The organism is Paenibacillus sp. YSY-4.3 (assembly GCF_054767475.1).
Genome location: NZ_BAABMC010000001.1, coordinates 346,030 through 576,715, shown reverse-complemented (window position 1 = coordinate 576,715; position 230,686 = coordinate 346,030). Strand labels below are relative to the sequence as shown.

At 49.8% G+C, this 230,686-nt stretch carries 214 protein-coding genes, 2 tRNA genes, 2 pseudogenes and 1 riboswitch (2 of these 219 running past the window's edge); of the genes and pseudogenes, 61 read left to right on the top strand and 157 right to left on the bottom strand.

The window, feature by feature from the left end:
- From accD to ACYUJT_RS02620, 4 genes are all read right to left on the bottom strand, one after another.
- A protein-coding gene (gene accD, locus ACYUJT_RS02635; RefSeq protein ID WP_460318628.1) for an acetyl-CoA carboxylase, carboxyltransferase subunit beta crosses the window boundary here: on the bottom strand, positions 1–812 show its 5' portion. 82 nt of this gene lie to the left of the window's left edge; 812 of the gene's 894 nt are visible here — the first part of the coding sequence; its start codon is at positions 810–812; the stop codon falls past the left edge of the window.
- 86 nt (positions 813–898) lie between these two features.
- Entirely contained in the window at positions 899–1,087 is a 189-nt protein-coding gene (locus ACYUJT_RS02630) for a glutamate decarboxylase (RefSeq protein WP_460318627.1), read from the bottom strand.
- Positions 1,088–1,222: 135 nt separating this feature from the next.
- Positions 1,223–1,714, bottom strand: coding sequence for a phosphatidylglycerophosphatase A family protein (locus tag ACYUJT_RS02625; protein ID WP_460318625.1), 492 nt, complete (start codon positions 1,712–1,714; stop codon positions 1,223–1,225).
- A 574-nt stretch (positions 1,715–2,288) separates the two neighbouring features.
- Positions 2,289–6,074 (bottom strand): DNA polymerase III subunit alpha, encoded by a 3,786-nt coding sequence (locus tag ACYUJT_RS02620; RefSeq protein WP_460318624.1) that lies wholly within the window; start codon positions 6,072–6,074, stop codon positions 2,289–2,291.
- A gap of 200 nt (positions 6,075–6,274) precedes the next feature.
- Between ACYUJT_RS02620 and ACYUJT_RS02615 the strand changes: the two genes are divergently transcribed.
- The 3 genes from ACYUJT_RS02615 to ACYUJT_RS02605 all read left to right on the top strand — a co-directional run bounded on the left by ACYUJT_RS02615 (position 6,275) and on the right by ACYUJT_RS02605 (position 7,500).
- Positions 6,275–6,604: a YtrH family sporulation protein gene (locus ACYUJT_RS02615; RefSeq protein ID WP_460318622.1), complete on the top strand. Its 330-nt coding sequence runs from the start codon at positions 6,275–6,277 to the stop codon at positions 6,602–6,604.
- A complete protein-coding gene (locus ACYUJT_RS02610) occupies positions 6,601–7,098 on the top strand; it encodes a hypothetical protein (protein WP_460318620.1) in 498 nt (165 codons plus the stop codon). The genes ACYUJT_RS02615 and ACYUJT_RS02610 overlap by 4 nt, the downstream gene beginning before the upstream one ends.
- 90 nt (positions 7,099–7,188) lie before the next feature.
- Positions 7,189–7,500, top strand: coding sequence for a YtpI family protein (locus ACYUJT_RS02605; RefSeq protein WP_460318618.1), 312 nt, complete (start codon positions 7,189–7,191; stop codon positions 7,498–7,500).
- Between the two features lie 153 nt (positions 7,501–7,653).
- Here ACYUJT_RS02605 and ACYUJT_RS02600 read toward each other — a convergent pair whose 3' ends face one another.
- The 4 genes from ACYUJT_RS02600 to ACYUJT_RS02585 form a co-directional block, all read right to left on the bottom strand.
- On the bottom strand, positions 7,654–8,991 hold the full coding sequence (locus ACYUJT_RS02600) for a DRTGG domain-containing protein (RefSeq protein WP_460318616.1): 1,338 nt from the start codon (positions 8,989–8,991) through the stop codon (positions 7,654–7,656).
- 178 nt (positions 8,992–9,169) lie between these two features.
- Positions 9,170–9,496 carry a hypothetical protein gene (locus tag ACYUJT_RS02595; protein ID WP_460318614.1) on the bottom strand — a complete coding sequence of 109 codons (327 nt, stop codon included), beginning with the start codon at positions 9,494–9,496 and terminating at the stop codon, positions 9,170–9,172.
- Positions 9,497–9,605: 109 nt separating this feature from the next.
- The gene (locus tag ACYUJT_RS02590; protein WP_460318613.1) at positions 9,606–9,953 is read right to left on the bottom strand and encodes a YlbF/YmcA family competence regulator; all 348 of its coding nucleotides are present in this window, start codon (positions 9,951–9,953) and stop codon (positions 9,606–9,608) included.
- Positions 9,954–9,983: 30 nt separating this feature from the next.
- The gene (locus ACYUJT_RS02585; protein ID WP_460318612.1) at positions 9,984–11,150 is read right to left on the bottom strand and encodes a DUF445 domain-containing protein; all 1,167 of its coding nucleotides are present in this window, start codon (positions 11,148–11,150) and stop codon (positions 9,984–9,986) included.
- Positions 11,151–11,329: 179 nt separating this feature from the next.
- On the opposite strand from ACYUJT_RS02585, the gene ACYUJT_RS02580 reads away from it, so the two are divergent.
- From ACYUJT_RS02580 to ACYUJT_RS02560, 5 genes are all read left to right on the top strand, one after another.
- Complete coding sequence (locus ACYUJT_RS02580; protein WP_460318610.1) at positions 11,330–12,697, top strand: YheC/YheD family endospore coat-associated protein; 1,368 nt, start codon at positions 11,330–11,332, stop codon at positions 12,695–12,697.
- Between the two features lie 15 nt (positions 12,698–12,712).
- Positions 12,713–13,834 carry a YheC/YheD family endospore coat-associated protein gene (locus ACYUJT_RS02575; RefSeq protein ID WP_460318609.1) on the top strand — a complete coding sequence of 374 codons (1,122 nt, stop codon included), beginning with the start codon at positions 12,713–12,715 and terminating at the stop codon, positions 13,832–13,834.
- A 76-nt stretch (positions 13,835–13,910) separates the two neighbouring features.
- Positions 13,911–15,284 carry a YheC/YheD family endospore coat-associated protein gene (locus tag ACYUJT_RS02570; RefSeq protein WP_460318608.1) on the top strand — a complete coding sequence of 458 codons (1,374 nt, stop codon included), beginning with the start codon at positions 13,911–13,913 and terminating at the stop codon, positions 15,282–15,284.
- The gene (locus ACYUJT_RS02565) at positions 15,284–16,408 is read left to right on the top strand and encodes a YheC/YheD family endospore coat-associated protein (RefSeq protein WP_460318607.1); all 1,125 of its coding nucleotides are present in this window, start codon (positions 15,284–15,286) and stop codon (positions 16,406–16,408) included. Before ACYUJT_RS02570 ends, ACYUJT_RS02565 begins: the two co-directional genes overlap by 1 nt.
- Before the next feature lie 36 nt (positions 16,409–16,444).
- Entirely contained in the window at positions 16,445–17,560 is a 1,116-nt protein-coding gene (locus tag ACYUJT_RS02560; RefSeq protein ID WP_460318606.1) for a YheC/YheD family endospore coat-associated protein, read from the top strand.
- Positions 17,561–17,578: 18 nt separating this feature from the next.
- Here the strand turns inward: ACYUJT_RS02560 and ACYUJT_RS02555 are convergent, their stop codons facing one another.
- Positions 17,579–18,295 carry an HAD family hydrolase gene (locus ACYUJT_RS02555; protein WP_460318605.1) on the bottom strand — a complete coding sequence of 239 codons (717 nt, stop codon included), beginning with the start codon at positions 18,293–18,295 and terminating at the stop codon, positions 17,579–17,581.
- Between the two features lie 150 nt (positions 18,296–18,445).
- Here ACYUJT_RS02555 and ACYUJT_RS02550 point away from each other — a divergent pair, with 150 nt between their 5' ends.
- The 4 genes from ACYUJT_RS02550 (at position 18,446) to ACYUJT_RS02535 (ending at position 22,108) form a co-directional block, all read left to right on the top strand.
- On the top strand, positions 18,446–18,724 hold the full coding sequence (locus ACYUJT_RS02550; protein WP_460318604.1) for a hypothetical protein: 279 nt from the start codon (positions 18,446–18,448) through the stop codon (positions 18,722–18,724).
- Positions 18,725–18,768: 44 nt separating this feature from the next.
- Complete coding sequence (locus ACYUJT_RS02545) at positions 18,769–19,422, top strand: class F sortase (protein WP_460318603.1); 654 nt, start codon at positions 18,769–18,771, stop codon at positions 19,420–19,422.
- Positions 19,409–20,533, top strand: coding sequence for an amidase domain-containing protein (locus ACYUJT_RS02540; RefSeq protein WP_460319737.1), 1,125 nt, complete (start codon positions 19,409–19,411; stop codon positions 20,531–20,533). Before ACYUJT_RS02545 ends, ACYUJT_RS02540 begins: the two co-directional genes overlap by 14 nt.
- A gap of 84 nt (positions 20,534–20,617) precedes the next feature.
- The gene (locus ACYUJT_RS02535; RefSeq protein WP_460318602.1) at positions 20,618–22,108 is read left to right on the top strand and encodes an oligosaccharide flippase family protein; all 1,491 of its coding nucleotides are present in this window, start codon (positions 20,618–20,620) and stop codon (positions 22,106–22,108) included.
- Here the strand turns inward: ACYUJT_RS02535 and ACYUJT_RS02530 are convergent.
- The 32 genes and pseudogenes from ACYUJT_RS02530 to ACYUJT_RS02375 all read right to left on the bottom strand — a co-directional run bounded on the left by ACYUJT_RS02530 (position 22,097) and on the right by ACYUJT_RS02375 (position 55,943).
- Positions 22,097–22,695, bottom strand: a pseudogene (locus ACYUJT_RS02530) (SCO family protein). The gene ACYUJT_RS02535 and the pseudogene ACYUJT_RS02530 overlap by 12 nt on opposite strands.
- Complete coding sequence (locus ACYUJT_RS02525; protein WP_460318601.1) at positions 22,692–23,066, bottom strand: c-type cytochrome; 375 nt, start codon at positions 23,064–23,066, stop codon at positions 22,692–22,694. Before ACYUJT_RS02525 ends, ACYUJT_RS02530 begins: the two are co-directional and overlap by 4 nt.
- Positions 23,067–23,090: 24 nt before the next feature.
- Complete coding sequence (locus tag ACYUJT_RS02520) at positions 23,091–23,552, bottom strand: FixH family protein (RefSeq protein WP_460318599.1); 462 nt, start codon at positions 23,550–23,552, stop codon at positions 23,091–23,093.
- Positions 23,553–23,583: 31 nt separating this feature from the next.
- Positions 23,584–23,880 carry a hypothetical protein gene (locus ACYUJT_RS02515; RefSeq protein ID WP_460318598.1) on the bottom strand — a complete coding sequence of 99 codons (297 nt, stop codon included), beginning with the start codon at positions 23,878–23,880 and terminating at the stop codon, positions 23,584–23,586.
- 250 nt (positions 23,881–24,130) lie between these two features.
- On the bottom strand, positions 24,131–26,062 hold the full coding sequence (locus ACYUJT_RS02510) for a methyl-accepting chemotaxis protein (RefSeq protein WP_460318596.1): 1,932 nt from the start codon (positions 26,060–26,062) through the stop codon (positions 24,131–24,133).
- Between the two features lie 319 nt (positions 26,063–26,381).
- Positions 26,382–27,251, bottom strand: coding sequence for a hypothetical protein (locus ACYUJT_RS02505; RefSeq protein ID WP_460318595.1), 870 nt, complete (start codon positions 27,249–27,251; stop codon positions 26,382–26,384).
- Positions 27,252–27,379: 128 nt separating this feature from the next.
- Positions 27,380–28,216, bottom strand: a complete 837-nt coding sequence (locus ACYUJT_RS02500) for a sensor histidine kinase (protein WP_460318593.1) — start codon at positions 28,214–28,216, stop codon at positions 27,380–27,382.
- Positions 28,217–28,233: 17 nt separating this feature from the next.
- Positions 28,234–28,791, bottom strand: a complete 558-nt coding sequence (locus ACYUJT_RS02495; RefSeq protein WP_460318592.1) for a TlpA family protein disulfide reductase — start codon at positions 28,789–28,791, stop codon at positions 28,234–28,236.
- Positions 28,788–29,528, bottom strand: a complete 741-nt coding sequence (locus ACYUJT_RS02490) for an ABC transporter ATP-binding protein (protein ID WP_460318590.1) — start codon at positions 29,526–29,528, stop codon at positions 28,788–28,790. The genes ACYUJT_RS02495 and ACYUJT_RS02490 overlap by 4 nt, the downstream gene beginning before the upstream one ends.
- Positions 29,521–30,342: an ABC transporter permease gene (locus tag ACYUJT_RS02485; RefSeq protein ID WP_460318589.1), complete on the bottom strand. Its 822-nt coding sequence runs from the start codon at positions 30,340–30,342 to the stop codon at positions 29,521–29,523. The genes ACYUJT_RS02490 and ACYUJT_RS02485 overlap by 8 nt, the downstream gene beginning before the upstream one ends.
- Before the next feature lie 17 nt (positions 30,343–30,359).
- A complete protein-coding gene (locus ACYUJT_RS02480; RefSeq protein ID WP_460318587.1) occupies positions 30,360–30,923 on the bottom strand; it encodes a nitrous oxide reductase accessory protein NosL in 564 nt (187 codons plus the stop codon).
- The gene (locus tag ACYUJT_RS02475) at positions 30,920–32,326 is read right to left on the bottom strand and encodes a right-handed parallel beta-helix repeat-containing protein (RefSeq protein WP_460318586.1); all 1,407 of its coding nucleotides are present in this window, start codon (positions 32,324–32,326) and stop codon (positions 30,920–30,922) included. Before ACYUJT_RS02475 ends, ACYUJT_RS02480 begins: the two co-directional genes overlap by 4 nt.
- A gap of 316 nt (positions 32,327–32,642) precedes the next feature.
- Positions 32,643–32,879 (bottom strand): hypothetical protein, encoded by a 237-nt coding sequence (locus ACYUJT_RS02470; RefSeq protein ID WP_460318585.1) that lies wholly within the window; start codon positions 32,877–32,879, stop codon positions 32,643–32,645.
- A gap of 82 nt (positions 32,880–32,961) precedes the next feature.
- Entirely contained in the window at positions 32,962–33,240 is a 279-nt protein-coding gene (locus tag ACYUJT_RS02465; RefSeq protein ID WP_460318584.1) for a fibronectin type III-like domain-contianing protein, read from the bottom strand.
- The gene (locus ACYUJT_RS02460; RefSeq protein ID WP_460318582.1) at positions 33,227–34,816 is read right to left on the bottom strand and encodes a response regulator transcription factor; all 1,590 of its coding nucleotides are present in this window, start codon (positions 34,814–34,816) and stop codon (positions 33,227–33,229) included. The genes ACYUJT_RS02465 and ACYUJT_RS02460 overlap by 14 nt, the downstream gene beginning before the upstream one ends.
- Positions 34,806–36,611, bottom strand: coding sequence for a sensor histidine kinase (locus ACYUJT_RS02455; protein ID WP_460318580.1), 1,806 nt, complete (start codon positions 36,609–36,611; stop codon positions 34,806–34,808). The genes ACYUJT_RS02460 and ACYUJT_RS02455 overlap by 11 nt, the downstream gene beginning before the upstream one ends.
- A 54-nt stretch (positions 36,612–36,665) precedes the next feature.
- Positions 36,666–37,496, bottom strand: coding sequence for a carbohydrate ABC transporter permease (locus ACYUJT_RS02450; RefSeq protein ID WP_460318579.1), 831 nt, complete (start codon positions 37,494–37,496; stop codon positions 36,666–36,668).
- A gap of 18 nt (positions 37,497–37,514) precedes the next feature.
- Positions 37,515–38,390 carry a carbohydrate ABC transporter permease gene (locus tag ACYUJT_RS02445; RefSeq protein ID WP_460318578.1) on the bottom strand — a complete coding sequence of 292 codons (876 nt, stop codon included), beginning with the start codon at positions 38,388–38,390 and terminating at the stop codon, positions 37,515–37,517.
- Positions 38,391–38,507: 117 nt separating this feature from the next.
- On the bottom strand, positions 38,508–39,821 hold the full coding sequence (locus ACYUJT_RS02440) for an extracellular solute-binding protein (RefSeq protein WP_460318577.1): 1,314 nt from the start codon (positions 39,819–39,821) through the stop codon (positions 38,508–38,510).
- A gap of 156 nt (positions 39,822–39,977) precedes the next feature.
- A complete protein-coding gene (locus ACYUJT_RS02435) occupies positions 39,978–40,994 on the bottom strand; it encodes a glycoside hydrolase family 130 protein (RefSeq protein WP_460318576.1) in 1,017 nt (338 codons plus the stop codon).
- 214 nt (positions 40,995–41,208) lie between these two features.
- Entirely contained in the window at positions 41,209–41,925 is a 717-nt protein-coding gene (locus ACYUJT_RS02430; protein ID WP_460318574.1) for a GntR family transcriptional regulator, read from the bottom strand.
- 9 nt (positions 41,926–41,934) lie between these two features.
- A complete protein-coding gene (locus tag ACYUJT_RS02425; RefSeq protein ID WP_460318572.1) occupies positions 41,935–42,951 on the bottom strand; it encodes a sugar kinase in 1,017 nt (338 codons plus the stop codon).
- Positions 42,944–43,699 carry a 2-dehydro-3-deoxy-phosphogluconate aldolase gene (gene dagF, locus ACYUJT_RS02420; protein WP_460318570.1) on the bottom strand — a complete coding sequence of 252 codons (756 nt, stop codon included), beginning with the start codon at positions 43,697–43,699 and terminating at the stop codon, positions 42,944–42,946. Before dagF ends, ACYUJT_RS02425 begins: the two co-directional genes overlap by 8 nt.
- A 1-nt stretch (position 43,700) precedes the next feature.
- Positions 43,701–44,804 carry a DgaE family pyridoxal phosphate-dependent ammonia lyase gene (locus ACYUJT_RS02415; protein WP_460318569.1) on the bottom strand — a complete coding sequence of 368 codons (1,104 nt, stop codon included), beginning with the start codon at positions 44,802–44,804 and terminating at the stop codon, positions 43,701–43,703.
- Positions 44,770–45,921 carry an amidohydrolase/deacetylase family metallohydrolase gene (locus tag ACYUJT_RS02410; RefSeq protein WP_460318567.1) on the bottom strand — a complete coding sequence of 384 codons (1,152 nt, stop codon included), beginning with the start codon at positions 45,919–45,921 and terminating at the stop codon, positions 44,770–44,772. Before ACYUJT_RS02410 ends, ACYUJT_RS02415 begins: the two co-directional genes overlap by 35 nt.
- 113 nt (positions 45,922–46,034) lie before the next feature.
- Positions 46,035–47,591, bottom strand: a complete 1,557-nt coding sequence (locus tag ACYUJT_RS02405) for a DUF4127 family protein (protein WP_460318566.1) — start codon at positions 47,589–47,591, stop codon at positions 46,035–46,037.
- A 639-nt stretch (positions 47,592–48,230) separates the two neighbouring features.
- A complete protein-coding gene (yicI, locus tag ACYUJT_RS02400; RefSeq protein WP_460318564.1) occupies positions 48,231–50,561 on the bottom strand; it encodes an alpha-xylosidase in 2,331 nt (776 codons plus the stop codon).
- Between the two features lie 34 nt (positions 50,562–50,595).
- Entirely contained in the window at positions 50,596–51,570 is a 975-nt protein-coding gene (locus ACYUJT_RS02395) for a 2-hydroxyacid dehydrogenase (protein WP_460318563.1), read from the bottom strand.
- Positions 51,571–51,628: 58 nt separating this feature from the next.
- A complete protein-coding gene (locus ACYUJT_RS02390; protein ID WP_460318562.1) occupies positions 51,629–52,462 on the bottom strand; it encodes a carbohydrate ABC transporter permease in 834 nt (277 codons plus the stop codon).
- Positions 52,462–53,391, bottom strand: a complete 930-nt coding sequence (locus ACYUJT_RS02385) for a carbohydrate ABC transporter permease (protein WP_460318560.1) — start codon at positions 53,389–53,391, stop codon at positions 52,462–52,464. Before ACYUJT_RS02385 ends, ACYUJT_RS02390 begins: the two co-directional genes overlap by 1 nt.
- Before the next feature lie 82 nt (positions 53,392–53,473).
- Positions 53,474–54,733, bottom strand: a complete 1,260-nt coding sequence (locus tag ACYUJT_RS02380) for a sugar ABC transporter substrate-binding protein (RefSeq protein WP_460318558.1) — start codon at positions 54,731–54,733, stop codon at positions 53,474–53,476.
- A 175-nt stretch (positions 54,734–54,908) separates the two neighbouring features.
- Positions 54,909–55,943, bottom strand: a complete 1,035-nt coding sequence (locus tag ACYUJT_RS02375; protein WP_460318556.1) for a LacI family DNA-binding transcriptional regulator — start codon at positions 55,941–55,943, stop codon at positions 54,909–54,911.
- Between the two features lie 335 nt (positions 55,944–56,278).
- On the opposite strand from ACYUJT_RS02375, the gene ACYUJT_RS02370 reads away from it, so the two are divergent.
- Complete coding sequence (locus tag ACYUJT_RS02370) at positions 56,279–57,115, top strand: CAP domain-containing protein (RefSeq protein ID WP_460318555.1); 837 nt, start codon at positions 56,279–56,281, stop codon at positions 57,113–57,115.
- 174 nt (positions 57,116–57,289) lie between these two features.
- Complete coding sequence (locus ACYUJT_RS02365; protein WP_460318554.1) at positions 57,290–58,387, top strand: nitric oxide synthase oxygenase; 1,098 nt, start codon at positions 57,290–57,292, stop codon at positions 58,385–58,387.
- A gap of 92 nt (positions 58,388–58,479) precedes the next feature.
- Here the strand turns inward: ACYUJT_RS02365 and ACYUJT_RS02360 are convergent, their stop codons facing one another.
- From ACYUJT_RS02360 to ACYUJT_RS02335, 6 genes are all read right to left on the bottom strand, one after another.
- Positions 58,480–58,806, bottom strand: a complete 327-nt coding sequence (locus tag ACYUJT_RS02360) for an antibiotic biosynthesis monooxygenase (RefSeq protein ID WP_460318553.1) — start codon at positions 58,804–58,806, stop codon at positions 58,480–58,482.
- 18 nt (positions 58,807–58,824) lie between these two features.
- Positions 58,825–60,654 carry an ABC transporter ATP-binding protein gene (locus ACYUJT_RS02355; protein WP_460318551.1) on the bottom strand — a complete coding sequence of 610 codons (1,830 nt, stop codon included), beginning with the start codon at positions 60,652–60,654 and terminating at the stop codon, positions 58,825–58,827.
- Positions 60,635–62,389, bottom strand: coding sequence for an ABC transporter ATP-binding protein (locus ACYUJT_RS02350; protein WP_460318550.1), 1,755 nt, complete (start codon positions 62,387–62,389; stop codon positions 60,635–60,637). Before ACYUJT_RS02350 ends, ACYUJT_RS02355 begins: the two co-directional genes overlap by 20 nt.
- A gap of 34 nt (positions 62,390–62,423) precedes the next feature.
- A complete protein-coding gene (locus ACYUJT_RS02345; protein WP_460318549.1) occupies positions 62,424–63,143 on the bottom strand; it encodes a PadR family transcriptional regulator in 720 nt (239 codons plus the stop codon).
- A gap of 173 nt (positions 63,144–63,316) precedes the next feature.
- On the bottom strand, positions 63,317–64,498 hold the full coding sequence (locus ACYUJT_RS02340) for an MFS transporter (RefSeq protein ID WP_460318547.1): 1,182 nt from the start codon (positions 64,496–64,498) through the stop codon (positions 63,317–63,319).
- 24 nt (positions 64,499–64,522) lie between these two features.
- Positions 64,523–64,909 carry a MerR family transcriptional regulator gene (locus tag ACYUJT_RS02335; protein WP_460318546.1) on the bottom strand — a complete coding sequence of 129 codons (387 nt, stop codon included), beginning with the start codon at positions 64,907–64,909 and terminating at the stop codon, positions 64,523–64,525.
- A 176-nt stretch (positions 64,910–65,085) separates the two neighbouring features.
- Here ACYUJT_RS02335 and ACYUJT_RS02330 point away from each other — a divergent pair, with 176 nt between their 5' ends.
- Both ACYUJT_RS02330 and ACYUJT_RS02325 read left to right on the top strand, forming a co-directional pair.
- Positions 65,086–65,877: a HipA family kinase gene (locus ACYUJT_RS02330; protein ID WP_460318544.1), complete on the top strand. Its 792-nt coding sequence runs from the start codon at positions 65,086–65,088 to the stop codon at positions 65,875–65,877.
- Positions 65,874–66,470: a serine/threonine protein kinase gene (locus tag ACYUJT_RS02325; RefSeq protein ID WP_460318543.1), complete on the top strand. Its 597-nt coding sequence runs from the start codon at positions 65,874–65,876 to the stop codon at positions 66,468–66,470. Before ACYUJT_RS02330 ends, ACYUJT_RS02325 begins: the two co-directional genes overlap by 4 nt.
- Before the next feature lie 395 nt (positions 66,471–66,865).
- Here the strand turns inward: ACYUJT_RS02325 and ACYUJT_RS02320 are convergent, their stop codons facing one another.
- From ACYUJT_RS02320 to ACYUJT_RS02275, 10 genes are all read right to left on the bottom strand, one after another.
- Positions 66,866–67,054 carry a hypothetical protein gene (locus tag ACYUJT_RS02320; RefSeq protein ID WP_460318541.1) on the bottom strand — a complete coding sequence of 63 codons (189 nt, stop codon included), beginning with the start codon at positions 67,052–67,054 and terminating at the stop codon, positions 66,866–66,868.
- A gap of 624 nt (positions 67,055–67,678) precedes the next feature.
- A complete protein-coding gene (locus tag ACYUJT_RS02315; RefSeq protein WP_460318539.1) occupies positions 67,679–67,879 on the bottom strand; it encodes a hypothetical protein in 201 nt (66 codons plus the stop codon).
- 34 nt (positions 67,880–67,913) lie between these two features.
- The gene (locus tag ACYUJT_RS02310) at positions 67,914–68,483 is read right to left on the bottom strand and encodes a manganese catalase family protein (protein WP_460318537.1); all 570 of its coding nucleotides are present in this window, start codon (positions 68,481–68,483) and stop codon (positions 67,914–67,916) included.
- A 53-nt stretch (positions 68,484–68,536) separates the two neighbouring features.
- Positions 68,537–68,806 carry a spore coat protein CotJB gene (locus ACYUJT_RS02305; protein WP_460318535.1) on the bottom strand — a complete coding sequence of 90 codons (270 nt, stop codon included), beginning with the start codon at positions 68,804–68,806 and terminating at the stop codon, positions 68,537–68,539.
- Positions 68,807–68,810: 4 nt separating this feature from the next.
- A complete protein-coding gene (locus ACYUJT_RS02300; protein ID WP_460319736.1) occupies positions 68,811–69,029 on the bottom strand; it encodes a spore coat associated protein CotJA in 219 nt (72 codons plus the stop codon).
- Positions 69,030–69,220: 191 nt separating this feature from the next.
- Positions 69,221–70,618, bottom strand: a complete 1,398-nt coding sequence (locus ACYUJT_RS02295; RefSeq protein ID WP_460318533.1) for a hemolysin family protein — start codon at positions 70,616–70,618, stop codon at positions 69,221–69,223.
- A gap of 18 nt (positions 70,619–70,636) precedes the next feature.
- Positions 70,637–71,773, bottom strand: a complete 1,137-nt coding sequence (yfkAB, locus tag ACYUJT_RS02290) for a radical SAM/CxCxxxxC motif protein YfkAB (protein ID WP_460318531.1) — start codon at positions 71,771–71,773, stop codon at positions 70,637–70,639.
- A 110-nt stretch (positions 71,774–71,883) separates the two neighbouring features.
- A complete protein-coding gene (locus ACYUJT_RS02285) occupies positions 71,884–72,978 on the bottom strand; it encodes an HD-GYP domain-containing protein (protein WP_460318530.1) in 1,095 nt (364 codons plus the stop codon).
- Between the two features lie 95 nt (positions 72,979–73,073).
- Positions 73,074–73,904: an undecaprenyl-diphosphate phosphatase gene (locus ACYUJT_RS02280; protein ID WP_460318529.1), complete on the bottom strand. Its 831-nt coding sequence runs from the start codon at positions 73,902–73,904 to the stop codon at positions 73,074–73,076.
- A gap of 41 nt (positions 73,905–73,945) precedes the next feature.
- Positions 73,946–75,388 carry a bifunctional metallophosphatase/5'-nucleotidase gene (locus tag ACYUJT_RS02275; RefSeq protein ID WP_460319734.1) on the bottom strand — a complete coding sequence of 481 codons (1,443 nt, stop codon included), beginning with the start codon at positions 75,386–75,388 and terminating at the stop codon, positions 73,946–73,948.
- Positions 75,389–75,535: 147 nt separating this feature from the next.
- Between ACYUJT_RS02275 and ACYUJT_RS02270 the strand changes: the two genes are divergently transcribed.
- Positions 75,536–76,276, top strand: coding sequence for a molybdenum cofactor biosynthesis protein MoaE (locus tag ACYUJT_RS02270; protein WP_460318527.1), 741 nt, complete (start codon positions 75,536–75,538; stop codon positions 76,274–76,276).
- An 86-nt stretch (positions 76,277–76,362) separates the two neighbouring features.
- The gene (locus ACYUJT_RS02265; RefSeq protein ID WP_460318525.1) at positions 76,363–77,409 is read left to right on the top strand and encodes an HD-GYP domain-containing protein; all 1,047 of its coding nucleotides are present in this window, start codon (positions 76,363–76,365) and stop codon (positions 77,407–77,409) included.
- A gap of 74 nt (positions 77,410–77,483) precedes the next feature.
- On the opposite strand, the gene ACYUJT_RS02260 is transcribed toward ACYUJT_RS02265, so the two are convergent.
- The 20 genes from ACYUJT_RS02260 to ACYUJT_RS02165 form a co-directional block, all read right to left on the bottom strand.
- Positions 77,484–77,852: a hypothetical protein gene (locus tag ACYUJT_RS02260; RefSeq protein ID WP_460318523.1), complete on the bottom strand. Its 369-nt coding sequence runs from the start codon at positions 77,850–77,852 to the stop codon at positions 77,484–77,486.
- 3 nt (positions 77,853–77,855) lie between these two features.
- On the bottom strand, positions 77,856–78,635 hold the full coding sequence (locus ACYUJT_RS02255) for a carboxypeptidase regulatory-like domain-containing protein (protein WP_460318521.1): 780 nt from the start codon (positions 78,633–78,635) through the stop codon (positions 77,856–77,858).
- Positions 78,636–78,676: 41 nt separating this feature from the next.
- Positions 78,677–79,171: a spore coat protein gene (locus ACYUJT_RS02250; protein WP_460319732.1), complete on the bottom strand. Its 495-nt coding sequence runs from the start codon at positions 79,169–79,171 to the stop codon at positions 78,677–78,679.
- A gap of 169 nt (positions 79,172–79,340) precedes the next feature.
- The gene (gene sufB / locus ACYUJT_RS02245) at positions 79,341–80,738 is read right to left on the bottom strand and encodes a Fe-S cluster assembly protein SufB (protein WP_460318519.1); all 1,398 of its coding nucleotides are present in this window, start codon (positions 80,736–80,738) and stop codon (positions 79,341–79,343) included.
- Between the two features lie 20 nt (positions 80,739–80,758).
- Positions 80,759–81,178, bottom strand: a complete 420-nt coding sequence (sufU, locus tag ACYUJT_RS02240; RefSeq protein WP_460318516.1) for a Fe-S cluster assembly sulfur transfer protein SufU — start codon at positions 81,176–81,178, stop codon at positions 80,759–80,761.
- On the bottom strand, positions 81,178–82,392 hold the full coding sequence (locus ACYUJT_RS02235) for a cysteine desulfurase (RefSeq protein ID WP_460318515.1): 1,215 nt from the start codon (positions 82,390–82,392) through the stop codon (positions 81,178–81,180). Before ACYUJT_RS02235 ends, sufU begins: the two co-directional genes overlap by 1 nt.
- Positions 82,389–83,690: a Fe-S cluster assembly protein SufD gene (gene sufD, locus ACYUJT_RS02230; protein WP_460318513.1), complete on the bottom strand. Its 1,302-nt coding sequence runs from the start codon at positions 83,688–83,690 to the stop codon at positions 82,389–82,391. The genes ACYUJT_RS02235 and sufD overlap by 4 nt, the downstream gene beginning before the upstream one ends.
- 24 nt (positions 83,691–83,714) lie before the next feature.
- Complete coding sequence (sufC, locus tag ACYUJT_RS02225; protein WP_460318511.1) at positions 83,715–84,497, bottom strand: Fe-S cluster assembly ATPase SufC; 783 nt, start codon at positions 84,495–84,497, stop codon at positions 83,715–83,717.
- Positions 84,498–84,864: 367 nt separating this feature from the next.
- Entirely contained in the window at positions 84,865–86,097 is a 1,233-nt protein-coding gene (locus tag ACYUJT_RS02220) for an MFS transporter (protein ID WP_460318510.1), read from the bottom strand.
- Positions 86,098–86,110: 13 nt separating this feature from the next.
- Positions 86,111–87,301: an ATP-grasp domain-containing protein gene (locus ACYUJT_RS02215; RefSeq protein ID WP_460318509.1), complete on the bottom strand. Its 1,191-nt coding sequence runs from the start codon at positions 87,299–87,301 to the stop codon at positions 86,111–86,113.
- 26 nt (positions 87,302–87,327) lie between these two features.
- Complete coding sequence (locus tag ACYUJT_RS02210) at positions 87,328–87,996, bottom strand: RraA family protein (protein WP_460318507.1); 669 nt, start codon at positions 87,994–87,996, stop codon at positions 87,328–87,330.
- A 52-nt stretch (positions 87,997–88,048) separates the two neighbouring features.
- Positions 88,049–89,488, bottom strand: coding sequence for a circularly permuted type 2 ATP-grasp protein (locus ACYUJT_RS02205; protein WP_460318505.1), 1,440 nt, complete (start codon positions 89,486–89,488; stop codon positions 88,049–88,051).
- Positions 89,469–90,419, bottom strand: coding sequence for a branched-chain-amino-acid transaminase (gene ilvE, locus ACYUJT_RS02200; RefSeq protein WP_460318503.1), 951 nt, complete (start codon positions 90,417–90,419; stop codon positions 89,469–89,471). The genes ACYUJT_RS02205 and ilvE overlap by 20 nt, the downstream gene beginning before the upstream one ends.
- Complete coding sequence (locus ACYUJT_RS02195) at positions 90,416–91,456, bottom strand: C45 family autoproteolytic acyltransferase/hydolase (RefSeq protein WP_460318501.1); 1,041 nt, start codon at positions 91,454–91,456, stop codon at positions 90,416–90,418. Before ACYUJT_RS02195 ends, ilvE begins: the two co-directional genes overlap by 4 nt.
- Positions 91,457–91,479: 23 nt before the next feature.
- On the bottom strand, positions 91,480–92,499 hold the full coding sequence (locus tag ACYUJT_RS02190) for a beta/alpha barrel domain-containing protein (RefSeq protein ID WP_460318499.1): 1,020 nt from the start codon (positions 92,497–92,499) through the stop codon (positions 91,480–91,482).
- A 103-nt stretch (positions 92,500–92,602) separates the two neighbouring features.
- On the bottom strand, positions 92,603–93,343 hold the full coding sequence (locus ACYUJT_RS02185) for a TenA family transcriptional regulator (protein ID WP_460318497.1): 741 nt from the start codon (positions 93,341–93,343) through the stop codon (positions 92,603–92,605).
- Positions 93,344–93,399: 56 nt separating this feature from the next.
- Positions 93,400–94,272 (bottom strand): ATP-grasp domain-containing protein, encoded by an 873-nt coding sequence (locus ACYUJT_RS02180; protein ID WP_460318496.1) that lies wholly within the window; start codon positions 94,270–94,272, stop codon positions 93,400–93,402.
- Positions 94,257–95,582 carry a hypothetical protein gene (locus ACYUJT_RS02175; protein WP_460318494.1) on the bottom strand — a complete coding sequence of 442 codons (1,326 nt, stop codon included), beginning with the start codon at positions 95,580–95,582 and terminating at the stop codon, positions 94,257–94,259. Before ACYUJT_RS02175 ends, ACYUJT_RS02180 begins: the two co-directional genes overlap by 16 nt.
- 215 nt (positions 95,583–95,797) lie before the next feature.
- The gene (locus ACYUJT_RS02170) at positions 95,798–96,643 is read right to left on the bottom strand and encodes a PhzF family phenazine biosynthesis protein (RefSeq protein ID WP_460318492.1); all 846 of its coding nucleotides are present in this window, start codon (positions 96,641–96,643) and stop codon (positions 95,798–95,800) included.
- Between the two features lie 198 nt (positions 96,644–96,841).
- Positions 96,842–97,315, bottom strand: coding sequence for a Dps family protein (locus ACYUJT_RS02165; protein WP_460318491.1), 474 nt, complete (start codon positions 97,313–97,315; stop codon positions 96,842–96,844).
- Positions 97,316–97,600: 285 nt separating this feature from the next.
- Between ACYUJT_RS02165 and mtnK the strand changes: the two genes are divergently transcribed.
- The 3 genes from mtnK (at position 97,601) to ACYUJT_RS02150 (ending at position 100,800) form a co-directional block, all read left to right on the top strand.
- Complete coding sequence (gene mtnK / locus ACYUJT_RS02160) at positions 97,601–98,824, top strand: S-methyl-5-thioribose kinase (RefSeq protein ID WP_460318489.1); 1,224 nt, start codon at positions 97,601–97,603, stop codon at positions 98,822–98,824.
- On the top strand, positions 98,821–99,930 hold the full coding sequence (gene mtnA, locus ACYUJT_RS02155) for an S-methyl-5-thioribose-1-phosphate isomerase (protein ID WP_460318487.1): 1,110 nt from the start codon (positions 98,821–98,823) through the stop codon (positions 99,928–99,930). The genes mtnK and mtnA overlap by 4 nt, the downstream gene beginning before the upstream one ends.
- Positions 99,931–100,206: 276 nt before the next feature.
- Positions 100,207–100,800, top strand: a complete 594-nt coding sequence (locus tag ACYUJT_RS02150) for a hypothetical protein (RefSeq protein WP_460318485.1) — start codon at positions 100,207–100,209, stop codon at positions 100,798–100,800.
- Positions 100,801–100,886: 86 nt separating this feature from the next.
- Here the strand turns inward: ACYUJT_RS02150 and ACYUJT_RS02145 are convergent, their stop codons facing one another.
- Positions 100,887–101,276: a DUF423 domain-containing protein gene (locus ACYUJT_RS02145; RefSeq protein ID WP_460318483.1), complete on the bottom strand. Its 390-nt coding sequence runs from the start codon at positions 101,274–101,276 to the stop codon at positions 100,887–100,889.
- Between the two features lie 179 nt (positions 101,277–101,455).
- Here ACYUJT_RS02145 and ACYUJT_RS02140 point away from each other — a divergent pair, with 179 nt between their 5' ends.
- The 3 genes from ACYUJT_RS02140 to ACYUJT_RS02130 all read left to right on the top strand — a co-directional run bounded on the left by ACYUJT_RS02140 (position 101,456) and on the right by ACYUJT_RS02130 (position 103,747).
- The gene (locus ACYUJT_RS02140; RefSeq protein ID WP_460318482.1) at positions 101,456–101,869 is read left to right on the top strand and encodes a hypothetical protein; all 414 of its coding nucleotides are present in this window, start codon (positions 101,456–101,458) and stop codon (positions 101,867–101,869) included.
- 127 nt (positions 101,870–101,996) lie between these two features.
- Positions 101,997–102,866 (top strand): DegV family protein, encoded by an 870-nt coding sequence (locus ACYUJT_RS02135; RefSeq protein ID WP_460318479.1) that lies wholly within the window; start codon positions 101,997–101,999, stop codon positions 102,864–102,866.
- A gap of 26 nt (positions 102,867–102,892) precedes the next feature.
- A complete protein-coding gene (locus ACYUJT_RS02130) occupies positions 102,893–103,747 on the top strand; it encodes a DegV family protein (protein ID WP_460318478.1) in 855 nt (284 codons plus the stop codon).
- Between the two features lie 66 nt (positions 103,748–103,813).
- Here the strand turns inward: ACYUJT_RS02130 and ACYUJT_RS02125 are convergent, their stop codons facing one another.
- Positions 103,814–107,437, bottom strand: coding sequence for a PAS domain S-box protein (locus ACYUJT_RS02125; protein ID WP_460318477.1), 3,624 nt, complete (start codon positions 107,435–107,437; stop codon positions 103,814–103,816).
- Positions 107,438–107,657: 220 nt separating this feature from the next.
- Between ACYUJT_RS02125 and yhbH the strand changes: the two genes are divergently transcribed.
- Both yhbH and ACYUJT_RS02115 read left to right on the top strand, forming a co-directional pair.
- A complete protein-coding gene (gene yhbH / locus ACYUJT_RS02120) occupies positions 107,658–108,821 on the top strand; it encodes a sporulation protein YhbH (protein WP_460318476.1) in 1,164 nt (387 codons plus the stop codon).
- Entirely contained in the window at positions 108,818–110,248 is a 1,431-nt protein-coding gene (locus tag ACYUJT_RS02115) for a SpoVR family protein (protein WP_460318475.1), read from the top strand. Before yhbH ends, ACYUJT_RS02115 begins: the two co-directional genes overlap by 4 nt.
- 70 nt (positions 110,249–110,318) lie before the next feature.
- On the opposite strand, the gene ACYUJT_RS02110 is transcribed toward ACYUJT_RS02115, so the two are convergent.
- Positions 110,319–111,326: a protoglobin domain-containing protein gene (locus ACYUJT_RS02110; protein WP_460318474.1), complete on the bottom strand. Its 1,008-nt coding sequence runs from the start codon at positions 111,324–111,326 to the stop codon at positions 110,319–110,321.
- Positions 111,327–111,559: 233 nt separating this feature from the next.
- Positions 111,560–113,455: a PrkA family serine protein kinase gene (locus ACYUJT_RS02105; RefSeq protein ID WP_460318472.1), complete on the bottom strand. Its 1,896-nt coding sequence runs from the start codon at positions 113,453–113,455 to the stop codon at positions 111,560–111,562.
- A 382-nt stretch (positions 113,456–113,837) separates the two neighbouring features.
- Here ACYUJT_RS02105 and ACYUJT_RS02100 point away from each other — a divergent pair, with 382 nt between their 5' ends.
- On the top strand, positions 113,838–114,596 hold the full coding sequence (locus ACYUJT_RS02100; RefSeq protein ID WP_460318471.1) for a DUF2161 domain-containing phosphodiesterase: 759 nt from the start codon (positions 113,838–113,840) through the stop codon (positions 114,594–114,596).
- 648 nt (positions 114,597–115,244) lie between these two features.
- On the opposite strand, the gene ACYUJT_RS02095 is transcribed toward ACYUJT_RS02100, so the two are convergent.
- Complete coding sequence (locus ACYUJT_RS02095) at positions 115,245–116,546, bottom strand: aminotransferase class I/II-fold pyridoxal phosphate-dependent enzyme (protein WP_460318470.1); 1,302 nt, start codon at positions 116,544–116,546, stop codon at positions 115,245–115,247.
- A gap of 175 nt (positions 116,547–116,721) precedes the next feature.
- Here ACYUJT_RS02095 and ACYUJT_RS02090 point away from each other — a divergent pair, with 175 nt between their 5' ends.
- Together ACYUJT_RS02090 and ACYUJT_RS02085 are read left to right on the top strand one after the other, a co-directional pair.
- Positions 116,722–117,111, top strand: a complete 390-nt coding sequence (locus ACYUJT_RS02090) for a hypothetical protein (protein ID WP_460318469.1) — start codon at positions 116,722–116,724, stop codon at positions 117,109–117,111.
- The gene (locus ACYUJT_RS02085) at positions 117,108–118,178 is read left to right on the top strand and encodes a phosphodiester glycosidase family protein (protein WP_460319731.1); all 1,071 of its coding nucleotides are present in this window, start codon (positions 117,108–117,110) and stop codon (positions 118,176–118,178) included. Before ACYUJT_RS02090 ends, ACYUJT_RS02085 begins: the two co-directional genes overlap by 4 nt.
- A 314-nt stretch (positions 118,179–118,492) precedes the next feature.
- On the opposite strand, the gene ACYUJT_RS02080 is transcribed toward ACYUJT_RS02085, so the two are convergent.
- From ACYUJT_RS02080 to ACYUJT_RS02040, 9 genes are all read right to left on the bottom strand, one after another.
- Entirely contained in the window at positions 118,493–118,738 is a 246-nt protein-coding gene (locus tag ACYUJT_RS02080; protein ID WP_460318467.1) for an AbrB/MazE/SpoVT family DNA-binding domain-containing protein, read from the bottom strand.
- Between the two features lie 81 nt (positions 118,739–118,819).
- Entirely contained in the window at positions 118,820–119,416 is a 597-nt protein-coding gene (locus tag ACYUJT_RS02075; protein ID WP_460318466.1) for a maltose acetyltransferase domain-containing protein, read from the bottom strand.
- A 38-nt stretch (positions 119,417–119,454) separates the two neighbouring features.
- Positions 119,455–119,919: a tRNA (uridine(34)/cytosine(34)/5-carboxymethylaminomethyluridine(34)-2'-O)-methyltransferase TrmL gene (gene trmL, locus ACYUJT_RS02070; protein WP_460318464.1), complete on the bottom strand. Its 465-nt coding sequence runs from the start codon at positions 119,917–119,919 to the stop codon at positions 119,455–119,457.
- Positions 119,920–120,116: 197 nt separating this feature from the next.
- Positions 120,117–121,205, bottom strand: a complete 1,089-nt coding sequence (gene serC, locus ACYUJT_RS02065) for a 3-phosphoserine/phosphohydroxythreonine transaminase (protein ID WP_460318463.1) — start codon at positions 121,203–121,205, stop codon at positions 120,117–120,119.
- Positions 121,206–121,364: 159 nt separating this feature from the next.
- Positions 121,365–122,252: a hypothetical protein gene (locus ACYUJT_RS02060; protein ID WP_460318461.1), complete on the bottom strand. Its 888-nt coding sequence runs from the start codon at positions 122,250–122,252 to the stop codon at positions 121,365–121,367.
- Between the two features lie 151 nt (positions 122,253–122,403).
- Positions 122,404–125,133: a GH36-type glycosyl hydrolase domain-containing protein gene (locus ACYUJT_RS02055; RefSeq protein WP_460318459.1), complete on the bottom strand. Its 2,730-nt coding sequence runs from the start codon at positions 125,131–125,133 to the stop codon at positions 122,404–122,406.
- Between the two features lie 81 nt (positions 125,134–125,214).
- Complete coding sequence (locus ACYUJT_RS02050) at positions 125,215–126,051, bottom strand: carbohydrate ABC transporter permease (protein ID WP_460318457.1); 837 nt, start codon at positions 126,049–126,051, stop codon at positions 125,215–125,217.
- A gap of 2 nt (positions 126,052–126,053) precedes the next feature.
- Positions 126,054–126,947 carry a carbohydrate ABC transporter permease gene (locus tag ACYUJT_RS02045; protein ID WP_460318455.1) on the bottom strand — a complete coding sequence of 298 codons (894 nt, stop codon included), beginning with the start codon at positions 126,945–126,947 and terminating at the stop codon, positions 126,054–126,056.
- 91 nt (positions 126,948–127,038) lie between these two features.
- Complete coding sequence (locus ACYUJT_RS02040) at positions 127,039–128,391, bottom strand: ABC transporter substrate-binding protein (RefSeq protein ID WP_460318453.1); 1,353 nt, start codon at positions 128,389–128,391, stop codon at positions 127,039–127,041.
- A 546-nt stretch (positions 128,392–128,937) separates the two neighbouring features.
- Between ACYUJT_RS02040 and ACYUJT_RS02035 the strand changes: the two genes are divergently transcribed.
- Positions 128,938–129,981, top strand: coding sequence for a LacI family DNA-binding transcriptional regulator (locus ACYUJT_RS02035; protein WP_460319729.1), 1,044 nt, complete (start codon positions 128,938–128,940; stop codon positions 129,979–129,981).
- 78 nt (positions 129,982–130,059) lie between these two features.
- Here ACYUJT_RS02035 and aroF read toward each other — a convergent pair whose 3' ends face one another.
- The 22 genes from aroF to metA form a co-directional block, all read right to left on the bottom strand.
- Positions 130,060–131,103, bottom strand: a complete 1,044-nt coding sequence (gene aroF, locus ACYUJT_RS02030; RefSeq protein WP_460318451.1) for a 3-deoxy-7-phosphoheptulonate synthase — start codon at positions 131,101–131,103, stop codon at positions 130,060–130,062.
- Between the two features lie 216 nt (positions 131,104–131,319).
- Positions 131,320–133,083, bottom strand: coding sequence for a DUF5605 domain-containing protein (locus ACYUJT_RS02025; RefSeq protein WP_460318449.1), 1,764 nt, complete (start codon positions 133,081–133,083; stop codon positions 131,320–131,322).
- Positions 133,084–133,101: 18 nt separating this feature from the next.
- Positions 133,102–133,932 (bottom strand): carbohydrate ABC transporter permease, encoded by an 831-nt coding sequence (locus ACYUJT_RS02020; protein ID WP_460318448.1) that lies wholly within the window; start codon positions 133,930–133,932, stop codon positions 133,102–133,104.
- Positions 133,933–133,959: 27 nt separating this feature from the next.
- Positions 133,960–134,835 carry a carbohydrate ABC transporter permease gene (locus tag ACYUJT_RS02015; protein ID WP_460318446.1) on the bottom strand — a complete coding sequence of 292 codons (876 nt, stop codon included), beginning with the start codon at positions 134,833–134,835 and terminating at the stop codon, positions 133,960–133,962.
- A 192-nt stretch (positions 134,836–135,027) separates the two neighbouring features.
- A complete protein-coding gene (locus ACYUJT_RS02010; RefSeq protein WP_460318444.1) occupies positions 135,028–136,323 on the bottom strand; it encodes an ABC transporter substrate-binding protein in 1,296 nt (431 codons plus the stop codon).
- Between the two features lie 196 nt (positions 136,324–136,519).
- Positions 136,520–137,716 carry a response regulator gene (locus ACYUJT_RS02005; protein ID WP_460318443.1) on the bottom strand — a complete coding sequence of 399 codons (1,197 nt, stop codon included), beginning with the start codon at positions 137,714–137,716 and terminating at the stop codon, positions 136,520–136,522.
- Between the two features lies 1 nt (position 137,717).
- The gene (locus tag ACYUJT_RS02000) at positions 137,718–139,499 is read right to left on the bottom strand and encodes a sensor histidine kinase (RefSeq protein WP_460318441.1); all 1,782 of its coding nucleotides are present in this window, start codon (positions 139,497–139,499) and stop codon (positions 137,718–137,720) included.
- A 284-nt stretch (positions 139,500–139,783) separates the two neighbouring features.
- Positions 139,784–140,737, bottom strand: coding sequence for a 4-hydroxy-3-methylbut-2-enyl diphosphate reductase (locus tag ACYUJT_RS01995; protein ID WP_460318439.1), 954 nt, complete (start codon positions 140,735–140,737; stop codon positions 139,784–139,786).
- Positions 140,738–140,814: 77 nt separating this feature from the next.
- Positions 140,815–142,272: a sensor histidine kinase gene (locus ACYUJT_RS01990; RefSeq protein ID WP_460318437.1), complete on the bottom strand. Its 1,458-nt coding sequence runs from the start codon at positions 142,270–142,272 to the stop codon at positions 140,815–140,817.
- Between the two features lie 2 nt (positions 142,273–142,274).
- Positions 142,275–142,967, bottom strand: a complete 693-nt coding sequence (locus ACYUJT_RS01985; RefSeq protein WP_460318436.1) for a response regulator transcription factor — start codon at positions 142,965–142,967, stop codon at positions 142,275–142,277.
- A 186-nt stretch (positions 142,968–143,153) separates the two neighbouring features.
- Positions 143,154–144,782 carry a S1C family serine protease gene (locus ACYUJT_RS01980; protein ID WP_460318434.1) on the bottom strand — a complete coding sequence of 543 codons (1,629 nt, stop codon included), beginning with the start codon at positions 144,780–144,782 and terminating at the stop codon, positions 143,154–143,156.
- A gap of 163 nt (positions 144,783–144,945) precedes the next feature.
- Positions 144,946–145,608 carry a response regulator gene (locus ACYUJT_RS01975; protein ID WP_460318432.1) on the bottom strand — a complete coding sequence of 221 codons (663 nt, stop codon included), beginning with the start codon at positions 145,606–145,608 and terminating at the stop codon, positions 144,946–144,948.
- A gap of 16 nt (positions 145,609–145,624) precedes the next feature.
- Positions 145,625–146,653, bottom strand: coding sequence for a sensor histidine kinase (locus tag ACYUJT_RS01970; protein WP_460318431.1), 1,029 nt, complete (start codon positions 146,651–146,653; stop codon positions 145,625–145,627).
- A 2-nt stretch (positions 146,654–146,655) separates the two neighbouring features.
- Positions 146,656–147,600, bottom strand: a complete 945-nt coding sequence (liaF, locus tag ACYUJT_RS01965) for a cell wall-active antibiotics response protein LiaF (RefSeq protein WP_460318430.1) — start codon at positions 147,598–147,600, stop codon at positions 146,656–146,658.
- A 217-nt stretch (positions 147,601–147,817) separates the two neighbouring features.
- Positions 147,818–147,973, bottom strand: a complete 156-nt coding sequence (locus ACYUJT_RS01960; RefSeq protein WP_460318429.1) for a hypothetical protein — start codon at positions 147,971–147,973, stop codon at positions 147,818–147,820.
- Positions 147,974–148,074: 101 nt separating this feature from the next.
- Positions 148,075–148,629: a 3D domain-containing protein gene (locus ACYUJT_RS01955; protein ID WP_460319728.1), complete on the bottom strand. Its 555-nt coding sequence runs from the start codon at positions 148,627–148,629 to the stop codon at positions 148,075–148,077.
- Between the two features lie 214 nt (positions 148,630–148,843).
- Complete coding sequence (thrS, locus tag ACYUJT_RS01950; protein WP_460318427.1) at positions 148,844–150,781, bottom strand: threonine--tRNA ligase; 1,938 nt, start codon at positions 150,779–150,781, stop codon at positions 148,844–148,846.
- Positions 150,782–151,178: 397 nt separating this feature from the next.
- Complete coding sequence (locus ACYUJT_RS01945) at positions 151,179–152,081, bottom strand: putative sporulation protein YtxC (protein ID WP_460318426.1); 903 nt, start codon at positions 152,079–152,081, stop codon at positions 151,179–151,181.
- Positions 152,082–152,219: 138 nt separating this feature from the next.
- On the bottom strand, positions 152,220–153,356 hold the full coding sequence (gene mqnC / locus ACYUJT_RS01940) for a cyclic dehypoxanthinyl futalosine synthase (protein WP_460318424.1): 1,137 nt from the start codon (positions 153,354–153,356) through the stop codon (positions 152,220–152,222).
- 188 nt (positions 153,357–153,544) lie between these two features.
- Complete coding sequence (locus ACYUJT_RS01935) at positions 153,545–154,735, bottom strand: trans-sulfuration enzyme family protein (protein ID WP_460318422.1); 1,191 nt, start codon at positions 154,733–154,735, stop codon at positions 153,545–153,547.
- On the bottom strand, positions 154,728–155,915 hold the full coding sequence (locus ACYUJT_RS01930) for a PLP-dependent transferase (RefSeq protein WP_460318421.1): 1,188 nt from the start codon (positions 155,913–155,915) through the stop codon (positions 154,728–154,730). The genes ACYUJT_RS01935 and ACYUJT_RS01930 overlap by 8 nt, the downstream gene beginning before the upstream one ends.
- 19 nt (positions 155,916–155,934) lie before the next feature.
- Entirely contained in the window at positions 155,935–156,870 is a 936-nt protein-coding gene (gene metA, locus ACYUJT_RS01925; protein WP_460318419.1) for a homoserine O-acetyltransferase MetA, read from the bottom strand.
- A gap of 136 nt (positions 156,871–157,006) precedes the next feature.
- Positions 157,007–157,132: riboswitch (SAM riboswitch) on the bottom strand.
- Positions 157,133–157,581: 449 nt separating this feature from the next.
- On the opposite strand from metA, the gene corA reads away from it, so the two are divergent.
- On the top strand, positions 157,582–158,517 hold the full coding sequence (gene corA / locus ACYUJT_RS01920) for a magnesium/cobalt transporter CorA (RefSeq protein ID WP_460318418.1): 936 nt from the start codon (positions 157,582–157,584) through the stop codon (positions 158,515–158,517).
- A 61-nt stretch (positions 158,518–158,578) separates the two neighbouring features.
- Here corA and ACYUJT_RS01915 read toward each other — a convergent pair whose 3' ends face one another.
- The gene (locus tag ACYUJT_RS01915; RefSeq protein ID WP_460318417.1) at positions 158,579–159,583 is read right to left on the bottom strand and encodes an HRDC domain-containing protein; all 1,005 of its coding nucleotides are present in this window, start codon (positions 159,581–159,583) and stop codon (positions 158,579–158,581) included.
- A 280-nt stretch (positions 159,584–159,863) separates the two neighbouring features.
- Here ACYUJT_RS01915 and ACYUJT_RS01910 point away from each other — a divergent pair, with 280 nt between their 5' ends.
- Positions 159,864–160,166 carry a DUF3055 domain-containing protein gene (locus tag ACYUJT_RS01910; RefSeq protein ID WP_460318415.1) on the top strand — a complete coding sequence of 101 codons (303 nt, stop codon included), beginning with the start codon at positions 159,864–159,866 and terminating at the stop codon, positions 160,164–160,166.
- On the opposite strand, the gene ACYUJT_RS01905 is transcribed toward ACYUJT_RS01910, so the two are convergent.
- The 10 genes from ACYUJT_RS01905 to ACYUJT_RS01860 form a co-directional block, all read right to left on the bottom strand.
- Positions 160,156–161,262, bottom strand: a complete 1,107-nt coding sequence (locus ACYUJT_RS01905) for a phosphodiester glycosidase family protein (protein ID WP_460318413.1) — start codon at positions 161,260–161,262, stop codon at positions 160,156–160,158. The genes ACYUJT_RS01910 and ACYUJT_RS01905 overlap by 11 nt on opposite strands.
- Entirely contained in the window at positions 161,255–162,154 is a 900-nt protein-coding gene (locus ACYUJT_RS01900; RefSeq protein ID WP_460318411.1) for a 5'-3' exonuclease, read from the bottom strand. The genes ACYUJT_RS01905 and ACYUJT_RS01900 overlap by 8 nt, the downstream gene beginning before the upstream one ends.
- Before the next feature lie 28 nt (positions 162,155–162,182).
- A complete protein-coding gene (locus tag ACYUJT_RS01895) occupies positions 162,183–162,545 on the bottom strand; it encodes an arsenate reductase family protein (protein ID WP_460318409.1) in 363 nt (120 codons plus the stop codon).
- A gap of 45 nt (positions 162,546–162,590) precedes the next feature.
- Positions 162,591–163,562: an RluA family pseudouridine synthase gene (locus ACYUJT_RS01890; RefSeq protein WP_460318407.1), complete on the bottom strand. Its 972-nt coding sequence runs from the start codon at positions 163,560–163,562 to the stop codon at positions 162,591–162,593.
- Complete coding sequence (locus tag ACYUJT_RS01885; protein ID WP_460318406.1) at positions 163,559–164,134, bottom strand: cob(I)yrinic acid a,c-diamide adenosyltransferase; 576 nt, start codon at positions 164,132–164,134, stop codon at positions 163,559–163,561. Before ACYUJT_RS01885 ends, ACYUJT_RS01890 begins: the two co-directional genes overlap by 4 nt.
- A gap of 236 nt (positions 164,135–164,370) precedes the next feature.
- Positions 164,371–164,637: an aspartyl-phosphate phosphatase Spo0E family protein gene (locus ACYUJT_RS01880; protein WP_460318404.1), complete on the bottom strand. Its 267-nt coding sequence runs from the start codon at positions 164,635–164,637 to the stop codon at positions 164,371–164,373.
- Positions 164,638–164,764: 127 nt separating this feature from the next.
- Complete coding sequence (locus ACYUJT_RS01875) at positions 164,765–165,967, bottom strand: aminotransferase class I/II-fold pyridoxal phosphate-dependent enzyme (RefSeq protein ID WP_460318403.1); 1,203 nt, start codon at positions 165,965–165,967, stop codon at positions 164,765–164,767.
- Positions 165,968–165,980: 13 nt separating this feature from the next.
- Positions 165,981–166,481, bottom strand: a complete 501-nt coding sequence (locus tag ACYUJT_RS01870) for an Lrp/AsnC family transcriptional regulator (protein ID WP_460318401.1) — start codon at positions 166,479–166,481, stop codon at positions 165,981–165,983.
- A 202-nt stretch (positions 166,482–166,683) separates the two neighbouring features.
- Positions 166,684–167,049: a spore coat protein gene (locus ACYUJT_RS01865; RefSeq protein ID WP_460319727.1), complete on the bottom strand. Its 366-nt coding sequence runs from the start codon at positions 167,047–167,049 to the stop codon at positions 166,684–166,686.
- Between the two features lie 42 nt (positions 167,050–167,091).
- Positions 167,092–167,325 (bottom strand): hypothetical protein, encoded by a 234-nt coding sequence (locus tag ACYUJT_RS01860; protein WP_460318400.1) that lies wholly within the window; start codon positions 167,323–167,325, stop codon positions 167,092–167,094.
- Positions 167,326–167,511: 186 nt separating this feature from the next.
- On the opposite strand from ACYUJT_RS01860, the gene ACYUJT_RS01855 reads away from it, so the two are divergent.
- Positions 167,512–168,759 carry an NAD(P)/FAD-dependent oxidoreductase gene (locus ACYUJT_RS01855; RefSeq protein WP_460318399.1) on the top strand — a complete coding sequence of 416 codons (1,248 nt, stop codon included), beginning with the start codon at positions 167,512–167,514 and terminating at the stop codon, positions 168,757–168,759.
- Between the two features lie 21 nt (positions 168,760–168,780).
- Here the strand turns inward: ACYUJT_RS01855 and ACYUJT_RS01850 are convergent, their stop codons facing one another.
- From ACYUJT_RS01850 to ACYUJT_RS01835, 4 genes are all read right to left on the bottom strand, one after another.
- Positions 168,781–169,968: an MFS transporter gene (locus ACYUJT_RS01850; RefSeq protein ID WP_460318398.1), complete on the bottom strand. Its 1,188-nt coding sequence runs from the start codon at positions 169,966–169,968 to the stop codon at positions 168,781–168,783.
- A 68-nt stretch (positions 169,969–170,036) separates the two neighbouring features.
- Entirely contained in the window at positions 170,037–170,564 is a 528-nt protein-coding gene (locus ACYUJT_RS01845) for a hypothetical protein (RefSeq protein WP_460318397.1), read from the bottom strand.
- Between the two features lie 129 nt (positions 170,565–170,693).
- Entirely contained in the window at positions 170,694–171,065 is a 372-nt protein-coding gene (locus tag ACYUJT_RS01840; protein WP_460319725.1) for a DUF350 domain-containing protein, read from the bottom strand.
- Positions 171,066–171,130: 65 nt separating this feature from the next.
- The gene (locus ACYUJT_RS01835) at positions 171,131–173,491 is read right to left on the bottom strand and encodes an endonuclease MutS2 (protein ID WP_460318395.1); all 2,361 of its coding nucleotides are present in this window, start codon (positions 173,489–173,491) and stop codon (positions 171,131–171,133) included.
- A gap of 195 nt (positions 173,492–173,686) precedes the next feature.
- Here ACYUJT_RS01835 and ACYUJT_RS01830 point away from each other — a divergent pair, with 195 nt between their 5' ends.
- On the top strand, positions 173,687–174,049 hold the full coding sequence (locus ACYUJT_RS01830) for a phage holin family protein (protein ID WP_460318394.1): 363 nt from the start codon (positions 173,687–173,689) through the stop codon (positions 174,047–174,049).
- 180 nt (positions 174,050–174,229) lie between these two features.
- Entirely contained in the window at positions 174,230–174,601 is a 372-nt protein-coding gene (locus ACYUJT_RS01825) for a cupredoxin domain-containing protein (RefSeq protein ID WP_460318393.1), read from the top strand.
- A 47-nt stretch (positions 174,602–174,648) separates the two neighbouring features.
- Here the strand turns inward: ACYUJT_RS01825 and ACYUJT_RS01820 are convergent, their stop codons facing one another.
- The 3 genes from ACYUJT_RS01820 to pheS all read right to left on the bottom strand — a co-directional run bounded on the left by ACYUJT_RS01820 (position 174,649) and on the right by pheS (position 179,830).
- On the bottom strand, positions 174,649–176,199 hold the full coding sequence (locus tag ACYUJT_RS01820) for a cell division protein ZapA (protein WP_460318392.1): 1,551 nt from the start codon (positions 176,197–176,199) through the stop codon (positions 174,649–174,651).
- 118 nt (positions 176,200–176,317) lie between these two features.
- Positions 176,318–178,768, bottom strand: coding sequence for a phenylalanine--tRNA ligase subunit beta (pheT, locus tag ACYUJT_RS01815; protein WP_460318391.1), 2,451 nt, complete (start codon positions 178,766–178,768; stop codon positions 176,318–176,320).
- A gap of 27 nt (positions 178,769–178,795) precedes the next feature.
- Positions 178,796–179,830 carry a phenylalanine--tRNA ligase subunit alpha gene (pheS, locus tag ACYUJT_RS01810; protein WP_460318390.1) on the bottom strand — a complete coding sequence of 345 codons (1,035 nt, stop codon included), beginning with the start codon at positions 179,828–179,830 and terminating at the stop codon, positions 178,796–178,798.
- 582 nt (positions 179,831–180,412) lie between these two features.
- Here pheS and ACYUJT_RS01805 point away from each other — a divergent pair.
- Positions 180,413–180,637 carry a YwbE family protein gene (locus ACYUJT_RS01805; RefSeq protein ID WP_460318388.1) on the top strand — a complete coding sequence of 75 codons (225 nt, stop codon included), beginning with the start codon at positions 180,413–180,415 and terminating at the stop codon, positions 180,635–180,637.
- Positions 180,638–180,720: 83 nt separating this feature from the next.
- Here ACYUJT_RS01805 and ACYUJT_RS01800 read toward each other — a convergent pair whose 3' ends face one another.
- The 5 genes from ACYUJT_RS01800 to ACYUJT_RS01780 form a co-directional block, all read right to left on the bottom strand.
- The gene (locus tag ACYUJT_RS01800) at positions 180,721–181,428 is read right to left on the bottom strand and encodes a general stress protein (RefSeq protein WP_460318387.1); all 708 of its coding nucleotides are present in this window, start codon (positions 181,426–181,428) and stop codon (positions 180,721–180,723) included.
- A gap of 349 nt (positions 181,429–181,777) precedes the next feature.
- Positions 181,778–181,851: transfer RNA gene (locus ACYUJT_RS01795), tRNA-Gly, on the bottom strand.
- A gap of 62 nt (positions 181,852–181,913) precedes the next feature.
- Positions 181,914–181,990: transfer RNA gene (locus ACYUJT_RS01790), tRNA-Pro, on the bottom strand.
- Between the two features lie 132 nt (positions 181,991–182,122).
- Positions 182,123–184,243 (bottom strand): putative bifunctional diguanylate cyclase/phosphodiesterase, encoded by a 2,121-nt coding sequence (locus tag ACYUJT_RS01785; RefSeq protein WP_460318385.1) that lies wholly within the window; start codon positions 184,241–184,243, stop codon positions 182,123–182,125.
- Positions 184,244–184,419: 176 nt separating this feature from the next.
- The gene (locus ACYUJT_RS01780; protein ID WP_460318383.1) at positions 184,420–185,379 is read right to left on the bottom strand and encodes an aldolase catalytic domain-containing protein; all 960 of its coding nucleotides are present in this window, start codon (positions 185,377–185,379) and stop codon (positions 184,420–184,422) included.
- Positions 185,380–185,581: 202 nt separating this feature from the next.
- On the opposite strand from ACYUJT_RS01780, the gene ACYUJT_RS01775 reads away from it, so the two are divergent.
- From ACYUJT_RS01775 to ACYUJT_RS01765, 3 genes are read left to right on the top strand one after another with little or no spacing between them, the layout of a single operon-like run.
- Positions 185,582–185,833, top strand: coding sequence for a FeoA family protein (locus ACYUJT_RS01775; RefSeq protein WP_460318381.1), 252 nt, complete (start codon positions 185,582–185,584; stop codon positions 185,831–185,833).
- Positions 185,830–187,851 carry a ferrous iron transport protein B gene (gene feoB, locus ACYUJT_RS01770; RefSeq protein WP_460318379.1) on the top strand — a complete coding sequence of 674 codons (2,022 nt, stop codon included), beginning with the start codon at positions 185,830–185,832 and terminating at the stop codon, positions 187,849–187,851. Before ACYUJT_RS01775 ends, feoB begins: the two co-directional genes overlap by 4 nt.
- Before the next feature lie 26 nt (positions 187,852–187,877).
- The gene (locus tag ACYUJT_RS01765; protein ID WP_460318377.1) at positions 187,878–188,042 is read left to right on the top strand and encodes a FeoB-associated Cys-rich membrane protein; all 165 of its coding nucleotides are present in this window, start codon (positions 187,878–187,880) and stop codon (positions 188,040–188,042) included.
- A 31-nt stretch (positions 188,043–188,073) separates the two neighbouring features.
- On the opposite strand, the gene ACYUJT_RS01760 is transcribed toward ACYUJT_RS01765, so the two are convergent.
- From ACYUJT_RS01760 to ilvB, 8 genes are all read right to left on the bottom strand, one after another.
- Positions 188,074–189,216 (bottom strand): ATP-binding protein, encoded by a 1,143-nt coding sequence (locus ACYUJT_RS01760; protein WP_460318374.1) that lies wholly within the window; start codon positions 189,214–189,216, stop codon positions 188,074–188,076.
- 235 nt (positions 189,217–189,451) lie between these two features.
- Complete coding sequence (locus tag ACYUJT_RS01755; RefSeq protein WP_283927576.1) at positions 189,452–189,859, bottom strand: hypothetical protein; 408 nt, start codon at positions 189,857–189,859, stop codon at positions 189,452–189,454.
- Positions 189,860–190,088: 229 nt separating this feature from the next.
- Entirely contained in the window at positions 190,089–190,637 is a 549-nt protein-coding gene (locus ACYUJT_RS01750; RefSeq protein WP_460318372.1) for a peroxiredoxin, read from the bottom strand.
- 31 nt (positions 190,638–190,668) lie between these two features.
- The gene (gene leuB / locus ACYUJT_RS01745) at positions 190,669–191,748 is read right to left on the bottom strand and encodes a 3-isopropylmalate dehydrogenase (RefSeq protein WP_460318370.1); all 1,080 of its coding nucleotides are present in this window, start codon (positions 191,746–191,748) and stop codon (positions 190,669–190,671) included.
- A gap of 192 nt (positions 191,749–191,940) precedes the next feature.
- Positions 191,941–193,047 carry a glycerol dehydrogenase gene (locus tag ACYUJT_RS01740; RefSeq protein ID WP_460318368.1) on the bottom strand — a complete coding sequence of 369 codons (1,107 nt, stop codon included), beginning with the start codon at positions 193,045–193,047 and terminating at the stop codon, positions 191,941–191,943.
- Positions 193,048–193,197: 150 nt separating this feature from the next.
- On the bottom strand, positions 193,198–194,190 hold the full coding sequence (gene ilvC, locus ACYUJT_RS01735) for a ketol-acid reductoisomerase (protein ID WP_213589091.1): 993 nt from the start codon (positions 194,188–194,190) through the stop codon (positions 193,198–193,200).
- Positions 194,191–194,352: 162 nt separating this feature from the next.
- A complete protein-coding gene (gene ilvN / locus ACYUJT_RS01730; RefSeq protein WP_460318366.1) occupies positions 194,353–194,847 on the bottom strand; it encodes an acetolactate synthase small subunit in 495 nt (164 codons plus the stop codon).
- Positions 194,847–196,592 carry a biosynthetic-type acetolactate synthase large subunit gene (gene ilvB, locus ACYUJT_RS01725; RefSeq protein WP_460318364.1) on the bottom strand — a complete coding sequence of 582 codons (1,746 nt, stop codon included), beginning with the start codon at positions 196,590–196,592 and terminating at the stop codon, positions 194,847–194,849. Before ilvB ends, ilvN begins: the two co-directional genes overlap by 1 nt.
- Positions 196,593–197,278: 686 nt before the next feature.
- Here ilvB and ACYUJT_RS01720 point away from each other — a divergent pair.
- A complete protein-coding gene (locus ACYUJT_RS01720; RefSeq protein ID WP_460318362.1) occupies positions 197,279–197,734 on the top strand; it encodes a GNAT family N-acetyltransferase in 456 nt (151 codons plus the stop codon).
- A 15-nt stretch (positions 197,735–197,749) separates the two neighbouring features.
- On the opposite strand, the gene ACYUJT_RS01715 is transcribed toward ACYUJT_RS01720, so the two are convergent.
- The 5 genes from ACYUJT_RS01715 to ACYUJT_RS01695 form a co-directional block, all read right to left on the bottom strand.
- The gene (locus ACYUJT_RS01715) at positions 197,750–198,061 is read right to left on the bottom strand and encodes a hypothetical protein (RefSeq protein WP_460318360.1); all 312 of its coding nucleotides are present in this window, start codon (positions 198,059–198,061) and stop codon (positions 197,750–197,752) included.
- Between the two features lie 192 nt (positions 198,062–198,253).
- Positions 198,254–198,613, bottom strand: coding sequence for a 50S ribosomal protein L20 (rplT, locus tag ACYUJT_RS01710; RefSeq protein WP_019639357.1), 360 nt, complete (start codon positions 198,611–198,613; stop codon positions 198,254–198,256).
- 30 nt (positions 198,614–198,643) lie between these two features.
- The gene (rpmI, locus tag ACYUJT_RS01705) at positions 198,644–198,844 is read right to left on the bottom strand and encodes a 50S ribosomal protein L35 (protein WP_019639356.1); all 201 of its coding nucleotides are present in this window, start codon (positions 198,842–198,844) and stop codon (positions 198,644–198,646) included.
- A gap of 74 nt (positions 198,845–198,918) precedes the next feature.
- Positions 198,919–199,413: a translation initiation factor IF-3 gene (gene infC, locus ACYUJT_RS01700; RefSeq protein ID WP_460318357.1), complete on the bottom strand. Its 495-nt coding sequence runs from the start codon at positions 199,411–199,413 to the stop codon at positions 198,919–198,921.
- Positions 199,414–199,674: 261 nt separating this feature from the next.
- Positions 199,675–200,913: a glycosyltransferase family 2 protein gene (locus ACYUJT_RS01695; RefSeq protein ID WP_460318354.1), complete on the bottom strand. Its 1,239-nt coding sequence runs from the start codon at positions 200,911–200,913 to the stop codon at positions 199,675–199,677.
- 561 nt (positions 200,914–201,474) lie between these two features.
- Here ACYUJT_RS01695 and ACYUJT_RS01690 point away from each other — a divergent pair.
- Positions 201,475–202,002 (top strand): phosphatase PAP2 family protein, encoded by a 528-nt coding sequence (locus ACYUJT_RS01690; RefSeq protein ID WP_460318352.1) that lies wholly within the window; start codon positions 201,475–201,477, stop codon positions 202,000–202,002.
- 52 nt (positions 202,003–202,054) lie between these two features.
- A complete protein-coding gene (locus tag ACYUJT_RS01685) occupies positions 202,055–203,188 on the top strand; it encodes an MGDG synthase family glycosyltransferase (RefSeq protein WP_460318350.1) in 1,134 nt (377 codons plus the stop codon).
- Between the two features lie 125 nt (positions 203,189–203,313).
- On the opposite strand, the gene trmB is transcribed toward ACYUJT_RS01685, so the two are convergent.
- On the bottom strand, positions 203,314–204,021 hold the full coding sequence (trmB, locus tag ACYUJT_RS01680) for a tRNA (guanosine(46)-N7)-methyltransferase TrmB (protein ID WP_460318348.1): 708 nt from the start codon (positions 204,019–204,021) through the stop codon (positions 203,314–203,316).
- Positions 204,022–204,404: 383 nt separating this feature from the next.
- On the opposite strand from trmB, the gene mnmL reads away from it, so the two are divergent.
- The 4 genes from mnmL to ACYUJT_RS01660 are packed head-to-tail and all read left to right on the top strand — an operon-like array spanning position 204,405 to position 207,349.
- Entirely contained in the window at positions 204,405–205,355 is a 951-nt protein-coding gene (mnmL, locus tag ACYUJT_RS01675) for a tRNA modification radical SAM protein MnmL/YtqA (protein ID WP_460318346.1), read from the top strand.
- A gap of 1 nt (position 205,356) precedes the next feature.
- The gene (gene mnmM, locus ACYUJT_RS01670) at positions 205,357–205,938 is read left to right on the top strand and encodes a tRNA 5-(aminomethyl)-2-thiouridylate-methyltransferase MnmM (RefSeq protein ID WP_460318344.1); all 582 of its coding nucleotides are present in this window, start codon (positions 205,357–205,359) and stop codon (positions 205,936–205,938) included.
- A 58-nt stretch (positions 205,939–205,996) separates the two neighbouring features.
- Positions 205,997–206,395: a VOC family protein gene (locus tag ACYUJT_RS01665; protein ID WP_460318342.1), complete on the top strand. Its 399-nt coding sequence runs from the start codon at positions 205,997–205,999 to the stop codon at positions 206,393–206,395.
- 27 nt (positions 206,396–206,422) lie between these two features.
- On the top strand, positions 206,423–207,349 hold the full coding sequence (locus ACYUJT_RS01660) for a lysophospholipase (protein WP_460318340.1): 927 nt from the start codon (positions 206,423–206,425) through the stop codon (positions 207,347–207,349).
- A gap of 621 nt (positions 207,350–207,970) precedes the next feature.
- Here the strand turns inward: ACYUJT_RS01660 and ACYUJT_RS01655 are convergent.
- Positions 207,971–209,866: a B12-binding domain-containing radical SAM protein gene (locus ACYUJT_RS01655; protein ID WP_460318338.1), complete on the bottom strand. Its 1,896-nt coding sequence runs from the start codon at positions 209,864–209,866 to the stop codon at positions 207,971–207,973.
- 12 nt (positions 209,867–209,878) lie between these two features.
- Positions 209,879–211,714 carry a DNA helicase RecQ gene (gene recQ, locus ACYUJT_RS01650; RefSeq protein ID WP_460318336.1) on the bottom strand — a complete coding sequence of 612 codons (1,836 nt, stop codon included), beginning with the start codon at positions 211,712–211,714 and terminating at the stop codon, positions 209,879–209,881.
- Positions 211,715–211,932: 218 nt separating this feature from the next.
- On the opposite strand from recQ, the gene rlmD reads away from it, so the two are divergent.
- The 7 genes from rlmD to ACYUJT_RS01615 all read left to right on the top strand — a co-directional run bounded on the left by rlmD (position 211,933) and on the right by ACYUJT_RS01615 (position 221,198).
- Entirely contained in the window at positions 211,933–213,702 is a 1,770-nt protein-coding gene (gene rlmD, locus ACYUJT_RS01645; RefSeq protein WP_460318334.1) for a 23S rRNA (uracil(1939)-C(5))-methyltransferase RlmD, read from the top strand.
- Between the two features lie 202 nt (positions 213,703–213,904).
- Positions 213,905–214,975 carry a hypothetical protein gene (locus tag ACYUJT_RS01640; protein WP_460318332.1) on the top strand — a complete coding sequence of 357 codons (1,071 nt, stop codon included), beginning with the start codon at positions 213,905–213,907 and terminating at the stop codon, positions 214,973–214,975.
- Positions 214,976–215,009: 34 nt separating this feature from the next.
- Entirely contained in the window at positions 215,010–218,771 is a 3,762-nt protein-coding gene (locus tag ACYUJT_RS01635; protein ID WP_460318330.1) for a hypothetical protein, read from the top strand.
- Positions 218,772–219,391: 620 nt separating this feature from the next.
- Positions 219,392–220,465: a YecA family protein gene (locus ACYUJT_RS01630; protein ID WP_460318327.1), complete on the top strand. Its 1,074-nt coding sequence runs from the start codon at positions 219,392–219,394 to the stop codon at positions 220,463–220,465.
- Positions 220,466–220,627: 162 nt separating this feature from the next.
- Entirely contained in the window at positions 220,628–220,810 is a 183-nt protein-coding gene (locus ACYUJT_RS01625) for a hypothetical protein (RefSeq protein WP_460318325.1), read from the top strand.
- Positions 220,811–220,850: 40 nt separating this feature from the next.
- On the top strand, positions 220,851–221,006 hold the full coding sequence (locus tag ACYUJT_RS01620; RefSeq protein WP_460318323.1) for a hypothetical protein: 156 nt from the start codon (positions 220,851–220,853) through the stop codon (positions 221,004–221,006).
- A gap of 24 nt (positions 221,007–221,030) precedes the next feature.
- Positions 221,031–221,198, top strand: a complete 168-nt coding sequence (locus ACYUJT_RS01615) for a hypothetical protein (RefSeq protein WP_460318321.1) — start codon at positions 221,031–221,033, stop codon at positions 221,196–221,198.
- Positions 221,199–221,379: 181 nt separating this feature from the next.
- Here ACYUJT_RS01615 and ACYUJT_RS01610 read toward each other — a convergent pair.
- Positions 221,380–221,571 (bottom strand): annotated as a pseudogene (locus ACYUJT_RS01610) (helix-turn-helix domain-containing protein); the annotation flags it as partial.
- A gap of 108 nt (positions 221,572–221,679) precedes the next feature.
- On the opposite strand from ACYUJT_RS01610, the gene ACYUJT_RS01605 reads away from it, so the two are divergent.
- Positions 221,680–221,883 carry a hypothetical protein gene (locus tag ACYUJT_RS01605; protein ID WP_460318319.1) on the top strand — a complete coding sequence of 68 codons (204 nt, stop codon included), beginning with the start codon at positions 221,680–221,682 and terminating at the stop codon, positions 221,881–221,883.
- 610 nt (positions 221,884–222,493) lie between these two features.
- On the opposite strand, the gene ACYUJT_RS01600 is transcribed toward ACYUJT_RS01605, so the two are convergent.
- The 3 genes from ACYUJT_RS01600 to ACYUJT_RS01590 form a co-directional block, all read right to left on the bottom strand.
- Positions 222,494–222,919, bottom strand: coding sequence for an exosporium protein C (locus ACYUJT_RS01600; protein WP_460318317.1), 426 nt, complete (start codon positions 222,917–222,919; stop codon positions 222,494–222,496).
- Between the two features lie 169 nt (positions 222,920–223,088).
- Positions 223,089–223,832, bottom strand: a complete 744-nt coding sequence (locus tag ACYUJT_RS01595; protein WP_460318315.1) for a metal-binding protein ZinT — start codon at positions 223,830–223,832, stop codon at positions 223,089–223,091.
- 269 nt (positions 223,833–224,101) lie between these two features.
- The gene (locus ACYUJT_RS01590; RefSeq protein WP_460318313.1) at positions 224,102–224,536 is read right to left on the bottom strand and encodes a ferritin-like domain-containing protein; all 435 of its coding nucleotides are present in this window, start codon (positions 224,534–224,536) and stop codon (positions 224,102–224,104) included.
- 208 nt (positions 224,537–224,744) lie between these two features.
- On the opposite strand from ACYUJT_RS01590, the gene ACYUJT_RS01585 reads away from it, so the two are divergent.
- The 5 genes from ACYUJT_RS01585 to ACYUJT_RS01565 all read left to right on the top strand — a co-directional run bounded on the left by ACYUJT_RS01585 (position 224,745) and on the right by ACYUJT_RS01565 (position 227,755).
- A complete protein-coding gene (locus ACYUJT_RS01585; RefSeq protein ID WP_460318311.1) occupies positions 224,745–225,317 on the top strand; it encodes a DJ-1/PfpI family protein in 573 nt (190 codons plus the stop codon).
- Between the two features lie 41 nt (positions 225,318–225,358).
- Entirely contained in the window at positions 225,359–225,892 is a 534-nt protein-coding gene (locus ACYUJT_RS01580) for a DUF4269 domain-containing protein (RefSeq protein ID WP_460319723.1), read from the top strand.
- Between the two features lie 128 nt (positions 225,893–226,020).
- On the top strand, positions 226,021–226,449 hold the full coding sequence (locus ACYUJT_RS01575) for a MarR family winged helix-turn-helix transcriptional regulator (protein ID WP_460318309.1): 429 nt from the start codon (positions 226,021–226,023) through the stop codon (positions 226,447–226,449).
- Positions 226,450–226,470: 21 nt separating this feature from the next.
- Positions 226,471–227,106 carry a nitroreductase family protein gene (locus ACYUJT_RS01570; protein WP_460318307.1) on the top strand — a complete coding sequence of 212 codons (636 nt, stop codon included), beginning with the start codon at positions 226,471–226,473 and terminating at the stop codon, positions 227,104–227,106.
- A 28-nt stretch (positions 227,107–227,134) separates the two neighbouring features.
- Positions 227,135–227,755, top strand: a complete 621-nt coding sequence (locus ACYUJT_RS01565) for an NAD(P)-dependent oxidoreductase (protein ID WP_460318305.1) — start codon at positions 227,135–227,137, stop codon at positions 227,753–227,755.
- A 51-nt stretch (positions 227,756–227,806) separates the two neighbouring features.
- On the opposite strand, the gene ACYUJT_RS01560 is transcribed toward ACYUJT_RS01565, so the two are convergent.
- Positions 227,807–228,226 (bottom strand): hypothetical protein, encoded by a 420-nt coding sequence (locus tag ACYUJT_RS01560; protein ID WP_460318303.1) that lies wholly within the window; start codon positions 228,224–228,226, stop codon positions 227,807–227,809.
- Positions 228,227–228,414: 188 nt separating this feature from the next.
- Here ACYUJT_RS01560 and ACYUJT_RS01555 point away from each other — a divergent pair, with 188 nt between their 5' ends.
- On the top strand, positions 228,415–229,014 hold the full coding sequence (locus ACYUJT_RS01555; protein ID WP_460318301.1) for a DUF2087 domain-containing protein: 600 nt from the start codon (positions 228,415–228,417) through the stop codon (positions 229,012–229,014).
- A 503-nt stretch (positions 229,015–229,517) separates the two neighbouring features.
- A protein-coding gene (locus ACYUJT_RS01550; protein WP_460318299.1) for a DUF7601 domain-containing protein crosses the window boundary here: on the top strand, positions 229,518–230,686 show its start. It continues 5,110 nt past the right edge of the window; only the first 1,169 of its 6,279 coding nucleotides appear in the window; it begins with the start codon at positions 229,518–229,520; its stop codon lies beyond the right edge, outside the window.

Below are 230,686 nucleotides of genomic sequence, written 5' to 3'. Positions count from 1 at the left end.
AGCTGTCCATGCTGCAAATTGAATTCCGCGGTCTGAAAGTCATCCGGCAGCTTCTGGCGAATCGTCTGCTCAATGACGATCCGGCCTGCGAAGCCGAAGACCGCTCCAGGCTCAGCGATAATAATATCTCCAAGCATAGCAAAACTAGCCGATACGCCCCCTGTGGTCGGGTCCGTAATGACCGAAATGTAGAGTCCGCCTTGTTCATTCAAGCGGGCCAGAGCCGCACTGGTCTTGGCCATTTGCATTAAGCTGAGAATGCTCTCCTGCATGCGGGCACCGCCCGAGGTGGAGAAGATGATAAGCGGAAGCCGCTTATCCATAGCAGCCTCGATCGCCCGGGTAATTTTCTCCCCGACAACGGAACCCATGCTCCCCGTAAAGAAATCGAAGCTCATGACAGCTACGACCGCAGGCAGGCCTCCAATCGTCCCTTGTCCGGTGACTACCGCCTCGCGAAGGCCAGATTTCAGCGTCTGCTGCTCCAGCTTCGTGGCATAGCCCGGAAACTCCAACGGATCCACAGAAATCAGGTCAGCATCATATTCGACGAAGCTGCCCTCATCCAGCGTAATGCGAATCCGGTCAAGCGCATTCAAGCGCATATGGTATCCGCATGAAGGACACACCTTCAAGTTCTTTTCCAGTTCTTTGCTGTATTGAATACTCCCGCAATTGCCGCATTTATTCATTAGGCCTTCTGGAATTTCGCGCTTGGGTCTTTCCTCCGGCTGTACACTGTCTTCATTCCCTAGACTTCCTGAAGGAATGGTCGCGTATTTTCTTTTTTTATGGAACAAATCTTTAAACACAACTACACCTCTTCAGCCGTTAATTTAATAGGCCGCACCTACAGTCAAGGATACATCGCTTTTACTGATTTGCCCTCACCTTGTACTCAAGGATGCAAAATGGTATTCAGCACTTCTTGAACCTCTTCGAGCTCGCCCGAAGGAACCAAAATTTCAAATTGCTGTTTTGATAAATTAACAGGACGTGTTTGGACGAGAAAGCCTTCTTCCGTTAGCCTCGATTTAATCATATCCGCAATTTTGGCGGTAGGCGCAATGTACATTACAGTCCACATGTCCTTACCAAAGCCCCCTAACCTTTCGTTTTGAGCCCGTATAATAGAGTAATGATAACATAATTTTCAAAAATCCCGCAACAAAGGGGCACTAGCTAATTTTCATTGGACAGGTGGACTGTGGAAAAGTGAGCCTCAAGTCGCGGAATAATCGTTCGCCGAATCGCTCTTATGGGCAATCCGTGCCGACGCCGCAGCCGCCAGCCCTGCAACCAAGTCATCGAGAAAAACGTGAATCCGTTCTCCTTTTTTCTCATTCAGCTTGCCTATGATTTTGGGTTTAACCTTGTCCAGATAGCCGAAGCTCGTCAACCCGATCATGCCAAACACGCTGGTAATCCCCAGCGCCATCGTCTCATCGACTCCATAGAGCGGTTCATCGGCCTCCATGATCGCCTGCAGCGGCTCCGGCAAAAGTTTCCTCTCCGCCATTTCATCCAGCGCAATCCCTGTATATAACGTATATTGAACTTCCCGTTTCTGCAAGACGGCCTTTACACTATCCAGGCACTTCTCCATCGTCAGATCGGCATGATAGACCGCTTGCAGCGAATAAACAATCTCGGCAATATCCTCCAAAGCAACCCCTCTGCTGAGCAGTTGAGCCTTAGCCACTTCATACGACATCCGTCATTCCTCCCGCATTCCCAATTAAGCTTGCGTACTATTTCTTCGCCTGTCTTTCGCTCGCCCTTCCCATTAGCTAGCTTTCAAGCCGTTCACCGTCTTGGCGTCTACCAACGCCTGTAGACTCCTTGCGATTAAATAAGCGGCGTCCAGCCAAAATCATGTGGGACAACACAGATGTTGTGTTCATAAGTGTATGCAGGGACTACTCAGAATGTTCGTAAAAACTGCCGCGTAAATATTTTAATAGAATGAGGGACAGGAGTATGAGGACAGCCATGCACTCCCGCAGTTTCAATTGTAGGAACAGGTAAACCTGAACAAAAAAGAACCTTATCCTCAAATTAGGGGATAAGGCTCTTTCGGCTTAATAAGCAGAAGCTCTCTCAAACGTACATGCCGTATGCGGCATATAAAGCCCCAGAAGCCCTTTTAGCCGCTTCGGAAATGCCTTGGATACAAAACCATTCAACAGACAAAGCCGACGCTAGAAGCGCTCGTACAGCCCTGCTGCGCATGGGGGCGATGGACCGCCATCATGACAGCACGATACCGTGTACCAGCATATCCGGCTCTATTTGATCTTGACCGTTCCGGCGCCAAGCATATTCTCCATCTCCCGGAACAGCTCCGGAGTTGGCTTGATGCTGTAGCGCTCGCTCAGCGCAAGCAGCTTCCCGGTGCTCTCATAATAGAGCACCGTGGCCACGGGCCCTGCATGAAGCTGAAGCAGCGCCTTCAGCTTCTCCAGCAGGCGGGCGTTCTCCGCCGCCGCCGAAATCTTGATGAAGACGCGCTGCGCTGGCGTCTTCGCATCGCGGGCGCCCGGCGAAGCCGCGGCCGCCTGGCTGCGTGGCTGCGCGGCCAATTCGGCCGCAGCCCCTAGGGCCTCGCTGCGCTGCGCTGCAGCCACGCGGGATGACGCCGCCAGGGCGGCGTCAGGCCCGCGCCGGGCTGCAGGCTGCGGCTGCGCGTTGGCCCCGCCCGCGCCGCGGGGTGCCGCCCCGCGGCTGCGCCGAAGCTGCGCCAGGCTCGCGGCGCTCAGCGGCGCGAGCTCGTCGGCCAGCAGCTTGAAGCCTTCGTCCTGCTGCTGGACGGTAGCGCGCAGCGCCAGCAGGGCGCCCTTGGCGACCAGTTCCCCGCTGCGCCGCCATACCTCAGGGAAGAGCACGACCTCACAGCGTTCGACCTGATCCTCCAGCTCCATGAAGGCCATCGCTTTGCCCTGTTTGGTCGTGATCGTCTTCACCGACACAACCATGCCGGCGACGACGACCCTGCTGCCATCAGTACCCTCCGCAAGATCCATCAGCCGCTCGATCCCTTCGCCTTCAAGCATCTCGTCATAATCATCCAGCGGATGGCCGGACAGATACAAGCCGAGCAGTTCCCGCTCCAAATCCAGCTGCTGCCCGGCGCTGAATGGCGGGATATCTGGATATTCAATGTTCCAGTTCGGTGTTTCCACGAAATCAAACAGCTGAATTTGCAGATCCTCCCGCTCCTTCCGCCATTTGAGCGCCGCCTCCACTGTCTCGTCCAGCATAGCGAGCAGTTGGGCCCGGTGACCTGGCAGCGAATCAAAAGCGCCGCCTTGAATAAGAGACTCGATGACCCGCTTATTACAGGTGCGAAGATCGACCCGCCTACAAAAATCCAGCAGACTGTCGAAAGGACGCTCCCGGCGCTCCCGCAAAATACTCTCCATCGCCTGGGTGCCAACGTTCTTGATCGCGGCCAGGCCGAAGCGGATTACGCCCTGTAATCCCTGTTCGGCAGCTGGAACGGACGTTTCTGCCGCAATCCCAGGCTCTTCCGCGTCATGAGCTGCGGCCCCTACTGGGGCCAGCGGCATTCCCGCCAGAGCAGCTTGTCGTGCCGCCTCCCCGCCTGAGCTATCGATCAACCGCGGTGTAAACAAAATGCCGCTCTCATTTACATCCGGAGGAAGCACCGTGATCCCCATCCGGCGGCATTCAATAATGTACTCGGCCACCTTGCGGTGGCTGCCCATGACGGCTGTCAGCATCGATGCCATGAAATGAACCGGAAAATGCGTCTTCAAATATGCCGTCTGGAAAGCCAGCACCCCGTAGGCCGCAGCATGCGCCCGGGGAAATCCATAGTCGGCGAAGCGCACGATCATGTCGTAAACGGCATTCGCATCCTCTGCTTGGTATCCCTGGGCCAGGCTTCCCGTTACAAAATGGCTCCGCTCTTCATCCAGCACCTCACGTTTCTTCTTCGAGACAGCCCGGCGCAGCAAATCGGCTTCGCCGAGCGAAAAACCGGCCATCATCGAAGCAATCTGCATGATTTGCTCTTGGTAGACGATAATGCCGTACGTATCCTTTAAAATCGGGACCAGATCGGCATGCGGATATTCCACGGCGGTCTGCCCGTGCTTGCCTGCGATGAATTTCGGAATGAAATCCATCGGACCCGGCCGATACAGGGCAAGAACGGAAATGATATCCTCGAACGTGGAGGGCTTCAAGTCCTTGAGCACCCGCCTCATCCCCGCAGACTCAAGCTGGAACACACCCGTCGTCTCTCCCCGGCCTAGCATTTCATATGTCTGCAGGTCGTCATCGGGAATTCGGCGAAAATCAGGCACCTCCCCTTCCTGCTCGCGGATCCAGTTCATACAGCGCTCGATAATCGATAGCGTTCGCAGCCCCAGAAAGTCCATCTTGAGCAGCCCGATCGACTCCAGATGCTCCATGGAATACTGGGTAAGCGGCGTCCCTTCACCGCCGGCCTGCAGCGGCACCGTATCTGTCAGCGGATCGCGGGAAATCACGACCCCAGCCGCGTGAGTTGAGGCGTGGCGCGGCATCCCCTCCACCTTCCGGGCCATGTCGAGCAAGCCTTGAATCCGCTGCTGCGACTCATAGAGCCCCTTCAGCTCCGGGATCTCCCGAATCGCCCGCTCGATCGTCATGCCAAGGCTGCCGGGAATCAGCTTCGCGACTTTATCCACTTCGCCGAACGGAACGTTCAGCACTCGGCCGACGTCCCGCACCGCAGCGCGCGCCGCCATCGTTCCGAATGTAATGATTTGCGCCACATGCTCGGCTCCGTATTTATCCGCGACATAAGCGATGACTTCGTCCCGTCGTTCGTCGCTGAAATCAATATCGATATCCGGCATCGTCACCCGTTCAGGATTAAGAAACCGCTCAAACAGCAGATTGTATTTCATCGGGTCAACATCGGTAATCTTCAGCACGTAAGCGACAAGACTCCCTGCTGAGGAGCCGCGACCCGGGCCGGTGGCGATGCCCTGTCTGTGGGCGTAGGCGATGAAGTCCCAAACGATCAGAAAATAATCCGAGAAGCCCATGCTGCTTATGACGCTTAATTCATAATGCAGCCGCTGCTGCAGCTGTTCTCTCGAATGCTCCTGCTGCCAATCGCTAAGATGCCCATATCTCTCCTCAAGCCCCTGCTGGCATAAGGAGGCCAAATAGGATTCAGCGGTCACCCCGTCCGGAATCGGCCGGTAAGCAGGCAGAATATGTCGTCCGAACTGGAGCTCAAGATTGCACTTGTCGGCAATAGCCTTCGTATTCGCGACCGCATCGGCGATATACGGGAACAGCGCCGCCATCTCGGCGCCGCTTTTGAGATACAGCTGATCGGTCGGGATTTGCAGCCGCTCCTCGTCCTCTACCGTTTTGCCTGTTCCGATGCAAATCAGCACATCCTGCACCTCGGCATCCTCTTGGTTCAAATAGTGCACATCGTTGGTAGCCACCAACTGCACGCCCAGCTCCCGGGCGAGCTTGATCAGCTCGGGGAGCACTTTTTTCTGCTCCGGAATGCCGTGATCCTGAAGCTCGATATAGAAGTCTTCGCCAAATACCGCCTGGTAGCGCTCAGCGGCTTTCCGTGCCTCGCTGTACCTGCCATGCAGCAAATGGTGTGGCACCTCTCCGCCAAGGCAGGCGCTCAGGCATACCAATCCCTCGCTATGCCGCTCCAGTGCTTCCCAATCGATCCGCGGCTTGTAATGAAAGCCCTCCAGATGGCCAATGGAAGACAGCTTCATCAGATTCCTATAGCCCGTTTCATTCTTGGCCAGCAGGATCAAATGGTGGATCGGCTGATCTTTCCGCGTTCCCCGTTCCTTCCGCGAGCCTGCCGTAAAATACACCTCGCAGCCTATGATCGGCTTAATGCCGTTTGCCTTGCAATATTTATAAAAAGGAACCGCCCCGTACATGACTCCGTGATCGGTCAGCGCCAGCGCCTTCATCCCGAAGTTTGCCGCTTTGGCTACCAAATCCTGAAGTCTGGCGGCGCCATCCAGCAGACTGTACTCGCTATGCACGTGCAAATGAACAAATTCGTCCATGCGTCTCCTTCCTTTCCAAAACAATCCCCATGATCAACAAATCAAGTTAAACATCCTGATATAAATCAAGTTAAACATCCTCTCAAAATATTTTATCATATTGGGCTGAAAAGCGCCCATACAATGGTAAAGAGGACAAGCGAATCGAGGCCGGATGGCTTACGGAAATAAGTTGGCCAATAGAAAGGAGAGTTTGAAGCATGAGCACGTTTCTGACCAAAGCGGTGATGGACTTCTTTATCGCTTTCGGCATCGTGCTGGGCGGGGCAATGGTTGGAGGGATTGGTGCCGTCATATCCCTGCAGCCGCCAACCCAAACGATGCTGGATGTGGCGGATCGGATTAAGATTTGGGCGCTGGCAGCCGCGGTAGGAGGGACAATCGATCCGATGCGCGTCATCGAAAGCAATTTTTTTGACGGAAACTTATCGCCGGCGATCAAACAAATACTTTATTTAATATTCGCCTTCCTGGGGGCCCATATGGGATCAGAGCTTGTCCGGTGGGTATGCGGAGGCAGTCGGGGATGAGTCCGTTTCATCGGCCAACGATGGAAGGGTTCCGGCGGTTTATGCAGTTGACGGCGGTTTTCATACTAGGGATGGTTACAGGAAGCATCGTGTACAACATCATTTACCAAACGAATTACAACACGCTCTGGATTCAGAACAAGGACCTGCAAATCCAGCTGTACCAAGCGGAAGAGGATAACAAGACGCTGAAAAAATACAATAAGAGATCGACGGTTATTAAAGAAGTCAAAATCCGTGTCGAGGAACGCGATCCTCCGCTCGATTCGCTCGCCGTTAAGGAGGTCGTGCAGCAGCTGCATGAAGAGCTTGATGTGCTGCGCGGCAGAAGCATTTTCGAAATCGATTCGGACGGCAAAATGGCCCGGACCCTGCTTGACCGCAAAATTTATACTGTCCGCGACAAAGAGTACAGCATCCAGATCAAAACGATGCTCGTCAGCGAGGGAGTACTTCAGGTGTGGGTGGACATGCGGCCTTATATCAGGGGCTGACTTTTTGTCCGTATGCGATTACAATGAATATTGCGTAGTTTACGCCATCATTTCAAAGCCACTTGCAAAAAAAGGAGCTGTTCCCGTTCCATGATCGAAAGTATTCAATACGTGTTGTATGCCGGACTGTTGATTTCATGCGTGTTCGCCGTCTTCTTCAGCTTCAAGTCCCGACGTTCCATAGATGGTAAAATTCGCGGCCTGTCTGCGGCTAAAATGAATATCAGCATGGGCTTCATGCTCGTAGTTCTTGCTTTGATCCAAATGTTTATCTTCAGCGGTTCGTCGATTCGCGTTGTGATCGGTGCCATTTTCATGGTGCTGGGCGCCTTTAATATTTTTGCCGGCATCCGCAATCACGGGCTCTGGTCGCGTTATAACCCCGAATCCAACAAATCCTAGAAAATTCCTATGCTTTTTCATATCACAAAAAAGGACAATCCTGCGCTTAACAGGCATTGTCCTTTGTCGTTAATAGCTGCTATTTCAGAAGTTCTTCCATTGCCATCTAGCCGCCGTTAAGCTTGGACTATGCACAGGATGTACGTGCATGGATCAAGCATGATCGATCGACTGCAGTGTCATAACCGCCTTGGAAACCAGCAAGTCATGATGGGTAATGACGATTTCCAGCTTGCACGCCCGGCGGCTCGTCTCCAGTACGACCGGCGTAATGACAACGGCGTTCTCGATTTGCACAGGCCGGACGAAATAAGTCGTCAAATGATCGACGACATAATCCCCGCCGCCGGCATCCTTGGCAGCAATCAGGCCGGCTTGGGTCATGATCGAGGTCAGCACACCATGGGAAATCGTCCCGATATCCGTCGACATTTGCGGCGTGATGATGCCGTGGAAGAACAGCCGTCCCTCCTCGTCCCGCTCCTCGACGAAGCCGTTCCACATCAAATGTTCAAACGTCTCGCCAAGCTGTGGCTCATTGCGGGCATCCCGCATCGCCTGCAGCACCTCTTTACGGGTGACGGAGGAGACGAGCTTCCGGTTGCGGTCGATAACGGGCAGGAAGTCGATGCCTTCCCACACCATAATCTGCGCCGCCGAAGCCAGCGAGGTTTGCAGCCCAACCGTAATCGGATGGCGGACCATGCATTTCTCGATGTGATGGTCTCCGCCCCCGACTTCCTCGACGTTCTTGCGGCTGACGATGCCGATGACCCGGTTCCACTCATCCACGACCGGAAAATGCTGCATGCCCGTTTCAAGTGACAGCTGGTCAAAATCTGAAATATTGCTGTTCACCTTCAGCATGTTTGGTCTCGGCTTGGCGGCGACGATATCCTCGACCAGCATAATCTTCTTCTTGATCAGCCGGTCGAAGAGCGCCCGGTTAATCATCGAAGCCACGGTAAACGTATCATGCCTGGAAGAGATGATCGGCAGATTCAACCTGTCCGCGAGCGCCTTCACTTCACGGCTCGTCCCGAATCCACCGGTAATGAGCACTCCGGAACCCTGCTCCAACGCCAAAGAATGCGCGTCCTCACGGTTCCCGACGATCAACAGGCTTCCGGCGTCGATGTACCGGGCCATGGCGTCGATTTTCATTGCGCCGATCACGTATTTGTGCAGCGTCTTATCCAAGCCTTCCCCGCCCCCGAGCACATGCCCCTCGACGATCTCCACGACATCCCCGAAGGTAAGCTGATCCGAAATGTTGCGCGGCTTCTTCTCGACCCGCACCGTGCCGATCCGCTCTTTCGTAATGACGATGCCGAGATTCTCCGCTTCCTTAACCGCGCGGTAGGCCGTCCCCTCGCTGACGCCCATGCTTCGCGCCAATTTGCGGACTGAAATTTTCGTGCCGATCTTCAGTCCCTCGATATACTGTAGCAGTTGTTCGTGCTTTGTAATGCTCTCCTCATGCCCTTGCAACTGTTACACCCCCCGTTCAAATCTGTACCAATCTGTATCTATTATACACAATTCTATCACAAAAAAACCACACCCTGTTGCCGGCTATGCCGATCATTAAGGTGCGGTTCTCACACTTTACGGTTATTGCGGACAAATAGCCTGAGGGTACAAGCAGGATCATTCTGAACCGACTGCCCTATCCTTGCTTGCTCTCCGCCGGCCATTCCTTCTTCTGCAGCCTGCTCTGCCATTCGCGCAGCTTGGCCCGGCGAACGGCTTCGAGGGAACGCTGCTTCTCATCGCTCACGCCCAGCAGAAAGTGCAGATGCGCGCCAACGACCATAAAGGCAAAGGCCGCCCAAACGATGCCAAAGATCGACAGCCAGCCTGCGCCCGGATCAAATGAGATCAGAGGAAGAGCATATATGAGCATTCCCAGGGCTAAGATCAAATAGATCGCGTGCTTCCATTTGTTCCGCTTTTTTTCCTTCTTGATTAGTTGCAGTGCTTTCATTGTTTTCATCATCCACAGCTCCTTCATCCGAATCTATAAACGAATCTATATTTCTACTCTATGAAGGAGATGCGGCTAATATGAGACTTGACCAAAAAAATAGTATTACGCGTCCGGATTAAGAAAGCTCCGAACCGTACAAATGCTGCAGGCTGTCCGTGATAATTTTGTTCACATCCTGAATGATGACACTAAGACGGCGCTCGGCATCAAATAAACGGCGAATGTTCAAATTCAAGCTCAACACCTCGAACAGCTTTTCCATTTGCTCCATTTCCTCGGGAGACGGCATGTCGCCGCTCATCATCCGCTGCTGTACTTCATTTTGCTTCTGGCGAAAATCGTCCAGCATCCGTTTGCTTTCTGGGTCAGCATCCACCAGCTTTATTGCCGAAGTGATGTCGGACACCTCCTGGCTCTCTTTAAGCGCCTTTGCCAGCTCATGTGCTTTGTCATAAATGTTCATTGTTATATCCTCCTAAAATGTAATAAATCGTTAACGTCCAACCCACAGCAGCAGTATGGACTGGATCAGCCCAATCATGCCGCCTAACAGTACACCGAGCCAGGTAATGGCTCTAAATTCCTTGCCGGAGACGCTGAGTATTACCTCCTCCAGCCGTTCCACAGGAAACTTCTGAACCTGCTCCTTCACGAGCTGCGGCAGACGGATCGCCTTCATCGCAGACGGTATGACGCGGGCAATCAGGCGAAGCAGGCGGTCCGCAAGGCCGGGAACCGCGGCTGCCGCTTGACCCTGCCACGGCTCAAGCAATGAGGCCAGCTTCACGCTCTCAGCCTTGGTAATCCACGCTTCAAAAGGGAGCTTATCCAGTTTCTGCCCGATCCAGGCTTCCGGCTCGCTTCCCGCCAAAGAGCGCAGCAGCTCGCCGAGCGGTTTCTCGCCATATGCTTCCATTCGTGCCTTAATCACGGAGGCGACCTTCACGCGGGCTTCTTCGCCCTGCAAAGCACGGACAAAGGTAGGCGTCAGCTTCTGAACCAGCTTCTCTTCGTCCATGAAGATCGCGGCCATCGTACCGAGAAATCCCCCTGTATTGTCCGCTAGGCCGGAGGCCATTTTGGCGAGCATCCGCTGACCTTGTGAGGAGAGCAGTTCCTCCGCTACGGCATCTAGGATCACGCTGGCTGCCGCTTCGCTCCACAATTGCCGGTTATCGTCCGACCAGCCTGGGACCAAGCTTTTCAGCGGTCTCTGTTCCCATTCATATTTATGCCATGCATGCCGGAAGCCGTATTGAAGAATTGCCCCGAGAGCCGACGCCAATTTGTCCTTAACCGCTTCCCATTCCTCTTCCGACCAGATTCGCATGGCCGCTTCCTTCACCGACAGGCTGCTGCTGGCCCAGCGGTTTAATAATTCGCCCAGCTTCTCCTCCGCCTGATGCCGGAACTCCGGCCGCATCACCATTTCTTGCAGCCCTTCCGCCGTAACCAGGTAATCGGAGACCACATTGCCTAAAGACTCCGCAATGTCTTCCCTCCGCTTCGGAATAAGGCCTGGCGTAAACGGAACGCGCCATTTGCCGATCATGACCGGATTTCTCGGGTGAAAAAGCATTTTTATTGCAAAATGATTCGTGACTCCGCCAACAAAACCAGCTATAGCGACGCTGACTACAATGTATAACCAATCTGCCAACCTTAAATCCTCCCTGTATGTCCCTACAGAATATTTCCGATACGCATTCATAAGCTCTGCAAAGTTATTTCAAAGATAGGTTAATCACCAAGGATTCTATGTCCTCATATGATGCATTACATGTATTTACGAAGACGCATCCAAGACATCAAGCCTAAGCTTGGAAGGAGATCCGCTTCATGCACTCCAAAAAAATTAAGATACAAATCATGAAACCGGGTTTGCTGGAGGATGACTGTCTCGTGCTCGGAGAGCTGCTAATCAAGCAGTTGAAGATTCCGACCAATCATCCGCTTCAGCTATCCTTCGGTTCATTCCGGCAAAATGTCAAAGTCATTTCCTTATCCCGGCTAGACGGGATAAGGATCAGCCAGGGACTTGCCAAAAACATGGCTCTTCCAGCGAGGTCGACGCTTCGGATCTTTTATCGTCCCCAGTCATCCACCATTCAGCTTGGTCCGATCATCGGAGTCCTGATCAGCCAGGATTACCCCGATACACCGGAAAGACCTTTTGGCCCAATCACCCAGTTCTGCCGGGAACTTGCTAATGCTTGTCAACGACAAGGGGTCTTTGTTTATTTCTTTACCCCGTCCCACATCGGAAGCAGCAGCTCAAAGGTGACGGGATGGCTATATGCAGATGACTGGAAGAAAACCGAGCTTCCTGCCGCAAATGTGTTCTATAATCGCCTGACATCGCGCAAATTGGAGAATAAACCTAGCGTACAGCATTTCATGAAAGAAGTAAAATCCCTCTACGGCAGCCATTATTTCAATGAAAAATTTCTAGATAAGACTGAGGTATTCGATGCGCTTGGCAAGGCTCCTTCAGTGTCCGGATATATGCCGGAATCACATTTGTTCCGCAATTACGCCATGCTGAAATCAATGTGCAGCAAGCATCCCATCGTGTTCCTCAAGCCGATCAAAGGCAGCCTCGGCAAAGGAATTATTCGTATATCCCGGCTCGATGGCGGCGGATATCAGACGCTGACCGCCCAAGTGGGCGGCACCCAGAAACAAAATTACGCCAGTCTCTCTAAGTTGTTTGCAGCCTTATCCGGGAAAATGAAGTCGACACGATACCAGATCCAGCAAGGACTTCATTTGATGCTCATGGACCGGCGGCCCGTGGATTTCAGGGCATTGGTGCAGAAGAACAGGTTTGGCAAATGGAGCGTTACCTCCATCGTTGCCCGGGTTGCGAATGATCAGCATTTCGTATCCAACCTGGCGCGAGGCGGCTCTCTCTGCACGCTGAGGAGCGCGATATCACGCAGCACGCTTCCGCCGGCAACCAAGAAGAAATTAAGCGCCAGGCTGAAGAAGGCGGCCCTCGATATCGCATTTGGCATCGATGAACAAATTCCTGCACATTTCGGAGAACTAGGCATAGATCTCGCGGTTGACCAACATGGCCGCATATGGCTGCTTGAAGTGAATTCCAAACCTTCAAAGAACGATAATACGCCGCTTGGCGGAAGCAAAATACGCCCTTCCGTCACGCAAGTAATCGAATATTCACGCTTTCTGTCCGGCTTCTAAGCAAGGAGGACTTCGATGAACCGCTTTTCTCAAGGTATTGTAGGCATCATGGTATGCGAATGCGCTGGCCCCCTCCCTTTTGCGGAAGCGGCATTTTGCCGCAAATTATGTCATATCGGCCATCGGCAGAGAATGACGATATACGTTTTTTGCCCCGGATGGGTAACCCCAGGCAGCAGGAGCATCCCTGGATATACGTTTGAAAACGGGAAATGGATACGAAAGCTGTTTCCGGCCCCGGAAATTATTTACGATCGGTGCATTTCCCCTGACAAAAGACAGCAGCGTCGCAAGCAGCGCTGCCTGGAGCTCCTTACGGACCAGCAGCCCTTCGTTTATTTAACTCGCGCTCTAGCCGGCAAATGGTCTGTCTACCAAGCACTCAAAAAACATCGCACCATTGTCTCCTATCTCCCAGATACGGTTCGTTATGAAAGCCCCGACCATTTGAACCAGTGGCTGTTTGCACATAAAGGAGAAGCCTTCCTAAAGCCGCAAAACGGTACGCACGGGAAGCGGACATTGCATGTGAAGAATACCGAGGGAAAATGGGGAGATGGGCTGATGATTACCGGCAGAGACGGCAGCAATCAACTGTTCCGCAAAAGATTCCGCACTAGGGAAGGTGGACTGGTTTGGATACACCGGTTCATCGGGGCCAGGGCTTTCCTGCTGCAGCCCTATTTGCAGCTGAACAATAGCAAGGGGGAACCCTTCGATGTCAGAGTACTGATGCAAAAAAATGAAAATGGCATGTGGAGCATGACAGGTATGGCAGTACGGGCCGGCCGCAAGCATTCCCTTACCTCTAACCTGCATGGCGGCGGAACCGCGCATAGAGCAATCCCTTACCTGACCAAAGAACTCGGCGAACAGCTCGGAGTTCAGACCGTAGAAATCATTCGTAATCTGGCGACGGCGATTCCGGAACATTTGGAATCCCATTTCGGCCGACTTGCAGAGCTCGGGATCGATTTTGGCGTTGAACCGGGAGGGCAAGTATGGGTTCTCGAGGTCAATTCCAAGCCGGGCAGATCATCCTTCTTCCGCATCGGCGATATGCATGGAGCTCGAAAATCCGTGGAAAACCCGATACAGTACGCTCGATACTTGTTGCTTCGCAAAACTCTAGCCTAGCCTGATGAAGCATTAGGCTTTGAGTCTGGGCTCTAGCAGCTGTTTTGCTTCGCAAAACGATTAGGAGGATAAATTCATGAGTTTGACTTACTGCAATGTCCATTTCACGCAGCAGCCCCAGAGGGTCGTCTACGTGTCGGGATCATTAATGAAGAACCTGAAATTATCAGGAAAGAAGTCCGTTCATCTCAGGCTGGGCCAAGACCGCATTCCTGCAACAGTCAAACCGATTAGCAAACCAGGCAATCATCTCTACCTTGCTTCGGGCGTTCGCAAAGGAATTAAAATTCCGAAATCGGGAGCCGTGTATCTTCGCAGCCTTCAAGATGGCGAAGTACAGCTCGGCCCTCTAATCGGCATACTATCAGACGGCTCCGCAAGCTCCTCCCAAAACCGGTTCGGTTCTAGAACAACCTTCATCAAGCAGCTTCTGAAGCAAGGGAGCAAACAGTCTTATATTTTTGCCTTTACCCCGCGTGATATCAACTGGGAAAAGGAAACCGTCAACGGCCACTTTTTGAACGAATCCGGACGCTTTTACCGCAAAGTAGTACCATTGCCGGATGTCGTATATAACCGCCTGCCCAGCCGCCGGGCAGAAACGACTTCGTCCATCGGTCTCCTCCGTGAGCGATTCATCCGTAAGAAAATTCCATTCTTCAACTGGAGCTTTTTTAACAAATCGGATATATATAAGCTGCTGGAAAGGGACCCTACCGTCAACCGTTATGTGCCAGAATCAATTATGAACCCTACACCCGACCAAATTAAGGATTTACTCGACCGTCATTCGCTCATTTATTACAAGCCGAATAACGGAAGCCTAGGACATGGCATCTACAGACTATCTTATATTCCCAGAAGCGGTTATTATGCCCGCTACCGTTTGAGAGGAAAAAACGCGCTGCTGCGCTTTAACTCCTTTAACAGCATGATACGAACCCTGCATGCGAGGCATGGCCGCGTGCTCAGGAGCTACGTAGCGCAGCAGGGAATCCGTCTTATTGAAATTGACGGCTGCCCCATCGACTTCCGGTTCCATATGCATAAGAACGGCAGGAACAATTGGGTCGTTGTCGGCATCGGGGCCAAGAAAGCGGGAAAAGGCAGCGTAACGACCCATCTTAAGAACGGAGGTTCATTGCTGACCCCCGAACAGGCGCTTGGCCGCGCCTTCGGCTCAAGAGCCGACGAAGTGCTTCGGCATGCCAAGAGCGTAGCTATTACGCTGGCCGAAGCTATCGAGTATCACCAACAGCATCTGATTGGTGAAATCGGCTTCGATATCGGGATAGACAAGGACGAGAAAATATGGATGTTCGAGGCCAATGCCAAACCGGGAAGATCTATTTTCCAGCATCCATCCTTGAAGGCCGAGGGCAAAGCGTCCGTTGAGCATATTTTGGAGCACTGCCTCTATCTCAGTAAATTCCGCAGGAGGGAAGGCTGATGAGCCAGCTCTTAGCCGATAGAAAGCCAGTCGTTGCCGTACTGACCGTAGAAGATCCCGAATGCCTGTTCCGTGGAAATAAAGCCAACTTCAAAGATATTCTGAACACTGGCAAAGATTTTGACTTTCCCGTTTATGTCGTGACTACGAAAGATTTGAAGTTCTCAGCCAAGCGAATCCGAGGCTATCAATACAGTCCCGAAAATAAAGCCTGGTTTAAGCAATGGTTTCCTCTTCCCGATGTCATTTATAACCGGATTCCACAGCGGGAAGACGAGGGAAAACGACTTGTCCGCAAAAAAATCAAAGAATGTATTCAGCATAAGACGATCCACATCTACAATCCCTACTTTTTTAATAAACGCAAGGTGGGCGATTGGCTCAAGAAGAACCGTTCCACCAAAGTGTTCGTCCCTGACACTAAGAGATTGCTTGATCCCGGAACGCTTGAACTCATGATCAAAATTTACGGGCACCTCTATTTAAAGCCGGAATGCGGCAAAGCCGGCAAAGGAATCATGCTCCTGCAATATGATCCGGAACATGAAAAACCTTACCGCTTAACGATCCAGGGCCAGAAATACAGGCATATCGTTTACCGGACCGCTAAATTAGACCTGCTATGGAGACGAATAAAAAGGGAAATGAAAAGAGCGCCGTATGTCATGCAGGAAGCTATTCAGCTCGCTACGTACCGGGACCGCAATTTCGACCTGCGCATACTCGTGCAAAAAACAGGGAAAGGCGCATGGATGGTCACTGGAGTCGGCGCACGGCTCGCTGGCGCAAAGAGAATCACCACCCATGTTCCTCAAGGCGGCAGCATCGAATCTCCTGAAAAGCTGCTAACTCCTACATTCGGGAGCGAGATGACGACATCAATCCTTAACCGCCTGAAATCCAACGCCGTGCTCATCGCCAAGCAGATCGAAAAATCTTCAAAACATGTTCTTGGCGAAATGTCGATGGATCTCGGCATCGATATGGAAGGAAACATGTGGTTTTTTGAGGCGAACAGCAAACCGATGAAATTCGATGAACCGCAAATCCGTAAAAAGTCGCTCGAACGAATTTTTCAATACAGCCAGTACTTGGCAAGCCAACCCAAGAACCCATCCGCTTAAGCCGGAATATTGTGAACCGACTACCGTACAAAGAAGGTGAACGTTTTGTCGCAACCTGTTCTTGGCATATTGACCCTGTATATGAACGATAATAAGCAGCTGGAGGAACGCCATATATACCAGAAGATGATCGTCGAAGGCCAGAAAATCGGTTTGGATGTCTTCGTATTTACTCCGATGGATGTCCAGCATGAGAAAAAAATGATTCATTCCCTGCATTATGATCTAAAAACAAAAAAATGGTCGCGAAAATGGCGCAGCTTCCCGCACCTCATTTTCGACCGGGCACGCATTCAGAAAAACAAGCGCTTCGAGCAGTTGGTCAGATTTCGCAATCGCTATAGCAGCAGCATTACGTTCCTAAACCGGCCGATTCGCGATAAATGGGCGATATATCAGCTTCTGTCAAGCAAGCCAAGATTCAGGCCCCACTTGCCGGAAAGCGCCATATTTCAAAATATGAGCGATGTGTACAGAATCATGCGGAATTATTCGTGTATTTATATTAAGCCCATGCAGGGCACCGGCGGAAGGGGAATACTGCGGATCGACCGGTCGGGGAAAGACTCTTACCTTATTCAAGGCCGAGCGCTGAGCAGAAAAATCATCCCGGCACAGAAGATGCATAAGGCAAGACTTGCCCCGTATTTAATCCGCTGGAAAGCGCAAAAGAATTACCTTGTGCAGCAGGGAATTGAAATTAAACTGCCCAACGGCCGCGTGCATGATTTCCGCATGCTCGTTCAGAAGAACGGCTCCGGGCACTGGGAGGTGACCGGCTGCGCCGGAAGGGTCGGCCCTCCGAGAAGCGTAACCTCCAATCTACACGGTGGGGGGCATGCCGTGCCTATGAGTACGCTGCTGAAGCAAGCCTCCCATAGCGAGGAAAAGCGTGCGGACATACGCCGGACGGCTGAGAGGCTGAGCCTCGATATTGCCGCGACGCTGGAGGCCAATTACGGCGCACTCTGTGAGCTGGCCCTTGATCTTGCGATCGATCCGAGCGGTAAAGTATATTTGCTCGAGGTCAATCCCAAGCCGGCGCGGGAGGTATTCAACCAATCTGGCGATTCCAGTGCTTACCGGGCTGCCATTGTAAAGCCGCTTGAATACGCCCTGTGGCTGCATAAACAAAAAGCCGCTTCTTCCTAACCGGAAGAGCGGCTTGCTTTAGTTTTGGGCGGATTCCTGCGCTTCAGCCGCTTCCGCTGCCTGATCGTACAGCGCAATCAGCTCAGCGAAGGAGGAGATCAGTTGATCGGAGTCGCTTAACTCCTGTCCTTGACCAAAACCAGCATACGCGCAGCCGATAACGGTTTGGCCGTTCTCCTTGCCCGCTTCTACATCGGAAGAGCGGTCTCCAATCATCCAGGCGCTGCTCACGCCATGGTTATCAAGTAGAAGCCTGACCAAGTCGACTTTGGATGCCGTCTGATGCTCGCCAGCGCTGTAGATCCCCTCAAACAGCGAGAAGATGCCGTGCGAGTTCGCTACCTCTTTTACATAATGCTCCAGTCCGTTGCTGGCTACGAAAAGCCTTACCCCGCGCTCGTGGAGCTGCTTCAGCGTTTCGGCCACTTGCGGATAGAGCTCTGTAACATATTCCTTCAAACCGATAAGCTCCAGCTCCAGCAGCAATTCGTCCGCCCGCCGGTGTACGATTGCGTCATGGTCGGGCAGCACTCTTTTCCATATGTCATCCAACAGCATGCCTAATCCGCCAAGTATCCTTTCTTCGGGAGGCGTCTCTCCCTCATACAAGTTCTCTGCGCGAAGCTGATCGAACAAACGATGATATACAGGGATAAGAAGCGTCTCCGTTTTGAACAGCGTGCCATCCATATCAAAGATCATGGCTTCGGGTTTCGTTAGTCGTGTAATTTCCATGTCAGCGTTCCTTCCTGTCGTTGTGTTAGCCCCATGATATTCGAAAGAGCAAGCCTTGTAAACCCCGTTTAACTATAAGTTTCCTGCTTAGAAAAACGTGCAGCGGATATCCTATCTGTGGGGAAAAATAAAACTCTAGGAGGAAATACCGTGAAGAAATTGTCTGCAGCCCTACTATCGGCGTGTTTGTTATTCTCTGTCGCTTCTGCTGTAAGCGCAGCTCCGGCTAATCCACACGAGCAGAAGAAAATGCACACCAAGTCGATGCATAAAACGCATAAGGCTCATACAACGCACAAAACTAAAGCTAAAGCTGCTCATCATCACAAAGGCATTAAAGCGAAAAGCATTAAAGCCAAGAGCATTAAAACTAAAGCGACAAAAATGCCGAAAACTGGTTTCGGCGGAGCTAGCGAACAAACAGAATAGAAGGAGGATGAAAGAGGGCTCACTCCCTCTTTCTCTCTTATATCATGATGAGACGATTATTCATTCTGCTAACCATTGTTCTCGCCGTCAGTTGTTCTGGTTGCGGTCCTGCCAAGCAGGTGAAGAAGAACGCCCAGCCGCAGCCGCATTCCGAATCCGTGCCATCCTCGCCGTCCCCCCCAATTGTGAATGACACAGAAAGGCTGCCGGCAGAGAGTATACGCAAGCCGCTGCCCAAACCCTTTATGCCGACAGAGCTCATAATTCCTACCCTAAAGGTAAAGGCTAGTGTTGAACCGGTAGGTGTGCTTGAAGACGGGCAGATGGACGTTCCGAAACATACGGATATTGTCGGCGTTCTGCATCCCGGCGTAATTGCAGGGGAACCGGGAAATATGGTGATGGACGGCCATGTCGATAGTTATACCGGCCCGGCTGTTTTTTTTAATTTAAAAAAATTAAAACCCGGGGATCCAATCATTGTTCGGGATCATGCCAAACGAAAACTGACCTATATCGTGGAATCCGTAGAATCTTACCCTACATCGGAAGCTCCCGTCGACAGGGTTTTCGGGGATACGAAAGAACGCAGGTTGAATCTGGTAACATGCAGCGGAAAATACAGCAGAAAAAAAAAGGAGCATGAGCAAAGACTGATCGTTTTTGCCAAGCTGGACGGTGATGATGAACTTGACTAATAAATTTGTAGCAACCGTACTTATCCTCTGCCTGACTTTACTTTCCTGCAGAACAGAGGTCTATGCGGATTCGGGCGATCAAGAGGAAAAAGAGGTGCGGGCCTTTTTGGATAGGCTTTATAAGCAGAGAGCCGACACTCTTGTCAGCCGGGATATGGCAGAATTAAAGGGCCTTTATCTAAGTGGCAACAAATTGAGCAAGCACGCTCTCCGCAACGAGGAGAACCGAACGAATTATCTTAACGAGTGGGCAATCAAAAGAGCAATCAAGCTGGTCAAAGCCAATAGCGAGATCCGTATCGTGCGTCTAAGAACCTCCAAGGATACGGCAAAAATATCTCTGGTCCATTCGCTGAAGGTAGATTATACCTATATCAACAAAATGGTACCCGTTCAATCGTTCGGAATCGGAACCGAGCATTTTCTCACATTAAAAAAGCTGGATAACGAGTGGAAGGTCAACAAGGAATGGTACTTGGATCCCCTGGATGAGAACCCGAACAAAATTGCGGTAACCGATGATGGTACTTCCCCTTCCGTGAACTATCAGCAGCAGGTGGTGGACGGCAAAAAATATCGCCGCGCCCGCGCTGTGGAGTACGCGAATAAATATGCAGGAACAGCTTGGGGAGCCGGCAATAACCACAGGTATAACCGCAAATATGCCGATTACTCCGGGCAAGGAGGAGATTGCACCAATTTCGCTTCCCAGGTCGTTGGAGACGAAAAGGAAGGCGGAGGCCTGCCGAAGGCCGGATCATGGCGATACTTTTCCAACAAGGGGGGAAGCGAAGCCTGGATTCGGACCGATTCCTTCTATAATTTTCTTATGTATTCCGGATACGGAAAACTGCTGGCCAGGGGACACTTTCGGGACATTATCGCTCCTTCGGCCAAATACCCGAATGGGGCACTTTCACATATTCAGCCAGGCGACTTGATCGGTTATATTATTAGCGGCAGCGATGTGGATCACTTTTCGATCGTCGTAGGGTTCGATGATTACGGCTACCCGCTCGTCAATTCGCATTCGGCCGACCGTTACCGCGTTCCCTTTGACCTAGGTTGGGATCAGCATACCAAATACTTACTGGTACACATTAGAGATTGACGAATATGCGGGCTTGTCAGCATAACTGCGGTTTAACGTCATACAATGGAAACTGGAAGATATTGACGCTAAACTGGAGGACTTATGAAACTATCCCGCCTGTTAAAGCAATCCGCGATAAGAGCCGGGGCAATGGCTGCCGTAAAATTGATCGGTCTCATCGGACGCGTCGTATTGACGAGACTCGTAGGTGCTGAAGGTATCGGGTTGTACCAAATCGCTTATTCCTTATATGGGCTGCTGCTTATGATTTCCGGAGGATTGCCAACGGCCTTGGCCATTATTACAGCAAAGAAGCCATGGCTTGGTTGGCATTTTTTTAAATGGATTTCCCTCTTTCTGGTTTTATTCGGGGGGATTTTGAGTATGATCGTCTTCTGGAATTCCCCCGCACTCTCGAGCATGTTGGGGAATCCGGATCTGCAATACGCTTTGCGAAGCCTTGCGCCGGCTATTTTCGCGGCCCCATTACTGGGTTTGTTGAGAGGTTACTTGCAGGGGCTGGAACGGTTTAACATCATCGCCTTGTCTGAGTTGACAGAGCAGGCAAGCCGTATTCTGTTCATGCTGATGATCGTCGGCTATTTATTGCCTCAAGGCATACATATTGCGGTCGGCGGAGGGGTGCTGGCTGCATTTATCAGTGTACTCGTGTCTTTCACGCTGCTGACGTTTTATGTGTCCGCTGACCAGCGAAAGAACCCGGCAGCACCGATATCTAGCAGCAAGCTTCCTTTCGCCTGGCTGTTCAAAGCATCCCTCATCATTTCGCTAACGCGCCTTCTGATTCCGGCCTCCGATTTCATCGATGCGATTCTTATCCCTGGCCGACTGATGGCCGCCGGTTATGACACCTCCCAGGCAACCGCCATATACGGCGTAATTACCGGGATGGCTGCTATCATGGCCTACACGCCTACGCTGGTCACCCAAGCCCTGAGCCATACAGTCACCATGCGCTTGGCCAGCTACTCGCAGCAGAAACTCTGGCCCAACTTCCGCAGGCTGCTCTCTTTATCCCTTGAGGCGGCTTGGTTGTGGGGATTATCCGCGTCCATCTACATCTATGTGTACGCCCCTGAGCTGTCCATATTTATATTCAATTCTTCCGAAGCGGCGCTGCCCATCCGATACTTAGCCCCTCTTCCCGTTATTGTTGGCTTTCGCGAGCTATCGACGAGCATTTTATGGTCCCAGGACATCAAGAATATAACTTTCATCGGTTTGTTTACCGGTATAAGCTGCTCCTTTGTTATCCAATATGTGCTTATAGCTATCCCTGGTTGGGGTTATATCGGGGCAGCGCTCGGGATCCTGGCCATGGAGATGATTTCTGCCATCTTTAATTTATACGCTTTAAAGTTAAGGCTTGCCCGCATGCTTCAACTGCTCCCTTCCCTCTTTATAGATGCATTCATATTGATCGGTTCCATGTTCTTGGTCCAATTCATCTCGCAGCACTGGGGAAGCGAATTTAGCAGCTTATCCGGATTTTTTATGCAAACCGTGTTGTTCTTCTCGGCGGCCGGCACCTTTCTCTACATTCGCTTCAAGGGAAAATTATCAACGAGATAGCGCTTTGATATCCTTAATAATTTGGCTGTAAGGCGGATCCTGCCCATCGTATTTCGTAACGATGGTTCCCGAAGCATCTACGAGATAGAAGGAAATGCCATGAATGACCTGGTCCCCAATGGCGTCTTTCTGGATTGCGGTCTTGAAGCTCTGTTGACCAAAGGCCTGAATTTCCTCGAATGAATAGCCCGTCAACGCATGCCAATTGCTCAGGTCATCCGTAAACTTGCCGATATACGTCTTCAAAGCTTCCGGCGTGTCCTTCTCGGGATCTACGGAAAAGGATACGAGATCCGCCTTAAGTCCGGCCGACACATAATCTCGCTTTGCAGCTTCGCCATGTTCGCGGTAAGGGTCGGACATACGGTAGAGCAATTCGTAAACATGAAATGGGCGACCCAAACCTTGCCCTTTAAATCGTCCAGACCTACCTGGCCGCCGTCCTGGTCGGTGAATTCGAACGATTTCACCGGAATGCTGAGGTCATTCGGCTTGCCTCCTCCCCAGGAGAAAGCAAGCACTCCGATTGCAGCGACGACGAGCAAGGCAATAATTCCGATATCGATAATCCGCTTCGAACGCTTCATTGGTCCGGCCCTCCCTCAGCTTCCGTATGGGTGGCGAGCCAAGTAGCCAATGCCTGGATTTCCTCGGCCTTCAGCCTCTTCTCAAACGGCGGCATCCCTTGTCTTCCCGAACTGATCGCCTCGAAAATTTCCTCTTCGCTCAGTTTAAAGCCGATTTCCTGCAGGCTAGGCCCTACTTTTCCGCTAAGATCGACGGCGTGACAGCTGACACAGCTCTGTTTATAGATCAATTTCGCCTTGGCATCGGCGGTACTCTCAGACGGCGAGGAAGCCGAACCACTGTCCGTCGAAGCAGATTGTCCGCAAGCGGTTAATGCCAAAAAAACGAATGCCATAACAAGCAGCTGTAGCGGCCCTTTTTCCGTTCTCATTCGCGTTCTCTCCTTACCGATCATTTAGTCCATATGAGAGCTCTTATCGTAGAGCGAATCCTTAGCTTGTTCGATTTCGTCTTCCGGCACCTCTCCGACGATGAGTTGCTTCCGCGGCATATTATGCATGTCCCGAGCCGTCACGTGCGCGATGACATTGTAAACTCCGTCCTGTTCGAAGGTTTTGTCGATGCTGTAAACTCCATTTCCAGCGTGCGTGCCCTCCAGCATTTCGTGAGCATCGCTACCGCTAAGCCACACTTCAAAAGTTACGGATTTGGCATCCGTCACTTCTTCGCCGCCTTGGGTAACCTTGGCTTGAATCGATGCCGGCTCACCTGGATTCAGCTTCTCGGGCTCACTCTGGATTTGCACATCGATAATTTCGGGAATCCCATCTGTCATTCCTGTATGACTGCCCCCTGAGGAGCACCCTGCGATAATAACGATCATAAGCACGAGCCAAGCGGTCGTCCATCTCTTCATATTCTTCCTGAACCCCTTCACGAGAAATTAGTTACCAATTCCATGGTCCTTTAATTATGCCGAGGCTGCTAAAAAAAACATCCATAACACTCATCTTCCGGCTCATCAACGAATCCGCCGTACATTGGGCATCCGCTTCATATTGCAGCTCTCTGGCCTTCCCAAGCGTAGACTCCGCTATATTATTCGTCACCTGGGCCTCGTTGAAACATGGCGGCGAGACGTACACATGCAGAGTATGGTCCAGAATCATCCGCGTCTGCCCTGATGGCTTGGCGTTGATCGGGATAAAGAACAGGCTTAATAAAATAAGTGCAATTAGCGTCAAGACAATGCTTGTCTTCTTCTTTATGGCTATCCCCCCCTAACTGGCAGTATATCTCATAATTATGAGGCTTAAATGACGATTTTGGGCTAATTAAGTCTTTGAGTTGTTAACATTTTGTGAAATTTCGGCACATGCGAGCTAACCGCCATAGTTATGTAACAAATATCATTGTAGCGGCTGGCATCCAAAAAATAAAGCAAGGATCAGCCGCATGCCAGCGTGATCCTTGCTGTTATTACTTCATGTCATTCTAATATTTGAAATGCCCAATGGTCTCCTTCAACTCAGCAGCCATCTCCGATAGCGTATGAGCAGACGAAGAGATTTGCTCCATCGCCGCCAACTGCTCCTCGGAGGAAGCCGCAACCTCCTGCGCAGCTGAGGCGTTGCTGGTGGCGATCATCGACAGTTCGTTCGCCGTCGCCACGATCTGCTGGACGCTAGCCGAGATTTGCTGGGCCGTCGCAGCGATTTCAGCAATTTGCGGCGTCGTTTCGCGAATGCCGCCCATCGCTTGCTCCAGCCGCTGCATCGTAACGACGGAGACGTTTAGCCCTTCCTCCACCTCGGTCGTCACACGGCCCATCGTCTGCACCGATTCCTCAGCGTCATTCTGAATGGCTTCGATGAGCGCCGTAATTTGCAGCGCCGATTCCGCTGATTGTTCCGCCAGTTTACGCACCTCGCCAGCGACAACCGCAAAACCGCTTCCGTGCTCGCCGGCGCGAGCCGCTTCAATCGCAGCGTTCAAGGCCAGCAGATTCGTCTGGCCGGCAATATCCCCGATCAGCTTCGTGATTTCGCCAATTTCACGCGTACGTTCATGCAGCGAACGGATCTTGCTGCTCGACTGCTCAACCGTTTGATAAATAGAGCCCATCTGGTTGCCCGTCTGTTCGACCGAACGGCTGCCTTCCTCCGCTTGAGCGGAGGACATCTTCGCCAGCTCAGCTACGGCGCTGGTGCGTTCGGCGATCAGCGCAACTCCTTGCGCAATTTCGGCCAGCGCGGTGGAATTCTGCTCCAGCCCCAAAGTCTGCCGTTCAGCGCCGCCAGCAATGTCCTGTACTGCTTCCGCGATATGCTGGCTTGTCTCTGCCGTTTGATCCGAGCTTGACGTCAGTTCCCCGGACGAGCGGGCCACCTGCTCCGCTCCTTCCCCTACCTTGCCAATCAGGCTGCGCAGCTTCTCTTGCATCACTTGGAAGGCCGCAGCCAGTTCGCCGATCTCGTCGCTCGTTTGCACCTGAATTTGCTGAGTCAAATCTCCTTCACTGACGCTCTGGGCCTGCTCTTTCAAGCGGCTGATCGGCCGGATAATGGAACGGATCATGAAATAAATAAATGTAAAGCCAGCTAGAAGGCAAATGGCTCCCGTGAAGAGCGTATTCAATATTATCGGCTTCACAGCCTGGTTGATTTCAGTTAAATCGATCGTACCACCTATTTTCCATCCGGTTAGCTGGTTCGTTATGTAAGTCATGTATTTATTCTGGCCTTCATAGGAAAAGGTGTATTCGCCATGGTCGGTTTCGTACATCTTCTGCTCGGCAGGCTCATTCGTTTTCTCTCCTGCATCATGGACGGGATGTACGATATAATGCTCCTCTCCATCAAGAAGAATCGCATAGCCTTCCTTCCCGACCTTGATATCGCCGAGGATGTCTCGGATCTTGTCCATTCGTAAATCAAGGCCAATTACTCCCGAGCCGTCGGCTGTTGCCATAGACACGGATATCGTAATGTCCCTATTCTCGTCAACGGATACATAAGGCTGGCTGACTACCGCTCGCCCCTGCTCTTTCAGCGCTGACTCGTACCATGGTCTGGTCCGCGGATCGAAGTCCGCCGACAATTGCTGATCCGGCACAGTTAGAATCTTTCCTTCTCTTGTCCCGTAATAGACCAGGCTAACTTCCGGATGAAGCCCGGCATATTGTTCGAGAGACACCAACGTCTCCACAAGCTTCCCCTCATCCAACAAATTCGCCTGGAGCTTCTCCGCATAAAACTGCACGTCGTGCAGCTTCGGCTGAACGAGATCGTCAATGATCGAGTCCGCCAGCTTGATGGACTCGGTCGCGCTCTGCGTAATTTGCTCTTGAATCCCGTTTGTGGCGCTCTTGGCTGCCAAGATGCCAATGACTAAAGAAGGAATAATAAGGATGATTCCAATGGACACAAACAGCTTAACTTTAAAATTGCCGACAAATTTGCTTATGAATGATCTGATGGTTTCTATCTCTCTTGCAACTCCATTTCCTAATATTTCTCTCTCTAACTTTTCATTTTCTTACAATAAAAGAAACAAGAACTCCTGTTCTTCTGTAGAGCTAACGCCTGATCCCCCCTTTCCCTTTAATTTAACAGCCTATTAGGCCAGCAGCCCCTCCGCTATCGCGAAGGGGCCCTGTATTTACCGAAATATTATAGTTGAATCGCACCCAATAGGCAACTATTGCCAGAACTAAAGACCTCTATCCGACTTTTTTGAAAATTTGTTAGTCAGCAAGCAATGACGCAAAATACTGCATATTGCCAACGTAAAAATCACCGTTGTTCAGTCCAGCATCGCTCAGCATTCGCAGTACACTCTCCTGAAAAGCAACCTTGGACGAATAGTCCGCCTGCTCAAACCGATTATCCCGTTTTAGATTTTGCAAATACTCCAGTACCTGGGCGTTATTCTCATTATATTTTTCAATCCATTCCGGATGGCTCGGCACCTTCTTGGCGAATTTAATCAGTTCGTCCAGGCCATGATTGCCGGAAGCAATTTCATCAATGAATTTCTGATACGCGGAAGGATCCGCCTGCTTCATAAGCTCTGAAATATTTACATAGTCGTCTGGGGCACCGATCGGCTTTTGGATCGGCGTTACGTAACTGGCCTTACCCGTCTCCGGATCAACCGTCCGCGTTAACGCGATTGCCGCAATTTTGTTCATAGCCGCCATAAAAGTCTCGGCCTCTTCATCATTCATATACTGAGCAGCGATATATTTAGCCTGAGATAACCCCATCTCGATCAGTACATCGTGCTCAACGTCACTCTCTAAGGACCCAACCACGATCATGTTAGACTGAATGACGCCATACACCGCGTCTTTAACCTTCTGGTCTTTGCCGCTTAGGACTTGCTCCAGAGATGCATTGATATCCGCTGTCCCGTAGTATTTAGCCGCCATATGCTGTATGGCGCCTGCACCAAGCTCGCGTCCGATATCGCTAATTTCTACTTGATCACGATGGACGTAACCCGATAGATTTCCCGTCACCCATCGCTCCGTATTTTCAAGCCGGTCCCGATGAATCCGCGGGGCGGCTGCCTGCCCGGCTTGCGTGCCCGACGTTGTGTTATAAATGTTCATCCTCTGCTATACCTCCTAATTATATCTATGGAGATGCTTCTAGCTTAGCAGTCTGTGATGATGTTTCTATCTCCACCTATTTACATATATCGGATAATCAGGTAGCTGGATGAATATGAACTTCATTATTATTTTGCATCCTGAAGCTCCACGACCGTGTAATTATTCTCCGAGGAAATCCGAAACCCCCAGTTCATCTCCTTCGCTCTTTCCCGCATGATAAGGAGGCCGTAGCTGTCTTCCAATTGATGCGGATCTACCTTAAAGCCGATGCCATTGTCCTTGATCTGAGCGGTCCATCCCGGCTGGCTCGTGCGCTGTTCTCCCTTGATCCAGCCTTTCGTAGCCTGAGCATGCTTCTGAATATTGACAACTGCTTCCCGGATGCTGGCCAGCAGCTCCACTTTCTCTTTAGGGCTCAGCAGCTCATCAGGAATGCTCCACTCAACCTCGATCGGGACAAGCACCTCCTCGGCGATTTGCTTGACCTTCTCGCTTAATGTTTCCCTTTGCAGAACCATCGTCGCCGGTGTTGCGGCATACCTGAGATTTGCAATCGCCTGACGCACATATCGGTTCACCTCATGCACCGTCTTGCGAATTTGGAAGATATCCTTATCGTACTTGGCCTGGTCTGACGTAAATTCAAGGCGATCGACCTTAACGGATAATAAGAATACGGACTGGGCAATACCATCATGCAGTTCTTTGGCCAAATGCTCCCTCGCTTCCAGCGCCGCTTTGGCGGCCCGTTCTGCCTGGAGCTCCTGCTGGATTTTCTCCAGCATATGAAACAGCCTGCTCAGCAATGTCACACTTACAAGGTATACCAGAACCGGAGTCAGCCAATTGCCCAAATCCATCGAGATATAGGGGAGCAGGAACTGATGGCGGACATACTCCCAAATTCCCACAGTGATCGTCGGTATGAACAGAATCATCCATTTGATTTGTTTATAAGTCACGAAATATACCCTCTCCTTTAATCACCTGCTGCGGATTGAATATAGGCTTGAAGCTGTTCGCGGCTTGTAATTTCGCCAACGATGGATTGGTGGAGATTGCCGTTTTTATCAATGATATAAGTGACTGGCAGACCGACGATTCCGTATAAGCCGGACACTTTGCCAGTAACGTCGATCATGACCGGAAACTCAAAATGGTGCGCAGTCAAGAACTCATTCACGGTGCCTTTGGACTCGCCCGCATTGACAAATAAGGTAGCCACATCCGAGCGATTTGATTGATACACCTCGTTGATCAGCGGCATCTCCTTTACACAGGGCTCGCACCAAGAAGCCCAGAAATTGAGCACAACCACTTTGCCATTGTAATCGGACAATGATACCTTGTCTCCGTGCATATTCGTCACTTCAAAGTCAGGGGCGCTTTCACCGATAGCCAGTCTTGCCTTCTGCGGCTTGGCATCGTCCTTCGCAGGCGATACGATAATCCATATAATCGCTCCTATAGCAAACAAACCTAACAATAGGGTAATTACGGAACTTAGACGCAATCCTTTGCTTTCCTTTTTGCTCATTTCGACTCACCTGCCGTAGAGGTTATTCCCAAGCTCTGTTGAAACGCTGCATGCAGCGGGTAAGCACCGTATTGCTCGCGGAAATGCTCCACCGTTCCCTCCCCGTAATTACGGCCGTTATTCAAGAAAACCACGTAATCCGCGACCTCTTCGGCAATTTCCAACTGATGTGTGGAGAACAGCACGGTATGGCCTTCACTCCGGATCTTCTGCAATAACCGGACAAATTCGTTCATCCAGTATGGATCGAGTCCGTTCGTCGGCTCATCCATAATTAGAAGCGGCGGCTTGCCTAACATAGCCTGAGCGAACAAAATGCGCTGCCGCATGCCTTTGGAAAAGGTGTGCACCTGCTTGCTGCGCTTGTCCTGCAATCCCACAATCTCCAGCACTTCATCAACCCGGCTCGCCGGGACTTTGCGAAGGGCGGCCCAGAAGGAGAGCGCCTCCGCCGCCGTCAAACCCGGCGAAAACTGAAAATCATCCGGCATATAGCCGATCTGCTGCGAGAATTGCTTTCTGTCTTTTTTCCACTGAAGCTTATTTACGGTAATTTCACCGGTCGTCGGCTGCATAATTCCGGCAATCATCCGCAGAACCGTACTCTTGCCCGCGCCGTTTCCGCCGCACAGCCCAACGATGCTGCCCGCCTCGATACGCAGGTTGATATTCTCCACGAGTTTCTGCTGTTTGATCACTTTGTCGACGCTAACAACCTGTACGAACGGTTCAGCCACGAGATCGTCCCCTTTCCCAAATCCAATATACCCCCGAAATGGAGATGCCGATCCATGCCAAGCACACTGCAAAAAACAGCAGGCTGCCACCAGGTTGATGAATCCAAGTTACCCACTCGTAGTACTCTGGGCCGAGCACGGATCCGCCGCCCAGCTTGATAACGACAAACAGGCGCACCAGTTCCGCAGGATTAAGGAATGTTAAGGCGATGAGCACAGGCTTAATCCAGGGGTAAGGCAGCAATCCCAGCACGGAAATCAATATCGTTGTCCAGCCGATAACGGTAAAAAACCAGATCATGACGGAAAAAGTCAACGCCTGCCAGCGGTTTTTGGATAGGGAACCGATCAATAAGGCAACCGCCAAGAAAAGCAGCACCAAACCGCAGGAGAACGCTAGAAACAATAAGTAAGTAGTAAGCTCGAACGCTTTGCCCGCTGCAACCGAAATGATGCCCATCAGGCCATAGCCAAATGAGACAATCGTCAATAAAACGACGGACAACCCTACATATTTGCCGATAATGAAAGGCATGGTACCTAGTGGATATGTCGACAGCAGCTGCCAGCTTCCCTCCTCCTTCTCCCCCGTCAGGGAGAAGGAGCCGAGAAACAGGGTCATAAGCGGAAGCAAATACAGAATCAGACTGAGCATCGAGCCGGTAATTGCGGAATAGCCGCTGACAGCGTTCTGAGAATTGACGAGCAATAGACTTACGCTGAATACGGAAAATAAAACGAGAAAAGAATAGGCCCACGGATTACGGAGCCCAATTTTGATTTCTCTTTTTGCCACTTGAAGCATATCAGTCATCGTTCTATCCTCGTCTTCTATTGATGACTGCTGTCATCATGGCTATCGCTGTGCTCTTGTCCATGTCCGTCGCTATGGCTTTCATCCTGCCCATGTGCCTCGCCGTGATCATGATGCATCATGTCTTGACTCTGCTGCCATGTATGGTTAGCCAGCTCATTAGCGCCCAGAACTTGTCCCAAGCCTTGCTCTTTGACAAAGGCTTCCGCAGCGGCTTTATCTTTGAAGCTGACAATTCCATAGGCCATCGGCGTGCGGATCGAAGCATCGTAGACATATGTCGCTTTACTGAACTCGACCCATTCTTTGTCGTTATAGTCGCGGACATAGTCCATGCCGATATTGTCTGTACCGTTCTCCTGCTTCCAAGTATTCATGCAGCCCAAATCGTCGAATTTCAAGCTCTTTCCGTCCTTCGTCACGATTTGCGTGGCAAAGGCGTCGTCTTTTACCTGCATATTGCACACCACGCATACATCGACATCTTCATTGATCGCCTGTGCGGCATATTTCTTTTGGCCGCAACCGACAAGCAAAGCGAATGTAAGCATAACTACCAAAGCTAATGACCATTTTTTCATGATTTGGATACCCCCGAATATAGTATGGTTATTACCGCTGTTGCCAGCAGCATCGAAGCGATAATCAAAATTAACGTTTGATCGGAAATGACCGGATCAGCTTGAAAATCTCCTGCTTGTACTGGCAGCATAGCCGATACGGCATTCGGCTTCATTTGCGGCGCGCTGTCCGTCGTCCAGCGTTCCTGGTGATCGGTGTACATGCTGCTCAGAAACGTCATGCCCGGGGATTGAAAGAACAGTTGGAAAGCGGGCGTCTTGGCGATCAGCTCCTGATAAAAAGGATTGATTTTGTACGGGATTTCACTAACTCCGTCATCATTCAAATCCAGGCCATTCGCTGAATCCCAGTAATTCCCTACCAATTCATTCTTTCTGCTATCGGTCGCTTCCGCTTCGATCACATTGGCCACGAAATCATTGGCCCGTATTTCGTTCCCCTCGGCCTGCTTGAATTGAATCCCGATGAAGTTCCGAATAACCGAATTCTCGATCACTTGATTATCCTTCGATAATTCGATATATAATCCGACCCGGTTCCCTTCGACGAGATTTCGCTCAATGACCGAATTTTGCACATCAAATAATAAGATGCCTTGCGAGTTCACGTTCTGGCTTTGCTTCGCGAATGAATTATCCGCTACGCGCACGTCTCTTACGCCCATGATCATGGCGCCCGTTACGTTGAACTCTCCCCGGTTGTTAACAATCTGCGTATCCTTCACATACATGCAGTGAATGCCGTAACGCGAGCCGTACAGCCGATTGTTCTCAATATTTTGCCCGTTGCTGTTCTCCAGGTAAATGCCGTCCCTCATGCCCGCAACCGTATTCTGCTCGATCCGGTTATCATGCGAATTGTACAGATCGATACCGTTGCCCTTTTGGCCCATTTTCGCATCGGCTTCGTTCTCTGTGTGCAGCCAGGAAATTTCGTTGCTCTGAAGCAGGGCGTGGTCCGCATCACGAAGCATGATGCCGAAGCCAACGGTTTTGATTCTCAGCTCCTCTATAACGGCCTGATCGGCATGGACTGCTACGGCTGCTGTTTCCTCACCAGCCTTTTCCTGTAAAATATTCACTCCCCGTACAGTAACCCCGGGCGCCTCAATCCGAATCGCCGCTTCCGAAGTGCTGTTGTAGAGGATCGCCGTCTTGCCGCCTTCGATGGTTAGCTTTTTGGAAATGACGACAGGGCCTGCATATTTTTCTTCAGTCAGCACGATAGTGTCTCCAGGTCTTGCTTCGTCTACCAGTCGCTGAAGGGATGGCAGCCGTTGTTCAGAGGCTTCATCCTTCGGCGAAGACTCCGCAAATATAGGAGAAGCACTGCCGGCAAATACTAGACTCAGCAGGAGCAACCCCGCAAGGACAACAAATAGCGCAACTCCTTTACTCCTCATAAACTTAACTTCTATTGCCCCCTTTTTCTCTTGAATGACGCAGGTAAACTATTTAATTAAAATGATAAACTATAACATTTCTCACTAATATAGCCCATTAGAGTGGCTTTTAGCCGGATTCCGCTTCATTTTATGTCATTTCTATGACAATCCCTTAAAGAAAAGTTCAAAACTTTAATAGGATAAACCATCAAAACAAGCCGTAGTAAGAATAATGCTAACAAGAATAATATGTATAAATTCATATAATTAAGGGTGAAAATCATAAAAAAAAGCAGCTCTGCTTGAGAGCTGCTCTGCTTTCGGGAATATCAAACTATCTCTTGCCCTTCTTCGCACGATAATTCGCGGAACAGAACACATCCTTGGTTTCAACTGTATACTGATGGTGGGGAATCGGGACGCAATGATGTTTGTTGATAATTTGAATCGGATGAATCACCGGGACGATTTGGGGATGGAAATAATTATTTACCACATACTGCGGAGGATCGAAAATCGCCTCTCCCGGAGGACAGCAATGCCCTCCTTGATGTTGTGCATACAATCCCATAATAATTTCTCCTTTCAAATAGTATCCACTACTATCTTATGCGGAGACAATTGCCATGATTGGACAGCTGCCTTTAATTCCTTTAGCTCGTAATCTTCAGCTCCGCTGAGGCGGTATACTGGGAGCTGCCGCCAATTTGCACGGCAACCCGGCAGGGTTCCGCCGCGAACCTCATCTCCCGATTCCAAAACCCCAGCTCCTCCAGGCCTAAACTGAAGCTGACCGTTCGCCATTCCCCTGGAGGAATTTCGATTTTTCGAAAGCTTTCAGCTAGTTCTTTCTTGTATATGAACCTAGTCTGTCCTGTATATCCCTCTCGCTCGCTCTCGTGTTTTACCGGGTGGTGCTCATTTGCCTGCATCCTTGCTGGCGCTTAGCCCGCGATATTCCTTTGGTGTCATGCCCGTATACGATTTGAACACGGATACGAAATACTTATATTCCTTGTAGCCGACCTTATCCGCGATTTCGAACACCTTGTCGTGGGTCGTGGCCAGCAGCTTTTTGGCGTGATCAATCTTCGCCTCGTTCATATATTCCGTAAAGCCCTTTCCAGTGCTCTGCTTGAAAATATAACTAAAATAGCTCGGTGTAATCTTCAGCCAGGAGGCAACCTCGGAAGCCTTCAAATCCGATTGATAATGATCATTCATATACTTCTTCGCCTTCTCGATAATCCAGTAGGATTTATCAATCCCCTGCTTGTCGATCAGCAGCAATAATTGCTGAATCTCTTTCAGCACCAGCATTTCGAGTCCGGTATAAGAGTTGTAGACGTTTAGATTCGGCGTTCCCTTGTGCCCATAGTCCAAGTCGGTCATCCCGCTTTTGCGAAGCCGCTGGCGCAGCAATGCAGAGAGCTCATCGTAAATTTTAACGATGTCCGCTAGCAGGAAACCTTTTTCCCGGAAAAATTGAAACATCAAAGCCACCTGGTCCTTCACTTCATTCTGATCCTGTTTAAACATAGCGGATACCAACCGCCGTACCCCATCCGCAATATCAAAATCCGGCAGCATCCGGTTCATCCCGATTCTGTCTCTATACTCCGGAAGCATGATCGGAACCCTTTCCAATACATAATACGACAGGAGCTCGGCAGCTTCGGCGCAATAAACCGCAGTGTCGGTAAGATGATCATAGGGCAGCGAAGCACCGCCATACAGGCCGATATCCTTCCGTGCAGACAGTATCGCAGAGGCCAACAGCTCATCCCAAGCCTTGCGATCCAGTCTAGTATTCGACACCACTAACGTGATCAGCAGGTTCTCATGATAAAAAACGGATACCATTTGCAGTTCAGAGCGCTGCAATAGGCCATGAAGCGTACGCATCCATCTGCCCTGAATCTCTTTATATTCAACAGGCGGCATTGTACCGTAACGTTCATAGAAGCCGTCCAGCTGCGTGGCCAGGATGCGGAACTGTACCCCATGCAGCGAGGCTGGCGCTTCTTTGCTGTACGCAATCCCGTGACGAACCATATCGAGCAGCCACAGCTTAGCCTCCTCGGAGGCACCTTCCTGTTCCCGCTTATGAATACCAGCTACAACCTTGCTTGCGACCGTGGTCAATTCCTCGATATCGACCGGCTTAAGCAAATAATCGCTGACGCCCAGCCGAATCGCCTGCCGAGCGTATTCAAAGTCCTCATAACCGCTAATCATAATGATCCGTACTCTCGGAAACCGCTGCTTCAACTGCTCGGCCAACTGCAAGCCGTCCATGCCTTCCATCCGAATGTCGGAGAGCAGGAAATCAACATCATGCTCTTGCACCAGCCGCAGCGCTTCTTGCCCGTCGTAGGCTTCCCCTATAACGTCAACGCCAAGCTTATCCCAATTGATCGTGCAGCGAAGACCTTCGCAAATGACAGGCTCGTCATCCACAATCAGCATCCTGATCCGTCTGCCCTTCGGCATCCAATTATCGCTCATGCTGCTCACCACCATGCTTATCGGCTGATTCGCGAGGGAGCCTGAGGCGTACCCGCATGCCTTCAGCCGAATTATTTATAATTTCCAAACCATAGTCTCGTCCGAAAAATATCGATAATCTCTCATGTATGTTATTCATGGCTCCCTCCCTGCTGCCGGGTTTAGCTCCATGTTGCAGCGAGCTTCGCACCTCATCTTCCCTTGCAGGCGCCATGCCTTTCCCATTATCGATCACATCGACCCAAATTTCGTCTGCAGCCTTGTAGCATCTGACTTTAATTTCGCCAAACTTTTTATTGCGGTCGAGGCCATGCTTGATAAAATTCTCTACCAATGGCTGTATCGTAGCCTTAAGCGTTATTGCATCCCCAATATCCGCCTCCGTATATAAGGAATACTTCAACTTGTTCCCGAGACGGCGCTGCTGCAAATACAAATACGATTGGGCAAATTCCAGTTCCTTGCGCAGCGTAGTCTGATAGCTGCCATTATTCACGCTGGCGCGGAAAAACTTCGACAGCACCTCGATCAACTGACTTGATTTAGCAGCATTCTCCAGACGTGCCGTCCAGCGGATCATATCCAAGGTGTTATATAAAAAATGAGGGTCCATCTGGTTTTGCATCAGCTTCAGCTCGGACTCCCGCTCCCGGAGCTCCAGCTTATATTTATGATCGATCAACTGCTTGATCGTATAGACCATTTCGTTAAACTTGTGGTTCAGCTCAGAAATTTCATCGCGGGAATTCACGGGTACCCGGGCATTAAAATCCCCATGCATCACGCGATTCGTTTCCTTCTTCAAGCGAAGGATTGGCAAGATAATCGTGTAGTGAAACCCGATGAGCGCCGTCAGCCCGAGCAGCAGAATAGCCGTCAGGATAACCACCATAATCACTTTCACGCTCCGGAATTCCTCCGCAACGGTGGTTTCTGGAATCATGGCGATCACTTTCCAGCCCGTGTTCTCGATTCCTTGGTACAACGCCAGGTAGCGCTCGCCGTGAACGGGATAAGTCACGAATCCTTCCTTGCTGGCAGCCAGCTTGTTCAGCAAGTCCTCATCGGGAACGAAATCACCCGCCATTTGGTGCTTGGAGCCAAGAATCAGCTGTCCCTTGTCCCCGACAATGAATACCGTGCCCGCACCTTCCTTGAAGATCCCTTTTTCCAACAGATGAACAATGCTCGCCTCATCCATACGGATCGTTAGCCTGCCTACCGGTTTCGTGATATGGCTATAGGAATTCAGGATCCGGAACATGGACATAATTCGGACATCGCCATACCAATCACTGTTCAGATTGTAACCTTCCGTCCAGACGATCCCTCCCTTGCGGGCATCAGCCTGCTGCTCCCACTTCGTCTCATCCCCGCTGAATGGTTCGCCCATCTCGATGAAACTGCCGTTGAACCCGGATATTTCAATCGAGCGGATATAGCTTCTCGAAATCAGCTGGAACGTCAGAAAACCTTCGATGTTTCGCTTGAGATTCTCTCTCTGTTCGCTGCTGAGCGGCGGCGAGGTACGCAGGAACATACGCATGTCCGGACTGAGAATGAGGTAGTTGGCCATATCCTCCACCATTTTGGTCTGCTCGCCAAGCTGATTAGTTATGTTATCCAAATTGCGTTTCGTGGAATTAATGAATTGCTCTCTTAATACCTCATTAAATTTATACTGCACGACGACACCGACGCCAAAGGTAGGCAGAATGACAAAGAGCAGAAATATGACAAGCGCTTTTCGTTTTAAACCAAAGCTGCCGAGGAATCTTCCCATGCTTGTCCCCATAAGCTGTTCTCCCCCCTTACGCTGCCTCCGGCTCGGCCTTGCACCGGCTTAAACTTAGCCCTTCACAGCTCCCGCCGTCATCCCATTAACCAGCTGCTTCTGCAGTAACAGATAGAAAATAATGATCGGAATCAGGGCGATCGTCAGCGCGGCCATTTGCAAAGTCAAGCTCGCTGTTTCGATGCCGACAAAGTTGGCGAGTCCAAGCGGCAGCGTCTTAAACTCCGATGATGTAATCAACACGAGTGCGAATAAATATTCGTTCCAATTGTAGATAAAATTCAAAATGATGACCGTGGCGAGTGCGGGCCTCGTAATCGGCAGAATAATCGACCAGAATATGCGGTATATTCCCGCACCATCCATCACACCGGACTCTTCCATATCTTTAGGAAATCCTCTCATAAAGCCTTCCAGAATAAAAACGGTCAAAGATAAGTGAAATGCCGTATACGGCAAAATCAGCGACAAGTAAGTATCAATTAAATGCAGCTTCTGCATAATCAGAAAGATCGGAATCAATGTAGCATGAATCGGTACGAGCATTCCGAGCAGAAATATACTGTAAGTCAGCCCGCGAAGCTTGAATTTGAACCGCGATAAAAAATATGCAGCCAATGCTCCCAAAAATACCGTTACAACTAAGGAGACAACAGTAACGAGAATACTATTAAAAAAATACACGTCCATATTGGCAACCTTCCATGCCTGCGCATAGTTGGAAAATTGCAGATCGGTCGGGAATGAAAATGGATTTGCCGCGTACTCCTGTTCCTTCTTAAAGGAGTTGACCACCATCCAAAAAAGAGGAACTATATTCATAATAGCTAACAGGCTCAAAAAAGTGTACGCGAATAACTGGAACAGCCTAGACTTTTTATTCATGGCTTTTGCCTCCTTTCCTTATGCATCTTTCTCGCTGCCAAACCGATTAATCACTGAAATAACGATTAGGCTGAACAGCAAGATTAGAATGGAAACCGCGCTGCCATAACCAAAACGCATGTTCACGAAAGCACTATTGTACATGTAAATCGTCATAACTTCAGTCTGATGCGCCGGGCCGCCGCCCGTCAAAATCTGAATGAGGTCGAACACACGGAAGGAATTACTGATGCTGTAGACGACACATACCATAATCGTACTTCGAATCATCGGGACCGTAATCCGCATCGTCCGCTTGAACCCAGTGGCTCCGTCCAGCTCGGCAGCCTCATTGACTTCATCAGGGATACTTTGCAGAGCAGCCAGAAAAATAACCATATAAAGCCCGCAGTTTTGCCAAATATACGCGATACTGATCGACAGCATCGACCACTTCACATCGCCAAGCCAGTTCTGCTGCCAGCTCTCCAAACCTACAGCCGCGAGCAGATTGTTCAGCATTCCGTATTCCGTGTTGTAAATCATCCCCCAGATCAGGGATACCATGACCGAAGAAATAACGACAGGCATAAAACCGATCGTCCGGAAAAACCCGGAGCCCCGAAGACCTCGGCTCAGCAACAGCGCCAGCAGCAAACCAAGCGGGAGTTGACCAATCAAACCAGTAACCATAATGATGACGTTATTTTTCACGGACAGCCAGAAGGTGGCATTGCTCAATATCTTCACGTAATTATCGATACCGACAAACGCCATCGAGCCGATACCATTCCAGTTCATCACGGAGTAGTATAAGGACAACCCGATCGGAACGATGGCTATTCCCAAGTAAATCAATAAGGCGGGAAATAAACCGAAAAATATCGCCAGTTTCGTTCCTCTTAATGTTTGCATCAGGGGGTTCCTCCTTTGTTCTCATCCTGCTTTCAAGGCCGATGAATGAAGAAAACCCGGGTTTCGGGTTTTCTCACAACGTCGGATTTGAACGACAGGATCCTATAAAATAGACTTCTAATTCATCGTGTCAAAGGCTTCTTGAACTTCTTTAGCCACCTCTTCAGGCGTACCTCTGCCCACGGTTAGCGCTTGCAATCCGTTTTGCAGCACATCGACCACCTGTGTTGGAATGACGCTGTCAAACACCGGAGCAGTTCCATTGCCGGTCAATTCCAACATCTCTTTCAAATATTTGCTTGCATCTTCCGGTACTTCCACTTTCGCTGGAACTACAATTCCATTGCGGATCAATTCTTTATACAAATCCTCGCTTACGAAAAACTTCAGGAACTCTTCAGCAGCCTGCTGTTTTTTCTCATCCAGTCCGCTCTTGATGGAAATGCCGAATTGAACGATGCCGGCACTTTTAACCGGATCACCCTTGCCGCCTTCTACGCTCGGGAACAGCGCGATGCCAAACTTGTCCCCTTCATCATTGTTAATGCGCACTCTTCCGTCGACCGTCGAGGAGGAAATATGCATCGCCGCTTTGCCTTGAGTGAAGTAATCCTGGCTTTGAACGGAGTCCATATTGTTAGCATCCGTATTGAAGGCTCCCAGCTTGGTCAATTCATCAATAACCGCAAGCGCTTTTACGAATTCAGGATCGGTAAATTTCGCCTTTTTCTCCAGCACTCCCAGCAGGAAATCACTGCCCGTATAGCGATCGCCAATGACAGAGATATAGGAGGACTGAAGCGGCCATTGCTCTTTGTTCCCTAGAGAAATCGGGGTAATTCCCGCTTCCTTCAGCTTCTTCACCGCGTCGATGAACTTATCATAAGTATCCGGGAATTGATCGTAGCCTACCTGCGCAAACATTTCTTTGTTGTAGTAGATAATGTCCACGAACGTTTGCTTCGTCGGTACAGCATACTGCTTGCCGTCGACATTGAATCCCGTTAATGCGCTGTCCGGTAAAAGGGAAGTCCAGTTATCCATCATGTCATTGATCGGCGCAAGCAAATTGCCTGCCACGAGTGGATCCAGGTCCGCCCCAGGCCATACTACGTTGATATCCGCCAAATTGTTTGCTGCCGCTAACGTCCGAAGCTTAGTTTTGTACGGTCCTGACGGTACGCCGTCCTGTTTGATCTTGATGTTCGGATGCTGCTCCTCAAACTCGGCGATCCGGGCCTTGTAGACTTCATTGTCCACGTTCGGGGAAGTCCAAGGATGCATCATGGTCAAGGTGATGGTCTCCGCTTCCGACGCTCCTTTGTTGTTCTCCCCTGCCGCATTGTCCTTGCCGCAAGCTGCCGTAATCATAACAAGCAACGCGACCAGACCGAGGAGTACTGCTTTTCTGCCTTTGTTTGTTGTCCCCATAATCAACCCTCTTTTCTAATGAATGAAAAACTAGTGTCTACTTACACAGATGTAAGTTGTAATTATGTTCATCTGCTATACATTTAGTATAAAAGCGTTTTCATTTGGGCTGTATCCCACAAAATTTCGATTATATCCGAATTATTCATCTGATTTTTATTGGGGTTCATTTAAAATGTAATCAACCAGATCATCCAGCGGCACCGTAGCTAGTGCAATCGCCGTGTCTGTAACTCCGTAGTAAATATAGAGCAAGCCGTCCTTAACTACATTGCCCGTCGGGAAAATGACGTTCGGAATTTGATAACCAAATTTTTCATAGTACGTTTCAGGCTCCATAATGAAGTTCTTCGTTCTGGCAATGATTTTCTCCGGATTGTCCAGATCCAGCAGCAGGGCGCCTACCCGGTAAACGACGTCATCATCCACCCCGTGATAGAGCACGAGCCAACCACGATCGGTTTTGACTGGAGGCGTAGCGCCGCCGATTTTTCTCGACTCCCAAGCCATGTTCTCCGCTTTGGCGAGCAGCTTTGGCTCCTCCCAATGAATCAGGTCCTCCGAATAAGTGATCCACATGGCCGCTTTCTCTGTGCCATAGGCCTCGCCCACATATTCCTCCGGACGGCGGAGCAGGACGTATTTGCCGTTGATTTTTTCAGGGAAAAGAATGTTGTCCCGATCATTTATGTCCAGTGGCGTCGTATCGGCAAGAAACTCCCAATCAATGAGGTTCTTGGACGTAACGATCGAGGAACGGGTCAGCCAATGTCCCTCCTGCTCCCCCCAACCGTCAGGATACGTCGGAATCGAACGCTCCGGAATGCCTACGCCTGTCGGATAATAGCTCATCGCGCAAGGCCGCAGCGCATAGTTCATATAGAAGGTGTCATCTATTTTCACAATCCGTGGATCCTGCACGCTGCCGTAAGGGAAACCAAGCATGTCCGGGGTAAGGATAGGCTCGTCCTTCACATGCGTAAAGTTTACACCGTCCCCACTCTCCAGAAGTCCCAGATAATTTTTGCAAGGTGTAAGCGAGCCTGCCGTACGCTCAATCATGTAAAATTTGCCGTTATCAATAATTACTGCCGGATTGAATACCGTGACCTTCCTCCATTCATATCCTCCCGGAACCACAATCGGATTATCCGGATGTCTTGTAATTTTCATCGGTCTGCCTCCTTATGAAAGCCCTTTATATTTGTGTATAGTGCTATTGTAGACCGGAGCTTTAGCACAAAATATCCTATAATCTTTCGAAAACATCTGAATAATACGAATATTATTTTATGGGGAATATTGATATTTGGAAGCGTATACGCAGACATGAAAAAAGGCTGCCCCGAAGCGCTAAAAGCGCAATGGAAACAGCCTCTATTAATTGTTACACATCATAATTGACGATATAATTTTGCAGCTCTGTATTGTAATAACCGATACTGTATTCTCTAACCTTGCCGCGTTCATCATAAGAATAACGGGATCTCTTGAGCAGCGGCATTCCTTTACTCTCAAGCTGCAAAATCGCTTCCGCCTCCGGCGGCGGAACGGCGACCGAAAATTCGTCGCGCAGCCGGTCCAAAGAAATATTATGCTCCTCCAGCAGCTCGTATAAGGATCGGGCATTTAAATCGGCAAGTTCCAACTCGCCCATAGCCATAGCCAGATAATGCGTATAGTAAATATAAGGCCTGTCATCAAGAAAGTAGACCCGCTCCAGCCTTAGGCAATGTTCACCGAATAGGCGGCGCAGCTCGGCATCCGGTTCTGTTCCGATCGTCTCGGCCCGAAGCCACTGCTTTTGGATGCGATGGCCCTCTTCCACCAAAATTTCCGTGAAGTGCTTCCATTTCGACAGCTTGGAGGCCGCCTTATTGCGAATCACCTTGGTCCCTTTTCCGCTGCCTTTTTCAAGGTAACCTTCCTGGACGAGCTCCTGAATCGCACCCCGCACGGTAATTTTGCTCACGGAAAATTCCTGCTCCAATTGCGGCTCCGAGGGGATGTTCTGCCCCAGGGGATAGACGCCGTGCAGGATCCGATCCTTCAAAATATCCCTGATTTGCAAATATAGCGGTTTATCCTTTCTGGACAAGCTCACTTATTTCCACTACCTTTCTACATCGCCAGCGGACCTTGTCATCGCACGCAGTATTTCCTCTTCCGTTGACATAGGAGTATCGCCTGATACCGTGTGCGCCAGCATACCCGCCGCCGCCGCGAACGCGACCGTCTTCTCAGGCAGGAAGCCCGCTAGTTCGCCATGAATAATCCCGCTCGCAAAGGCATCCCCAGCTCCTATTCTATCATAGACGGAAAACGTCAGCATATCTGAAAAAACAAAGCTCTGATCCTTGTACAAAAAACCACGCAAGGAATGCGAATTGTCGCTGTGGATGGAGCGGTGCGTTCCCGCGATGACCGGGATTTGATATTGCTCGGCAACGACTGGGATCAGCTCCTTAAGCTGCTCCTCGCGCTGCTCCTTCTGCGTGCTAATGCCCAACGTATAGATCGCGTCTTTCTCATTCATCATTACGATATCCGCCAAACGCAGCATTTCCTCATAATACGGTTTTGCCTTGTCATATCCGCCTTCGCCCCAGAGGGACGGCCGGTAATTGCAATCGAAAATAACGAGGCCTCCCTGCTGCTTCACCGCCCGAGCTAATGCTTTCATATGCTGCCTAACGCCATCATTCATCGCCAGCGTTATGCCGCAGAAATGAATCGCGTCCATTCCCCGGGCAATATTGTCGTAATCGTAGACATCCTCAGGGGCCGTATTAAAGCTGCTGTCCAAGCGGTTGCTATAAGTTACACGACTGGGCCTGGCGCCGAAGCCGTTCTCGAGGAAGTACATGCCGATATAATTTCCGCCTTCTACAATGGATGACGTGGAGATTCCCAGCTTGCGCAAATAGGCTTTGGCGGCCTCGCCCAGCGGATTGGCAGGCAAACGGGAGATCAAACTCCCCGTATGTCCGAAGCGCGCCACTGCCGAGGCAACATTTACTCCGGTACCGGAAAATGTATAGTGCAGCATGCTGCCCTGCGACAGCAGATCATACCCTGGCACCTGCAGACGCATCATGACCTCGCCAAAGGCGGCTATCCGCTTAGGCATGCTGATCAGCCAGCCTTTTCATGATCGCGAGCAAGTCACGTACATCCTGGACATTTGTTTTTCCCGATGCCTTGTCAATGATCGAAGAATATACGTGAGGGATCACCTGCTGAACCCCTGCTTCCAATGCGATCCGCAAAATAGCCTCGAAATTGGCCATATCGATGCCGCCCGTCGGTTCGAGGGCAAAGTCTTCCGCAGCACATGCTTCAGCAACGGCACGAAATTCGTCTTCACGGCTCAGCCCCTCCATCGGGAAATACTTCAGAGCATTTCCGCCCATATCGCGGACGAGGGAAATCGCCGAGCGAATTGGTACGATAGCCGGCTCGTGGCCTGCCGCACTGATCGGCCCGGTCGAAATATTCACGTATCCTGCCTGGCCCGTTGGCGATACCAGACTGTTAATCCAGCTATCCATCGCCCCAAGATTAGCCCGGGTAGCCCCGACAGCAGGAAATACCTGATTAATATGGCTGCCAGGATAATGCTTGGCGATTTCCGCCACCACTGCCGCTTGACGATTATCGCCGGCACCAAGCCCGATCGATACCGCTTCATCGATTTCCCGCCCGTATTGCTTCATGGCCGTTACAGCCTCTTCCGCCGTTGCATAGTCCTTGGATAGGACGCCGACCAGCACATATCCTTCCGCGGCCTCGAATATTTCCTTGGCATTCTCTACGTCTTTGGCCAGCACATTCAATGCGACCCTGCCTTTGTAAAAGCGTTTGGCGATTTGTGACATATTAACGTCCCCCTGTTAATTCGCGTATTTTAGCTTCAATAACGACAATGTCATCTCCGAGCAGCGGGCGCGGATCGATATCGAAATACCCCTGCCGCACACCGTAGTCCCGTGTATATATGGCAATCTCGCCGTTCTGCAGCCGTTCCGCTACTTCCATTGCGGTAATGCCAGCCTTCTGCGCATTGATCTGAATGCGGCCGCGGTAAATCGCACGTCCTGCTTCATCCTGCACAACCGACACATGAACCCCTGCGATATCATTTAATGGCATTAATGCTTCAAGCAGCGCCTTCTCCTGCTCGCTCTTATCTTCCTTCACCATGTATTCATCCAGCGCCTGCAGCAAGCCGAAGGACGTCTCCTTGCCTACCTTCATGCTGCGGCCAATTCCATGCAATTGTACTTTGACCCACTCGATGAAGGTTCTTTTTCCTGCGACGATGCCTGACGTTGGACCCTCAATGGCTTTGGAGCCGCTGTAAATCGCCAGATCGGAGTATTTCACATATTTCTGGATATCCTCTTCCGCTGCCGCATCCACGATGAGCGGAACTCCGCGGCGCTGGGCAACATCCCAGGCTTCTTCCACCGAAATCATATTTTTTTGCACGGCATGATGTGATTTGACGTAAAGAATAGCTGCGGTCCTGTCAGAGATTGCATCCTCGATATGCTCGGCCCGCCCTTCGTTGGCATAGCCCACCTCCAGCAGCCTGCCGCCGCCCAAATACACCATCGTCTCCACGGGAGCACCGTACTGCACATTATGCCCTTTCAGAATGATGATCTCATTCTTGGGGATGATCTCCTGATGCAGGCGCTCGCTGCGGCGGCGATGGCCCTGGGTCACTATAGCCGCTACCGATAAAGCAATTCCGCTGGATGCTGAGTTCACGATCACCGCCGCTTCTGACCCAACAATCCGCGCGATATGATCGCCTGCTTTATCGACCAGATCGGCGATCTCAACATAGCTTTGCCCGCCCTGCTTCATCGCCTCCATGACCGTATCGCTCGGCGCGGACACGCCCAGGATGCTCATCCGTCCGCTGGCATTAATGACCCGCTTAAGCCCGTACTTCGCATTCAATGTATTCCCCACCTGTAACCACTCCTTTAGCTTTAATAAGTCGGTTCGCCACTCTTCGCTCTCCTTCGGAATCAACCAGTTCCACCCGTTCGTCGTCCAGTGTAAACAAGGTCAAGTTGGCGGCATCCCCCACCTGAATCCGGCCCAGCTCCGGCTTGCCCAGCCAGTCGGCTGCATGGCGGGTAACCGCATCGATTGTCTCTTCCAGCGTATAACCCAAACTGAGAAACTTGGTCATTACGCTAGCCATGCTGTAGACCGGACCGTTCAGCCGATTGCCGCGGTAAATATCGGTGCTGATCGTATGCAGCCCGACACCGTGCCGCTTGGCCGCTTCAGCCACCTGAAAGGAGAAGCTGGCCGTCCCGTGGCCAACATCCAAATAAACGCCCCTCGCTATCGCATCGGGCAATACTTGCAGCGGATGACCATCTTCATCAAATAAATTGTTCGTCTTTCCATTAAGATAATGCGTAATGATATCTTTTCGCTGCAAAAGAGGAATTACCTCTCGGATATCCGGCGGTCCCGATCCGATATGCACCATAAGCGGCAACCCCGTGTCGCCGGATAGTTCCCGGGAGATGCGAAGCGGTTCCAAGCCGCTGTTACCGACCACGCTCCTGCTGATCCGCGCCTTTAATCCAACGATGAAATCTTCATATGCTACTATCGCCTGCTTGACCCGCTCCTTGTCAATCCACTCCAGCCGGGACAACTCGTCAATTCTAGACAGCCCAATCCGCGAAATGTTCAAAAATGCGTACACCTTCGTCTTGACCCGCTTGCTGTCAGCCAGCAGGTCGGCAATCCGGTCCGCACCGCAGCTTCCAGCATCGACAATCGTTGTCACTCCCTGCTTCACGCCGATCTCATCGATTTCATCCCCATAGGGATCGAACTCGGGAAAAGCATGGACATGCATATCAATCCAGCCGCTCGACACGTATACGCCCGAGACGTTGGTCAGCGGCTGCCCGCTTCCTTTTCCGGCATCGGCAATTTCGGCAATTATGCCATTTTCGATAACGATGTCGATTTTCTCACCGCTCACCCTTTTTACTTCGCGAAGCACGAATCTATCCCTTGGAGCTTCTGCTCTACCATTCGAAGCTGTTCGATCGCTCAAAACTATCACCCATTTCTGTTTCAAACATTATAATGTTTAAGTTAACACGCTTATATCGGAAAGTAAATATAACGTTATAATGTTTACTTTCGCTAAGCTCCACATTAATCCCACTAATCGATCGTAAGCTCAAATCCAATTTCAAACATCCTAATCCAAGGAAAGTGCACATTTTCGAGTCTTATGCGGCCTTCCTTTATGTCGCCTAAATATTGCGCCACAGTGCTGTTCATTTTAGCGGCGAGAATCGCCTGCACCTCATCCAGGCAGTGTCCGATCACATAATAGCTGGCGTTCAAGCCTGGCAAGTCATTCTCCAGCATATCTTGGCGGACCAGAGATTGATAAATAAAATCCTCGACAACTCGATGATAGTAAAATTTGCGGCTCTCCTGAACGATATCTTTGTTCTTAATTTCGCTCTCAGCACGCTCCATATAGTAAGTAATGATAATAAAATGGGCAATGACCGTTCCGAGCGTGTTGCCGGAAGTATTCCACCCCGCATATGCCGTCAATTGATCCAGCAGTCCTCTTTGCTTCAACAGATTCATCAACACCGAATCGCCGCCGTTGCAGGTTGCTACGTCACCCAGAGCAACCAGCTTCCCTTTGCGCAAATAATTTTGCATCGCCTCCACAATCTCTCGGTAATGAATTTCGGAGAAGTAAGAACGATGTCTGTCCTTGAACGGGATTTGCTCCGCCATGCCCGCCTGATCGACAGCCGGCGAATGCACGACCAGTACCAGCGGCGTCTCAAAAGAATGATCCACCATCATAGCTCCCGAAGCAGTCAAATGCGACTTGACGCTCTCGTTCAGGCTCCGGTCCTCGTACTTCGGCTTAATGAACGGTCCCTGAGTGGACGAATAACGCACAAATATTTCGGGCTTATAGTTTTTGAGTTGGCAAAATATATACGAGAACATCGTGCATCCAATTTCATCGGCACCCGGATAAATCATGACGCGATCCATAATGCCCAATTCCTGGGTTCGGCAAATCATCATTTGTTGTTCCCGCGGGGAGAAGCCGTATTGGGAATTATCATCAAGCGGGATAATCAAATGATCGATGATGCCATACTGGGCCAGCTCCAATACATAATGATTGATCCCTTGGTTGACCTCCCTGCGCCCGATAAAGTCATTCAAGTATTGCTGCGGAATCATTTCCTGCAAACTCTCGAGCTCCTGCTGCTCCGCTTGGGACAAAGTATCGCGCTCCGACTTGTCCGTCAAATAGCTATATTTAAAAATTTGTCCCCCATGATATTTGTAATAATCGGGTTCTTCCTCATCTTTGTTGTTGTTTGGCACCCGCATAATGAGATTGAAGGCATGAATCGTGATCTCGGGATAGGATCGTTTGATTTCACCCAGCACAGAAACTCGGCGCATACACTCTTCCAAGGACAATCGATGCAGCCGGGAAGGCACGATTCCTCCATATACTAGCATATCGATCGAAACGAGCAGCACATCGGCATCCTTTGCCGCCTCCAGCAGCCATTGTCTCACTGCCGCCGTATTGGCCGGCTTCTTCTTGTTGCCGAGAATCGCAAGCTCAGGGACAGCCACCTCCAGATCGGTCATTTTGGCAAGCTGCTGGGGAAACAGATAGTTGCACGGTCGTTCGTCTAACGGCAGGTAAACGACTTTTGACATGATGTTTGTTCATCTCCTTTATCAAAATAAACGCTGCACATGATCAAATCCGTAAATTAAGCCTTTAACTTGAATCCCTATACTTAAATCCGTCAGTGATTGGAACGCAGTCCCCCTCATCTAATTTAAGCGGTTTCAAAATTAATAATAACCCTTAATGTTATATTAGCCCCCGCAACTTTAAAGAAATATCCTAGTAAATTACGATATTATCCGAATAAATAATGAAGACAAATTAAAAAAACCTCGTCGAGCGACGAGGTCTTTAAATTTGATAGCAACTCAACTATCAGCCGTCATTAAACGAACCAGCATTAGAGCTCAACGGACATAAGAGACGCTATTCCCTCCATTTTGCTGATTTTAACGAGGTAACGGACACAGGAGACGTTATTACCACAATATCTACGCGCAATTAAGCAATTAAACTAAAGTAGCGGAACGTGTGTCCGTTAGCGCTACATTTCGCTGCTTTTTCCGAGTATAGCGGAACCACGGTCCGTTCGATCAACTTTCCATGCCACTAAACTCCCCAAGCGATACGCCTTATTATCCCTGTCCGGTTAATCATATACCCAAGCTAATCCGTATCATTAATGCAATAATAGCAAGATTAACTTGGGTATTATTGATGACGATTTAAGCATTCAATTCAATGGTAATTTTCTGCGTGCCCGCCATCGGATTAACGTGCAAACCCAGAGGTCCTTCCGATTGCGTACCATTTACAATAGACTTTACTCCCGTTACTCCGCGAAGTAACAACTCCCAAGGCTTGTTTGCCGCGCCGTTTGCTGACACTGTAAGTGTCCGGCCCGTCCGCTCGACGCTCACTTCCAATTCCAGCTCCGCCTTTGTACTATACACAGCCGTGGATGCCGTTTTACCATCGCCCAGTTCGAACAGATGCAGAGCAACTCCGTCCGCATAATCATAGTTAGGCACCAGCTTATTTGCTCCTACCGCGATCAGACTGTCGGGTCTGACCATCAGCGGCAGACTGAAATAGTCGTGCTGTTCCTGAATCCAGCGCCCGCCTTCCATAACCTCTCCGCTCAAATAATTCGTCCAACGTCCCTCAGGAAGATAATATTTCGCAGTACCTTCACTGTTGAATATCGGAGCCACCAAGAAGGAATCGCCCAGCATATATTGACGATCCAAAGTGTCGCAGTTCGGATCTCCCGTAAATTCCAGCACCATGGAGCGCATCACTGGCACACCCGTCTTTGTCGCCTCCACGGAAGTGCTATACAAATATGGCATCAGAGTGGCCTTCAGATGCGTAAAGTGCCTCAGCACGTCACTAGCCTCATCGTCAAACAGCCAAGGTACGCGGTAAGACTGGCTTCCATGAAGCCGGCTATGCGTTGACAGCAGCCCAAACGCGGCCCAACGCTTGTACAGATCCGGCGTCGCCGTGTTCTCGAAACCACCGATGTCATGGCTCCAGAAGCTGAAACCGGACATCCCTAGCGACAATCCGCCGCGCAGCGTTTCTGCCATCGAGACATATGTCGCTGAGCAGTCCCCTCCCCAGTGCACCGGGAATTGCTGACCGCCTGCCGTAGCCGAGCGTGCAAACAGCATGGCTTCATTTTTCCCCCTGGTCTCTTCAAGCACCTCGAACACCGCTTTATTATACAAATGTGTATAATAGTTATGCATTTTCACCGGATCGGAGCCATCAAAATATACTACGTTGGTCGGAATCCGCTCCCCGAAGTCAGTCTTGAAGCTATCTACGCCCATATCCAGCAATGCCTTTAGCTTATCCTTATACCAGCGCACAGCTGCTGGGTTTGTAAAATCAACCAGCCCCATACCGCCCTGCCATCTGTCCCACTGCCATACATCACCGTCCTTCGTCTTGACGAGATACCCGTTGGCTTTGCCTTCGTCAAACAAGTAAGATTGCTGGGCAATGTAGGAATTAATCCATACACAAATATTCAAGCCTTTGCTCTTGAGACGCTTCAGCATACCCTCAGGATCGGGGAATACTTCCTGATCCCATTCAAAGTCACACCAGTGGAATTCCTTCATCCAGAAGCAATCGAAATGAAACACATGAAGAGGAATGTCCCGCTCACTCATGCCATCGATAAAGCTGGTCACTGTATCCTCATCATAGCTCGTTGTAAAAGAGGTCGTGAGCCAGAGGCCGTAAGACCAAGCCGGCGGCAAGGCAGGTTTCCCTGTCAGCTTCGTATAATTATCCAGGACTTCCTTTAAGTTGGCTCCGCCGATAATATAATATTTTAACGTTTCGCCGGGCACGCTGAACTGTACTTTGGAGACAACTTCAGATGCTACCTCGTAGGATACGCGTTCCGGATGATCGACAAAGACGCCATAGCCATAGTTGGACAAATAAAACGGTACATTTTTATAGGCTTGCTCGCTGCAGGTTCCGCCGTCCTCATTCCACAGGTCGACAACCTGTCCATTTTTTACAAAAGGGGTGAATCGTTCCCCAAGACCATAAATATACTCTCCTACGCCTAAATCAAGCTGCTCGCGCATGTAGGTCGTTTGATCAGGCAGCTTGATATGGCCCGGGCTTTTATATCCGCTGCCGGTCAGACGTTTGCCATCGTATAGGAAATGCGTACTCCAACCTTCGTTTTTGTGTACCTCCACACGAAGTCTTCCGCTCGTCAAACTGGCGATATCCGCCCCGTTTTCAATCTGCACCTCCACATCGCCGTCACTCAGCTTCACAAACTCCGGCCCTTTCGGCAAACGTCCGCCATGATGCACTAGTTCCACTGCAATGACATCCGGCATTGGAGATGTGTAATTAACAGTTAAAATAGCCGTATTCAACGTATCTCCACGCGTGATGATTTTTTTACAGGAGGCTAGCACCGTAAGCTTGTCCTGCCCTGTCCTGACACCTCGAACTTCAACTGGATAATTCAACGTAACTCCCGGCCTAACATGCCAGTACCCATCAGTAAATTTCATCTCTGTTTCCTCCAATATGCTGTATATTTATTAATTATTGCTGCTGCAGCTCGGGAACGATCTGTACCGGCGTTTGTCCGGTTAAGGCATGCACCAAATTTCTCGCCGCCGCAAACGCCATGTTTAACCGTGTCTCAGCCGTAGCTGAGCCGATATGAGGTAAGGTGACCACATTGTTCATTTGCAATAACGGATGTTCTGTCGAGATAGGCTCATACTCATACACATCAAGGCCTGCTCCAGCGATTTGCCCTTTTTGCAGAGCACGGATCAAAGCATCTTCATTGACGTTCTCTCCACGCGACACGTTAACGAAGATCGCCGTCTTCTTCATCCGGGCAAACTGCGCCTCGTTCATAAGATGCTTCGTTTCAGGCGTAAGCGGCGTCATCAGAAGCACAAAATCCGAGGCGTCCAGCAGTTCATCTATAGAGCAGTATCGCAGTCCATAGCGTTCCTCTGCTTCGGGCTTGCGGCGCCGATTGTAATAAACCACATCCATTTCAAAGCCCAGCACCGCGCGTCGGGCAATAGCTTCCCCGATTCGCCCCATGCCGATAATGCCCAGCCGCTTGTGATGAACGTCGAGACCATACAGCTCCGTATCCATTCCTTTAATCCAGCCCCCTTCCTTGACGAGGCGATCCAGAGCGGTCACTCTACGCGCCGTCGCCAGCAAAAGCGCCATGGCAAGATCAGCCACTGTCTCATCCAGCACGTAAGGGGTATGGGTGGCGATGAGCTTGCGCTCCTGCAGCGCCTGAAGATCTAGATTGTTATAGCCAGCCGATAGATTGCTGATCACACGGAGACTCGAGCCTGCTTCCAGCACCGCTTGCCCAATTGGGGTCCCTGTGACAAGCAAACCTTCCGCATCACCAATCTCCTCCGCTAGATGCTCTTCGGTAATATCTCTTGGCCCCTGCCAATACCGACACTCGCAATGCTCTTCTAAATAGGCGGCCACGGGCTCCGGCAAGCCCCTTGCAATATAAATCCGTGGTTTCATCACAGTTCCTCCTAGTCTCTCTTCCTCATACCGCTTCGCTTGCCTTGCTCCTGTTAGCTCAGTCTTTCATAGAACCGGCCGTGATACCGCCAACCACATATTTTTGCATGGAGATAAAAATAACGATGATTGGTAGTGCTGCAATCGTGGCAACCGCCATCAGATTGTTCCACTCCGTACCGTACTGACCGATAAACCGGTACAACCCTAGGGTCAACGGCCGAACCGAATTGCTAGTCGTCAATGTCAATGCGAAGATGAAGTCCCCCCAGCCGAACAGGAAGCAAAATACAGCAACCGTCATAAGTCCGGGCATGACCAGCGGCAAAATGATTTTCGTAAACGAAGAAAATTTATTACAGCCATCAATCATCGCGGCTTCCTCAAGCCCACCTGGCAGCGCCAGGAAGAATGGACGCAACGTAATAATGGCAAACGGCAGGGAATGGATGAGATCTGCAAAGATCAATCCGGCAAAATTATCTATTAACTGCACCTTGGAGAACATAATATACAGCGGCATCGCCATCATAATGCCGGGCAGCATCTGAATCGATAGCACTGAAATCATCATGAGGCCTTTGCCCTTGATCGGGAGCCGTGCCAGTGCATACGCAGCCGGGATCGCCAGCAGCAGCGACAAAATCATCGTCCCTATAGCGATAATAAAGCTGTTGCCGATGTAGCCAACCATATCCTGGTTGCGAACAAAGTTATTAATGTAAGACTCGAACGTCGCTCCTACCGGAAAAATATGCGGCGGATTGTGATAAAGCTCCGTCACCGGCGTGATTGACGTTTTTACCATCCAATATACCGGGAAAAGAAACACAATCATGATCAGAATGCCGATGAAGGTCGCACCGCCCATTCGCCATCTAGAATTCGTCATTAGTGGACCTCCTCCTTACTCGACATTCTCAAATACCCGATAGATATAACGATTAGAATCAGGAACATAATCATAGATACCGAGGCACCCTGACTGAATTCCAGCGTCGTAAAGGACATCTGATAGGCATAAATCGGCAGCACTGTCGAGGACGTCACCGGTCCGCCTGCAGTCATGATAAAGATGAGATCGAATACTTTAAACGTATTGATGATGCCCAGGATCATCAGTACAAGAATCGTTGGACGCATCAGCGGCAGCGTAATATGCCGAAATTGCACCAAACGGTTCGCTCCGTCCAGCTTGGCAGCCTCGTATAGATGCTCGGGCAAACCTTGCAATCCGGACAATAAAATAATCATATTAAACGGGATACCAATCCAGATATTGGCCACGACCGTACTCAGCAAAGCCGTGCTGCCCTCGCTCAGCCAGTTGATTGGCTGGTCGATGATTCCCAAGGTTTGAAGGAAATAATTGATAACTCCGAAATCGCCGGACATCATCCACTGAAATATCGTCCCACTAATGACTACCGGCAGCATCCAGGCAAGCAGCATCAGAGAACGAAACAGATTGCGTCCCGGAAATTTCTGATTAAAAAACAAAGCCAGCGCAAATCCGATCGTAAATTGGAAAAAGATACTGAGCACGGTAAATACTGCAGAGTTCTGTAGAGCGGTGTAAAACACCGGATCTTTTAATGATTTAATGTAATTGGACAATCCAATAAAGTCGTGCTTGCCGCTCAAATTGTACACATTGACATTCTGAAAGCTCAACATGAGATTATAGAGCAGCGGAAAGCCGATAAATACGACCATAAATATTAAAGCAGGTACAACAAACAAGTAGTTATTCCAAGATGAGAACCATCTGGCTCTACGGGACTGTTCTCTGCTCCCGCTCACTGCTGATTTATGGGACATAACTTCTCCCCCTATTTACTGTGTATGGGGATGCAGCAATGCATCCCCCTTGCTGAATGCCATGGTTTCTACATGCTCCGGTTTACTTCTTAACAAACGGCTCAATCTTAGCGCCTGCTTCTTTGACCGCTTGCTCAGGCGTTTTGCTTCCGGTAATGACCTCCTGCAGCATGATTTGAATCGCTTCGGAGATTTTCGGATATTCTGGTCCGTAGGCTCTCGCTCTAGCCACTTCCATCGCATCGGCGAACACCTTCAGCTCCTCGTCTTCCTGCCAGAATGAATCCTTAAGCAAATCGGAGCGGCTTGGCAGACGTCCGGCCGCCTGATCAAACGCTTTCAAACGTTCCGGCTCATTAGCGAATTTAATGATGTCGAATGCGATATCTTTATTCTTAGTAGCCTTCGTAATCGCCCAGTTTTCTCCGCCGAGGATCGTACCACCCTGCTTGTTCACCGGCAGCTCTACTACACCCCAGTCAACTTTCCCTTCTTTTCTAAGCAGCGGAATTTGCCAAGTGCCGTTTATCATCATCGCTACCTTACCTGTGGAGAACTGCACCACTGTGTCGGATTGCTTCTGATTGATTACTTCTTTGGACATGTATCCGTTTTTCACCATATCCTGAAGCAGCGTTGCCGCCTCTACCGTACCTGGGCTGTCAAAATTGTCGATGTCAGCTCCCGCTTGGTACATGAGGGGAAGGAATTGGAATGTCCCTTCTTCGGTTTTCACTGCTGTCATCGCGAATCCGTACACATCATTAGTTGTTAACTGCTTGGCAGCTTCTTTCAATTCCTCCCAATTGCTAGGTGGCGCAATCCCTTTTGCTTTCAGCATTTCCTTGTTGTAATAGAGCGCCAGATTGTTACTGCCGATTGGCACGCCATAGTTCTTGCCTTCATACATCGTCGAGGACCAAGGGCCTTCGTAATATTTGTCCGCCTGTCCCCACTCCTTAATCTCGTCTGTCAGATCCGCCAAAATTCCAGCGGCGGCAAAAGCTTGATGATCCGGGTTATCCAGCCAGACAATATCCGGCATTTGATTGCCAACAGAACCAAGGAGCAGTTTGTTCTTGATGTCCGCAAATGAAATATATGTCCGTTCGATCTTCACATTCGGATTAGCCGCCTCGTAATCGGCGATAATCGTTTGGATTGCGCCTTGAGTTGCCTCACTCGTCATAGAATCCCACCACTGAATAACTACCTTGTCACCGTCTTTGCCCGAGTTCGTAGATGAACCTGAATTCCTCGACTCGGTACTTGGTGCGCATGCTGTTAACAGCATTACAACCGCAACCATAGCTGCCATGAGAGCCCTTACATTCTTAAACATACACATTCCCCCTAGCTAGAATTTATTTATACTTGCATGCACTGCCGCTTTTCTTCGTATTAAAAACGGAGGCAGTAATGCCACAACGCTGCTGATACATCAGAATAAAACCACACTCTGATGTGCGCACATCATTTTGATGTAAAAAAAACGCTGTTACTACACTTAACGATATTTAAATGTAATAAAGCGCATTTTCTTTGGTCACTAGCTCCAATTTGGTAATGTTCTCCTTCAATCCAATCTTTTGCCCGTTAACCAAGTGGTCAAACATCGATTTCACAGTAAGATACCCCTGGTTCACAGGGTCCTGACAGATCGTCGCCGTAATAACGCCTCTCTCCATATACATCTTTGTTTCTTCAGTCATATCGTGACCAATCAAAATCGGCCGCTTCTCCATCCCCAGCTCATCCAAATGCTTTGCAACCACATCGAGCCGCGCACTTGATACGTAGATTCCATCCACTTCCCGAAAATAATCGGCAAAAACCTCCGGAGAATCGTAGTCCTCCTGACGAAGTCTCAACGGGCCAATCATCTCGATATGATCGTATTCGTCAACGACCTCACGGAACCCGGTAATCTTTTGCTGCATTTGAAAGTTGGTGTACGACATCACCAGACCAATCCTGGTTCTTCCCCCTAGGAACTTGCATAACACATCAGCCGCAAGACGGCCAGCAATACGGTAATCGCATCCGACATAAAACAGCCTCTTACTCAAAGGAGAGTCGCTGTTAAATGTACAAATTGTAATACCCTTGTCCACTCCGCGGTCAATGAGCTCGGCCATATCCAGCGGATCATTTGGCGACAAAGCGATCGCGTCGTACTTGCCCGAATCGATAAGCTGCTGAACCATTTGCTTCTGCGGCTCCAAATCATATCCTTCAGACCGAAAGATGCTAACTGAGAGTCCAAAATCACGGAATTCATCAATAGCAACCTGAATCCCCTTCTCTACCTGCTTCCAGAAATAATCCGGATGTTCCGGGAACACAATGGCCATAGAAAAATCATTCATTCGAGCCAGAAAACTTGCCGATTTGTTGGGCATGTAGTTCAACTCTTTGATTTTCTCCATGACTTTTTCATAGGTTTCACGCTTTACGTTACCCCTATTATTGAGCACCCGATCCAGTGTAGCAGGCGAGACGCCAATTTCCTTGGCAAACTCTTTAATGGTCAATTTCCTACCCTGATTCATGGCTTTTCCCTCTATTAAACATGTAATTTGAAATCTTAATAACCACATCATATCAATTCCGAAAAGATTTTGTCAACGGTTTCATGATGCTTTTTTATTTTTTTTGATTTGCGGACATCAAGATTTCCGTTTTACATATTTTCTTACATATATAGCTCCTTATCTTGTTTCAATGTTTGTAGTTGCAGCTTCCCTTAACCATAACTTACCTTCCCCTATTCTCTTAAATACATGTTAAGATGATTTTGCGCGAAATTACAAATTTGTAACCATTGTCGGATTCAGTCTATCATGTTGTCAAAGAACTAATAGAATGATACGGAGGGAATAATGTTATGAAAAATAAACATTTAAAAACACTAGTAACTACAAGCATGGCCACAGCCGTACTCGCTGCAGGACTGGTTCTGCCGCAAGGAGCAAAAGCAGAAGCCGCTTCAACTCCTAGCACAGATTGCAATCAACAATATCAACAAATTCAACAAATCTTGTCAAAATGGAATTGGAACGGCTCATTGGACGATCTGAAATCGATTATTCCTAATTTTCCGGCAATAGGAACAGAGCAGCCGCAGAAGGACATACCTACTCTACCAACTGTACCTAGCCAGAAGCCAACTACACCAACTGCACCTAGCCAAAAGCCGACTGCACCAAGCACAAAACCGACGACACCTAGCGAAAAGCCGTCAACCGGTTCTGATGCCAACGCCGGCAATGGAACGACAACTAAACCTACGACTCCTACGGCGCCAACAGCGCCTAGCAAGGACAACAATGCTAACGCCGGTCAATCGGACGCTGCTTCTTTTGCTTCCCAAGTCGTTGATCTGGTCAACCAGGAACGCGCCAAAGCAGGCCTAAAACCGCTTGCGACGCAAGCTGATTTGACGAAAGTAGCTGCCGCAAAAGCAGCAGATATGCGCGAAAATGGATATTTTGATCACCAGTCGCCAACGTATGGTTCTCCGTTCGATATGATGAAGCAGTTTGGAGTTTCCTACAGTTATGCCGGTGAAAATATCGCCAAAGGCCAACGTACACCTGCTGAAGTCATGAACGCATGGATGAACAGTGAAGGCCACCGTCAAAACATTATGAGCCCTAACTTTACCAACATCGGTGTAGCTTATGACAACGGCTACTGGGTTCAAGAATTCATCGGAAAATAAGCGAAATTTACCTGTAATCATAACTAAACCTTGATGCCAGACTAATAGGCATCAAGGTTTTTTCTTGTTGTCAACACTGTGAATCTTCTTTGAACAACGAGGCGCTTATGTAGAGATGAATCCGATTTTAGTATAGAATCAGGTTACTTTTAAAATGTATAAGCGAGGAACCTCATGCTGATGAAGAATGATTTATATCAAGAAGCGAAGGCTTTTATTGAATTATGTTACCAGGAGCTGGGCAGGACAGAAGAGGAGTGCGGGCAGCGTCTGGCCGATATCCAACTAGAAATTGACTCATACGGTACATATACGCACACCTATGAGGAATTGAATTTAGGTGCGAAACTAGCTTGGCGCAACAGCAATCGCTGCATCGGACGATTGTTCTGGAAAACGCTTGAGGTGTTCGATGCCAGAGCCGCCCAAGCAGAAGAGGAAGTGGCCGCTGCAATATTCCGTCATATCCAATATGGCACCAATGATGGTAAAGTCCGTCCGGCCATTACCGTATTCAAGGAAATGAGGAACAACTCGCAAATCCGGATTTGGAACCATCAGCTAATCCGCTATGCAGGATATGAACAAAATAACCAAGTTATCGGCGATCCTGCTTCGCTCGCCTTCACAAGAGCTTGCCTCCATTTAGGCTGGAAAGGGAATAAAGGGCGATTTGACATTCTTCCATTGGTTATCCAAATCGATGATCGCTCTCCACAGTGGTTCGAAATTCCGAAGCAGGATGTTCTTGAAGTTCCGATTACTCATCCCAGCCTAGAGTTTGAGAAGCTTGGAGTCCAATGGTACGGGGTTCCTTTTGTCTCGGACATGGCCTTAGAAATTGGCGGACTAAGATACACGGCCGCTCCCTTTAATGGCTGGTATATGGAAACGGAGATTGGCGCCCGCAATTTAGCTGATGAAAGACGGTACAATCTGCTGCCCCAAGTCGCATCGCTTATGAAACTCGACCAAAGCTCCAATGCCACGTTGTGGAAAGACAAGGCGCTTGTTGAATTGAACGTTGCGGTGCTTCATTCCTTCAAATTAGCTGGCGTTAGCATCGTGGATCATCATACGGCCGCAGACCAATTCAAATTGTTCGAAACGATAGAGAATAAGCATCAACGATCCGTAACGGGAGACTGGACATGGCTTATCCCTCCAGTATCCCCTGCAACAACGGAAATTTTCCATTCAAAATATGACAATATGGTCGTTAAACCGAACTTTTTTTATCAGGATAGCCCATTTGCGGAATTGCTGAACTGAAAACGTATTTGCAGAAAAGGCATTCAAATCCCTTATACATCAAGGGGTCTGAATGCCTTATCGCGAACTGGCCAGCTAATCAAGTTTTCGGACTATTCTTGTTTCAAGCCTTCCTTCACGGCCTTCACCTCATACATATTGACGGTCGTGCTAATAATGTAATCCGGTGCCGGTTTGCCTCTATTCTGCCGATGCCCTTGGATATGGACGTCGCTCTTCTCCCAATTTTTCCAATCCTCTACCGATCTCCAGCGGATCATGACGACGACCTCTTCATGCTCTTGTTTTTTCCGGTTAACCATGACGGTTTTATCGATAAGCCCCTCCATCGCATCCATCGGACTTTCTTTAGTAAAGCGCTCAATGACGAGATCCACCTTATCCTTTTGTACGACAATCGTTCTTGTTTGAATTAACATGAGATTTCCTCCTCTTATTTACCCTGTTTTAAAAATTTTCTGGCCTTGCGAATGACGATACAGCTCTTCATAATAGCCCCGCATCGTAAGCAGCTCCGCATGCGTCCCTTCCTCGACGATCGTCCCGTGACGCATGACGAGAATCCGGTCGGCCTGCACGATGGTCGATAAGCGATGCGCGATGACCAGCGTTGTCCGCCCTTCGGATACGATTTGCAGCGCCTGCTGGATGAGAAGCTCTGTCTGGGAATCCAGGTTGGCGGTCGCTTCGTCCAGAATCAGAATTTGCGGACGGAAAGCGATAATGCGAGCGAAGGAGAGAAGCTGCCGCTCGCCTGCGGACAAGCCGCTGCCCCGCTCAGACAGTTTCGTATCGTAGCCGTCCTTCATGCGCTGGATCAACGGGTCCGCGCCTACGAGCTCACAAGCGCGAATCACCTCATCACGGGAAATGGTCTCGTCAAACATTCGCACATTGTCGACAATGCTTCCCGCGTAAAGATAAGGCTCCTGCTGGACCAGACCTACGACCCGGTGCAGCTCGGCCTGCGGCAAATCGCGGATATCGATGCCGTCGATCAGAATGCTGCCCTCCTGCACATCGTAGAACCGGCACAGCAGGCTGATGAGCGAACTCTTGCCCGCGCCGGTCGCGCCCACAATGCCGATCATCTCCCCTGGGCGGATATGCAGGCTCAAATCGCGAATGACCGGCGCACCGCTCTCATAGCCAAAGGTAATATCATTAAAATCGATACGTCCCTGTACCGAGTCCCGCTCCACCTCTTGCGGCTGCGGGCTATCCATGATATCGGGCTTAATATCGAGCACTCCCCAGATTCGATTGACCGCCACGGTTGCCGACTGCAGCGTGTTCCACTGCTGCGTAATGGCGTTGATCGGCTGGAAGAACTGGCGGATATATGTGATGAATGCATACAGAACGCCGAATTCAAGGGCGTGGTTCAAAACCCCCTTGCCCCCGATCCATACCACGAACGCGATCGTTAGATTGCTGAGCAAATCGAATGAGCGGTTGAACATCACATGCGTGCGAATCTCGCGGATGTTGGCCTTGTAATAAGCGTCGTTCCGCTCCATGAACTGCTCCGCCTGCTCCTTCTCCTGGTGAAATGCCTGTATGAGGCTCATGCCAGACAGGTTCTCGGCGACGAACGACACGAGCCGGGACAGACGAGTGCGCGCCATCTGGTATGTATTGCGCATGAATGAACGAAAGGCTACCGCGATGACCGCAATCAACGGAAGCAGCACCAAGCAGTATGCCCCGAGCGTCGCGTCAAGCTGGAACATCATGACCAGAATGAACAGCAAGGTCAAACCGTCGCGCAGCAGCGTGAGCAGCACCTGATGGAAAAATTGGTTCAGCGTTTCGGTATCGCTGGACACATGCGTGATCAGACTGCCGCTCGGTGTCTTATCAAAATAAGACATGGAGAGCTTCGTAATATGCTCGAACAACTGCTTGCGTATTTTGGCGACGATGCTTTGTCCGGCGTACTGCAACAAATTGTTCTGCAAATAATTGAACAGCAGTCCCGAGGCCGACAATACGAAATAGATGATGCAGATCGTAAGCAGTCCGCCGTATTCGTTTTTGCCCGCCAGCAAATTGTCGTCAATCACCACCTTCACCAGATAGGGCTGGAACAATTCGGCGGCAATAGCAATCAGCGTACATAACACGGCCAGCGCAAATGTACCCCGATGCCCTCTCGTATAAGAGCTCAAAACTCGAAATGCCGACCGATACTGCGGCTTCTTCTTCGGCTGATCGCCGAGACCTGCCTTCTGATCCAGCTGCCAGTTATTCATTGCCTGCCGCATGCTGGCTTCCCTCCTCTTGAATCGAATGGAGCAAGGCATACAGCCCCGGCTCGGCGAGCAGTTCCTCATGCCTGCCGCCCTGGACGATTCGTCCTTCATCCATAACGATGATGAGGTCTGCATGCTTCACGGCACTCAGGCGGTTCGCGATAATGATCGTGGTCTTGCCGCGGCGCTCGTCCTGAATAGCCTGCAAAATCTCCGTCTCGGTGACCGCATCGACCGCGCTGACGCTATCATCCAGAATCATGAAGGGCGCCTGCTTGATCAGACCGCGAGCCAGGCTCGTTCGCTGACGCTGTCCGCCGGACAATGTAATGCCCCGCTCCCCCAGCTTCGTCTCAAAGCGATCCGGAAAGGCAATGATATTGTCATAAACCCGTGCCTGCCTGGCTGCGGTTTCGATCTCTTCCTGAACGGCTTCCCGCCTGGAAAAAGCGATATTCTCGCGAATCGTCGTGCTGAAGAGGAATCCGTCCTGCGGAACGTAAGCAATCTGCTTGCGCAGGCTCCCCAGCGTCAGCTGACGGATATCCGCTCCACCAATCTGTATCGTCCCCGCAGGCGAGTCATACGTACGCAGCAGCAGCTTGACGAGCGTCGTCTTGCCGCTGCCCGTCCGTCCAACGATACCCAGTGTCATGCCCGGCTCGATGACCAGATTGATCCCCTTGAGCGCGGGCCGCGTTGCTTCCGGGTAGGAGAAGGTCAGCCCTTGGATGCGGACTTCAGCTTGCCCAAGCTCCACCGGAACGGCGTCGTCGGCCTCAACGATATCCGGCTGAACGGCTAACAGTTCATTGAGCCGCTGCAATGACGCCCTTGAGCGCTGCACGACATTGATCACATTGCCGATCTGCTGCAGCGGGTTCATCAGCATGCGGATATACAACGTCAGCGCGACGAAATTACCGAGCGTAATCCTACCTGTGACGGTCAGGTACCCGCCGAGCGCCAGCGCCACGATCAAGGACAACGACCCCAGGAACGGCACGAGTGCCTGGAAGAGCGAAGACATCCGCACAAGCGACAGCTGATTGTCCCGGATCCGGTCGACGTAGGAGCCAAAACGCTTGATCATGACCTGCTCAGCAGCGAACTTCTTCGTGACCCGTATGCCAGCGAATTGCTCTTCAGCCGACTCGGTCATTGCCCCAAGCGCCTCCTGTACTTTCAGCGACCGTTTGCGAATAGCCGGGCCAAAGCGGGCCACGATCCAGGGAATGAAGAGCAGCGGAGCAACTGATGCTGCAATGAGAAATAGCGGAATATCGCTTAGAACCATGGCGCTGACGCAGGAGATGAGAAGCATGGCCGCCATGGCCATTTGGTTGATTCCCATGGAGATCGATTCTCTAACGCCGGTAACATCATTCATGAAATAACTCAGCATCCTGCCCACACCGTTGCGCGAATAATATTGCTCGCTCAGCTCGGAGAAATGAAGGAATAGTCTGCGGCGGGTGACAAAATCGAACCAGCGGCCGATATACATGATGAGATATTGTCCGTAACCGCCGATAAGCGCGTGCCCCGCACCGATCGCGAGCAGCAACAAGCTGTAGCGCCCGACATCGTGAACCCCCTGCGTACCAGTCTGAAGCTGGTCCGTAAAGTCACCCAGCACCTTGGGGAAATAAGCAAAAACGATACTGGCAACCGCATGCAGCGCAAACGATGCGAGGTAAATGCGCCATGATTGTTTGAAAAATGGCTTTAAAACGCTGTTAGACAATACAAATCACGTCCTCTACATGCAGGTTCAGCCCTTATTCACCGTCTCGGCCATCGTCCGCGAACGGCTCATTTGGGGATGGAGGCGGCACAGCTCCAGCTCCACCCTTGTTTGAGTCCGGAAAGGCAGCCAGGTTTTCGGATAAACTGACCCTCAGCTTGGACATAATCTCTTGGAACTCCTGCGCTTGCTTGGAGCCGGGATTTACTTTTGCCGCTTCCGACGCTCTCGCCATCAAATGAACAACCTCGGACCAATCCTTCATCAGACCACGCAGTAGATGCTTGCCATGCCCTCTGCCATGGGGGCGGTGCCGTCCAGGATGCTCCCACGGATACTCCGGCCGCTCCGTTTCTTCCCCTCTTTGTTCTTGAAGATAAGTCCGTCCCTCCTTCGTGATATGATACAGCTTCTTGCCGTCCTTCTCGGTCGAACCTATAAGCTGCATATCTTCAAGCCACTGCAAATTCGGATACACGGAGCCGGGGCTTGGCGAATACAGGCCGCCCGTTTTCTCTTCCATCGTCTTAATCAACTGGTAGCCGTGCATTGGTTCTGCCGCCAGCAGCTCAAGGAGAGCAAATTTGAACTTCCCCCGCTCAAAAAAACGCTTGCCTTCTCCCCGTCCCCCGAATCCTCCTCCACCACCGCCATGACGATGCCTTAAAAATATATCCTGGTAAACCTCTTCCTTTGAATATCTTCCACGCTCGAGCTGACTCGCCCGCCAAGCACCGTAATTGTGAAATCTCATATACGTTCACCTCTCAATACGATATATCGTTATATTATAGCGATATATCGTATTGGTCAATAGTTTTTCCGAAAAATAAATACATGTTTTGGAAATAAAAAAACCGGAGACTTTGGTTATCCAAAGCCTCCGGTTGGCCGATCCCGGCGTATGCTGCGCTACAGTAAGCTGCGTCAATTCATTTTAGTCGTAAGATCAGCTTCATTCTCCGAGTGAAGACCTCTGTTTTTCAACAAGTGTTTTACAAATAAAATGAACAGAAGCAGGGAAATTGCAACCGAAGCGGCGCTAACCGTAAACAATACCTGGTAGCTGGTATGCTGAGAGACCCAGCCTAGCATGATCGCACCCAGCCCGATGCCAAGATCGGTAGCTGTCAATAATGAGGCATTCGCTACCCCTCTCCGTTCCGGATGGGCAAGACGGATCGTTGCTGCTTGCAGCGTCGGCTGCGCAGAGCCAAAGCCAATGCCGTACAGAACAGCCGATGCCAGCATACCAAATAGTCCGGTCGAGAAGCTGAGGACCATCAATGCCAGAATCGTAATCACAAGAGAGGGAATAATGACAAATGCCTCACCATGACGGTCCGATAGCTTTCCCGCGATAGGACGAGTTAAAAATAGCATCACGGCATAAACGAGAAAGAAAGTGCCGGAATTAACCTTGACCGAATTGGCAAGCAGCGGAACAAAGGTCGTGATGCCCCCGTAAGCTATCGTCAGGAAAAAGACAGCCGCTGTAACGGGCAGGACGGATTTTTCGAAGAGCTCGATTCTGGTAGTTTTCTTTTGCGGCCGAAACGGGATCTTGGCGCCAAATGTAAACAGCAGTGCTGCGGCGGAAAGACCTACGGCGGATAAAAACAGGGCGCTATACGATAAATGCTGTATAACCCAGATGCCGAAGATCGGAGCAACCGCCATAGCGAGCGTCATAGCCGTGCCAAACCAGCCCATGCCCTCCCCGCGGCGGGTAGCGGGAATCATATCCGTAGCGGCCGTAAACAGCGCCGTCGTAGATACTGCCCAGCTCATCCCGTGGACGATGCGAATCCAGACTAAGACGGCGATGCCGCCGATCCAATCGTACATATACATCGCCAATGCAAAAAGAATTAGCCCCCAAACGATAAAGGGACGTCTGCCGAACCGATCCAGCAGCACGCCAACGATCGGACGAAAAATGACGGCAGACAACATAAACGCCCCCGTTACCATGCCGACCTGCGCTTCGTCGCCACCCAGCTCTTTGATGAACAGCGGCAGCGTTGGAAGCAGCAAGTAAAATCCAGTGAACAGAAGCAGCGTTCCTACCGTTATAAAAATAAACGACTTCGTCCAAAGACGCTCCACGCTTCATCCCTCCCTAGTAAGAAGCTATTCTGCTGGTATTCTCAGCATTCTTTCTTTTTCAAATACGGTCTGCTCGTATCTTGTTATTTTTATATCGAGGCGGTCCAGCGTCTTCTTCATCTCGTCCATTCTGGTTTGAAGCTGATTGCGCTGTTCAGCCAATAGTTCTTTTCTTGCTTCGATCGTTTCGTCTCCCTGCTGAAACAAGCGTACATATTCCGTCAATGCTTCGATGGGCAGACCCACGTCCCGCATGCATTTGACAAATTCGACCCATTTGCAGTCCTCTTCCGTATACTCCCTGATTCCGCCTGGATTGCGGTTTACGCGGGGAATCAATCCGATGCGCTCGTAATAGCGGAGCGTATCCGGCGATAGGCCAAACATTTCGCTCACTTCTGTAATCTTCATCCGGTTCACCTCCTGATTATCTCGTATTATTGCACCTGGAGTTCACTCCAAGTCAAGCGGTGAAAATAAAAATCCCTCAAAAGATCGTTTAAATCAGCGAATCTACTTGTTCATTAGACCAATCTTTTATCTTATTTTGGCATAATTTAATTATATGAAATGAGAGGGGTGATATTATGCTGCAAGTTGCCCAATATATTCAACCGTTACCGGGTTGGAGCATGCCCCATCTAGTACTTTGCAGTGACGGAGACCATTATGTTATCAAATTGTTATCTAATCCCCAGGGAGTCAAGGTTCTGGTTAACGAGTTAATTTGCAGCCAATTAGCAAAAAGGATGGACCTCCCCATTCCAGACGGCAAGATCATTTTCGTACCTGAAGGAGTTGCTGACAGTCCTACCTTACACAAAGGTCCGCATTTCGGCAGCCGGTTCATCCCTCATGGCATACTCCATCCGAACGACCTTGACCTTGCTAGATGCACAAATATCGGTCAGGCCGCTGATATGATTTTATTCGATTACTGGCTTGATAATAATGATCGGCATATTTGGACGCAGGATAAGCAAAATTTAATCATTGCAGGAGGGCCTGAGCCGAAGCTATGGATGATCGATCAAGCCAATGTGTTTAACGGCCCCCATTGGAACGCTAAAACGTTACTAAATAAGATGAACAATTACACGGCTTATTGGGGAACGCTTTATCAACGCTTCGTCCCTTTTATTGATGGTATGCACCCTTTTCGCGAATCGCTTTCCAAGCTGCATTCCTTGACACGGGATGACTTATTTAACGCCGCCAGCAATATCCCAGTGGAATGGGGCGTATCCGAACAGGATGTAATCACCTTGATCAATTATATGGAACATCGACGAAATGCTATGAATTCCTTGATTCAGTCCATAATCTATAACTTCCCTGTCTGGTATAAACATTACAAATATCATGGAGGGTCAATATGAATAATTTCGATAGAATTACTGTTTTCCCTGGTAATAATATACCAGGTGTCCCGTATCAAGTCGGCCATCATAACCCGACTGAGCTTCCTTATATTGGTGCAGGTGCTCAAGGAGCAGTATTTCAAATATCTGCCCAACGATGCGTTAAAATTTACGTAAATGAATCAGATGCAGAGAGCGAAGCCAGGACTTTACATGCGGCTGCTTCCGCTTCCTTTATTCCGCTGGTCTATGAGGTCGGCAGGAATTACATCGTGATGGAATACTTCAGCGGGCCTGGGTTAAAAACATTTCTCTCCAACAGATCAGATTTTCCAGACTTTATTGCCGAACAGTTAGTATTGATACTCAAAGAGATGAAACGGGTGCAGTTCACTCGTATCGATACCGCATTACGGCATGTCTATGTAACTCCTGAAAATACATTAAAGGTCATCGATCATGTTAATTCATATCGGACAGTACAACCCTATCCTCAACATATGCTGCAAAGTTTGTCCAACATCGGCCGCCTGCAGCCATTTATCGCTTACGTAAGTCACCATCATCCAGAGCTTTATTCCGAGTGGAGTCAAGCGCAAATCATCCCATAAGATGGTTATTGGTTATAAAAATAGAGATTTTAGTTCATTCGAACATGAACTAAAATCTCTTTATATTTTCAATACCTACTTCCTCATAATTAGTAGAAGGGTAACAAAACTACGACAAAAAAACAAAGCACTCCGTAATTGCCGGGATTCGTTGCTTCGGTAAGCTTGATTCCGTCGATACCTTTTTGAAAAGGATCGGTGGTATTATCGGTTAGCGGCAACCGCTCCTGCTTTGTCCCTACCAGTTCGTTATATTCGAATACACGGGCTGAATCCTTGAAGTTCCCCCCGAATGATCGATTCCTTTGGATCAAGCTGAGGCAGCATAGGGAGCTCCTCTAATGGGTCATGGCTTGCCTTGACGATCAGCACTGTATATTGAATAGGGCCATCACTCAAAAGATCAGCTTCAGGCTGACGACATCACCGTTTGGCACGGCAGTTGCGCTGAGCTCCGTAAATATCAATTTCTTCTCTCCCGGCGCAAAAATCATGCTCTTGCTGGTACTGCCGCTAATCATCGATTCGAAATATCTTGCTACAGCCAATCTCCCCGCCACTTCGGGATAGTTCTCCAAGGTCATTCTTATGATGGATCATAAATAGCGTAGTCCCTTCGATTGTGTCCTGATATAAAATGCCCTCAAGATTTACAGTCTCGGGGCCATTTGCCCGAAACAAGGTATACGGCTCTGTCCCAAGAACAGTTGGAGTTGTCGGTAGCTATAGGCAATCAGAGTGCAAGAAAGTATCGATGAAGCTTTTATCGCTTTTTAGTTCTCCAATAAAGAACAAGTATTAGAGTAAGCACGAAGATACAGGCTAAAACTAGTTCTACCAAACTAAATTCTTTATTAATTAAATACCTGAATAAAAAAAGCCCTCCAAATAGTACAACCCCAATAATACAGACATGCAACAAATTATCAATCTTTCTCAGATCTCTACACCTCGATCTAAAATTAGTAAAAATTAGGTTTTGTTGATATCAATTATAATATACCATTTATTCACTAAATATATGTATTATAGTATTATATGGTTATAAAATATTTCTATTATCTAGGTACTTCGCTTCCCAAATGGAAGTCGGAAGGGTCAAGCTAGGCATAAAAAAATAAAAAGACAGCCAAAAGACCGTCTCTTTATCTGTTCTTTAAGAGCAATACAATGCCAATTTGCTAGTCAGAATAAATTTGCGCCCCTTCCTATACGCCAAGCGCTCCGGCGGCAGCGTCGATTTTTTCCTGAGGAGCAAGGAAGCAGCGTTTGCACACTTTCAAAACCTGCTCGGAGCTGCTTTTTCTCGTATACAGCAATTTGATGCGCGTGCTTCTGCATACCGGGCAGGTGCCGCGGCCTCTGGAGGGAAGCGTCCATAACGCTTTTCCGCGTTTGGATTTGGACATCGGATACCACCTTCATTTCAAATTAGGGCGCCATTTAAAATACCTTTTTCTTGCCCCGATCATCCTTCAAAATCTCCACTGCTTCGCGGAAGCGCAGTGAGTGAATAATCTCCCGTTCGCGCAGGAACTTCAGACCATCCTGCAAATCGCAGTCATCGGTCATGTCGATGAGCCACTGGTATGTAGCCCGCGCCTTCTCTTCTGCCGCGATATCCTCGTACAGATCAGCGATCGGATCACCCTTCGCCTGAATATAGGCTGCCGTCCACGGCACGCCGGAAGCATTCTCATAAAACAGCGCGCTGTCATGCGCAACATAATGCGGAGCCAATCCCGCAGCGTCGAGTTCTTCTACCGTCGCATCCTTCGTCAGCTTGTATACCATCGTGGCAATCATTTCAAGGTGGGCGAATTCTTCGGTTCCAATATCATTGAGCAAACCGATAACTTTGTCTGGAATCGTGTATCTTTGATTCAAATACCGCAGCGCAGCCGCTAACTCCCCATCGGCTCCGCCGTATTGTTCGAGCAGCAGCCTAGCCATCCGAGGATCACATTTCCCTACCCGTACGGGATACTGGAGCTTTTTTTCATAGACCCACATGTTTTTGCATTTCCCTCCTTAGTCATTTTCAGCAAGCTGCCATGAAGCAAGCATTACACCTGCCATGGCCATGGAACCTTCGACCATTCCCATGGAAATTTCGAAAAGGAGTGGCCAAAGTTCATCAGAGGGCCATAGAGCTGCTGAAAATGGCTGGCAAGCTGGGCACGTTCCTGGGCAAGCTGATTATATTGCTGAATGGAAGCAAGATCATCGGGGTGCGTATCGAGAAATAGGTTTAATTCGACAAGCACGAAATCAAGTGCCTGCAGTTTTTCGAGCATCTCATAAAATTGCGGGTCCAAATTGCCTTTGTGTGACATCATCTCACCTTCCTTTTCCCCACTTGGACTCATAGGGACTGTAGAGTGCAGGCCACAACGTTCCGTGCCTTAACGCATCTTCCGGACTAAACTGAGGAAGATTCAGCGGCTGAAAGTGCATAAACAGGTGCGGGGGCGTACTGTACGTCTTGCACAATATCGGCGGACAGGGGTCAAAAGGGCCGACAAAAGGGGCCCAGGCTACCTCTTGGGGATGACTCAACGGATGACTCAACGATCGTTCCTCCTTCACTCTTTTAAATTGTTCTGCTTTCAAGTGAGACACCGCTCCCGATCCTCACCATTAACATATGACGTTCGCCCAGAATATGAACCACCAATCGCAGCAATACAGCAAAAAAACAGAAAAAAACTCCTGCCAAGGCGATTCCCTCACCTTGATAGGAGTTTTTATTAAATGCCGGGCTCGTATTCTTGAGATTTCCCATTCGATTCCGCATCCGTATCGGAATCTTGCGTCCCGTCCTGCTCACTGACCTGCTTGATATTTACCCGCATGATGCGAAGCGGTTCGGCTTCAGCCACTTCAATGAGCATATTCTCGACCTGAACGCTTCTCCCTACTGCAGGGGCTCCGTCCAGTTCTTTAAACAGCCATCCCCCGATGGAATCCACTTTTTCGTGTTCGATCGTGACTCCCGTCAAATCATTCACGTCTTCGATGAGCATCCGGCCATCCACGGAAAAGGTGCCGTCGCTGAGCTTTTCGACCTCCGGGCGATCCATGTCGAATTCATCGTAAAGATCGCCGACGATTTCCTCCATGATTCGCTCGGCCGTCAGCAGCCCCGCCGTGCCTCCATATTCATCCACCACGACGGTCAGTTGGGAATGCTTCTTCTGCATAAGGCGCAGCACATGGCTGACTTCCATGGATTCCGGCACATTCAGGATCGGCCGTACGATTCGAGCAATATCCCTGGTGCTTCCTCCGTCGGGCAGGAACAGATCGGCCAGATGCACGAATCCGATAATCTGGTCCTTGTCCTCTACAGCGACCGGATACCGGGAATGCTTCGTTTCCACTACGATCTTCATATTCTCTTCCCAGGAAAGATTCGTGTACAAGCAATCCATATCGGTTCTCGGCAGCATGACTTCCCGCGCCAGTAAATCGGAGAAATCAAACAGATTGTCCATCAGCTTCATCTCGTCTTGGTCGATGACGCCGCTCTTCGCGCTCTGATCCATCAGAATGCGAATTTCCTCCTCCGAATGGGCTGCTTCGCCCTCGCCGGCCGGCTGGATACCGATAAGCCGCAGCAAGCCGTTCGCTGCCGAATTCAACAGCCAGATTACCGGCAGGAACACTCGATAGAAGAACAGGAGAGGAGCGGACAGCCATAACGATGTCGACTCCGATTTCTGAATCGCGAGCGACTTCGGAGCGAGCTCCCCAATAACGATATGCAAAAATGTGATGATCGCAAACCCTACCGCAACCGAGACGGTAGCAATCAGTGTAGCATCCGTTACGCCGATTTTATGCATCAAAGGTTCGATCAACAACTCGGATATGGCCGGCTCACCGACCCAGCCCAGTCCAAGCGAGGCCAACGTAATTCCTAATTGCGTGGCTGATAAATAGGCATCCAGTTTTTTATTTACTTTGAGCGCATAGGTTGCACGCTTATTGCCTTCGCTGACGAGCTGGGTCAGCCTAGACTGACGCACCTTAACGAGCGAAAACTCCGCGGCAACGAAAAATCCATTCAATAGTACTAAAATAATGACTAGAAACAAATTGAATATCAGCTTGCCAACCTCGAATTCCGTATGTCCATCGGGCATAGGTACAGCGCCTCTTTTCTAAAATGTGATTGCTTTGCGGGATTTGAAGTCGGTGTCCTTATAATACATGTCTGCAACGAGCAGGTTTGGACCGCAGCAGCTGGCCGCCTCGCAATAACAATTTACTTTCTGATTGAGCGGATGTTCGTTCAGCCATTTGGCAAATATAACATCCAACCGTTCCTCATGCACGCTGCCGAATGAAGGAATGTCTGCAAAATCCGTTACGAACACTTCCCCCGTAAACATGTTCACGTTCACTCGGTTTCTGCCGTCCGGGTCATTGCGTACCGTGACCAATGGTTCCTCGCGCAGCCGCTTCAACAAAGCTGTATCAGCTTCGTTGTTGTTGCAGGCATAGAACGGAAGGGTGCCGAACAGCATCCATATCTCTTTATTACGCTCATCGAGCAAGGAATGAATCGCCCGGCGCATTTCATCGAGCGATAATACCGGTAGTCCTTTGGCGAAATTGGATGCATACATCGGATGAACCTCATGCCGGCGGCAGCCCATTTCCGTAATCAGCTTATGAATCGCCGGCAGCTTGTCGTGAGTGCGGTAATTAATCATCGATTCAGCTGATATGTACATTCCCGCCTCGCTTAATTTACGCGAATTTTCAATCATCGTGTCATACAGCTTGGAGGCAACTTCCTTCTTCACAGGATGCCCGCTATTGGCAAAGCCTATCTCATAGAAGTCCTGTTCATTCGTATAGTTGAACGAAATATGCATCACATCCAGATAGGGAATCAGCTTCTCATACCGCTCATAATCGAGGGTCAGGTTAGAGTTGATCTGCGAGCGTACCCCGCGCTCTTTCGCATATTTCAGGATCGGCAGAATCTTCTCATCCACCATCTGCTTGCGGAAGGTCGGCTCGCCTCCGGTAATGCTTATCGTCTGCAAATGCTCCACTTCATCCAAGCGCCGCAGCATCAGATCCAGCGGTATTTGCTCCGGCTCCTTCAGCACCAGGCTGTCCCCGACGGCACAGTGCTCGCAGCGCATGTTGCATAAATTCGTGACCGTCATTTCCACGCTAGTCAGTACATGACGCCCGAACTCCCGCAGGGAGACGATGGGATCCCAAGGATCATCCTTCGGACTCACCGGCGCTATCATCGCAGAGTTATGCTTAAGTATTTTCATTATTGGCCCACCTTATTTCTTTTATTAACCTAAAAAAGAAAAGAGTGCTCCATTGCGGCACATCTTCCCTCTTGAGACCCTATTACGCCTAAAGAATCCACTTCATTATGTTAACCAATTTGATTCGTTCCGTCCACTTCCGTAATTACCACGGATAATTGCTGCGATAAATCCACGTCGTAAGGCACCTTCAGATCCTCCCCGTAAGGGTCGGTCAATACACGGACGACGGGACGCTGCGGGAAGATGCCATGGATTTTGGCGACGATGCCCTTTTCCCCCGTGCTGAGCCTGACCGCCATACCCAACGGGTAAATGGCAACCCGGTCGCGGAACAACTCAAGCTTGGATTTCTCGTATAAATGGCCGCACCCCGTATACAACACCTCAAGCGCTTGATGGGGCAGCATCGCAGAGCGATACACCCGGTGGGTCGTCATAGCATCGTAGGAATCCGTAATGGCGATCCAGCGGGCAAACTCACTGATTTCTTCTCCCTGGATTCCTCGGGGATAGCCGCTGCCGTTCAAACGTTCATGATGCTGGTAAGCGCAGTGAGCGGAGACTAAGGGAATGCCGGGCTCATCCTTTAGCATCTTGAACCCGATCTCCGCATGCTGCTTGACTTGCTCGTACTCCGCATCCGTCAGCTTGCCCGTCTTGGTCAGCAGCTCCAGCGGGAGCATGGTTTTTCCGATATCATGCAGCAGTGCGCCAAGGCCGAGGAGGGTTAGCTCGCTCTTGGAATATCCGTGAATTTGCCCTAGTAGAATCGTGTATATGCAAACGTTAAGGGAATGACGATATAAATAATGATCCATGCTGTTGATGTTCATCATCATGATCATGGCGTCTTCCCTGGCGCTGAGATCATCCATAATCTCCTCGACGAGGCCGGAGAACGCCTTGCCCAGATAGGGATAGACGAGACCCTTGACCGTAGACCCAGTCATTTTCTGGAAATTCGTCCGGATCTCCTTCAGCGCCCTGCGCCGTGTTTCTTCTTCGATCATATCGACGGGAACGACGTCCTCCGTTCGCGGATCGGCCACGTACACGAAATTCAGGCCATGACTGCGCAGCCGCCGGATGACCGCCTCGGTAAGCTCTGCATTTTCGGATAGAAGGACGATACCGTCCTCATTATATATTTTCTTCCCCAATTTCATACCGGCCTGTAATGAGTTAATAGGTATTAATCGCATGATAAATCCACTTCCGTCTCTATGGTTAGGTTATTAATGTATGTCATTGCGAAAAGCGGCTTTATAATGTGATATGACTGGCTTGTCGCCCGGAACTATCGCATGATGAAAGTCCAAAATAAAGCAGCAAGAACGAAACGATAATAAGCGAAATGCCTAAGCTGAATTTTCTGTATGGATTTTAAGAAGGCCATGACCACGATATAAGCCACGATAAATGAAACGATAAAACCGATAGCAAAAAATCCTATAGTATCTACAGTAAAATATCGGTAGGAATCCAGCATTTCATAACCCGAAACGGCAAACATGATCGGTATCGCGATCAGGAAAGAGAAGTCGGCGGAAGCCTTGTAGCTTGCCCCGCTGAACATTCCGCCCGCAATAGTCGAGCCGGAGCGGGAGAAGCCTGGCCACAGGACGGATATGCATTGATACAGTCCGATCATCAGCGCTTGTTTGTGAGTAAGCTGGTCGATATCCTTGGCGGTTACCTGAGCCTTATTCTTGGAAAACCACTCCGCTGCGATCATGAATATCCCGCCGATGAGCAGCGCCCAGAGGACGGTCTGGGGACTGAAAAGGCTTTTGATGAAATCCCGGAAGAAGAAGCCAACCACAAGGGCTGGTACGATACCTAAAATGACATGCAGGAGATCAAGGCGCCTTGCAGGAGCCTGGTTCCGAAATAAGGGCTCTGGCTTCCTGTTCAATCCTAACAGTTGAACGATCCGTTCCCTGTATACCCATGAAATAGCCAAAATCGCCCCAAGTTGAATCACGATCATAAATGTTTTCATCTCGGGAGTGGAGTCGTTATAGCCTAACAGCTTGGCCGTCAGTATCATGTGGCCCGTCGAAGATACCGGGATGAACTCGGTCAAGCCTTCTACAATCCCCAGAATAATCGCGACAAAAGAATTCATGGCCCCCTCCTTATCATCAAGCGGCCCCGCCGCTTATTAATTCAGCTCTTGGCTCGGCTTTGCCAGCGGCGATAGAAGCAGCTCTCAACGGCGCCAGCCGTCTGAAGCTCCATCCGCAGCAGATCCCTCAGGAACTCCGGCAGCAGAAATTCCTGCTCGCTGCCCTGCTTCAGGCACTCGTAACCAATGCCAAACGTAAACATGTCCAGCGTGCCCACCGAATAAATCCGCTCCGGAACGATCGGAACTCCCTGTACACTTGCTTCGATGACTTTATGATAAGGCGCGCCTTCCGGATCATAGATGATTTCCATGCCGTCGACGCAAATGCCGCCGAGCTGCTTGCCGCGAAAGCCAAACCCGAAGATCACCTTGTCCGTAAAATCCACAAGCAGCGATTCCTCCAAGCTGTACAATATATGCTTGCCCAGCAAATTCATGCGACAAGGATTAATGGGTGAGGGGCAACGTTCATGGAGCATGCCTTCGCTAATTTCTCCGGCAGGCAGTCCAGCGAGCAATTGGCCGCTATTTACGATCGACAGGTCGCTTCCCGTAAACCTCTTTACCGCTTGCGCGAGCAAATTGCCAAACGGAGATTCAACATCGTAACGAATCGGCAATTCCTCTTCGATAACGGCGACGGTTCGCGCCATGCGCTCTACGGCCCGGCGCCTATGTATCTCCAGCGCCTCAACCACTTTGGGATGCTCCGGCCCGCTCTCAGCGGGCAGGCAGATGCCTGAGACGACTTTTGCCGCTCCGGTTGCCGCGTCCCGCCCAATCGTAATTTGCCCGAGATGCCTTCCGAATTTCCCCGCCGCCGCAATCGCCGTTTGCCCGATCCACAGCGGCTCCTCCAGCAGATGATGTGTATGGCCCCCAAGGATCAGGTCAATCCCGGGAACCTGCTCTGCAAGCTGGCGATCGAAGGACAGGCCTAAATGCGACATTACTACGACAAGATCGGCCTCGCTGCGCAATTCATTTACCGATTTCGCTATCGACTCTAGCGGTTCGAGCGCAGTCAGACCCAGCAATTTGTAAAATTCGACATAGGCGGCTGTCGCGCCGACCAAACCGATTTTGATGCCTCCCCGCGTAAGAACGGTTTGCTTTTTCATCCATACAGGCGGATTGCCGGTCTTGGCATCCAGCATGTTCGCACAGACAACTTCGCAGGCTAGTCCTGCATAAGCTTGATCCAACTGATCAGGCGTAAAAGTCAGGCCCTCATTATTGCCTATTGTGATTGCGTCATACCCCATCAGGTTCAGAACATCAACATTGGCTTGTCCCATCGTGCCTTCCGTCTCGGGAGCGGCGCGGTCCATATGATCGCCGATATCCAGTAGCAGTACGTCCCCATTTTCCTGCTCGCGAAAATTGTTCACCATAGAGGCAATCCGCTCCATGGCAGCGAAATGGCTATGCAAATCGTTGGTATACAGTATCGTTAAAATATCCTGGTTCGTATCCGGCAGCATGATTGTCCCCCCTCGGTCTATGCCTGTACAGCCGTTCTGGTAAAATGATCAGATGTAAAATATTATATACCTCAAATTTAATCATTGTCTCCCTAAATATGATATATTATAGGGGTTTATTAAGTATTACGGGGTGAAATAAAAATGATGCTGACGATTTTTCTATTCGCGGGGCTCGCTGACCGTATCGGCGCCTCACAAATCGAAATAACATATCCTCAAAACGCTATTACCGCCGAACGGTTAAAACAGGATATCGCCGATCAATATCCGGAGGCCGCAGCTCTGGTGAGCATGTCTTTTCTTGCCGTCAATCAAGAATATGCAGCAGGCGGGCTGCTCATTACCGAGCAGGACGAAATTGCTCTCATCCCCCCCGTGTCCGGAGGCCTAGGGGATTTGGAGCAGGGGTGCTTCGGTTCCGAAGACCAGATGTATGAGATTACTTCGCAGCCCCTCTCGGTCGACGCGGTGACCAGAAAAGTAAATACGGCCAACCATGGCGCATCGCTGTTTTTTGTCGGCACGACACGGGAAATGACCGGCGATCAGCGGACGATCCACCTGGAGTACGAAGCCTATATTCCTATGGCCCTGTCTAAAATGAAGCAAATCGGTGAAGAAATCGCCGTGAAGTGGCCAGGTACCCTGTGCGCCATCAGCCATCGCATCGGAAAAGTCGATATCGCCGAGGGCAGCGTAATCATCGCCGTTTCCACGCCTCACCGTGATAATAGCTATGCTGCAAGCCGTTATGCCATCGAAAGACTAAAGCAAATCGTCCCTATTTGGAAGAAAGAAGTGTGGGAGGACGGAACGGAATGGAAGGGGCACGGGCAAGGGCCGTGGAATCCCACAGCGCCAGGTCAAATATCACAGCTATAGCATCGAAAGACCCAGAATATCATTGCCAATCCAGTTATTCCCTGCTATCATAAAGGAAAACTGCAGATTATGAGGTGTCATCGTTCTTGAAATTACATGTGATCGAAATCAGCCCCGGCGACCGTCTTAAGCATGATATTTTCAATCAATTCGGCGTATTAATTCTGCATAAAGGAACTGAACTCACCAACGATGAGATCGTGAAGCTTATGCAGCACGGAATCGACTACATCGACATTGAACCTCGCACTATCGACATCGAACGTACTTCGAGCAACGCACACCAAGATCCTGTTATGAAAGTTGCTCCGCTGTTTGACGAAGCTGTCGATGGTTATGAGGACATTTTTCTGGAAGCGCTATCCAGCGGTACTTTCGATGAATCCAAGGTCGATGAGCTGCTGCAGCCCCTGGTAGATGAACTGGTCGGCCAGAAGGACGTCGTATCGCTTCTACTGCTGCTGAATAACGGTGATAATTATACATATAATCATTCCATGCAAGTCGGAATGCTATCTTATTATATCGCAACGTGGCTTGGTTATCCTAAAGAAGAAGCGTATCAAGTCGGCAAAGCCGGTTATTTGATCGATATCGGCAAATGCAGGATTTCCCAGGACATTCTAGGTAAGCCCGGCAAGCTGACGCCCGAGGAATTCGACGAGGTCAAACAACATACGCTCTATGGCTCCGAAATCATCTTGAATTCTACGGGAGACAAAATTTCCGCGCTGGTCGCCTTGCAGCATCATGAACGGGAAGATGGAAGTGGATACCCTAAGGGGCTTCGCAAGGACGAAATCCATCCTTATGCCAAAATAGCGGCAGTAGCGGACGTCTATACCGCCATGACCTCCAACCGCGTCTACCAATCCAAGCAGGAACTGCTCACGGTTTTGCGTGAACTGAATTCTCTCAGCTTCGGCAAATTAAGCCCTGAGCCGACTCAAGCTCTAATCGGTCACATGTTGCCGAACTTTATCGGCAAGAAGGTGCTGCTGAATTCTGGAGAGGTCGGTTCGATCGTGATGACGAACCAGTCGGATTTCTTCCGCCCGCTCATTCAAACAGATGACCGATTCGTAGATTTGTCTAAAGAACGGGAGCTGTCGATTACTGAAGTATATATTTAGCCGAACATTTTCCTGACATACATATCCGACCCTTCCGCATAAGTGCGGAAGGGTTTTTCGCGAGAACCTCCTCCTTACAAATTCTTAATCAAATAACACTGACACTGGCGTTGTGCCCCCTTTTGCACGGAAACGAATAGCTTGACTCCTACAGGAACGCTGCATCCACGCCTTTCCCGCCGTTTCGTTCTCTTGGTCCATTGCATCTGCCGGCTCGAGATTTGGCTAAGCTGCGGTTCGTCCGGACTACCCGAGAGCTTGATGCGAATATGCTGCTTGTAAACCTTTTTTCCCTTCTTCACGGCAACGTAAAAAGAAATATCGAACGGACGGATCGACTGCGGGTCGGACTGGCTTAACGCCAGACTTACTGTAGCTTCCTTACCCGGAGTCATCGTGAACGGAGAGCTGTCCTTTAACAAATATTTCTCCTTCATTGGCATGGACTATATCTCCGTCTGCACGGTTGCCTTGACACGGTATGTGCCAGCGGAAACATCCCCGAATAAATACAGGCCGCCAGCGTTCGTATGGGTGATGCTGACTACGTTCTCGGTTGTACCAGTGATTTGATATAGAGCAACTGTTGCGTTAGAAAGTGCAGACCCCGTCGTCGCATCGATGATAATTCCGCTGACCGTTCCCGTGTTTGCTTCCGGATCTGCGGAGAGAACGATATCTAACGGAGCGAATTGTTTTCCGGAAATGCTGACCACTGCGCTTTGGTTAGATAAATACCCCGGGGTGGAGGCTCGAATCAAATAGTCTCCGTCGGCTAAGTTATAGAACAAATACTGCCCTGCGGTGTTCGTCCTTACGCTGCCGATCAACGTCTCAGCCCCGTTTGATTCAAGGAATAACTGTACGGTAGCATTCGTTAACAATTGACTGCTGGTACTATTGCGGACAATTCCGAAAATGGCGCCTAACGAAGCAGTCGGGTCGGTTTGCATCGTAATCGTGACTGTCGTAGGCTTTCCCTGCGTGACAGATAGGGCTATACGTGCCGGAATGGCATAACCGGGTTTAGTTGCCGTAATAAAATAAGAACCTACCGGAACGTCCGAAAGAGTAAATCGACCCGTTGGGTTACTGTCGGTATGATCATAGGGATCGCCGTTCGCATCAAACAATTGCACGGTAGCACCATCGACCGCAGTTCCGTTTGATAGCTGGACAATCCCCTGTACTACGCCTACCGCGGCTGGCGAATACCGCTCAGGCATGCATAGATTTCAACAAAGGTATACTAGTAATTAAATTTCCTTTACAAAGCTAATACCCGATTGGCATTGGCAACATCGTTCGCCAGCAGCTTCGGCAAATCATAAGCCGGATAAAATCCTTTTTCAAGCATGAAATTGAATGTTTTCGCATGCAGTTGGATTGCTGCATTCAGCTGCTTCGTTAAAGTCTCTCTCAGCTGAGGTGTGGCTGTCTCCGTAATTGAAGCCGCATAAGATCGAACCGCTGTCTTGGTGAATCCGAGCAACTGCCCCGCATAAAATGGGGTTAAATCCATGTCCGGATTTTTACCGTGTCTCGCTCCTTGCGGCCATTGCGGTGCCTTCGGGTAAAATTGCAGCAGTTCTTTCAGATTGTGCTCAAGGCTCTTGATGGCTTCTAAGTATAATGCTTTGAGCTGAGGATCGGCGATATTATTCACGACCATCTTAAAATATTGCAGCTGGTTGGTTTGAAACGCCGTCAACTCATGCAGTTCCATGGTCTCATGCCACGCTAAATGCGGGTGTTGATGCATTTGATTATTTTTAACCAATTCCAAATCCCTCCTAGGCGGTATGCGATAGCCTATTCAGCAAAAGCCCAAAGAGTTACACCGGGCAACCACAGATGAAATCCTCAGACAAAAAAACACCGCGGGCTTATCGCCCGCGATGTTTGTAATGGTTAGAATCTAGATCGTGCGATTAACCGATCGAGCCTTCCATTTCGAATTTAATGAGACGGTTCATCTCAACCGCATATTCCATCGGCAGCTCTTTGGTGAACGGCTCGATGAAGCCCATAATGATCATTTGCGTCGCTTCGTCTTCGGTTAAACCGCGGCTCATCAGATAGAATAATTGATCCTCAGACACCTTCGATACAGTCGCTTCATGCTCCAAAATGATGTTGTCGTTCATAATTTCGTTGTAAGGAATTGTATCGGATGTAGATTCATTATCCAAAATGAGCGTATCGCATTTAACATTCGATTTAGCGCCTTCTGCTTGACGTCCAAAGGAAGCCAGACCGCGGTAAGTTACTTTACCGCCATGCTTACTGATCGACTTGGAGACGATCGTGGACGTTGTGTCCGGAGCCAAATGGATCATTTTCGCGCCGGAATCCTGGTGCTGGTTCTTGCCGGCTACAGCGATCGACAGCACGCTGCCTTTCGCGCCGCGGCCCTTCAGTACGACAGCAGGATATTTCATCGTCAGCTTGGAGCCGATGTTGCCGTCAACCCATTCCATGTTCGCATTCTCTTCAGCTACAGCCCGCTTTGTAACGAGGTTGTAGATGTTTGGAGCCCAGTTCTGAATCGTCGTGTAACGAACGCGCGCGTTCTTCTTACAGATGATTTCAACAACTGCGCTATGCAGAGAATTCGTGCTGTATACCGGAGCGGTACAACCTTCGACATAGTGTACGAAGCTGTCCTCATCGGCAATGATCAGCGTTCTTTCGAACTGCCCCATGTTCTCGGAGTTAATCCGGAAGTATGCTTGCAATGGAATTTCGCATTTAACGCCCTTAGGTACGTAAATGAAGCTTCCTCCGGACCACACTGCACTATTCAGAGCCGCAAACTTGTTGTCTGTCGCCGGAACGATTGTACCGAAATACTCGCGGAAAATTTCCGGATGCTCACGCAGCGCCGTATCCGTATCGCTAAAGATAACGCCCTGCTCTTCCAATTCCTTCTGCATGCTGTGGTAAACGACCTCAGATTCGTACTGGGCGGATACGCCAGCCAGGAACTTCTGTTCCGCTTCCGGAATACCGAGCTTATCGAAGGTTTCCTTGATTTCTGCCGGAACCTCTTCCCATGTCTTCCCTTGCTTCTCCGAAGGTCTTACATAGTACTGGATATCGTCGAAATCAAGCTCATCCAGATCGCCGCCCCAACGCGGCATCGGCATTTTCTCAAACTGCTCAAGCGATTTCAGGCGGAAGTCAAGCATCCATTGCGGTTCATTCTTAATTTTCGAAATTTCCTCGACGATTTCACGAGTCAAGCCTTTGCCTGACTGGAAAATAGATTTATGCTCGTCGCGGAAACCATATTTGTATTCCCCTATATCGGGAGCCTTCTTAGCCATGGTGGATTACCTCCTTATATTTATGACTCTTGAATCCCTTTCTTCAGTGCGTTCCAAGCAAGTGTCGCGCATTTGATTCGGGCAGGAAATTTATTGACTCCGGATAGAGCCTCGATATCTTCCAATTCGTCGAATTGGACATCCTCACCCTTCATCAGCGAAGAGAAACGATCGGCCAACTGGAGGGCATGCTCGTAGGTAAGTCCTTTGACAGCCTCAGTCATCATCGATGCCGATGACATACTGATCGAGCAGCCTTCCCCAGTAAACCGCGCATCCTTTACAATCCCGTTCTCGACGATAAGTTGAAGAGATATACGATCCCCGCACGTCGGATTGTTCAAATCCACTGTCAAGACGTCATCTTCAAACTTCCCGCGGTTGCGCGGGTTTTTATAATGATCCATAATAACGCGCCGATATAAGTCGTCAAGTTGCATTACTTGAAATACTCCTTTGCTTGGATTAAAGCGTCGGCCAAACGGTCGATGTCTTCTTCCGTATTGTACAAGTAGAAGCTAGCTCTCGCCGTCGCACTCGCTTCAAGCCAGCGCATGAGCGGTTGGCAGCAATGATGTCCCGCCCGGATCGCAATCCCCGATGCATCAAGCACCGTGGCCACGTCATGAGGATGTACATCATCCAGATTGAACGTAATCAATCCGACTTCCCTTTCCCGCGGTCCATAGATCGTTATGCCATCGATTTCTGACAGGCGCTGAATCGAGTATGCCGCGAGCTTCGTTTCATGGCGATGGATTTCGTCCAAGCCGATCTCCTCAAGGAAATCGATAGCCGCCGCCAATCCAACCGCTCCGGCAATGATCGGTGTGCCGCCCTCGAATTTATAAGGAAGCTCCTTCCAAGTGGATTCGAACATCCCTACATCATCGATCATTTCCCCGCCGTATTCGATCGGTTCCATGGCTTCAAGCAGACGCTTCTTACCATATAGTACCCCAATCCCCGTCGGAGCGCACATTTTATGACCAGAGAAAGCATAGAAATCGCAGCCCAGATCCTGGACATCGATCTTCATATGCGGCGTGCTCTGTGCTCCGTCAACGACCATGACAGCTCCATGGCGATGGGCGATTTCGGCAATCTGCTTCACGGGATTCACCACGCCGAGCACGTTCGAAACGTACGCCATAGCGACGATTTTCGTTTTTGGAGTTACGGTCTTCTCCACATCCTCCAACAAGACGCTGCCGTCAGGCTGAAGCGGAATATATTTCAAGACAGCCCCGGTCTTCAAGGCCAGCTGCTGCCAGGGAATGAGATTGCTGTGATGTTCCATCGGCGTAATGACAATTTCATCGCCCTCGCCGAGCACGGAATGCCCGTAGGAGGAGGCGACGAGATTCAATGCCGTCGTCGTCCCCCGGGTAAAAATAATTTCTTCCGTATGCTGCGCATTGATAAAGCGGGCTACCCTCTCGCGTGCGGATTCATAATCATCCGTAGCACGGCTGCCCAGCGTATGAACGCCGCGATGTACGTTGGCATTATCCCATTCGTAATAATGCTTCAGCGCATCCAGCACCTTGCGGGGCTTCTGGGAGCTGGCGGCACTATCAAGATAGACGAGCGGATGCCCGTTGATCTCCTGATTCAGAATCGGGAACTGCTCTTTGATCAGCGCCGGGTTCATTGTCCTAGCTTCCTTTCAACCAGTGCCTGCAATTGCTGCTGCAGCTGCTCCAGCGGTATATCCGCCACGACAGGAGCAAGGAAGCCGTAAATAATGAGGCGTTCCGCATCCTCTTTGCTAATACCGCGAGAAGTCAGGTAGTAAATATGTTCCGGATTCACTTGGCCTACGGAAGCCGCGTGACCTGCCGTAACATCATCCTCGTCAATGAGAAGGATAGGGTTCGCGTCTCCGCGCGCTTTCGGGCTCAACATAAGCACCTTCTCGGTTTGCTCGCCGTTTGCCTTCGTAGCGCCATGCTCGATCTTGGTTACGCCGTTGATGATCGCCGTGGCCTGCTCGCGCATAACCGCACGCGTAATCATCTGGCTATCCGAGCTCTTTCCGAAATGAACGGCTTTCGTCGTATAGTTCATTTTTTGAGAGCCGGAGCCGATAGCGATTACCTTAGCATCCGATGTAGATCCGTTGCCTTTCAGCACGGACAGCGTTTCGCTCATCGTATCGCCGGAACTCATCTCGCCGACGATCCACTCGATCCGTCCATCATTCTCGATCACGGCGCGGCGGTACGTCAAATCCGTCGTCTTCTCGTTCAAATTATGCACAGATGCAAATTGTACCTTTGCTCCAGCTTGAACGTAGACTTCAGCCACTCCGTTATGAACGATAGGATCAGCCAAGTCGCCGGAGATATAGTTATCCACATAGGTAACGCGGCTGTTGGCCTCGGCAACGATTAGCACATGCGGCGCAAATACCGCTTTGCTGTCGTCCACAAGGTAGATGCTTTGCAGCGGAACATCGATCTCCACGTTCTTCGGAACATAGAGGAAAATGCCGCCGCTCCACATTGCGGAATGAAGCGCAGTAAGCAGGTTCTCATCGCTCTTCACAACGTTATGCAAGTATTTCTGTACCAGTTCGCCATGCTCGCGTGCTGCCGTCTCCAGGTCCGTAAAAATCACGCCCTTCGCGGCCAATTCTGCAGATAGTTTCGTAAATACGCTTGCCGAGTTCCGTTGAACGATCAAATTGCTTTGCTCGTTCAAATCGACCAGGCCGGACACACTCTCAGGTATCTCCTGAGCTGCATCGGCTTGCCCTTGGCGCAGCGTTCCGTAGTTCTGCAAATTCCAACGGTCGATTCTCGTCTTCTCCAGCTTCGGCAATTCAAGCTCTGCCGCAAGCTTCAATGCATTCATGCGACTTTCCGTCAACCAAGCCGGTTCTCCGTTGCTCACGGAAGCGGTCTTCAATACATCCGGTTCTACCGGTAGAACGGTTTGTGTAGTCATCTTAGCTCCTCCTTCCTCCTTCCGTTAAACTTGCTCTCCTACTGTCTCGTCAACGATGCCAAGCTCTTCTTTAATCCAATCGTATCCGTCCTTCTCCAGGCGCTCAGCCAGCTCAGGACCGCCGGATTTCACGATGCGCCCTTGCATCATGACATGGACGAAATCAGGCTTGATGTAATCCAAAAGACGCTGGTAGTGAGTGATGATCAAGAATCCGCGATCTTCGCCGCGCATGGAGTTTACGCCCTCGGCAACAATGCGCAATGCGTCGATGTCAAGTCCGGAGTCAACCTCGTCAAGAATAACGATTTTCGGGTCAAGCAGCATCATTTGCAAAATTTCGTTCCGCTTCTTCTCACCGCCGGAGAAGCCTTCATTCAGGTAACGGTGCGCAAATTCAGGATTCATTTCGAGCTCCTTCATTTTGCTCTCCATTTGGCGGATGAATTTAATGAGAGATACTTCGTTGCCTTCACCGCGGCGGGCGTTGATCGCGCTCCGCAGGAAGTCCGAGTTGGTCACACCGCTAATTTCACTTGGATATTGCATCGCAAGGAACAAGCCTGCACGAGCACGCTCATCCACTTCCATTTCCAGCACATCTTCTCCGTCAAGCAGTACCTTGCCGTCAATAACTTCATATTTTGGATGGCCCATCAGCGCGGAAGCGAGCGTACTTTTCCCCGTACCGTTCGGTCCCATGATGGCGTGTACTTCCCCACCCTTTATTTCAATGTCGATTCCCTTAAGAATCTCTTTGTCCTCGATTGTCGCTTTAAGTCCTTCAATAACGAAATGTGTAGCCATGTTTTACTGCTCCCTCCATCAAGTCGTTAAAATATTAACGTATATTATAAAGGGACGCCTCCCTTTGCTTCCTGCATTATAGCACAATAATTCTCACTTTAGAATTATTCTAAGTGATTCTCACTGATTCTCATTTTATTCTAACCTACTTCGAAGGCTTAATCAACGTGCCACGGCTGGATAGAAGGCTAATCTCCTGTAAATATCTTCAGTCTTTCAAATCCATCCATACAGTGCAAATTCGACACGGTTCTAGCCTTACGATCCCTTTCAACAAAGAGGATAACATAAAAAACCTCTTACCAAGAGCGCTTTAAACCTAGCCTGCCCGTAAATAAGAGGTTTTTTTCATCCATTATATCTAAAGTCAATGAAAACCTGTCCTTTGTGCCTTGGCTTGCTTGAGATCATTGAAGCCATACCAAGACAGCAGCGCAGCAGCTGCACCAATTCCCGCAACCGCAAGATAAATCACCTGGTAGCTTAATATGCTGGCGGATACGCCTATGAAGAGGCCGGCCAATAAGATCATGAGGGAGTTCATCATGTTTACAACGCTTTGAATCCGCCCGCCGAACATATCCTCCGTCTCCTCCATAATCTTTGTGTTGATCCAGCTTCGCGACATCACCACAAAAAAACCTACTAAAAATATGGCCGAAGCCGAAGCCGTAATATGATATGTATTCCCGAACCATCCTTGCGCGACGGACAGTAGCAACAATGCAGCAAAAATCGTTTTGCGTCCCGTACTAATCTTTTTTACAGATACCAGCAGCACCCCGGACAGCATTGCTCCCGCCGAATACATGATACTGACCAGGCTAAAGCTATCCGCGCCAAGATGTAGGATATCCTTGACATATGCCCCAATAAGTACGTTATTGACCTGCACCACGAGCGAAGGAATCAGAATAAACAAAATAGCCGCCAGCAGTACTCTACGTTCCCGGATATACCTTACCGTCAAAGAAAGATTCCTTCGGCTGGGGCGTTCATGCGAAGCATGCCGGTAAGCCTTCTGCTGCCCCTTCATGCAAATTACTAAAACGGCGGACAACAAAAAAGCGCCTGCCCCGATAGCCAGCGCATTGGCGGCGTTCACAAGAGCAACCAGAATGCCGCCAAGTCCAGTGCCAATGATATTTCCCGCTTGGGATGTAGTCTCGTAAAGGGAGTTTGCTTTCATTAAATAGGGAGATTCGATCATCCCCTGCATATGCGCCCGGGCTGCGGGCACAAAAAACGTGTTCCCGACGGATAGGAACAATGTAATGGCGTAAACGAACACATATCCTACAACATCTTGTCCGATCAAATAGGATATAATCAGCATCGGTACAGCCTGCAGTAAATTCATATAGAAGCAAATCCTACGCCGGTCATAACGATCCGCCCAGTCTCCGGCCATCCCGACGAGTAAAATGCCGGGCAACGCCCGGATACAGAGCATAATTCCCACCGAGAGGGCGCCTCCTGACTGTTCGAGAAGGAGCCAGGGGATAGCAATTCCCTGAATTCCTATCCCCATAAAAAACATCGTATTCACTGCTAAATAAATAACAAACGACGCGGAAAACAATGGCTTATCCTGGCTCATACGTGCACACCCTTCATCCTTCAACCTGAATTTGATCTCTGAACCATTGATCCAAATCCGTAATGCGAGCTTCAACCTCCCGTTCGTCAGCGCCTTCCACGACGAAGCTCGCCATATGGTCTACGCTTGAAACGGCTCCTCTCATGAGCTCGCCCTCCTGCAAAGCCGGTACATAACTGACCACCCATTCAAATGGTGTATTCTCCGGAATCGAGCGAAGAATCCCCTCTCCCGGCGGAATGATCAGCCAACCTGCCGTACGACCGGTATTTTCGCTAGCCTTTCCTATTTCAGCGTCCAAACCGCACTGCAGTCGAATCCATTCCCGGTTCAAGTGGATGCCGAATGCCGCTTCATTGGCGTCCACTACGCGAGCGCCGCCCGTACGACTCGCAACCTCGCATAGCAGGATGCGATTGTCCTTCGTAAGAAAATACTCCGCATGAAAAGCGATCACCGGAGCAGCAGGCAGCGCATGAAGCGTACGCTCCGCTTCGCGCCGCAGCCTTTGGATGCGGGAGGGGTCCGAGTTCAGTATGATGCTGCCAAGGCTCGTGCCCGAATGAAAGGAAAGGCATCCGTTAACATAACGGGAAACACTGGAAAACAGCATATCCCCCCGGTGCATCAATCCATCGACATGGTACATTTCGCCTTCGACGAACGATTCAATCATCATTCCTTGAGGCACGCCCTTTTCCAGAAATGACCGGCATTCATCGTCGCCCCGCAGCACGGCGGTATGGCGGGATCCACCTCCGTCGACCGGCTTGATGACCACCGGGTAGCCATATTGCCGGATAAATGCGGCAATGTCGGCTGGGGTCGCGATCTCCTGATAATGAGCGACTTCGATGCCCGCCTTCCTGGCCCAGTCCTTCATAATCACCTTGTTGCGGTAGGCGAGCGCACTTTCCGCATTTTGTCCGGGCAAGCAGAAATACTCCCGCAATTTGGCGGCACGGAGAAGGTCATACTCCGAGTGACATACGACAGCCTTCACAGGGTAATGTTTGCTTAGCTCGATCAATTCCCATTCCATGAGCGCATCCTTGTCCAAAGCCTCCTTTTTGAAAACAAAGTCGTAGCCGTCCGCTTCGGGAATATCGAGCTGCGTAAACAGCGTCAGCTTTTCGGTGATCTCGGGAATCCAGCTTTTGAACGGAAACGATTTGCTCCGGTTCAGAAATACGATTTGTCCCATCGCGCACCCTCACCTTCGACCTAAAGTTATACGTTGACACGCAGCGCGTACTGATTATAGCGATGCTTGATTCTCGCCTCTTTCATCGGCATGCCGTTTTGCAGATCAAGCAAAATCCGCTCCTCCATCGCTTCAATTTCCTTGACCCGGCGATATGCTTGCTCCGCCACATCCTTAGGAATCACGATCACGCCGGAGTCATCTGCAGCTACAATATCCCCGGGGCGGACGACAGTACCGCCAATCGTTACCGGTACCTGCCTGGCGGCAAGCCTGACCCGGTTTTTCCCCGATTTCATATAGCTTCCGAGCGAAAATAACGGATAGCCGGTTTGCAGGATCGCTGTAGCGTCCCGGCAGCAGCCGTCGATCACCGTACCTCTTAGCCCCCTGATCTTCGCAGCATGCGTCAGCAAATCTCCCCACACGGTACAGTACTGCCTGCCGGCGTTGGCAATGACAACGATATGCCCCTCCGGCACCTCGTCAATAAACTCGCCCGCCTGTGCCGCCTCCCCTTCCGAGACCGGCTCATACTGCAGTGTATACGCCGGCCCCGCAAGGGCCATGCCGGGAGCCAAAGCCTTTAGCCCCTCTAGCCCCCCATTAATACCGAATGTGTCCAGGGCATCGGAAATACATGCTGTGGATATTCCTTTGAAGGCTTCTGATCCCGGATAGTAGGATGCACTCATCAATAACCCCTCCTATTGATCTTTTTGCAGCCAAATACATGATCTATAATTCTCAAGAGCACCGTTCGCCAGAATTTGTGCAGCTGCCGCAGGAAACGCAAGCGGTCTGCTTGCCCCTTGGCGATTTAGCAGCGCTGTCATCCACGGAGAAGATCGCCTGCTTGCTCCCTCCCTGAAATACGTTCACCTTCAGCTCATCGCTTAATTTTGAGCCGAAGCCTTGAAATGCCCCGCCAAACATAAATAAATCCGCGCTGAACTTTTTGTGGACCAAGGAACGATCCGGGCCGGTAGGAACCGGAATTTCAGGTGCAGCCACCAGTTCCTGCACGATAAAAGGCTTGTTCCAGCATTGATCGATTAACTCCTCCCACTGCTCCTGTGGAGTGGACAAACCAATGACAACCCCTTCCCCCCTGATGTCATAAGCGGTCTTTAACACCAGCTTCTCCCGGCGAAGTTTGAACAGTTTGCGCAAACCTTGCCCATCATTATCGTCAAGGGACACAGCTGAAAGCTTGCGTGCCCAGGGGATATGCTTGTCGAGTATTTTGCATTCTTCATCCGTGAAATGCTTACGGAAGGCCGGATCTGAAAGATAAGCCAAGCAAAGCTTGCTCTCAGTAATGAAACGGGCTTGAAAAGAATTAACATGGCAGACGGCCAGATCGTCGCATGCCCATATGAGGTCGGACAGCGCATCGGAATCGTCAAGAAGAGGGATAAAATCGGCGGTGTTTATTTTATTCCAAATTAGCTCTATGCGCTGATTTCCGGCATAAAGCTTGCTTTCCCGATAAGAAAGCTGCCGGGGATCCGTGACGACAGCTTCGACCCCCGACTTGCGGAGAAGCTCAACCATCTCCTTCACCTCTAAGCTGACCCGGTTTTCCAGCTGAAGGATCGCCATGCTGCGAAGCCTTGAACCAGGAGAGAACTCAGCAAAGACAGAGATCAATTCGTTGATAAAAGCATCGGGCTTGTTGATGCCTTCTTCATATAGCGGAGGGATATTCTTCAAGTAGGTGGAAAGCGATGGTATTTGACTGAGCACCTTATTGACGCGCCCTGTAAAAATGACGCCGGCCGGACAATCCGTATTGTTTTCCAGAACCTTAAAACTCTCATCGCCCGGCACAAGATATGTATCGAACCGGGAAATACGGATTTTGCGCTGGTATCCAGGGTCGATCCGCACCAGGCGGGAAGCGGCTTCGTCCAGCATAAAATACTGCCTGGTGGCCTGATCTTCTTCATAAAGACGGATGACCTTCTCCAATATATCGATCAGCTGCTCGGCTTCTCTTCGGATCCATTCGCGGTCGGAGGAGGATAGAATGACGACTCTCGGGTAAAGCTGAAACGGCTTGTTCCGGTACACATAACCATCGTTCTCCAGGCGGCCTTCCAACTCCTTGATCTCTTCGACCAGTCGGTTCCCTGAGCTGGCTACCATCCGGCTATAATCCTGTTCATATAAGAAGCGCTGCATTTTCGATCTCCTCCTTCGGATAAGTCACAACATCCTCCGTGCATGGTTCCAGGGCTTCTTCTGCTGCATATGCCGTATTGAAGTATTTATTCATCAGTAACGCCGTAACCGGACCGATACTCCCGTCGCCCAACTTGTGACGGTCAACGCTGATCACAGGGAGAATCTCCGCCCCTGTCCCGCAGAGGAAAGCTTCATCCGCCAAATAACACTCCGTACGGTCAAGCGCGCGTTCTTCGGCAGTCAGACCCATTTCCTTGGCCCAGTTCAGGATATGTCTGCGAGTGATGCTTTCCAAGATGCCGGACGTGACGGAAGGGGTAATCAGCATGCCGTTTTTTACGATAAAAAAAGCCGCTGTCGGAGCTTCCGCAATTTTGCCGTGCTGGTTCAGAAGAAGAGTATTGTCATAGCCGTCGGATTTGGCCTGCAGCATCGCCAAGCGGCCGTTCTGGTAGTTCGCGATGCACTTGATCCTTGGCGGCATCATATGGTCGGAAATGCGCTGCCAGGATGAGACCGATATATGAATACCCCGATCAGAATGCGGCTTGCGCTGCTGCGGGAAAGCAGCTACGCTGAGCAAAACGGGCTCCGTCGCCTCCAAAGAACTATCCGCTTCAATAGAAGCGGCGACGCGGACATAACAGTCCTCCTGCAAGCGATTGACGAGAATAATGTTGCGGATATTCCTGATCACCCGCTCTTTGCTCCATTCATGCTCCATCCCCATAATTTTCATGGAATCAAAAAGGCGGTCCACATGCTCGGACAAGGAAAATAAATGCATCCGATGCCGGTCGGCATCCCAATAGCCACGAATCCCTTCAAATACGGACGCTCCATATTTCATCGCTGCCGACCCTATATGGATCGTCGCTTCATCATAAGGAACGACTCTATCATTTAATTGAATGAAATATTTTTTCATGACATACAACTCCTTTCCAGCCGATAGTCATAGAATGGTTCTGTGCAAGGGTAGCCTTTGCAGACCCTCATCCTGCCTTCGGATGGTTTCATGATCACAGAAGCGACGGTGGCGACTTTGCGTGGGTCCCCGTCTTGATGGACGCAAAGGCTTCCCGCCCCATCCTCGTGATAGGCGAGCAGATCCTCCATCTGCTTCTCCGAAGGCATGCCGCCGTATCGCCGCAGCTTTTCTTTGGTCCGTTCAAAACGGGGGTAAGTTGAAGTTCCAGGATTAACCAGATCGAAGCATAAGAAATCCTCATGCAAATAATGATTGGTATGCACCAGAAGTTTATCTTCGATAAAACGCTCGTTTTCAACAGTCATTTCCACATTGAGCAGGCGACTGCCGTCCGTCATCAGCAAGTTTCTGGAGGATGCACGGCGAATCAGGCTGATTTCGCGCATGCATCGATCCAGCGTTGGCTGATGCAGCAGATGGCGGATTAACAAATACGGAGGGACACCGGCACGCCACCCTGAACTAAGCACCATATTCAGCCCGATGCCAAGTCCATAACTGTTGATGCCCAAATATCCGATTAATCCTACATGCGTATACATCAGCAAATCAGGTCCATCCTGAGGCGTACGGATTTCCAGAATTATTCCCAAGTCCGTTAACTGGCCCGCTAAATCAACATTTTGTGCGATGACGGCACGGCCTTCTTGGTTAAAGCAGGCAAATGCGGTGCATTCAAGCCCCGCAGCGATGATCTCACGGCGAAGCTGAAGCAGCATTCCCTCCCGGTAGCTGATTCCGGCCCCTTGCGCCAAACCTTTGATCTCCTCGGCGAGCTGGGGAGTGTAAGCTTCAATATGCGGAATGTAGCCGTCAGCCAAGCTTAAGGCTTCATTCAGGGTTAGCGATTGGCGTCTGACGCTGTTGATCCGAGCGATATCATCATCCAAGAAATCCCTGATATCTCGTCGGAGCGCCTCCCCGTATTGCGCTCCCCGTTGGAATGGCTGGCCGCTGACAATAATATGCTTCAAGGGGCTATTCACCTGAAATCACCTCACAGATGCTGCAGCTCCCGATTGTTTTTTTTGATTCGGGAAGCAGTAAAAGCAATATCCTCACCGGTGATTTTGTCCGGGGGGTATGTGCCGAGCCCATATGCAAGCTCCTTCCAGTACACGTTATGCTCTAGAGATGCATCCATAATCGACTGCTTCAAATCCGTCGAGAAATTCATCAGGCCAAACAGAATATCTTTGGTCATCGGCGTCATATATTGTGCGGACAGAAGGATTTCATCCTGAACAAATTCCGCGGAATCCATCATTTCAACCAGCTTATAGTTGGCGGCTCCGAAGCAGCGCTCCATATAAGCCGCAAACACCTCTGTAGCCAGATTCCCCCCGCTTCGTCCCATGCCGCGCAAGGAGCTGTCTACCCAATCCACACCACACTCCAGCGCTGCTACCGTATTGGCCAGGCCCATGGACAGATTGTTATGTGCATGGAAACCGACCGGTATCGTCAATGTGGACTTCAGGACATCCGCAATCGACTTCACCTGATCTGGAACCAAGTGCCCGTTGGAGTCGGCAAAGTAGACGATGTCGGCTCCAGCCGCCTCCGCCTTAAGCGTCATTTCTTTGATCTCTTGGCTAGTAAAATAAGTGATCCGCACAAAATTCGCAGAGGTAAACAGCCCGGTCCTCTTGCATTCCCGGATCGTATCCAGCCCTTCCTCTAAACGGTCCTGCCTGATGCATACGCGCACGAGCGACACGCCCAGCCGCTTCAGGGACTGAAGATCTTTGGCCTGAATATTATGCGGATGTAGCATGACGACCAGGCTGGCGAGCGGCGCAAACTCCTTTAATGCTGCTATATAATCATCATCCGTTGCTGCCGTTATGCCCAGCCCCGCCGTTCCCTTGGCCGGTCCATTCCTGTAACCGATCTCGATCCAGTCCACACCCGCCTTTTGCAGCCCGCTTACAATGTGTTTTGCAGCCTCTAACGAAAAACCAAAACCGTTAACGTATCCGCCGTCTCGCAAGGTTACATCTATCAGCTGGGCCATAAAATCCTCCTTTATATATGAGGGATTTCTTAAGAATAAATCAGATAAATCAGTTAATAGGAAACCCTTATCGAAGGACTTCCTATTAACTGTTTGGAACGGTCTATCCAAGAACGGGCTCTGCTTCTGCTTCAATTCCTGTCACGCGAAGGATCGCACTAAAGTGCTTCATTCGTACTTCAATCGATTTATACAGGGCTGCGACGGACTTCTCCTGCAGCTCCTCGGTTATTGCATATTGACGGAGAATATTGTAACCTGCTTCCGCATGATCCTCCTCCACCTCCATATCATTGGAGCTGTGGATCGTAAAATACTGCACGCCTTCCTTGTTCATGTTATAAAAATGCTTCATCGCTTCATTCATCGTCCGTCCATCCCAAGTGACTGGCGGCTGCCCTTCCATGTATACGATCAACGCTGCTACAGCCTCTACCAAATGATGATCCGGTCCGCAAACTGTATTGTTCCATTCAATAACTGCCTGGGATTCGGGGAGAATATCGCAGTTTTCAATGTCCTCCCACGTCAGGCCGAATTGCTCACCGATTTTGAAGAACAGCTCAAGATGCCGCATCGTTCCGGTAAGCTGGCCGGTCTCCTCCTCATAAATGTTCTCGGCGAGTTCCTTGCGCACTTCCACGTCCGGAGTTTTTGAATGAATCGCCGAAATATTACGGGTCCAGAAGCTTTTGATATGATAGCGGTGCAACACAAAGTTTTTTAAAAGTTCCGGTGTTGCTTCCCCTTTCATAATGATCTGATAAAGCGGGTGGGTAATTTTCTTGTTTTCCTCGACAATAGATTTGAGCTTCTCCACGAACTGATCCGGACTTAATACCACTTCAATCACTCCTCATCACTAAATTTTGAAATTTATGATGAACTACCATCCCGGGCCTAGCGCCCGAGTGATAAGTGCACCCTCTGTTCGATTAAATCAGCCACATGCCTGACAGTTTCCATGTGCGGCCAAGTAATCGCAGGCGTGGTGTTCACTTCAATGACGGCATAATCGTTATCGCCAACTTCCAGTAAATCGACGCCTGCCACGGGAGCCTGAAACACGCGAGAGCACAGCTCGGCCAGCTCAATCATCCTCGGTGTAAGAGGACAAGCCTCCCAGGTTCCCCCGCTGGACAAATTCGTCAAAAAACCTCCATCTACCGCATATCGAAAAAAAGCGAAATCTGCTCTGTAGTCCACAACCCTGACACGAATGTCCCTGCCCGGCTTGTCCAGGCACGCCTGAATGTATAGCGCCCTATGATCCCGTAAGTAATAAGGGGCAAGGTTTCTCAGGCTGTTTATATCATCAACTCGTACCACCTGCTCGCCTTTCGCGCCGATTACAGGTTTCAGTACGAGAGGAAATCCTAATAACTCCGCTGTTTCCTCTATTTGCTCACAAGAACCGATAAGCCGAGTTCGGATATGCGGAATTTGATGCATTGTAAGCAAAACCGAGTTCAGAAACTTATTTTGACCGCTGCCGAGAACATCCGAGCCGTTGATCACCGGGATCCCGCATATTTCAAAGGCTTTTAGCAGCCACAGCCCATATTCGCGCTGAGACAGCGATACCCATCCCAGCACGCAAACCAAGTCCAGCGTCCGGTTATTGAATTTAAAGCGGATGCCTGACATATCCATGTCTACCGTAATTTCATAGGGTCTGGCGCATATCGCAGGAAGTCCCCTTCCATTTAAGGCGGCAGCCAGTTCAATAACATCCGGCGTTTCTTCACGGCATAAAATTAATATCGATTGCAAAGGGCATCCGTCCTTTCCCTGTCTTCGCTGTAAAAGACCGGTCCTATTGCCGCTCCGTTCGCGTAATTGATTACGGAACTCTCCATGATGCCTTTTGTCCGTAAAATGTGCCCGATATGCCGGTTTCCAAACAAATAGCATCCCCATAAAAAACTAGCCTGCTCCTGATAAACGGCGCCTCCCGTCTTCGCTATAACAACGGGTCCGGAGGAAGGTGTAATTCTTTCCTGGACGACGGCTCTGGCTCCCTGGGATGCAGAGGACAAATAGGAATCAATATGGGCTCCCCACTCGGCTTCTGACGCCTCCCAGCCGCAAATAATGCCTGCCCCGCCGTATCCGTCCGCCGGCTTGATGAGCAATCGTTCCCTTTCACGCAGGGCGTAAGCTTTATTCCCAATGGTCAGCAGCCTGGTTTCGGGTATATGCCGTCTGATCCATTCGCTGTCCTCCACAGAAAGGCCTGTCTGATAGGCAGGGTCGGACAAAAGAGCAAACAACGCCTTGCTGCCGGCAATCCGGCAGGAGAAACCCATCGGCATTTCTACCAGGCGATTCTCCAGCGCATCAAGTATATGTTCAAACTCGGAGGGGCCCCGCTGCAAATCCTCCAGATCAAATAGACGGTAAATGACATCCACCTTTTCTCCATTGGCGTAAAGTCCATCCTTCCGGCGTTCAAGCTCCTTCGGCGTGCATACCGTTACTCGTGTCCTGGTTATTTCACGAAACCGGTCAGCGATGTTGTCCAGAGTCGCCTGCATGGCGGGCATAGAGCGGTCGCTTTCGACAAAAGCCATCAGCGGATTTGAGTGATGCGAGAGAAACAACCGGGCCATAAGCCAGGCCCATTCCCTTAACGTTTCCAGCCATTCGGCCTCATGCTCGCGAACGGCTTCGCGAACCGAGGGCAGCTTTAGCAGGATCGGATGAAAGGAAGCTTCCAGCAGCCCGCCCACACTGCTACCCATGTTTAACTCCAGCATTTTGGGCTGGCCGTGATCGTCATAAATGTCACTGCGGACAAGTATATGCCGTCTCTCCAGGCGCGGACTGGCCTTAACCCAGCGCAGCACCGCGTCCGAATAACCCAGCCAGCGGGCTGTCCGGACCATATCCCCGCCGAACAATCGCTCAATTGTTAGCCCAATCAGATCCAGCAGCTTCTGCGTCGCAGCGGCATCCTGTTTCATCTTTGCAGCGCACCGGATTTGTGGCGAAACGATGATTCTCGGCATGTTAGCCATAACTTGTCCTGCTTGGCTAAACATATCGTCTATCTCATTTGACGTTGGAAGAATTGTATTCATCAGCTTCCCCCGATCCATTTTTAACCATATTATCTATTACTTGTATTCAATATATCATACATAAAATGTAAAATGTTGTTATAATTTGCATTATTTAAAATTAAATTTATATTAATAGATAGAAAATAGGATTAAAAACAGAAAAACAGTGTTTTTGAAAGAATTATGAGCTCTCTTTCAAAAACACTGTTTTTATCTATCGCCTAAAACCCGTTTTACTTCAAATGCAGCACGGACCCGCCGATCTCCACGCTTTCTGCCCTGACAATGACGCGGATTTCGCTTTCGGCGCCGACGTGCTTGCCCTGTTTGAATACATAAGTTGACGGCCCCCCTGCCTGGAACAGAAGGTCGCCAAGCGCCCCGGCCGCCACGCCTGTAGCGGCATCCTCCGAAATGCCGAATAACGGATTAAAGCCGCGTGCATGGACATAGACAGACCCCGATTCCGGTGTCATCTCTTTCGCCGCCTGAAAGGCATATGCGTATACCCCGTTTACACAGTGCTTTCGGCTCCATTCCTTGATCTCCTCGAATTTAGGGGCCATCTCGTCCAGATCGGTTAAATGCCGAAGCGGAACAAGTAATTTAGGAGAACCAATGCTCGTCGCAATAAACGGTGCATGATCGGAAATGACCTCAGGTTTAATTCCTAGCATATGAGCAATTTCTGCCCGGTTCAGCGTCGTATCCAGATTGCGCGCACGTTCAGTTTTAAAATAATAATGACCCTGGGGGGATTTTGTTATGACGATGGGTGTCCCTGACCAGGAAGTGACCTGCAAACGATCCAGTTGGCATTGCTGCAGCATAAAAGCGCCGGCTGCCAGTGTTCCGTGCCCGCAGAACGTCATTTCCTTCTCGCTGGAAAAATATCGTAAGACAGCATCCTGCTCCGGATCACTGCTATTTTGCACGAACACCGTCACAGGCGCACCGGAATGCCTCGCTAATTCAAGTAGTTCTGCATCCGACCAGCCACTGTACTCCATAACGGCTGCCGCATTTCCCTGGCTAATATCATCAGTAAATACCTTGTATATATTTATGTCCTTCGTCATATCAGTCCGTCCCCTCCTTTTGCGAATAAAACAATCGTAGTTCAATACTACATTGTTTCGTTTATGCGTCAACCTTTTTTTTCAAATTTTAGATCATTCTGGCCACATGTTTGCAGGCTGGAGGCTTCCTGAACGAACAACAAAAAGCAGTGCTGAATCGCTAAACGATTCCGCACTGCTTTGCATCCAAACATACAATTATCCCAAATACGTGCGAAGCATCCACATATGCTTCTCCAAATCGCCTTTGAAGCCGGTCAGCAAATCAGCTGTTGCTTCATCGCCTTCTTTGTCGGCTAGCTCAATGCCTTCCTGGAATGATTCGGACAAAGTAGCGAAGTCCTCAACCAACGCCTGAACCATGGCTCGTTCATCTTCCTTGCCGGTAGCCTCTTGAATAGTGGCGATCTCCAGATACTCTTTCATCGTTGCGGCCGGGCTGCCTTTGATCGTGAGCAGGCGCTCGGCCACGGCATCCATCTTCTCCGTAACTTCATCATAGAGCTCCTCGAATTTGACATGAAGCGTGAAGAAATTTTCCCCTTTCACATACCAATGGTAATTGTGTATCTTAACGTACAATATGTTTAGGTTAGCGACCTGCTCGTTCAAAACCTGCTCCAAACTTGTTTTGCTCGCCTTGCTTGCAGACTTGGAATCAGCTTTAGCCATAATACAATCCCTCATTTCTTTCGTTATTGTTTATATATTCACCCTAGAGCATGCAAATCATGCCTGAAGTGAACGCAAGTTACATACCGGGCTGCCAGGCACCATAATAATATCTTACCCGACACTGGTTTTTGCGAAACAACATAAATCACTCGTCTTTGAAAAAAAGAATGCTAATATCACACTTATCCGATATACTAACTTTAAACTAATTTTAAATGAAGTTTTCTATATTTAAATAGAAACAATTTTAAAACACATATTATGATCTGGAGGTGCCCTACCATGTCCTCATACCATCCCTTTTCTTTAGAAGATGCCATTGCTTATGCCAAGTCGATCCCCGGCTTTTTCGCTGCCGATGCCGCGCTTACCTGCGAAGAAATCGGTGACGGCAATTTGAATCTCGTGTTCAGAGTTGCCGATCCGCAGCAAAGCAAAAGCCTGATTATAAAGCAAGCCCTGCCTTATGCCAAAGTTGTCGGTGAATCATGGCCGCTTAGCCTTGACCGCGCTCGCATCGAACGCAATGCACTGGAAATCCAACACCAGCTCTGCCCGGATCTCGTTCCTGCGATTTATGGGGGCGATGACGAACTGGCCGTCACAGTCATGGAAGACTTGTCTGGCTATACGATTATGCGTCAGGGTTTGATCGACGGGAACACCTATGAACATTTTGCGGAGCATATCGGCCGCTTTATCGCTACAACTCTGTTTTACACCTCTGACCTAGGCATGAACCAGCAGGAGAAGAAGCTTCAGTCCGCACGGTTCATCAATCCGGATTTATGCAAAATCACCGAGGATTTGATATTCGAGGACCCTTACAGAGATGCCGAAAATAACAACTTTACCGAAGACATCCGGACAGAAGCCGAGAAGCTGTGGCAGGATCATGCCCTGCACCTTGAAGTTGCCCTGCTCAGAGAGAAGTTTCTTACGCACGGCCAAGCGCTGCTCCATGGCGATCTCCATACCGGCAGTATCTTCATAACTCCCGAATCTACCAAGGTCATTGACCCTGAATTCGCCTATTACGGTCCGATTGGCTTCGATATCGGCGCGGTCATCGCCAATTTATTGCTGAATTATGCAGCACAGCCCGGCTGGAGCGGCAATGACGAGGTATTGCAGGAACGCCGCTCATGGCTTCTCACGACGATAGTTGGCGTGTGGAATCATTTCGAGCATAACTTCCGCAAGCTTTGGGATGCGGACGGCGTCGATATTATATCCAAGACACCTGGCTATCAGGATCTTTACATCGATCAACTCCGCAAGGACGCTATCGGATTTGCGGGGTGCAAAGTGATCCGCCGGATCGTCGGATTATCCCATGTTGCGGACATTGACACGATCGAAGACGAGCACAGCCGCCGTCAAGCCAAAGTAACAGCCCTGGCAATCGGCAAACAGTTGATCAAAGGCGGCAGATCAGCAGCTTCCATCGCCGAAGTGATCGAATGGGCCAAAGCAGCCGCAGCCAAGGAGGGCGCTAACGTATGACGACCGAACAACATAGCGGAACAACGAATTCCAACCCGGCTGGACAGCAAAGCCGAGAGCCTCTGCTTAGTCTCCGCTGGAACGACGGCAAGCTCCTCATGCTTGATCAGCGATTGCTTCCTGAAGAAATCGTGTTCCTAGAGCTGACGACGACGGAGGAAGTATGGGACGGCATCCATGCCATGAAAGTGCGGGGAGCACCGGCGATCGGCATTGCGGCTGCCTATGGAGTCGTCTTAGGGGCGATTTCCTATCAGGGAGATGACGACAAATGGCTCGAGCATGTAACGGCTGCCGCTGAGCACTTGGCCACGTCGCGACCGACCGCGGTCAACCTGTTCTGGGCGCTTGACAGGATGAAGGCACGGGCTGAACAGCTCGCGGCTGAGCATGCCAGCCAAGCCCAGCGCAATGAAGGATTGCTGGCCGAGGCGATAGCGATCCATCAGGAGGATGAGGAAGTATGCCGGAGAATCGGAGAGCATGCGCTGCCGCTTTTCACTTCCGGAATGGGTGTCCTCACCCACTGCAATGCCGGAGGATTGGCGACCGCCAAGTACGGAACGGCCCTTGCCCCGTTCTATCTCGCCCAGGAGCAAGGCATTGACCTGAAAATCTACGCCGACGAGACCAGACCCGTTCTTCAAGGCGCTAGACTGACTGCATTCGAGCTGCAGCAGGCGGGAATCGATGTAACCCTGCTCTGCGACAACATGGCTGGACTCGTTATGTCCAAAGGATGGATCGATGCCGTTATTGTCGGAACCGACAGGATTGCCGCCAACGGAGACGTCGCCAACAAAATCGGAACGTACAGCCTTGCCGTTCTGGCCAAGGCACACAACATCCCTTTCTATGTCGCATCACCGTTGTCGACGATTGATCTTGAAACGGAAAGCGGCCAGCTTATTCCGATTGAGGAACGTCCTGAACATGAAGTGACGGAAGGGTTCGGCAAACGTACTGCCCCGTCCGGCATCAAAGTGTTCAATCCTTCTTTTGACGTCACTCCGCATCATCTAATCACAGCGATCATAACGGAGAAGGGGATCGTCAAACCGCCGTTTAAAGATAGTTTAGCCGCCCTTTTCAATAAGGCAGATTAAGCTTCCGTATCAAGAAGACCATATAGAATTTTCATAGTTTTCAGAAAACGCATGTTCTCTAGCGGAGAAAACCACTATTCATGGTGGTTTTTCTTGCTTTATCTGAAAACAGAAATAAATCAGTTTTTGATCTTTCTGAATAATTTCATAAAAAAAGTTTCATTTTGATCCTTTAGGACTATTATTGTCCAGCAAGCGGTGCTATGATTAATGGGGAATTTTATATTCTCTTGCATCTATGAGTGAACGAACCTAACATGTGTTTTTGGGGGAATTATGGACAATCATAATAACAATGATCATGAACAAATGGGATATTTATTTAATGTAGAAATTCTAGTGAAGAGTAAATCCAATGCCGTCGCACTCCAGTCGCTGCTGCAAATCCTTAACAGCGGAGAAGAAATCATCGATTATCGAATCAATTCGGGGATAGAGCTTGGGGAAATCATCGAGTCCCTGCTCGCTGCCAAGAAGCAGTCCATCATCTCCAGATCATACAAACGGCTTGCAACGAATACACCGGACAAGCAAAATGCTGCCGACAGCAAAGCTTCCGGTCAACCGAATGACAAAGCGAAGCCTGCTGAGAAAGCAAAAGCTGCGGACAAAACAAAAATAGCACCGGACATCAAAGACAGCTTCGCAGCCGTGGCTATGAGTGAGGATTTTGAGGTTTGGATTCAGAAGTACATTTCAGAGAATCGGCTGGTGCGCATATTAGTCAATCGCAATGGGGAACGAATGAGCATCCCCTGCCGCATACTGAACTTCCAGTCGGATAACTATGCCATTAACGTATATCATGTGGACGAGAAACAAGTATATACCTTCATGCTCAGCGAAATCATTGATTTCATTGAAACGTAGAATAGCGGCTATAAAAAATAAAAACAGCCCAGGCATAACGAATGCTGCGCCGTCCTTAGCAACGGCGCAGCATTTTGCATTCATGCCTATTTTCTTCTGTCCGCGCCCGATTGTTCCCACGCGGATAACGCAAGCATAAGCCAGCCTGCTATGAAAGATACCCCTCCAAGCGGAGTAATCGGTCCGAGCCACTTCCACCCCGTCACCGCCAGCATATAGAGACTGCCCGAGAATAAGATGATCCCGATCAGAAATAACCGCGCAGACCAGCGCAGCTTGCGGCTATCACCCCATAATCCGGCTGCCAATGCCGCGAGGATCATTCCGACTCCATGGATCATATGATATTGGACCCCCGTCTTGTACGTATCAATGGAACCCGTAATAATCGGCTCCAGCACATGAGCTCCAAAAGCACCGAGGGCAACTGCAAGTAGCATGATAATCGCCCCGATTCCGGCCATTCTTCGCTGCATATTCATATCCCTCCCATCATAAAAACAAGCGATTTTGAACCTGCTTACCTATCATAACCCAGTCCACTGCACCATTACCAGAACTGGTACGATCAAGATTTTTTTCTTGATTTTTTGCCGGATCTATGGAAGATTATACGTTAACATGACTAAAATTCTGCAAAGGAGCTTGATTATTAATGAATTATCAACCTGGGGCGCAACCAAGCCCTAACTATGAGCATTCGGCGCCAGCCCAACCTCTTGCCCCTCTGAAGCATTCCGGGCTCGGCATCGCCTCATTCATTATGAGCATCATTGCGCTGCTCGGTTATTTCCTATCCTTCTTTCTGATCATTGCGGCCATTGGCCAAGCCCTTGATAATCCGGCTTATATCGAGGAAGCCCTGACGGATAGCTCGGCGGCAATCCTTATCATCGTTACTATTTTCGGCGCAGGCATCATTAATCTGATCGCGCTCATCCTCGGTATCGTCGGACTTGTCCTCAAAAACCGCAAAAAAGTATTCGCCATCATAGGAACAGTGCTTTCCTCGCTTTCCGTGTTGTTGATTATCTTCCTTTATATCGTCGGTACTTTACAGCAGGTATAAGTCCATAACACAGCTTGCCCCCACGGTAGCCTAACCAAGGTAACGCGGGGGCAATTTATTGGAGATGTTAAACGCATAAGCTTTTTGTTAGAATAAAGCTGGACTATCTGAATTTAAGGAGATACTTATGGTACAAGTTAAAATTTTTGCAGACAGCACGTCCGACCTGCCGGCCTCTTGGTTAGAGGAATATGGCATCGGCATAATTCCGCTATATGTCGTCTTTAATGACGAGACGTACCGTGACGGCATCGATATTACTCCGGTCGGCATTTATGAGAGAGTCGCGGCCGCCGGGAATCTGCCGAAAACGACGGCTCCGTCTCCCAAAGACTTTATAGACGCGTTCGCTCCATACGTCGAGCAAGGGCAGGATGTCGTCTATATCAGCATTTCGTCCAGTTTGTCATCCACGTACCAGAACGCACTCATTGCTGCCGGCGAATTTCCTGAAGGACGGATTCATATCGTAGACTCGCTTAATTTATGCAGTGGGATCGGACTGCTCGTGATGAAAGCGGTCAGGGCTGCCCAGCAGGGCCAAAGCGGTTCAGAAATTGTAGCCTTGCTTGAACGATCCAGACAGTTAGTGAACACAGAGTTCGTTATCGATACACTGGAGTACTTATATAAAGGCGGCCGCTGCTCGGGCATGCAGAACTTTATCGGCAGCTTGCTCCAGATTCGTCCCGTGCTGAGAGTCGTCGAGGGGAGCATTATACCGGCCTACAAAGTCCGCGGCAGAAAGGAAAAGGCCGTTCAACAGATGCTCGATAACGCCCTTGCCAAAAAGGAGCAAATGGACGATGATTTAATTATCGTTGCCCACACCCTTGCCGAGGAAGAGGCTCGCCGGATCGCCGCCATTCTCAGGGAACAGACCCCGGTGCGCGAAGTAGCCATCGCCGAAGCAGGCTGCGTCATTTCCAGCCACTGCGGTCCTCATACCGTGGCGATAATGTATATGAACAAGGGCTCCGAAGACCGGATCGGATAATCCGAAATTCATTTGGAGGGATCACTTTGCGAACCATTACAATATTTGCGGACAGCACCTGCGATCTGCCTGCAGCATGGATCAAAGAGTACGGGATCGGCATCGTTCCGCTATATGTTACGTTTGAGGACGAAATGTACAAGGACGGGCTTGACCTGACAACCCCGGAGCTTTATAGCAAGGTAGCGAAGACCGGGCGCTTGCCGAAGACGGCGGCTCCATCCCCAGCCGATTTTATCCAGGCTTTCACTCCTGTGATTCAGGAGAACCAGCAAATTTTATACATAAGCCTGTCGTCCGAATTATCTTCCACTTACCAGAACGCCTTGATCGCCGCTGCAGAGTTCGCAGAGGGGCAGGTCACCGTATTCGACTCCCGCAACCTGTCCACCGGTATCGGCCTTCTGGTCATGAAGGCGGTTAATGCCGCAGCCGAAGGGCGCAGCATGGCTGAAATTGTAGATCTGCTCGAGAAGACAAGACCCCTGGTAGAAACGGAATTCGTCATCGACTCGCTGGACTACTTATATAAAGGCGGGCGGTGCTCCGGCATGCAGAACCTTGTAGGGAGCCTGCTCAAAATCCGGCCGGTCATCAAGGTCATCGACGGGAAGATGACTCCCGCTTCGAAGATCCGCGGCAGCCGGGAGAAAGTGCTGGAACAGCTGCTGAACAACGCGCTGGCAAAAGTCGAAGACATGGATAACGACATTATCTTCATTACCCATTCTTTGGCTGAGGACGACGCCGTGCACCTGCAGCAAATATTGAAGTCGAAGACAAAGTCGCGGGAAGTCGCTATTTCGGATGCGGGCTGCGTCATTTCCAGCCACTGCGGAGCCAAGACGATTGGTATTTTATATACGAAATCGGCACACTAACCAGAAGCAAACAAGCCGGCGGATCGAATGATCCGCCGGCTTGTTCCTTTATTCCTATCGTCAGGGTTACATTCTACCGAGCCTTCGGCTCCATTCCTGGAGCAGCCGGGCAACCTCCTGGCCGCAAAGCGGCTTCTGCAAGAGATTCGCCATACCGCTAGCCAGACAACGCTCGTACTGCTGCTCGATGGCTTCACTACTGCTCATGCCGATGATGACAGGCATTTGATCCACCGGCAGCCACTGCCTGATTAAGCGCGCTGCTTTGATCCCGTCCATCACCGGCATCTCAATGTCCATAAATATAAGATCATAAGCACTAGAGGATATGGCCTCGATGGCCTCGACGCCATTATGGGCCACATCAGGCGCATAGCCTAGCCTCTCAAGCATGTGGACGAAAATTTGGCAATTCACCGGGTGATCTTCTACCACGAGCAGCGAGAGAAGACCTTCCTGCTTAGCGGGAAAGTCCGGCTCCTCAAAGCCTGCTTCCCACGCTGCTGTGGAAGGTGCCGTATTGTTCCCGGCTGCTTCGGCGGCGATTTCCTGTCCCGCTCCATTCGGACAGAATTCTTGGCTGGAAGGCGGCCGCTTCTCCGGGCAGCCCGGCTGCTCCAAATGCGCGTCCAGCGCTCGCCCCTCGTATTCCCATTCTTCTTCCCGCTCTCCGCTGATAAGCGTAAACCGGAACGTCGAGCCATGCCCTTCCTTACTCTCCACTGTAATAGATCCACCCATCAGCTCGACCATTTTCTTGCAAATAGCCAATCCGAGCCCCGTTCCCCCATATTTTCGGTTAATGACGGGGTGAACCTGGGTGAACGACTGGAATAATTTATGCTGCTGATCCTCCGGTATGCCGATACCCGTATCGGTCACGCTGACTTCCAGCAGCACCGTAGACGGTGTCTGTGCCTCTTTCCTGACAATCCATATGGTAATTTCACCTTGCTCCGTAAACTTCAAAGCATTGCCGATCAAATTCACGAGGATTTGCCGCAGCCTTACGGGATCGCTCACGATATGCTCGGGCACATCTGAAGCGATATCATAGGCAAGCTGGATCCCCTTCTTATCCGCACTGGGCAAAAACAATTCTATGGCGCTCAGCACACAAGCGTTGAGGTCAAAGATCTCATATTCAAGCGCCATCTTTCCGGCTTCGATTTTGCTGAAATCAAGCACGTCGTCCAGAATCGCCAGTAATGCATGGCTGCTGCTGGAGATAATGTCCGCAAAATAACGCTGCTCCTCGTTAAGCTCCGTTTCCAGCAGAAGATCAGTCATGCCGATGACGCCGTTCATCGGAGTGCGGATTTCGTGGCTCATCGTGGCAAGAAACTCTGATTTCGCGAGCGCCGTACGCTCGGCCGACTCTTTAGCCCGCAAAATCTCCCTTTCCCCCGTAATATCTTGAAAAACAACGACAGATCCCACAATTTGCCCTCTTTCAATCATCGGATTTACCGTATACTCCACAAGGAAGCTTGAGCCGTCCCTTCTCCAGAGCACATCCTCTTTGACCGCTCGTGAAATGCCATCCTGCAGCGTCTGATAGATCGGGCACAGCTCCGCCGGATAGTCCGTGCCCTCGCTGGTCGTATGATGAATCAAGGAATGGTTGGGCTTTCCGATAAAATCCCGCTGTTCATATCCGAGCATAGTGGCTGCTGCTTTATTAATAAAAACCGTCCTGCCATTCTCATCAAGACCGTATATCCCTTCGGACACCGATCCCAAAATCAGCGAATGCAAGTAGCTGAGCTTCTCGATCTGTTCCACATAGCGCTTTCTTTCCGTAATGTCATTCGCTAAACCGTACACCCCAACAACGCGCTTATCGACCATGATCGGCACGTTCGTCACAGCGATCTCTATTGGGGTTCCGTCCTTATGAATGACTACCGTTTCATAGGTTTGCGGCTTTCCTTCCTTCGCCAGCTCGAAATGGTGAACGGTCTTGACCAGACCAGCCGGATCGATGAGATCGTGGAAGCACATCGTCGTCAGCTCTTCCCGGCAGTAGCCCGTCAGCAGCTCAAAATTGGAATTCAGCGTCAAATACCGGCCAAACAGGTCCATGGAGTACACGCTGGCCGGACTGTATTCAAATAGTGATTTATAGCGCTGCTGGCTTTCCAGCAGACGCCGCTCGCTTTCTTTGCGCTCCGTCACGTCGCGGGAAATGACGATCATCTCATCGATTTCGCCGGTGAGCTGGTCGTACCGGTACCTCCCCGTGCTTTCAAACCATATGTATCCCCCATCCTTGCAGCGTATCCGGTAGGTTACCGTATATACTTTGCGGGACTTCATCTGTGTCTTCAAGTATTCTTTCACCACTGGGACGTCCTCTGGATGGAAAAATTCATATACGCTGCGGCCTGCCATTTCCTCCGGCTCGTAGCCTAACAGGCTCACTGAGGACTGCGAAGCAAATAAATATACCGCCTCCTCGTCCGCCGTATGACGGGAAATCAAGTCCATGGAATATTCGGAAATGAGCCTGAACTGGCGTTCGCTCTCCCTAAGCGCCGCCTCGATCTTCTGCCGATCCGAAATATCCTGCACTATCCCGATAACCCTAGCAGGTGCTCCGCTCGAATCGTATTCTATCGTCGCTTGGGAGCGAATCACCTGAAGCTCATCCGATTCAAGCACGATACGGTACATGATTTCAAAGGGGATACCCTGTAATATATCGCCCATCGCTTTTTCAAAGACCTGAATATCCACGGGATGGATTCGTTTGCGGAGCGCCTCGTTCATTTCCGGCATGCTGTGAAATTTCTGCCGGAAGATTCTGTCGAATTCATTAGACGTGGAGAACCGGCCGGTAAGCATGTCCAAATCCCAAGAGCCCATTGCGGCCAGCCTTTGAGCCTGCGCCAAGGTCTCTTCGCTTTTGCGCAGCTTGTTTTCCGCCTCTTGCCGGGCCGTAACATCCCGCGCAATCGCAAGTGCATTCTTTGGAATGCCATGCTCATCGTAAATGATTCGTATTCTTGTTTCGATCCAAACTTCTCTGCCGTTCTTATGCTGAACCAAATCGATCATTACGGAACGGTCATTTTCCCATCTGCCTTCCTCTTCTGCTGATTTTCTTTCCCGCTGCACGATTAGATTCTGAAGATTCTTTCCAATCAGTTCATAAGGCTCATAGCCTAGCAAATTCCGGATCGCCGGTGAGATCGAGAGGCAATTCCCCTTTAGATCTGTAGAAGCAATGACGTCCTCCGCATAATTTGATACCAGCTCGTACAATTGCTGCGAATGCTCCAAACTCTCCTGTACAGCCTTGACTTCCGTAGTATCCTTGAAGATCGAATATATCCCGACCACTTCATCTTCATAAACGATGGGTATATAAGTGATGCAGGCATCACGAATATGCCCGTCCCTGTGCTTGTAGGTGGACTGAAAGTTCACGGATTTCCCTTCCAATGCCTGCCTTAGGCATTCGTCCTTCTTCTTTCCTGCTCGCTCGCAAAATAGCTGCCCCATCGGCAGCCGCAGAAATTGCTCGAGCGGATAGCCTGTAGTTCTTTCGGTTGCCGGGTTGGCATCCACGTAATTCCCTTCTACATCAATGACACAAATGGCATCCGGGTGATTGACATACAATGATTTGTACGTTCCCCCTTCTGAGAGTAATTGCCGAAGTAATCCATTTTTATCGTTGATCACAGTGAGGGCTCCTTTTCTCACATTTTGTCGATATATCAATTTTAACCCATTGTCCTAGAGGATGACTAGGGACCCAGAACCTATCCCGCTTACAAGCATAATCGAGCTGCCGGTTTATGCAAACTAAGCTTTCTCCCTCACATATCGTTCCACCTCCTGAATATACTTTAGTTACATCCACTCTCACTGTTTCCAACCATTTTTTTGGGAGGTGTCCATCATGTCACATGCACCGGGACCGCATTCATTCATCGTTTCCAAGGAAGACTGGTCGCTTCACCGCAAAGGCTACCAGGATCAGCAGCGCCATCAGGATAAAGTGCGGGAAGTCATCAGACAAAATCTCCCCGATCTAGTTACCGAGGAGAGCATAATCATGTCCGACGGTAAAGGGATCGTCAAAATCCCTCTCCGCAACTTGGAGGAATACCGGTTTATCCATAACTATCAGAAACATAAGCACGTTGGACAGGGTAACGGTGACAGCGAAGTAGGAGACATACTCGCCGAAGACAATCCGAAGGACGGCGGCAAAGGAGGCAAAGCAGGCGATAAAGCCGGGCAAGACGTCATTGAGGCTGAAATTAGTATCGAGGATTTGGAGGAGCTGCTGTTCGACGAACTTGAGCTGCCATTCATGGAGGTGAAGGACAAGGAGGAGCTGGAAAGTGTCGCCGTCCGCTTCAACGATATCCGTAAAAAAGGGCTCATGTCCAATATCGATAAAAAGCGCACCATTCTCGAAAACCTTAAACGCAACGCCACATCAGGCTCGCCTGGAATTCACGGCATTTCTCCGGACGATCTGCGCTACAAGACCTGGGAGGACGTTGTTGTACCCAGATCAAGTGCCGTTATCATTGCGATGATGGATACCTCGGGATCGATGGGGACGTTTGAGAAGTACTGCGCCCGCAGCTTTTTCTTCTGGATGACCCGTTTTCTCAGACGGCAGTATGAGAAGGTCGAAATCATTTTTCTAGCCCATCATACCGAAGCAAAGGAAGTTACCGAAGAAGAATTTTTCACCCGCGGCGAAAGCGGGGGGACCATTTGCTCATCCGTATACCAGAAAGCGCTGGATATTATCGACTCCCGTTATCCTACTTCAAGCTACAACATTTACCCCTTTCATTTCTCCGATGGCGACAACCTTACCTCGGACAATGACCGCTGCCTCAAACTCATTGGCGAATTGCTGAAGCGCTGCAATATGTTTGGTTACGGGGAGGTCAATCAATATAACCGTGGAAGTACCTTGATGTCCGCCTACCGCAACATTAAGCAGGAAAAGTTCATGTATTACGTGATCAAAGATAAGGGCGAGGTTTACAGCGCGTTGAAGCGGTTTTTCCATCGCCGGGAAGGAGGCGAAGCCAGTTGAGCGAAGATATGAAGCAGTTGGAGCATGCCATAGCCGAAATCATGGAGATCGCGGACGGATTCGGCCTCGACTACTATCCGATGCGCTACGAAATCTGCCCGGCGGACATTATTTACACCTTCGGCGCTTACGGCATGCCGACGCGGTTCAGCCACTGGAGCTTCGGCAAGATCTTCAACAAGATGAAAATGCAATACGACTTCGGCCTAAGCAAAATCTACGAGCTGGTCATCAACTCCAACCCTTGCTATGCCTTCCTGCTAGAGGGCAATTCCCTGATCCAGAACAAGCTGATCGTCGCTCACGTGCTGGCTCACTGCGATTTCTTCAAGAACAATATGCGTTTCTCGGCGACGAATCGGGATATGGTCGAGAGCATGTCGGCGACCGCCGAGCGGATCAGCAAGTACGAGCTCATACATGGCGCCGAGACGGTGGAATCGTTCATTGACGCCGTGCTCGCCATTCAGGAGCATGTCGACCCGCAGCTTATTCGCCCTTTCCGCTACGATAAACGGCAGCAGACGGAGGAGAAAATCCGAAGGGCTAAGAAGACTAGTCATCATCCAGAGCCTCAAGGCCCCTATGACGATCTCTGGGGCATTGGGGAAGGCGGCAAAGGGGATGCCGAGGGCAACCAGGGCAACTTTCCGCCGGAGCCAGAGAAGGACGTCATGTGGTTCATTCAGGAATACTCCGAATCGCTGGAGGACTGGCAGCGGGACATCTTGAGCATGCTCAGGGAAGAAATGCTGTACTTCTGGCCGCAAATGGAGACGAAAATCATGAACGAAGGCTGGGCCTCCTACTGGCATCAACGTATTTTGCGCGAGCTGAACCTGACGAGCGAGGAGACGGTGGAATACGCCAAGCTTAACGCCTCGGTCGTGCAGCCGTCGAGGCACAGTTTGAACCCCTATTATTTGGGCCTGAAAATATTCGAAGACATCGAACGGCGCTGGGACCATCCGACTGAAGAGGATCGGCGGCGCTTCGGCCGCGAGACCGGCAAAGGCCGCGAGAAAATTTTCGAGGTCCGTGAGCTGGATTCCGATACTTCATTCCTTCGCAGCTATCTGACCAAACAGCTCGTGCATGACCTCGACCTGTACATTTTTGAGAAGCAGGGACCGGAATGGAAAATTACCGACAAGTCCTGGGAGAACGTCCGGGACCAGCTGGTGGAATCCAGAATCAACGGGGGAGCGCCCTACATCGTCGTACAGGACGGCAACTTCAACCGGGCCGGAGAACTCGTGCTCAAGCATCAATATGAGGGCATCGAACTGGACCTGAAATACCTGGAACGGACGCTGCCGTACGTCCAGCGGCTATGGGGGCGTACGGTGCATCTAGAGACTGTCGTCGAAGATAAGAAGGCGATATTCAGCTACGATGGCGAGAAGCACTACCGCAAGCTGATATAATGCAAATGACCCGTCCCTTACAAGGGACGGGTCGTTTCATGCTTCCAAGACTGGGAATTTAAACCTAAGCCTATTCCCTCTTCTGAAGCTGGGTTAAATCATCAGCCACCTTCTCGATCATTTGCACGAACATGGAGAGCTCTCCGGAGTTCATCGCCTGCTGTTTGGCGCTGACCGCCATCCCCTCTGATTCCTGCTGGATGTGATCAAGCTTGCTCTTAATGCCTTCCACCAGGCTTTGAATGTGCAGCAGCGTCTGCTTTGAGCTTTGAGCCAGTTTGCGGACCTCCCCGGCCACGACTTCGAATCCCCGGCCGTTCTCCCCGGCATGCGCAGCTTCGATCGCAGCATTAAGCCCCAGCAGATGGGTACGGTCCGATATTTCGCGGATTGAGGAGCTCATTTCATCGATTTGTCCGATTTCTTGATGAAGCTGCTCAACCAACCCATGCGCCGTCTCTTGCGAAGCTGCCGTAGCCTCAGCTGCCGATGCGATGATTCGCGAGTTTTCGCTAAGCTCAGCGATCATTCCCGTAAGCTCCTGCGTAACCTCCGTTACCGCCTTAAGCAAGTTGTCTTTCTCGGCTGCGACCACTTCCAGCTTGTTCTTCTCTTGCTTCTCATATGCTTCCAGCACGAGCTGGGAATCCAGATTGAACATTTTGGACAAAGCGTGCGTCACGGCTGTCCAGCGCTCTCCTGCAAGCGGCTTCAACATTTCAATGGCCAAATCGAGATAAACCATATAGCTTCCCAAATAATACTCGGTAGACAGGCCAATGTGGGAATGGATCTGCCCGATGCGGATGCGCTGCTCAATAAATGGCTCCGTCAATATTCCTTCAGCAAGGGACAGCCAATATTGACGCTGCGTTTGCTTTAACCGCTCAATCGTGCTGTGGCGATTAATCAGGTCTAGCAATCCCGGATCCCGCTGCAAATGCTCGTAGAAGCGATTCACGATCTCATCGACTACCTTTTCAAAGATAGGCCTGTAGTCTTTCAATAAACCGAGATCACTTTCGGTTATGCCGATGAATGCAACCTGTTTAGCTCTTGCTGGAGAAAGATCAATCATGTTAAAATATACTCCTTCTAGTAAATGTTTTTTATTTGTGACATTTCTAACAGCGACTTTTTTACTAGTATACCCCTCTACTCCCTGATAATGAAAGATCAATATTAAATAATTTAACAATTAAATTCCCAGCACAAAAAAACTCTGCTAGAATTGAGCCTCCAATGAAAAAACCGCAACCCGCCCTGAGACGAGTTACGGTAGTTAAATTCATATACAAGCTAATATCTGATTTAGCGATTCAGCAGGCTGCCCACGTACCGCAGCAGTTCATTCGCGCAAACCGGGCAATAGCCGTGCTCGTCGATCAGCCGTTTGCTGACTTCGTTGATGCGCTTGAGCTGGTTTTCGTCTGGAGTTTTCGTGGACGTCGTAATTTTAACGATATCCTTCAGGTCAACGAAAAGCTTTTTCTCAATCGCTTCCCGCAGCCGGTCGTGGTGATTGTATTGGAATTTGCGCCCTTTTCGCGAATAGGCTGAAATCCGGATCAGAATTTCCTCGCGAAACGCTTTTTTTGCATTCTCAGAGACGCCGATCTGCTCCTCGATGGAACGCATCAGCCGCTCGTCGGGATCTAGCTCCTCATCAGTCAGCGGGTCGCGGATTTTGCTCCAGTTGCAGAATGCCTCAATGTTGTCGAGATAGTTTTCGAACAGTGTTTTTGCCGACTCCTCAAACGAGTATACGAATGCTTTTTGCACTTCCTTCTTGGCCAGCTCGTCAAATTCCCTGCGGGCGATACTGATGAAATTTAGGTAACGCTCGCGCTCTTCCTTCGTAATCGAGGCATGCTGATCGAGTCCGTCCTTAATCGCACGAAGAATATCAAGTGCCCCCATGCAGTGTAAGTCCTGCTTAATTAGCGCGCTGGAAATGCGATTGATAACGTACCGCGGATCGACGCCGGACATGCCCTCCTCCAAATATTCGTTCTGCAGCTCCTTCAGATCAGCATCTTTATAGCCTTCGACTTCTTCCCCATCGTACAAGCGCATCTTCTTCACAAGATCAACACCCTGCTTCTTCGTTTCCTTAAGCCGGGTCAATACCGAGAATATGGCTGCCGAGCGCAGCGCATGGGGAGCAATATGCACATGTCTCATATCGCTCTGGCCGATGAGCTTCGCGTAAATCTTCTCCTCCTGCGACACTTTTAGATTGTAAGGGATCGGCATGACGATCATCCTCGACTGCAGCGCTTCATTTTTCTTGTTGGCGATAAACGACTTGTATTCTGATTCGTTAGTGTGGGCAATGATCATTTCGTCGGCGCTAATTAACGCAAACCGTCCAGCCTTGAAGTTCCCTTCCTGCGTGAGGGACAACAAATTCCAGAGAAACTTCTCGTCGCACTTCAGCATCTCCTGAAACTCCATGATGCCGCGATTGGCTTTGTTCAGCTCTCCGTCGAAGCGATAGGCGCGCGGATCGGATTCGGAGCCGTATTCCGTAATAGTGGAAAAATCAATGCTTCCCGTCAGGTCAGCGATGTCCTGCGATTTCGGATCAGAGGGGCTGAAGGTGCCGATACCGATCCGCCCATCTTCCGTAAGCAGTACCCTCTCTACGGCGACCCGCTCGATATCTCCCCCATACTCCGTCTTCAGCTTCATCTGGCAGACAGGGCATAAATTGCCTTCGATCCGGACGTTCAACGCCTGCTCCACCTCGGGACGCAGCTCATGCGGAACAAGATGCAGCGGATCCTCATGCATGGGGCAGCCCGATATAGCGTATACTGCGCCATTGTCCGTTCGGGAGAATTTCTCCAGCCCTCTTTTTAACAGGGTCACCAGCGTGGATTTCCCCCCGCTTACCGGTCCCATCAGCAGCAAAATCCGCTTGCGGACGTCAAGACGCCGAGCCGCCGAATGAAAATACTCCTCCACCAGCTTTTCGATCGCTTGATCCAAACCAAAGATCTCCTGCTCAAAAAATTTATACCGCTTTCGCCCGTTCACTTCCTCAATCCCGTATGATTCAATCATTTCATATACCCGGGCATGAGCGGTCATCGCAGGCGCTGGATCATTGGCTAACAGCTCGATATAATCCTTAAAAGTGCCGCTCCATGCCAGTGAATCGCTTTCCGCACGGTAAGCTGCAATACGTTTGAAAATATCCATGTTCGGTACCTCCTGTACTTCCGCTTGGGGCAAAGCGCATCCCCGGTCGGTGATCCTTGCTGAACTGACTGGAGCCTCCATGTTAATTCAAATGTCTATCTCGACGCGTTTACTCCGTGGACAGACCGCGTTCAACTGCTTTTGCTTGCGTAATGTAGCAGATCAGACTGGAGATGTATCCATCTATTTTTTAGAAAAAGCGTATTACATACCTATGCGGCTCGAAGGAAGAAGTTGACCATTTTCAGCGCTAAAAAATATTCTTATCGGAAAAATAGGAATTGTTGAAGTACGCGCCGGGCTTCCTTCCATAGTAAATGCTGGGTTATGATATAATTTAATCCTAGCACCCAGCACCATCTACAGAAAGGAAGATCGGATCATGGCCGTTCAGCATGAGACCGAATTGTACGCTCCGCTTAAGGCCTTTTTTGAGGCGCGGGGTTACGTTATTCGCAGCGAGGTTCGCCACTGCGACCTCGTCGGCATCCATCCGGACCAGGAAGAGCCGCTAATCGTGGAATTGAAAAAGACGTTCAATCTTTCGCTGCTGCTTCAAGGTCTGGAGAGGCAAAAGCTTAGCAGCGAGGTGTATCTGGCGGTAGAGCGCAATCGCCCTAAAAAGGGAGCGCATAATCAGAGATGGAATGAGATCACCCTCCTGTGCCGCAAGCTTGGGCTCGGCCTGATCACAGTGACTCGCTATAAGACAAAAAGTCCATTTATCGAGGTGTTATGTTCGCCTGGAGATAAAGTAATTGTCCCCGCCCCAAAAGTCGTCAAGACACGTGCAGCACGCCTGCTGCACGAGTTCCATGAACGAAGCGGGGACTATAATGTCGGCGGCAGCCATGGGACGAAGCTGGTTACAGCTTACCGTGAACGGGCCCTGCGGGTTGCAAGTACGTTGCAAGCCGGCGGTATCATGGCCCCACGCGAAGTTCGCGATAGCAGCGGCGTCGTCAAGGCAGCGCATATTTTGCAGCACAACTACTACGGATGGTTTGACCGGGTAGCACGGGGGCGCTACGCTTTGACGCCAGCGGGCGTAAAGGCGCTGCAGGAGTACGCCGCTGTCATCGAGGGCATGCCTGCCGCGGTGGTAGCGACGGCCGAGGCCTTGGAGCCGGCAGACGATTAAGCGGTGCCGCAGCGTGTCAGGTGCAGCCAGGCATGGGCTTGGCATCAGCGTCGCATGGGCTCGACATGAGCCGCGCATCGGCTTGGCGTGAGCATGGCTTGTGCTCGACTGAGCGTTGTATGGACTTTAAGCTGCTTTAGCTGCCCGTTTGCCTGACTTAACGGCATTTACCCCGTGTGTTTACTCCTACCCGTGCTAATGCTAATGCTCATGCTCATGCTCATGCTAATGCTAATGCTAATGCTAATGCTCATGTTCGTGTTCATGCCCATGCCTATGCGCTTGCGGGTCAGAGCCTTGCATGTGCTGCAGCCCAACATGGCTAGCGGCGGTCGGCGTCACATGACAGTGACGAAGGGTTAGGTATTATGGCTTATGGCCCTATATTTTAGAGTTGAAGAAAATAAGAGGCTTAAAGGCGAATGATACAAAACTGCAGGAAAATTCCTGCTGAAAGCTGAAAATCAAGCTAATTGCTGCAAAAGTGCATGATTTTCCGGTATTCGAACCTTTTTATTAGGTGTTTTTAGAATAATGCTGTACAATTGCATCATTTTAGGACAGGTACGCCAATGGCAAGATAAAATACTGCAGATTTGCAGGAATCCCCGGAACTAATCCCTAAGCGCCCCGAAGCTTCGCCTGCGCTCAGCCCAGTCCGCGCGCCGTGAACTCCGCGATCGCCTCCGCGATCCGCGTCATGCCCCGGCGCAGCCGCGCTGCGCTGTGCGCCGCGTACGTGAGCCGGATGGCATCCCCATCCGGCATCGCCTCTGCCCCGGCGGCGTAACAGCGCGCGCCGGGCATGAACGCGGCGCCCTTCGGCAGCGCCGCGCGGAGCAGCGCTTCGGAGCATAGGCCCGGCGGCAGGCGCAGCCAGAGGAAGAGCCCGCCCTGCGGCTCTTCAAAGCTGGCGCCATGCCACGCGGGCTGCTCCCGAAGCTGCTCCAGCATGGCCGCACGGCGGGCGGCATACTCCGCCGCCAGCCGCGCGGCATGCTCCGGCCAAGAGAAGGCCGGAGCGCTGAGCAGCGCATAGAGACGCTGCTCATAAGCCGCTTTCTCCAGAGCGGGAGACTTCAAGCCTCTCCGCATCGCGGAACGGACATGGGTCAATGCTTGGGTCGAGCGCTCACTGCCCCGGATCCAGGCAACAGGCAAAGACGGAAACGCCGTAGCCTGGAAAGAGCCGATGCCCACCACCTCAGCGCTGGAGTAAAGCGAAGACTCCTCCTGCCAAAGCCGATACAGCGTATGCGGCTCAGCAACACACACTGCTTGCTTCCCTCTCCCTCCATCTGTCACCGCCTTGCTGACAAACGGAATTGCTCCCGCACAATCATCTTCGACCACCAGTAAAGAATGCCGAGCTGTCAAACGCAACAGTTCCCTCTGCCTTTGCACGCTCCATACCCGGCCCGAAGGATTGGAGTACCGGGGCGCGGCATAAATAAGCGACGGCCGCTCTTTCCCAATTTCGCGCTCCAGTGCTTCTATGATCATCCCTTCCTTATCGCACGGCACGAGAATCGCCTGACCACCCTGCTGGCGGATCGCTTCCAGCATCTCCGGAGACGCCGGCGTCTCCAGCAGCACCGTGCCGCCTATGTTCAGGCGCCAGCGCAGAATGATGTCCATCGCTTCGGCGCTGCCGCCAGCTAGCAACAGCTGCCCTGGATCAGTCCGGCAGCCCTCTTCTTCCGCATAGGCGGCCGACAGCCATTCCCGCAGCAGTTGGCAGCCTTGGGGGTCGCCTCCATTTTCAGTACCGGGAAGCTCCTGCTTCATCCTTGCCCTTCGCAACACCGCATCCAGCTCCACTACGCCTTCCCCTCCGTCGCCTCCGCAAAGCGCGAGGGATATCATCTCCGCCCCGTCGCTCCATCTGCCGAATTGCTGTCCATAAGGCAATAGCTGCTTTCTTTGCCCCAAATCCAACCAGCGTTCCAATGTATCCGCCTCCATGAATTGTCGTTTCAGTTATTGTACAGGAGGACAAATTTTCCATTCAACAGGAAGCAAATACAGCAATCTATCGTTTTTTGCCATTAAAAAGTGCTCGTGATAGAATGTAATCTTGAACTAATAAGTTGAGGTGATGAATTTGTCTTATTCTACGGAGCCTATGACCACTTCCGAACCACTCCGCAGCAGGAGAACGCGAAGGCCTTCCGTAAAAATCGTACTGCTTATTTGGATTTTGCTCATTGGCGCGGGTGTCGCCACCGCTTATATGTACAGCAATCATTTGAAGCAATCGATGCTAGAACAGCTCGATGCCCGCATACAGGCCCAGACGGAGATTATAAAAGCCGATTATACGACCCAACTGGCGGATTTATCTGAGCAAGTAGAACAGTTGAACAGCAAAGTGGAAACATTCAATGAACTACTAACGTTCACCAAGGACAACGCAAGCGATAAGACCGATAACAGCAATAAATTGTATTCTCAGCTGAATGATGTGAAGAACCAGCTGGCCAAGCTGCAGAAACAGATGGAATTGTTGAAATAATGGCCGATATCAAAGGAATAAATCGGTTCTTTCTGCTTGCGACTGCCCCCCTGTTCGGTCTGCTTATCGCGCTGCTCTTGAGCGGGCCCAAGATCACCTGGACGACCGAGCCGGAATTGGTTACCACCGATCCCCAGCAATTGGATCGGACTTTTGATTCCATTTCGTCTGGTCTCCAGGAAGCCGAGGAGACGGCCAAATTTACCATCTCTTCCATTCGCGAGACGGCTGAACTCTATCACAAAACGACAAATACTCTGACAACGATCGTGCAAACGGCCCAAAATACAGCAGCAAAACCGGAGATCATATATAACAAGCGAATTACCGCGAAGCTCGGCAGCCCGAAGGGGACCATCAAGAGCGACCGGATCATCCTTGAGCTCTACAAAGTGAACCCCGGCAGCTATAAAGGATTTGCGATGAAGGTGAAGCTGAAGTCCCCGGAAGCCATGAAAATGACGCTTGGCGGTGACAAGCTTGGCGGCTCGGAAACGACAAAGCAAGCCGTTTCGCGATACGGGGCCGCTGCAGGAATCAATGCCGGCGGCTTCGCTGATTCCAAGGGCAAACGCTACCCTCTAAGCACGACCATGCTTAACGGGAAATATTTGACCGGGTTCGAGCCCTCCTATAAGGATTTGTTCTTCGTGGGAATGGATAAGAACGGCAAGCTGATTGGCGGCAAGTTCCAGGACAAGGCGCAATTGGACAAGCTTGAACCCTCCTTTGGAGCATCTTTTGTGCCAATTCTGCTGAAAGACGGACAAAAAACGACAATACCTTTGAAATGGCAAACCACACCGTTGCGGGCACCGCGAACCGTTATAGGAAACTATAAGGACGACCAGTTGATTATTCTAGTGATCGACGGTTACAACGAGAACGGCAACTCCGGGGCAACGCTGAAGGAATTGCAGGACAAGCTTTATAACATGGGGGTTATAAACGCATATAATCTGGACGGCGGGGGATCCTCTTCGCTCGTATGGAATGGCAAAGTGATCAATAATCCTTCCGACGGCCAGCTTCGTCCCGTGCCTACCCATTTCCTGTTCTTTAAATAAAGGGCCATTTAAGCCATGATCTATGAAATATATCACATAGGCATTTATTTTTTGGGCAGAGGCGGGTATAATAAAAGGCAGTTAAATGTGGAGGTGTCACCTTTGTTTTCATTTTCGCTGACATTTTGGATCGTGACTTTGGTGTTTGCTCTGTATCTTTGCGGTATTTTGACCTCGTCGTATAATAACGATAAAACAAAAGGTTTATAAGCAAGACTTTAAATAAGCTTCCCGCAAGGGAAGCTTATTTAAATGAAAGAACAAGAAATAGACATCTGCACAAGCAGACGCCTATATTCCTTAGCTTATGTGGCTTATGTGAGGCGGTTCATCTCAGTAAGACATTGATTGCAAATGCAGCGTTCCTTAAAGTCGCTGACGCTCTCCATAGAGCCGCAGAACACGCATTTCGGGCGATAACGCTCCAAAATAATATGGTCGCCCTGCACTAAAATTTCGACAGGATCCCCCTCATTCATTTGATACCTCTTACGCAGCGATTTTGGCAAGACGATTCTTCCCAACTGATCCACTTTACGGACCACACCAGCAGGTTTCATATTTACTTACACCTCTCCTAAAAATGGTATGTACATTGTTGAACGAAAATACTACTTCCCTCTGAAATACTACTTCCCTCTCTAAGTATTTCGCTCTTTTCCCCCGGATTCCTGCTTTAATTCGACATATTTTAATATTTTTGCAGGATTTCCTCCTACAACAGCACCAGGAGGAACGTCTTTAGTAACAACGGCCCCTGCTGCTATGACTACATTGTCCCCGATCGTCACTCCCGGGACGATGACCGCCCGGCCTCCGATCCATACATTGTTGCCGATGGTTACCGGTTTGCCATATTCCAACCCGGAATTTCGCTCCTGAGGATCAAGCGGATGGGTAGCTGTGTAAATATGAACGCCGGGAGCCATAAAGCAGTAATCTCCGATTCTCACTTCGCATATATCTAGAATGACGCAATCGAAATTTGCATAAAATTGGCGGCCCACATGGATATTGTAGCCGTAATCGCAGCGAAAGGTCGGCTCGATATAAGCGTTTTCCTCAGCCGATCCGAGCAGCTCTCCAAGCAATTCTGCTCTGCGGGACAGCTCGTCCTCATGCGTCTCATTAAATAAACGGGTTAATTTTCTGGCCCGCAGTCTGTCTGCTACCAGCTGCGGGTTCGAGGCATCATACAATTCCCCGGCTACCATCTTCTCTCGCTCTGTTCTTGGCATAGTCCATTCCCCTCTTCATTCTTGATGTCGAATTTGTCTTATTGCATTCCCGGAAAATCCAACTGCCGTAGAGCTTCAAACACAATGATGGCCGCAGAATTAGATAAATTCAAGGAACGCACCTTATCGGTCATCGGCATCCGGATCAGCTCATCGGGGTGGGCCTGCAAAATTTCGTCCGAAAGGCCCTTGGTTTCTTTGCCGAATACGAAGAAATCGCCGTCCTGGTATTCGAAATCAGTATATCGCTTCTCCGCCTTGGTCGTTGCGAAGAAGAAACGGCTGCCGCTGTATTTCTCTTCGACCTCCTGAAAAGAATCGTGGTATTCGATATGCACTGCATACCAGTAATCAAGCCCGGCACGCTTTAATGTGGCATCGTCCGTGCGGAAACCGAGCGGGCGGACCAGATGCAAATGAATGCCCGTTGCCGCGCAGGTTCGCGCAATATTTCCCGTATTCGCTGGTATTTCCGGTTCAACAAGTACAATATGCAAAGTCATGACTTCAGATTCCTCACTAGTTCCAGTTTTGAATTTCTTTCACTTATCTATTATAACAATGAATTCGGTTTTCCAAAACAAAAAGCCTCCCGCCATGAGCATGGCGAAAGGCTTCCTCTATGTCCAGCTGGGAAGCCCGTTATGCCGATCCTCCCGGGCCCCTTTACGTAAAACGCATCTAAATGCCTTTCGGCTGCTTATCCGTTCGACTTCTGGAACTCTGCCATAAACTCAACCAACGCCTTGATGTTGTCATAAGGCACGGCATTGTAGATCGAGGCGCGCAGCCCGCCTACGCTGCGGTGTCCCTTCAAGCCGATGAAGCCTTCCTTCTCGGATTCCTTCGCGAATTGCTTCTCCAGCTCCTCCGAAGCCAGACGGAAGGTGACGTTCATCAGCGAGCGGCTGGCAGTGTCGGCACATCCGCGGTAGAATCCGCCGCTGTTGTCGATCGCGTTGTACAGAAGCGCCGCTTTCTCTTGATTCTTCTTCTCGATGCCTTCAAGCGAGCCTTGCTCTTCAATCCATTTCAACACCTGGTTTACCATGTAGATCGAGAAAGAAGGCGGTGTGTTATATAGGGAGTTGTTGCCTGCATGCGTGTCGTAGCGCAGCATCGTCGGCAGGTGCTTAGGTGAATCTTGAAGCAGCTCCTCGCGGGCGATGACTACGGTTACGCCGGACGGCCCCAAATTCTTCTGCGCACCAGCATATACCATGCCGAATTGCGTAAGATCGAATGGACGGGACAGAATGTCACTGGACATATCTGCGATCAGCGGAATGCTGCCTGTATCTGGGAAGCTCTTGAACTGGGTTCCTTCAATCGTCTCATTAGAAGTAACATGCAGATAGGCGGCATTGTCCGGCAAATTCAGATTGCTCAAATCCGGCAGGCTCATGAACTTGCTCTCTTTGGAAGAAGCAGCCTCGAACACTTCACCAGTCAGTTTCGCTTCTTTAATCGCCTTGCTCGCCCAGCTTCCCGTCATGACGTAGCCGGCCGTCTTGCCCTCCGTAAGGAAGTTCATCGGAATCATCGAGAACTGCGTCGAAGCTCCACCTTGCAGGAACAGCACCTTGTACCCCTCTGGATTTCCGAGCAGCTTCAAGAGGCGGCTTGCCGCTTCGTTGTGAGTTTCCTCATAAACCGCTCCGCGGTGCGACATTTCCATGATCGACATGCCCGTGCCGCGATAATCGACAAATTCCGCTTGAGCCCGTTCCAGTACTTCCAACGGAAGCGCTGCAGGTCCCGCGTTAAAATTATAAGCTCTCTTACTCATTTCTCCCCCGTCCTCTCTTAACACTTGTTTATAGGCTTTCGAAAGTTTTGATAAGGTTTATCATAGCAACTATTCTTTTTTCCAGCAAGCTGATATTTCATTGGATTTTGATAGTTTGCAGAATTGACATATTAACGCTTTATCCTAGCAAAGATTTTATCACGGCTCACGGTAAAATTCATATACCCTTGACCAATTCTTACTCTCTCCGGGGGCAAGCTCGATATTGATGAACATTTCCGGGGATACGACATGTCCCATGCCCCATACCGCTGCGGAAGAGACTCGGAAAGAGCTGATTTCCCGAACTCCTACCCCGCTAGGAAGATGCTTTAATTCCCACAGCCATGAAGACGAACAGTCTTGAAACCCATTTACATGAAAATAAAAAGGCTTGTCTGGCTCGCCCTCCCAGGTGACTGCTCCTCCATCAATCCTTAACCCATCCATCGTTCCAGGCTCGTCACTCCATGCTTCAATCGCAAAGGGGAATTGCAATTTGTAATCAGGCCCGATCGGCTGCCCGTCAATGCCCAAGAAATTATGGTTGTATTCCTCCGTGCGGATTTCGCGCGTGCCCATATTACTTAATTGATATTCGATCAGCAGCCGGTTCCGCTCAATGGAAATGGATTTTTCAAGCCGCGCAGCGTATCCGCTGCAATTTTCGGGATGAACCGTAAATACGATGTTCTGCGGGCTCTTCATTTCTGCTTCGATCCGATAGGGCTGATGCGGGTAATTCCGATAAAATTGATAAGACGCAGCATCTGTCCGTGTAAGTAAACCTACGCCGAGCTTTGGAAACTGTCCCCCAACCGGCGTATCCTCATAACCGATGGCTTCCTTTAATGAAAACTCGTTGCACAGTCCAGATCCGCCCGTTCCCTCACCGCTCTGAAGGCTCTCTGGTACGCAAAAGGTATGATTCCCTTCCCTCAGAGTGATGCCCGTAATGAAGCCGCTCCAGTCAAAGCGCGTACCCTTATAATCACCTATAGCCGCTATGTCTACGATTAAATGCTCATTGCTTAGTTGAAATCCCATACTTGTCCCCTCTAATATTCAAGCGATCTATCGCTCTTTCTCTCTTGCGAAATGAACCCCGTTAAGGCAGAAAACCCCGGCTCATAACTTACGAGCAACAGGGTTTTCATGCAGCAGGGCTAGAGGGCTGTTAAGCCCTCGGTTTAACCCATTATATGGCGTCCAACACGATTTCGATCCGCTGCGTGCCCTCTTTCGGCAGCGCGTCCAGCACGGAACGCTGGATCAGAGCGCCAGAGCCTGCAGCCTCGAATTGCACGTTCTGGCCGTTTACAGCAATGGAACCAATCCGGTACTGTCCGTAATCGAGAAGCGCCGCATTGCGGTATACTACATGCAGCATGCGATCTGCGAACAATGTTTCTACCGAAGCCTCGCCCTGACCGTCGAACTGCTCTTTGACCAGCTTAGGCTCGAGATGCAGATGACCATAGCTTCCTTTCACCCCATAAACCTCCGTCAGTTCCGTCAGCAGCAGCCAGCTCGCCGAACCCGTCAGGAACGTGTACATGCCCCGCCCTTTTTCATTGATATATTCAGGTACACCCGGGTACATCCGGCTTAGCTCAAAATCGGTGGAGAGACGGTAAATGGAATCCAGTACCTCGTACCCTTCTTTGACGAAGCCACGCTTATAGAGTGCGTTGGCGTACATGACCGTCATATGGCTGAACATCGCGCCGTTCTCTTTATGACCGAACGCAAAGCCAAACGCACGGCCCAGGTTCTGCTGGATGCCTCCGAAGTTCGAGTTCAGGCGGTAGCCGATTTTCTCATCCTTCAGGTAACGGTCTACAGCCTTGGAAATTTTGCCAACCTGCTCATCCGTAGCAACGCCTCCCATAATACTGAACACCTGGCCAGTCAGCGTCATCCGTACGCCTTGCGGGAAATCTCCCTCGACTCGCTCGGCATCGTCATTGTAGTAACCGTTAAACCACTCATAACCTTCCTTGCTGGAAATCCATTCGTTGCTGCGCAGATGGCTGATGGCCCATTCTGCCTTGCTTCTCAAGTCGCTTGCTACCTTGGCGATGTCCAGCTTGAGCTTCTTCCCGCTTACAGCAGGAGTAACGGCGTCATAATAACGATTCAGCAATGCAAGCTTCGCATCGATGCTCTCGTAATCTACAGGCTCAGTGAGCGAATCCAGCAGCATGCCCATTTCTTCTGCCAGCTCGATCGTCTCGAGACCCGCCTTTTCCTTTAGCTGGGTTAAGAGCTCAGCCAGTTCGAGCAAGTTGCTGGCGTAAAATGCCGTAAACGCCACGCTCTCGCCGCGGTTTGGGGCAAGGTCAAGCCCGTCGTTCCAATCCGCGCCCTCCAGCTTGATATTGTTATGCTCGCCGACATGGAAGAACGGAACGATATTTTGCAACAAAATATGCTCCAGAATAGTGCCTTCATAGATGCCGCCATTCTGGGTAGTCAGCTTGTTACCGCTGTCCGCGCTCCAGCTTAAATCGCGCTCGGCGCAGCGTTTGACGAAGATATCCCGGAAATACGTCTGCGGCTGCAGGAGAATGTCCAGGTCGCCGCTTTGGTGTACGTACAGCAGCGTGGTCAAAAGAGGCCAAGCACCGTGATCCATCCATACTCTCGGAATGTTGTTGCGGTCGGCGATGAATTCGCCCGGCTTCGAACCAATAATCGTGGCGTTGCTGCCGTCGATGCGAACGCCTGCATAGTTGTTCACCAGCAAATGCCGTACTTCATTCGGCTCCATTACCATCAGCGCCAGGCAGTCCTGCCACAGATCACGCCAGCCTCTGCCGCCGCGTCCGTAGTCATGGTAAGGCAGGAACGAGTTGCCGTATAAACGGCGCAATATCGGCTGCAGAGTAACCCACTTCATCCAGAGATCCTGCTCCACATCGCCGGAATTAAATTTGATCGTATCCAGTTTATCCCGCCAGTACGCTTCATTCTCTTGCAGCAAAGCGTCAAACTGCGCTTCGGATAAATACTGGGCCGCATACTTCGCCTGCTCGATCCGGTCATCCGAAATGACCATGGCCACGACATAGCTCACCGATTGCCCGGGCAATAATTGTACAGGGGCAAACCGCAGCGCACCTACCGCTTCATAGCCTTCAAGCTCAGTGCCTGCTGTCGCTTGCGGTTCACGGTTGCGAACGACAGCCTCCGGCCAATCCAGTGCCCCGCCTTCCCCGATAAATTCTTCGTTGATCGGGAACATGCCGATAGGGGCTTTGCCGCTGCCTTCGGCCCCGAGGACGCTGTAAGTCACTTTATTTACGCGATGCCCCCGCTCGTCAAAGGACAATGCCGGCTGAACTTCCATGCCATGTTCGGCCACGTAAATGCGATGCAGCAAGGAAGTGACATGACGATGATCCCGAAGGTCGTCTGCGGAACGGCCGTACAGCGGGATCGCTGCCGTTGGAGTCAATGCAAGCGAGGCTGTTCCGGTGTTGGTTATTTTCACCTTCATCAGTTCCACTTTGTCATCCTTAACCGGGACAAAGCTGGTTGTTTCCGCCTTTACGCCAAGCTTGGCATGATGACGGGTCAGCTTATGCCATAAGAAGCCGGCTTCCATTTCGCTTTCTTCTTCATCAGACACGAATTGAGCTGCGTTCTGCTTCGCCGAATTGCCGCTGGCGGACCAAGCGCCGTAACCTTCAATATGAAGCCAGAAATTCCGTGAAGCCTTGGAATTATGTAAATCATCTACCGATACCGGCTCCATCAGAAAGGTATTGTGTCCCGACGTGATGCCGCCATGCAAATTCGGTGTAATGGCCGACATCATTCCCGCTTCATTAACTAGAGGAAAATATAAATAACTGTTTTTCTCTGGATGTTTGAGTTTAAATACGCCCTGTTCTCCTTGAAACTGCCAACCGGACTTTGTCATATCGTCTCTTCTCCCTCTCCTAATTCCCTTTATTCATAACGAATCCCGCTCCATGTAAGGCAGGCGCGGGATTCACCAAAGTTACGATTTGACGGCACCTGCAAGAGCCCCGTCCACAAGATATTTCTGGATAAACGTATACAGTATGATCAGCGGAGTCGCCACGATCGTAATTCCGCAGGCAAGCAGCGGCCAATTGTTGCCGTACTGGCCTTTAAACTCTTTTAATCCGAACGTAATCGGATAGTTTGCCTGGCTCGGCAAGTACATAATCGGTCCAACAAAATCATTCCAAATGCCGATCGCCGTCAAAATAACTCCAGTCGCGATTACCGGCTTCATTAGCGGAGTCACCATTTGGAACAGGTAACGGATATATCCGGAACCATCGATTCCAGCGGCTTCATCCAGCTCGCGGCTGATCGACTTGATGTAACCGACAAACATCATGAATACTACGCCGGTTCCCGTCGTTTTCAGAGCGATATACCCGAGCTTCGTATCATACCCGAAAATGCCGAGGGATTCCTTGAAGCCAAGCATCAGCTTGTACTGCGCAACCATCGGGTTCGGGAGGAATTGCGACAGCAGGAAGAACATGTAGATGAACCCGCTCCACTTCACATATTTGCGCGCAACCGGGAACGCGCCCATGACGGATACGATAATCGTCAGCACGGTTGCAACGCCGGTATAAATAAGACTGTTAATGAAGTAGTTGGCGAAATTCCCTTCCGTCCAGGCGGTGATATAGTTGCTCCATTGAATTTCTTTAACGAAGCCAATCGGGTTGATCAAATATTCAGGGTACGACTTCAATGACACGTTAAGCACCAAAATAAGCGGCACTAGATACAAAACGAGCAGCAAAGCGATGACAACGTAAGAAAGAATAGTATATGATCTGGAATTGTTCATAATTAATATTCCACCTCTCTCTTACGCGTCTGCCTTACAGCAACGATGACAAATACTAGAATGATCAGGAACTGCACAACGGACAGCGCAGATGGAAGTCCCATGTCGAGGCTGCCGCGGAAGGTCTCCTTATAGACGTCATATGCCATCGTTCTCGTATTGAAGCGGCCATCTGTAGTTGCCAGAATAATATCGAAGGTCGACATCGCGCCGATGATCGATAACAGCATATTTACTGTAAAAGATGGAGCGATAAGCGGGAACGTAATATGGCGGAAGGACTGCCACTTGCTCGTTCCGTCGATATAACCGGCTTCATACAAATCCTTGGGAACGGATTGCAGGCCAGCGAGAAAAATGAGCATGGAATAACCCATGTACATCCATATTTGCACGAATATAATGTAGCCAAAAGCATGTGTGAAACTGGCGAAGAACATATCCTTATAACCAAACAACCATTCATACAGCATGTTAACCGGACCACTCATTGGGTCGAACATCATTCCCCAGATCAGGGCGACAACAGCAACCCCAAGTACGACCGGGAGGAAAAATACGGCACGGAAGAAATAATCGCCGCGCAGCCGCTGATTCAACAAAACCGCCACGAACAGGGCAACCCCGTTCTGAACAATCGTTACAATAAACATGAAAATCAGTGTATTCGTAATGGAGCGCCAACGTTCTCCAGAGTTTCCGGAGTAGAATAAATTATGGTAATTCTCCAGCCCGACGAACTTCATCGTACTGCCGGGAAGATTTTTCACATCCGTAAAGGAATAAATCACAGTCATCACAGAAGGTCCAAAATAAAAGACTACGTACAAAGCAAAAGGTATTAATAGAAGCAACAGGGGTACGTAGCGAGCCATGCCTTTTCCAAATGGGTACATCTCTCTCACCTCGCGGGTTACGAATCAATAAATGATCGGGGCCTGAGCAATCAGACCCCGAAACGATACAGTATGGTTATGACCTTGAAACTTATTTAGGTGCTGCAGCTTCCCATTCTTTCTGCTGTACATCTGCTAGTTCTTTCGCTGTCTTGAACACTCCGCCTGGTGCAAGGTATTCCGTATGCACGCCTTCAGCGGCAAGATGCTCACCTACGTTTTCACGGTTGATCATCATGATTTCATAAGCCAGCTCGAAGTCGCCAAGGTAAGGAGTCAATTCGTTATCGATGAATTCGCTGTCCGTAGAAATTCCATCCATCGTAGGGATGAAGCCGGCAGCTTTAACGAATGTCGTGTAGTTCTCAGGCTCGGAGAAGAATTCCAGCCATTTTAGCGCTCCCTCTTTGTTCGGGCCTTTCTCGGCAGCATACCAGGTTACATCGTATTTACCTACGAAAGAAGCGTTTTTCGCAGCATCTTCGGTAGCTGGAACTGGGAAGTAACCGAATTTAAGATCTGGATTCGCTGTAGCAATCGTTGGAGCATCCCAAGAACCGTCAGCCAGCATAGCTACTTTGCCCGTTGCAAAAATCGCAGGAGCAGAAGCATAGTCGACACCCATGAAGCCATCGATCATGTAGTTATCTTGAAGAGTCTTCATTTTATCAAGAACTTCAACCGCTTCAGCATCATTAAACGCCGTCTCGCCTTTCCATACGCCTTCGATCCATTTTTGTTGGTCTCCGCCGCCCAGGATTTTCGCTTGCAGCGCGAACACTGGCAGTTTCAGCGGCCATACGTCTTTACCCGCTACGCCGATTGGCGTAATGCCTTTGGACTTCAAAGTTTCGTTCAATTGAATGAACTCGCTCCACGTCTTCGGCACTTCCAGTCCGTTCTCTTCAAAAATCTCTTTATTGTAGAACAATCCGGACATCGCTACTTTACCAGTAGGAATGGCGTATACTTTGCCATTATATGTACCGGCTTTTTCGATGTCGTTTGCATTCCATTTGCTGATGAAAGCTTGATCCGACAGATCGGCGATCAGACCGGAGTTGATCCACTGCTCCCAGTCAGGAACCTTTGCGCCAGGCGTCCATTCTTGCGGGGACAGTCTCATTCCGGACAAGTCGGCAAGAATGTCGACGTCGTTTGCTGTCAGTCTTGCTCTTTGTGCTTGCTTATACTCATCATCCGGACCTGTCGTCGTGTACTCGATTTTGTATTCCGGATACTTCTCTTCGAACTTTTTGTTGATCTCTTCCATTGCTTTATTGATGTTTTCTTGCTTCCAGTGAAGAATCTTGATCACTTTCTGACCGGAAGAAGCCTTGTTGCCCGCGCCGTCGGTTCCGGTAGCTGCTTTGCCGCCGCCGCAAGCCGCCAAGCTTAGCGTCAATGCGCCTGCAAGAACGATCGCAGAAATTTTCTTGACCATGATATTTCCCCCTATTTATAGTCATTGATTTTCGAAACCTGATCGGCAGTTCCCTCATTTTGAAACGTTAAAACTATGAAAATAGCCCCAGCTCAAGCATTTCGCCGTTTCGCATTTTCGTAGTTCTAATGTTCTAAACGAAAGATTTTCCGAAAGCGGTTTCGTCAAAAACATTATTACATCATTTATTTTTTTTGTAAAGCCCTATTTTAAATAATTTCGTTTTTCTTGTCGTATCTTGGGATTCTGCCTCATATTTTTCAAACATCCCTTATGTACTAAGGGTTTAATTATGTCCTTCTGACTGTTTCCACATTGACCAAGAAAACAAAAAGAGTTAAGATATTTTACGAAAGTATTTTCGTGATTTTCGCGAAACAAGGATTTTAACGCTATTTTTGCAATGAAATTTTCGCTACTAAATAATATCCAGCTATGTCTAAAGCTCTGCTATTCGCAGAGAAGCTTGCTTCTCGCGCCAAGGACTAACGGCTTAGCGCCCGAATGTCCGTTTGCCTTATCAAGAAGGGGGTTATTGTCTTGTCGATCAATATTAGAACGATTGCGGAAATGGCCGGGGTTTCGGTGTCGACCGTATCCAAAATCATTAACAACTACAGCGACATTTCTGAAGATACAAAAAATAAAGTGTTGGAAATCATGAAGCAGACCGGTTACGTTCCTTCCAACTCGGCTAAAACATTGGCGACAAAGAAGTCCAACCTCATCGGCGTCATTTTTGCCGGGAAACTGAATATCGATTTCACCCATCCCTTTTTCGTTGAGGTGCTGAACTCCTTCAAGAAGCAGGTCGGCCTGCTCGGATACGACCTTCTATTCTTCTCCAACGAGAAGTTCTACGCTGTCGATGGCGAGTATCTCGCCCGTTGTAAGCACTTCCAAGTGGACGGCTGCATCATCGTGACTGGGCAGCAGCTCGAGCCCTCCATCAGCGAGCTGGATTTGAGTGACATCCCTTGCATCGGCGTAGATATCGAGCTGAAGGGCAAGAACTCCGGTTTTATTATGTCCGATAATTACAAGATGTCATACAAAGTGGTCGAGCACTTTTACCTGCAAGGATATCGGGAGCTCGGATATATCGGAAGCACGCAGGAATCGGAAATTTCCAATATGCGCGAGGCTGGATACAAGGACGCGATAGAAAGCTTCGGTCTGCCTTTGAACGAGAATTGGTTTGTGAACGGAGAACATTTTTTCGAGACGAGCGGATATGAAGCGATGAACCGGATGATTCAATCCGGCTCCCTGCCGCGCGCGGTCTTTGCAGCCTCCGACCTAATAGCGATCGGCGCCATGCGCGCGCTGAAGGAGCATAAGCTGCGGGTGCCGCAAGATGTGGCCATTATCGGCTGCGACGATATCGAGGCCTGCAAATATACGAATCCAGCACTCACAACGATCAGACAGAACAAGGAGAAGATCGGCAGGCTCGCTGGCTTGATGCTGTACGACCTGATGAATAGCCAGTCCGAGACAAGCAACATCGTCGTCGAGCCAGAATTGGTCATTCGCGAATCCTGCGGCAGCAGGCTCGATAATTTCAAATATGTCGATCCGGAAATATGAACAACACCCCTCTGTCCATCCCGAAAGAATGGTCAGAGGGGTGTTGTTTGTTCTAAGTTTATAGAATTTATAATTATCTTATGCTTGAACAGCTGCTTTCGGCGTATCAAAACGTTTGCCGACCAATGGAGCAAGCTTCTCCAGATCGCGGAGCAATGCAGCGAACTGATCAGGGAACAACGACTGCACGCCGTCGCCTGTCATCGAATTGTCCGGATCGGTATGCATTTCAATAATGAGTCCGTCCGCGCCTGCCGCAACCGATGCTTTCGTCATCGGCTCTACCAGCTCGCGGCGGCCCGTGCCATGACTCGGGTCGGAGACGACTGGCAGATGGCTCAAGCTTTGCAGTACTGGAATCGCCGACAGATCCAGCGTATTTCTCGTGTAGGTTTCGAAAGTGCGGATACCGCGTTCGCAGAGCATAACGTTCGGATTTCCGCCTGCCAAAATGTATTCGGCCGCATTCAGGAACTCATCGTACGTTGCGCTGAATCCGCGCTTCAGCAGCACTGGTTTGCCGCAGGTTCCGAGCTTGCGCAGTAGATCGAAGTTTTGCATGTTGCGCGTACCGACCTGCAGAATATCCGCATACTCTGCGCATACATCAACGTATTCCGGCGTCATGACTTCCGTAATCGTAAGCAGGCCATGCTTCTTCCCAGCCTCGGCCATCATGATCAGCCCCTCTACCCCAACGCCTTGGAAGCTGTAAGGGCCCGTACGCGGCTTGAACGCTCCGCCGCGCAGCACCTGGCCGCCTGCCGCTTTGACCAGACGGGCGATTTCATCGATCTGCTCCGGAGATTCCACGGCGCAAGGACCGCCCATCACGACAAGATCTCCGCCGCCAATTTTCACGTCGCCAATCTCGATCACCGTATTCTCCGGGTGGAATTCGCGGCTGGCCAGCTTGTAGGATTTAGTAATTTTAATTACATTTTCTACGCCCTTCATTTGGCGCAAGTGTTCGGCGAGTTTAGGCTCGATCGCGCCGATCAGCCCGATCACCGTACGGTCGCTGCCGCGCGAGACATGCGCCTGCAGACCTTCCTTCTCAATGACGGCGATAATTTCATTAATACGCTCCTCCGGCGTTTGGTTAGATGTAATTACGATCACGGTTCATCATCCTTTCATCGTTTCGGCCTGACAGCCCTATCTATAGTATCTAGCTTTAATTTGACGCTTAGACGCTTGTTCGCTTTTAAGCTTTTAATCACTAAAGCAACTATAACCGAATCTGCCTAACACGTCAAGCAGAACATCCCGCAAAACGGCAAAAGCTGCAAACCTCATCATGCTGGTTTGCAGCTTTCCTTGCCCTTGTTAGGCGTCCTATTCTGCTCTTGTCAGGCGAACGGCCATATACGATTTGCCTGGCAGGTCGATACGGAACGAGCCTTCGTGAAGGCCGTTGCTCTCATCGATTGTCATACCCCATGTGTCTATGATGTCGACTTTATACTTGATGCCCGGCTTCATATGAAATATCCGAAATTTCGGCTGGTTGAAGCCAAAATAGTATACATAATATTCATCCTTGATACCAACGCAGGGAAGATCCCAATCGGAGCGCAGCGGCTCCCAGCGTTGTCCAGGCGCTTCCTCGACCAGCTTGCGCAGAAAGCCGATTCGCGCCGGGCTGTCTCCGACCAATTTGCCGCCTTTGGACCACCACAGCTCTTCCTCGTCGTTCAAATAGGTTTCCCCGTGGCCAACATATCCCCCGCGGATCATTCCTTCCCAGAACCTCCGCACCATTTCCTCGCCGGTAATATTCCCCCAGCCCTGATCGATATTGCCCTCATAGGCGCACTCGTCGATTACGATCGGCTTGTTCCAGCGCTCCCGCCACTCCAGCGTGGCCTCGGAGGTTTTGTAGACATCGATTCTTTGCAGGCTGCAATGGGTTAACCAAGGTTTGCTGTGATCGTAGAAAGCGAGCCAATTGTGATTCGACAGCAAATGTCCGTATGGATCGTTCTCCTTAATAATTCGGGCATAACGCTCCCAATCCTCGCCGGTTTTGGCCCACATCAAATCAAATTCATTAGCAAGCGACCACCAAACATGACGATAAGCGGACAAGCGGGCTACAATATAGCGCAAATACAGATCATCCTCTTCCCGGCTCATTTCCGAGAAGCCCCATCTGTCGTATGGATGGAACAGAATCAGGTCCGCTTCAATGCCAAGCCGTCCTAAATCGGCAATCCGCTGCTCCAAATGCTCAAAGAAAGCGGGATTGAATACGCTGTAATTCCAGCCTTCTCGGACAGAGCCTTCGTACGGGTACAGCTCAGGCTCATTAAGGTTATAGAGATATGATTTCGGAAAAACGCACATCCGCATTTTATTGAACGGTGAATCCGCAAGAGACTCCAGCGTTTGCTGTTCCAACTCTTCGCCTTGATGTGTCCACACATAGCAGGTTGTGCCAAACGGCAAATAGGCTGTGCCATCCTCATAGGCAAAATGATATTTATCATGGACCCGCACAGGGCCGTGATTCTCTTCGTCTGGGGCAGTGCAATTGAAGGAGCCCTCATGTCCGTCCAGCGCCTTTGCCGTACTCTCCGTCCGGTAAGACCAACGCCCCTCCCAGCCGGGCATCATGCGGATTTTATAAACTCCGTTTCCGTTATAAAACCCCGGAACGCTTATGCTGCGTCCGTCTTCCTCACAGACAAACGTCGCCTTCAGGTCGACATCCGTGAACGGATTTCCATGAGATGGCCCTTTCAGCTCCAGCTCGTATACATCCCATTTGGCAGCAGATTTCGGGGAGCTTACTAGACCTGCTCCTGCGATATGGCCTCCAATTTCCGAAGCTGTCTTTGAAGCTTCCTTCGGCTCCCTTACTGCTTCCGCACGCCGTTCCAATGATTTCAGCTGAGCGAGCTCTTGAAGAAATGCTTCCCTCTCTTGATCCGTGAAACCCAGCTCCTGCCGGTGATCAAGAAATTGCCCTAGCGTCATAATTTTATAAGAAAAAGCAAGATGCTTCTCCTCTACAAGGAACGAAAAATACTTTTCTAATATGCTCCCAGCCGCTGGATCCGTCCAAACACTCCCAATTCTATCCTGTTCCGTAAACATCATGCATCCTCCTTTTCATTAGCCTTTTACGGCTCCGGCCATCCCCGAAACGAAATATTTCTGGAAAAACAAGTAGACGGCCAAAATCGGTACGATCGATATAAGCACACCCGCGCTCAGCAGCGTATAGTTCGTAGAATGCTGGCCCTGAAACGTAAGCAGGCCCGCAGTAACCGGCTGCATCGAATCCTTCGTAATAAAAATTTGCGCCAGCAAAAATTCATTCCAGGTCGACAGGAAGTCGAGAATGATCAGAGTCGCAATCGCCGGCATCGCGATCGGCAGTATAATGCGGAAAAATTTGCCCAGCTCCGCGCATCCGTCAATATAGGCCGCCTCATCCAACTCCTTCGGGATGGAGCGAAGGAAGCCTCTCAGCACCATGATGCCAAACGGTATCCCAAAGCCGATATAGACAATAAAAATGCCGGGATACGTATTTTCAAGCCCGAAATAATTCAGCATCATATTGAGCGGAACTAACGTTGCCTGGAACGGAATCATCATACCGACAAGGAACACCGCAAACAGCGCGTTTGCCCATTTGAACCCCATTCGGGTCAGCGCGTAGGCAGCCAGTGCTTCAATCAGAATCCCAATCGGAACCTTCACAACGGAAATAACAAGACTATTGCGGATATAAAGCTTCATCTTATCCCAGGCCTCGGCGAAATTGCTCCATTGGAATACTTCCGGCAAACGGTATACCGGATTTCTCATTAGATCGGCATTGGATTTCAGAGCCGTCATGACAATAAACGCGATAGGAATAAGAAAGAGCAGGCTAAGAACGATGAGTAATATATAGGTAGCCGCCTTCGAAGCAGCGGATTGTTGCACTTCTTCCATAGGGACACCACCCTCTTTCCCGTAAAATCACAGATGCGATTTCTTGTTTGTATAGAAGACGTAAGGAATAATAACAGCCATCGCAACCAGGACAAGGAACCACGAAATAGCTGATCCTACGCCAATATTGTTGAATTTAAAGGTCTGATAATACATCCATGAAGAGAGCACCTGCGTGCTCTGTGCCGGCCCGCCGGCTGTCATGCCGTAAATGATGTCATATACCTTCATGGCGTTAACCATCGTTGTCGCGAACACGATGACGAATGTTTCGCTGAGCAGCGGGATCGTGATGAATCGAAACGATTGCATCGGTTTGGCTCCATCAATAATCGCCGCCTCGTAGCAGTCCTTCGGAATACTCTGCAGACCAGCAAGAAACAGAACCATCGGCAGACCTACACCCTGCCATACTGCAGCAACGAACACCGCATATAGCGCGGTTTTGGGATCGGCAAGCCATGTATGGGCCAAATTGCCAAGCCCGATGGCCTCCAGCACCGTATTGAAAAATCCTCTCGTCGGGTGATACAACCAGGTCCACATGAGAGCGACGATAATGCCTGATAATACATAGGGGAAATAAAACACGCCGCGAAACAGCGATCTGCCCTTTATTTTCCGGTTTAACAGCAGCGCAAACAACAGTCCTAATCCGATAATGATGGTTAATGAACCGACCAGCCACAGCACGTTGTTTTTCAAGGCCGTCTGGAATACGGTATCCTCTGTCAGCAAATAAATATAGTTTTGCAGCCCGACAAACTGTTTGTTCGGTGATATTCCATTCCACTTGTAAAAGCTAAGCTGCAGCGTATAAAGCGATGGCATCACGATAACGGTGAGATAAATCAGCAGCGCTGGCAGCAGAAACGTCCACGGCTTCCAAGCTTTGAGTTTCATACCTTGCCTCCTTCGCACAAGCCCCCTGCTTAAGAAAAACGTTTATCGACGTACTTTCTATGGAGCCAGACCGCTTTAAGCGGCAGTTTTTCTTACGATATCAGGAAGTTAAAGCTCCGCAGCTTATGCTTTCTGATATCTTAAGAGAACAGCCTTACGGCTGCTCTCCCAAGCTATACTGTTGTGTCTCTTCTAGTTGCTGTTGCTCTTGTGCGACTCGGCAGCCTTCTGAATTTCCTTGGCAGCCTGCTCCGGCGTCCATTCGCTCAGAATGACCGCATCTTGAGCTTCGAACAGCTTCTGTACGACCGTCTGCGGCAGCGCCTGATCCGCGATCAGGAAATTACCATCTTTGATCATTTCCGCCATTTCGGACGTATGCGGGGACTGCTCCGAAGTATTGAACTGCTTCAAAGCTGGGGAGCCGTATACATCAATATATTCGTTAACGACTTCCTCGCCGGTAATATATTCAGCCAATTTCAAGGCTGCTTCCTGTACCTGCGGCTCTGATCCGGCATTAATTTGGAACATTTCCGCAAAGCTCGACATCCGTACTGGCTGCTGATCCGTCGGGAATTTAAAGGTACCAAAGTTGTTAGGATCCGCTCCTGCCTGGGAAATGCTCAGATCAACCCATGCTCCCTCGAGCGCAAAACCCTGCTGCGCATGATACATTGGCGTTTCCGCTTCGAGCGGGTCCAGGGTGATAAAGCCTTTCTCGAAATAACCTTTATCGGACCAATCCTTCAGCTTCTGGAAAGTCTGAACGACGGCCGGGTCATCCCAGGATGCATCCAATGCGTTTAGCCGGTCATGAAGCTCAGCCCCGCCGTAATGTTCAATAAGCTGCTCCACCCAGCGCATCAGCATCCAGCCGCCTTTGCCTCCGACCGCGAATGGCGTAATCCCTTGATCTTTCATCAATTGCAATTGCCCTTCGAACTCGGCGAACGTGGCCGGCGGCGTCAAATTCAATTTTGTATACAACTCTTTCGGGTAAAAGACCGAGAGAGAAGCTAGATGAAACGGTACCCCATAAGTTTTGCCGTCATATTTCACCAAATCCAGTGCGGCAGGGTTATAAATGTTCTCCCATCCATGGTCTGCCGCAACCTGCGTCAAATCCATAGCTAGGCCGTTCTCCGGATAAAAGGAACCGAGCGAGCCGCCCCAGGTGAACCACATATCAGGCAGCGTTTTGGAAGATGCTGCTACCTTCAACGATTCCTTTAATGGGTCTGTTCCATAGTAAGTCGGCTCCACTTTAATATCCGGGTTTTGACTTTGGAATGCTTTGATGATTGGCTCTAAATAAGAGTTCTGATCATTGAGCACCCAAATCGTTACGGTCTTCTGCCCTTCGCTGCTGCCGGAGCCATTGCTGCCGGAAGCTTTCTCTGGACTTGCGCCCCCGCCGCAGGCCGATAACATCAGGACGATTGTTATCACGGCCGCCAGCATTGCTGAAATACGTTTCTTACTCATTGAATAACCCCCTCTTATGATGTCATTAATTCATTGCTGCCTATTGGCTTGCTTCTAAGTCTACTACCGAGAAGATGTGCCGGGTATGAGGGAAGCATGTTATTTTCTACGCGATCATATCGTCTTTCTCCGGCCGCAAACCGGGCGCTTTTCTCGTGAAATAGACGAATCATGCTGTTTCCTACATTCCTATGCGCTAACGGTTCCGATACTCCAGCGGGGTCATGCCGGTCCGTTCCTTGAACAGCTTGCTGAAATAGTGCGGGTTCGTATAGCTGAGAATTTCGCTGATCTCATATATCTTTTTATTCGTCTCCCGCAGCAGCTTTTGGGCATAAATCATTTTGTTGCGGATCACGTAATCGCTAAAACTCTCTCCTACTTCCTTCAAGAAAATCCGGCTTAAATAACTGGAGCTGATCGGAATGAATTCCGCCACCTTCACCAAGGTAATGTCCTCTAACAGATGGCTGTCGACATATTCTTTGGCTAACCTGACATGCAGGCTGTCGCTCTGCTGGTTCACTGGGAATTTCAGCTGAACTTCCAGATAAGCTTCCGGTATTTGCCGCAAGTCATCATAGACTGAGCTGCAGGAATAAATGATCGAAGCATTCAGCAGCTCGAAAACTTTGCTTCGCAGCCGATCTAGATACTGCTCCTTGCTCTGGTGATCCTCCAGCCCTTCCTTGGACTTAGCGGGCGCCAGCCACAATATTTCGCGGTGATTGCGGTGAAACACAATGCCTCCCCAGTCTCTGGCTACGTATTCGTCGATCAAATATCGGATCGACATGAATTTGAGGTGATCCCTGGCATGAACTGCGGCCATATGGTCAGCCGCGTCATCGCGAAGCCGGATCGCAGTAATCCACAACCCCTCCTCAAACTGCCCTTCCGTAAGCTCGGGAAGCAGCATTTTTTGGGGATACGTATAAGCATCAAGCATTGAAACGAGCCAATCGTTCCGCTCGTCCTCCGACCATTTTCTCGCAGGGGCTTTCGCCGTGCTCTGCTCCAACAGCTGAATTGCTTTGTGAAGCGTTGCCGTCACTTCTTCCTCGTCCATGGTAGGCTTGTGGAGATAGTCCAGCGCTCCAATGCGGATCGCCTCTTTTACGTAGGGAAAATCGTCATAGCTGCTCAAATAGATAACTTGTATGCGCCCGCCGTGCTTTTTGCGGATATGCCTGCCCAGATCAAGCCCGTCCATGCCTGGCATACGGATGTCGGTCATCACGATGTGGATGTCCTCAGCATCAAGCACCTTTACCGCTTCTTCCCCGTTGGACGCCTCGGCTTTCCAGCATACGCCCTGCGCCTCCCAATCCACCATGTAACGCAATCCCATCCTTACAATCGCTTCATCCTCAACGACAAGAAGATTCCACATTCTAAATCTCCTTCCTTACAGGTTTATAGGGTATCGTAACTATAACTGCCGTTCCCGGCTCCAAACGCTTGAGCGTCAGACCGTATTCTCGGCCGAACCATAGCCGTATCCGGTCATTAACGTTATTTATTCCGATGTGGGCACAATCGTCTTCGCGCCTTTCCTGAAGCAGGCCCTCGATTTGCTCCTCGCTGATTCCAGCCCCGTTATCCATGATCTCAATGCATAGGATATGGCCATTCTCTAACAGACGGGCCCGAACGGTAATCGTCAAAATGCGGCTTAGTCCCCTTGAAGCATGAAAAATAGAATTCTCCAAAACCGGCTGAAGCAGCATAGCCGGTATGCCTGCATCCGCCAATTGCTCAGGGATGTCCCACTCCACTTCAAAAGTATTCGTATACCTTAAATCCATCAGCTTCTCGTAGTCCTGCAGGAGCTCGATTTCCTTAGACAGCGGCATTAACTCATCATTCAGCTTTAGATAGGACTGCAGCAAGCGATTTAACGAATGAATCAGCTTGGCGATTTGCGGAGACTGCTGCAAAATGGCCAGCATCCGAATGGAATTCAGCGTATTGTATAAGAAGTGAGGCTGTATCCTGACTCGCAGTGCATACAGCTCTGCCTTTCGCTTCTGTCTTTCCTTCTCGGCGATCGAGTGGATCAGCTCATTTAGACGTTTGACCATCCGGACGTAGCTTAAATGCAACTGGCCGATTTCGTCGTACCGATTGGGCGCCTCGAGAATTTCGAATCGGCCGGTCTCGACATTGCGCATGGAACGAATCAAGCGGCGAATCGGCCCAGCCAGGCCGTTGGCCAACAGCCAGGATACCGCCGCCGAAGCGAACATCAGCCCAACCGCAATAACAACGGTATATTGGCGTATCGTGCTTGTTCCCTGCAAGATATCAGCTTGATTTTTGCCCATATAGATCGTCCAGCCTAGATACTTGTTCTGGCGCACAACGCCGCTGTACTTCACATTTCGTTGATCCAGACTGCTGTCGGCAACCCACGTTCCATCCGCACCGCTCTCAAGAGGTTGCTCCAGCAAGTGTGCCGCTAATTGTTCATCCGAAGCATAGACAAGCTGATTGTCCGCATCGAGGACCGTGACGACCGTATCGCGGAGCTGCGAGGAAGTAATGATTCTCTCGATGAAATCGGGAGAAATGTGGATAGCAATGACGGCAAGCGGCCGCATCTGCTCGTCCAGCAGCAATCTGGATACCGTGACGGCCTTGAATACTTCTCCTTCGAATTGCTTTACTTCATGTACGCCCGAGACGACGAATCCCCCATTCTTCTCTAAAGCCTCCTGGTACCACTTATCTTCACTCACATCATAATTTTTGTTCATAGTAGATGAACCGCTGAGCCGGTAACCACTGATGCTTCCGTTCATCCCATAGAACACCATTCCTTTGATCGACTTGTTGATCGAAGGATACGCGCTCATCAAGCGAATGAGCTGCTTCTGCGCATTCAGCTCCGCTGAGCCCCATTCTTCCTGAGGTATGTAAGGCTGATTAAATATTGTAAACGCTTCCGGCATATAGTAAGGCAAAATGCTGAATCGGTCGAAATCATTGACTTGCTTCTCGATCGCCGTAATCAATTGACCGGCAATAATTTGCAAATCCTGCTCCGTCTGCTGCATTAAAGTTTCCGAAGATTTCTTGTAAGCGATCGTTCCGAGCAATAGTACGGGCAAACTGCTGGCGATAATGAGTACGATGAACAATTTATGATGATATGATAACCGCTTCCAAAGCATAATTCAGCCCCCATGATCTTGTTGTCTTTCTTTCAGTCTAATCGGGATGAGATGCATTATCCATCCGCAAATTTTGTTTTTTTCACCCGTTTTATGCGGTCGCGCCTCTAGCCGGGAAATACAATAGACGAACATTGCTTTTTACTACACTTTCATTACTTCTTAGGGCACACCGAGCTGCATTTCATCTCCTCACCGGACATAAAATAGTGCAAAAAAAACCGCCTCTTGCGGCACCACAAAATCGGGCCTTCGAGACGGCATCTAATAAATAATTCCACGTATTAAGACTTCTTCGCTCCGACCTTAACGGGTGGCAGCAGCTTCTGCATGTTCACCGTCCGCACGATCTCCCAAGTATCCGGGTTATTAGGGTCATACTGCTCCAAATAAGCGATAACCTCTTTCGTAATCGGCGTCGGCGTGGATGCGCCCGAGGTAACGGCTACCTTGCCGACTCCCTCCAGCCACTCGCGCTTCAGCTCGGTGACATCGGAAATCCGGTACGCCCTTACTCCGGCTATTTCCTCCGACACTTGAGCCAGGCGGTTGGAGTTGTTGCTGCGCGGGTCACCTACGACGATGACAAGATCCGCCTGTCCGGCCTGCTCGGCTACCGCCTCCTGCCGTACCTGGGTTGCCAGGCATATTTCATTATGAACCTCAGCGCCGGGGAACTTCTCCAGCAGCTTTTTCATGATATGCTTGATATCCCACTGGCTCATCGTCGTCTGGTTGGTGATGACGATCCGATCCGCATCGATACTCAGCGAATCAATTTCTTCTTCCTTCTCGATCAAATGCACGTGTTCTGGCGCGACCCCGATCGCCCCTTCCGGCTCAGGATGCCCCTTCTTGCCGATGTAAATGATCTCGTAGCCATCCGCCACCTTCTCTTCGATCAGGACATGCGTCTTGGTCACGTCCGGGCAAGTGGCATCCACTGTAGTCAGCCCTTTGTCCCGGGCGATTTTCCGCACTTCAGGCGATACTCCGTGAGCGGTGAAAATCACCGTTCCGCTCTCCACCTGGCTAAGTATATCCAGCCGGTTCGCTCCGTCAAGCGTAATGATTCCTTCATCCTCGAAGGATTGGGTCACATGACTGTTGTGAACAATCATCCCTAGTATATATATTGGCCGCGGCAAGTCGAGATTCTTGGCGGCTTGCCGGGCAAGCACCATCGCATCTACAACACCGTAACAATAACCGCGCGGCGAAATTTTGATCACTTCCATGATTCGCACCCTCGCTTTCTTGTTCCCCTCGTATCCAAGCCAGATCCTGTCTGAAGGGCAACAATCTTTATTATAGCCTATTCCAGCTGGCCGTTAAAGACAACGGGAAGCCAGATTACAAAAGTTGTTCCCTCTCCGCGCCGGGTGATCACTTCGACCGAGCCTTGATGCTCATCGATGATCCATTTGGCAATGGACAGGCCGAGCCCCGTACCCTGAGTGACTCCCCGGGATGGGTCCGCCCGGTAGAAGCGTTCGAAAATTTGCGGGATTTCGCTGCGATCCATGCCGATTCCGCTGTCTTTGATCCGAATGCCGACCTGGTCGCCCGATTTGACCGCATCGATGACGACTTGCCCTTCCGGTGTATACTTAAAGGCATTCTCGATAAAAATGAACAGCATTTGCTGCAGATAATCCTTATTGCCGTCGATGACTGCGTCCTGAATGACCGATAGTTCTCCCTGCAGCCACAAAGACTTGCGAGGCAAGAAATTGGCCCGTCGAACGACCTCCTCCACGATCGGACTCAGCAATTGCGGCTGCTTCTCGATCGTCTGACCGGCATCGGCCCGGGCGAGAGACAGCATATCATTGATCAAGCGGCTCATGCGCTCCGACTCATCAGCGATATCGCTCACCGCTTCCAAAGAGAATTTGCGAAGCTGCTCCTCATCCATCGCCCCCGGCTCTCCGCCCTCCCGGACCCAGATTTTCTTCAGCAAATCGACATTCCCCCGAATGGTCGTAAGCGGCGTCCTCAGCTCATGCGAGGCATCCGATACAAAGCGGCGCTGGTTCGCGTACGCCTCATCCAGCTCCTTATAGAACCCTTCCGCCCGGGCCAGCATGTTGTTTACGGTGCCGATCAGCCGGCCAATCTCATCGCTGGGACCATCATATTCGATGCGGACACTTAGATCCGTCCCCTTCTGAATCCCGTTGGCGGCCTCGATAACCTTGCCGATGGGCGCCATCGACTGCCGGGCCAGGAATAACCCGAATGTACTTGCTACTGCAATCGTGATGAACGACCCGAACAGCAGCACGGTCTTCAGCTGATCCATGATCCGGTTCTCCGCATTGGTATCTGCGGCAAGCTGGAGCAGGCCGACGATCGCGTTACCGTAGACGAGCGGTCTTTCGTACAGCATATAAGAGTTTCCATTGATAGTAATACTCTGAAATACGCCCTTTTTGCCGATCTGATCAATGTCCGGGACCGGGAATACCATTTCCCGGTTCAGCATGCCTTCGGAAAGGCGCGTGGAATTTTTGACATAGTTGTTCAATTGCCAGAAGATGCGGGCATCCTCCAAACGAAGAATTTGGCTCCGGTCCATTTGCAGATCCAACCCTTGAGACAGGCTGACGTTCTGAGATTTCTCAATCTGAGCTCCGTGATCTTCGACCTTCTTCTTCACTTCCAGAAAAATATTATACCGAACTATTCCATAGATGGACGCGCCAAACATAATAAGCGTAATCGCCAAGATCCCCGTATACCATGCCGTTAGACGTAACCGAATCGACATGCTCAGGAATCCCCTCTCAGAATGTAGCCGGCGCCGCGGATCGTCTGAATGATACGTTTCCCTCCATGCTCCTCCGTCTTCTGCCTGAGCATGGCAATGTACACCTCAAGCACGTTCGATTCGCCGCTATAATCGTATCCCCATATTTTGTCCATGATCAGGTCGCGGGTGAGAAGCCGCTTCGGGTTTTGCATGAACAGATGCAGCAGCTCGAACTCCTTGGCAGTCAATTCCAGCCGCTGGCCGCCGCGAAGTACTTCCCGGGAATCCATGTCCATAATAATATCCTCGAAGATCAGCCGATTGCTTCCAGCCTCGCCTCCTGTGGAATCCTTACGGCGCAGCAGCGCCCGTACCCTGGCCAGCAGTTCCTCGAGCGCAAACGGCTTCACCAAATAGTCGTCTGCTCCAGTGTCCAGCCCCTTAACCCGGTTCTCGACCTCATCTTTAGCCGTCAGCATAAGGACAGGAACCGTACTGCCCCCCTCCCTCAACCGACGGCACACCTCGAATCCGTCCAGCTTCGGCATCATTACATCCAATATGATCAAATCCGGATCCGCTGTCAGCAGCATCGACAGACCTTCCATTCCATCATTCGCCGTATATACGTCGTACCCTTCGAATGCCAAGCCCCGGCGGAGCATAGAAGTAATTTTCTCATCATCGTCGATAACTAGTATTCCCGATCTCACGGCCATCTCTCCTTTAACAAAGCCGCTGTCAACTAAATTCCCGTTTTGCGGCTCGTACCATTGTTCATATCTTTATTGTACAACAAGATCAGGTCTGTTTCCTTTCTGGCTACAGCTACATTAAGAGGCGGCAGGGCAAATTAGCCGTGCCGCCTCTTTTTGTCTCTGCAGACCTCTCAATCGGTCTTATTGCTGTAGATTAGGAAACTCATTTTTGTCGCCAATCGTCACCTTCAGATCGATATTCTTGCCGTCACGCACGATATTGAATGAAACAACCGTACCGACGGTTTGCTTCTGAATATGAGCGATGAGCTCTTCCTTGGTCACGAATTTCTTGCCGTCTGCGCCGGTGATAATATCATAGGGACGAAGGTCCGCATTGTATGCCGGCGATTTATAGACGATATCGGAAACGACGGAGCCTTCCTTCACATCAGTTCCCATCTGTTTCGCCACTTCATCTGTCATCGTCATCAGGGTAGCCCCGATGAACGGTACCGGCTTCTTAGGAATTTCCTCGTTATTCTTCAGCTTATCCAGCACTTCGGACACCGTAGACGTCGGAATAGCGAATCCGATTCCTTGGGCATCAGAGCTGACCGCCACGTTAATCCCCACGACTTCCCCATTCAGGTTCAGCAGCGGGCCGCCGGAGTTCCCTGGATTGATCGATGCATCGGTTTGCAGCAAATGCTCGTATTCCCGGTCCTTCTCGCCATTGTCGCCGGCGATGCGGATGCCGCCTCTTTCCTTGGCGCTCAGCACCCCTGCCGTAACGGTATGGTCAAAGCCCTGCGGGTTGCCGATCGCTACTAGCCATTCACCAACTTGCGTATTGTCAGAGTTGCCAAGCGGGATAGAAGGAAAATTGTTGTCCCCTTCGATCTTAAGCACGGCGAGGTCGAGCTCATAGCTTGTACCTAGCACCTTTGCTTCATAAGGCTTCTCGCTGTCCTGTAGCGTTACCTGAACGATATCAGCGTTATGCACGACGTGCTCATTCGTCAAGATGTAACCCGTTTTATCGAAGATGAAGCCGGATCCAATCCCGGTAGGCACCAGCTGGTTGGAATTGGAGGAGCTGCCTCCGTTGCTGCTTCCCCCGTTGTTTCCGTACAGGTCGTCGCCAAAGAAGAAGCGATAGAACGGGTCGTTGCTTTGGCTCCGCTGGCTTTGTCTGCCGGCTTTAACCAGAGTCTCGATCTTTACGACCGCCGGACTAGCCTGCTGCACGACGCTGGTAACGTCGCCGGGATTCGTCATTGGGAAGACAGCTGTCGAAGTCTTGGTCGATGAGCCTCCATCCCCTGCCGCTGTCTTGGATTCCGGCGCCGTTGCTGCTGGGACATGTGCTGCTGATTCAGGCGTGAACAGATTGGTTCGGTCTGCGAACACCATCGCCCCGGTCAAGATCAGCATTCCTGCCAGCATACCCGCCAATACGGACTTAAAGGACGAGCGCTTCGGCCGTTCATTATACTGCCAGTTGTTGTTCTTTGCCGCTGGCGGAGCCGAATTTCCCGTCCCGCTGCCGCTGAATGCGCCACGTGAGCCTTCCGGCGAATTATAGCCTGTAAAAGAAGATGTAGGGATGGGCTTCACCGGCTGCGGCCTGGTGATTTCAACCTCCTCCGGCTGACGGCGCTCATGGGATTGCCCTTGGCCGGATTCCTCGCCGTCTTTGCCATAGGATTGAAACGGCCCATATGAATAGTAATATGAAGAGGACGAGCCCGACTCCGGAGTTTGCTGCTGTTTGTCATTTCCGTTCTCTCCGAAGCCTTGACCCGGTTTATTTCTTTGATCGTCCATGGTAAATACCTCCTTGCCCCCGGTCTTGCTAGGGTTCTTGTTTACTGTTCTTATTTTGTACTATAAACCTTAAACGTACCTTAAAAACAATTAAAAAGGAGATAAAAGCCTGAACCAACCTATATTATGCTTTAGCAGCAGATTCGCGGCCATGCTATCGATGCTAGAAGCCTGTTACCCAGCCTTGGCGGTGGGCATAGATCGCCAGCTGCGTCCGGTCCTCCAACTCGCATTTCATCAGCAAATTGCTGACATGGGTTTTCACGGTCTTAATGCTGATATGAAGCTCCTCGGCGATGTCTTTATTGTTCTTCCCTTCGGCGATCAGCAGCAGCACTTCCTTCTCCCGCTCGGTCATTCCGGAATCATCTCCCTGCACGGTACGCTGGCGCAGCCCGCGCGTCAGTGCCTGAGCGACGTCCCCAGTCATGACAGGCATGCCCCGGTATGCTCCCTGCAAAGCATAGATGAGCTCGGCCGCCGAAACGGTCTTTAGCACATAGCTGACCGCACCCGATTCAATCGCCTGAACGACAAGATCGTCTTCAAGGAAGCTCGTCAAGATAACAATCTTTATTTCAGGATATCGACCCAGCACCTCCTTCGTCGCTTCGGCCCCGTTCATCGAAGGCATCATCAGGTCCATCAGGACAATATCCGGCAGCCCGCCTTCGAGCCCCTGGTCAAGCAGCTTGACGACCTGGTCGCCGTCGCTGGCCTCTGCTACAACCTCAAAGCCCGGATCAAGCATTAAATACGTTTTGAGACCCATGCGCACCATATCGTGATCGTCCACGACCATCACTCTGATTTTCTTGTCGCTCATACTGCCGTTCTCCCCTCTACTCTTCTTCAAACTTTGGAATATGAACGCGAATCGTCGTCCCTGCCCCCGGCTTGCTAATAATCTCGACATTGCCCCCGAGCTTCTCCGCACGTTCCTTCATCGTCGTAAGCCCGTACGAGCCCTGCTTCTGCGCTCCGTTGCTGAAGAAGCCTTGCCCGTCATCGCTGATGCTCAGCACGACCTGCCGCGGCCCTTCCCTCAGCGACAGACTAACCAGTTTGGCCCCGGAATGCTTGACGATATTCGCCATAGCTTCTTGTACGATCAAGAACAACTGATGCTCCTTCGCCTCGGACAAAGCACCCTGCAGATCCATGTCCTTCATTCCTCTAAGGCCGTTCTGCCGGCAATAATCGGGAAACCACTGATCCAGTGCCTCGGCTAGCGTCTTGCCCACCAGCTCCATCGGACGCAGCTGTGCGATGAGCGCACGCATCTGCTTCTGGGCCATGTTGGACATTTGAATCAATTGATCCAGCACGATTTGTGCCTGGGCTTCATTCAATTCCAGTACCTTCGGCAAAGAGGAGGCTGCCATATGTATGGCGAACAACTGCTGGCTTACCGTGTCGTGCAAATCGCGGGCAAGCCTTCTCCGCTCCTCGAGCACCGCTTTCTCTGCGGCCTGCTCCTTCTCGACCACTTCCTGCTCGCCGAACTGCTGAAGCAGCTTCATCTTCTTCTCAACAGCCTCCGTCATGTTGTTGAATTCCTGGTAGACACCGGAGAACGTCTGGTCAGCCGTGTCCGGCATGCGAACCGACAGATTCCCCTTTGCTACCTGGAGCATATTTAAATGCAAAGAATCGAGCCGCCGTTGTATGCGCTGCCCGGCGATATACCCGATAATTAGACTAAACACAAGAATCCCCGCGATGATGTAAATCCATACCCGAGGATCGATAACGAGGACGGCTCCGAAGATCGAGCCGACATAGAGAGCTACTGCCGTCAGGCTCCCCGTCAACAGGAAGTAGAGCAGCAGCTCCCATTTTGTATTTTTCAATATACGCTGCACGATCATAATCAGCCCACCATGTTCACTTTAACGTCACCAACGAATACACTGACGACCAGTTTAATGCGCTTGCCGGCCTCACCGTAATGCGGCGACTGGGCATTTACGTTGCTTAAGAAGCCTCCGCGGTTTTGCGACAGCACTTTCAAATCGCCTATGAGCGCGCTGGAGGTAGCGGTAATGCCGATATCCATATCCTCGGGAATGAACACCTTTACGTCACCGATAAATGCCGATACATTGATTCTGGTTTCCCCGTAGGGAATTTGAGCTTTCGTCAAATCGATAATCGTATCTCCGATGAAATGTGAAATATTCATCGGCTGCAGCTGGAAATAATCCTGTCCGAGATGGACGTCGCCGATAAATCCAGCCTTTGTAATCACTTCCCGCTTTCCGGATTTCGTACCGCTGCCGTGGAACGAATCATAGTTCATCTTCTCATCCTTCGGCTTCTCACCGAATTCTGCATCGGCCTTGTTCGTCGTTCCGAAGATCTTATCGAGCGGCGACTCCATTTCCGGGTGAAATGCCGGATTGATCGGAGCCTCGAACGGATTGTCGACCGGAGGCGGCGGCGTAGGAGGCAGTTCATCCCGTTTTTCCCGTCTGCCCTGCGGTTTAAACAGAATGGATAAACCGAATAAAATGAGCATGACCGGAATAAACATTTTGAAGAAATCCGAAGATGAGATATCGAGATATCCTAAATTTCTGCCTAGAAAGAACACGCCTAATACGATCAGGACCAGGCTCCAAACGAAACTAGAGTCCCCCCGCTCCCTGTTTACGAGATGCAATATGCCGCCCATGATCATAAATACGGGCCAGTAAGTGGAAAACAAATAACCGAGACTAATATCAGTGAAGCCAAGCTGATTCAGCAAAAAGACGACGCCGACTCCAATAAGCACAAGTCCTCCGAATATTCGGCCTGATATGCCGTTCTTCATTTTCATTCCCTCCATCTTAAGAAGCACGAACTTTAATTCCTTGAATCTGCTTTTAGTGTACAACATCCTGTAAAGAAGGGACAGCGGCGGCAGATGGAAAACCGTCTCCGTCCCGAGACCGATAGACTTCCAATTACTAGTATGTATTAAGAAATAAGAATTGCATTCTTTCGTCTGAACATAAAAAGAGCGCCCTATACAGGACGCTCGCGTTACCTTATTTTCCGCTTTGTTGGCTTGCGTTGGATGCAGCATTGCGGGAAGCTCTCGCTTTTTCAGCGACCGTTTGCATGCTCTCTTCAGCGAATTCTTCATTGTATTTTTCGTTTGGCGTTTTGTAGCCTGGGGAAGCCGCCTTCTTTTGATTTGCCATCTGATTTCACCTCCCTTAAGCCGTCGCATGCTGAAATGCCGCGACTGCATGGATGCATTTGTATTATGCAACCCAGGAAGCGATATTATGCAAATCTCGAATCAAATCGCTTTGTCCCAAATATCCTCGGGAATTTCCTTATTAACCTCCAGCACCTTGCCGAGCTCGCGGAACATTTCCTCCGTCAGCTTGCCCGTGCCTTTGCGGATCACCTGAATTTCGACTTCCTTTTTGCCCCACTCTTTAAACACCTGCTTGGTCGTCGTAAAATACAGGTCGATCTTGTTCCCTTTGATGGCCGAGCCTTTATCGGCTACGACACCATATCCATAACCAGGGATATACAAAATCGTGCCGAGTGGAAATACCTTTAAATCGGCGGCGACAGTCGAAATGGTGTCCTTGTCCCTGCGCACCTTGACTCCGGAATAAGTAATGCCGTACTCCGGGTGGTTCGGTCGTTTGCCTGTGGATTCGTAACCCGCCGTATAACCAGTAGCTATTACTTTTACCGTTTGAAACTTCGCGGTGGCTGTCTTTTCTCCGGCATTGGCACCCGCCCGTTTATCGTGCTGCTCAGATGAGTTTGTAATATATATCGGCTGGGGGATAACTCCCTGCCGAGCTAATATCGCGGTCGTCTTGAACGTATTCATCGCCGCGGCTTGTTCGAAATTCTGCTGTTGAACCGGGTTGGCATAAACCGTATTATCCTTACTCATCAACGATACAAACACGAATATCAGCGTGCAACACATACCAAATCGATCCCAAAAAATAGTTTGGCGCATGTGACAATCTCCTCCCTTATTCCAGAGGATGTCCACATGCGCCAAGGTTTATACCTTTGCTGAATCTATTGCATTCTACCTAAATCTTATGGTTTTGAATATCGTCCTGCAGCATGGAAATAACTTCATCCAGCGATTTAGCGCCGAGATCGCCTTCGCCGCGTTTACGCACGGAGACGGTTCCTTCCCTTTGCTCGTTCTCGCCTACGACGAACATATATGGTATTTTCTCAAGCTGAGCTTCGCGGATTTTGTAGCCCAGTTTCTCGTTGCGAAGATCGCTTTCGGCCCGGACTCTGCCGGCAAGAAGCTTCTCCTCTACTTCGTGCGCATAAGCTTCAAAGTTGCCGGATACCGGAATGACCTTCGCCTGCACCGGAGCTAGCCAGAGCGGAAGATTGCCTGCAAAATTCTCCAGCAGGAAGGCTGTGAAGCGTTCCATCGTGCCAAGTATTCCGCGGTGCAATACGACCGGACGGTGCTTGGCGCCGTCATCACCGACATACTCGAGTTCAAAACGCTCTGGAAGCAGGAAGTCGATTTGTACAGTAGACAAAGTCTCTTCTTTGCCAAGAGCCGTTTTGATCTGCACGTCCAGCTTCGGTCCGTAGAATGCGGCCTCGCCTTCCGCCTCGAAGAATGGCAGACCTTCCTCTTCAACAACTTCGCGCAGCATGCGCTGTGCAGTGTTCCACATATTGTCGTCCGGGAAATATTTGTCCGTATCCTCCGGATCGCGGTAAGACAAGCGGAACCGGTAATCGTTGATACCGAAATCTTTGTAAACTTGGCTGATCAAGGCAAGCACGCGTTTGAACTCGTCTTTGATCTGATCCAGGCGGCAGAAAATATGAGCATCGTTCAGTGTCATCGCCCGCACGCGATGCAGGCCAGTCAGTGCACCCGACATTTCATAACGGTGCTGCATGCCAAGCTCGGCGATGCGGATCGGCAGATCACGGTAGCTGTGCATTTCGCTCTTATACACCATCATATGGTGCGGACAGTTCATCGGCCGAAGTACAAGCTCCTCGTTGTCCATAACCATTTGCGGGAACATGTCCTCTTGGTAATGCTCCCAGTGGCCAGATGTTTTATAGAGCTCTACGTTGCCGAGTACCGGAGTATAGACGTGCTGGTAACCCAGCCGTTCCTCGATATCTACAATGTATCTTTCCAGCGTACGGCGCAAGGCAGCACCCTTCGGAAGCCAAATCGGCAGGCCTTGGCCTACGAGATTCGAGAAAGTGAAGATGTTCAGCTCTTTGCCGAGCTTGCGATGGTCTCGCTTCTTGGCTTCCTCGAGCATATGCAAATGCTGATCGAGGTCAGCCTTTTTGAAGAAGGCTGTACCGTATACGCGCTGCAGCATTTTATTGTCGCTATTGCCGCGCCAGTAGGCTCCCGCCACGCTCAGCAGCTTGAACGATTTGATTTTGCCTGTGGACGGCACATGCGGCCCGCGGCATAGATCGAAGAATTCGCCTTGATCGTAAATGGACAGGACGCTGTCCTCAGGCAGATCACGAATCAGCTCTAATTTATACGGATCGCCCAGCTCCGTGAAAATCGCCACCGCTTCCTCGCGGCTTACTTCGCGGCGGGTAATCGGCAGGTTCTCCCCGATAATCCGTTCCATTTCCTTCTCGATCTTCTGCAGATCCTCCGGATTGATCGGATGCTCCAGGTCCATGTCGTAGTAGAAGCCATCTTCAATAACTGGACCGATACCGAGCTTAACTTCCTTGTTGCCAAATAGCCGCTTGATTGCTTGCGCTAGGAGATGGGCCGTGCTGTGCCGCATGATTTCAAGGCCTTCCTTGGAATCCGGCATAATGATTTCCACCGCTGCTCCATCTGTTAATTTCGCACTCAAATCGACGGCTGCCCCGTTCAGCTTTCCTGCCAGCGCATTTTTGCGCAGGCCGCTGCTAATCGATGCCGCCACATCCTCCAGTGTGCTTCCGTCTGCATACTCCCGAACCGAGCCGTCCGGTAAAGAAATTGATACTGCCATTTCTTGTTCCTCCCTTAGTTTCGTAATTCATTGCCGGGAGCGGACAAACAAAAAACGCCCGTCCCGGAAAGGGACGAGCGTTAAATACCCGTGGTTCCACCCTCATTCGACCGTTCGCAAGCCTCAGTAAAACAGCTGTAGAACAAGTCCTTAGTTAGGCATTATATAACGGTAATGAACCGGCATTCCTTAATATTCGGGCGCGGTGGCCCAAAGTTCGGGAATACAGCTACAAAGGGGTAAACCAAAACCGACTCCGGAGGGAATTCCAGCCGAGTGTTCCCTCTCTCTGTACCGTTCGCATTTCTGGTTCATGTCTTTGTCAACGCTTTTCGCTTGAATATTTGTAATTATAATGCTATCTACAGGCACCGTCAAGGACTCTGCTGGCCCAGCATTATTTAACCTGATCACGCTGCCTCGTTTGTTGAGGGTAATCCCTGCACTCTGGGCAGCGCAGGCAGAGCTCGACCCTTTCGCCGAAGATTTGCCGGATTGTCTTTATTGCCAAGGCTTCCGGTTCACAAGTATGCAGGAGAATGCGTTCCGGAGACAAGGAAATCAGCGTGCTGACGATCATATTTTCCATCTGCAGTTCTTGATCGGCCAGGCGCATAACGACATCACCTGATGAGGCTTCAATTTGTTTTAACCCTTCATTCAAGATGACGAATTCACTGCCATGCTTGTGCATAACGTGGATAAACGGAGTAAGCGGCTCCTGAAAATACACGAAATATTGAAGCAGTGCGATAAAATCCTCATACTGCTTATCAAGTAAAAATTCCTCTACGGCGTAGTCGACCATCTCGCGGAGCTTCAATCCGTAATCCTGAAGCCTGAAAGTAATGAAGCCGTCAAGATCAAGTCCCTCTTGCTGCTCAAATATTTGCAGCAGCGCTGCTTCAATGAGCATCATTCGCGCTTTTCTAGCCTCGGCCTGTCCTTCTTCCGCGGTTAGAAACCTGCCGTAAATCGCCTCAACGGCCTGCTTCTCGCTTTCGTCGAGTTCATAATCCTTTGTGAGAATTTTGCGGACGATGCCTGGTTCCTTAACATCAACGACATACTCCGCAACAGCGTAAGCCAATTCACGCAGGATCTTACTCCACGCGGACTGAATGCCTTTTTTTGGCTTAAAGCTGATACTCCATTCCGCTCTAGAGCGTTCGGGCATATATGCAAATTCAGAGCCGATGCTCCCTTTATGTAACCCTTTGGTCAATCGCTGCATATACTCGGCGAACTGGCTTGCTGACGCCGCGGATGCGACATTCGTGCTTATCGTAAAAAAATCCATGAACTCGCCCCTTTCCGCTTTCTTCTCAAAGTATATGGTGAGGAGGTAGCAGATATACGGAGCGGTTCATGGAAACATCAACAGCTATTGGCAAACAGCTTCGGTGCTGAAAAGGTAACCTTTCGATCACGAAGTATATCAGTTCTGCATAACAAAGTCTTTTTCGACCTGGCTGTCTTGATCGAACACGCGCAGAATCTCATATTTTGTATTCCGCTGCGCCGGGATTTTGCCAGCCTCGCGGATAATGGACAGGATGGACTCAATATTAACCTTGTAGGTTGCTCCTGCAGAGGAGACGACGTTCTCTTCGATCATTGTGCTGCCGAAATCGTTGCAGCCATACTGAAGCGACAGCTTGCCGATTTCAGGACCCATAGTCACCCAAGACGACTGAATGTTCTTAATGTTGTCCAGCACGATCCGGCTGATCGCCACCGTCTTCAAATATTCCCTCGGGGTCTGTCTTTCTCGCTTCATATTCGTATTGTCCGGCTGGAACGTCCATGGAATGAACGCGAGGAAACCCTCGGAGTCATAGCCGTTCTGCAGGCACTCATCCTGAGCGTCCCGGACGCGCATCAGATGCAGTGCACGCTCCTCCATCGATTCGCCAAAACCGATAACCATCGTAGCCGTCGTATTCATGCCAATGCGATGGGCTGTTTGCATGACGTCCATCCAGTCCCTCCAAGAGCCCTTCAAACGGCTGATTTTACGGCGCGTCCGATCATCAAGGATTTCCGCTCCCCCACCCGGCAGGGAATCGAGGCCGGCCTCGTGAATTTGCCGTACGATCTCTTCCAGAGACAAGCCGTCCGACACTTCCTTCATCTTCATAATCTCTGCTGGTGAGAAGGAATGCATCGTAATTTCAGGGAATCTTTGCTTGATCGCCTTCAAGAGGTCTGTATAATAGCTGAACGGCAGATTCGGGTTCGTACCGCCCTGCATCAAGATTTCGGTACCGCCCACATCGATCGTTTCCTGAATTTTTTGAAAAATAACCTCGTCTGGAAGCACATATCCTTCTTCCGACCCCGGTCTGCGATAAAAGGCGCAAAACCGGCAGTATACGTCACACACGTTCGTATAGTTCACGTTACGTCCAATGACGAAGGTTGTGACCGGTTCGGGATGCATCCGTTCCATCAATATGTTAGCCACGTGTCCCATTTTCTCTACTTCATCGGATTCGAATAAAGCGATCGTATCCTCCAGGTCAAGACGTTCTCCCCGAAGCGCTTTGTCTAATATGTCGTCGATTGCAGTCATGGCTGCCTCCTCTTCTCCCTTAGAATGATCTTTGAGCTCTATTTCACTTGCCCTGATATAAAATATCAAAAATTTAGAAATTAAATAGTACGGTTTTATCGTAACATAATCCGGACAGAAAAACAGCACCCGATCCAAGATCGGATGCCGCTGCTCTGTATAGACAAATAACATCTACATACAGTGATTTATTGCCGCTCCAAGGCCTGTCCCAAGTCAGCGATAAGATCGTCGATATCCTCGAGCCCCACGGAGAAACGAAGCAAACCGTCGGTAATACCGCGCTCGTGGCGAACTTCCTTAGGCATCGATGCATGGGACATCATCGCCGGGTAAGACAGAATGCTCTCAACCGCTCCCAAGCTGACCGCTACCAACGGCAGCTTAACGCTGCTGAGCACCTGCTTGGCCCGCTCCCCGGAGCCTACGTCAAAGGATACGACCGCACCGTAGCCCGAAGACTGCTTCTCATGGATCTCACGCCCCGGGTGGCTGGCCAAGCCGGGATAGAATACGGCTTCAATGTCGCTGCGCTCGCTTAACCACTTGGCAAGCTTCGCCGCACTCTTCTCGCTATGAGCCATGCGTGCGCCCAGTGTCTTCATTCCGCGCATCAATAGCCAGGATTCCTGTACGCCCAGCACGGTGCCCAGGCCGTTCTGCATATATTTCAGCTTGCGGCCCAGCGATTCCGTTCTAGTAACGGCAAGTCCGGCAAGGACATCGCTATGGCCGCCCAAAAATTTAGTCGCGCTGTGCAACACGATATCGACGCCCTGTTCGATCGGCCGTTGATAGTAAGGCGTCATGAACGTATTGTCGAGGATGCTCAGCAGGTCATGGGCGTGAGCCCATTCCGTCACTTGAGCGATATCGGTAATTTTCAGCGTCGGATTGGAGGGCGTCTCCAGATAAACTGCCTTCGTATTTGGCTTGAGCGCAGCCTTTACTGCATCAATTTGCGTCATGTCCACGAAGGTCGCTTCGATTCCGAACCGATTCAGGATGCCTGTAAGCAGGCGGTACGTACCGCCGTACACATCCTCCGTAACGATGATATGATCCCCCGCCGAGAACAGCATGAAGGCCGTCGAGATCGCCGACATTCCGCTGGAGAATGCGAGTCCGCGGTGGCCGCCTTCCAGCACGGCAATATAATCCTCCAGCGCCTGTCTCGTCGGATTCCCCGACCGGCTGTAGTCATAAGAAGGCGGATTATAGATATCGTGGTGATGGAAGGTTGACGCCTGGTAGATCGGCACGCTGGATGCGCCAGTCGCGGCGTCCACTTCTCCGCCGAAATGAATCAGCTTCGTCTCGAACTTCCTGTCCTCTTTACCTGCCCCCGGTAGTTCATTAGGGTTGCCTTGATCACTCATTCTTACTGCCTCCTTCAACTTCTGCCCGCGCTGCCGCCAGTGCTTGATCCAGGTCCTGGATAAGATCATCCACATGCTCGATCCCGACGGAGAAGCGCAGCAGGCGGTCATCCACGCCAACGGCGTCACGAACTTCAGCCGGGATGTCGGCATGCGTCTGCACGGCCGGATATGTCATTAAAGATTCCACTCCGCCGAGGCTTTCGGCGAAGGCGATCAGCTTCAGGTTGCGAAGCACAGGATCGACATAACGTGCGTCAGCAACTTTAAATGAGAAAATCCCTGTATTTCCGCTCGATTGGGCTTTCTGGATCTCATAGCCTGGATGATCCGGCAGTCCAGGATAGAATACTTCGGTCACTTGCGGATGGTTCTGCAAATATTTAGCGATAGTCAGCGCATTGCTCTGATGCCGCTCCATGCGCAGGGCCAGCGTCTTCATGCCCCGCATAAGCTGATAGGAATCCGTCGGCCCGAGCACCGCACCGATGGAATTATGCAGAAAGGCCATCTCTTCAGATAGCTCTTTGCCTTTGGTCACAATAAGGCCTGCCAATACGTCGTTATGTCCCCCAAGATACTTCGTCGCGCTGTAAACTACAATGTCGGCCCCGAGCTCGATCGGGCGCTGGAAGAACGGAGTCAGCAGCGTATTGTCGACGATCGTTAGAAGACCATGGTCGCGTGCCCACTGGCTGACCGCTCTAATATCCGTTATCATCATCAGCGGATTCGTAGGCGTCTCGATGACTACAGCTTTCGTGTTCGGCTGTCTAACCTCTTCAAGTGCAATTAAATCATTCGTATCTACATAGGATGCGGTGACCCCGTATTTGGACAATACCCGCTCTAGAAGACGGTAGGTTCCTCCGTACAAATCCAGCGATACGATCAAATGGTCGCCGCTTGCGAACAAAGTGAACACCGTCTGAAGCGCCGCCATACCGGAACTGCAGGCGAAGCCGGCGTCTCCCGACTCCAGCGCAGCCGCCGCTTCCTCGAGCACCGCCCTCGTCGGGCTCTTCGTCCTTGAATAGTCGAATCCGGTGCTTTGGCCCAGCCGCGGATGGCGGAAAGCCGTTGCCTGATATATCGGATAGTTTACGGCTCCGGTAACCGGCTCCTCGACCGAGCCAATCTGCGCAAGTACACTTTCAATGCGGTACCTGTTCTCTGACATTTAACAATCCCTCCACAGCCTATATATGATAAATAAGTCCGCCCTGATGATCGATATCATAAGGCGTCTCTTGATACACATAGTAGTTCAACCAATTGGAGAATAATAAGTTTGCATGGGATTTCCAAGTCGACTTCGGTGTACGGGACGGATCGTTATTCGGGAAATAGTTGACGGGCAGGGCTACATCCATTCCTTTCGCCACATCGCGGTCAAATTCCCATTTCAGTGAACATGGATCGTACTCGGAATGCCCGGTGACGAAAATTTGCTTGCCGTCCTTCGTTGCAACAAGATACACGCCCGCTTCTTCGGATTCGGCTAGAATATCGAGCTCCGATACCTTCTCGATGTCGCTGCGTTCCACGTCCGTATGACGGGAATGCGGAACCTGGAACACCTCATCGAATCCCCGCAGCAGCTTGACGTTTGGAATGTTTACGGTATGCGGGAACACCCCGAAACATTTCTCCGCAAGCGGGATCTTTCGTACCCCAAAGTGGTAGTACAAGCCTGCTTGGGATGCCCAGCAAATATGCAGGGTTGAAGTGACGTTCGTCTTGCTCCACTCAAAGATCCCTTTCAATTCTTCCCAATAATTTACCTCTTCGAATTCCAACTGCTCAACCGGTGCGCCAGTGATGATCAGACCGTCGAACCGACGCGATTTAATTTCATCAAATGTCTGGTAGAACATCTCGAGATGCTCGGCTGGCGTATTCTTGGACGTATGGGAACGAGGATGGAGCAGAACGATTTCTACCTGCAGCGGCGTATTCCCAAGCAGGCGCAAAATTTGCGTCTCGGTCGTCTCCTTCGTCGGCATCAGGTTCAGAATTGCAATCCGCAGCGGACGAATGTCTTGGCGATAAGCGCGAGACTCATCCATCACGAATATATTTTCGTTCTCCAGTACTTCTTTTGCCGGTAAATGATCAGGAACTTTAATTGGCATACTTTCTTCAACTCCTTCTTTAGACAAAACGTTGTTGTGTGCGCAGTCATCCTATAGTAGAAAGCGGACGCATCCCGATACAAGAAAAACCTTTCTCACTTAGAGAAAGGTCTTCATCGGTATCATGAATGCGCCTCTCTCATCTCTCAGAAACCAAAAAACGCCTTCGCGTTATTGGCTCTGCAAGAATTAGCACCGTACGATTAAATCGCCGGTTGCCGGGTATCATCGGGCCAGTCCCTCCACCTGCTCTTGATAAGATTTCGCCATATTTAATTATTCACGGAACGCTTTTACGTTCCTTGAGATCACTTTAAAGGATAAATAGGCTTCCGTCAAGAACCCGGCGCTGTTTGATCACCTCCTGACCGCTTTCGCCATATGCTGAAAAATAGCCCCGATATGCGAGGAATGGCTTGATCATGTCATATGTCAAGGTTATACTAGACAAGTGTTAAACAGCTAATCAGCAAAGAGGTGAAACCGATTATGGAAGGCGACCCGAGTCCGCAGAGAACTGCCCCACAACAACAATGGCATAGGAAATCGATCAGCAGAGCGCTCACGGATGAATTGGGGCTCTTTCGTTTTCGTTTCCCGGTGTTTTCATAAAAACGCCCGTTTTGGCGTCGCCGGCTGCTGATCCTTTTTCCTGTGCTCAACTTAGAGCATATTATCCGATGGGATTTGGGGAAAAGGAGAGTGATACCCTTGAAAATTCGTCATGTCAAAGACGGCGTATTTACAACGGTTGATGATGTGGAGCTAACAACCACTGCACCGGAGGAAGGTTTTTATTGGATCGATGCGGACGGAGAGGATCTGCAAATACTGCAGCCTCTGTTCTCCCTGCATGACCTGGCCGTAGAAGACTGCTTAACGGAAGAGGAGCAGCGTCCAAAAATCGAAACGTATGACAATCACTACTTTATTGTCGTGAACAGCATCCGTTTCGATGATGAAGAAATATTTTTGCGGGCTCTAAACATCTTCCTGGGCCGGCATTATATCATTACGGTTACAAATCAAAAAATCAACGAGCTCCGCGCGGTTAAGCCGATACTTTGGGAGCAAGAAGTCAACGAGCCTGATCGGTTCCTGTACCTGCTCATTGACCTCGTCGTGGACAACTACTTCACGGTCAGCGACCGGATCGAAGTGAAGATTGAGAAACTTGAAGAGGACATCCTCATGCATACGAAGCGATCTCATCTGAGCGAGATTATTGGTCTGCGAAGCGAAATTTTGTGGCTGAAGAAAATGCTTGGGCCGCAAAAAGAAGTTATCAATATTTTAAACAAGAAGGATTTGCGCCTGATCGATGATCAGCTTCAGAAATATTTCAGAGATATTTACGAGAACGCCGTAAAAATCTCCGAGAACTTTGAGACGTTCCGGGAACTGATGGGCAACTTGCGAGAAGCCTACCAATCCTCGATCGCCAACAGGGCGAACGAGATTATGCGTGTGTTCACCGCAATCACGACGATATTTATCCCGCTTACCTTGATTACCGGTATTTATGGAATGAATTTCGACAATATGCCGGAGCTGCATTGGAAATATTCTTATTACGTAGTGCTTGGGATTATGATCGTTCTCGGCGCCGGAATGTACTATTTGTTCCGCAAGCGGGACTGGATTTGAAGCAGGAAAAGGACGAAAGGCCTCCGCATTCTCCGGAGACGGCTTTCGTCCTTTTTGGTTATTAGCCCGCGTCCTGTACGGTGCTTCTGTCCCTGCGGAAACGGATTCGGATCAGGCGCAGGCGCTCATACAGCAATTCCCGATCCTCGGCTTCCGCCGCCTCCTGGCCATACACCCGCTGGAGCACCGGCTTAAGGAATGCGTCGCCGAGCTCTTCATAAGCCCGCATGACCGCCGCCTGTTCCGCATCGGGCATTTCCATCAATTCGTTCTTCACCAGCAGCTCTGTGCTGTATCCGTCCTTCTCCAGTTCCTCAAGCAATTCAATCACTTCCCGGCGCCCCATGGCGACGCGCTCGCGAATCTGCTCCACGCTCAAACCCTCAGCAATGCCTTCAAGCAGCCTCCGGCGTACGCCGTATTTCTCCATTTCTACCCGGAATTTCGCTTCCTTCTGCTTGTAGAGCCAGGAGCGGAGTGTCTCCTGATCTACCTCTGTCTCTACCCAATCCAGTGGAAATGGGTTCATCTGCGGATAACTCCGAGTCATCGCCAGAAGTTCGTCTCCAAACTCCGCCGCTTTATTCTGGCCTACCCCCGGCAGCTGCAGTAATTCCTCCAACGTATGGGGCAGAAATACACTAATCAGTCTGAGCAGCCGATTGCTCGCGATCAAATAAGGCGCCTTGCGCTCCGTGGAGGCTTTTTTCCTTCTCCAATTACACAGCTCAGTATAGACCGGCTCATTTGGATTCCCTTCGCTATAACAGATTAGCTTCTGGGCAGTCATCGCCTTGCCGCGAAACTGCTCCTTATCCTCCCCAATGCCTTCGACCGTCGGCTGGAATCCTTCCCCCAGCTTGATAACCAGACGGTGACGATAGACATGGAGCATCTCCGACCAGGATGAGCCTTCGTACCATATGTACTCCCGCTCCCCATCAGCCGTAATTTCGTTCCACCCCATGCGCCACATACTCTCCTCCTCTCCCATCCAAACCTGCGCACTCCCGACGACGGCGCCGGCCTCCCGCTTCTCCAGGCTGTTCAAAAATATGATTCTCACGATCGTTCCCCTCCTTAAAGTTCAGTATCTGAACGGACTTCCGGCTCGAGCATTTCTGCTGCACGCAAAAAAAGCACCCCTTCTGTAAAATACAGAAGAGGTGCTTCCTCCATTCATATACTGTTATATCCAATGATACCATTTTAAGGTTGCATGTCAATGCTTGGCATGTTTTTTCCCATTAGCCTCAATTATCCGCTATAATAGCTAGGAGCAATAGCTTAATTTTGAAACATCCAATTCGCGATATGCGCACTATTCGTTCAAGGAGGCAATAACAATGACTAACCCGCACAAAGAGTTGGATTTCCTGTCCGACGGCACGGAAAGCACCTCCACCCGGTTCGTGACCTTCATTGGAGCATCCCTGAAGCGTTTCGATCTGGCCATAACTACGACCAACCGCTTCTACGGCAAGAAGCTCGTAACTGATTTGCAAAACGGCAAAACAGCAATTCTAGGCACGGATGACCTTGAAGAGGAAGGCTACCTGGAGCATGTCTTCAAACTGGAAGAGGAAGAAGCCGATGAACTAAAATCCTTCCTGTATCAGGTTGTAGGCGATCCTTACTTTACGGATTAAAGCCAGTTGAGTTGAATACTAGAGTATTGCTAAGATGCCGCCCAGCCGTGGTGAGCATCTTGCCCCCGCCATAAAGAGCAGAAGATGCCCCGCCATCCAAATTCATCGCTTGCTTCGCGCCTAATGCCTTCATAATGTCCGCCCACTGCTTCATTGTGGCTGAAGGTACAGTCGCCAGCATGGTGGAACCGTCCGGCATGATGGCGATCCCGCTGCGGGCGGCCGAGCTCGTCAATATTTTCGCGTCATTGAATCCCTCAGCAGCCGCATTCAAAGCGACCTTGCCGTCCTTCACCAGGCGAGGGCCTGCACCGACAGCGGTAACGACGTCTTCCCAAGCAGGCAGTGGATCGCCTTCCGGATTTTTGTAGCTGAGACTCAGCTCCACATCGCTTCCAATCGCAAACCGCTCCGCCATGTTCTTCTCCGTTCCCGTAAAGACAAGTACATACCCGTTCTTCGGAATGTCGGCATTAGCGTTGACTTCATTTTTGGTGACCTTGCCTTCAACTACCGTAACGGCCAGGCCGCTAGAGAAACCGACCTTGCTTCCACGGGCAGGCGTATACATAATGCTGACATTGCTGCCCGCAAGCGGAACCCGGTTCATAAAGGTCGCGTACCAGCCCTTGGACTTGCCTTCCGGGGAAACGACCGTCCCGGTAATGGAAATGCGCAGCTCGTCCATGATTGCCGTGCCGTCCTTCTTAAAGCCGATCGTCGTGCCGTTCCCGCCTTTATGCATCACTTCACCGCCAGCGATAAGCGTTCCGTATGGATCCGGCGGGCCGCCATAGGCTTCAAAGAAAGCTCCGTTAATCGCAGCCTCCGCCTTGTAGCTTTTGACGATCGAAGCAAATTCCTCCGTGCTGCCAACCTGCTTCTTCGCTAACCCTACCGTGACGGGCGTACCTTTCGGAATACGTACGGTTTGCACGGTGAAGCTCTTATTTCCGACTTTAACTTTCTTCGTTTCTTGCTTAATGCTTGGAGATTGGGCTGCCGCCGCACTCCCTCCGCTTGCTGTCATCAGTCCTGCAAGCAGGAATACTGCAGTACAGGCTGCGGCCCATCTTTGCCAATTCTGCTTATTCATTTGTCGCGGCCACTCCCATCCAATTGATAATGCTCGCCATCTCCAATTCTTCGAATTTGGCGGTAACTTGAGCATAGTTCAGTTCGAGGCGGCAAGCCTCCTGATCACATACAATCTCCACGTCGCAGCGGATTTCCGCAAGCTGCCTGGACAGATGCAGCATATCGAGGTCAGCCTCGATCTTGGCGCGAATCGACTTGGAGAGTTTCTCCAAGTTGCTAAGGATGCCCTCGACCGACCCGAACTCCAGGACCAGCTTAAGCGCGGTTTTCTCACCGATGCCGCGAACCCCCGGATAATTATCGCTCGTATCACCCATCAACCCTTTAAGATCAACGATTTGAGCAGGGGTCAGCTGCTTCTCCTCCATTAAGCTTTGCGGGGTATATACACTATAATTGCCATGGCCCTTCTTCATAATGATTACGCTTGTTGTCTCATTGACCAATTGGAGCATATCGTGGTCGCCCGTCAAAATATAGACGTCCATCTGCTGGCTAAAGCGGGCGGCCAGCGTTCCGATGCAGTCATCCGCTTCAAATCCGGGAGCGCTAATGTTCGGTATTCCCAGGCTGTCCATCACTTCCTGAATCACTGCAAACTGCGGGATCAATTCATCCGGAGCTTCGGAGCGATTGCCTTTATAGGCGGCGAATTGCTCCGTCCGAAACGTCTTGCTGCCTAAATCCCAGCAGCAGGCGATATGGGTCGGGTTGAATTTCTGCACCGCGTCCCAAAAATATCTCATGAAGCCGTATACCGCATTCGTCGGCAGTCCGGCTTTCGTTCTGCGTATATAGCCCGTAGCTGCGGAGGCGTAAAAAGCCCGAAACATAAGCGCCATGCCATCCACTAGCAGTATGCTGTCTTTGCTATTCGGTATAACCGTCAAATTACTCTCTCCCTATATCGGTCTGGCGCTATTTGCCCCAGACACGTTCGTATTCCTCTGCTTTATATCCAACTGTAACTTGCTTGCCATCGCTGACCAGAGGACGCTTGATCAGCATCCCCTTGGATGAGAGCAGGGCGATCTGCTCCTCGCGGGACATACCCGGCAGCTTGTCCTTTAATCCTTCCTGTCTATATATCTCTCCAGACGTATTGACGAATTTCTTCAATTCTAATCCGCTTCGGTCAATCCAAGCGGACAGTTCCTTAGCATCCGGCGGGGATTCTTTAATATCGTGAAGCTCCAACTCATGACCTTGCGCCTCCAGCCATTTTACCGCACTACGGCAGGTGCTGCATTTCGGGTATTGATAAACAATCAACTTACTCATCGCTGCACAACCTCCTGATCCAATCCATAATTTTCATCTCTATTATTAAATCATAGCCATCAAGGCCTGCTCCAGCTGAGCCATATCAGGCGGGAACGGAGCATGAAAACTCATAAATTCTCCGGTTAAAGGATGGCGAAAAGCCAGCTCGGAGGCATGCAAAGCCTGGCGCTGGATAAGGTCATCCAGCATTCTGTCGTGATTAACGACATCCGAATCAGCCTTTTCCTGCAAACTAGGGCTGACAAGCCTTTGATACATCTTATCTCCAATAAGCGGGTGGCCGAGCGAAGTCATATGCACCCGGATCTGATGCGTCCGGCCCGTGCCCAGCCGCAGTTCGACCTTGGAAGCCGGCCCTATTGCTTGAATCATCGAATAATAGGTCAGTGCCGGGTAACCGGACGGAGTAACGATCCGGCGATGCGGCTCTTCAGGATCGCGGTCAATCGGCCCGTCGATCGTTCCTTGCGGCGGAACTGGCGTCCCATGCACAAATGCCACATATTTTTTATCCACCTGCCCAGCGATCATCTGCTCGGAAATATGCTGATGCACGTAAGCATTCTTGGCGATGGCCAGCACGCCGCTCGTCTCCTGGTCTAAACGGTGCACGGGCCTGAACCGGAACATCTCGCCTTTCTCCCGCCAGTAATGCACGACTCCATTCGCCAAAGTCTCCGTATAATGCCCATGAGTCGGATGGACAATAATTCCAGGCGATTTATTGACGATTAGCAGGGCGTCGTCCTCATAGATACTATCGAAAGGAATCGGTTGAGGCAGAATGTCCTCGGATGTCTCCTTTTCCAGAGAAATCGCGGCGATATCCCCATTCTTCACGGGCACGCTGATATACACCCTTTCTCCGTTCAGCGTAATCCCTTGCTCAGTTAGCTTCAGTCTGGACATCAGCTTTCTGGATACGCCCAACCGGCGCTGGAGAAGCTTCTTAAGCTGCCAGCCGTCCTCTTCCTCTGTTACTACATATACGATAGGATCATAATACTGCGTCATGATTTCCGACCAAACACCTTTGCGCTGCGCACATATTCCGTATCCTCCACCTGCATGCGGGCATTGGCCGTACGGGCTGCGGCGAAGAAGTAATCTGACAGCCGGTTCAAATACGTCAGCACCTCCGGATTGATCTCATGCTGACGGCCCAAAGTAACCGCTCGGCGCTCGGCGCGGCGGCACACCGTCCGGCAGATATGCAATACGGCTGCCAGGGAAGTCCCTCCGGGCAGAATGAACTTCTCTAGCGGCGGGTTATCCTGTTCATGGCGATCAATCCATGCTTCCAAACGCTCTGCCAGTTCGGACCCGACTTTATAGCGGTCCTCATTCAATCTGGCATAAGCCAAATCCGAGCCGCAGTCGAACAGCTCATGCTGGATTTGCAGCAGTTCTTCCTTTAGGTCCGCGAATGCCCCGGAATCGGAATCGATCAAACTCGCAGCCTGGCCAACGAAGCTGTTCAGCTCGTCGATCGTTCCGTATGCCTCGATCCGCGCATCGTCTTTATCTACTCTACCGCCGATGATGGAGGTCTGTCCCGCATCGCCGGTTCTTGTGTACAAATTCACCTTAATCCCCCATTCAAGCAAAAATCATATATGTCCAATATACCATAATCCAGCCCTCGAATGCGGATGTACAGCAATAAGAACCATCGCCCACAATAGGCAAAGGCTCGAAATAGGCGAAGGTAACAACGTTTTTTCATGCACCTTTTGTTTGAAGGCTCTGGAGATAAAAAAGAGGTGATCCACTTTTCCGGATCACCTCTTTGTGCAGGTTGCTATAGATAGACGAGCCCAAGTTATTTCGCTTTCTGGCTCTTCATAAATTCATTGATTTTCAAATCAAGCAGACTGCTGATTTCGATCACAATGTCCGATGTAAACGACTTCTCCTCTAAAAAAATCTCTTCCATTCTAGTGCGGAGCAGTTGAATTTCATCTTCCAATGTCAATGCTTGTGGTGATATCTTCCGGCCTTTTTCGTCCATCCATTGATTCGTTACATTGCCTTCAGCAATATGACCGCTCATCTTCTCGTACGGCATGTTGTATTCACCACAAAACAAAAGATATCCCTCCCTGAGAAACTCTAGCTCTTCCAAAACCAAATTATAACATGATTATTGGACAATGATCAAATAATAAATGAGAAAATTGTTAAAAACCCCCATTTACTTCAGATCGACGGGAAGCTCAGCCCTGCTTCAACTTTTGAACGAATTTCCCCATCCGGTCCAGCGCTTCATTAATCTGATTAACCGAAGTCGCGTAAGAGCAGCGCAGGTACCCTTCGCCGCCAGCGCCAAAGGCAGTGCCGGGTACGGCAGCCACTTTAGCTTCCAGCAGCAGGCGCTGAGCAAATTCATCCGAGCTAAGGCCGGTAGTTTCTATACCAGGAAAAGCATAAAACGCGCCTTGCGGCTCATGGCAGGATAATCCGATGTCCCGAAGTCCCTGTACAATCAGCCTTCTTCGCTGATTATAGGATTCGACCATCTGATCCTTCTCCTCCAATCCATTCTTGAGCGCTTCTAAAGCGGCTACCTGTCCCATAACGGGAGCACACATCACCGTATACTGATGAATCTTTAACATCGCATAAATCAGTTCCGGATGGCCGCAGGCATAGCCCATTCTCCAGCCCGTCATGGCAAAGGCTTTAGAGAAGCCGTTGACGAGAATCGTGCGATCCTTCATTCCCGGGAGGGAGGCAAAGCTGACATGCTTGCTGCCATAAGTAAGCTCGGCATAAATCTCGTCGGAAATCACGATCAAATCATGCTTCTCCACTATTTTGGCGATCGGAAGCCAATCTTCGTAAGTCATGATTCCGCCTGTCGGATTGCTGGGATAGTTCAAAATAAGCACCTTGGACTTCGGCGTTATTTTCGCTTCCAGATACTCTGCCTTCAGCTTGAAGTTATCCTTCGCGTAAGTTTCGATCTCTACAGGGACCCCTCCGCCAATAAAAGATATCGGGGAATAGGAGATATAGCAGGGAGCGGGAACAAGTATTTCATCGCCCGGCTCAATCAGCGCGCGGAGTGCCAAATCAATCGCTTCACTCCCGCCTACCGTAACCAAAATTTCATCCTTGGGGTTATAGTTCAGTTCGAACCCATTGTACAAATATTCTGCAATGGCCTCGCGCAGCTCGGGCGTACCGGCGTTGGAGGTATAGCTCGTATAACCCCTCTCCAATGAATAGACACAGGCCTCCCGGACATGCCATGGCGTAATGAAGTCAGGCTCGCCCACGCCGAGAGTGATGATATCTTTATTGCCGCTGGCAAGATCGAAGAACTTCCGGATGCCGGAAGGCTGGATCTCTCTTACTCGGGGGGCTAAATAAGATAACATCGATTTATCCGAATGTTGTTGCGATTGTACTGTCATAACATTACTTCCTTTACGGAGAAATCATCAGACGGCGGTCTTCTTCGGGATCTTCGAAGATAATGCCGTCCTGTTTGTATTTCTTAAGTATGAAATGCGTCTTCGTTGAGAGCACCGACTCCAGCGTCGACAGCTTGTCGGAGACGAAGCTGGCCACCTCTTTGAGCGTGCGCCCTTCAACTTCTACAAGCAAGTCGTAGGCTCCGGACATGAGATAGACCGATTTGACCTGGGGAAACAAATAAACGCGCTCGGCAATGGCTTCAAACCCACGCCCACGCTCCGGAGTTATTTGCACCTCGATCAAGGCGGTTACCTTCTCATCGTCCAATTTGCCCGAGTTGATGACCGTCGCGTATTTGACGATGACGTTGTCTTCCTCAAGCTCCGCGATTGCCACAGACACCTCATCCGCAGTTACTCCAAGCAGGGTTGCCAGAAGAGCAGGGCTTCTTCGGGCGTCTTCTTTCAGAAGGTCCAGCACTTTCAGCTTCAATTCGCTAAGTGGTTTCATGCTTCATCCTCCAGCGCTGTTCCGGTAAGGCGGGACGCTCGTTCCCCTTATTCACCGGAATCTAAATTTAATACTTATATTACATGAATTTAGGAGTCCTGCAAAGAAAAACCGTCCGTTTCGGGAGGCGTTCCCTTAGGCGGACGGTTTTATAGGGCGGCTCTCGAAGCGATGTGCTTGAACCGGGTATAAAGTGGTTTAATTAACTGTAAGTATGTTTTCCTGCATTTTGCTGCATATTGGGTTGCGAAGCCTGGTTGCCGCCGCTCATTTGTGCGGTGCGCTGCTGTATGAATTGCTGAAGCTGCTGCTGGGTCTGCTGACCCTCCTGCAGCTTCTTGTCTACCTCCATGCGGACCGCATGGGAGGGGGCCGTGTACATGTTCTGGCTGCTCAGCAGCTGGTACATTTGCCCTTGAAGCTGCAGTGTGCTGTCTGTCAATTGGGTGAACATTTGCCGTACGGAAGGGCACGCCGACTCGGTCGTCGCTGTCGTATATTCCCGGACAGTTCGTTTAAGGTCGGCCAAAATGACATTTAGCAGATCGTCCTCGGGAAGCAGATTCATATTTTGAAATTGAGACAAAGGAATTCCTCCTGTTCGAATGGTTTAATGGGCTTGCGTCGGGGCGAGCGGCTGATGCTGCTGCATCGCTTGGACAAGCTGGTTGATATGCTGCTCATGTTTTCCTATCTGGCTTTGGATCACATTCTGAATGTTCGGATTCTGTGATACGGCTGAAGCTGCAGCCGTCAATTTCAGCAGCATTTCTTCATTGGAGATCGAATCGGAAATATACTCTAATTCCTTAGCCGTAAGCGGCTGCATTTGCGAAGCATTCATGTACGGTTACCTCCCGAAAAAGTTGTTTGCTTTCACATTCAGGCATATTATGTCCAGGAGGACCATGGATATGTAAGGCGCATAAAATGTACATACTTCATACATATGACGCGTTATTTTGCACACTATTTTAAAGTAAAACCTGTGAGATCATATTTCCATATTACAAAGGAGCGATAGCGAATCATGAAGCTGCATAGCGGAAATTTCGTCTGGCAAGATACCTTGCATCATCCACCGCAATATGAAACGCTCCAGCAAAATATATCCTGCGATTGCCTTGTCGTAGGCGGAGGAATCAGCGGGGCGCTGTGCGCCTATCTTCTGACTGAATCCGGGATAAATACTGCACTGATTGACAAAAGATCAATAGCATCCGGAAGCACCCTGGCGAATACCGGATTGATGCAATATTCAAACGATAAGACATTAACATCATTAATCCATACGTTTGGAGAGGAGCGGGCCGTTCAGTTTTATCATATGTGCCAGGAGGGCGTAAGCAAGCTGTTAAAGCTTAGCCAGAGCCTGAAGGCGGAAGCTCGTTTCCTTCCGAGAAACAGCATATACTTTGCCAGTACAGAGGAGGATGCGGACCTGCTTCATCAGGAATTTGAAACGCTCCGGAAATACAATTTTCCCGTCGATTGGTGGGACAAAGCGCCTATTGCAGACCGCTTCCCGTTTGAGAAGCCGGGAGCTATTTATAACACTGGAGATGCGGAAGGAAATCCCTTCGCTTTCGTTCATGGGCTGATCGAAGCAGCTTCCGCCATGGGGTTGGCCGTTTTCGAGAACACCGAAGGGGCCGGCTTTGAGTTCCAGCAGCATGGTGTCCTGTGCCGGGCCGGGAAGCATGCGATCCGGGCAAGGCATGTTATTTTTGCAACGGGATATGAGACTGGGGCGTTTCATAAAGAAAGAGGCGCATATTTGACGTCAAGCTACGTGATGGCCACTGAGCCCGCCGAGCATTTTGACGATTGGTTTGAACGCTGCCTCCTTTGGGAAACTGCCCGGCCATATCTGTACATGAGGACAACACCGGACAAGCGCATATTAATCGGAGGGCTCGACGAACCGCTGCCGGGCGGAAAGCTGGACGAGAACCGGCATCTGCATCAGGGGAAGAGACTAGTGAAGAAGGTACATGAACTGTTTCCGGAGAAGCGGAATTTGAAGGCTGCTTATGTGTGGGGGGGTGTTTTCGGACAAAGCCGGGATGGGCTTCCGTTCATCGGCACCCACCCGAGTTATCCCCGCTGCTATTTTCTCGAGGGCTATGGAGGCAACGGTACAATATACAGCATGATTGCCGCGGAAATGCTTACCGACGTGCTTTTGGGGAAGGATCGGCCGGATATGGAATGGTTTTCGCTGACAAGAACCTCGAAGCCGGCACCGGCAGTGGGCGGCGCAAGCCCCAAGGACTGACATTGGAGGATTCTTTAAGACTTAAGCCGCCAGCAGCTTCCTCATCGCAAGCCAGCTTATCAGGGGAGCGGCCCCTAAACCGGCCATCAGCCATAAAATCGTCGACATGTGCGGTGATCGGGTGTAGAGCCAGATAAAGATGACAATACCCGCCAATCTTCCGACCATCATGCTGATTTCGCGCAGAACGATCAGTTCCACGCGATGTTCGGCATCCGATTTGTCCCGGCCCATTAAATCGAACACCGAAGAGATCATCGGGATAATGTACAGAGGCATGAACAACGAGGTGCCTATCCCAAAAATAAGCAAGGTCATATAGCTCACTTTCCATAACAGAGGAACGACGATAAGTGTAATCATGAACGCGCCTATCAGCATTTCCAGCCAGCGGTGGCGGATCGCCAGCCATTTGCCTGCCGCCCAGTAGCTGATCAAGGATACAAGGGAAGTGATCAGCATATATTGCCCGACCTTCCATTCCGAAGATGTGCTGATGTAGACGAGCAGATTAATCATGAATAAGAAGACCCCTTCTCTAAGGCCGTAAGCGATAGACGCGGGAACGGCCTGTCTCCATGGGCTTCCCGGCTCCAGACGCCGCACAGGCTCCAGCCAGCGGTACCCCGTGCCCCTCTCGCGTTTTTTTAAGCGAAAGCTAAGCAGCACCCCTCCCCCATAGACAATCAAGGATATAGTAAAAATAACCCTATACCCCCGTTCGCCAGGCATGGCCGAAATTAGCCACCCGGACAGCCACGGACCGCTGATCCCGATCACGGACCCCATGATGCCTACCCAGCCGTTAAAGAGATCCCGGTTCGTCTTGTCAGTCACTTCAAAGTACACGACGTTAAACGCGAGCCAGAAGATGCCCGCACCGATGCCGGATATGATGCCAAGCGGCCATATATAATGCACCAGCTGAGTGCCGCTCGCTAGTACCAGCATATAGAACAGCCCGGAAATGACGATCCCCAGCCGCAGAATAATCATCTTGTCCCGCTCCTTCACCCATTTGCCGGCAATCCAGAACGTAAGCCCTATGGCTAACTGCTGGCTAAAGGCGAACCAGCCGATCATCGTGAAATCCTGCTTGAATTTCCATAAGTATACATTCAAGAAGGTGCCAGACAATGCTCCAGCGAGTACGAATAAACTATTGACGGCTAACAGCAATTTGCATTGTTGATCCAGCGGGCTCTTCATGCTTGCTCCTCCACAGGTTACTGATTTCCCCAGTAAGGATGCCCAAAAAAAGAAAAAGCATGATCAAATCATGCTTTTTCACTCACCTTGCGAATTAAGGAATTTCGCTCCTCCTCGGCCAAAAAACGGCTTACGCTGAAGCAGGCCGAACAAACATATACGTTAAGCTTCATTGTACCGGACAGCAGAGGACCCGGCATGCCCTCCGGGACGACTGGCTCAAACGAGCCGCCGCTGATCTCCTGCTGCCCTACGTGCAGCATGTACTCGCGGCAATGCGGACATTCTGGGACCTCATCCTGACCATCAAGCACTTTCTCCACGCCGGATTCATAGGCCAAGAGATCGCCTCCACTGGTCACAAAGCTCTCGATACGGCGAATTGCATCCAAATGCGTATCGCTCTCTTCCCAATAATCCGCATCGTCTTCGTCACCACCGACCTCTTCCTCAAACTCCTCTTCGTCTCCAAGCTGAATACTCAAAGTACGGTAGCCCTTCAGCTCATTATGGCAATAAGGGCATTCCTCCTCCGCTCCCAGCTCCTCATCCCAGACAATTTCCGTTTGACACCAGGGACATATAGTTGACTCCATACACAGCCCGTCCTTTCTACTCCTTTATGACTTCCACAGAAATACGATACCGCCGATCAGGAACAGTATGGCGGCCACAAAAATGACGCTTGTCAGGTTCTTAATAAAATTTCGCATGATGCTCCCCCCTTAACCTATGCAGGCTCCGATCAAGAAAGATACCGATACAGATACAGACATCGCAATGAATCCTACAGCGATATTGCCCTTAGCGATCTCCTCATCGATACGGAACACCGGGGTTAGAAATTCAAACAAAATATAAGCTGCAAATAGCAGCACGGCTCCGACCAAAGACCAAATCATAAACTCATATATCGGGGAATGTGCTGCAGCATAACGAATGACGTTGCTGATGCCGAAGATTTTGCCGCCCGTGGCAATCGATGCCGCAAGGTTGCCCTGCTTGATTTCCTGCCAGCAACGATACTTAGCCACCAATTCGAAGCAGGACAAAAACACGATCAACTCCATGACTGCTATGGATAGGTAACCGATCATCAGCCCGAACGGCTGCTCCAGCAACGGTTCAATGTTTCCTGCCAATTCGCCTTCGCTCCTCCCGCTTATTTCAGCTCAGCTACCGTGACTCCCGTGCCGCCTTCTCCGTAATTGCCCAACCGGTAGCTCTTTATATGCTTATGCTTACGGAGATAATCCGATATTCCTGTCCGCAAAATTCCCGTACCTTTACCGTGAATGATATAAATTTGCCCCAGGTTGCCGAGATATGCCTCGTCTATGAAGCGGTCCACCTCGATCAGTGCTTCTTCTAAGTTAGCGCCCCGCAGATCCAGTTCGCTGCGCACGTTCTCATCGCGCGTCCGCTTGACGTTGGCTACGACCTTCTGAGTTGCCTTCGCGACAGATGGCGCCGATATAAGCTCCAGGTCATCCAAGCTAACCTTCATCTTCATAATTCCCAGCTGAACGAGCGCCTCTTTCCCCGCGAGCTCCACAACATGACCTTTCTGGTTCAGGCTGTAGACCATGACCTCGTCGCCGGCCCCAATTTTGCGGGGAGCCTGATTCCCCTGGCGAGTTGGCCCGCTCTTCTTGCGCTTCGGCTCGGCCTCCTCCAGCTCCTTCCTGGCGGCGATCAGTTTATGCTCCTTCACAGATGCGCCCTCTTCGAGCGCAAGCTTCCGCAGTTCCTCGATGATCCGCTCGGCTTCGCTGCGCGCCTTGGCCACGATCGCTCTCGCGTCTTCTTCCGCCTTCTCGATCCGCTTGTCGCGCTCTCGCGTCAGTTTGTCCAGTTCGGCTTCATGCCGCTTCCGCAGCTCTTCGAGCTCTTTGCGCAGCCGCTCCGCCGTTTCCCGCTCCTGCTCAGCGCCAAGGCGGTTCTCTTCGAGCGAAGCGATCATATGCTCGACCCGCAAATCCTCCTCCTTGACTTCGCCACGGGCAAAATCGAGAATTTGTTCCGACAATCCCAGACGTTCCGCAATCGCAAACGCGTTGCTTCGCCCTGGCACCCCAATAAGCAGCCGATAGGTCGGACTCAAGGTATTCACGTCAAATTCCATGCTCGCATTGATGACGCCTTTACGTTCATATGCATATGCTTTGAGTTCACTATAATGCGTGCTCGCTACCATGCGACAGCCAAGCGAATGAATATGCTCCAGAATAGCAATGGCGAGCGCAGATCCCTCTGCCGGATCCGTTCCCGCTCCGACTTCATCCAGCAGCACCAGGCTCTTGGCCGTCATGCGCCGCAAAATAGAAATGATGTTCGTCATATGGCTGGAAAACGTACTGAGGCTCTGCTCAATGCTCTGCTCATCGCCGATATCGGCATAGATCGCATCGAACACGCAAAGCTGGCTGCCATCCTCCGCCGGGACAAACAAGCCCGACATCGCCATCAGGCTCAGTAATCCGATCGTTTTCAGGGTTACCGTCTTCCCCCCGGTATTCGGGCCGGTAACGATGATCGAGGTATTCTGGTTGCCCAATTCTACGTCAATCGGCACGACTTGATCCGCTGGAATGAGCGGATGCCGCCCCTTCTTCAGCTTCAGAAAGCCACGGTCGTTCATACGCGGCAGTTCTGCCCTCATCTCCCTTGCAAGGCGGGCTTTGGCAAAAATGAAGTCGAGTTGGGCCAATACGTCGCTGTCGTAGCTGAGAAGCTCAGCTTGCTCGCCTACGAGCGCCGTCAGCTTCTGCAGAATGACTTCGATTTCCCGCTCTTCCTTCAGTCTCGTCTCACGCAGCTTGTTATTCATGGCCACGATCGATTCAGGCTCGATAAACAAGGTCGCTCCCGAGCCGGACTGATCATGGACGATGCCACCAAAATGCGCGCGGTACTCCGCCTTCACGGGAATGACGAAGCGGTCTCCCCGGATCGTGATCAGCTGATCCTGCAGCATCTTCGCAACGCTGGAGGAACGAATCATCGCATCCAGCTTCTCCCGAATCCGCACTTCGCCGCCGCGCAGCTCCCGGCGAATTTGAGCCAGCTCTGAACTGGCTGAATCCAGCACCTCCGCGCTTTCATCGATGCAGCGTTTGATTTGATCCTCGAGCGTCTTCTGTTCGCTGAGCATATCACTCAGCGTAAATAGCAGCTCTACAGGCTCTTCCTCATGGATGTTGACAATGTACCGCTTCACGCGGCGCGAGCCCTCAAGCGTCGTCGCGATACCCAGCAGCTCATGCGGATTTAATGTGCCGCCGATTCGCGCTCGCTTCACAGCAGGCATAATATCAACGATACCGCCGAAGGACGGAGCTCCTTTAAGCCGATCTACCTTGAAGGCTTCGTCCGTTCCCTGCAGGAGGCGTTTGACTTCCTCCAGGTCGGAGACGGGCGCAAGGCCCTCCGCCGCCGCTTTTCCCAGCGATGTCTGGGCATATTTCACAAGCATATCTATAATTTTATGATATTCCATCGTTTTCAAAATTTTCTCATCCAAAAACGATCACAACTCCCCTCGGGACTATGTTCTAATATTTCAACGTGATCAAAATGGAGCTTTTTGAACAACTCCTATTATAGCGAAATCGCACATTTTACGCCATTTTGCAAAGTAGCACACATAAGAAACGCACTTACGGAACATTATATACACGTATACGAAACGTTAACTTGACAAAGGAGGCCTTGTGCCATGAATTTCCTGGGACACGTCGTTCGCTTTATCGTATCTGCTCTGGTCCTGCTCGTCGTAGGCTGGATCGTCCCGCAATTCAGCGTAGGCGGATTCGGCAGCGCCCTTCTGCTTGCTCTGGTCATCGCGCTTCTCGGCTGGGCTATTGAAGGGATCTTCGGCAAGAGAGTTACCCCTTTCGGCCGCGGTATCGTCGGCTTTCTCGCCAGCGCTTTAGTCATCTGGCTTGCGCAGTTTATCATCTCGGGCGTATCCGTCTCGATTCTCGGAGCGCTTCTGGCCGCTCTCGTCATCGGGATCATCGACCTGTTCATCCCAATTGGCTCACCGTTCGAAGCAGCAAAAGACAAGTCAGACCGTTAGCCATCTTTCAGGCCGCCGGTTGCAAGCAGCTCCCTGCCTAATAAGCAGGGAGCTGCTTGCATTTATACCAGAGAGTTCATGAATATTTCAAATCCTTGGCAGTCATGTCTAATTTTTTGCGTTATGATATAAATAAATTTGCGTTTTGTCACAAATTACTTTGTATTGAGGGGGATTTTTATGAAAAAGGCTATTGCTATTATGCTTAGTTCTATGTTATTGGTTCTCCTGGCTGCTTGCGGCAGCAGCTCCAGCAGCGGCGCCGAGGAAAGCAATCTGACGCCGGAATCAGAAATCGTCATCGAGGCGACGAACTTCAAATTCGATCAGGAAGAGTATCATGTCAAAAAGGATTCTCCAGTAAAAATTACCTTCAAGAACGTTGAGGGCAACCACGGAATTATCATTCCCGCACTAAAGCTGGAGCTTAAAGGCAAAAGCCAATCCAAAGTTGTCGTTCCTAAAGAAACAGGAGAATTTGAAATCGCCTGCTCGATTATGTGCGGTTCCGGACACTCAGGCATGGTCTCCAAACTGATCGTCGAAGAATAAACCATAACGAAGAGCCTTCGGTCATCCGAGGGCTCTTTCGCTTTACATCAATCAGTTCCTGCCTGTTCGATCAGCTCGATCCACTCATTGAACTCCGTCTGGAGCTTCGTGTAATCGTCCTTCAAACGATCGTACTCGGCCTTCGCCTTCTCCGTGCCCTCGCGCTCCATTTCTCGAGCCGTTTGCAGCAGCCTGTACTCGTGGGAAATGACCTCGTAGCTGCCCGCAATTTCCTTCAGCTGCTCTTCAAGCCGCTGCTTCTCTTCCTCCAGCTCGCGATATTGCGTGGAGAGATCCATAACCTGTTCTCCGCCTGCCGCACACTGCTGCTGCCATTCCTGCAGCTGGCGCTGGAGATCGGCTTCCGTCTCACGCCAGGAGACGAGCTCCTGTTCAGCCGAAGCGAGCTGCTGTCTCCACTCCTGCTCTCTTCGTTCCGCCGCCAGGCGGGAGCTCTCCTGCTCCTGGGCAAGGGCAACAAAGCCTTGCAATTCCTGTTCCAAATCTTCTAGCTTACCTCTGAGTTGCTGCGCTTCCTCCCGCAGACGGGCATTTTCCTGTGCGGTGGTTCCCGCTGATTGCAGAGCGTTCTCATGTTCCTGCGTAACCCGGCTTAATTCGGATTTAAGGAATTCCGCTTCCTTCGCCAGCTTGGCCGCACTAGCCTGTTCACTTTGGAAGCTCTCCAGCGCAGCAGTTGCTTCCTTCTTCGCCGCATTCAAGTCGGCTTGCAGTCGCTCACCCAGTTCGGATGCCTCTAACAAACTGATTTCAAGTCGGCTGATCTCCTCGTTGCGCTTCTCCGCCAGCCTCTGCCAAGATTTCTCGTTCTGGGCCGCTTCGGAAGCTTCCGCACGCAGCTTCTCTTCGCGAACTTTGGCTTCCTGAAGCTGCCCCTGCTGCCGCTTCTTCTCTGCTTCGGCCGCTTGCACCGACTGCTGAAGGCCCTTCGTCTGCTGCTCCAGCTTCGCGATATTGTCCTTCAAGCGCTGCTCCGCAGCCTTGGCGTTATGCTCCCGCTGCAAGGCTCCCTTCAGCTGCTCGGCGAGCTTCTCGCGTTCTTCCTTCTCGCGCTTGGCTTCCTGCTCCGCCCCCCGCAGCTTCGCCTGAAACTGGGACGAGCTTGCTCTCTGTTCCTTCAGCTCGCGCTCCAGGTCGCTGGCTCGCGCGTTAAGCTTACTAACGTTCGTTTCCTGTTCCTTAAGCGACGTCTCGGCCTTGGACAGCTGCTCGGAAGCCGCTTTCTTCTCGATCTTCAGTTGTTGGTGCTCCTCCTGCAGCTGCTGATGCGCCTTCTCCTGCTTGGATTGGAGCGCCTGCATAACGGATATCTCCCGGGCAAGCTCCGCCTTCTCGCGCTCCATCTTTTGCAGTTCTGCCTGTAACTGCTCCGCCTTCATCGCCTCTTCGGCCATGCGAACTGCAGCTAGTACCGCTAGGCGCGGAGTGTCCAGATGGGAGTACATTTTGGCTATGGCTTGCATATGGTTATCGACGCGGCGCGCAACCTCTTTCATGTAATCGGCGCTGCTGCCTACGATCTTATAAGATGTACCGTAAATTTCAACATTTACACTAATACGGTCAGGGGTAGTCAAAATGTTGCGCCTCCTTCGGTCCTTACGTTTCATCTAAGCTGTCTGTCCTTGCACTTGCACGAAAGTCACATCGAATCGATACTTAAACTTGATTCGATGTGACTTTGTTCAATTCCTGCTATTTTCTTAATTCAGCTGCAAAAGTTTGCTCAAGTACCGACACAACTTGCCCATGTACGGCAGAAATCTCCTCATCGGTCAGTGTGCGCTCTTTGTGGCGGTACACCAAAGACAAGGCGACGCTCTTCTTGTTCTCGCCAAGCTTGCTGCCCGTATAGACATCAAAAACATTCAGTTCTTCCAGCAGGTCACCCGCCGTATTCCGAATAGCGGCCAGAAGCGCTCCCGCTTCTACGTCCACGTCCACAACAACGGCAATATCCCGCTGCATGGAAGGGAATCGCGGCAGTTCGCGGTATACGGCAGTATCCCCCGCATACTGGTATACCGGCTCCAGAAGCAGCTCCGCAGCATAAGTATCATCAAGATCATGCTCACGCTGCAGCTCAGGATGAAGCTGGCCGATTGAGCCGAGCCATTGTTTGGCTGACGGTGTATTTAAATATACGGAAGCCGACCGCCCTGGATGGAAACCTTCCGGTGCATCCGCTTCATAGCTAATAAGCTCGTTGATTCCTAGATATTCGAAAATGCTCTCAAGCACACCCTTCAGGTCGAAGAAATCGACCTTCTCTGGACTTGCATTCCAACGCTTCTCTTCCCGGTCTCCCGCAAGGAGCAAGCCCAGCACAGAGATCTCTCCCGGCTGCTTTGTCAATTTCTCCTCATCCGTCAGGAAGACGCTGCCCATTTCAAACAGGGCAAGATTATCCAGCTTCCGGTTGCGGTTGTAAGCAGCAATCTGGATAAGGCCTGGAATAAGGCTCATGCGGAGCACACTGCGGTCCTCGCTCATCGGCATCGCCAGCTGCACTTCGCGTCCTCCTGCTCCCAGCTTAGGGAACAGCGGGCCGAACCCTTCATGAATGAAGGAATATCCCATCACTTCCTGCAAGCCTCCATGTACGAGCAAGCCTCTCAAAGCCCGGCGCAGCGCCTGCGGCTTCGTATATCCGCCTGCCGTTGTCGGCCCTTCGATCGCAGTGGTCGGAATGTTGTCATAGCCATACAACCGGGCTACCTCTTCAATGAGATCAACATCCCGCGTAATATCTCCACGGCGAGTCGGCACGCGGACCTCTAGCGCATTGTTCGCCGAATCCCCGCATTCGAAATGCAGGCGGGCAAAAATCGCTTTCGTCTCCAGCGTGGAAATGTCCGTTCCCAAATAAGCGTTCATTTTCGTCAAGGAGAGACGGATGATCCTATCCTCTGCCTCCGAAACGACGGACTCGACAATCCCTTGGCGCACCTTGCCACCGGCGTAGAGCGACATCAGCTCAGCCGCCCGGTTCAAAGCAGGTATAACCGCAGCAGGATCAACCTCCTTCTCGAAACGAAGGGAAGCCTCGGAACGCAGTCCCAGATTGCGCGATGTTTTGCGCACGGAGCCGCCGTCGAATTTAGCCGATTCCAATACGATGTTTACCGTGTTCTCCGTAACCTCGGTATGAAGGCCGCCCATAACGCCGGCAAGACCGACCGGCCGATCCTCGCCGTCGACAATCAACAAGGCGCCTGACTCCAGCTCTCTCTCTTGGCCGTCCAGCGTGACCAGCTTCTCGCCTGCTTTCGCTTCGCGCACTCCAATGACGCCGCCTTGAAGGGTATCTGCGTCAAAGGCATGCAGCGGCTGGCCGTATTCCAGCATGACGTAGTTCGTAATGTCCACGATGTTATTGATCGGACGAATTCCAGCCGCCATCAGGCGATTCTGCATCCATTGCGGGGAGACGCCGATCGCCACTCCAGAAATGTATCTGACCGCATAACGGCTGCACAGCCCGTCCGCTTCGATTTTGACCACGATCCGTTCTTTGGCAGGTTCCGCTACTTCGATTAGCTTCTTGTCCGGCTCCGGCAGCTTGACCTCCCTGCCTAGAATCGCTGCTACCTCATAGGCTGCTCCGAGCATGCTCAGACAATCGGATCTGTTCGGTGTAAGATCGAAATCAAGCACCTTGTCATCGAGTCCGAGCAGCTGCGAAATCGGCGTGCCGATCTCGGTGCCTTTCGGTAGAACGAGAATTCCTTCCTGCTGCTCTTTCGGCAGCAGCTTGTCATTCAGACCAAGTTCTTTGGCCGAGCAGATCATTCCTTGGGAGAGCACGCCACGCAGCTTAGCCTTCTTGATGTCCAGTCCGCCCGGAAGCTTGGCGCCTACGAGTGCGACAGGCACCATCTGGCCGGCATCCACGTTTTTTGCACCGCAGACGATTTGGAGGTCTTCCTCCTGGCCGGCATCGACGATGCATACATTCAGCTTATCCGCATCAGGATGCTTCTCTTTGCTCTTCACATAACCGGCAACTACTTTCGTAACTCCCTTGTTCCGGTTCTCAATAGCATCGATCTCAATGCCGGAGCGGGTAATCTGCTCCGCCAAATCCTCGATGTTGACTTGATCCAGCGATACATATTCCGACAACCATTCGGTTGATACTTTCATGCCAGTTCCCTTCTTTCTTATACAGGTTTAAATTCGGGCGAACTGCCCCAAAAAGCGCAAATCATTATTAAAGAAATGACGGATATCATCCACGCCGTATTTCAACATCGCAATTCGCTCTACACCCATGCCGAAAGCAAAACCGCTATATTGCTCCGGATCATAGCCGCTCATTTCCAGGACGCGAGGATGAACCATCCCGCTGCCCAAAATCTCCAGCCATCCGGTTTGCTTGCATACCCGGCAACCGTTCCCGCCGCACTTCACACAAGTAACGTCTACTTCGACGCTAGGCTCGGTGAAGGGGAAGAAGCTTGGCCGCAGCCGGATTTGTGTGTTCGGCCCGAACATCTCACGCGTGAATTGGAGCAAGGTGCCTTTCAAATCGCTCATACGGATGTTTTTGCCGATAACGAGACCTTCGATCTGGTGGAACTGGAACGAATGCGTCGCGTCATCGTCGTCGCGCCGGTATACGCGTCCCGGGCAGATCACCTTGACAGGCACTTCGCCCTCCATCGCTTCCATTGTCCGTACTTGCACTGGAGAGGTCTGCGTGCGCATCAGCAAATCCTCAGTCAGGTAGAAAGAGTCCTGCATGTCGCGGGCAGGGTGGTTCTTCGGCAAATTAAGCGCCTCAAAGTTATAGTAATCCGTCTCAACCTCTGGCCCTTCCGCGATGCGATAGCCCATCCCGATGAAGATATCCTCGATATCCTGAATGACCTGGTTCAGCGGATGGACGCCTCCCTGCTTCAATGGACGGCCAGGCAAGGTAACATCCACTTTCTCCGCCGCAAGCCGCTCTTCCGTCTCGCGTCTTTGGAAATACTGCTGTTTCTCTTCCACCAGCTCTTCGATCGCCGAGCGAACTTCATTGGCTACCTGGCCAATCACAGGACGTTCCTCCGCGCTCAACGCGCCCATTCCCCGCAAAATTTCAGTCAATGCACCCTTCTTGCCCAAATATTTGACCCGAAGGTCGTTTAATTGAGCTGCATCGGCCACGGCGTTCAATTGGGCCACAGCTTCGTGTTTGAGTGCTTCCAAACGTTCTTTCATGGATAATCCTCCTTAGATTGAATAAAAGAAAAACGTCTATCGACGTACATTCACTGAAGACAATGCCGTCCGATATCCAACAAAAAAAGGCCTTTCCTCCCTGAAAGGGACGAAAAGACCGTGGTACCACCCTTGTTAGAGCATGGATCAGGAATCGCATATGCGTACACCGCAAATGATGCTGCGGTTCAGGATAAACCGCTAACCTGCCAATTGGCTCTCACTCGAACGACATAACGGATCGCAGCCGGTATCCCCTACTTACCACTTGCAAAAACAGCGTTGCACACGGGTTCAAGGAACTGCTCAGGAGCGAACTTCGGCAGTCTGTTTCCCTAGAGTCGCTCTCAATCTGCGGCGGCTCTTCCCTGTAAGGAGGCTTCTGCTTACTCTTCTCCATCATTGCATTTACGTTAAATAATCGCCTCATATTCATAACCCCAAGGCGAAGGCTTATCTGTTATTATATGAAAAGTTCGCAGCGATGGCAAGACTGGAGTCTTTGGTCATGCTTTCTTTTATCAAATGCCGTAAATATGTTAAATTAAAAACACTGAACCAATGACCAAGGAGCTGACAAAAATGAACGGCACCCTACGCAGTAAAATTAAACCAGGCCTCACCGTCGATATCGTCCTCAAAAAAGATCAGGCGACCGGCCAGCTAACCCGTGGGATCATCAAGGATATCCTGACCAATTCGCCAAGCCATCCCCATGGAATCAAAGTTCGCCTGCAGGACGGCCAGGTAGGCCGCGTTAAAGCGATCATCGCCGGCACCAGTGACGAAGTACGGGCGGCAGATTAAAATTCAGGATTCAACATGCAAACAGAACGGACAGCAAGCGCCGCCCGTTCTGTTTTATTTTCTAAGATATCAGAATATGTTCGTTACCAAGATCCGCGATCCTTCCCTCTATCTCTTGATCTGCGATAGTTCGTCCGCTCCCAATCTTCATCCCGTTCCCTCATCGTTTGCCCTACGTCCTCCGGCGGAATTTCTTGATAGAACGTTCCCGCTGTTTCTCTCGACTCGATTCCCCTGTCTGGCGTTTCAGTCTCTCTATGCATAGTGGCATTCGCAGGATGAACGTCGGTTAATCCAAAATTTTGGGAATTCATCGCACGGTTATTCCGGAAAATCTGATAAATATCGTTTTTTTGAACATCGTGCCCATCCACGAGTACGAGAACTCTCCCATGCTCTACCTGGCTGCTGTATTCCTTGGCTTCATTCTCGGGGATGCCAAGGCCGATCAATCCTCCGACCAGTCCGCCTGCTCCCGCGCCAACCGCTGCTCCCGTAAGTGCAGCTGCAATAGGGCCGGCTGCGACGATCGGGCCGATTCCGGGTATCGCCAGCGCTCCGAGACCCGCCAGTAGCCCTGTGAGTCCGCCTACCACGCCACCGGCAGCCGCTCCCGAGGCGACGCCCTCCGGCGCTTTCGTTCCGGTCTCCTCGCGCATGGCATCCATGTGATCTTTGTTCCGTCCGACGACGGAAATGTCATCGCTCGAAAAGCCGTATCGTTTTAAATCCTCTATTGCATTTGTTGCATCCTGTTCCGAAGCAAAGACTCCTACAATTTTATGCATCATGTCGCATACCTCCTCAGGAATGTCTGATCAAATACGCTACACTGGATAATTAACCATTACGACGGCATCTAAACGCAGAAGGCGAAGTAGGTTCCCTTCCCAAAACTGATGTAAATTAAAAAAAGCTGCCAATGGCTGCATTATTTGCGTATGGAGCGGTAATAGGAATACTCAGCCACATGATTGAAATGCGATCCTTCGGTTCGCGAATAAAGGATATGGCTGACGCACGTCCTACTAAGGATTTCTCATTGATGCCTTTACGGACGGTCGAACCCCTTTGTGGGTTCTCTTCCCTATCCCGCTGTAAAATAAAAAAACTGCCATTAGGCAGTTTGTTATTTGCGTATGGAGCGGGTGATGGGAATCGAACCCACGCTACCAGCTTGGAAGGCTGGAGTTCTACCATTGAACTACACCCGCAACTCTGCCTACAAAAGTGCTTTCTAGCAAATTTCAATTGCTTCTGCAGGGCGATTATATTATGGTCGGGACGACACGATTTGAACATGCGACCCCCTGGTCCCAAACCAGGTGCTCTACCAAGCTGAGCTACGTCCCGAAGCTTCAATCGAGCAAGCTGCTCGTGAAGACAAAAATAAATATACCACTTCTGTTCCATCAATGCAACAGCTAATTTATTACAATTAGTCCTCATACCCCGTACAACCTTGTTACAGCAGTGATGATTGCCCTATCCGGCAATACGGGTGAGAAAGCGGCGCTCAAACAACCCCGCAGGCACCGGCTTGCTGAATAGATAGCCTTGTCCCTCATGGCAATTCTGGAGCTTAAGAAATTCAAGCTGCTCCTCGTTCTCGACCCCTTCAGCCGTGACCTTCAGCTGCAGATGATGGGCCATCATCGCAATGGTTGAGACGATAGCCGCTCCGCTTCCGTCCAGCATAACCTCTTTGACGAAGGAGCGATCGATTTTGAGGCGGTCGATCGGCAGCGTCTTCAAGTAGTATAGCGAGCTGTAGCCGGTGCCGAAATCGTCGATGCTAATATGAACACCCAGCCCTTTCAGCCTTTGAAGCTGCTCGAAAGCCGTGTCGATGTCGAATGTCATGCTTTCGGTCACCTCCAGCTCCAAATACTTCGCTTCCAGGCCGACCTCCTGCAGAATGCAATCGACTTTATCTGACAAATTATGTTGGCGGAATTGCCGCATGGACAAGTTGACGGACACGCATATAGGGTTATATCCATCGTCCTGCCACTTCTTGTTGTAGCTGCAAGCGGTACGCAGGACCCACTCTCCTAGCGGCACAATCAGCCCGCTATCTTCGGCGACCGGAATGAACTCGCCCGGTGATAGCACTCCCCGGCGCGGATGGTTCCAGCGTACCAATGCTTCCATTCCAACCACTTGGCCGCTGTCCAGGCTTACCTGGGGCTGAAATTCCAGGAAGAATTCCTCCCGCTCCAAGCCTTTGCGCATATCGTTCTCCAGCTCAATTCGAGAGTGGGTTTGATTTTTGATCGCAGCCGTGTAGCGCATGAATTCCAGACCCTGTTCCTTTCCATTGTGAACCGCCATATCGGCATTTTGAATGATTTGATCCACGTTTTGGCCGTCAAGGGGATAAATGGAGAGACCCATGCTCAAGGAAATATGGTACTCGGTATTTTCGATCGTTACTGCAGGGTGAATCGATTTAAGCAGTTGCAGTGCCCTGATCTCGATAGCACGCGGATCTGAATATTCCGGAATCGTGACTGCAAATTCATCTTCTCCCATACGGTAGACACCTTCCTCCGGCAAGCAGCGCCGGCTCACCCGCGCTCCTACATCCGTCAGCAGCTTGTCGCCGGCACGATATCCAAAAGCATCATTAATCGCCTTGAAGCGATTGATGTTCAAGACGGCCACTCCCGTATAAAGTCCCGTTCTGCTTTCAGGCGCCAGATGGACGGCCAGCTGATCCTTCAGCCGCCGAAGATTAGGCAGATTCGTCAAATCGTCATGGTAGGCCATATGCATCATCTGTGCCTCTGCAAGCTGCTGCCCGCGAAACGGCTCCTCAATCGTCAGGCGGTAGACTCCTTTCAAAACGTAATAGTAGGACAACCCCATAAACCATTCCCCGGCAACGTGGGCAATTCCAATCCCGAATGGATCACCTGTCGTCAGTAATATATGCCCAATCATCATAAATAAAAGCGCGCAGACCACTGTTAATGCCGCGGGCGGACGCTCCTTCCGATACCGGTACAAAATCGCAAATATCCCGAGCGTGTACAGAAACGGCACGCCGATCCACACTGCTTGCCTGATCGTTCCAGTCGCCTCTCTACCAAGAAGTTGAGGAAGCTGAAACTGGTATTTGTACAGCAGCACGATGCCCACCAGCAGTAAAATTGCCGATCCCGAAAAGGCAGCCGCTTTATGACGCATGGACACCTGCCTGTCCGGCACGCTGAAAATGAACAGCATCCCTGCCGCCCCAAACAAATGGGACAACAGCATGAACCATACAGAGATCGTATATCCCGGCATAAAACCAAACAAGGAAACGCCGACGAAGGTGGCGATATGAAGCACGTCCAAAGTACCTACCACGAAAAACAACACGGCAGAGTAAAGACGCTGCCTGGACAATTTGTCCGTAAACAGCATCCAGCCCTGCGCAAAGACCGCGAAGGCAACCGCTCCATACATCAGCCCTGCGAGCAGGTACAACGCATGACCGGCTGACGCAGAGATTATGGGAGCATCAATTGCTATAGAAAGATAAACAACACTCAGCATCGCCAGCAAGCCGAGCGTCCCCTGAAAAATTGTTGATTTCTCTTCTTTCCTGATTTTCATAATGTTCAACCCCCGGAAACAGTAAAATGCGGTGCCCAGTCATGTTGCTTTTTAACGAAACTAGGTATTATCCCGATGGTTTGTAGTTAATAATATTTCAACATTTTTCGTTTATTTTCCTGCTTCTTTCGCAAAAAAAAAGCACCATGGTTTGCTCACCATGGCGCTGTTTTGCATTATTTTTTCTCAAAGCTCACTTCAGGCGTCGTAAGCTTATCGTAGAACTCTACAGCTTTGTCCTTGTCCGCCGAAGCGCGCAAAGCCATTGCCGAACGAGGATGCTCATCCAGAGTTCCCGTAATCATGTAAGGGATGAGGTAACCCCATTCTTCCTTCTCGCGAAGCGGAATCATCAGTTCTTCCAATACCTTAAGCACTGGGCGAAGATTATATTTCGTATTTTTCAGATGAGTAACGAGCAGCTCCGTAGGACAGTTACCCGCCGCGCGGCCCATGCCGTATACAGAAGCATCCAGCAGTTCAACGCCCATGTCCACCGCCATCAGCGTATTGGAGAATGCAAGCTGCATATTGTTATGCGTATGCACCCCAAGCCGTTTATTCGGCAAATGCGTCTTAAATTTATTCACTAAGTGCTCCATATCTTTATAATCCAGGCTGCCGTAGGAGTCTACTATATAAACTACATCTACGACGCTCTCCTTGATCATTTCGAATGCTTCCAGCAGTTCGTGCTCCATAACATTGGACAGTGCCATGATATTAATCGTTGTCTCATAACCGCGGTCATGGAATACTTGGACAAGTTGCAGAGCTTTGTCTACGTCCTTAACATAGCAAGCAACACGAATCAGATCGAGAAGGCTCTCGCTGCGCGGCAAAATATCGTTCTCGTCAACACGGCCAATATCTACAAGAGCGGAAAGCTTGGTATGGCCCTTTTGCGGAATTACCGTGCGCAGGAATTCATCGTCCAGGAAGCGCCAAGGCCCCGCCTCATCCGCGCCTTTCAACAGCTTCGGAGAATTTTTATATCCAATTTCCATATAATCAACGCCAGCTTCGTTAAGTCCGGCATACAGCTTCTGCACAAACTCCACGCTGAAATCCCAATTGTTGACCAATCCGCCGTCGCGAATGGTGCAATCCACGATCTTGCTCTGATTCACTTTCATGTTACCGATTCCCTTCGTCGTATGTTTTACTATCCATCTTACTTTAATAGAATTCAAAAAGTAAAGTAATTATTGTCATGAACTTTATCACAGTGATGAAAAGTCCCACATGATATATTATTTTCATACCTAATTGAGATTGATTATCAATATCCTTTGTATAAAATAAAAATATGCCTATTTTTAAAGGAGACGATGGTCCATGTACTCTAGCGACGCTTGCTGCAAGTGCCTGCTTCATCTTAAAGCCGGAACATCCGGATGCATCCGGAACTTTGGCGGTATTGATCCCATGCTGAAACAGCGCCTCGCTGATCTTGGAGTGACCGAAGGCTCCAATATTACCATTATAAGATATTGCCCTTGGGGCGGACCTGTCACGTTGGATTGCGGCGGTCAGCTTCTAGGCATTCGCAAACAACAGGCTGCGCATATCGAGGTGGTTGTATCATGACCCATGCTGCTCTGATCGGCAACCCCAACACAGGAAAAACTTCCTTATTCAATAAGCTAACCTCCTCCTATGAATATGTCGGCAACTGGTCCGGAGTTACGGTCGAAAAAAAAGTCGGCCAGCTTCAGGGCAGGACGGGCGAGCTTACCGATCTCCCCGGAATCTACACTTTGCACCCTTTATCTAAGGATGAAGGAGTGGCCGCTTCCTACCTGATTCATGAATCACCGGAGCTGCTTGTCAATATCGTCGATGCCTCGCAGCTCGAGAGAAATTTATATCTTACCATTCAAGTATTGGAGTACGGAAAGCCCGTCATTATGGGGCTGAACATGATGGATGTCGCCAAAGCAAGCGGCTTGGTCGTTTATCCTGAACTGCTAGCCGAACGTTTAGGTATAAAAGTAGTCCCTCTCGTAGCCAGGACGGGTTCCGGATCCAATACGATATTGAAAGAGATTAATTCAGCTTCCTTCGATTCTCCGCAGTTTCATTTGGACTATGGAAAAGGCATTGAAAAGGCGATCTCATTCATTTCCCGGGAATTAAAGGCCGCGCCCCCCTCAAGCATTAAAATTGCTTCCGAACGCTGGCTGGCCGTCCAGTTCCTGGAGAATAACCCTGTTGTGATTTCGGCCTTATCTTCATACAAATGTCTGGACACATTGCACTCGATACGCTTGAAAGCGGAAGAACAGCTGCGAATTTCAGGCAGCCAGGAATCCCTTCAGGAACATATCCGCTTGAAACGCACTTCCTATATAAAAGAGCTTTGCCGCGAAGCCGTAGATACTTCCAGGAGGAAGCCCAACACTTTGACCGAAAAAATCGATGCGATTGCGGCTCACCCGATATGGGGCATTCCCCTTTTTCTCGCATCGATGCTGATCGCCTTCAAGCTGACCTTTGATTGGTTTGGAAATCCAATGTCGGATTTGCTGGACGCCTTCATTAACGGTCCGCTCAGCGAGCTTGCAAGACAGGGCCTTGCCGCCGCCGGCGCTTCATCGTTTACTCAATCGCTCATTGTAGACGGAATTATTGCTGGGGTAGGAGGCGTGCTTGTCTTCCTTCCGCAAATCTTCATCTTATTCTTCATGATTTCGTTCATCGAGGATTCGGGGTATATGGCACGGATTACGGTCATGATGGACAGATTGATGCAGCTGGCTGGCCTGAATGGCAAGGCAATGATTCCTTTCATCATTGGCTTTGGCTGCAATGTACCTGCCGTCATGGCTTCACGCAGCATCGAACAGCCCAAAGAACGGACTTTGACCATGCTGTTGATCCCGCTGATGTCCTGCTCGGCCAGATTGCCCGTATACGCCTTATTTGCAAGTATATTCTTTACCAAGCAGCAGGCGCTTGTCGTGCTGTCCATGTATGTGCTTGGCATTGCTCTCGCTCTCCTGCTGGCCAAATTATTCTCTATGACAATGTTCAAGGACAAGCATTCCTTCTTCATGGTTGAGCTCCCGCCTTACCGGATGCCCCAATCCACTACCTTGCTTCGCAGCACTTGGGAGAAAGGAAAAGGATTCCTGCGCAAGGCCGGAACCTTCATTCTGGGCGGAACCGTGGTCATCTGGCTATTAACCTACTTTGGTCCCGGCGGCGCCAACGTTGCCATGGACGATAGCTATCTCGCTATTCTTGGCGGCTGGTTTGCCGCAGTCCTGCAGCCGGTCGGCTTCGGAACGTGGCAATCGGGAGCAGCGTTAGTGACCGGTTTCTTGGCAAAAGAGGTTGTCGTATCCACGATGAACATCATTTACCATGTCCCCGATATGCCGGGACTGCAGCAGCAAATTGCCACAGCCTTCACACCGCTTCAAGCATACAGCTTCATGGCCTTCGTTCTGCTGTATACGCCATGCCTCGCCACTGTGGGCGTTCTTCACAAGGAAACCATGTCCTGGAAATGGACGCTGTTCTCTATTGCTTATGCTCTGCTGCTTGCATACACCGTATCCTTTACCATTTATCAAGTCGGCCTGTGGATCGGATTCGTCTAATCCGCAGCCGGAAAGGAGCCATATCCATGATTGACATCATTATCGTTACCATTGTCTTTGGCTATGCCGGATGGGCGATTTATCGCGGTCTCAAAAAAAGCAAAAAAGGCGCCTGCGCCTCTTGCTCCCAGAAAAACTCCTGTTCAGCAGGCTGCGATACTACCTCAGCACCTTCCTCCGACTCTAAATAATATTCGGTTATCTTCAGGAGAGCTGCGTTACTTAACGCTGTTCTCCTGAAGGTTCAATGACTTTATTCGGCACCATTGGAAGCGCTATCACAAAAACAGTCCCAATCCCTTTCATACTGTCCACGGAAATATTGCCTTTATGATTTCTGATGATACGGTAGCTGACCGATAACCCTAGACCGGTTCCCTTCTCTTTCGTCGTGAAGAAGGGATCGAACAATCGGCTTAATAACCCTTTATCCATGCCATTCCCGTTATCCTGTATTGAAATATGGACGTATTTATCCACCAGCTTGGCATCTAAATGAATGGTTCCGGTATAATCTGCATCGCTAACTTCCTCAATGGCGTCCATCGCATTCTTGATGATGTTGAGCAGAACCTGCTTAATCTGCTTGACGTCAATGGATACGTACATTTCTTCATCCATGACCTGTAAATGAATTTCGCACCCTTTCATCAGTGCCTCGCTCTCCGTCAGCAGCACGACCTCTTTCAGTAAGGAGGAAACGCTGATAACGCTTTTTTGGGGAGCGGAAGGCTTGGACGAGTTCAGAAATTCATGGATAATATCATTGGCCCGATCGATTTCCGTTAAAATGATTCGCGCATATTCATCGCGGCCAAGCTGAACCAAATGCGGACGTAATAGCTGGATGAATCCTCGGATCGCGGTCAAGGGGTTGCGAATTTCATGGGCGATTGCCGCGGAAATTTTACCGAGCATAGCAAGCTTGTCATTCTGGTAAGCCGTCTGCTCGATTTGCTTGTAATCCGATACATCCTTCACACTAAGCAAATAATCTCCATCCATCTGGTCTCCGTAAGTAATGGTAATCAACCAATGGCGGCCGTACTCGTCAATGAGCTCATGATATTTTTTGCGGTGAAAAATAGCTTCTCTGTATATTCGCAAAATTCTTCGTTTCTTGAAACGACTAAGGTGGGGGTGACGTAGCATTTGCAGCAAATTGCAACCGATCAGCGACTGGCGTGGCATCTCCATAAGCTTGGCCATTTGCACGTTAATAAAAGTTAGTACGCCTTCGCTATCAAACAGCATAATTCCACTATCGAGATTTTCTAGGACATTCTCATACTTGTTCTTAACAAGCTGCGTCGATTGAAATGCCTTGACAGACTGCAGCAAAGTTTCCTGGAACTCACTTAACAAGTTGATTCCCCCTTTTCCCACAATGGTATCCCTGCCAATCCGACAACATTCAACCCTAACCTTACTATTTCAAACTGCGAGCTCCCCCTAAAACCAGGGACGGGTTAGATTCTCGAGAATATTAATCACTCTTATCATAGTAAACATTTTTATTTAACGTCAATCAGAGATACTGTCGAAAAAAGAGGGATAAAAAAATAAAGCAGCCCGCTTGGGGCTACTTCATACTTACGTCCTATTTATTGTAATGCAGACGCGCTTTGCGGCGGCTCATGACGGCCAGGCGCTTCTTCAATTCGCTTTCCCATTTAGCGTCCTGAATGCCTTTGGCGACCGCAAGCAGATCCAGCGCCATATCAATCTGACTCTGCACGATATCCAGCGGATCCTCATCTTCTACATTGACGCAGTTGCCAAAAATCGTCTCCTCGTCCTCCATGATAAAGTCCCCGAAGTCGATTTCTGAAACGCCGTCCCCATGGGCATATTCCGCCAGAATTTCGTATTCATGCTCCACTTTATAATGAACTTCTACCCGATGGCAGACCGGACAAAGCAGCAGGGGAACGTTATGAACCTGTGTACGATAATGCTTCAACGTCCCCTTAGTCCCGACCATGCTGGCTCCACAGCAAAAACTCATTCCCCTTCACCCTTTCCCGATTTAGACTTCGGTATATATTAAGGTATCCTTTATATTGCATAGGCTTTCCTCTAATTTATTCGTGACCACTGCTTTAGATTCCTTCGGATCATTGTAATTATACACACTTTTTGCGAATTTTGAGCTGAAAGAACTAAATTTCTCTTCTATTAAAAGGGGAGAAAAAGCCCCCTGCCTCTGGTTAAAAATCCAGGCAGGGGGCATGTTATTACGGCCAAACGCTCAAGTTATTATCGCCTGGTTTCCAGTCCATTGGGCATAAACCTCCGGATTGTAAGGCTTGAAGTACACGCAGTGTTTCTTCAACGCTGCGTCCAACATCATTATGGTTAACGACTTGATATTTCAATTCGCCTTCTGGATCAATGATAAAGAGTCCTCGAAGCGCAACTCCCTCTTCCTCGATCAATACCCCATAGTCACGTGCGACATTCTTCGTGAGGTCGGAAGCCAGGGGAAAATTCAGGCGTCCTAAGCCGTTGCTGTCTGCAGGCGTGTTGATCCACGCTTTATGGCTATGAACCGAATCGACGCTCACGCCGAGAATCTCCGTGTCCAATGCCATGAATTGGCTAGCCGCATCGCTAAGCCCCATGATTTCCGTCGGACATACGAATGTGAAATCCAGCGGATAGAAGAAGAATACCAGCCACTTGCCACGGTAATCGGATAGCTTAACATGGCTGAATTCCTGACCGTCGCCGGATACCACTTCCATGTTGAAATCCGGAGCCGGCCGGCCCACTAAACGTTCCATTGATGAAGGCCTCCTGTTAAGACTTCGAACTTTACTTGCGGATAGCCGCTACAATCAGATCGCCCATCTCTCTGGTGCCGATGGCTTTGCTCTTATCGACTGCGATATCCCCAGTACGGTGTCCAGCGTCTAATACCTCGGCTACGGCTGCCTCGATCGCATCAGCAGCATCAGCGTAACCGAAGGTCAAGCGGAACATCAGGGCTACGGACAAAATCGTTGCGATCGGGTTCGCCAGGTTCTGTCCGGCAATGTCAGGCGCAGAGCCGTGAACCGGCTCGTACAGGCCGAAGCTGCCTTCCCCAAGAGATGCGGATGAGAGCATACCGATCGAACCTGTCAGCATCGCTGCTTCGTCGCTTAGAATGTCGCCGAACATATTCTCCGTCACGATAACGTCGAAGCTAGCTGGACGACGCAGCAGCTGCATCGCGCAGTTGTCTACAAGCACATGCTCCAATTCAACATCCGGGTATTCAGGAGCGACCCGATTAACGACTTCGCGCCATAGGCGTGAAGTTTCCAATACGTTGGCCTTGTCGACAGAAGCCAGTTTCTTGCGGCGCTTCTGGGCAATATCGAACGCCTGGCGCACGATGCGCTCCACTTCGTTTACATTGTATGCGCAAGTGTCCACGGCTTCTTGCCCGTTCTCAGTCTCGCGACGGAACTTCTCGCCGAAATAAATGCCGCCCGTCAGCTCACGAACAACCATCAAATCGGTTCCTTCGAGCACTTCCGGCTTCAGGGTGGAAGCATCCTTCAGGCAGTCGAAGACAACTGCCGGACGAAGGTTCGAGAACAGTCCCAGCGCTTTGCGGATGCCAAGCAGTCCAGTCTCTGGACGCAGCTCCTTCGGATTGTTGTCCCATTTCGGACCGCCAACAGCTCCAAGCAGTACAGCGTCGGCACGCTGACAAATTTCCAAGGTGTCCTGCGGCAGCGGAGTGCCTTTCTCATCGATCGCAATGCCTCCAAACAAAGCATGCTCCGTTTCAAAACGGTAACCGAAAATTTCCTCCGTGCGCTTCAGGACTTTCTCTGCTTCAGCTACAACCTCAGGGCCGATTCCATCTCCAGCGATAACTGCGATTTTCTTTACTTCTGTCATGACTTACAACTCCCTCTTATTCACTATACTCTTCGAACAATACTCTTCTTCTAGTTGTAACATACCGGGTAAGGATAAACAAAGATATAGAATCTATTAATGTTATAGGTTTTAGCTATAATGCAAAAAGGGATTATATCCGCCCTAAGCGGATAACCCCTGTAATGACAGTATAGGCGAATTGTCATAGGATCACTCGCCGCGGTACGCCTCCGCGATCGCATTCGCCGCCACAATCGCATTGTATACATCGTCCGGAGTAACTGGAAACGGCATGTTGCCCATCGTATCGCCTTCAGCGCAAGCTGCCTCGGCCACTTGGCGCCATTCCGCCTCGACGAATTTGGTAACGCCTAGATCCTTTAAGGTCAATGGAAGCCCCACCCCCTTAACGATGCCGATCACCGTCTCGAGCTCCTCCCTCGGAGCGTTCTCCAGTACAAGCTGGGCGAGCAGTCCGAAGGTTACCTTCTCCCCATGCTGTACCTTATGAAGCGCGGGAACAGCGGTCATGCCGTTATGAATCGCGTGGGCCGCAGCCAAGCCGCCCGACTCGGCGCCGACACCGCTTAGGTAGATCGTTGCCTCGATCGTATCCTCCACGGCCCTTGTAGCTACTCCCTGCTCTACGGCCCGCTGGGCTTTTACCGCATTCTCAATCAGAGTTTCATAGCATAACCGCGCCAATCCCAATCCTGTCGTCGACGGCTTCATCAACGCTAAGTTGTCACCAAATGACTGGTAGCAGGCCCGGGCTTCGAAATACGTCGCCAACGCATCGCCGATACCGGCCGCAAAAAAACGCGATGGAGCCCCAGCCAATATTCCAGTATCCGCCAATACGATGTCAGGGTTGCTTGGCAGAAACAAATACTCGTCGAAGGAACCGTCCTGTTTGTATATGACTGCAAGTGCAGTGCATGGGGCGTCGGTTGAGGCAATCGTAGGGAAAATAACGACCGGCAGCTTCTCATAATACGCCGTCGCCTTGGCGGTATCGAGCGTCTTCCCGCCGCCGATCCCGACAATGATGTTGGCCCCCGCTTTGCGGGCCAGCTCGCGGTGGCGGTTGATCTCTTCCTTCGTGCATTCATAGTTGAATTTTTCAAAGACGGCTTTATTGCCGCCCTCCTGGATCGATTTGCCGGCCTCCTGCCGGGCGCGCTCCAGAATAAACTCGTCACAGATGATATAGGCACTGTCGCCGAAGAATTTCATGTACTCATTGAAACTCGCAAGAAGCCCTTTGCCGGTAATGTATTTCTTAGGGGAGGTAATCGATTTAACGTTGTTCTTCATGTTGGTTTGATCTCCTTTTGTTAAATTGCTGCTCCATTCCCCCCTTAAGATAAACTAATCAGCCTAGATTTAAACATAAGTGATACCACCTGATAAGCAGCAAAAAAGCCGTGGAGTAATCTCCACGGCTTGATTTGTAAGTATAAATAATTACTTCTTGATCCAGTGCATCAGACCGCGAAGCTCTTCACCAACAACTTCGATCGGATGGTTAGCTTCGTTGCGGCGAGTAGCCGTCAAGAATGCACGGTTGGATTGATTCTCCAGGATGAAGTCGCGTGCGAATTTACCTTGTTGGATGTCGGACAGCACTTCTTTCATCGCTTTCTTCGTTTCTTCCGTTACGATGCGAGGTCCTGTAACGTAGTCGCCGTACTCCGCAGTGTTGGAGATGGAATCGCGCATCGTAGCAAGGCCGCCTTCATAGATCAGGTCAACGATCAATTTCAGTTCATGCAAGCACTCGAAGTAAGCCATTTCCGGAGCATAGCCAGCTTCTGTCAACGTTTCGAAACCTGCTTTGATCAGGGCGCTTACGCCGCCGCACAGAACCGCTTGTTCACCGAACAGATCCGTTTCTGTCTCTTCGCGGAAGGAAGTTTCGATAACTCCCGCACGCGTACAGCCGATACCTTTAGCATAAGCAAGACCGATTTCTTTCGCTTTGCCAGTCGCATCTTGGTGGATAGCAATCAAACCAGGAACGCCGAAACCTTCAACATACGTACGGCGAACCATGTGGCCTGGCGACTTAGGAGCAACCAGAAGCACGTCGTTGTCTTTGGAAGGCACGATTTGTCCGAAATGAACGTTAAAGCCGTGCGCAAAGAGAAGTGCGGCGCCTTTTTTTAGGTTAGGAGCGATTTCGTTATGGTATACCGAAGCTTGAGTCTCGTCCGGCATCAAGATTTGAACAACGTCTGCACGGCTTGTCGCTTCAGCAACGGACAATACTTCGAAGCCGTCTTCTTTGGCTTTGTCGAAGGATTTGCCTTCGCGAAGACCGATAACTACGTTCAGCCCGCTGTCACGCAGGTTTTGAGCGTGAGCATGGCCTTGGCTTCCGTAACCGATGATCGCGATCGTTTTTCCTTTCAATACGCTAAGTTCTGCATCTTTTTCATAGTACAAAGTAACTGCCATTTGTATAGCCCTCCTAAAATTTTACGGGGCCGCCATTAGCGGACTCCCTTATATTAGTTCTATCCCCATGGTGAGCGGGTGCTTCAAAGGACCGTGCCGTCTTTGCCGGGCGATCCTCTCAAACGCCCGCTCACCGAAGTGGATATGATGATGAAATTTGCCTTATGCGTTGCCGCGAATCATCGCGGTTACTCCGGTACGAGACAGCTCGCGGATTCCGTAAGGATGGAGCAGCTCGATCATCGCGTCAATCTTCTCCGTGTCGCCAACGACCTGTACGATCATGCTGTTTGTCCCAATATCGACTACAGCGGCGCGGAAGGTTTCGACAACGCCCATGATTTCCGGGCGCTCCGCCGGCTCCGATTTCACTTTGATCAGCGCCAGTTCGCGGGCGACCATCGGCTTGGAGCTAAGGTTAATTACTTTAATGACATCAATGAGTTTATACAATTGTTTCTCAATTTGTTCCAGCGTCTTGTCGTCGCCTTGGGTCACAATGACCATCCGGGACAACCCTTCTTCCTCCGATTGACCAACAGTGATACTCTCGATATTGTAGCCGCGCCGGCCGAACAGACCGGATACGCGCTGCAGGACTCCTGGCTGATCATTCACTAATACAGCTATCGTATGGCTTGTCATTGTCGTCGTCATTATTCACAGTCCCCCATCAGCATTTGATCAATGGTGGAACCTTGAGTGACCATCGGATACACATTTTCCTCTTTGCTGACCACGAATTCCACCAGCACAGGCCCCGGCGTTTCCATTGCTTCCTTCCAGGCTTGCTTGGCTTCTTCCTTATTCGAAGCCCGCAGGCCTTTCACGCCGTATGCCTCCGCCAACTTCACAAAATCCGGGCTTCCGGCCAGATCGATATGGCTGTAGCGATTCTCATAAATGAGCTCTTGCCACTGACGCACCATGCCAAGCACCTGGTTATTGATGACGACGACTTTAACCGGAATGTTGTTGATGGCGCAAATCGCAAGCTCTTGTGCGCACATCTGCATGCCGCCGTCACCATTGATCGAAATGACGAGCCGATCCGGATGGGCCATTTGCGCCCCGATCGCTGACGGAAATCCGAAGCCCATCGTGCCGAGGCCGCCGGAAGTGATCCAGGAGCGCGGCTGATTGAACTTGTAGTACTGTGCCGCCCACATCTGATGCTGTCCGACATCCGTCGTAACGATCGCTTCGCCCTTCGTCGTATCGTTCAGCAATTCGATAACCCATTGCGGCTTAAGCACCGTATCGGAATCCTTGTACTTGTAAGGCTTGTCGGCCATCCAGTGGCTGATTTGGCTTCTCCAGGCATCTGCTTTGTCGCTCCGGCCCACTAACGGATTGAGGAGTTCAAGCACTGTCTTCACATCGCCAACTACCGGAATGTCCGTCTTCACGTTCTTGCCGATTTCCGCAGGGTCGATATCGATGTGTACTACTTTAGCATGAGGAGCAAATCCGTCAAGCCGTCCGGTAACGCGGTCATCGAAACGGGCTCCGATATTGATCAGCAAGTCAGAACTCTGGATAGCCTGGTTTGCAGTGTATGTGCCGTGCATCCCCGGCATCCCCATCCACAGCGGATTGCCGCTTGGGAAAGCGCCTAGGCCCAGCAGCGTCGTCGTGATCGGAATTTCCGTCCGTGTCACGAACTCAAGCAGCTCTTCATGGCCTCCGGAGTAGACGACCCCGCCGCCGGCAAGAATGACCGGACGCTCTGCTTCTTTGATTGCTGCCGCTACCTTCTCTAATTGATGGTGGTTCGGAACGACTTTAGGGTTGTAGCCGCGAAGGTTAACGCTCTGTACCGGTTCGAAGAGCGTCTTATTTGCGGATACGTCTTTCGGAATGTCGATCAGTACCGGCCCTTTGCGTCCCGTATTGGCAATGTGGAACGCTTCGTGAATGACGCGCGGCAGCTCTTCTACGCTGCGCACCAAGTAGCTGTGCTTCGTAATCGGCATCGTGATGCCGGTAATATCCGCTTCCTGGAAGGCATCCGTTCCGATCAGGCTGGACACGACGTTCCCGGTAATGATCACGAGAGGAACCGAGTCCATAAACGCCGTCGCGATACCAGTGACTGTGTTCGTCGCCCCCGGTCCTGAAGTTGCGATACATACGCCTACTTTGCCGCTTGCCCGTGCATAGCCGTCAGCCGCATGAATCGCTCCCTGCTCGTGTCTCGTCAGCAAATGATGAAAATCCTTGAAACCATACAGCGCATCGTAAATGTACAATACGGCTCCGCCCGGGTAACCGAAGACGCATTCGACACCTTCAAGCACCAAGCTCCGTAGCAATATTTCTGATCCCGTAATGACTTCTGGTTTCATCCATTTCTCACGTAATTGTTCTGTAGACCGCACTGCTGGTATTTGCGCGCTCATCAGTCATCCTCCTTCCAAAATTTAAGTATTTCTAAAGAAATACAACAAAAAAACCTTCCGCCCGCCAGAACAGTCTCCTGTTCCGAGGGACGAAAGGTTATCGCTTCCGTGGTACCACCCATTTTTACCCGGCACCTCACAGTGCCAAGCCTTGACGAGTAGGGACAGCAAGTTCCTTACTCGTGGTCTTTAACGCAGACCTGACGATTTTCCCTAATAGGCTTGAAGCGGAATATTATGGTCATCCGCAGCTTTGCTTTTCAGGAAAACAGCTCCGAGGTGAGCTCGCATTTAAGGGATATTGGTGGTTGGTCTCAGCAAATCCATCCACTCTCTGAGCAAAGAGCCCTTAAACCTTCGTCCTCTTCATCGCCGATACACTATGAACGTTAAAATGTTTAGACACATTATATGATTAGTTCGCGCATAGAGTCAATACCCATTTGCCACATGTTTTAAGGGAATAACCCGAAACACCTCACCACACTGCTGAATTACAGAGATAAAAGGTTTTTTTCCTTCCGCCTTTTCTTAAGACTGTGCTCTGCCATATACCTCTTCAAAAGCAATTATCTTCCTCCAATTTTCAGCTTCGCCTCGCTTCGTGGCAGGAACCCATTTGCCCCGCTGCTTCATATGATGTATTAAAAAGCCCTATCAATCAGCTCAAGGAGGAGTGCTGCCGAATGATCCGTTATAGAAGACCCAAGCAGGACGATCCCGTCATTATCGCTCTTGTGAAAAAGGAGCTTGTCCCTCATTCGAGCATGTCCCGGCCAGAGTTGGAAAAAGCGATTCGGGAAATTCCGAGACGGCTCACCCAGGGAATTACGCTGGTCTCCTCGCCTTATTATGAGGCTGATCCCGTCGCTTTTATCCATTTCATGATCCACGGGGAGCTGCTGTACATCGACATGATGGCCGTAACCTCCCAGCAGCAGCGGAAGCGCCACGGCAAAACCCTAATGGCACACGCCGAGAATTTAGCCGGTTCCAGAGGGTGCACTAAGGCAAAGGTCTTGGTGGACCAGGAGAATACCCGGGCCCACCTGTTTTACCAAAAGTCCGGATATGAAATCGTTCGATATATCCCTGTTTCGAAGTGTTTTGAGCTGGAAAAAGGACTGCTGCAGCGGCATTAGGCTTCCCGTTAAATTTTAGAAAAAGCCGTAGGGATAACCGTAACCTCCATATCCTCCATATCCTCCGTAGCCATAACCGTAAGGATATCCGCCATAGCCATAGCCATAGCCATAACCAAAAGGAGACGTTCCAATAGCGAGCAGGTCAAACAAGACGAGCGGAACGAAAGCTTTCGTCTTCACCTTTTTGCCCGGCTGGCGCACGATCAGGCGGTTGCCGCTGATTTTGACCAGCTTCCCCGTAACGATGGTTCCATCCTTTTTCATGGCTGTTATATTTTTGCCAACATATTTTTCGGCTTCTTTTCTCGTAACCGGTTTACTCACGTCGATCTTCCTCCTCGAATAGAATTAGCTTGCTTCATGCCAGTGTATTCACCGGCCATTCTATTCGCTTCCACCATCGCCTTATGCAGACAAAAACAACCTTCAGCCTCTCAACCGATACCGGCTGGCCGCAAGAAAGCACAAAAAAACAGGCGCCCCAAAAGGGCGCCTGTTTGTACATTAGCGCAATAATTACGCGTTGATTTTCTCTTTAGCCACTGCAGCCAAGGAGTTAAATGCGTTCAGATCATTTACTGCAAGATCAGCCAGCATTTTACGGTTGATGTTCACCTCAGCCAGTCTCAATCCATGCATCAATTTGCTGTAGGACAGTCCGTTCAGACGAGCTGCAGCGTTAATACGAACGATCCACAATCTGCGGAAATCGCGTTTTTTCGTGCGACGGTCACGGTATGCATACAGCAGGGATTTCATAACCTGCTCGTTAGCTGTTTTGAAAATGCGGTGTTTCGAGCCAAAGTAACCTTTAGCAAGTTTCAGTACTTTTTTATGACGACGACGAACAACGAATCCGCCTTTTACTCTTGCCATATCAATAAACCTCCCAGAAATTTAAGTGAATTACTTCAGATTTGCAAGTTGCTGTTTCAAACGTCTAACGTCCCCAGCGTAAGCAACAGGGCTGTTCGCCAGAACGCGTTTGCGACGGTTCGACTTGTGGGACAGCAGGTGGTTGCGGTTCGCTTTATAACGTCTAACTTTACCCGATCCTGTAATTTTGAAGCGGCCTTTCAGGCTGCTGTGGGTTTTCATTTTAGGCATTGTACTTCCCCCTCAAAGTTTGTGGGCACAACTTCGCGCAAGCTTCCGGTCAGCGGACTACACGCAAGCGGCTCTTAATTTTTCGGTGCCAAAATCATAATCATGCTGCGGCCTTCCAGTTTCGGAATCCGCTCGATCGAAGAAATTTCTGCAACCTCATCTTTCACGCGGTCCAAAATTTTCTTTCCGATGTCGGCATGAGCAATTTCGCGGCCACGGAAACGCACCGAGCATTTCACTTTGTCGCCTTCTTTTAAAAATTTGATCACATTGCGCAGTTTAGTCTGGAAGTCATGCTCGTCAATGTTTGCACGAAACCATACTTCCTTAATGTCCACTGTCTTTTGATTCTTACGGGCTTCCTTCTCTTTCTTCTGCTGCTCGTAACGGAATTTGCCGTAATCCATAATCCGGCATACCGGCGGCTTGGCCGTCGGCGCCACGTTCACCAAATCCAGATTCAGATCGATGGCCATTTGCAGTGCCTCACGGATCGGCTTGATGCCGATTTGTTCACCTTCAGCGCCTACCAAACGGACTTCCTTCGCCCGTATCTCATCATTGATCAAATGTTCCTTACTGATAATTCTACACCTCCACTTAGAATTTTCGGTCAACTGCAACCTCAATTTTAAAAATTAAAAGGGATGCAGGCATCTCCTGCATCCCAAATTGATCATCAAGTCATCATGAATATAAACATTCATAAATCATTGGATCAAAACCAGCCGACATCATCGGTCAGGTGAGAAGACAGCGCCTCTACTTACAATCCATTTATTTGTTCCATGCTCAAATAATTTACCACACGAGCAATTAATAGTCAAGCATTATCCTTGCTTGCTTTGAACTTCCTCCAAACGAACGACGCGCGTATGCTCGGTGTGGCTCCACTGCTTGTTGTTCTGCGTGAAGAACGCGTAGAAAGTAATCGGCCACCACGAAATCAAATACAGCGGGAACAAGACGAGATAAGCATATACCTTCTTCGACTTGACCTCCTCCAGTACCATCGCCGCCAGGAAAATAAACACGTTGGCCGCAATCGCGATGAACGATACCCAGAGCGGCAAGTATCCGTACAACGTTGCGAAATTCGGACCGTTGAAGAACGATTGGTCGACCCATATCAAAGCCGTGAGCAGGAATGTAACCAGCACGATATATACGTTCGCGCCGTACAGTGCCATGTCCAGCTTCACCATGCTCCGCTCCTTGATGCTCTGCCACAGAAGCGGGAAGAAGTAACGGCGGGCCACCGTGAAGTGTCCCTGCATCCAGCGCAGGCGCTGGCGCGCTGACGCCTTGAAAGTCAGCGGCTTCTCGTCAAACAGCTTCGCGTCGTAGTTGAATACAGGGTGTATTCCCTTCTCAACGCAGCGCATCGTGAACTCGAGGTCCTCGACCAGGCTCGTTGCTCCCCAGCCAATTTCCTTAAGCAGTTCAGTCTCGAAGCACATGCCCGTTCCGCCAAGGAAGTTGGCCAGACCCAAGTTGTGCCGCGACAGCTGCCACAAGCGGTTGCAGTACCAGTAAGATATGCCGTAAGCGGCGGTAATCCAGGAATCCTCCGGATTTTTGGTATCGATATACCCTTGAATGACGCGGGCGCCGGAGCATAGATCATTGTTCATTTCGCGAAGGAAATCCGGATGGGCCAGGTTGTCGGCGTCGAACATGACGACCGCATCATATTGGCGCGGCATTTTCCAAAGCTGCTTCAGCATCCATTCGATCGCATAGCCCTTGCCCCGCAGGTTCTCGTTGGTGCGGACGCAAGCGTTCATGCCGTGGTTGCGTACGATCTCTACAGTTCTGTCGGTACAGTTGTCGCAAATGACAAACACGTCATACAGCTCTTTCGGGTAGTTCAACTGCTTCAAATTCTCCATCAAAGCCCCGACTACGGTCTCCTCGTTATGCGCTGCGACAAGCACCGCAAAAGACTTCGTCGGCGGGAAGTGCACTTTTTTCTTTTTCTTGTACATCCCGAACAATGCCAAACCAAATTGATACACCCCAACTATGGCCAGTACGATTTGCAACGATATCAAAATGGTGTCCATCATGATTTCGCATACCCCCTTTAACCCCTTTTAAATTTACGTTTTTTTTCTCTAATCGGGATTTCTAAATTTTCTAAACCATGACCCTGCGTACAACCGTTTCTGGTAAAAATTTTAATTCTTCTGCAGCGCATTACGATTTTCCATGACTTTTCATCATTTGTCAAAGTTAATCTCGCGGCATCCTTCACGAAATACTTGCGAAGTTGCTGTATAATCGCATAGGACGCTACCGCTACCTGCACATGGTGCGGTTATTTCTTATTTTCATCAATTTTGGCGTTTTTTATTTCATCTGCATCTCATGAAAATGAGCGTAAGCAGCCTGGATATACAGCCCTTTGTAAACATAAACGAAAAATCAAGCATAAAAGTTTACTAAATTGCTCATTTTACTTTAAACTTTTTTGCTATGATTTGAATCATTGTATAGGGTGGATAACCGCAAAGTCAAAATTGGGTAATAACATCAGATAAAAAAAAAGGCCTCCATCCTTGAAATGATCACGGATTAAAAATATGATTAGTCTAACCTGAAAATGCCTTGCTGTGCGGAGGGATGAAATGACTCGATTTATTCAAACGTTAAAACTACTGGATCAAAAGCTTTTTATGGGAATTAATGGCCGCCTGCACGGCAGCTTTCTAAACTTCTGGCTGTATTACCTGACTCATCTGGGGGGAGCCACGTTCACGATCAGCTCTTCGCTGCTCGTGTGGATCTTCGCGCCGAAGCCTTGGAGCGCCGTAGGACTTCAGTCCTGCGTAGCACTGGCTGCCAGCCATATTCCCGTAGCGCTTGCCAAGAAGACCTATCCACGGGTTCGCCCTTATTTAACCCTGCCGGGTACGAAAACATTCCGTAATCCGCTGACGGATCATTCGTTTCCATCCGGGCATACGACGGCCATCTTCTCCGTCACGATGCCTTTCATGCTGCTCGAGCCGCGCCTCGCGCTTATTTTAGGACCGGTCGCGCTGCTCGTGGGAATCTCGAGAATATACCTCGGCTTGCACTACCCTTCGGACGTGCTGGCAGGTGCCGCAGTAGGCACGTTAACGGTCTTTGGCACGGTTGCATTATGGCCATAAAGGGGATATTGTTAAGTAGAGGGAAAACCTTCTGAGAAAAGGTGAAACTAAAGTGTCTAAACAAAGAGTCTTGCTTTTATCTGAGGGATTCGGAGCCGGTCATACCCAGGCAGCCTATGCGCTTTCCAACAGTTTACGCAAGCTGGCACCTCACATTCAGACGAAGGTACTGGAGCTTGGCAGTTTTCTGAATCCTAAAATGGCTCCACTGATCATTACGGCCTACAAAAAAACGGTATCATCTCAGCCCCGTCTCGTACGCATGATGTACCGCAGCAATTATAAGAGATCCTTGAACCGATTGACGACGGCGGCGCTCCATCGGATATTCTATACCCGTACGACCCAGATCATCCGCCAGCTCCATCCCGACGTCATCGTATGCACGCATCCGATCCCCAGTGCGGTCATCTCTCGCATGAAACGGCTTGGGCTGGACGTCCCCCTCTGTACCGTCATAACGGATTATGACGCGCACGGAACATGGGTCAGCCGGGAAGTAGACTGTTACCTAGTCTCTACCGAGCAAGTCAAAGAGAAACTGCTCGAGCGTGAGGTCGAGCGGCGCAAGATCCGGATCACCGGCATTCCCGTTCATCCGAATTTCTGGGAGCGCCACAGCAAAGAGGACATCCGCCGCCAGTTCGCTCTCAGAGATATGCCTACAGTCCTAGTCATGGGCGGAGGCTGGGGATTTATGAAGGATGAAGCAGTCAATTCATTGCTTGCGATGCATAGCGATAAGATCCAGGTGATTTTCTGCTTTGGCAGCAATCAAAAATCTTTGGAAAAAATGAAGAAAGATCCACGCTTCATACATCCGAACATTCGTCTTCTCGGCTTCACCCGAGAAATCGACAAGCTGATGGAAGTATCCGACCTGCTGATTACGAAGCCCGGAGGCATGACCTGCACAGAAGGGCTGGCCAAAGGGATTCCCATGCTGTTCCACAAGCCCCTGCCTGGACAGGAAGAGGAGAACTCCCATTACTTCGAATCGCAGGGATGGGGTACCTTGATGAACTCCCTCGACGATATTACAAAATGGATTTATCGTCTGACGGACCGCTATGAAGAGGTTGCGCTCGCCAGGGAGAAAGTGCTTGAGCACATCGCCAAGTACCATCCGATGCAGAGTGCCCAGGCGATCATGGATTTGCTGGAAGAGAACAAGGTGCCTTCCTAAGAACAACGAAATAATCAAACACGATGAGATTGCTGGTACTCTCTCGAATACGGGAACAGCTCCTCTTCAAGCAAACAGGCCGCCGAATTATCGGTGGCCTGTTGTTATGAATTGCGATATGCGAATTAGAACTGCTCCATTTTATGCTCGTGATAGCGCGCCAATGCCGCTTCACCGATGATGACTTCGCAGCGGTGAATGTTCACGCCCTGATTGAAGAATTTCGTCTCGTACTCCGTCATCACATGCTCTTCATTGATGCCGCCTTGATGCAGGTCCAGCGAAATGTCATTCAACTGAAGCCCGCAAGCCGCAAAGGCATTCAAAGAGAACTGGAAGAGCTCCCGCGAATCCGTCTTGAAATGAATCTCCCCGTTCTCGTTAAGCAAGGAACGGTATTTCTCCAGAAATCTCGGATGAGTCAGCCTGCGGCGGCCGTGCTTCTTCTTCGGCCACGGATCGCTGAAATTCAAATAAATCCGCTCGATTTCACCCGGCGCGAAAAACTCCTCGATCGACTCGATATTCCCCAGCGCCAGCCTGACGCTTAAAGGCTCCTCCTGCCCCTGCTCCTGCCAAATCGCACGCGCTTTCTCGCTCGCTCTGCGCACCAGCTCATCGTACATATCCATGCCTATAAAATTAACATCCGGGTATTTCACGCTCATCCCGCTGATGAACTGTCCTTTGCCCATCCCCAGCTCGATATGAATCGGCCGATCGTTGCCAAAAACCTCGGACCAACGTCCCTTGTATTCCTGAGGGTCCAGGACAACGAGATGTTTTTGCTGCTCCAGGTTTTCCCGAATTCCTTTTCTGCCGCGTAAACGCATGTCATTCCTCCGCTTTCTTTACATCCCTGCGGCTTAAGCCGCAAAGTTTTCTGATACTGCAATTATTGTGCCGAAGATCGTCCCTCTTGTAAAGGGGAGAAAAGTGAAAAAGGAATCTTGCGGCCGCCGGGGAGACGGTTTACGCAGATTCCTTTTTCGATATATTTGGAATTGGGGTCCAAACCATATTTGTATTACATTCAAAATAACATATTATGTAATCTATCGCAAGAAAGCAGCGCGCTCCAGTTCCCATTTTTCCGCATATTTTGATACAATAAAGCAATGGCAATCCCCTGTTAATGCGGCTTAGCGGGGATTATACCACTCGCAATTTTTTTATGACAATATAAAAAAAATTGCGACATTATAAAGGAGTTATGATGAATATAGAACTAATTCCCTCTCCAAAACTATGGGGAGATAAACGTTTTCACACCTGGAACTACGAAATGCGCGAGGAATTTGGCGAAAAAGTGTTTAAAGTGATGCTCGATGCCGGCTTCACTTGCCCGAACCGTGACGGCTCCATCGCCAAAGGCGGCTGCACGTTCTGCAGCGCCCGCGGCTCCGGTGATTTCGCAGGGAGCAGACGCGATGACCTAGTGACACAATTCAACATTATTCGCGACAGACAACATTTAAAATGGCCTCAGGCTAAATACATCGGCTATTTCCAGGCCTACACGAACACCTATGCCCCGGTCGAGGTGCTGAAGGAGTACTACGAGGCCATTCTGGAACAGCCTGGCGTCGTCGGCTTGTCAATCGCCACCCGTCCGGATTGTTTGCCCGACGACGTGATAGACTATTTGGCCGAGCTCAACGAGCGAACTTATTTATGGGTCGAAATGGGACTTCAGACCGTTCATGAATCCACGTCGCAGCTCATTAATCGGGCCCACGACACGCAGTGTTACCTGGACGCCGTCGAGAAGCTGCGGAAGCGGGGCATCCGCGTCTGCGCGCACATCATTTACGGGCTGCCGCAAGAAACCCATGAAATGATGCTGGACACCGGCCGGGCCGTGGCAGCGATGGATGTGCAGGGGATCAAAATCCACCTGCTGCATCTGATGCGTAAGACGCCGATGGTCAAGCAATATGAAGCCGGTCTGCTCCGTTTCCTGGAGAAGGATGAATACGTGAAACTCATCGTCGATACGCTGGAATTTCTGCCTCCGGAGATGATCGTTCACCGTCTCACCGGCGATGCTCCGAGAGACCTTCTGATCGGCCCGACGTGGAGCCTGAAGAAGTGGGAAGTACTGAACGGGATCGACGCAGAACTGAGACAGAGAGACACCTGGCAAGGGAAATATTGGAGGGGATAACATGGGCTTTATGTCTGTACTTAGCTTCGCCCACAAGCTAATCGGCGAGCGGCTGCAGCCGGGCGAGCCGGCCATCGACGCTACGGCAGGGACCGGTCAGGATGCTCTCTTCCTCGCCCGCACCTGCGGCCGGAGAGGACATGTCTATGCCTTCGATATTCAAGCGGAGGCGCTGGCTCTCACCCGGCAGCGGCTGGATCGGGAGCAGGACGCCCGGCTGGCCGTGGTTACACTGCTGGAGCAAAGCCATGCCGAGATGGAAGCCGCGCTGCCCGCAGCGATTCACGGCAAGGTGGGGGCGATCATGTTCAACCTCGGTTACCTGCCGGCCGAGGGCGCTGATGCCAGCGTCATCACGCTGACGCAGACTACACTTGCGGCGCTGGAATCCAGCCTCAGGCTGCTGCGGCCAAAAGGAATCGTGACGATCGTACTGTATCCCGGGCATCTGGGTGGGGACGAGGAAGCTGGCGCCGTAGAGAAATGGGCGGCCTCCCTGCCTCCTTCTGCCGGGCAGGCGATCGTCTATCGGCAAATTCAGAAGCCGGCCGCGCCCTATTTGATTGCCGTCGAGAAAAGGTAATCTGCATAACGTTTGAACCGCGTTTTTTTCCAAATTAATTAGATAAGAGGGATATAATATGACCATTCGGAAAATTGAACATATCGGCATCCGCGTCTCCGCACTGGAGGATTCCATCGAGTTCTATGAGCGGGTAATCGGTCTTAAACTGCTACATATCATCGGCGAAGTGGAGGACGGGCTGCGCTTGGCCTTTCTAGCCTTCCCCGGTCAAGAGAACGTCGAAATCGAATTGATTTACATTCGCGAAGGCGAAGCCCTGCCAAGCGAAGGACGGGTGCATCATATCGCCTTCACCGTTAGCCATATCGAGGAGGAATACAAGCGGATCGCTGACCTTGGCCTATCGGGCATGGATCCCGAAATCCGCACGATTCCAGGCGGAAGCCGCCTCTTCTTCTTTAACGGGCCTGACGGAGAGCGGATTGAGTTCTTTGAACCAGTGCACTTAGCGTAAGTAACGACTTGAAAAGGGGTGATGCGGTTGCTGAAGCAAACTTTTACTTTCACCAATGATGCGCAAAATGAAGTGCACGTCTATGAGTGGTCCCCGGAAGAGGATGGCGGTGCGCCGCAAGGCGTGCTGCAAATATCCCACGGCATGGCCGAGACGGCCGAACGCTACGAGCGCCTAGCTGAAATGCTTACGGCGCGCGGCTGGATCGTCTTCGCGGGTGACCATAGAGGGCATGGCAGAACAGCCGGAGCCGAAGCTGAACTGGGCTGCATCGGGAAAGACGGCTTCGGCGGCATGGTGCGGGACATGAGCGCGCTCAGCCGGATCATCCGGGATCGCCACCCCGGTTTGCCCCTGTTCCTGCTTGGTCACAGCATGGGATCTTTTCTGACGCAAAAAATGATGTATGCCGCGCCGGAGCCCTACTCCGGCTTCATCCTGTCCGGTACCAACGGGCCGCGCGGAATGATTGGGTTCGGCGAGAAACTGGCCCGGCTGCAATGCCTAGCGCAGGGCGAGCGCCATCCCAGCCTCATGCTGAACGCACTTGTCTTCGGTTCCTACAACAAACGCTTTCTGCCGCCCCGTACGCCGTTTGACTGGCTCTCCCGGGATGAAGCGGAAGTCGATAAGTACGTGAACGATCCGCATTGCGGATTTCTGTGCAGCGCCGGTTTTTTCCAAGGATTCTTCTCGCTATTACAGGAAATCCATCGTCCGAAACAAATGAGACAAATTCCGAAAAATAAGCCGATCTATATTTTTGGCGGCGACGAGGATCCGGTGGGTCTGCGGGGCGAAGGCGTGAAGAAGCTTGCCTCGCTGTACAATCTGCTGCTGATCCGGGACGTCGAGCTCAAGCTCTATCCGGGAGGCCGCCATGAGATGCTGAACGAAACGAACCGGAACGAAGTCATGCGAGACCTTGCTGACTGGCTGGAACGGCACGTCTAGAAAACATAAAAGAACCGTCCGGTAACCACCGGGCGGTTCTTTGCGCTTAATGATTAAACATGATTCGCTCGAAAATCGGCATACTGCTGCATTGTTAGATTGTTAGATTGTTAGATTGTTACATTGCCAAATTGCCATAGTTACAGCGTACCACATAGCCACATTTACATACTGCACTGCTTCAATCGCGTACTAGCTGCTACACTGCTTCAATCGCGTACTGCTGCTACATTGCCACAACGCTTACTACGCTGCTTGGATCTAAGTGCATTTCTTACATTTATTTTTGCTCTTTTGCGGCACTTACCTGAAGCCAGCTGTATTTCATGCATCTAAAATATTGCTTTTAGCACTATTCACCTTTTTAACTGCAATCTAACTGCAGAAAATCCATCTAGTCGGATGGTTCAACGATCAAATGCTACTTTTAAATGCATTAAATGCATTTAGTATCGTTTATGGTTTAGTGCTTATCGCTAAATGCTTATCGCTAAGTGCTTATCGCTAATTGTTTACCCCTTATTGCTTATTGTTTATTGTTTATTGTTTATTGTTTATTGTTTATTGTTTATCGTTTATCGTTTTATAATCCATCTATTTTCGTTTAATGCTACTGCCAGTTTAAACCTTCGCTAGCGGCTGCGAAAAATACAGCGGCTTCTCGTCCTCTGTCTGCTGATAGAGCACTACCAGCAGGCTCGGCTCCATACTGTCTGCGGAGAGCTCTTTACCCTGCAATACATCCTCCAGTTGGAACGGCAGCTCCTCCAGGACGGCGAACTTCTGCAGCTCCCGCTCGTTCAAATTTCGCCCGGCGAGATGGGGCGTCAGGCCTTCACGCTGTGCGACAAGCTTCTCAGGCTGACTCACCGGTCGTCCGGCTAACCGCTCAGACAACAGCCCCTTCGACTGCTCCGCAAGCTGTTCAGGCTGACTCTCCGGCCGTCCAGCAAGCTGCTCAGGCAAACCCTCTCGCTGCTCAGCCAGCATGCTCAGATACTTTCCACGCACATCTTTCCCGATGCGGTCTTCCCACCAGATTTTACGCGGCTTGTACTTGTGTCCGAGGAAGTAGTCGAGCTTCATAAGACCGAACACGACGTCTGGCGTCTTCAGCTTGCGCTGGCCGAGGAACTCATACAGGCGGAGGAACAGATCCTCCAACTGGTGGCCGATGCGCTGCCAGCCCTGCTCCTCCCAGTAATCGCCGAATTCCTGAAAGAAATCGAACGGGGAATCGAATTCGACCTTCATCAAATAGTTCAGCGTATGGTCCATCCGGTGTGCATTCCAGTATTTTTCCAGCACATCCTCCAGCCGTTTCAGGCGGACGACGTCAGCGAAGGACAGCACATCGTTGCTGAGCATTTCGTAAGGCGCGTGCTCCATATAGACGTAGTTGTATTTCTCCGCGTCGTTCCGTAGGCCAGTACCGCGCAGCATTTTTAAGAACCCGAGCTGCAATTCCTCTGGCCCGAGCGCAAACACGTCGTTAAACGTTTTGCGGAACGTAGCGTAATCCTCCTGCGGCAGTCCGGCGATCAGATCCAGATGCTGGTCGATTTTCCCGCTATCCTTGACCTTGGTCACGGTACGCGTCAGCTTCGTGAAGTTCTGGCGCCGTTTCACCAGCTCATTCGTCGGATCGTTCGTCGACTGTACCCCGATCTCAAAGCGGAAGATGCCGGGAGGCGCATTCTCCGCAAGATAATCCAGCACCTCCGGCCGCATGATATCGGCGGTAATCTCGAACTGGAACACGCACCCGCGATGGTTCTCGATCAGGAATTCGAACATTTCCATCGCATAGCTGCGGTTGATGTTGAACGTCCGGTCGAGAAACTTGATGATTTTGGCGCCGTTGTCGATCAGGTACAGGATATCCGACTTCACGCGCTCGATGTCATAATACCGCACCCCAACTTCGATGCTGGAGAGGCAGAACTGGCAGCTGAACGGGCAGCCCCGGCTCGTCTCAAAATAAACGATACGCTTGCTGAGATTCGGGATATCCTCGGGAAAACGATGCGGCGAAGGCAGTGTGTTGAGATCCGATTTTGGCCGGCCCGGATTAATAATCACTTCATCGCCTTTGCGATACGCGGTGCCGAAGACATAATGGAACTTCCGATCCCCGGACAGTTCCTGCAGCAGATGGTGGAATGTCTCTTCCCCATCCCCCATCACGATGAAATCCACGCTCTTGACGCGCTCCATCCAGTACTGCGTATCGTAGGACACTTCCGGCCCTCCTAGGATGATAGTCGTCTCGGGCATGACTTTTTTGAGCACGTCGACGACACGGATCGTCTCTTCGATGTTCCAGATGTAGCAGGAAAACCCGATCACATCGGGCTTGCGCTGAAATAAGTCGGACACGATGTTCATTGTCGGGTCCTTGATCGTATATTCGGCGAGCTCGATGTCGAAATCGTTCCCGCTATAAGCCTTGAGCAGGCGGATCGCCAGAGAGGTATGAATAAATTTTGCGTTCAGCGTTGATAGAATAACCTTCATGATTTCACAGCCCTATTCCATATTTTGAAAAAACTCGAGAAATGCCCGTCCGTATTTGCGGTATTTCACTTCCCCAACACCTTTAATGTTCAGCATTTCCGCTTCACTCGCCGGGCAAACAATGCTCATCTCGCGAAGGGTCGCATCGTTGAAAATAATGTATGACGGCACGCGCTCCTTCTCCGCCAGTTCCCGGCGGATGAGGCGGAGCTGTTCGAAGACCGTCTCATTGACGGCAGACGGCCCGTCGTCGTACGCCCCTCTGCGGCGGCTGCCGCTTCCGGTGGTCTGGCTTACTGCCGGCTCCGGCTGGCGCATCATCACCTGATGCTGCCCTTTCAGCACATCAACCGCCAAAGGCTGCAGCCGAACAACCGGGTACTGCCCCTCGGACAAGGCCAGATAGCCTTCAGCGATAAACACATTGATCAGCTCAGAGATGTCTTTCTCCGTGCGCCTTGGCATCATGCCGTACGTGGGCAGGCTGTCGAAGCCGTATTGCAGCACCTTCTTGTTGCGCGAGCCTTTGAGCACGGAAGCGACCAGCGAGACTCCAAAACGCTCCCTCATCCGGTGGATGCAGGAGAAGACGATTTGCGCGTCGCGGGTCATGTCCACGAGTTCCCGTTCGTCAGTACAGGAGCTGCAAATGCCGCAGGGCTTCCTGTCGTGGTTCTCCCCGAAGTAATCGAGCATGCCCCAGCGCAGGCAGCTGGTCGAGTAGCAATATTCGATCATCTGCTGCAGCTTGCGGTATTCGTTGCGCTTGCGCCCTTCGTCCTGCGGATTCTGCTCGATCAAAAATTTTTGCGTCATAATGTCCTGCGGACTAAACAGCAAAATACATTCGCTCGGCTCTCCGTCCCGTCCGGCGCGGCCGGCCTCCTGGACATATGCCTCCATATTCTTCGGCATATTAAAGTGAATCACATAACGAACGTTGGATTTGTCGATCCCCATGCCAAAAGCATTCGTCGCGACCATGACGCGAATATCGTCATAGAGGAACGCCTCCTGGCTCTCCTCCCGCTCTTTGTCGGGCAACCCAGCGTGGTATCGTCCAGCCGGAATGCCGCTCTGACGCAGCCGCCCGTACAGGTCGTCGACCTCTTTGCGGGTTGCTGCATAGACAATACCCGGCTGTTGCCCGTGTGTAGTTGCATAGTTCAGCACGAATTCGCGCTTGTTCTCGCCGCGCAGCACGGACATAGCCAAATTGTCGCGGCCGAGCCCGGTGACGAACACGGCGGGATCTCGCAGCTGAAGCAGCCGGGTCATATCGTCCATGACCTCCGGCGTGGCCGTCGCCGTAAAGGCCGCCACAATCGGCCGCTCAGGCAGGCCGTTCACGAACGGCGCGACCGCGAGGTAGCTCGTGCGGAAATCATGGCCCCATTGCGATACGCAGTGGGCTTCGTCGACGGCGACACAGGAGATCTGCAGGCTGCCCATTTCCTCGCGGAACCAGTCGAGCTCGAGCCGCTCCGGCGCGACATACAGCAGCTTCAGCTCGCCTCTTCTCGCCGCGCGGATGCGCTCGTTCACTTCTTTACCAGACAGCGTACTATTGATATAAGCCGCGGATACCCCGGCCGTCGTGAGCGCGTCCACCTGGTCTTTCATGAGCGAGATAAGCGGCGAGACGACAAGCGTAAGACCGGGCTGCATAAGTGCGGGAATCTGGTAGCAGATCGACTTCCCGCCGCCCGTCGGCATAATGCCGAGCGTGTCGGCTCCCGATAAGACACTCTCTACGATTTTGCGCTGGCCTTCCCGGAAATCCGGGTAGCCGTAATATTTTTGCAAATGAGACTTGGCTTCTTCCATTAAAGTGGATTGCATATTCATTCGAAAATAAGCTCCTTATTTCTAACCATCGTTTATTGCATGTATTCCTTATCCAGTTTACCGGGAGTGGCCGCGTTGGGCAAACGATTTTGCAATTTGCAGAGATTTTATGGGGAAGCCGAACGGTTTGGGCGCTCTTCGCCTCTGCATGGTGGTTGTCCGTCCAGCGTGGTATATTGAATTTGTACAATTCACATAAGGATGGAGCTAATCTAATCATGAAGGAATCGACAAGATCCCATAAACAACATAAAAATAACAACAGCGCTGCAAAAAGCAAGCATACCGCAAGCGGGAGCAAGCCTGCCCCAGGCGGGTATACAAAGGCCGGAACTTCTTCCCGGGACGCACAGCATCAGGCACCGCGCGACACGAGGAAGCACGAAGCACGTACAGGGCAGAAAACCTCGCATGGAGGACAGCAGGTAACGCATGGCAGACAGCAGGAGTTCCATAGTACCAAACCGCACAAATCGCGCCAAGCCAAACCTAATACATCGGGTGATGCCAAACAGCGCACATCCGGCAATGCAACAAAGCCATACCCATCCCGCTATGAAAAGCCGAATGAGCCGCGCGATGCCAAGAAGCAAGCTCCCCGCATCTCTGGACGCGAACATGCCGAGGAGCTGCGCATCGGCGATCAAATCGTCGTTACGATCAAACGGCTGGGCATCAACGGTGAAGGCGTCGGATACTTTCGGCGCAAGGCGGCTTTTATAACGGGAGCTTTGCCGGATGAAGTCGTTCACGCCAAGGTGACTAGGGTCGAGGATAAGTTCATCAACGCGGAAATGGTGAAAATCGAAAAGCGTTCGCCCCAGCGGGCAGATGCGCCATGTCCGGTATTCGGGATTTGTGGCGGCTGCCAAATTCAGCATATCTCTTATTCAGGCCAGCTTAAGGGCAAAGAGGAAATCGTCCGCGAAGCGTTCTCTCGCTACGCCGGTTTGCAAGAGTTCCGCATGAAGCCGATTCTCGGCATGGAGCACCCTTGGGGCTACCGCAACAAGGCCCAGCTTCAGCTGGGCTTGCAGGAGGAAGGCGTCATCGCCGGATTGTATGCCGCTGATTCGCATAAGCTGATCGACATTACAGGCTGTCCGATCCAACATCCGAAGGTGAACGAAGCGGTCGACAAGACGCGCAACGTCCTGCAGCGTCTAGGCATTCCGGTCTATCAGGAGAAAAGCAATCAGGGAGTCGTGCGTACAATCGTCGTACGCTGGGGCTTCCAGTCCGGGCAGCTGCAGGTGACGCTGGTAGCCGCAAACGACCGCATTCCACGGCTGGATCAGCTCGTGAAGGAGTTGCGGCTAGCTATGCCCGAGCTGACGAGCATCGCGCTGAACGTCAATCCGAAGAACACCTCGCTCGTGTTCGGTAACAAGACGACGATTCTTTGGGGCGCGGATAGCATCGAGGAAGCGCTGGGCGATCTGGAGTTCACCCTCTCCCCTCGCGCGTTCTTCCAGCTCAATCCGCTGCAGACGGTCAAGCTGTATGAATCGGTGCGCACAGCGGCCGCACTCACAGGCAAGGAAGTCGTCGTGGACGCTTACTGCGGCACGGGCACGATCGGGCTGTGGCTGGCCCCTTATGCCAGCGAAGTGCGCGGCATCGAGTCGATTCCCGAAGCGGTAGAGGACGCCAAGGCAAACGCGGCCCGCAACGGACGCGATAACGCCTCCTTTTATGAAGGCAACGCCGAAGACCTGCTTCCCCGCTGGGTGAAGTCCGGCTTCAAGGCCGATGTTATCATCGCCGACCCGCCGCGCACCGGGCTTGACCCGCGCTTTATCGAAGCGGTGCTGCGCACGAAGCCGAAGCGCTTCGTGTATGTGTCCTGCAATCCTTCAACCTTGGCGAAGGACTGTAAAGAGCTGCTGGACGGCGGCTACTCACTGGAGTGGGTGCAGCCGATCGATATGTTCCCTCAGACGAGCCATGTGGAGTGCCTAATATTGATGGTACGAAATGAGATGTGACAGGTTCGCTTAAATAAATTATGCTTTTTCATTCGTCCAAGGTGTATATCACTTGGACTTTTTTTATTCGCATTGTGCATACCTAAGCTATATTGGTCTTGTAATACTTTCACCCTACTCAGTAACATTTTTATAAGAGATAATGAAAAATATATTCTTTTTTTGAGTAATTGAAGTTGGATGATGAGGAGACAAGGAGAATATGGACAAGAACAATCCTTTAAGTTTTAGTGAAATTATGAATATTGATAAAAAGATTTTAAAGAATGCTGAGAGGATCCATAAGAGTAAGTATAGAAGTTTTTTTACCGATAAAAAAGCTGTGTATGGCCAAGGAATAATGATGTTTACTGGATATCCATTGATGATTGAGACAGAGAAGTATTATAATGGTGAACTTTTGAGTACTTATGCTGTGTATAAAGCGTTGCGTGACTCCGAAAAACACTATAGAATTATTGCTTATTATTTCGAAAATCTTATCTTTCGAATCATTTCATTCTGGGAATATCTTTATCAATTTTTAAACATGCATTTTCAATTAGGGCTTTATGATGATAGAGCGAAGAGAAGTATTATAGAAGCCTCGGGATATAAGCCTGAATTTATCCCTACAGGGCAGGGAACTCGTGTAGAGTATGTTCCGTTACCAGACAATGAACAAAAAGAAATTAGAACCAAACTGCGTAAAAGACTCCAAAGAATAAGTAAAGAAAATATTGTGCGATATATAGCAGGATCATATGAAGTAAAAGATAATCTTGAAGCATTGCTTCGTATTATTATTAATAATAATGTAGAAATTGTTAAAAATATTCGAAACCAAATAATCCATCAACGTCCGGCTGGGGCAAGTTTTACTATTAATTTCGACGAAACTTTTTTAGAGTATAACGTTTCAATTAATAATAACGGGTGGATTGAGTTTGAAAAATTTGATGTTGAAATTCAAAAATGCATGCATTTTATGGGAGAAGCCATACAATTACTACATGAAATTGTTCATTTAAATGAATACCCAAATCGGATTGAGAATGCCGGTAATGAGTATTTTTTGAAGAAAATTCTGTGCAATACGTGTCATGAAAAGTTTATTGTTCCAACTTTATTAATAGGTGATACAGATGAATTTGCTGTCGCAGTTGCTTGCCCTTTGTGTGGTAATTTCGGTGGAAACATTCATGATACTATAAAGACAACGGAAATTGATTATGGCACATGCCTTGGGAATTATTTGGAAGCAATTAAAGAATTGAATGAGGATAGTAAGTGAATGATGTGCGATAAACATTGGGAGGTATTTATCAATGTCAAAGTTGACAGATATTAAACAAAAGATATTACAACTTGATGGCGGGGCTTTTCAAGAGCTGTGCGACGCATATTTGTTTAAGTTGGGATATGAGAATGGGTTGTCGTTAGGAACGAAATCTGGGACCATGAAGACTACAAAGGGAATTCCAGATACATACTTTCTTGATCCCAGTGAAAAGTATATTTTTGTTATGTATACCACTCAGCAATCAAACATATACGAAAAAATATATGAAGATATTTGTGACTGTTTGAATCCTGAGAAAACAGGAGTACCAGTTCAAGATATTACCGAAATCATTTATTGCCATACTTCGTCAAATTTGTCCGCAGGGAAAAGCAAAGAGTTGCACGATTTTTGCACTGCTAGTGACATATTACTTCGATTGTATGGGATAGATGAAATCGCTAGTAACATTTATACTCGGTTGCATGGAATCTCACGAGATTTTTTAGGAATATCTATAAGTACCGAGCAGATTTTTGAAGTTAAAAAGTTCATATCCGTGTATGATTCAAATGGTATGGCGGCTCCATTATCAACTATTTTTCAGTTTAGAGAAAAGGAAGTCATCGAAACATTAACTAAAATTGAAAATACTAAGGTAACAGTGATAACAGGGCCTGCTGGAATAGGAAAAACACGATTAGCCTTGGAGTGTTGTCAAAAATACGCGTTTGAGAATAATTATAGATTCTTCTGTATTCAAAGTAATCGCCTACCAATATATGAAGACTTGAAAGTGTACTTAGATACTCCTAATAAATATCTTTTGTTAATTGACGATGCGAACCAAATTACGGGATTACAACATATTCTTCAGTATCTTACAAAGCATAGTCAAGGCTATGATGTGAAAATCGTAATTACAGTGAGGGACTACGCAAAACTAACAACAATTCAAGATATTCGAAACTTTACAATTCCAGAGATCTGCACAATCAGTACGTTTTCGGATGATGAAATAAAGAAGTTATTAGAGGCTAACTTGCAGATATTAAATTCAACCTATCTTGATAAGATTGTCAGAATTGCTGAGGGAAATGCAAGGCTTGCTATCATTGCCGGAAAACTTGCGATTGAAACACAGTCATTGTCTAGTATCAATGACGCAACTCAACTGTATGAAGGATATTATGAAAAATTTATACAAAGTAATATTTTTGATCAAAATAGAGACTTGTGTGCAGTGGCGGGCATAATTGCTTTTCTAACAGCAATTAATCTCGAACATCTTGAGAATCTGATGCCACTACTCGATCAATTAGATATTTCGAGTAGTTTGTTTGTTAAATGCGCTCATCAGTTGCACGAACTAGAATTGGTTGACATTTACAATGATAAAGCTGTAAAAATATCTGATCAATGTCTCGGCAATTATTTGCTTTCATATGTATTTATGAAAAAAAAAATCATTCCACTATCAGTTATGTTAAAAGTTTGTTTTGGAAGCTATAAGCCGCGTGTTATAAATGCGGTCAATACTCTTGCTAATATTTTTGCATCTAAGGATATGCACCAACAACTTGAAAAAGAAATTAGCATAGTTTGGGATGACTTTGAAAAATCGCACAGCCCCTTGTTCTTCGATTTTGTAAAAGTATTTTATAGTATTAGACCTACTCAAACGCTTCTAATGTTAAAAGAAAGAATCGATGCATTGCCTCAGGGGAGTCTAGATAGTAGCTCAATAGATTTTGAGAAGGAAAGTCGTAATCATAGTGTAAATGATGATATATTAAGCATTTTAGGGGGGTTCAATGATAGAAGTGATTTGCCGCTAGCTTTGGATTTACTGTTCATGTATTACAAAAAGAAACCGCAAAACTTCATGAGTTTTTATCATACGATTATCGACTCGTTTGGTGTTAGAAAGGATTCTCATCGGTATGACTATTGGACACAGACTCAATTAGTAAGTAAATTTATCGAGCATGCTGATGAATGGAATAATAAAGATGTGTGTATTCTTTTTAATAAAGTTTCTGCTAAGTTTCTTAAACTACATTTTTCACCTACGGAGGCTGGAAGAGGACATACATTCATAATGTATCAAATACCAGTTCAATTAAGTGATGGATCTAAAAAATATCGCGAATTAATCTGGAACAGTTTATTTGAAATATATTGTAATAATGAATCAAATCAGTTGGAAATCGAGCAACTAATTAAAGAGTATGGACAATTCAGCAGGGACAAGGTTGAGAAAGAACTGGTTCAGTTTGATTCGCAGTTCATAATCCGGTTCTTTAGTCAGTTGTTTTCTTCAAATAAGCTTTCACATTGTATTATTGCAAAAATAGTAACAGATCAACTTAAACGTATCGCTCTCGACGTACAGCCATATTTATCCGATTACCTTAATAGCTCCGATTATCTCATTTATAAGATTTTAAAAGGTGAGCGTCACTTAGAAGAGTTTGACTGGGAGAAAGAACAAGAACTTAAGAAGGCTGACATCCAAAGATTATTATCGGACGGTACAGAAGAAAAGGTTCTTAGAATAATTCAAATATGTTCAATTTATCAGGATTACGATAGTAAAAATGTTTGGGATATTAAAGAAGGGTTATCCTATGCCTTTATTCAACTGGCAACAAATAAAAAACTTTTTTTGTATGCAGTTAATACGTATCTAGCTCATAACACACCGATCAACTTATATCCTGACAACATAGTTAATAAGTTGTTTGAATTGTTTGGTACTGAGCAAACCTATGAAATTATTAATAATTATGAATTCGATCATAAGAATGCTTGGAAGTTTTCTTTCTTTAAAAATCTTCCATTTGACTCTATTTCGGAGAAAGCGGTTCAACAGTTTTACGATTTTTTGTCAGAGAACGAGGGGAATATAACTTCGTCACCATACAGAGAGATTGAATTTCTAGATAAGTATAGACAATTTGACAATGATGTTTTTGTAAAAGCAGGTCTTATTATTTTGAGTAAACATAAATACTCTCCATTTATGTTCTCGTTGTATTTCTATCCAATGTTCAGTCCATATGATGATGGTACTAATCTGGACATATTAATGGATCGATTCAAAAACGATTTTAGCCTTCTCAAAGAAATTTATCTTAAATTGATTTCCTATGATAAACACATAGATAATGACGGGCGATACTTAATTTATTTTATAAAGAACCAAATTTTATTTATTGATGAATTTATTGAATTTACTTTGAAAGACGAAAATACACTGTGGAATGATGAAGAAAAACGATTATCTGTGATTTGGAATTGTGACAAGTACATACAATACGCCGATCATATTTTTAAAGCGTATTATTGCAATGAAAATCTGTACAATTGGCAAATTGCGAAGTATGTAGGACAGCTTTTTATGATAGGAAATAATTCCGAAACAAAAATTGATCGCCAAGATGAATGGGTGTCACATTTTATCGAGGTCAATTTTAGTAATACCGAATTCATGAAAATAATTTTCTCATCAATTTCCGAAGTTGAGTTATCGCCGGAGCGTCGAAAAAAACACATTTTGCACTTTATTAAGTTAAATTCGAATCCGCTATTGTTTGATGAAATTCAACTAGAACCAAGAGGTTATGGCGGAGTAGGGAGCATGATTCCGTATATGGAAGCAAGAATATCATTCTTGGAATCGCTGCTTCCGGCTTTAAATGGATTGACTTATTTAAAACACAAACAGAGAATTGAACGTTCAATTGAAGCATGGAGACGAAGTATTGAACGAGAACAGATTGATGAAGTTCTAAGAGATATTTAGGAAGGGATCTAAAGCCAGTAGTGCGGTTCGTTAATGCAAACTCAAGTCATGTGGAATGCCTAATATTGATGGTACGAAATGAGATGTGACGGTACTGCTCAAGTCTACATTGAAGGAGACTCTTGCTGCGTGCAAGGTCTCCTTTACTATTTTTCTAGTAAAACGGTATTAATTAAGCGGACAATCTGTTAAGATAATTGGAGGATATTGTAAGGAACTGAGAGATGTTATTGGCTGACAGAGACAGTTTGTCTCCAGCCAGAAGTGTTTCTGCAACTGTTCGTTGACCCTGTGGCTTTGCTTCTAATTGGAGTGTTGTCGCTGGTTCTATACGTCAGTCGTAAAGTAGTTGCTGTTCAATCTAAGGAGGGGATGCTGATGAATCTAAGGCTTCTGATAGCGTCTCTCTTGGAGACCACGTGGGCTACAGTGGTCAGCGCAACAGCAGGAACACTTCTGTCTCTGTGAGCCAGTAACATTGTTCATGTAAGTGTATCAGAGGGATTGCTTATCAAATCATTTCAAATAATTTGTTTTACCAGACCCAAGGAATGAACTGATTGTGTTTTGTTCTGAACGGAATTGTTCAAGTTAACGTGATGCCAGCAGGAGGTATACTTTTGAATAAAAAGATAGGTCGAAATGCCCCCTGTCCATGTGGGAGCGGAAGCAAGTACAAAAAGTGTTGTTTAGGCAAACATGATGATGAGGAATTTTCAAATCCAATTAACTTTCTAGACAGTTATAAGACTCTTAGGAAAGAATCGAAGATTAAGCAATGTCTACATCCAGATAAGTCAGCATGCTCCGAAAAAATAATTGGTGCGCATTCTATTCAAAACAACAAAATACTAAAGCGCCTTTCTAGTAATGGACATGTGTATATGCCTTGCCCTAAGTCAGACAATCCATTTGCAGTTATGACTAAATGGGGACGTAAAGAAGCGACTGTGTTCACCGGTTTTTGTGGTAATCATGATAATAAGGTATTCGAGCCTATTGAAGACGGTCTTTTCGATGGAAGTGAATTACATGTCTTCTTGTACACTTATCGTTGTTTTGCTGTTGAATACCATAAGAAACTGGAAGTAGTTAATATGCAAAAAAATGCGTTTAGACGTAAGCCATCGTTAATTGGGATTCCAAGAGATGAAGATCCGTTTGGTGGTATGCTTATGTCTATTGATGATTTCCAGCCTGTCAAGAGTCAGTTCGATAATTCACTTCTTACTGCTCAGTATAATATTCTATCCAGTGTAGTTTGGGAAATGCCGTTTCAAATAAATTTTGCGGCTTCAGGGTTTGAAGCACCAACTACTGATTTACAGGGAAATCAATTACAAGATTTACGAGATATCAGGACGTTAGCTAAGCATATTTTTGTAATTGTCTTTTCTGAAGAAAATAAGACATACTGTATTATTTCATGGCTCAAAGATAATGATGAACTCTTTTTCAAATATCGCCAGCAACTAGAAGAATTAGATCAACAACAGAGACAGAACTATATAAACAATACCCTGCCAATTATAAGCGAGAACATTGCAATAAATCCTGAATCGTGGGATGGGATAGAGCAGTCAAAAAAAGATGAATTCGGAATGCTTCTTTGGGGATTTGCAGATCTATCTGAACTAACTGGACATTCTTATAATCGCCTAGAATCCCCTACATTCGATTTGTTCTCGCTATAATAGCTATTTAAAGGATTGCGTAATCTTCATATTATGCATCTACAGCCTCACCGCTGCAGATGCTTTTTTCATTTCCAACAAACAACTAAATCCATAAGAATAACTTGAAATATCGCCAACAGGAAGCTAACATACAACAAATCTTCCAAGGAGGCGTTCCCCATGTCCAAGCCCATTCACCTGTACCAACTCGAGATCAATCTCACCACCGAGCAACACCTGCTCTCCCTCTCCCAGCGTCACCTGAAGCTGGCAATTGAACACGGTCGCCGCCAGACTCCTCCCGACCGCCGCGCCGAGATTGGCAAAGAAGTTGAAGCTATCCGACAGAACGCGACTCTATAATCGCCAGCCTGAGACAGCAGGCAGAATTACAGGTGGCACTATGAATAAGGAACATTGTTCATTCGACACTAAGCGTACAGCGGGGCGCACCAAAGAAATGATGCTGCCCTCGTTTCCAGAATGGATGCAAGCTGGCTTAGATAAACGTTTTATGGAAACGGCAAATCAATTAGGCATGCGGCGATTGCAACCGTAGAAGGTTGAAAAAAGCGACCACCTGATGGAGCGCATGAGGGCATCCCTATCCTTCGATCAGTATCAACTGCTGCTGGAATGGGATGAACTGCAGAATCATCGGAATACGTTTGAAAAGGAGCTGATGTATCAGGCGGGAATTAAGGAAGGGCTACGGATAGCGAGGCAAATGCAAGAACTGATTACCGAATAAGAATAACGAACCCGCCTTGAAAAGCTCAGGCGGGTTTTCATGTGCCACTTAGATCAGATCGTTGCCGTTGCTGTTTAGAAGTCTAGAAACCTGAACGCTCTCTCCCGCACATGGAAAGGATTTGTTGGCTCATAGTCAACGGAAATCTCGAAGTATTTAAAGTAATGAAAGGCAGAAGGAGCTAATCGTTGTGATCTGATCTTAACTTTTCATATTCGGCTTCTACGATCTTGAAGAAGGCAGAGGGGGATATTTTAAGCCCTTGGCAAAGTTCAAAGATCTTGCTGACCGATGGTTCGTTTTTACCGACCACGACTAACGATATGTAAGTTCTGTCACCTTGAACGAACCCTGCAAGATCCTCCCGACTTAAACCCTTTTTAAGGAAAAATAACCTTTTACAGCCATTGTCAGTACGTTATAATACAATTACCAGATAGCTTGAGCCACTTATCAAAGATTAGATATTGGAGGTATGGTCATGGTCAATTGTAATAGAAATGTGATTTCCACAGCCCTCAGCACAACTCTAGTCGTGTCTATTTTGGTTACAGGCAGCACAATCATTGCCCAAGGTAAAACAACGGTTTCAGCACCGGCTCAGTCTGTTACAATTCAGAATCAGACTTCGTTAGAGTTGGCGAAGTCAGCAGGAGATAAAAAGGTTGAAGTTATTAAAGCATGATTGTTAATGAAATGAAATAACATACCTATCTGCGAAGACAGCCTTGGCATATCATGAGGGCTGTCTTCCTATTCTCCCGAAAACGAGAGAAGATAGATAATAAAATAGGCATCATGATTTAAGGATACCCCTTCTTCTATGGTATTGATTATGCTTTCTCTCATTGGATATCGATTATATCATCTCAAGTCCTTATGAAAGGGCCTACCGTAATATAAATTCTCGTCGAATATTCATATATAAACTCGCTCAGGAGGAGAAACTCTGTAAATGTATATGAAAATTCATATATATTCGATCGTTTAGCGGTAATTCGGCTTATGATATTCGAAATATCGAATACACTCACAGGAGCAACGAGATAACGTATGAATCAGCAGAATGTGATCAATCTGGCAGTGATTGAGGGTCTGGATTTCATGTTTCCAGGGAGAAGCGATAAGTTACATTATGAGGAGGGCAGTGCGAAACCACGGTGAGAAACCTCATCGCTGGCACCGGAAGCATAGAAACGCTTGACAGTGCGAGGGACTAATGTCCCTCGCTTGTTCTCTGCCCTTAAGGATACGGGGACTGTCCAATGCCAGTTGGAATACAAGAACTGCCACCGTTAGTTTCTGGTTTTAACAGCTAACCCACTAAACGATATAGGTCCGACAACATCCACTCTTGTTTTTGCAGTAAGGTTTTCAGCTGTAACTGTGTAGCCATGGGTACCTGCTCTTACATTTCTATCTTCAGCCTGGAAAGTAACTACATAATTTTGTTCTGAACCCGTAGATTCGATACCTTGCTGTGTGTTGTAAATTTCTTTTCCATCACGGAAAATTCTAAAGCGAATTTGCCCAATGCCTATAACCCCTCTTACACCAACGGATACTACCAAATCTACCCGATTTGGTTGAGAATTCACTGGAATCCGAATTGCAATCGCTGCTATGCCCGATTTTGCCGGGGAACGCTGAATCGTAAACGCTTTAGACGGGTTGAATCTGCGACGCGGCTGTACGGCTGCTTTATCAAGAATACGTACCAAAAATATCAACTCCTTTTTTTTGATACTTCAAGATATGTAAGAGATAGAGAGATTGATTGGACAATCATTAAAGCTGATTACATTTAATCAATCGTTATCCCAAAAGCGGAGCCCCTTTTAAAAGGAGCTCCACCTGTTAAAGCAATCACGGATTGGGTATTAGTTAATACTAATGTGCATTCATTTCTTCGGCGATTTCTTCTCCACTTAGATTAGAGGGATAATAGGTCGGCCAATTTTCTAATTCTTTTAAAAGAGTGTCATGGTCTTTATTTCCAAAATAGATATGGTAGTGGCCTGCTTTTGTTGGATAAATACTATGATCACTAAATTGGACATGAGCTGGCAAACCGTCTGCCTCCCCAACTAAATCAAATAAATAACGAACGCCTCTATTTCCTGATTCATAAGTCAAAATTTCGTATCCATGATATTTATATTCTCCAGTTTTTCCTTCCCCATTTTTATAAAAGGTTATCGCATTATCTTGAATAGCGATTCGTTCAATATCTGTCTTATACCCAACTGAATAATAATCCTTGTACTCTTCAAAGGTTTTATCTTTTTTGGTGTCTGCTTTTTTATGTAAGACCTCATCTAGACTCCCATCTAACAAGTATGGATAAACGGATTGCCAATCACCTTTCCAATCAGATAGTTCCCGATCTTTAACTTCCTGATCTTCAAATTTTCCTGCATATATTTCTTTCTGTTTCTCATCGTTGTGATGATGATTGTCATGACTGTGGTCATGGTTATGACCGTGACTATCATGGTTTCGATTGCTACTTTCTGTAGATTCGGAAGAAGTCAAAGCCTCTTGAATTGGTGCACCTTCGTTTTCTTGACAACCTGCGAGCATTGCGCCTAATAAGCAAAACATAACTATTGATTTGATAAAATTGTTTTTCATAAATAATCTCTCCCTTTTTCATTTGTAAATCGTAACCATTACTATTAGTAATAAATGAGAATATACTATGTTTTGAATTTTATGTCAATATAAATCGTAATTTTTACTATTAGATAGGGATGTCTTAACGAAAATAAGGCTCTGCCATTTATGGCAAAACCTCAGTCTATAGCAAAGTTATTGGTGATCTGCTAGCTGAACCCTCGCCTTTAGAATGCAACTTGCCAACTCCATTTAACTTTGAGATCCAAAAAAAAGACCGCGCCTCATCAACGCGGTTTATATCCTGATGTAATTAAATAAAGAAACCATACCGCATGATTTTGTTCATCGGCAGCTGCTCGCTTGAAGCGTTCTTTGATATTGGGGTCAGTAGCTTTATCTGCGACATCCAGGTAAAAATCTACCGTTTCTTGTTCATCTTTAAAAGCAAAGTGAAGTCCGGCAGAATATTCTGAGGGGCATTTTTCAGTGATGTGCGGAACAGGCCGCCTGCCGGTTAACGAGGTATAAATTTGTGAGAAGGTTTGAAAATGCCTAATCTCGTCTTTACGTATTTCCAGAATTCTGTTTCGTTCCTCTTCATTCGGAGCCATTCCTGCCAACTGCTCATAACATGCAATAGCCGAGTACTCTCCGTTGATTGCACGTTCAATGTCTGCAATTAGACCGGTATCCGTTCGGTAATAATTCGTATAGTACACGTCTAAACCACCCTTCCAAAGCAATCTAACTTAACATATGCTGTACATTAGGCGATGGTGCATTTTTTCGGGATCATCGAAGTTACAATTGTAAAATACAGGAATCCTTGATATAAATGTAGTAGGTAATAATTATATGTGTGACAAAGTATTTGGTTTAGTGACCAGATGCTTTTTTTATTTCATGCGAAAGGTCAGGTGTTGATTTATGAAAATGGCTTTCATTTTGTTTGACCAGATGACTTCGCTTGATTTGGTTGGCTTCTATGATGCTGTAACCCGAATGAGAATTCTAAGCGCCATGGACAATGTGCAATGGGATTTTTGTGCCAACAAAGAAGAGATCAAAGATGACCGGGGGTTAACGGTCAAAATTGAACATGTATCCCCAGACCTGTCGGGCTATGATTTAATTTTTATCCCAGGAGGCTTCTCCACCAGGCAGCTTAGGTATGATTCCGAGTTTATTACATGGATTCAAACCGCCCAGGAGGTAGAATATAAAGTGTCTGTTTGTACGGGGGCTTTGATTTTAGGAGCAGCAGGGTTTTTAGAAGGCAAAAGAGCAACCACGAATCCCTCCGCTTACGAGCTGTTGGCTCCTTACTGCTCTGAAGTCGTGAAGGATCGTTTCATCCGGGACGGGAACATTTTTACAGGCGGCGGAGTATCGGCTTCCCTCGACTTAGGATTGTACGTAGTGGAATCACTTACGAGCAAAGAGGTCGCCCGGGAAATTCAAGAACAAATGCATTATCCGTACTACAATTCGGCATTTTGATGCATGCGGCGGCATTCTTTATGAGCAAGGAGGTAATCTACATCTTTAAGACAATAAGCTACTTGCAGTTTGGCAGCCCTATACAACGTCAAGCCTTCAAGGCCATAAATGAACTGAATATTATCAGCGATATGGCCATTTATCATCCCATTTTATGCGGGACTATCCCCATTTCCATTGATATACGCCATTCGGACCTGGATATGATCATGGAAGTTCATAAGTTCGATATTTTCAAAGAAGAAGTCCAGCTTCTGTACGGCCACTTATCCGGATTTATCCTCAACGAATTGACTATTAGAAATACTCCGACGATTACAGCCAACTTTCGCTTTAGCGGCTTTGAATTCGAATTATTCGGACAACCAAGGCCGGCAGAACAGCAGAACGCCTATCTTCACATGATTGTTGAACACCACCTTCTCACTGCAAATCCCCACTTAAGAGCAGAGATCATCCGCTTAAAAGAACTGGGCATGAAGACAGAGCCAGCTTTTGCTCAAGTTTTTGGCTTGGATGGCGACCCTTACGACGAGCTTTTGAATTATGGAAGAACATTAGAGATCATCCGCTAAAAAAAATACTATTGCATTTCTTGCTGTTTTGTAATAAATTAATTGATAGGTCAACTATTGACCCCTCAATGAATTGAACTATACAAATTTAACAACAAGGCAAGTTACGGCACCTAGGAGGTCATGACATGAATTGCTCCGTTTCAGACCAAGAGCGCGTTTTGTTCCTGCTTAGAGAGCTTTGCAATCAGTTTGGCCCAAAGTTTGAACGCAACACCAATATGAGCTTGTCCCGGTATGAGCTGCTGCATCAACTGTTTCAGACAGATGAGATGACTCAGTCTACGCTGCAGAAATCAGTCAACATCGACAACGCAGCGGTCACCCGGCATTTAAAGCAGCTTGAGTCCCAGGGAATGGTGGCCAGACGGAGAAACCCTTCCGACCATCGGGAGACCTTTGTCAGCCTGACCAAGGAAGGACGAGAGCAGATCCTTGGCTGCAGCGCAGAGAAACGTTGTTTTGTCGATCAAATGCTGCAGGGCTTCAATTCGGAAGAGCTGCGCATTCTGACCGATATGTTAATGCGGATTCAAAGCAACATCAGTAAATATTAAATAGATAGGAGAGATACACATATGAGTACAGCCACTGTTAAAGATTTCAAAGAAATCGTCCTCGGACGCCGTTCCGTAAAAAACTATGATCCATCCGTAAAAATCAGCCGCGAGGAAATGACGGAGATTCTGGCGGAAGCCACCACAGCTCCTTCCTCGACCAATATGCAGCCATGGCGCTTCGTGGTGATCGATACACCAGAGGGCAAACAGAAAATGGCCGAGCTCGCCATGTTCAATACGAATCAGGTCAACACTTCCGCAGCTGTGATCGCCGTCTTCGCCGACATGAAGTGCATTGAAAATGCTGACGAGATCTACGAAAAATCAGTGGAGCTTGGCTATATGCCTGAAGATGTCAAAGAGAAGCTGCTCACTTCCTTCAAGCCGATGTATGAAAGCCTGCCTGAACAGAACATGCGGGACATTGTGCTCATTGATGCCAGTCTTGTATCCATGCAGCTTATGCTGGTCGCCCGCGCCCATGGCTACGACACGAATCCAATCGGCGGATACGACAAGCAGCGAATTGCCGAAGCCTTTGGTCTGGAGAAAGAGCGCCATGTTCCTGTCATGATCATATCTATTGGCAAGGCAGCTACCGAAGGCCGCCCTTCCTATCGTTTGCCGGTTGATGCGGTAACGACTTGGAAGTAATCTTCTCTCGAAAGGGGAGCTGCTCCCCATGAACATTTCCATATTAGGCGCTACAGGCCGGGTAGGCCAGCAGCTTGCAGCTCTTGCCCTTCAAGACGGCCATCAGGTGACCACGCTGGTTCGGGATCCAGACAAAATGGCAGTTATGGGGAAGCAGCTAACACTCGTGAAGGGGAATGCTCTGAATAAGGAGGATATCGCCCGCGTTCTGCATGGCCAGGATGTTGTGCTCTGCGCGCTGAGCACGGATGGTACGACCACGTTATCCGCCTCAATGCCGCTCATCGTCGATGCGATGTGCAAGGAAGGCATCAAGCGGATTATTACGATCGGTACCGCGGGCATTTTGCAGAGCAGAGCCCAGCCCCATCTACTGCGTTACGAGTCCGCTGAATCCAAGCGCAAGCTTACCCGTGCTGCTGAGGAACATCACAAGGCATATGAATTGCTCCGGCAATCTCAGCTTGACTGGACCATCGTTTGCCCTACCTATTTGCCTGAGGGAAAGCATGTGGGAATATACCGCGTGGAACGCGATTTCCTGCCTGAAGACGGATCGGAAATATCGGTTGCGGATACGGCGGAATTCGCTTACCGGCAAATCGAGGATATGACCTATATCCGGGCACGTGCCGGAATCGCTTATTAATATGACAAAAAAGGCCCGCCCATTTTAATGGGCGGGCTACCTTCTTATCTTTTACCTGAGTAAAAAGAACGTTAAAATAATTGCCCCGCCAATGAACAACGTCATCAGCACAAACGGCAGCGCTGTCAGCGTAATTCCCGCGATCGCCATCCCTCGGCCTTTGGTCGAGCGTCTGGCCCGAATTCCCAAAATAAAACCGACGGTATTCACGATATAAGCAATAACGATGGTAAACATCGTGCCAGGCGAAGTCGTATACGAATACTGTGAATCAATGTTCATCATGATGCAGGACAATAGGAATAAGAACATTCCAAAAATGCCGAAAATGAGCGATACGACGGCTTGCCCCAGCCGGTCAACAGGCTGCTTCTTCTTGCCGCCTTTCTTCCCCTTCCCCTGCACTTGGCTTACTGCCGCTTGGCTTCCGCTTACTCTGTTCTGATGTGGTGTCCTGTTATTTTGCTGCACTCCTCTAGCAACTCCTTTTCTGACTGTAAATGTATGTAGGAATAAAGAACTATGTTTAATTCGACAAAGCAGCTGAAAATCCTTTTTTTGATTAATGAATTGACATTGCTCCCTAGTTTCATTAGAATCTAATTTAACATATATCTAATTAGATGATCATCAAATCACGAAATGGAGGTATCTTGTTTTTGCAATTAGATAAGGTCGTAACCTACCATAAAGCGCTTGCCGATCCTACCCGAATCCGAATATTGATCCTGCTCAAAGATGGTGAACGAAATGGCCAGGAATTGGCCAAGAAGCTGGGCGTAACCCCAGCCACCATTACGCATCACGCCGCAAAGCTTCGGGAAGCGAGCTTGATTAACGAACGCAGGGAGAAAAACACGATCTTTTTCTCGCTGAACCATTATTTTCTGAAAAATAACGCCGACGCCACCGTCAACCTGATTTACCGGGCGTCCGAAGGGGGAACAAGTATGCTGGATGAACAGCAGCAGCGCATCAAAGAATCCGTCATAAAGAACTTTTTTACCGCCGAGGGCAAGTTGAAGAGCATTCCTGCCCAGTTGAAGAAGAAGCTGATCATACTCGAGCATCTGGTATCCCGGCTGGAGCTTGGCCGCAAGTACAGCGAGCCGGAAATCAATGCGTTCATCAAAAATTATCACGAGGATTTTGCCACGATTCGCCGGGAATTCATCATGCACCAGTTTATGTTCAGGGAGAACGATATCTATGAGCTGAATCCGCAGGAAATGTGGGCGAAGTGGGAGATGCTTTCCTGAATATGAATTCAATGCTGTGTGATGATAGCTTGTATGCAAGTTCAGTTCGGAATAATAATTGAATCAATAAGGCTCTGGGCATCGTACTCAGAGCCTTTTCATTTTCTGCTTCAATTATTTGAATCAAGGGAAACGCCAAGAAGGCTCTTACCTAAAATAGGTCTGCGCAGAAGATGAGTTATTATTGTCGAGTGGTTGTATAGTTTTTGTAAAGTTCTTGTGTAGTTCTTGTCTAGATCGTGTTAGTAAAATGGCACGGATACGCTGTGTAAATTTGGCGTATTCTGTTTTTTTATAACGAAGATGGTCGACGGAGAGGGGGGAGTTACTAAGCATTGATCAACCGCCTGCACACCCTGAGCTTGCTCGGTCATCTAGACTCCGCAAGATTTCGAAGATGTGAAGGGCAACAGGGGTCAAGCAAATAGCAAATGACTATTCGTTTGTGCACTGCAGACGATCTTGCTGTCGACAAAACTTCGGAAATGGAGGAGATTCTAGAAATGAAACGAAAACGGAGTGTAAGCAAATCTCTGCTGTCTTTCTGCCTAGCGATTATGCTTATTTTACAAACGTTCTCTGCTCCAGCATATGCGCAGAGCGCTCTAGGCGATTCTGGGTCGGCAACAGTCAACGTGGACGGCTCGCCGTCGGTAACTGATGCGGTGTACGATGAGCCTGTTGCGCTGCCGCCCGCCTTCCCGATGGCCTTAATGGCTGGTCCAGCGGACAAAACGGCGATGTTCATGGGAGTGAACGACCCTTTTCCGCTGGAGGTGGTGCAGAATAACCAAACTGTTGATCCCAACGGCACCATCCAGGGCAGACAGCCATTCACGCTCAAGTCGGAAGGCCTCAAGGTGCCAGTGAATGGTGATGACGCTGATCCGACTAATGCGAATCCAGACCTATACATTCAGAAGGGCGACTGGATCGAACTAAAAAGGGATGACTACTTCGAGGAAGTGGTATTGCCGACAGCTACTAAAACCTTGATGGCATCAACTGAATTTGGTCAGAAACAGCTTGGCATCGCTTATTTTACTCCGGATAGCATCAAGATCGTATTTAATGGCGACGAATCGTTTTTCAATGGTGTTGGACGAGCGGTTACTTTTGGCTTTGAAACCACCGCTAATTCGGATGTAACAGGCTTAGTGTATGGCGAGTCAAAGCCTATCTCTATTTTCGGGGGAGCTTACCAGCTGAAAAACCCAGATGTCACGCCCGCATACAGCATCACATTGGCTTCGCCGGGAATGATCAGGTGGGATCAGTATAGCTATCGCGGAATTCAACACGAGCAATTTGTTGAGGGTGCGATTACTTGGCAATCAACCGTATCTGCTTTCGATAAGTTTGATACAGCAATCAAGCTGCCGCTCGACGGGATGAAGTTTTTTACGGACCCGGCATCTTATAATACTGGCTTTGGTAATGTCCGCGGTATCTATATGCCTGGTTCCTTCAAGGTGAACGAGATAGCGGTAGTGCCGGATATCGACGTTGACGGTAAGCTGAGCTACATCTTTCCGACGGGGACCGGTATAGATCCGAAGGTTGAGTTTAAGACGTGGATTCCAAAGGAAGCTTACTATTACGAGCACAAGAATCCACCGGGGAATCTTGGTCGTAGTTATCGGGACATGAACGGCATAGTGAGATTACAACA

Bases quoted from the DNA above. Each gene is read 5' to 3' on its own strand.
- ACYUJT_RS02630 (WP_460318627.1), bottom strand. From the start codon at position 1,087: ATGTGGACTGTAATGTACATTGCGCCTACCGCCAAAATTGCGGATATG.
- ACYUJT_RS02625 (WP_460318625.1), bottom strand. From the start codon at position 1,714: ATGTCGTATGAAGTGGCTAAGGCTCAACTGCTCAGCAGAGGGGTTGCT.
- ACYUJT_RS02620 (WP_460318624.1), bottom strand. From the start codon at position 6,074: ATGGACGAATTTGTTCATTTGCACGTGCATAGCGAGTACAGTCTGCTG.
- ACYUJT_RS02615 (WP_460318622.1), top strand. From the start codon at position 6,275: ATGAGCACGTTTCTGACCAAAGCGGTGATGGACTTCTTTATCGCTTTC.
- ACYUJT_RS02610 (WP_460318620.1), top strand. From the start codon at position 6,601: ATGAGTCCGTTTCATCGGCCAACGATGGAAGGGTTCCGGCGGTTTATG.
- ACYUJT_RS02605 (WP_460318618.1), top strand. From the start codon at position 7,189: ATGATCGAAAGTATTCAATACGTGTTGTATGCCGGACTGTTGATTTCA.
- ACYUJT_RS02595 (WP_460318614.1), bottom strand. From the start codon at position 9,496: ATGAAAACAATGAAAGCACTGCAACTAATCAAGAAGGAAAAAAAGCGG.
- ACYUJT_RS02590 (WP_460318613.1), bottom strand. From the start codon at position 9,953: ATGAACATTTATGACAAAGCACATGAGCTGGCAAAGGCGCTTAAAGAG.
- ACYUJT_RS02580 (WP_460318610.1), top strand. From the start codon at position 11,330: ATGCACTCCAAAAAAATTAAGATACAAATCATGAAACCGGGTTTGCTG.
- ACYUJT_RS02575 (WP_460318609.1), top strand. From the start codon at position 12,713: ATGAACCGCTTTTCTCAAGGTATTGTAGGCATCATGGTATGCGAATGC.
- ACYUJT_RS02570 (WP_460318608.1), top strand. From the start codon at position 13,911: ATGAGTTTGACTTACTGCAATGTCCATTTCACGCAGCAGCCCCAGAGG.
- ACYUJT_RS02565 (WP_460318607.1), top strand. From the start codon at position 15,284: ATGAGCCAGCTCTTAGCCGATAGAAAGCCAGTCGTTGCCGTACTGACC.
- ACYUJT_RS02555 (WP_460318605.1), bottom strand. From the start codon at position 18,295: ATGGAAATTACACGACTAACGAAACCCGAAGCCATGATCTTTGATATG.
- ACYUJT_RS02545 (WP_460318603.1), top strand. From the start codon at position 18,769: ATGATGAGACGATTATTCATTCTGCTAACCATTGTTCTCGCCGTCAGT.
- ACYUJT_RS02540 (WP_460319737.1), top strand. From the start codon at position 19,409: ATGAACTTGACTAATAAATTTGTAGCAACCGTACTTATCCTCTGCCTG.
- ACYUJT_RS02535 (WP_460318602.1), top strand. From the start codon at position 20,618: ATGAAACTATCCCGCCTGTTAAAGCAATCCGCGATAAGAGCCGGGGCA.
- ACYUJT_RS02525 (WP_460318601.1), bottom strand. From the start codon at position 23,066: ATGAGAACGGAAAAAGGGCCGCTACAGCTGCTTGTTATGGCATTCGTT.
- ACYUJT_RS02520 (WP_460318599.1), bottom strand. From the start codon at position 23,552: ATGAAGAGATGGACGACCGCTTGGCTCGTGCTTATGATCGTTATTATC.
- ACYUJT_RS02505 (WP_460318595.1), bottom strand. From the start codon at position 27,251: ATGAACATTTATAACACAACGTCGGGCACGCAAGCCGGGCAGGCAGCC.
- ACYUJT_RS02495 (WP_460318592.1), bottom strand. From the start codon at position 28,791: ATGAGCAAAAAGGAAAGCAAAGGATTGCGTCTAAGTTCCGTAATTACC.
- ACYUJT_RS02485 (WP_460318589.1), bottom strand. From the start codon at position 30,342: ATGACTGATATGCTTCAAGTGGCAAAAAGAGAAATCAAAATTGGGCTC.
- ACYUJT_RS02480 (WP_460318587.1), bottom strand. From the start codon at position 30,923: ATGAAAAAATGGTCATTAGCTTTGGTAGTTATGCTTACATTCGCTTTG.
- ACYUJT_RS02475 (WP_460318586.1), bottom strand. From the start codon at position 32,326: ATGAGGAGTAAAGGAGTTGCGCTATTTGTTGTCCTTGCGGGGTTGCTC.
- ACYUJT_RS02470 (WP_460318585.1), bottom strand. From the start codon at position 32,879: ATGGGATTGTATGCACAACATCAAGGAGGGCATTGCTGTCCTCCGGGA.
- ACYUJT_RS02465 (WP_460318584.1), bottom strand. From the start codon at position 33,240: ATGCAGGCAAATGAGCACCACCCGGTAAAACACGAGAGCGAGCGAGAG.
- ACYUJT_RS02460 (WP_460318582.1), bottom strand. From the start codon at position 34,816: ATGAGCGATAATTGGATGCCGAAGGGCAGACGGATCAGGATGCTGATT.
- ACYUJT_RS02455 (WP_460318580.1), bottom strand. From the start codon at position 36,611: ATGGGGACAAGCATGGGAAGATTCCTCGGCAGCTTTGGTTTAAAACGA.
- ACYUJT_RS02450 (WP_460318579.1), bottom strand. From the start codon at position 37,496: ATGAATAAAAAGTCTAGGCTGTTCCAGTTATTCGCGTACACTTTTTTG.
- ACYUJT_RS02445 (WP_460318578.1), bottom strand. From the start codon at position 38,390: ATGCAAACATTAAGAGGAACGAAACTGGCGATATTTTTCGGTTTATTT.
- ACYUJT_RS02440 (WP_460318577.1), bottom strand. From the start codon at position 39,821: ATGGGGACAACAAACAAAGGCAGAAAAGCAGTACTCCTCGGTCTGGTC.
- ACYUJT_RS02435 (WP_460318576.1), bottom strand. From the start codon at position 40,994: ATGAAAATTACAAGACATCCGGATAATCCGATTGTGGTTCCGGGAGGA.
- ACYUJT_RS02425 (WP_460318572.1), bottom strand. From the start codon at position 42,951: ATGCCTAAGCGGATAGCCGCCTTTGGCGAGGTCATGATGCGTCTGCAG.
- dagF (WP_460318570.1), bottom strand. From the start codon at position 43,699: ATGTCACAAATCGCCAAACGCTTTTACAAAGGCAGGGTCGCATTGAAT.
- ACYUJT_RS02405 (WP_460318566.1), bottom strand. From the start codon at position 47,591: ATGTCAAAAGTCGTTTACCTGCCGTTAGACGAACGACCGTGCAACTAT.
- yicI (WP_460318564.1), bottom strand. From the start codon at position 50,561: ATGAAATTTACTGATGGGTACTGGCATGTTAGGCCGGGAGTTACGTTG.
- ACYUJT_RS02395 (WP_460318563.1), bottom strand. From the start codon at position 51,570: ATGAAACCACGGATTTATATTGCAAGGGGCTTGCCGGAGCCCGTGGCC.
- ACYUJT_RS02390 (WP_460318562.1), bottom strand. From the start codon at position 52,462: ATGACGAATTCTAGATGGCGAATGGGCGGTGCGACCTTCATCGGCATT.
- ACYUJT_RS02385 (WP_460318560.1), bottom strand. From the start codon at position 53,391: ATGTCCCATAAATCAGCAGTGAGCGGGAGCAGAGAACAGTCCCGTAGA.
- ACYUJT_RS02380 (WP_460318558.1), bottom strand. From the start codon at position 54,733: ATGTTTAAGAATGTAAGGGCTCTCATGGCAGCTATGGTTGCGGTTGTA.
- ACYUJT_RS02375 (WP_460318556.1), bottom strand. From the start codon at position 55,943: ATGAATCAGGGTAGGAAATTGACCATTAAAGAGTTTGCCAAGGAAATT.
- ACYUJT_RS02370 (WP_460318555.1), top strand. From the start codon at position 56,279: ATGAAAAATAAACATTTAAAAACACTAGTAACTACAAGCATGGCCACA.
- ACYUJT_RS02365 (WP_460318554.1), top strand. From the start codon at position 57,290: ATGCTGATGAAGAATGATTTATATCAAGAAGCGAAGGCTTTTATTGAA.
- ACYUJT_RS02360 (WP_460318553.1), bottom strand. From the start codon at position 58,806: ATGTTAATTCAAACAAGAACGATTGTCGTACAAAAGGATAAGGTGGAT.
- ACYUJT_RS02355 (WP_460318551.1), bottom strand. From the start codon at position 60,654: ATGCGGCAGGCAATGAATAACTGGCAGCTGGATCAGAAGGCAGGTCTC.
- ACYUJT_RS02345 (WP_460318549.1), bottom strand. From the start codon at position 63,143: ATGAGATTTCACAATTACGGTGCTTGGCGGGCGAGTCAGCTCGAGCGT.
- ACYUJT_RS02335 (WP_460318546.1), bottom strand. From the start codon at position 64,909: ATGAAGATTACAGAAGTGAGCGAAATGTTTGGCCTATCGCCGGATACG.
- ACYUJT_RS02330 (WP_460318544.1), top strand. From the start codon at position 65,086: ATGCTGCAAGTTGCCCAATATATTCAACCGTTACCGGGTTGGAGCATG.
- ACYUJT_RS02325 (WP_460318543.1), top strand. From the start codon at position 65,874: ATGAATAATTTCGATAGAATTACTGTTTTCCCTGGTAATAATATACCA.
- ACYUJT_RS02320 (WP_460318541.1), bottom strand. From the start codon at position 67,054: ATGACCTTGGAGAACTATCCCGAAGTGGCGGGGAGATTGGCTGTAGCA.
- ACYUJT_RS02315 (WP_460318539.1), bottom strand. From the start codon at position 67,879: ATGTCCAAATCCAAACGCGGAAAAGCGTTATGGACGCTTCCCTCCAGA.
- ACYUJT_RS02310 (WP_460318537.1), bottom strand. From the start codon at position 68,483: ATGTGGGTCTATGAAAAAAAGCTCCAGTATCCCGTACGGGTAGGGAAA.
- ACYUJT_RS02305 (WP_460318535.1), bottom strand. From the start codon at position 68,806: ATGTCACACAAAGGCAATTTGGACCCGCAATTTTATGAGATGCTCGAA.
- ACYUJT_RS02295 (WP_460318533.1), bottom strand. From the start codon at position 70,618: ATGCCCGATGGACATACGGAATTCGAGGTTGGCAAGCTGATATTCAAT.
- yfkAB (WP_460318531.1), bottom strand. From the start codon at position 71,773: ATGAAAATACTTAAGCATAACTCTGCGATGATAGCGCCGGTGAGTCCG.
- ACYUJT_RS02285 (WP_460318530.1), bottom strand. From the start codon at position 72,978: ATGCGATTAATACCTATTAACTCATTACAGGCCGGTATGAAATTGGGG.
- ACYUJT_RS02280 (WP_460318529.1), bottom strand. From the start codon at position 73,904: ATGAATTCTTTTGTCGCGATTATTCTGGGGATTGTAGAAGGCTTGACC.
- ACYUJT_RS02270 (WP_460318527.1), top strand. From the start codon at position 75,536: ATGATGCTGACGATTTTTCTATTCGCGGGGCTCGCTGACCGTATCGGC.
- ACYUJT_RS02260 (WP_460318523.1), bottom strand. From the start codon at position 77,852: ATGCCAATGAAGGAGAAATATTTGTTAAAGGACAGCTCTCCGTTCACG.
- ACYUJT_RS02255 (WP_460318521.1), bottom strand. From the start codon at position 78,635: ATGCCTGAGCGGTATTCGCCAGCCGCGGTAGGCGTAGTACAGGGGATT.
- ACYUJT_RS02250 (WP_460319732.1), bottom strand. From the start codon at position 79,171: ATGCATCAACACCCGCATTTAGCGTGGCATGAGACCATGGAACTGCAT.
- sufB (WP_460318519.1), bottom strand. From the start codon at position 80,738: ATGGCTAAGAAGGCTCCCGATATAGGGGAATACAAATATGGTTTCCGC.
- sufU (WP_460318516.1), bottom strand. From the start codon at position 81,178: ATGCAACTTGACGACTTATATCGGCGCGTTATTATGGATCATTATAAA.
- ACYUJT_RS02235 (WP_460318515.1), bottom strand. From the start codon at position 82,392: ATGAACCCGGCGCTGATCAAAGAGCAGTTCCCGATTCTGAATCAGGAG.
- sufD (WP_460318513.1), bottom strand. From the start codon at position 83,690: ATGACTACACAAACCGTTCTACCGGTAGAACCGGATGTATTGAAGACC.
- sufC (WP_460318511.1), bottom strand. From the start codon at position 84,497: ATGGCTACACATTTCGTTATTGAAGGACTTAAAGCGACAATCGAGGAC.
- ACYUJT_RS02220 (WP_460318510.1), bottom strand. From the start codon at position 86,097: ATGAGCCAGGATAAGCCATTGTTTTCCGCGTCGTTTGTTATTTATTTA.
- ACYUJT_RS02215 (WP_460318509.1), bottom strand. From the start codon at position 87,301: ATGGGACAAATCGTATTTCTGAACCGGAGCAAATCGTTTCCGTTCAAA.
- ACYUJT_RS02210 (WP_460318507.1), bottom strand. From the start codon at position 87,996: ATGAGTGCATCCTACTATCCGGGATCAGAAGCCTTCAAAGGAATATCC.
- ACYUJT_RS02205 (WP_460318505.1), bottom strand. From the start codon at position 89,488: ATGCAGCGCTTCTTATATGAACAGGATTATAGCCGGATGGTAGCCAGC.
- ilvE (WP_460318503.1), bottom strand. From the start codon at position 90,419: ATGAAAAAATATTTCATTCAATTAAATGATAGAGTCGTTCCTTATGAT.
- ACYUJT_RS02190 (WP_460318499.1), bottom strand. From the start codon at position 92,499: ATGGCCCAGCTGATAGATGTAACCTTGCGAGACGGCGGATACGTTAAC.
- ACYUJT_RS02175 (WP_460318494.1), bottom strand. From the start codon at position 95,582: ATGAATACAATTCTTCCAACGTCAAATGAGATAGACGATATGTTTAGC.
- ACYUJT_RS02170 (WP_460318492.1), bottom strand. From the start codon at position 96,643: ATGACGAAGGACATAAATATATACAAGGTATTTACTGATGATATTAGC.
- ACYUJT_RS02165 (WP_460318491.1), bottom strand. From the start codon at position 97,315: ATGGCTAAAGCTGATTCCAAGTCTGCAAGCAAGGCGAGCAAAACAAGT.
- mtnK (WP_460318489.1), top strand. From the start codon at position 97,601: ATGTCCTCATACCATCCCTTTTCTTTAGAAGATGCCATTGCTTATGCC.
- mtnA (WP_460318487.1), top strand. From the start codon at position 98,821: ATGACGACCGAACAACATAGCGGAACAACGAATTCCAACCCGGCTGGA.
- ACYUJT_RS02150 (WP_460318485.1), top strand. From the start codon at position 100,207: ATGGACAATCATAATAACAATGATCATGAACAAATGGGATATTTATTT.
- ACYUJT_RS02145 (WP_460318483.1), bottom strand. From the start codon at position 101,276: ATGCAGCGAAGAATGGCCGGAATCGGGGCGATTATCATGCTACTTGCA.
- ACYUJT_RS02140 (WP_460318482.1), top strand. From the start codon at position 101,456: ATGAATTATCAACCTGGGGCGCAACCAAGCCCTAACTATGAGCATTCG.
- ACYUJT_RS02135 (WP_460318479.1), top strand. From the start codon at position 101,997: ATGGTACAAGTTAAAATTTTTGCAGACAGCACGTCCGACCTGCCGGCC.
- yhbH (WP_460318476.1), top strand. From the start codon at position 107,658: ATGTCACATGCACCGGGACCGCATTCATTCATCGTTTCCAAGGAAGAC.
- ACYUJT_RS02110 (WP_460318474.1), bottom strand. From the start codon at position 111,326: ATGATTGATCTTTCTCCAGCAAGAGCTAAACAGGTTGCATTCATCGGC.
- ACYUJT_RS02105 (WP_460318472.1), bottom strand. From the start codon at position 113,455: ATGGATATTTTCAAACGTATTGCAGCTTACCGTGCGGAAAGCGATTCA.
- ACYUJT_RS02100 (WP_460318471.1), top strand. From the start codon at position 113,838: ATGGCCGTTCAGCATGAGACCGAATTGTACGCTCCGCTTAAGGCCTTT.
- ACYUJT_RS02090 (WP_460318469.1), top strand. From the start codon at position 116,722: ATGACCACTTCCGAACCACTCCGCAGCAGGAGAACGCGAAGGCCTTCC.
- ACYUJT_RS02080 (WP_460318467.1), bottom strand. From the start codon at position 118,738: ATGAAACCTGCTGGTGTGGTCCGTAAAGTGGATCAGTTGGGAAGAATC.
- ACYUJT_RS02075 (WP_460318466.1), bottom strand. From the start codon at position 119,416: ATGCCAAGAACAGAGCGAGAGAAGATGGTAGCCGGGGAATTGTATGAT.
- trmL (WP_460318464.1), bottom strand. From the start codon at position 119,919: ATGACTTTGCATATTGTACTTGTTGAACCGGAAATACCAGCGAATACG.
- serC (WP_460318463.1), bottom strand. From the start codon at position 121,205: ATGAGTAAGAGAGCTTATAATTTTAACGCGGGACCTGCAGCGCTTCCG.
- ACYUJT_RS02060 (WP_460318461.1), bottom strand. From the start codon at position 122,252: ATGGGATTTCAACTAAGCAATGAGCATTTAATCGTAGACATAGCGGCT.
- ACYUJT_RS02055 (WP_460318459.1), bottom strand. From the start codon at position 125,133: ATGACAAAGTCCGGTTGGCAGTTTCAAGGAGAACAGGGCGTATTTAAA.
- ACYUJT_RS02050 (WP_460318457.1), bottom strand. From the start codon at position 126,051: ATGAACAATTCCAGATCATATACTATTCTTTCTTACGTTGTCATCGCT.
- ACYUJT_RS02045 (WP_460318455.1), bottom strand. From the start codon at position 126,947: ATGTACCCATTTGGAAAAGGCATGGCTCGCTACGTACCCCTGTTGCTT.
- ACYUJT_RS02040 (WP_460318453.1), bottom strand. From the start codon at position 128,391: ATGGTCAAGAAAATTTCTGCGATCGTTCTTGCAGGCGCATTGACGCTA.
- ACYUJT_RS02025 (WP_460318449.1), bottom strand. From the start codon at position 133,083: ATGTTTACGGAACAGGATAGAATTGGGAGTGTTTGGACGGATCCAGCG.
- ACYUJT_RS02020 (WP_460318448.1), bottom strand. From the start codon at position 133,932: ATGGAAGAAGTGCAACAATCCGCTGCTTCGAAGGCGGCTACCTATATA.
- ACYUJT_RS02015 (WP_460318446.1), bottom strand. From the start codon at position 134,835: ATGAAACTCAAAGCTTGGAAGCCGTGGACGTTTCTGCTGCCAGCGCTG.
- ACYUJT_RS02010 (WP_460318444.1), bottom strand. From the start codon at position 136,323: ATGAGTAAGAAACGTATTTCAGCAATGCTGGCGGCCGTGATAACAATC.
- ACYUJT_RS02005 (WP_460318443.1), bottom strand. From the start codon at position 137,716: ATGTGGAATCTTCTTGTCGTTGAGGATGAAGCGATTGTAAGGATGGGA.
- ACYUJT_RS02000 (WP_460318441.1), bottom strand. From the start codon at position 139,499: ATGCTTTGGAAGCGGTTATCATATCATCATAAATTGTTCATCGTACTC.
- ACYUJT_RS01995 (WP_460318439.1), bottom strand. From the start codon at position 140,737: ATGGAAGTGATCAAAATTTCGCCGCGCGGTTATTGTTACGGTGTTGTA.
- ACYUJT_RS01990 (WP_460318437.1), bottom strand. From the start codon at position 142,272: ATGTCGATTCGGTTACGTCTAACGGCATGGTATACGGGGATCTTGGCG.
- ACYUJT_RS01980 (WP_460318434.1), bottom strand. From the start codon at position 144,782: ATGGACGATCAAAGAAATAAACCGGGTCAAGGCTTCGGAGAGAACGGA.
- ACYUJT_RS01975 (WP_460318432.1), bottom strand. From the start codon at position 145,608: ATGAGCGACAAGAAAATCAGAGTGATGGTCGTGGACGATCACGATATG.
- ACYUJT_RS01970 (WP_460318431.1), bottom strand. From the start codon at position 146,653: ATGATCGTGCAGCGTATATTGAAAAATACAAAATGGGAGCTGCTGCTC.
- liaF (WP_460318430.1), bottom strand. From the start codon at position 147,600: ATGAAGAACGGCATATCAGGCCGAATATTCGGAGGACTTGTGCTTATT.
- ACYUJT_RS01960 (WP_460318429.1), bottom strand. From the start codon at position 147,973: ATGGCAAATCAAAAGAAGGCGGCTTCCCCAGGCTACAAAACGCCAAAC.
- ACYUJT_RS01955 (WP_460319728.1), bottom strand. From the start codon at position 148,629: ATGAATACGTTCAAGACGACCGCGATATTAGCTCGGCAGGGAGTTATC.
- thrS (WP_460318427.1), bottom strand. From the start codon at position 150,781: ATGGCAGTATCAATTTCTTTACCGGACGGCTCGGTTCGGGAGTATGCA.
- ACYUJT_RS01945 (WP_460318426.1), bottom strand. From the start codon at position 152,081: ATGGATTTTTTTACGATAAGCACGAATGTCGCATCCGCGGCGTCAGCA.
- mqnC (WP_460318424.1), bottom strand. From the start codon at position 153,356: ATGACTGCAATCGACGACATATTAGACAAAGCGCTTCGGGGAGAACGT.
- ACYUJT_RS01935 (WP_460318422.1), bottom strand. From the start codon at position 154,735: ATGAGTGATCAAGGCAACCCTAATGAACTACCGGGGGCAGGTAAAGAG.
- ACYUJT_RS01930 (WP_460318421.1), bottom strand. From the start codon at position 155,915: ATGTCAGAGAACAGGTACCGCATTGAAAGTGTACTTGCGCAGATTGGC.
- metA (WP_460318419.1), bottom strand. From the start codon at position 156,870: ATGCCAATTAAAGTTCCTGATCATTTACCGGCAAAAGAAGTACTGGAG.
- ACYUJT_RS01910 (WP_460318415.1), top strand. From the start codon at position 159,864: ATGACTAACCCGCACAAAGAGTTGGATTTCCTGTCCGACGGCACGGAA.
- ACYUJT_RS01905 (WP_460318413.1), bottom strand. From the start codon at position 161,262: ATGAATAAGCAGAATTGGCAAAGATGGGCCGCAGCCTGTACTGCAGTA.
- ACYUJT_RS01895 (WP_460318409.1), bottom strand. From the start codon at position 162,545: ATGAGTAAGTTGATTGTTTATCAATACCCGAAATGCAGCACCTGCCGT.
- ACYUJT_RS01890 (WP_460318407.1), bottom strand. From the start codon at position 163,562: ATGACGCAGTATTATGATCCTATCGTATATGTAGTAACAGAGGAAGAG.
- ACYUJT_RS01875 (WP_460318403.1), bottom strand. From the start codon at position 165,967: ATGACAGTACAATCGCAACAACATTCGGATAAATCGATGTTATCTTAT.
- ACYUJT_RS01870 (WP_460318401.1), bottom strand. From the start codon at position 166,481: ATGAAACCACTTAGCGAATTGAAGCTGAAAGTGCTGGACCTTCTGAAA.
- ACYUJT_RS01865 (WP_460319727.1), bottom strand. From the start codon at position 167,049: ATGAATCTGCTTCCCGAGGACGATCTGCTAAATGTCATTTTGGCCGAC.
- ACYUJT_RS01860 (WP_460318400.1), bottom strand. From the start codon at position 167,325: ATGAATGCTTCGCAAATGCAGCCGCTTACGGCTAAGGAATTAGAGTAT.
- ACYUJT_RS01855 (WP_460318399.1), top strand. From the start codon at position 167,512: ATGAAGCTGCATAGCGGAAATTTCGTCTGGCAAGATACCTTGCATCAT.
- ACYUJT_RS01850 (WP_460318398.1), bottom strand. From the start codon at position 169,968: ATGAAGAGCCCGCTGGATCAACAATGCAAATTGCTGTTAGCCGTCAAT.
- ACYUJT_RS01845 (WP_460318397.1), bottom strand. From the start codon at position 170,564: ATGGAGTCAACTATATGTCCCTGGTGTCAAACGGAAATTGTCTGGGAT.
- ACYUJT_RS01840 (WP_460319725.1), bottom strand. From the start codon at position 171,065: ATGATCGGTTACCTATCCATAGCAGTCATGGAGTTGATCGTGTTTTTG.
- ACYUJT_RS01830 (WP_460318394.1), top strand. From the start codon at position 173,687: ATGAATTTCCTGGGACACGTCGTTCGCTTTATCGTATCTGCTCTGGTC.
- ACYUJT_RS01825 (WP_460318393.1), top strand. From the start codon at position 174,230: ATGAAAAAGGCTATTGCTATTATGCTTAGTTCTATGTTATTGGTTCTC.
- pheT (WP_460318391.1), bottom strand. From the start codon at position 178,768: ATGAAAGTATCAACCGAATGGTTGTCGGAATATGTATCGCTGGATCAA.
- pheS (WP_460318390.1), bottom strand. From the start codon at position 179,830: ATGAAAGAACGTTTGGAAGCACTCAAACACGAAGCTGTGGCCCAATTG.
- ACYUJT_RS01805 (WP_460318388.1), top strand. From the start codon at position 180,413: ATGAACGGCACCCTACGCAGTAAAATTAAACCAGGCCTCACCGTCGAT.
- ACYUJT_RS01800 (WP_460318387.1), bottom strand. From the start codon at position 181,428: ATGATGCATAAAATTGTAGGAGTCTTTGCTTCGGAACAGGATGCAACA.
- ACYUJT_RS01785 (WP_460318385.1), bottom strand. From the start codon at position 184,243: ATGAAAATCAGGAAAGAAGAGAAATCAACAATTTTTCAGGGGACGCTC.
- ACYUJT_RS01780 (WP_460318383.1), bottom strand. From the start codon at position 185,379: ATGAAAGTGAATCAGAGCAAGATCGTGGATTGCACCATTCGCGACGGC.
- ACYUJT_RS01775 (WP_460318381.1), top strand. From the start codon at position 185,582: ATGTACTCTAGCGACGCTTGCTGCAAGTGCCTGCTTCATCTTAAAGCC.
- feoB (WP_460318379.1), top strand. From the start codon at position 185,830: ATGACCCATGCTGCTCTGATCGGCAACCCCAACACAGGAAAAACTTCC.
- ACYUJT_RS01765 (WP_460318377.1), top strand. From the start codon at position 187,878: ATGATTGACATCATTATCGTTACCATTGTCTTTGGCTATGCCGGATGG.
- ACYUJT_RS01755 (WP_283927576.1), bottom strand. From the start codon at position 189,859: ATGAGTTTTTGCTGTGGAGCCAGCATGGTCGGGACTAAGGGGACGTTG.
- ACYUJT_RS01750 (WP_460318372.1), bottom strand. From the start codon at position 190,637: ATGGAACGTTTAGTGGGCCGGCCGGCTCCGGATTTCAACATGGAAGTG.
- leuB (WP_460318370.1), bottom strand. From the start codon at position 191,748: ATGACAGAAGTAAAGAAAATCGCAGTTATCGCTGGAGATGGAATCGGC.
- ACYUJT_RS01740 (WP_460318368.1), bottom strand. From the start codon at position 193,047: ATGAAGAACAACGTTAAATCGATTACCTCCCCTAAGAAATACATTACC.
- ilvC (WP_213589091.1), bottom strand. From the start codon at position 194,190: ATGGCAGTTACTTTGTACTATGAAAAAGATGCAGAACTTAGCGTATTG.
- ilvN (WP_460318366.1), bottom strand. From the start codon at position 194,847: ATGACGACGACAATGACAAGCCATACGATAGCTGTATTAGTGAATGAT.
- ilvB (WP_460318364.1), bottom strand. From the start codon at position 196,592: ATGAGCGCGCAAATACCAGCAGTGCGGTCTACAGAACAATTACGTGAG.
- ACYUJT_RS01720 (WP_460318362.1), top strand. From the start codon at position 197,279: ATGATCCGTTATAGAAGACCCAAGCAGGACGATCCCGTCATTATCGCT.
- rplT (WP_019639357.1), bottom strand. From the start codon at position 198,613: ATGGCAAGAGTAAAAGGCGGATTCGTTGTTCGTCGTCGTCATAAAAAA.
- rpmI (WP_019639356.1), bottom strand. From the start codon at position 198,844: ATGCCTAAAATGAAAACCCACAGCAGCCTGAAAGGCCGCTTCAAAATT.
- ACYUJT_RS01695 (WP_460318354.1), bottom strand. From the start codon at position 200,913: ATGATGGACACCATTTTGATATCGTTGCAAATCGTACTGGCCATAGTT.
- ACYUJT_RS01690 (WP_460318352.1), top strand. From the start codon at position 201,475: ATGACTCGATTTATTCAAACGTTAAAACTACTGGATCAAAAGCTTTTT.
- trmB (WP_460318348.1), bottom strand. From the start codon at position 204,021: ATGCGTTTACGCGGCAGAAAAGGAATTCGGGAAAACCTGGAGCAGCAA.
- mnmL (WP_460318346.1), top strand. From the start codon at position 204,405: ATGAATATAGAACTAATTCCCTCTCCAAAACTATGGGGAGATAAACGT.
- mnmM (WP_460318344.1), top strand. From the start codon at position 205,357: ATGGGCTTTATGTCTGTACTTAGCTTCGCCCACAAGCTAATCGGCGAG.
- ACYUJT_RS01665 (WP_460318342.1), top strand. From the start codon at position 205,997: ATGACCATTCGGAAAATTGAACATATCGGCATCCGCGTCTCCGCACTG.
- ACYUJT_RS01655 (WP_460318338.1), bottom strand. From the start codon at position 209,866: ATGAAGGTTATTCTATCAACGCTGAACGCAAAATTTATTCATACCTCT.
- recQ (WP_460318336.1), bottom strand. From the start codon at position 211,714: ATGAATATGCAATCCACTTTAATGGAAGAAGCCAAGTCTCATTTGCAA.
- rlmD (WP_460318334.1), top strand. From the start codon at position 211,933: ATGAAGGAATCGACAAGATCCCATAAACAACATAAAAATAACAACAGC.
- ACYUJT_RS01640 (WP_460318332.1), top strand. From the start codon at position 213,905: ATGGACAAGAACAATCCTTTAAGTTTTAGTGAAATTATGAATATTGAT.
- ACYUJT_RS01635 (WP_460318330.1), top strand. From the start codon at position 215,010: ATGTCAAAGTTGACAGATATTAAACAAAAGATATTACAACTTGATGGC.
- ACYUJT_RS01625 (WP_460318325.1), top strand. From the start codon at position 220,628: ATGTCCAAGCCCATTCACCTGTACCAACTCGAGATCAATCTCACCACC.
- ACYUJT_RS01620 (WP_460318323.1), top strand. From the start codon at position 220,851: ATGAATAAGGAACATTGTTCATTCGACACTAAGCGTACAGCGGGGCGC.
- ACYUJT_RS01615 (WP_460318321.1), top strand. From the start codon at position 221,031: ATGGAGCGCATGAGGGCATCCCTATCCTTCGATCAGTATCAACTGCTG.
- ACYUJT_RS01605 (WP_460318319.1), top strand. From the start codon at position 221,680: ATGGTCAATTGTAATAGAAATGTGATTTCCACAGCCCTCAGCACAACT.
- ACYUJT_RS01595 (WP_460318315.1), bottom strand. From the start codon at position 223,832: ATGAAAAACAATTTTATCAAATCAATAGTTATGTTTTGCTTATTAGGC.
- ACYUJT_RS01585 (WP_460318311.1), top strand. From the start codon at position 224,745: ATGAAAATGGCTTTCATTTTGTTTGACCAGATGACTTCGCTTGATTTG.
- ACYUJT_RS01575 (WP_460318309.1), top strand. From the start codon at position 226,021: ATGAATTGCTCCGTTTCAGACCAAGAGCGCGTTTTGTTCCTGCTTAGA.
- ACYUJT_RS01570 (WP_460318307.1), top strand. From the start codon at position 226,471: ATGAGTACAGCCACTGTTAAAGATTTCAAAGAAATCGTCCTCGGACGC.
- ACYUJT_RS01565 (WP_460318305.1), top strand. From the start codon at position 227,135: ATGAACATTTCCATATTAGGCGCTACAGGCCGGGTAGGCCAGCAGCTT.